General features: G+C 44.8%; 186 protein-coding genes and 2 pseudogenes (1 of these 188 running past the window's edge). 115 read left to right on the top strand and 73 right to left on the bottom strand.

Annotated features, from left to right (window positions below; genetic code table 11):
- Positions 1-630 precede the first annotated feature (630 nt).
- Positions 631-1,296 carry a platelet-activating factor acetylhydrolase IB subunit gene (locus tag PATL_RS19350; RefSeq protein ID WP_011576491.1) on the bottom strand — a complete coding sequence of 222 codons (666 nt, stop codon included), beginning with the start codon at positions 1,294-1,296 and terminating at the stop codon, positions 631-633.
- A gap of 221 nt (positions 1,297-1,517) precedes the next feature.
- Positions 1,518-3,434 carry a beta-ketoacyl synthase gene (locus PATL_RS19345; RefSeq protein WP_011576490.1) on the bottom strand — a complete coding sequence of 639 codons (1,917 nt, stop codon included), beginning with the start codon at positions 3,432-3,434 and terminating at the stop codon, positions 1,518-1,520.
- Positions 3,435-3,577: 143 nt separating this feature from the next.
- On the opposite strand from PATL_RS19345, the gene PATL_RS19340 reads away from it, so the two are divergent.
- A complete protein-coding gene (locus tag PATL_RS19340) occupies positions 3,578-4,567 on the top strand; it encodes a GlxA family transcriptional regulator (protein WP_011576489.1) in 990 nt (329 codons plus the stop codon).
- Between the two features lie 243 nt (positions 4,568-4,810).
- On the top strand, positions 4,811-6,073 hold the full coding sequence (locus PATL_RS19335) for a M24 family metallopeptidase (protein ID WP_011576488.1): 1,263 nt from the start codon (positions 4,811-4,813) through the stop codon (positions 6,071-6,073).
- A gap of 151 nt (positions 6,074-6,224) precedes the next feature.
- Here PATL_RS19335 and PATL_RS19330 read toward each other — a convergent pair whose 3' ends face one another.
- The 4 genes from PATL_RS19330 to PATL_RS19315 are packed head-to-tail and all read right to left on the bottom strand — an operon-like array spanning position 6,225 to position 11,880.
- The gene (locus PATL_RS19330) at positions 6,225-8,348 is read right to left on the bottom strand and encodes a TonB-dependent siderophore receptor (RefSeq protein ID WP_011576487.1); all 2,124 of its coding nucleotides are present in this window, start codon (positions 8,346-8,348) and stop codon (positions 6,225-6,227) included.
- Positions 8,349-8,375: 27 nt separating this feature from the next.
- On the bottom strand, positions 8,376-9,686 hold the full coding sequence (locus PATL_RS19325; RefSeq protein ID WP_011576486.1) for a DUF3526 domain-containing protein: 1,311 nt from the start codon (positions 9,684-9,686) through the stop codon (positions 8,376-8,378).
- Complete coding sequence (locus tag PATL_RS19320) at positions 9,683-11,146, bottom strand: ABC transporter permease (RefSeq protein WP_041714101.1); 1,464 nt, start codon at positions 11,144-11,146, stop codon at positions 9,683-9,685. Before PATL_RS19320 ends, PATL_RS19325 begins: the two co-directional genes overlap by 4 nt.
- Positions 11,143-11,880, bottom strand: a complete 738-nt coding sequence (locus PATL_RS19315; protein ID WP_011576484.1) for an ABC transporter ATP-binding protein — start codon at positions 11,878-11,880, stop codon at positions 11,143-11,145. The genes PATL_RS19320 and PATL_RS19315 overlap by 4 nt, the downstream gene beginning before the upstream one ends.
- A gap of 467 nt (positions 11,881-12,347) precedes the next feature.
- On the opposite strand from PATL_RS19315, the gene PATL_RS19310 reads away from it, so the two are divergent.
- A complete protein-coding gene (locus PATL_RS19310) occupies positions 12,348-13,205 on the top strand; it encodes a phytanoyl-CoA dioxygenase family protein (RefSeq protein ID WP_011576483.1) in 858 nt (285 codons plus the stop codon).
- Positions 13,205-13,801, top strand: coding sequence for a TetR/AcrR family transcriptional regulator (locus PATL_RS19305; protein WP_011576482.1), 597 nt, complete (start codon positions 13,205-13,207; stop codon positions 13,799-13,801). The genes PATL_RS19310 and PATL_RS19305 overlap by 1 nt, the downstream gene beginning before the upstream one ends.
- 212 nt (positions 13,802-14,013) lie before the next feature.
- Here the strand turns inward: PATL_RS19305 and PATL_RS19300 are convergent, their stop codons facing one another.
- Positions 14,014-15,300, bottom strand: coding sequence for a serine hydrolase domain-containing protein (locus PATL_RS19300; protein ID WP_011576481.1), 1,287 nt, complete (start codon positions 15,298-15,300; stop codon positions 14,014-14,016).
- Positions 15,301-15,580: 280 nt separating this feature from the next.
- On the opposite strand from PATL_RS19300, the gene PATL_RS19295 reads away from it, so the two are divergent.
- The 4 genes from PATL_RS19295 (at position 15,581) to PATL_RS19280 (ending at position 20,340) form a co-directional block, all read left to right on the top strand.
- A complete protein-coding gene (locus PATL_RS19295) occupies positions 15,581-17,851 on the top strand; it encodes a winged helix-turn-helix domain-containing protein (protein WP_011576480.1) in 2,271 nt (756 codons plus the stop codon).
- A gap of 474 nt (positions 17,852-18,325) precedes the next feature.
- The gene (locus tag PATL_RS19290) at positions 18,326-19,078 is read left to right on the top strand and encodes a hypothetical protein (RefSeq protein WP_011576479.1); all 753 of its coding nucleotides are present in this window, start codon (positions 18,326-18,328) and stop codon (positions 19,076-19,078) included.
- Positions 19,079-19,178: 100 nt separating this feature from the next.
- The gene (locus tag PATL_RS19285) at positions 19,179-19,688 is read left to right on the top strand and encodes an exosortase/archaeosortase family protein (RefSeq protein ID WP_011576478.1); all 510 of its coding nucleotides are present in this window, start codon (positions 19,179-19,181) and stop codon (positions 19,686-19,688) included.
- A 4-nt stretch (positions 19,689-19,692) separates the two neighbouring features.
- The gene (locus tag PATL_RS19280; RefSeq protein WP_011576477.1) at positions 19,693-20,340 is read left to right on the top strand and encodes a hypothetical protein; all 648 of its coding nucleotides are present in this window, start codon (positions 19,693-19,695) and stop codon (positions 20,338-20,340) included.
- Between the two features lie 875 nt (positions 20,341-21,215).
- On the opposite strand, the gene PATL_RS19275 is transcribed toward PATL_RS19280, so the two are convergent.
- The 8 genes and pseudogenes from PATL_RS19275 to PATL_RS22990 all read right to left on the bottom strand — a co-directional run.
- Complete coding sequence (locus PATL_RS19275) at positions 21,216-21,509, bottom strand: HigA family addiction module antitoxin (RefSeq protein ID WP_011576476.1); 294 nt, start codon at positions 21,507-21,509, stop codon at positions 21,216-21,218.
- Positions 21,509-21,780 (bottom strand): annotated as a pseudogene (locus PATL_RS19270) (type II toxin-antitoxin system RelE/ParE family toxin). Before PATL_RS19270 ends, PATL_RS19275 begins: the two are co-directional and overlap by 1 nt.
- A 339-nt stretch (positions 21,781-22,119) precedes the next feature.
- Entirely contained in the window at positions 22,120-23,160 is a 1,041-nt protein-coding gene (locus tag PATL_RS19265; protein WP_232283256.1) for an NAD(P)-dependent alcohol dehydrogenase, read from the bottom strand.
- Between the two features lie 157 nt (positions 23,161-23,317).
- Positions 23,318-24,136, bottom strand: a complete 819-nt coding sequence (locus tag PATL_RS19260) for an acetolactate decarboxylase (protein ID WP_011576473.1) — start codon at positions 24,134-24,136, stop codon at positions 23,318-23,320.
- A 46-nt stretch (positions 24,137-24,182) separates the two neighbouring features.
- Positions 24,183-24,800 (bottom strand): putative quinol monooxygenase, encoded by a 618-nt coding sequence (locus tag PATL_RS19255; RefSeq protein ID WP_011576472.1) that lies wholly within the window; start codon positions 24,798-24,800, stop codon positions 24,183-24,185.
- A gap of 51 nt (positions 24,801-24,851) precedes the next feature.
- Entirely contained in the window at positions 24,852-26,327 is a 1,476-nt protein-coding gene (locus PATL_RS19250) for an aldehyde dehydrogenase family protein (protein ID WP_011576471.1), read from the bottom strand.
- Between the two features lie 99 nt (positions 26,328-26,426).
- Positions 26,427-27,440 (bottom strand): zinc-binding alcohol dehydrogenase family protein, encoded by a 1,014-nt coding sequence (locus PATL_RS19245; protein ID WP_011576470.1) that lies wholly within the window; start codon positions 27,438-27,440, stop codon positions 26,427-26,429.
- Between the two features lie 386 nt (positions 27,441-27,826).
- A pseudogene (locus PATL_RS22990) lies at positions 27,827-28,596 on the bottom strand (hypothetical protein); the annotation flags it as partial.
- Between the two features lie 649 nt (positions 28,597-29,245).
- Between PATL_RS22990 and PATL_RS19235 the strand changes: the two are divergent.
- On the top strand, positions 29,246-30,202 hold the full coding sequence (locus PATL_RS19235) for an IS110-like element IS492 family transposase (RefSeq protein WP_011573729.1): 957 nt from the start codon (positions 29,246-29,248) through the stop codon (positions 30,200-30,202).
- A 22-nt stretch (positions 30,203-30,224) separates the two neighbouring features.
- On the opposite strand, the gene PATL_RS19230 is transcribed toward PATL_RS19235, so the two are convergent.
- From PATL_RS19230 to PATL_RS19215, 3 genes are all read right to left on the bottom strand, one after another.
- The gene (locus tag PATL_RS19230) at positions 30,225-31,478 is read right to left on the bottom strand and encodes a DUF3644 domain-containing protein (RefSeq protein ID WP_041714098.1); all 1,254 of its coding nucleotides are present in this window, start codon (positions 31,476-31,478) and stop codon (positions 30,225-30,227) included.
- 710 nt (positions 31,479-32,188) lie between these two features.
- Complete coding sequence (gene groL, locus PATL_RS19220; RefSeq protein ID WP_011576467.1) at positions 32,189-33,835, bottom strand: chaperonin GroEL; 1,647 nt, start codon at positions 33,833-33,835, stop codon at positions 32,189-32,191.
- 34 nt (positions 33,836-33,869) lie between these two features.
- Positions 33,870-34,160, bottom strand: coding sequence for a co-chaperone GroES (locus tag PATL_RS19215; protein ID WP_006991724.1), 291 nt, complete (start codon positions 34,158-34,160; stop codon positions 33,870-33,872).
- Positions 34,161-34,575: 415 nt separating this feature from the next.
- Here PATL_RS19215 and PATL_RS19210 point away from each other — a divergent pair, with 415 nt between their 5' ends.
- A complete protein-coding gene (locus tag PATL_RS19210; protein WP_011576466.1) occupies positions 34,576-35,244 on the top strand; it encodes a DsbA family oxidoreductase in 669 nt (222 codons plus the stop codon).
- 168 nt (positions 35,245-35,412) lie between these two features.
- On the opposite strand, the gene PATL_RS19205 is transcribed toward PATL_RS19210, so the two are convergent.
- The 3 genes from PATL_RS19205 to gltB form a co-directional block, all read right to left on the bottom strand.
- A complete protein-coding gene (locus PATL_RS19205; protein WP_011576465.1) occupies positions 35,413-36,579 on the bottom strand; it encodes an iron-containing alcohol dehydrogenase in 1,167 nt (388 codons plus the stop codon).
- A gap of 234 nt (positions 36,580-36,813) precedes the next feature.
- Entirely contained in the window at positions 36,814-38,229 is a 1,416-nt protein-coding gene (locus PATL_RS19200) for an FAD-dependent oxidoreductase (RefSeq protein ID WP_011576464.1), read from the bottom strand.
- A gap of 19 nt (positions 38,230-38,248) precedes the next feature.
- Entirely contained in the window at positions 38,249-42,715 is a 4,467-nt protein-coding gene (gene gltB / locus PATL_RS19195) for a glutamate synthase large subunit (protein WP_011576463.1), read from the bottom strand.
- Positions 42,716-43,345: 630 nt separating this feature from the next.
- On the opposite strand from gltB, the gene arcB reads away from it, so the two are divergent.
- The 4 genes from arcB (at position 43,346) to rplI (ending at position 47,030) form a co-directional block, all read left to right on the top strand.
- Positions 43,346-45,691, top strand: a complete 2,346-nt coding sequence (gene arcB, locus PATL_RS19190; RefSeq protein ID WP_011576462.1) for an aerobic respiration two-component sensor histidine kinase ArcB — start codon at positions 43,346-43,348, stop codon at positions 45,689-45,691.
- 216 nt (positions 45,692-45,907) lie between these two features.
- Positions 45,908-46,312 (top strand): 30S ribosomal protein S6, encoded by a 405-nt coding sequence (gene rpsF / locus PATL_RS19185; protein ID WP_191917690.1) that lies wholly within the window; start codon positions 45,908-45,910, stop codon positions 46,310-46,312.
- Positions 46,313-46,323: 11 nt separating this feature from the next.
- Positions 46,324-46,551, top strand: a complete 228-nt coding sequence (rpsR, locus tag PATL_RS19180; RefSeq protein WP_006991716.1) for a 30S ribosomal protein S18 — start codon at positions 46,324-46,326, stop codon at positions 46,549-46,551.
- Between the two features lie 26 nt (positions 46,552-46,577).
- Positions 46,578-47,030, top strand: a complete 453-nt coding sequence (gene rplI, locus PATL_RS19175; protein ID WP_011576461.1) for a 50S ribosomal protein L9 — start codon at positions 46,578-46,580, stop codon at positions 47,028-47,030.
- Positions 47,031-47,103: 73 nt separating this feature from the next.
- Here rplI and PATL_RS19170 read toward each other — a convergent pair whose 3' ends face one another.
- Positions 47,104-47,835 carry an MOSC domain-containing protein gene (locus tag PATL_RS19170; RefSeq protein WP_011576460.1) on the bottom strand — a complete coding sequence of 244 codons (732 nt, stop codon included), beginning with the start codon at positions 47,833-47,835 and terminating at the stop codon, positions 47,104-47,106.
- Positions 47,836-47,864: 29 nt separating this feature from the next.
- Here PATL_RS19170 and PATL_RS19165 point away from each other — a divergent pair, with 29 nt between their 5' ends.
- The 3 genes from PATL_RS19165 to PATL_RS19155 are packed head-to-tail and all read left to right on the top strand — an operon-like array spanning position 47,865 to position 49,944.
- On the top strand, positions 47,865-48,431 hold the full coding sequence (locus PATL_RS19165) for an RNA polymerase sigma factor (RefSeq protein ID WP_011576459.1): 567 nt from the start codon (positions 47,865-47,867) through the stop codon (positions 48,429-48,431).
- A complete protein-coding gene (locus PATL_RS19160; protein WP_011576458.1) occupies positions 48,424-48,957 on the top strand; it encodes a hypothetical protein in 534 nt (177 codons plus the stop codon). Before PATL_RS19165 ends, PATL_RS19160 begins: the two co-directional genes overlap by 8 nt.
- Before the next feature lie 21 nt (positions 48,958-48,978).
- Positions 48,979-49,944 carry a DUF4097 family beta strand repeat-containing protein gene (locus tag PATL_RS19155; protein ID WP_011576457.1) on the top strand — a complete coding sequence of 322 codons (966 nt, stop codon included), beginning with the start codon at positions 48,979-48,981 and terminating at the stop codon, positions 49,942-49,944.
- Between the two features lie 61 nt (positions 49,945-50,005).
- On the opposite strand, the gene ispB is transcribed toward PATL_RS19155, so the two are convergent.
- Positions 50,006-50,977 carry an octaprenyl diphosphate synthase gene (gene ispB / locus PATL_RS19150; protein WP_011576456.1) on the bottom strand — a complete coding sequence of 324 codons (972 nt, stop codon included), beginning with the start codon at positions 50,975-50,977 and terminating at the stop codon, positions 50,006-50,008.
- Positions 50,978-51,216: 239 nt separating this feature from the next.
- Between ispB and rplU the strand changes: the two genes are divergently transcribed.
- The 5 genes from rplU (at position 51,217) to tpx (ending at position 54,632) form a co-directional block, all read left to right on the top strand.
- A complete protein-coding gene (rplU, locus tag PATL_RS19145; RefSeq protein WP_006990965.1) occupies positions 51,217-51,528 on the top strand; it encodes a 50S ribosomal protein L21 in 312 nt (103 codons plus the stop codon).
- Between the two features lie 15 nt (positions 51,529-51,543).
- Positions 51,544-51,801: a 50S ribosomal protein L27 gene (gene rpmA, locus PATL_RS19140; protein ID WP_006990966.1), complete on the top strand. Its 258-nt coding sequence runs from the start codon at positions 51,544-51,546 to the stop codon at positions 51,799-51,801.
- A gap of 173 nt (positions 51,802-51,974) precedes the next feature.
- Complete coding sequence (gene cgtA / locus PATL_RS19135) at positions 51,975-53,168, top strand: Obg family GTPase CgtA (protein WP_011576455.1); 1,194 nt, start codon at positions 51,975-51,977, stop codon at positions 53,166-53,168.
- Between the two features lie 118 nt (positions 53,169-53,286).
- Positions 53,287-53,802: a type 3 dihydrofolate reductase gene (folA, locus tag PATL_RS19130; RefSeq protein ID WP_011576454.1), complete on the top strand. Its 516-nt coding sequence runs from the start codon at positions 53,287-53,289 to the stop codon at positions 53,800-53,802.
- A 335-nt stretch (positions 53,803-54,137) separates the two neighbouring features.
- Positions 54,138-54,632 (top strand): thiol peroxidase, encoded by a 495-nt coding sequence (tpx, locus tag PATL_RS19125; RefSeq protein ID WP_011576453.1) that lies wholly within the window; start codon positions 54,138-54,140, stop codon positions 54,630-54,632.
- A 112-nt stretch (positions 54,633-54,744) separates the two neighbouring features.
- Here the strand turns inward: tpx and PATL_RS19120 are convergent, their stop codons facing one another.
- Entirely contained in the window at positions 54,745-54,951 is a 207-nt protein-coding gene (locus tag PATL_RS19120; protein ID WP_006990971.1) for a cold-shock protein, read from the bottom strand.
- Positions 54,952-55,333: 382 nt separating this feature from the next.
- On the opposite strand from PATL_RS19120, the gene PATL_RS19115 reads away from it, so the two are divergent.
- Together PATL_RS19115 and PATL_RS19110 are read left to right on the top strand one after the other, a co-directional pair.
- Positions 55,334-57,496, top strand: coding sequence for a VTT domain-containing protein (locus tag PATL_RS19115; RefSeq protein WP_011576452.1), 2,163 nt, complete (start codon positions 55,334-55,336; stop codon positions 57,494-57,496).
- Between the two features lie 5 nt (positions 57,497-57,501).
- On the top strand, positions 57,502-58,233 hold the full coding sequence (locus tag PATL_RS19110; protein WP_011576451.1) for an endonuclease/exonuclease/phosphatase family protein: 732 nt from the start codon (positions 57,502-57,504) through the stop codon (positions 58,231-58,233).
- Positions 58,234-58,408: 175 nt separating this feature from the next.
- Here the strand turns inward: PATL_RS19110 and PATL_RS19105 are convergent, their stop codons facing one another.
- The gene (locus PATL_RS19105; RefSeq protein WP_011576450.1) at positions 58,409-60,826 is read right to left on the bottom strand and encodes a glycoside hydrolase family 3 N-terminal domain-containing protein; all 2,418 of its coding nucleotides are present in this window, start codon (positions 60,824-60,826) and stop codon (positions 58,409-58,411) included.
- A 286-nt stretch (positions 60,827-61,112) separates the two neighbouring features.
- Here PATL_RS19105 and PATL_RS19100 point away from each other — a divergent pair, with 286 nt between their 5' ends.
- The 3 genes from PATL_RS19100 to PATL_RS19090 all read left to right on the top strand — a co-directional run bounded on the left by PATL_RS19100 (position 61,113) and on the right by PATL_RS19090 (position 64,631).
- A complete protein-coding gene (locus PATL_RS19100) occupies positions 61,113-61,817 on the top strand; it encodes an NUDIX hydrolase (protein WP_041714610.1) in 705 nt (234 codons plus the stop codon).
- A gap of 134 nt (positions 61,818-61,951) precedes the next feature.
- Positions 61,952-63,103, top strand: a complete 1,152-nt coding sequence (locus PATL_RS19095; RefSeq protein ID WP_011576448.1) for a glycoside hydrolase family 43 protein — start codon at positions 61,952-61,954, stop codon at positions 63,101-63,103.
- A gap of 127 nt (positions 63,104-63,230) precedes the next feature.
- Positions 63,231-64,631 carry a sugar porter family MFS transporter gene (locus PATL_RS19090; RefSeq protein WP_011576447.1) on the top strand — a complete coding sequence of 467 codons (1,401 nt, stop codon included), beginning with the start codon at positions 63,231-63,233 and terminating at the stop codon, positions 64,629-64,631.
- Positions 64,632-65,182: 551 nt separating this feature from the next.
- Here the strand turns inward: PATL_RS19090 and xylA are convergent.
- Complete coding sequence (xylA, locus tag PATL_RS19085; RefSeq protein WP_011576446.1) at positions 65,183-66,502, bottom strand: xylose isomerase; 1,320 nt, start codon at positions 66,500-66,502, stop codon at positions 65,183-65,185.
- A gap of 153 nt (positions 66,503-66,655) precedes the next feature.
- Complete coding sequence (xylB, locus tag PATL_RS19080; RefSeq protein ID WP_011576445.1) at positions 66,656-68,134, bottom strand: xylulokinase; 1,479 nt, start codon at positions 68,132-68,134, stop codon at positions 66,656-66,658.
- Between the two features lie 182 nt (positions 68,135-68,316).
- Here xylB and PATL_RS19075 point away from each other — a divergent pair, with 182 nt between their 5' ends.
- Positions 68,317-69,489, top strand: a complete 1,173-nt coding sequence (locus PATL_RS19075) for a XylR family transcriptional regulator (protein ID WP_011576444.1) — start codon at positions 68,317-68,319, stop codon at positions 69,487-69,489.
- A gap of 62 nt (positions 69,490-69,551) precedes the next feature.
- Here PATL_RS19075 and PATL_RS19070 read toward each other — a convergent pair whose 3' ends face one another.
- The 6 genes from PATL_RS19070 to PATL_RS19045 form a co-directional block, all read right to left on the bottom strand.
- Positions 69,552-72,263: an ATP-binding protein gene (locus tag PATL_RS19070; RefSeq protein ID WP_011576443.1), complete on the bottom strand. Its 2,712-nt coding sequence runs from the start codon at positions 72,261-72,263 to the stop codon at positions 69,552-69,554.
- A gap of 20 nt (positions 72,264-72,283) precedes the next feature.
- Entirely contained in the window at positions 72,284-73,591 is a 1,308-nt protein-coding gene (locus PATL_RS19065) for an ABC transporter substrate-binding protein (RefSeq protein WP_011576442.1), read from the bottom strand.
- An 86-nt stretch (positions 73,592-73,677) separates the two neighbouring features.
- Positions 73,678-74,127, bottom strand: coding sequence for a DUF4426 domain-containing protein (locus tag PATL_RS19060; protein ID WP_041714091.1), 450 nt, complete (start codon positions 74,125-74,127; stop codon positions 73,678-73,680).
- Positions 74,108-74,650, bottom strand: a complete 543-nt coding sequence (locus tag PATL_RS19055) for a YggT family protein (protein WP_011576440.1) — start codon at positions 74,648-74,650, stop codon at positions 74,108-74,110. The genes PATL_RS19060 and PATL_RS19055 overlap by 20 nt, the downstream gene beginning before the upstream one ends.
- Before the next feature lie 25 nt (positions 74,651-74,675).
- Complete coding sequence (gene proC, locus PATL_RS19050) at positions 74,676-75,497, bottom strand: pyrroline-5-carboxylate reductase (protein WP_011576439.1); 822 nt, start codon at positions 75,495-75,497, stop codon at positions 74,676-74,678.
- Between the two features lie 136 nt (positions 75,498-75,633).
- Complete coding sequence (locus PATL_RS19045) at positions 75,634-76,317, bottom strand: YggS family pyridoxal phosphate-dependent enzyme (RefSeq protein WP_011576438.1); 684 nt, start codon at positions 76,315-76,317, stop codon at positions 75,634-75,636.
- Positions 76,318-76,345: 28 nt separating this feature from the next.
- Here PATL_RS19045 and PATL_RS19040 point away from each other — a divergent pair, with 28 nt between their 5' ends.
- From PATL_RS19040 to PATL_RS18940, 21 genes are all read left to right on the top strand, one after another.
- Positions 76,346-77,389: a type IV pilus twitching motility protein PilT gene (locus PATL_RS19040; protein WP_006990998.1), complete on the top strand. Its 1,044-nt coding sequence runs from the start codon at positions 76,346-76,348 to the stop codon at positions 77,387-77,389.
- A gap of 32 nt (positions 77,390-77,421) precedes the next feature.
- Complete coding sequence (locus PATL_RS19035; protein ID WP_011576437.1) at positions 77,422-78,534, top strand: PilT/PilU family type 4a pilus ATPase; 1,113 nt, start codon at positions 77,422-77,424, stop codon at positions 78,532-78,534.
- Between the two features lie 86 nt (positions 78,535-78,620).
- Complete coding sequence (locus PATL_RS19030; protein WP_041714088.1) at positions 78,621-78,929, top strand: DUF2007 domain-containing protein; 309 nt, start codon at positions 78,621-78,623, stop codon at positions 78,927-78,929.
- On the top strand, positions 78,919-79,824 hold the full coding sequence (gene xerD, locus PATL_RS19025; protein WP_011576435.1) for a site-specific tyrosine recombinase XerD: 906 nt from the start codon (positions 78,919-78,921) through the stop codon (positions 79,822-79,824). The genes PATL_RS19030 and xerD overlap by 11 nt, the downstream gene beginning before the upstream one ends.
- A 145-nt stretch (positions 79,825-79,969) precedes the next feature.
- A complete protein-coding gene (gene dsbC, locus PATL_RS19020) occupies positions 79,970-80,698 on the top strand; it encodes a bifunctional protein-disulfide isomerase/oxidoreductase DsbC (RefSeq protein WP_041714085.1) in 729 nt (242 codons plus the stop codon).
- Between the two features lie 80 nt (positions 80,699-80,778).
- Positions 80,779-82,497: a single-stranded-DNA-specific exonuclease RecJ gene (gene recJ / locus PATL_RS19015; RefSeq protein ID WP_011576433.1), complete on the top strand. Its 1,719-nt coding sequence runs from the start codon at positions 80,779-80,781 to the stop codon at positions 82,495-82,497.
- Positions 82,498-82,596: 99 nt separating this feature from the next.
- Positions 82,597-82,878: a hypothetical protein gene (locus PATL_RS19010; RefSeq protein WP_006991004.1), complete on the top strand. Its 282-nt coding sequence runs from the start codon at positions 82,597-82,599 to the stop codon at positions 82,876-82,878.
- A gap of 47 nt (positions 82,879-82,925) precedes the next feature.
- On the top strand, positions 82,926-83,648 hold the full coding sequence (recO, locus tag PATL_RS19005; protein ID WP_011576431.1) for a DNA repair protein RecO: 723 nt from the start codon (positions 82,926-82,928) through the stop codon (positions 83,646-83,648).
- Entirely contained in the window at positions 83,645-84,382 is a 738-nt protein-coding gene (gene pdxJ, locus PATL_RS19000; RefSeq protein ID WP_011576430.1) for a pyridoxine 5'-phosphate synthase, read from the top strand. The genes recO and pdxJ overlap by 4 nt, the downstream gene beginning before the upstream one ends.
- 14 nt (positions 84,383-84,396) lie before the next feature.
- Positions 84,397-84,777: a holo-ACP synthase gene (gene acpS, locus PATL_RS18995; RefSeq protein WP_011576429.1), complete on the top strand. Its 381-nt coding sequence runs from the start codon at positions 84,397-84,399 to the stop codon at positions 84,775-84,777.
- Positions 84,778-85,052: 275 nt separating this feature from the next.
- Positions 85,053-87,215, top strand: a complete 2,163-nt coding sequence (gene relA / locus PATL_RS18990; protein WP_011576428.1) for a GTP diphosphokinase — start codon at positions 85,053-85,055, stop codon at positions 87,213-87,215.
- A complete protein-coding gene (gene mazG, locus PATL_RS18985) occupies positions 87,215-88,069 on the top strand; it encodes a nucleoside triphosphate pyrophosphohydrolase (RefSeq protein WP_011576427.1) in 855 nt (284 codons plus the stop codon). Before relA ends, mazG begins: the two co-directional genes overlap by 1 nt.
- A gap of 173 nt (positions 88,070-88,242) precedes the next feature.
- On the top strand, positions 88,243-88,545 hold the full coding sequence (locus PATL_RS18980) for a hypothetical protein (RefSeq protein ID WP_011576426.1): 303 nt from the start codon (positions 88,243-88,245) through the stop codon (positions 88,543-88,545).
- A 107-nt stretch (positions 88,546-88,652) separates the two neighbouring features.
- On the top strand, positions 88,653-89,240 hold the full coding sequence (locus PATL_RS18975) for a CBS domain-containing protein (RefSeq protein ID WP_011576425.1): 588 nt from the start codon (positions 88,653-88,655) through the stop codon (positions 89,238-89,240).
- Between the two features lie 318 nt (positions 89,241-89,558).
- Positions 89,559-89,987 (top strand): 50S ribosomal protein L13, encoded by a 429-nt coding sequence (rplM, locus tag PATL_RS18970; RefSeq protein ID WP_006991012.1) that lies wholly within the window; start codon positions 89,559-89,561, stop codon positions 89,985-89,987.
- Positions 89,988-89,999: 12 nt separating this feature from the next.
- Entirely contained in the window at positions 90,000-90,392 is a 393-nt protein-coding gene (gene rpsI, locus PATL_RS18965) for a 30S ribosomal protein S9 (RefSeq protein WP_006991013.1), read from the top strand.
- A gap of 257 nt (positions 90,393-90,649) precedes the next feature.
- Positions 90,650-91,282 carry a ubiquinol-cytochrome c reductase iron-sulfur subunit gene (gene petA, locus PATL_RS18960; protein WP_006991014.1) on the top strand — a complete coding sequence of 211 codons (633 nt, stop codon included), beginning with the start codon at positions 90,650-90,652 and terminating at the stop codon, positions 91,280-91,282.
- A 1-nt stretch (position 91,283) separates the two neighbouring features.
- A complete protein-coding gene (locus tag PATL_RS18955; protein WP_011576424.1) occupies positions 91,284-92,552 on the top strand; it encodes a cytochrome b in 1,269 nt (422 codons plus the stop codon).
- Positions 92,549-93,283 (top strand): cytochrome c1, encoded by a 735-nt coding sequence (locus PATL_RS18950; RefSeq protein WP_011576423.1) that lies wholly within the window; start codon positions 92,549-92,551, stop codon positions 93,281-93,283. The genes PATL_RS18955 and PATL_RS18950 overlap by 4 nt, the downstream gene beginning before the upstream one ends.
- Positions 93,284-93,476: 193 nt before the next feature.
- On the top strand, positions 93,477-94,109 hold the full coding sequence (gene sspA / locus PATL_RS18945) for a stringent starvation protein SspA (protein ID WP_011576422.1): 633 nt from the start codon (positions 93,477-93,479) through the stop codon (positions 94,107-94,109).
- Between the two features lie 14 nt (positions 94,110-94,123).
- The gene (locus tag PATL_RS18940; RefSeq protein WP_011576421.1) at positions 94,124-94,549 is read left to right on the top strand and encodes a ClpXP protease specificity-enhancing factor; all 426 of its coding nucleotides are present in this window, start codon (positions 94,124-94,126) and stop codon (positions 94,547-94,549) included.
- Positions 94,550-94,840: 291 nt separating this feature from the next.
- Here PATL_RS18940 and dolP read toward each other — a convergent pair whose 3' ends face one another.
- From dolP to PATL_RS18920, 4 genes are read right to left on the bottom strand one after another with little or no spacing between them, the layout of a single operon-like run.
- Positions 94,841-95,419 (bottom strand): division/outer membrane stress-associated lipid-binding lipoprotein, encoded by a 579-nt coding sequence (gene dolP / locus PATL_RS18935; protein ID WP_011576420.1) that lies wholly within the window; start codon positions 95,417-95,419, stop codon positions 94,841-94,843.
- Between the two features lie 4 nt (positions 95,420-95,423).
- Positions 95,424-96,017, bottom strand: a complete 594-nt coding sequence (locus PATL_RS18930) for a phosphoheptose isomerase (RefSeq protein WP_011576419.1) — start codon at positions 96,015-96,017, stop codon at positions 95,424-95,426.
- 23 nt (positions 96,018-96,040) lie between these two features.
- Positions 96,041-96,415 (bottom strand): YraN family protein, encoded by a 375-nt coding sequence (locus PATL_RS18925; protein ID WP_041714081.1) that lies wholly within the window; start codon positions 96,413-96,415, stop codon positions 96,041-96,043.
- Complete coding sequence (locus tag PATL_RS18920; protein ID WP_011576417.1) at positions 96,402-98,378, bottom strand: penicillin-binding protein activator; 1,977 nt, start codon at positions 98,376-98,378, stop codon at positions 96,402-96,404. The genes PATL_RS18925 and PATL_RS18920 overlap by 14 nt, the downstream gene beginning before the upstream one ends.
- A 152-nt stretch (positions 98,379-98,530) precedes the next feature.
- On the opposite strand from PATL_RS18920, the gene rsmI reads away from it, so the two are divergent.
- The 4 genes from rsmI to PATL_RS18900 all read left to right on the top strand — a co-directional run bounded on the left by rsmI (position 98,531) and on the right by PATL_RS18900 (position 102,075).
- Positions 98,531-99,376, top strand: a complete 846-nt coding sequence (rsmI, locus tag PATL_RS18915) for a 16S rRNA (cytidine(1402)-2'-O)-methyltransferase (RefSeq protein ID WP_011576416.1) — start codon at positions 98,531-98,533, stop codon at positions 99,374-99,376.
- Between the two features lie 68 nt (positions 99,377-99,444).
- Positions 99,445-99,942 (top strand): hypothetical protein, encoded by a 498-nt coding sequence (locus PATL_RS18910; protein ID WP_011576415.1) that lies wholly within the window; start codon positions 99,445-99,447, stop codon positions 99,940-99,942.
- Between the two features lie 75 nt (positions 99,943-100,017).
- Positions 100,018-100,671: a 2OG-Fe(II) oxygenase gene (locus PATL_RS18905; RefSeq protein ID WP_011576414.1), complete on the top strand. Its 654-nt coding sequence runs from the start codon at positions 100,018-100,020 to the stop codon at positions 100,669-100,671.
- 111 nt (positions 100,672-100,782) lie between these two features.
- A complete protein-coding gene (locus PATL_RS18900) occupies positions 100,783-102,075 on the top strand; it encodes an alpha/beta hydrolase family protein (RefSeq protein ID WP_011576413.1) in 1,293 nt (430 codons plus the stop codon).
- 103 nt (positions 102,076-102,178) lie between these two features.
- Here PATL_RS18900 and PATL_RS18895 read toward each other — a convergent pair whose 3' ends face one another.
- Positions 102,179-103,378 carry a dipeptidase gene (locus PATL_RS18895; RefSeq protein ID WP_011576412.1) on the bottom strand — a complete coding sequence of 400 codons (1,200 nt, stop codon included), beginning with the start codon at positions 103,376-103,378 and terminating at the stop codon, positions 102,179-102,181.
- Positions 103,379-103,688: 310 nt separating this feature from the next.
- Positions 103,689-105,845: an alpha-galactosidase gene (locus PATL_RS18890; RefSeq protein WP_011576411.1), complete on the bottom strand. Its 2,157-nt coding sequence runs from the start codon at positions 105,843-105,845 to the stop codon at positions 103,689-103,691.
- A gap of 538 nt (positions 105,846-106,383) precedes the next feature.
- On the opposite strand from PATL_RS18890, the gene PATL_RS18885 reads away from it, so the two are divergent.
- The 13 genes from PATL_RS18885 to PATL_RS18825 all read left to right on the top strand — a co-directional run bounded on the left by PATL_RS18885 (position 106,384) and on the right by PATL_RS18825 (position 124,723).
- A complete protein-coding gene (locus PATL_RS18885) occupies positions 106,384-109,143 on the top strand; it encodes a TonB-dependent receptor (protein ID WP_011576410.1) in 2,760 nt (919 codons plus the stop codon).
- Positions 109,144-109,398: 255 nt separating this feature from the next.
- Positions 109,399-110,925, top strand: coding sequence for a tryptophan halogenase family protein (locus PATL_RS18880; RefSeq protein WP_041714078.1), 1,527 nt, complete (start codon positions 109,399-109,401; stop codon positions 110,923-110,925).
- 2 nt (positions 110,926-110,927) lie between these two features.
- Complete coding sequence (locus PATL_RS18875; RefSeq protein ID WP_011576408.1) at positions 110,928-111,692, top strand: SapC family protein; 765 nt, start codon at positions 110,928-110,930, stop codon at positions 111,690-111,692.
- A gap of 111 nt (positions 111,693-111,803) precedes the next feature.
- A complete protein-coding gene (locus PATL_RS18870; RefSeq protein WP_011576407.1) occupies positions 111,804-113,264 on the top strand; it encodes an SLC5 family protein in 1,461 nt (486 codons plus the stop codon).
- A gap of 32 nt (positions 113,265-113,296) precedes the next feature.
- Positions 113,297-114,937 carry a glycerol-3-phosphate dehydrogenase/oxidase gene (locus PATL_RS18865; protein WP_011576406.1) on the top strand — a complete coding sequence of 547 codons (1,641 nt, stop codon included), beginning with the start codon at positions 113,297-113,299 and terminating at the stop codon, positions 114,935-114,937.
- A 302-nt stretch (positions 114,938-115,239) separates the two neighbouring features.
- Positions 115,240-116,016 (top strand): SapC family protein, encoded by a 777-nt coding sequence (locus PATL_RS18860; protein ID WP_011576405.1) that lies wholly within the window; start codon positions 115,240-115,242, stop codon positions 116,014-116,016.
- A 177-nt stretch (positions 116,017-116,193) separates the two neighbouring features.
- Complete coding sequence (gene yghU / locus PATL_RS18855; RefSeq protein WP_011576404.1) at positions 116,194-117,042, top strand: glutathione-dependent disulfide-bond oxidoreductase; 849 nt, start codon at positions 116,194-116,196, stop codon at positions 117,040-117,042.
- A 313-nt stretch (positions 117,043-117,355) separates the two neighbouring features.
- Positions 117,356-117,853, top strand: a complete 498-nt coding sequence (locus PATL_RS18850) for a (2Fe-2S)-binding protein (RefSeq protein ID WP_011576403.1) — start codon at positions 117,356-117,358, stop codon at positions 117,851-117,853.
- A gap of 1 nt (position 117,854) precedes the next feature.
- On the top strand, positions 117,855-120,143 hold the full coding sequence (locus tag PATL_RS18845) for a xanthine dehydrogenase family protein molybdopterin-binding subunit (RefSeq protein ID WP_011576402.1): 2,289 nt from the start codon (positions 117,855-117,857) through the stop codon (positions 120,141-120,143).
- 241 nt (positions 120,144-120,384) lie between these two features.
- Entirely contained in the window at positions 120,385-121,332 is a 948-nt protein-coding gene (locus PATL_RS18840; RefSeq protein WP_011576401.1) for a response regulator, read from the top strand.
- 169 nt (positions 121,333-121,501) lie between these two features.
- Positions 121,502-122,218, top strand: coding sequence for a glycosyltransferase family 2 protein (locus PATL_RS18835; protein WP_011576400.1), 717 nt, complete (start codon positions 121,502-121,504; stop codon positions 122,216-122,218).
- 3 nt (positions 122,219-122,221) lie between these two features.
- Positions 122,222-122,941 (top strand): TVP38/TMEM64 family protein, encoded by a 720-nt coding sequence (locus PATL_RS18830; protein ID WP_011576399.1) that lies wholly within the window; start codon positions 122,222-122,224, stop codon positions 122,939-122,941.
- Positions 122,942-122,965: 24 nt separating this feature from the next.
- Positions 122,966-124,723, top strand: coding sequence for an ArnT family glycosyltransferase (locus PATL_RS18825; protein WP_011576398.1), 1,758 nt, complete (start codon positions 122,966-122,968; stop codon positions 124,721-124,723).
- Here the strand turns inward: PATL_RS18825 and PATL_RS18820 are convergent.
- On the bottom strand, positions 124,709-125,599 hold the full coding sequence (locus PATL_RS18820; RefSeq protein WP_011576397.1) for an AraC family transcriptional regulator: 891 nt from the start codon (positions 125,597-125,599) through the stop codon (positions 124,709-124,711). The genes PATL_RS18825 and PATL_RS18820 overlap by 15 nt on opposite strands.
- A gap of 187 nt (positions 125,600-125,786) precedes the next feature.
- Here PATL_RS18820 and PATL_RS18815 point away from each other — a divergent pair, with 187 nt between their 5' ends.
- Positions 125,787-126,932, top strand: coding sequence for an iron-containing alcohol dehydrogenase (locus PATL_RS18815; RefSeq protein ID WP_011576396.1), 1,146 nt, complete (start codon positions 125,787-125,789; stop codon positions 126,930-126,932).
- 214 nt (positions 126,933-127,146) lie between these two features.
- On the opposite strand, the gene PATL_RS18810 is transcribed toward PATL_RS18815, so the two are convergent.
- Positions 127,147-127,980, bottom strand: coding sequence for a mechanosensitive ion channel family protein (locus PATL_RS18810; RefSeq protein WP_011576395.1), 834 nt, complete (start codon positions 127,978-127,980; stop codon positions 127,147-127,149).
- A gap of 301 nt (positions 127,981-128,281) precedes the next feature.
- Positions 128,282-128,875, bottom strand: coding sequence for a TetR/AcrR family transcriptional regulator (locus PATL_RS18805; protein WP_011576394.1), 594 nt, complete (start codon positions 128,873-128,875; stop codon positions 128,282-128,284).
- 587 nt (positions 128,876-129,462) lie between these two features.
- Between PATL_RS18805 and PATL_RS18800 the strand changes: the two genes are divergently transcribed.
- A complete protein-coding gene (locus PATL_RS18800; RefSeq protein ID WP_011576393.1) occupies positions 129,463-130,365 on the top strand; it encodes a GGDEF domain-containing response regulator in 903 nt (300 codons plus the stop codon).
- A 64-nt stretch (positions 130,366-130,429) separates the two neighbouring features.
- Here the strand turns inward: PATL_RS18800 and PATL_RS18795 are convergent, their stop codons facing one another.
- The 3 genes from PATL_RS18795 to rimK all read right to left on the bottom strand — a co-directional run bounded on the left by PATL_RS18795 (position 130,430) and on the right by rimK (position 132,661).
- Entirely contained in the window at positions 130,430-130,972 is a 543-nt protein-coding gene (locus PATL_RS18795; protein WP_011576392.1) for an acyloxyacyl hydrolase, read from the bottom strand.
- Positions 130,973-131,234: 262 nt separating this feature from the next.
- Positions 131,235-131,684: an ATP-dependent zinc protease family protein gene (locus PATL_RS18790; RefSeq protein ID WP_011576391.1), complete on the bottom strand. Its 450-nt coding sequence runs from the start codon at positions 131,682-131,684 to the stop codon at positions 131,235-131,237.
- Positions 131,685-131,755: 71 nt separating this feature from the next.
- On the bottom strand, positions 131,756-132,661 hold the full coding sequence (gene rimK / locus PATL_RS18785; protein ID WP_011576390.1) for a 30S ribosomal protein S6--L-glutamate ligase: 906 nt from the start codon (positions 132,659-132,661) through the stop codon (positions 131,756-131,758).
- 252 nt (positions 132,662-132,913) lie between these two features.
- Here rimK and PATL_RS18780 point away from each other — a divergent pair, with 252 nt between their 5' ends.
- The 5 genes from PATL_RS18780 (at position 132,914) to PATL_RS18760 (ending at position 139,910) form a co-directional block, all read left to right on the top strand.
- Positions 132,914-133,903 (top strand): zinc transporter ZntB, encoded by a 990-nt coding sequence (locus tag PATL_RS18780; RefSeq protein WP_011576389.1) that lies wholly within the window; start codon positions 132,914-132,916, stop codon positions 133,901-133,903.
- 192 nt (positions 133,904-134,095) lie between these two features.
- Entirely contained in the window at positions 134,096-135,223 is a 1,128-nt protein-coding gene (locus PATL_RS18775) for a hypothetical protein (RefSeq protein WP_011576388.1), read from the top strand.
- Positions 135,224-135,240: 17 nt separating this feature from the next.
- Positions 135,241-137,409: a 5-histidylcysteine sulfoxide synthase gene (ovoA, locus tag PATL_RS18770; protein ID WP_011576387.1), complete on the top strand. Its 2,169-nt coding sequence runs from the start codon at positions 135,241-135,243 to the stop codon at positions 137,407-137,409.
- Between the two features lie 195 nt (positions 137,410-137,604).
- Positions 137,605-138,792, top strand: a complete 1,188-nt coding sequence (locus tag PATL_RS18765; protein ID WP_011576386.1) for an FAD-dependent monooxygenase — start codon at positions 137,605-137,607, stop codon at positions 138,790-138,792.
- A gap of 371 nt (positions 138,793-139,163) precedes the next feature.
- A complete protein-coding gene (locus PATL_RS18760; RefSeq protein WP_006991060.1) occupies positions 139,164-139,910 on the top strand; it encodes an SDR family NAD(P)-dependent oxidoreductase in 747 nt (248 codons plus the stop codon).
- Positions 139,911-140,007: 97 nt separating this feature from the next.
- Here the strand turns inward: PATL_RS18760 and PATL_RS18755 are convergent, their stop codons facing one another.
- Complete coding sequence (locus PATL_RS18755; RefSeq protein ID WP_011576385.1) at positions 140,008-140,745, bottom strand: FadR/GntR family transcriptional regulator; 738 nt, start codon at positions 140,743-140,745, stop codon at positions 140,008-140,010.
- A 523-nt stretch (positions 140,746-141,268) separates the two neighbouring features.
- On the opposite strand from PATL_RS18755, the gene PATL_RS18750 reads away from it, so the two are divergent.
- The 6 genes from PATL_RS18750 (at position 141,269) to PATL_RS18725 (ending at position 148,881) form a co-directional block, all read left to right on the top strand.
- Complete coding sequence (locus PATL_RS18750) at positions 141,269-143,533, top strand: polysaccharide lyase 6 family protein (RefSeq protein ID WP_011576384.1); 2,265 nt, start codon at positions 141,269-141,271, stop codon at positions 143,531-143,533.
- Between the two features lie 57 nt (positions 143,534-143,590).
- Positions 143,591-144,889: an MFS transporter gene (locus PATL_RS18745; RefSeq protein ID WP_011576383.1), complete on the top strand. Its 1,299-nt coding sequence runs from the start codon at positions 143,591-143,593 to the stop codon at positions 144,887-144,889.
- A gap of 64 nt (positions 144,890-144,953) precedes the next feature.
- Positions 144,954-145,877: a sugar kinase gene (locus PATL_RS18740; RefSeq protein ID WP_011576382.1), complete on the top strand. Its 924-nt coding sequence runs from the start codon at positions 144,954-144,956 to the stop codon at positions 145,875-145,877.
- A 155-nt stretch (positions 145,878-146,032) separates the two neighbouring features.
- A complete protein-coding gene (locus PATL_RS18735) occupies positions 146,033-147,202 on the top strand; it encodes an NAD(P) transhydrogenase subunit alpha (protein WP_011576381.1) in 1,170 nt (389 codons plus the stop codon).
- Entirely contained in the window at positions 147,202-147,483 is a 282-nt protein-coding gene (locus tag PATL_RS18730; protein ID WP_006991067.1) for an NAD(P) transhydrogenase subunit alpha, read from the top strand. Before PATL_RS18735 ends, PATL_RS18730 begins: the two co-directional genes overlap by 1 nt.
- A gap of 12 nt (positions 147,484-147,495) precedes the next feature.
- Positions 147,496-148,881 carry an NAD(P)(+) transhydrogenase (Re/Si-specific) subunit beta gene (locus tag PATL_RS18725; RefSeq protein WP_011576380.1) on the top strand — a complete coding sequence of 462 codons (1,386 nt, stop codon included), beginning with the start codon at positions 147,496-147,498 and terminating at the stop codon, positions 148,879-148,881.
- A 153-nt stretch (positions 148,882-149,034) separates the two neighbouring features.
- On the opposite strand, the gene PATL_RS18720 is transcribed toward PATL_RS18725, so the two are convergent.
- The gene (locus PATL_RS18720; protein WP_011576379.1) at positions 149,035-149,445 is read right to left on the bottom strand and encodes a hypothetical protein; all 411 of its coding nucleotides are present in this window, start codon (positions 149,443-149,445) and stop codon (positions 149,035-149,037) included.
- Between the two features lie 194 nt (positions 149,446-149,639).
- Between PATL_RS18720 and PATL_RS18715 the strand changes: the two genes are divergently transcribed.
- Positions 149,640-150,617: a cation diffusion facilitator family transporter gene (locus tag PATL_RS18715; RefSeq protein WP_041714606.1), complete on the top strand. Its 978-nt coding sequence runs from the start codon at positions 149,640-149,642 to the stop codon at positions 150,615-150,617.
- Between the two features lie 138 nt (positions 150,618-150,755).
- Here PATL_RS18715 and PATL_RS18710 read toward each other — a convergent pair whose 3' ends face one another.
- The gene (locus PATL_RS18710; protein ID WP_011576377.1) at positions 150,756-153,002 is read right to left on the bottom strand and encodes an alginate lyase family protein; all 2,247 of its coding nucleotides are present in this window, start codon (positions 153,000-153,002) and stop codon (positions 150,756-150,758) included.
- Between the two features lie 276 nt (positions 153,003-153,278).
- Positions 153,279-156,317, bottom strand: a complete 3,039-nt coding sequence (locus PATL_RS18705) for a TonB-dependent receptor (RefSeq protein WP_011576376.1) — start codon at positions 156,315-156,317, stop codon at positions 153,279-153,281.
- Between the two features lie 666 nt (positions 156,318-156,983).
- On the opposite strand from PATL_RS18705, the gene PATL_RS18700 reads away from it, so the two are divergent.
- The 4 genes from PATL_RS18700 to PATL_RS18685 all read left to right on the top strand — a co-directional run bounded on the left by PATL_RS18700 (position 156,984) and on the right by PATL_RS18685 (position 162,289).
- On the top strand, positions 156,984-158,441 hold the full coding sequence (locus PATL_RS18700) for a mannitol dehydrogenase family protein (protein ID WP_011576375.1): 1,458 nt from the start codon (positions 156,984-156,986) through the stop codon (positions 158,439-158,441).
- A 42-nt stretch (positions 158,442-158,483) separates the two neighbouring features.
- The gene (gene uxuA / locus PATL_RS18695) at positions 158,484-159,683 is read left to right on the top strand and encodes a mannonate dehydratase (RefSeq protein WP_011576374.1); all 1,200 of its coding nucleotides are present in this window, start codon (positions 158,484-158,486) and stop codon (positions 159,681-159,683) included.
- A 144-nt stretch (positions 159,684-159,827) separates the two neighbouring features.
- Positions 159,828-161,060, top strand: a complete 1,233-nt coding sequence (locus PATL_RS18690; protein WP_232283254.1) for an Nramp family divalent metal transporter — start codon at positions 159,828-159,830, stop codon at positions 161,058-161,060.
- 152 nt (positions 161,061-161,212) lie between these two features.
- Positions 161,213-162,289 carry a class I mannose-6-phosphate isomerase gene (locus PATL_RS18685; RefSeq protein WP_041714070.1) on the top strand — a complete coding sequence of 359 codons (1,077 nt, stop codon included), beginning with the start codon at positions 161,213-161,215 and terminating at the stop codon, positions 162,287-162,289.
- Between the two features lie 170 nt (positions 162,290-162,459).
- Here PATL_RS18685 and PATL_RS18680 read toward each other — a convergent pair whose 3' ends face one another.
- The 11 genes from PATL_RS18680 to PATL_RS18630 all read right to left on the bottom strand — a co-directional run bounded on the left by PATL_RS18680 (position 162,460) and on the right by PATL_RS18630 (position 178,163).
- The gene (locus PATL_RS18680) at positions 162,460-163,533 is read right to left on the bottom strand and encodes a polysaccharide lyase family 7 protein (protein WP_011576371.1); all 1,074 of its coding nucleotides are present in this window, start codon (positions 163,531-163,533) and stop codon (positions 162,460-162,462) included.
- 71 nt (positions 163,534-163,604) lie between these two features.
- Positions 163,605-164,093 (bottom strand): gluconokinase, encoded by a 489-nt coding sequence (locus PATL_RS18675; RefSeq protein ID WP_011576370.1) that lies wholly within the window; start codon positions 164,091-164,093, stop codon positions 163,605-163,607.
- A 22-nt stretch (positions 164,094-164,115) separates the two neighbouring features.
- The gene (locus tag PATL_RS18670) at positions 164,116-165,354 is read right to left on the bottom strand and encodes an Nramp family divalent metal transporter (RefSeq protein ID WP_011576369.1); all 1,239 of its coding nucleotides are present in this window, start codon (positions 165,352-165,354) and stop codon (positions 164,116-164,118) included.
- A 101-nt stretch (positions 165,355-165,455) separates the two neighbouring features.
- Positions 165,456-165,890, bottom strand: coding sequence for an RbsD/FucU domain-containing protein (locus tag PATL_RS18665; protein WP_011576368.1), 435 nt, complete (start codon positions 165,888-165,890; stop codon positions 165,456-165,458).
- Positions 165,891-165,923: 33 nt separating this feature from the next.
- The gene (locus tag PATL_RS18660; protein WP_011576367.1) at positions 165,924-166,685 is read right to left on the bottom strand and encodes an SDR family NAD(P)-dependent oxidoreductase; all 762 of its coding nucleotides are present in this window, start codon (positions 166,683-166,685) and stop codon (positions 165,924-165,926) included.
- 133 nt (positions 166,686-166,818) lie between these two features.
- Positions 166,819-169,089 (bottom strand): polysaccharide lyase 6 family protein, encoded by a 2,271-nt coding sequence (locus tag PATL_RS18655; protein ID WP_011576366.1) that lies wholly within the window; start codon positions 169,087-169,089, stop codon positions 166,819-166,821.
- Between the two features lie 83 nt (positions 169,090-169,172).
- Positions 169,173-170,300: a polysaccharide lyase family 7 protein gene (locus tag PATL_RS18650; protein WP_011576365.1), complete on the bottom strand. Its 1,128-nt coding sequence runs from the start codon at positions 170,298-170,300 to the stop codon at positions 169,173-169,175.
- 184 nt (positions 170,301-170,484) lie between these two features.
- Entirely contained in the window at positions 170,485-173,466 is a 2,982-nt protein-coding gene (locus PATL_RS18645) for a TonB-dependent receptor (RefSeq protein WP_011576364.1), read from the bottom strand.
- 699 nt (positions 173,467-174,165) lie between these two features.
- Positions 174,166-175,224: an alpha-amylase gene (locus PATL_RS18640; RefSeq protein ID WP_011576363.1), complete on the bottom strand. Its 1,059-nt coding sequence runs from the start codon at positions 175,222-175,224 to the stop codon at positions 174,166-174,168.
- Positions 175,225-175,297: 73 nt separating this feature from the next.
- Positions 175,298-175,699, bottom strand: a complete 402-nt coding sequence (locus PATL_RS18635) for a hypothetical protein (protein WP_011576362.1) — start codon at positions 175,697-175,699, stop codon at positions 175,298-175,300.
- A gap of 208 nt (positions 175,700-175,907) precedes the next feature.
- Complete coding sequence (locus tag PATL_RS18630; protein ID WP_011576361.1) at positions 175,908-178,163, bottom strand: TonB-dependent receptor; 2,256 nt, start codon at positions 178,161-178,163, stop codon at positions 175,908-175,910.
- Between the two features lie 357 nt (positions 178,164-178,520).
- Between PATL_RS18630 and ylqF the strand changes: the two genes are divergently transcribed.
- A complete protein-coding gene (gene ylqF / locus PATL_RS18625) occupies positions 178,521-179,525 on the top strand; it encodes a ribosome biogenesis GTPase YlqF (protein WP_011576360.1) in 1,005 nt (334 codons plus the stop codon).
- Positions 179,526-179,529: 4 nt separating this feature from the next.
- On the opposite strand, the gene PATL_RS18620 is transcribed toward ylqF, so the two are convergent.
- Positions 179,530-180,609 (bottom strand): Gfo/Idh/MocA family protein, encoded by a 1,080-nt coding sequence (locus PATL_RS18620; RefSeq protein ID WP_011576359.1) that lies wholly within the window; start codon positions 180,607-180,609, stop codon positions 179,530-179,532.
- Positions 180,610-180,844: 235 nt separating this feature from the next.
- Between PATL_RS18620 and PATL_RS18615 the strand changes: the two genes are divergently transcribed.
- From PATL_RS18615 to PATL_RS18595, 5 genes are all read left to right on the top strand, one after another.
- On the top strand, positions 180,845-181,240 hold the full coding sequence (locus tag PATL_RS18615; RefSeq protein WP_011576358.1) for a DUF3718 domain-containing protein: 396 nt from the start codon (positions 180,845-180,847) through the stop codon (positions 181,238-181,240).
- A gap of 457 nt (positions 181,241-181,697) precedes the next feature.
- Positions 181,698-183,584 (top strand): tetratricopeptide repeat-containing diguanylate cyclase, encoded by a 1,887-nt coding sequence (locus PATL_RS18610; protein ID WP_011576357.1) that lies wholly within the window; start codon positions 181,698-181,700, stop codon positions 183,582-183,584.
- A 19-nt stretch (positions 183,585-183,603) separates the two neighbouring features.
- Complete coding sequence (locus PATL_RS18605; RefSeq protein WP_041714601.1) at positions 183,604-185,961, top strand: DNA polymerase II; 2,358 nt, start codon at positions 183,604-183,606, stop codon at positions 185,959-185,961.
- Between the two features lie 53 nt (positions 185,962-186,014).
- Entirely contained in the window at positions 186,015-186,404 is a 390-nt protein-coding gene (locus PATL_RS18600) for a response regulator (RefSeq protein WP_011576355.1), read from the top strand.
- A 19-nt stretch (positions 186,405-186,423) separates the two neighbouring features.
- Positions 186,424-187,551: a MalY/PatB family protein gene (locus PATL_RS18595; RefSeq protein WP_011576354.1), complete on the top strand. Its 1,128-nt coding sequence runs from the start codon at positions 186,424-186,426 to the stop codon at positions 187,549-187,551.
- A 144-nt stretch (positions 187,552-187,695) separates the two neighbouring features.
- Here PATL_RS18595 and PATL_RS18590 read toward each other — a convergent pair whose 3' ends face one another.
- Positions 187,696-189,930 carry a TonB-dependent receptor gene (locus tag PATL_RS18590; RefSeq protein WP_011576353.1) on the bottom strand — a complete coding sequence of 745 codons (2,235 nt, stop codon included), beginning with the start codon at positions 189,928-189,930 and terminating at the stop codon, positions 187,696-187,698.
- A gap of 512 nt (positions 189,931-190,442) precedes the next feature.
- Between PATL_RS18590 and PATL_RS18585 the strand changes: the two genes are divergently transcribed.
- The 3 genes from PATL_RS18585 to PATL_RS18575 are packed head-to-tail and all read left to right on the top strand — an operon-like array spanning position 190,443 to position 193,093.
- Positions 190,443-190,925, top strand: a complete 483-nt coding sequence (locus PATL_RS18585) for a MarR family transcriptional regulator (protein WP_011576352.1) — start codon at positions 190,443-190,445, stop codon at positions 190,923-190,925.
- 2 nt (positions 190,926-190,927) lie between these two features.
- Complete coding sequence (locus tag PATL_RS18580; protein ID WP_011576351.1) at positions 190,928-191,992, top strand: HlyD family secretion protein; 1,065 nt, start codon at positions 190,928-190,930, stop codon at positions 191,990-191,992.
- A 9-nt stretch (positions 191,993-192,001) separates the two neighbouring features.
- Entirely contained in the window at positions 192,002-193,093 is a 1,092-nt protein-coding gene (locus PATL_RS18575; protein WP_011576350.1) for a DUF2955 domain-containing protein, read from the top strand.
- Between the two features lie 98 nt (positions 193,094-193,191).
- On the opposite strand, the gene pgi is transcribed toward PATL_RS18575, so the two are convergent.
- Together pgi and tal are read right to left on the bottom strand one after the other, a co-directional pair.
- Entirely contained in the window at positions 193,192-194,835 is a 1,644-nt protein-coding gene (pgi, locus tag PATL_RS18570) for a glucose-6-phosphate isomerase (RefSeq protein WP_011576349.1), read from the bottom strand.
- Positions 194,836-194,916: 81 nt separating this feature from the next.
- Positions 194,917-195,870, bottom strand: a complete 954-nt coding sequence (gene tal / locus PATL_RS18565) for a transaldolase (protein ID WP_011576348.1) — start codon at positions 195,868-195,870, stop codon at positions 194,917-194,919.
- A gap of 226 nt (positions 195,871-196,096) precedes the next feature.
- Between tal and PATL_RS18560 the strand changes: the two genes are divergently transcribed.
- The gene (locus tag PATL_RS18560; protein ID WP_011576347.1) at positions 196,097-196,594 is read left to right on the top strand and encodes a hypothetical protein; all 498 of its coding nucleotides are present in this window, start codon (positions 196,097-196,099) and stop codon (positions 196,592-196,594) included.
- 222 nt (positions 196,595-196,816) lie between these two features.
- Positions 196,817-197,590 (top strand): peroxide stress protein YaaA, encoded by a 774-nt coding sequence (gene yaaA, locus PATL_RS18555; protein ID WP_011576346.1) that lies wholly within the window; start codon positions 196,817-196,819, stop codon positions 197,588-197,590.
- A 112-nt stretch (positions 197,591-197,702) separates the two neighbouring features.
- Here yaaA and PATL_RS18550 read toward each other — a convergent pair whose 3' ends face one another.
- The gene (locus PATL_RS18550; protein WP_011576345.1) at positions 197,703-198,470 is read right to left on the bottom strand and encodes a helix-turn-helix domain-containing protein; all 768 of its coding nucleotides are present in this window, start codon (positions 198,468-198,470) and stop codon (positions 197,703-197,705) included.
- A gap of 339 nt (positions 198,471-198,809) precedes the next feature.
- Between PATL_RS18550 and PATL_RS22985 the strand changes: the two genes are divergently transcribed.
- From PATL_RS22985 to yiaA, 3 genes are all read left to right on the top strand, one after another.
- Entirely contained in the window at positions 198,810-199,028 is a 219-nt protein-coding gene (locus PATL_RS22985) for a hypothetical protein (RefSeq protein ID WP_232283253.1), read from the top strand.
- Positions 199,028-199,885: a DUF2145 domain-containing protein gene (locus PATL_RS18540; protein WP_011576343.1), complete on the top strand. Its 858-nt coding sequence runs from the start codon at positions 199,028-199,030 to the stop codon at positions 199,883-199,885. The genes PATL_RS22985 and PATL_RS18540 overlap by 1 nt, the downstream gene beginning before the upstream one ends.
- A 204-nt stretch (positions 199,886-200,089) precedes the next feature.
- On the top strand, positions 200,090-200,533 hold the full coding sequence (gene yiaA / locus PATL_RS18535) for an inner membrane protein YiaA (protein ID WP_011576342.1): 444 nt from the start codon (positions 200,090-200,092) through the stop codon (positions 200,531-200,533).
- A gap of 136 nt (positions 200,534-200,669) precedes the next feature.
- Here the strand turns inward: yiaA and gpsA are convergent, their stop codons facing one another.
- From gpsA to PATL_RS18515, 4 genes are read right to left on the bottom strand one after another with little or no spacing between them, the layout of a single operon-like run.
- Positions 200,670-201,668, bottom strand: coding sequence for an NAD(P)H-dependent glycerol-3-phosphate dehydrogenase (gene gpsA / locus PATL_RS18530; protein WP_011576341.1), 999 nt, complete (start codon positions 201,666-201,668; stop codon positions 200,670-200,672).
- An 11-nt stretch (positions 201,669-201,679) separates the two neighbouring features.
- A complete protein-coding gene (secB, locus tag PATL_RS18525; RefSeq protein ID WP_011576340.1) occupies positions 201,680-202,189 on the bottom strand; it encodes a protein-export chaperone SecB in 510 nt (169 codons plus the stop codon).
- A gap of 22 nt (positions 202,190-202,211) precedes the next feature.
- Positions 202,212-202,469 (bottom strand): glutaredoxin 3, encoded by a 258-nt coding sequence (gene grxC, locus PATL_RS18520; RefSeq protein ID WP_011576339.1) that lies wholly within the window; start codon positions 202,467-202,469, stop codon positions 202,212-202,214.
- An 18-nt stretch (positions 202,470-202,487) separates the two neighbouring features.
- Positions 202,488-202,913, bottom strand: a complete 426-nt coding sequence (locus tag PATL_RS18515; protein WP_006991801.1) for a rhodanese-like domain-containing protein — start codon at positions 202,911-202,913, stop codon at positions 202,488-202,490.
- A gap of 270 nt (positions 202,914-203,183) precedes the next feature.
- Here PATL_RS18515 and gpmI point away from each other — a divergent pair, with 270 nt between their 5' ends.
- From gpmI to PATL_RS18480, 7 genes are all read left to right on the top strand, one after another.
- Positions 203,184-204,719 (top strand): 2,3-bisphosphoglycerate-independent phosphoglycerate mutase, encoded by a 1,536-nt coding sequence (gene gpmI / locus PATL_RS18510; protein ID WP_011576338.1) that lies wholly within the window; start codon positions 203,184-203,186, stop codon positions 204,717-204,719.
- Between the two features lie 62 nt (positions 204,720-204,781).
- Positions 204,782-205,873, top strand: a complete 1,092-nt coding sequence (locus PATL_RS18505; RefSeq protein ID WP_011576337.1) for a murein hydrolase activator EnvC family protein — start codon at positions 204,782-204,784, stop codon at positions 205,871-205,873.
- Positions 205,874-205,928: 55 nt separating this feature from the next.
- Positions 205,929-206,657 (top strand): divergent polysaccharide deacetylase family protein, encoded by a 729-nt coding sequence (locus PATL_RS18500; protein WP_232283252.1) that lies wholly within the window; start codon positions 205,929-205,931, stop codon positions 206,655-206,657.
- A gap of 52 nt (positions 206,658-206,709) precedes the next feature.
- The gene (locus PATL_RS18495) at positions 206,710-207,654 is read left to right on the top strand and encodes a DUF808 domain-containing protein (protein WP_011576335.1); all 945 of its coding nucleotides are present in this window, start codon (positions 206,710-206,712) and stop codon (positions 207,652-207,654) included.
- A gap of 206 nt (positions 207,655-207,860) precedes the next feature.
- Entirely contained in the window at positions 207,861-208,091 is a 231-nt protein-coding gene (locus PATL_RS18490) for a ChaB family protein (RefSeq protein ID WP_011576334.1), read from the top strand.
- A gap of 177 nt (positions 208,092-208,268) precedes the next feature.
- Positions 208,269-209,528 carry a serine hydrolase domain-containing protein gene (locus PATL_RS18485; RefSeq protein ID WP_011576333.1) on the top strand — a complete coding sequence of 420 codons (1,260 nt, stop codon included), beginning with the start codon at positions 208,269-208,271 and terminating at the stop codon, positions 209,526-209,528.
- Between the two features lie 337 nt (positions 209,529-209,865).
- Positions 209,866-210,123, top strand: coding sequence for a DUF3081 domain-containing protein (locus tag PATL_RS18480; protein WP_011576332.1), 258 nt, complete (start codon positions 209,866-209,868; stop codon positions 210,121-210,123).
- A gap of 23 nt (positions 210,124-210,146) precedes the next feature.
- On the opposite strand, the gene PATL_RS18475 is transcribed toward PATL_RS18480, so the two are convergent.
- Entirely contained in the window at positions 210,147-213,665 is a 3,519-nt protein-coding gene (locus PATL_RS18475; RefSeq protein WP_011576331.1) for a PAS domain-containing hybrid sensor histidine kinase/response regulator, read from the bottom strand.
- 262 nt (positions 213,666-213,927) lie between these two features.
- Here PATL_RS18475 and lpxL point away from each other — a divergent pair, with 262 nt between their 5' ends.
- Complete coding sequence (lpxL, locus tag PATL_RS18470) at positions 213,928-214,860, top strand: LpxL/LpxP family Kdo(2)-lipid IV(A) lauroyl/palmitoleoyl acyltransferase (protein ID WP_011576330.1); 933 nt, start codon at positions 213,928-213,930, stop codon at positions 214,858-214,860.
- 90 nt (positions 214,861-214,950) lie between these two features.
- A complete protein-coding gene (locus tag PATL_RS18465) occupies positions 214,951-215,568 on the top strand; it encodes a TcpQ domain-containing protein (RefSeq protein ID WP_011576329.1) in 618 nt (205 codons plus the stop codon).
- Between the two features lie 10 nt (positions 215,569-215,578).
- Here the strand turns inward: PATL_RS18465 and glnE are convergent, their stop codons facing one another.
- On the bottom strand, positions 215,579-218,479 hold the full coding sequence (glnE, locus tag PATL_RS18460; protein WP_011576328.1) for a bifunctional [glutamate--ammonia ligase]-adenylyl-L-tyrosine phosphorylase/[glutamate--ammonia-ligase] adenylyltransferase: 2,901 nt from the start codon (positions 218,477-218,479) through the stop codon (positions 215,579-215,581).
- 58 nt (positions 218,480-218,537) lie between these two features.
- Positions 218,538-218,894, bottom strand: a complete 357-nt coding sequence (locus PATL_RS18455) for a GIY-YIG nuclease family protein (protein ID WP_232283251.1) — start codon at positions 218,892-218,894, stop codon at positions 218,538-218,540.
- A 204-nt stretch (positions 218,895-219,098) separates the two neighbouring features.
- On the opposite strand from PATL_RS18455, the gene PATL_RS18450 reads away from it, so the two are divergent.
- From PATL_RS18450 to PATL_RS22835, 7 genes are all read left to right on the top strand, one after another.
- Positions 219,099-220,457 carry a TolC family protein gene (locus tag PATL_RS18450; protein ID WP_011576326.1) on the top strand — a complete coding sequence of 453 codons (1,359 nt, stop codon included), beginning with the start codon at positions 219,099-219,101 and terminating at the stop codon, positions 220,455-220,457.
- Entirely contained in the window at positions 220,454-221,695 is a 1,242-nt protein-coding gene (locus PATL_RS18445) for an efflux RND transporter periplasmic adaptor subunit (RefSeq protein WP_011576325.1), read from the top strand. The genes PATL_RS18450 and PATL_RS18445 overlap by 4 nt, the downstream gene beginning before the upstream one ends.
- Positions 221,692-224,898, top strand: coding sequence for an efflux RND transporter permease subunit (locus PATL_RS18440; RefSeq protein WP_011576324.1), 3,207 nt, complete (start codon positions 221,692-221,694; stop codon positions 224,896-224,898). The genes PATL_RS18445 and PATL_RS18440 overlap by 4 nt, the downstream gene beginning before the upstream one ends.
- Before the next feature lie 145 nt (positions 224,899-225,043).
- Positions 225,044-225,910, top strand: coding sequence for a WYL domain-containing protein (locus tag PATL_RS18435; protein WP_011576323.1), 867 nt, complete (start codon positions 225,044-225,046; stop codon positions 225,908-225,910).
- Positions 225,911-225,993: 83 nt separating this feature from the next.
- Positions 225,994-226,644 (top strand): PAQR family membrane homeostasis protein TrhA, encoded by a 651-nt coding sequence (locus tag PATL_RS18430; RefSeq protein WP_011576322.1) that lies wholly within the window; start codon positions 225,994-225,996, stop codon positions 226,642-226,644.
- Positions 226,645-226,869: 225 nt separating this feature from the next.
- Complete coding sequence (locus PATL_RS18425) at positions 226,870-227,943, top strand: XrtA/PEP-CTERM system-associated ATPase (protein WP_011576321.1); 1,074 nt, start codon at positions 226,870-226,872, stop codon at positions 227,941-227,943.
- Between the two features lie 233 nt (positions 227,944-228,176).
- On the top strand, positions 228,177-228,347 hold the full coding sequence (locus PATL_RS22835; RefSeq protein WP_198136251.1) for a hypothetical protein: 171 nt from the start codon (positions 228,177-228,179) through the stop codon (positions 228,345-228,347).
- Between the two features lie 291 nt (positions 228,348-228,638).
- Here PATL_RS22835 and PATL_RS18420 read toward each other — a convergent pair whose 3' ends face one another.
- A complete protein-coding gene (locus PATL_RS18420) occupies positions 228,639-229,490 on the bottom strand; it encodes a LysR family transcriptional regulator (RefSeq protein WP_011576320.1) in 852 nt (283 codons plus the stop codon).
- A 141-nt stretch (positions 229,491-229,631) separates the two neighbouring features.
- Here PATL_RS18420 and gcvT point away from each other — a divergent pair, with 141 nt between their 5' ends.
- Positions 229,632-230,686, top strand: partial view of a glycine cleavage system aminomethyltransferase GcvT gene (gene gcvT / locus PATL_RS18415; protein WP_011576319.1) — the 5' portion only. It continues 25 nt past the right edge of the window; the window shows 1,055 of its 1,080 coding nt (coding positions 1-1,055); it begins with the start codon at positions 229,632-229,634; its stop codon lies off the right edge, out of view.

Genomic DNA, 230,686 nt, shown 5'->3' with positions numbered 1-230,686 from the left:
GAAAAATATTCCGAATGCAAATAGGTGTATACCAAATTCGATGGTCAAACCAATATGATCTGATTGAATAAATGACGCTATTAGCCAGGTGAAAATGGAAACAATGGCGTAAGTGACAAACCAAATAACAAGTAGATAAAAAGATAATAAAATCATCAGCCCGAACAAGTCGAGAAAACTAACCGATCCTTTAATATTGAATTTGATTACTTTTGTACAACACTTGAATCGCAAAATTTCCACTTAATTATCCTTAATTAAGAACACATCACCGCATATCCTGTTTGGGGGCGCTTCCTAAAAAGTTCGAGCCTTGCATTCATCCGCTAACGGATAAGTACTCACTTTACATATTTCTAGCATAAGGCTTAACCCATTGTATAGGCTAATGTTTATCATGAAAGAAACACAGTGTTATCTTCGGTCTCACCGAGGTTTAATGGCCAAAATCACTGCTTTTGAAAGGAGATAATTGCCCGTACTTCAACTTTGGACGCCACGATTAAGCACGATTCATGAGATCTGATTTCTTTATTTTTGGCAAAGTACACTTCGATGTTAAATAACATAAAGCGTCAGAAACTCTGGCTATACAACGTTGAAAAGAGGGGTTAGCCAAGCGTGCTTTAACTAGCGCATTAACCTGGCAATAGTATTTTGCATGGCGTCTGCCCAGACTTGGTATTGTTCGCTGGTTAAATGTAAAAAATCCGGCATGACGGTGTCTAACACTGTTCCATCTTCGGTTAAAAAGACATGGCCTATGTCTAACCAGAATGTGTTTTTATTGTCGGTGAGGTGTTGCACTAGATCATTGATGGCATTCACTCTTTTTCGCATGGGCGCATTTTTACTTTTGCTGCGAGGGAAGGTGGCTAATATAAGTATTTTGCTCTTAGGTAATCGGCTTTGTACCTCATTTAGAATAGCCTTGACCCCAGCGGCGGTGTCTTGGGCTGATTCCACTCTATGCCCGGCGTTATTGGTGCCAATTAATATCACAGTGAGTTTAGGCGTTAGGTTGTCGATTTCACCGTTTTGTAAGCGCCATAGCAAATGCTCAGTACAGTCCCCCGAATAACCTAAATTTAAAGGCTTTAAATGGGCGTAATGTTTTTTCCAAGTGGCCGCGCCAGTGTCCTCCCAAGAGTGGGTAATGGAGTCACCTAAGAACAACAAATCCACATCGTCATTCAAGGCCTTTTTCTCATCCATTTTTTGTAAGTGACGCTCCTGCCACCACGGTTCAGTGCGTGCGACTGGCGTAATTGATAGCGCCTTTTCCGAATCAGTCATTTTTGGTTTTCCATGATTGTTAGAAGTGACAAGGGGAGGTAGGGATATTCATCGATGATAAACCAAGTTAACAGCTAACTTCCAATGAGAATCAATTGGCTACAGGTTATCTCCCTGCATTTTGCTGGTATGCATTGGTCTGTTCATATTAAGCATTTTCATAAAAAATCCGGCTAAATTAGCCGGATTTTTTCTGTGCTTGCTATGACTTTCTATTTTGTCTAAATCATATCTTCAAAAGGGTTTTTCATTCTTAAGTCGATAGGGTTAGCAAATCCAGCAATCCGAATTTCTTGGCTGGTCATTTGAATGTCATCCTCTTTGATAAGATCCTGACCAAAATGGTAAATAGTGTCAAAGTTGCCTTGGTTGGCAGATAGGTCATAAGCCATGGCTTTTTCACGTACTTGTTCACGGCGAGACTCATAAGCGGCGATATCTTCACTGCTGTATCGCTTAGCGAGCATGCTATCAACAACGTGAGGCGATAATAACGTCGCAGTGGCATTGTTACCGCCAAATCCTTTGGAGTTCAAAAAGGCGACGTCGATATTTCCTGCACCTTTATCGATATCTGTTATTGAGATATTTAAGCGCTCATCAAACACGTCATCTGCCACTTTATCAATGGTTTTAATACCCGGGATAAATCCATGTTTAAACACCCCAAGACTCACCACTAACTGTTCGGCACTTGCGGGTGACAACGGATGGCCTAAATAGGCTTTTGCCGCAGTGACTGGCCAGTTTTGAATATCAAAAATCTTAGCAACATCATGAAAAATACGTGATTCTGTGGTGCGATTAGCTGGCGTACTTGAACCGTGAGCTTGAATAAACGAGCGCTCACGAACAGACTCATCACCCACAATCGCACGGGCCGCAGCGACAGCCTTAGCCATGGTGATGTAGTTACCTGGACCCGGTGCTGATATGGATTTTTTATAACCGTCAGCGTTAATAAATACATCGCTTACTGCGCCATGAATATCCGCCCCTAGTTCTAACGCCAATGCATCGTCCATCAACACCACGTATTGGGTTGATTCTGCTATGGTGAAACCACAATTTTCGCCAAAAGGACGACTAGCGCGGCGATGGTCAACGGTATCAGATTGATCTAAACGTTTTAAATTGTCTTCGCTGGCAAGTGCGCCCATGGTGGCATAACCATCAATGACCTCTGGCAATATAGGGGCTTCGGCATTGCCAACGACGGCCACCCGGCGTTTACCACTTTTTATATCTTCAATGGCCGCACTGAGGTTATAAAGGAAACTGGCACAGGCCCCAACAATTGCACTCGTATGACCTACATTCCCTAATACATAAGCATTCACAAAGTCAGCAGGCATAGTGTTTAAACCTAGTGGGCACTGCTTAGTACTGACCCGGCCGCCTTTCAAGCGAGATTGCAACATGCCACCAAAACCATTTTCATCCAGTTGTGACATAGCATTACTGGCGTATACACCTATTTCGTCTGGTTTGACCGCATCGGCGATTGTTTTCCATTCCATGCCTAATGATCGAATGGCATCTGATGCACCCATAATCGCCATTTGTAAGGCGCGAGGATGAAAGCGGGCATTGTAGTGATCTTCGGGGTTAAATCCGCTGGGTAATTGCCCTGCTACTTTTACTGGGCATTCACGATAAGTGTCTACTTTGAAATCGACTTCGCCGATTATGTTAACCTTCACTCGGTCTTTATCAATATCAGTTAACTGCCAATTTGATGGTATTGGCTCAGGTAATTGTTTACGCGTTAGTTCAAAACAGATACCGGCTTTGTCTGCTGAGTGCATAGTGACGTTTTTTTGCCAATGCACGGCATTAACATCGAAATGGCTTTTTTCGATGGTACGAATCAGCGTCGAATTTAAAATTTGTTCTGAGAAACGTTCAACGACTTCTTCTGGTGTTAAAGTTTGTTGATTATTCTCACGCGCGTTATCAAAAAAGCGTCCGTTTTCAAAACGCACCAACTTCATCATTGTGGCCAAACCAAGCAGGGTTTCTTCTTGTTCACTCGCAGGCAAGCTTTCTATTACCATTCTTTTATAAGCATGATGAAACGAACTGCGACCAGCGGCATTAAAACCACCAAATCCAACGATGACCGGTAATGAAGACATATTTAAGATACCAATTGTTTGAGTGCCAGCAGTTTACTGCCTAGGTTTAGCTTCTGGCAGGGTCATATTGGCCATAAAACGTGGTGTTTAGGCCACTTGTTCGCTATCTTTGCCAATATCCACAAAATTGAATAAGCCGACTTATGCATAAAATTACCTTTTTACTTTGCGATAATATGCTGGCCACTAGCGCTACTTTGCCTTTTGAAATGTTGCGTGCCGCCGAAAGTGCTGCTCGGGCAAAGGAAGGTAGCCAAGTTGAACCCGTGCTCATTCAAACAACGTCGATAGACAAATTGCCGATTAAAACCAGTATTGGTTTTTCATTGTTACCCGATACCGAACTGGCAGATGTGGGTGACAGCGATATTATTTATTTACCTGCTTTATGGCGAAACCCCCGGACAATTGTAAAAAAACACCCCGAAATTTTAGCCTGGTTACGCAAGGCTTATGAAAATGGTGCGATGCTCTCTGCGGTAGGCACAGGCTGTTGCTTCTTGGCTGAAGCAGGATTGCTGAATGACAAACCTGCTACCACTCACTGGCATTATTTTGATCAGTTTCAACGAGACTACCCAAGGGTCAAATTAAAGCGTCAATACTTTATTACCCAAGCTAGCAATCTGTATTGTTCGGCTAGCGTGAATGCAATGGCCGATCTTACCGTGCATTTTGTAAAACGACTCTATGGCGAAGCAATAGCCAGTGTGGTTGAGCGAAATTTTTCGCATGAAATTCGCCGTCCGTACGAGAAAACCAGTTATTTTGAAGGCAGCACAAAACAGCACCCTGATGAGGAAATAGTACAAGCGCAAATTTGGCTGCAAGACAATTACAACCGACAGATTAGCCTGGGCGAGGTAGCAGGGCGCTTTGAAATGAGCGTACGCACATTTAATCGCCGTTTTAAAAATGCCACTGGCCAAACACCGCTGCAGTATTTACAAAAAATCCGGATTGAAATCGCCAAAGATTTACTACAAACAAGTAATTTAAACGTAAGCGAAGTAGCAGATAAAATTGGCTATCAAGATGTGGGCTATTTTACCTCTTTATTTGTGAAGTTACTGGCCACCTCACCAAGGGAATACCGAGCAACCGTTCGCGCTAAGTTATTTACTGCTGATTGAAACAGCTTTGTTGTTAACGCTGTGTGCTTTTGTCAGTAAGGCGTAAAAATACCGTTGAGAAAAAGAAGATAAGCGAACATGGTGAACTCGCTAACCTCACAATTTGAGACAAAACAATAAGTAAGCTATCACTGCTCATTTTAAACAATGTCAGTGCTATCATCGCCTGCATGACACATTCATTAAGTATTTAATAGGTCGCTCGACTATGCTTTTTGTCAGCGCCTAGCAATAGGAGAAAAAATGGGGACTTTTGATAATGGCACCACTGCAGGCACCGGCACAGGAATTGGCACGCAAACATCCGAGCAGGCATTAGCTACATTAAGCGATATGACTCAACACCTTGTGCCTATTCAGTCTGAGGAATACTTGCAGCGCATCACTAAAGCCCAAGCGTATATGCGAGCCCATAATATTGACGCGATTTATCTGAATGCAGGTACAAATCTAACGTATTTTACCGGCATGAAATGGTATGCCAGTGAGCGCATGGTCGGGGCAATTTTACCAGCAAACGGCGCTGTGCAATATATCGCGCCGCACTTTGAAATTGGCAGTCTAAATGGTTTTAAAGTCATAGACGGCCCCATTCATGGTTGGCAAGAGCACGAGAACCCTTATCGCTTATTTGTTGATGTGTTAGAGCAATTAAACATAGCGACTACCGCAACAGTTGGCATAGATGAAAGCGCGCAGTTTTTTATATTCGACGGCATCAATAAAGCCCAAACGGGCTTAACCCTCATCAATGCCCAAGAGGTGACTGCCCACTGTAGAATGCACAAGTCTGATAATGAGTTGGCGTTGATGCAAGGGGCCATGAATATGACACTGGCTGTGCATCAAGCAACCGCAAGTATGTTGCGCCCAGGAATAAGCACTACAGAGGTGGAAGCCTTCATTGAAAAAGCACACCAAAAGGTCGGTGCGCAGGGCAATTATTTTTGTATCGTGTTGTTTGGCGTTGCAACGTCATTCCCACATGGTGTTAAGGATCCGCAAATTCTCAAGGCAGGGGATGTCGTGTTAATCGATACCGGGTGCAAAGTGCACGACTATATATCCGACATTACCCGAACGTATGTATTTGGTGAACCAACGCGTCGCCAGCGACAGTGCTGGAACGATGAAAAAGCCGCACAACTTGCTGCCTTTAATGCCGCCCAAATCGGTGCGCCATGTGAAGAGGTCGATGCCGCGGCGCGTCACTATTTAGCCTCACAAGGTTTAGGCCCAGAGTACCAAACACCAGGTTGCCCACATCGCACCGGCCATGGCATTGGTTTAGATATACACGAGTGGCCTTACTTAGTTGGCGGCAATAAAACGCCTTTGGCCAGAGGTATGTGTTTTAGCAATGAGCCAATGCTAGTGATACCCGATGAATTTGGCATTCGCTTAGAAGATCATTTTTACATTACAGACGATGGCCCACGCTGGTTTACCGAGCCAAGCGAGAGTATAGATAACCCGTTTGGGCTGAGAGAAACGGCGGCGCAATAACTCCAGCGTGTTCTATCAAGCAACAAAAAGCCCGCAGACCTTTGGATCTGCGGGCTTTTTTTTAGGCATTCAGAATAGTTCGAACTGGCAGCGCGACGGGTAAACTTACTTCGATTTACCCGAGGTGAATGACCAATTGACTATCACAATACTAGAAGTGGTATGAGGCAGACACTCTAAAGCTACGGGGAGTACCCGGTTGTACCCAAGCGTCTGCAAATGAGTTGGTGTAATAATCTTTATCAAATAAATTATCAACTTCAGCCCGTAACGAAATCGACTTCGTTATGTCATAAGCGATGAACGCTCTGGCAGTGGTATAGCTAGGTAGAGTGAAATCGGTACCAAAGTAACCATTTCTTTTGTCTACGTAAACTAAGCCACCACCGACTTCGAGGTCTTTACCATCTAGTTCAAGCAATTGAACCAGTTGCAGACTGAGTTGCTGCTCAGGCACATTGAGTAAGTCTGTCCCAGCTTCAATGGTGTAACCAAAATTGCCATCAAAGAAAGCGTTTTTGGTTTTCGCGTCCACATAAGCATAAGAGGCCCAAAGGGTTAATCCGTCAGCTATTTCACCGTTGATGTCTATTTCTATGCCTTGACTTTCGGCTTCGCCAATCGCTGCGTAAGTAAAACTAGTCGGGTCGTCAACCACGAGAAGATTGTCTTGTTCGACTTTGAATATGGAGACCGTTCCAAACAACGCACCATCGTTTAGCGTGAACTTAATACCCGCCTCGGCAGAGGTCGACTGGTTTGGCTCAAAGCCGTCACCATTGCTGTCGGTGCCAGATAATGGGCGGAAGTTTTCGCCATAAGCGGCGTACAATGAAAGCGTATCTGATGCTTCATACACTATGCCAAATTGAGGGCTAACCCGTGATTCTGTTTGTTTTGACTGACTTTCAGATAAGCGGTTATTCATTGTTTGTTGATAGTCGTCAAACCGTGCGCCGATACGCACATCGAGCTTGTCGGTTATGCTGATTTGATCTTGTATAAACACACCAAGAGATTCTTGTGTTTCAACGCGATCAATTTGAGTAGAAAAGTCATTTGCTAACGCATTTGCAGCAGTATAAACCGGGGAAAATACGTTGATGTATTGCTCTGTGGTACGGTCACGTAGAGCAAATTGGTCATTCTCAAACTTGTCTGAATCAACACCCACGATTAAACGGTGCTCTACACCTGCTATTTCTAAATTACCGGTTAGCTCAGCGCGAAAGACTTGGTATTTGGCATCATAGTCACGGTAACGGCGAAAACGATTTACTTCATCGTCAACGACGCCAGAAAAACCTGTTTCCGTCGCGAAGCCCTCTAATGAGGTATCACGGTAGTTAGCGCCGAGTAATACACTCCAGTTATCGTCGAAGTCGTGTTGAAACTCTACCTGATGCCCCAGCGTATCAGTTTTAATCGGGCCGTCGGCGGGCTCACCGAGAAAGCGGCTTTGTGGAATGACCCCAAGCTTGTTGTCTATCGCTAACACACCTCGGTCGAAAGGTACTTCTTGATGAGCGTATTCTAATTCGTAAACAAGCGTGCTTTGCTCGCTAATTTCCCACGCAATTGATGGGCTAAAGCCTTCTTTCTTGCTTTTTATCGTGTCACGAAAGCTGCCAGCATCTTCATAGAAGCCGACAAAACGCACCGCTACATCGTCGCTCAACGGGGTGGTGTAATCTAAATCAGCTCGGTATGTATCGTAGCTTCCTGCGGATACCTTTATTTCTCCTGCAGTATCAAAAGTTGGGCGCTTAGTAACAAGGTTAACCGTGCCCCCTGGCTCACCGCGACCAAATAGTGCGGCACGTGGGCCTTTTAACACTTCAACTGATTCTATGCCTGATAAATCGCGAGAGCCGCCAAAGCCTCTGCCTGCATTAAAGCCATTTACCAAATAGTTACTGGGTAGGTTTTCATCACCCACAAATCCCCGCAACGCAAAGCTGTTCCACAGTCCACCAAAATTATTTTGACGGGCAACAGAGGCCGACAAATCTAATGCTTGGTTTAAATCAATTGCCCCTGCATTTGCTAGCGCTTCAGAATTTATTTTTAATTCTGATTGGGGGGTTTCTAGAGGACTAAAGTTACCTTGATATGCTTGTCGTGACCCTACGATACTCAAGGTTTCGATAGCATTTTCTTGGTCGACGTTTTGTGACGCAACTTGTTCATCTGCTGCAACGCCGTGATGAATAAACAGGCTAGCTAAGCAAGCACTGAGATGAGTGAGCTTTAGCCCGTGTGTTCCAGAGTTCATGGTAAAACCTTTTTTATAGTTTGAGTGTTATTTATTGGTCGACTGAACGCTATCTGTTTTGCGATCGTTTTGTTGTTCAGTAACAAATTTTTCAAAATTTGGCATGTTATCAAGTTCCCCTTTGTCGAATTCGCCTTGAGCAAATAGGAAAGGGTAGTGATACAAACGAAGCTCTTGGTGAAAGTCCCGTAAGTGTTGCTCGTATTTAAACGCGGCAACAGCGTCCGTTTTTGCAAGACGAGTTAACATGCGCTGCAATAACAAAGGCGGCGAAAGTAAAGATGCATACCCTGCTAATTCATATTTTTTCTTTGCCGCAGCGCGATACTCTTGCGACATTGGAGCTGCGATCTGGTCACCGACTTGTTGAAAGGCGTAATACCATTTCCATTCAAACATGCTTTGCATGGCGACATGGTCTTTCCATTCAGGGTAGGTAGCGGTGAACGCATCCATAGTGACTTCTTTAGGCAGATCCCACGCATCATTAACGGCTTCACGCTGGGTAAACACGATATCGCCACCCTTAGGAGAGTGAACAAGTTTATTAATGCTTAAGTCACCTAAAATTGGAGTAATAAAAGCGAACAATACCCATATGCCTATTAACCCAGATGCCACTTTTGGGGCGCTGCTTGCGTTCCTGCCCCAGTAAACGCTTAACAAAGCCCAAAACGCTAAGTAGATAAAGCAGTAGAACGAAACTAACCCTATCGCAGCCAATGACGAGCCACTGACCCAAGTGCCGACATAAAACGGCAGCATTAAGCACAAGAAAATAGCTATGAAACGTATCGCGCCCCGCGCTCCCCACAACGCCCACGGGGATTTTGCCGTGGTGACGAGCAGGTCGTGCCTACCGCTGCTGCGTTCATTCGCGAATAAGTCATGGAACAGCAGGATAATAATCAGCGGCGAAAGCGCACTGATCACAAACAAAAAATCAATTTTACCCGCTTGGGTCAGCTCCGCGTTTTGGGTATCGCTTTCGTATATTTGCCCTTCGATGGCGAGCATTTTAATACGGTGCTTCCAAGGGTAAATATCGCGCTCCCCCAAGGCCGCAAAGGCTAAATTCGAAGGGGCTGAATATGTAAGATGGAAGGTGTAATAGGCTAACATCCCAATTTCATCATGCTTATGCTGTGCGTCTGTGCGGTCAGCCGCATCGGCTGCTGTTAAGCGCTCAATGGTTTGCTGCTGTTGCTCAATTTCATTTAAGCCACTTTGGACTGAAAACCCAGAGATCAAGATAGCGCAGCCCAGTAGCACCAGTAAGTACTTTTGGCGCAGCATAAATCGCCATTCACGGCTAAGTTGTTTAAACATATAACTCATACTAAGCGTTTCCCTACCCAACGAATGACTATAATGAGCGCTGCTACCCAGGCCAGCAGTTGTAAAAATGCAGGTGCACTGCGTTGTAATCGAAGGCTAGGCTTATCAACAGCGAACGAGAAATCGTCTAACACTTGCCAGTTTGTTGCTGCAACTCGAGCTTTGTCTGACGAATCAAGGTCTTTGTTGCGATTCATGTCATCTTGGTAAGTTAGCCGCTCTGCATGCACTTTATTTAGGCTTTGAACAAAGTTAAATCTGAGGTCCTCAGCTTCACGTAAAAACTTATGATGGGTTTCTATGCTTGTACCCGCTGTAAGCATTGATAGTGAGCGAATGGCAACCATAGGTGATAACCAACCGAAATATCTAGATACCTGGGTTTGGTTTACCTCAGTTTGCATGCGTTGCTCGGCAAACTCGTTTAACACCTCTGTTAATTTTGCTTCTGATGTCATGGCGATGACACCTCTATAATTAACTGGCAGTTGCTCAATTGAGTCCACATTGTATTTTTCTAAAAGGGACGCTTTTATTTGCGCAAATGCAGGGTCGTTGGCATTGTGACCATCACCCAGTTTTCGCAGTTCGGCGATAACAGCGAAATCTGTTTCTAGTTTTCCTGCCGCAGGCACTGTTGTGATTGCCGTTGAGCTAGCAACTCGCGGCATAACCACACAGAGTAAAATCCAAGTGAGCGCTAAAGCGGTGAAGCTTTCACTGTTTTTTGAAAGCGCGCTAGAAAATAGCAAAACCAACAACGCCCATACTGTTAGATAAAGGGCATAACCCAGAATGAAGCCTAAAATAGCGGCGATGCTTTCCCCTTCATGCAGGCTAAAAAGCGCTGAAATGGTTAGCGGCACTAAAATAAGGCCAATGACCGACATTAACGCCAAGCCCTTGCCAGCAATGAGGGTAAACCCTGAAGTGCCTTGTGATAACAGATAGGTAAGTGTGTGTGACTCGCGCTCACGACTGACCGAACTATACCCAATAAGTATGAGGAGTAGTGGGGCTAAGGTTTGTACGATAAATGCAGGTGTCAGGCTACCCAGCTGAGTTAATGCTGTGCCCTGTTTTTGGTCAGCGAACATGGCGCTGTTTTGTCGGTGTCCTTCCAGAAAGATAGAATTTCCAGTGTAGGCATCAACCCCAGGGTCTAACACACTCAGTGGCGATGGGGCTCTAAAAGCATAGTGCCCATAATGCACCATTCTGTGAGGGTGTCTGTCGGGTTGGTCAACAAAAGTTTGATCTGCATCGTTTTGTAATTCATGGCGAGTATGGCTCAACTCCATGGTATTAATGGCGGTAACGATCACAGAAGATAATGTGAGCAGTAAGCCGATGGCCAACACGGATATGGCCAATTTAGAGCGCAACCAATATCGCCACTCGTCTTTGGCGACAATCATCATTTTTGCAAAAGGTGCCATTGAAGATGAATGGCCGCTCACGCTGCGCCTCGTTGGGCAAATGCCGCGTGTACTTGTTCGGTTTCGATCTGCCCGCCTTGCGGGGCCGAAAATTCCCCAACAAGTTCGCCATCGCGCAATAAGCCGATACGATCTGCAACTTGGCAAGCACCGTAAACGTCGTGAGTCACCATTAATATGGTAGCGCCGCCAGAGGCAAGCTCACGGACCAGTTGGTTAAATTCATCGATAGCCACAGGGTCGAGGCCCGAAGTGGGTTCATCTAATAAAAAAATGGGGGCTTCACGCAGCAAGGCCAGCGCGATGGCCGTTTTTTGTCGCATGCCTTTTGAGTAGGTTTGCATGTGACGATCCCGCGCGTTCGTTTGTAAAGCAACGCGATCAAACGCTTGCTCAACCTCTGCATCTGTTTTTTCAATATCTGCTAATGATAAGAAATAATTGACGTTTTCTCTAGCGGTGAGGTGAGTGTATAAGGTCGCAGATTCTGGTAAGTAAGCCGTTTTTTCGCGTACATGGTTCAGGGCTTTGACCACCTCTTTACCATCTACTTGTACCGAGCCACTGCTTGGGGCGTTAAACCCTAAAAGCGTCTTCAGTGTGGTTGATTTACCCGCCCCATTGCCACCAAGCAAAGCGTATATTTCACCCGCTTTAACCTGGAAGTTTAAATTTTTCAAAATAGGGTTATTTTTTATGTTGACGCAAAGCGAACTTGCTTCAATGACAGCCTTAGCCTGATCTATTTCTATCACACAGAATCCGTATCGTTATAATATAACATAATAAAGGTGGCTATGTTATATTATAACGATAAGCATTTGCAACTGACAAATGAGGGCAAGTGACAATGCTAGCTCATTAATTGGAAACCCCTTAGGTTTGTGCAAAGTGGTCTCGCATCACAATCCAACGAACTGATGGCATGACAAAATTTCACAAACCATTAAATTTGTGGACTTTTTGAAAGCCTCATTTCTTGAAGCTAAAAACCTTTAAATGAGTAGCTCAATGTTTTTGTATTTCTTGAAGCGCATGTAGTCGGTTTATTTAAAAAAGGTTTGAAGACGGAATTTGAATCAGCTTCAGCTATTTTACACTGACCCGTTTCACCCCCCCATAAATTCTCACCCATCTTTTTATGTTCAAAATTTGACCAGTAAATCAATTGTGTTTAAATTTGAGTTGAACTCAACTCAGTAGAATGGATTCAAGGGGACTTATGTCAACGCTTAAAACAAAGAATATCGATAACGCATATGCTGCAGGGGACAATGCTGGTAAATATCGACAGACCCAGAGTGAGAAGGTCAAGTTGATACCGGAACATGTGACACGAGCTGATCTAAAACAGGTGGAAAAAAACGGCTATATTGTCATCGAGAACGTGTTGTCGAGTGACGAAATTACGACGGTTAAAAATGCAATTTTGCCTTTGCTAAATGAAACGGGTAGGAATTCATTCGAAGGATACAAAACACAAAGATTGTACGGCGTTCTGAACAAAACCAGAGCACTGGACCGCTTGGTTGATCATCCGCGAATTCTTGCCTTACTCGACAAATTATTTATGCCAAATTATCTCTTGTCCCAATTGCAGGTCATAAATTTGTTGCCGGGCGAATCTGGGCAGCCACTGCACTTCGATGATGGCTTTTACCCTATCTCTCGGCCTAGGGCACCGTTAGGCGCCGCTACCATTTGGGCAATTGATGATTTCACACAGTCCAATGGGGCAACTGTGATCGTGCCAAATAGCCACACATGGGACGACAACCAAAAGCCCACAGCAGAACAAGCGAAATCAGCAGTCATGAAAGCTGGGTCTGTACTCTTTTATCCCGGAACGTTTTGGCATGGTGGTGGTGCAAACCATTCAAGTGGTAACCGCCTTGCGGTTACTTGCCAGTACTGTGAGCCATGGTTGCGTACCCAAGAAAACTACTTTTTGGGTACGCCATTAAACGTAGTCGCGGATTTGTCAGAGGATATACGCAGAATGTTAGGGTTTTCCATTCACCCTCCGTTTATTGGAATGGTCAATGGCATGCACCCTAAAAGACTATTAGAGAATATGTGATGGAAGGCAAAGCAGCGAAAAAGTCCACTAGAATGCGCTTATTAGAAGCGGCTAGGGTTGAAATTGTTATCGGCAATGGGGATTTAGACGTTGCGAATGTAGCCAAACGGGCAGGGGTCTCTGACGGACTGACATACTATCATTTCGGTAATAAAGCTGGGCTTATCAACGCCATCGTAAATGAATTTTACCACGATTTTGACGACAAAGTTGCAGGTGTCCCCTTTGATGGTGACACTTGGAAAGAGAGAGAAAAAGCACGGGTTCATGCCATGGTCTCGTTATTTTATGATGATCCCGTTGCAATGATTGCAGCAACGCGGCTACGAACCGACCCTGCGTTTACCAAAGAAGAATGGCAGCGCAATGACAGGCTAGAGCAATTAGGCGCAAGAAACATCGCCGATGCACAGCGCAAAGGCGAAATCGATGAAACGTACAACCCATTAATGTTAGCGTCAATGCTGCTTTCTGGTGTGATGTCAGGTGTTAGAATTGCACTCACCACCAAACCCCCTCTGCCAGTTGCTACAGCCCAACAATCAGTATGGGGATTTGTCGAACGAGCTGCTGGTATCAAAGATATAGATTTATAACTGAGCAACCTGATAAGAGCTCAGCTAAATACCAGGAGGGCAATATACTGAAGACCGCTAATGAGCTTAATATCATCAAGGGGCAGAGACGCCGAGGGCGCAGGTCACTTAATTTTGACCAGGCGCCATTTGCACCTTTCGCTGAGGGTTCAACTCAGCGTCGTTCGTAAAAGCTACTTGAAGTGCTAGATTCTTTGACGTTTTAATTTACATTAAGGCTTGGAAAGTAAAGGCAAAATGCGCTCGGCTATTAATTGCTGCGTAACATCTTCTCGCTCGTGGGCAGTGACCACCACCACAAGATCAAAGTCTGGCACTAACAGAATATACATACCGCCGCCTCCTTGGGCTGAAAAAGCATGGTGCTTTTTACCTTTTAGTGCCAAGTCGGTTCCCCAGAAAAAATAGCCATAACCTTGATTTGATACTAACTCACCGCCGCCGTAAATATCGTCATCTCCGGTCAATATTTGCCTGCTGGTGGCGCGTTGCAAATACGCTTCAGGGAGAAGTTGTTCCCCATTCCATTTACCGTTGTTGTCAATGAGCAGCCCCACTTTAAGCATATCTCGGGCGGTCACGCTTACCTTCCATCCAGACTCAGGCAAACCACTGGGCGCTAAGCGCCAATCGTAGTTTGTAATACCTAGCTTGCCAAACAACTCAGTGCGGATAAACGCTTCAGCTGAACCAGGCACTACAGCCTCAATCACCTGCATTACAAATTGAGGGCCTGTACCGTATTTAAAAACCTGTGTTTGTTCGGTGACAGGCGCACTGTCTTCTAAAATAGCTTGTATTTCACCTTGCCCTTTAACTCGCTTTAGGTTCGTCGCCATGGTATCCCACCCCTCCTCAGAAATATCGATACCTGTGGTCATAGTCAATGCGTGGTGTAGCGTGATGGTTTCTGCGCCTTTAACAAGCTTGGTGCTGTCGATATCGTTTAGAAAACTAATTACCGGTTTATCTAAATCGTCCATGGATAAATATCCCATTTGAATCGCTCGGCCTAGGGCTAATGAGGTATAACTCTTGGTGGCCGAAGATTGAGGATGAGGCAAATCGACTCTGCCCCTTTTGTAGTATGACTCAAACACCAAAGTGCCACCTTTAGCAATCAACAGACTGTCGTATTTACCGTGATCACCTGCTGCCAGCTCTTTGGCGAGTGTTATTATTGCCGCTTCTTCGATAGATTTGTTACCTTCATCGCCTTCATCGGTAATTGCATGGGTAGCTTTATGGCTGAATTGGCCTACGGCGATACCGTCACCTAAATCAACGGGCGATGTATCTATGTAAGGGGAATCTAACTCAGGGATATCCATAAACCGTTTTTCTATTTCGGGCATTCGCCAATGGGTAATCAGAGCTTCATCGGGAGTCGCTTTTGGGGGGAGCGTACGTTCTTCCCCGGCCCATACCGTTGAAACATTTGCGACTCCAAAGCAGCATACAATTGCGAGTAAAGCGGTTGCTTTTATTGTCATGGTCATACTATTTCCTTGTTGTTTTCGTTGCCGCGATAATGTGCAAGGCGACACCTGAGGGAGCGCAAAACGCGCAAAAGCGCACGGTGTCAGTGGCACATAAACGCTGTTAGTCACCACGCTAACGAACTGAACAAGATATGCATGATAAAAGTCTGATTTTTCGCTGATTTCTGCGTGTTCGGCAAACACCTTATTTTTATCAATGATTTATAGTGGTACGGTAATAAAAATTAATCAGGCTTTTGCATGCCTGTTTCATGTTTATTTACGGGTTAGAGGGTATATGACCGAACAATATTGGATTGGTGACTTCTTTGTTAACTTGCCAAGAAACCAAATAACGCACAACGAACATACCCAAACACTGCCACCTAAAGCCCTCGCCGTTTTAACCTACCTCGCTAAGCATCAAGGCGATGTGGTAAGCCAAGAAGATTTACTGAATCAGGTATGGAAAGACACAGTCGTCTCGCCCAATTCTCTACAGCGTTGTATTGCGCAGCTAAGAAAAGCCTTCGGCGATGATGGCAAGGCACAAGGCCTGATTAAAACCCATGCTAAAAAGGGCTACAGTTTAGAGGCTGCTATTCGCTGGGAAGATCATCAAAAAAGGAATGTTGGTGATAGTGTGACATTGGATAAAAGCCCTCCTAATCAACACGCGAAGCTCGGCACCAATAAAGTCGTAAAAGCAGGGTTTAGCGCCAAGCACATCTTCGTATTAAGCTTATTTACTGTGCTTGTGTTTGCGCTAGTGATTAGTATCACCAGTACTCTATGGCCTTCCTCCGTACATAATCCTTCGCCTGCTAGCCCACTGCTCATTGACGATATTCGATTGCTTACATCAACCGATAACAGAGAGCTGGCCAGTGCGTATTCACCTGATGGGAAATTCATCGTATTTCAGCGCTTTCCCGAGGTGATGTGCACAAGCCATTTATGGGCAAAAAACATCGAGACTCAACAAGAGTTCCAACTGACTCGTGATTTAGGCTCGTATGGTAATCTCGCTTTTTCTGAAGATGGCACTTCACTCATTTTTGTAAAACAGAACAACTGTTCAGCGCCCGCCTTGCAGAAAAAGTGCTTTCTATTACAACAGCTAGATTTTGAGCAAGCATTGCTATCGCCACAAACACCGACCACTTTAATGGAATGTAAGCACACTGACATTAAAAGCCCAACATGGTTGAGTGCAAATGATATTGCGCTTTTGCAAAAGGAGCAGGGGCGCTGGAAGTTAATTCGCTATTCTGTGAAAGCAGACAAAAGCGCATTACTGTATGAGGTGAATAATGGCAGCGTGGTGTCTTACGACTTCTCAAAAAAATATAACGTCATTGCGCTTACCTCCGTGCACGAAAGCGGTAAACTCTATATCGAAAAACTGACGCCAGAGGGAGCTCTGCTCTCTAGTAACCCGATTAATTTTCGCGGCGAGATCCCGCAATATGGCACTATTTACCCCAACTTTTCCCCGATAGAGGGGCGCCTAATATTTAGCACTGGCAAGCAACTGTTCACGGTATCGTTTGACGGTGATATTAGCGCTATAAGCATGCCACTTACCGATGCTATAGGTACGCCCTTATTTCACCCCAACGGTAAAAAGATGTTAGCCATTAAGGGGCATTATGACAGCGACATCGTATCTGTCCCGTTATCACAATTCTCTTACTCTCGTATGCAACAGACTGACACTTTAGGTGCCACTGTTGAGTATGAAACAGTCGTGCGCTCTATGCAGGAAGAAGACCGAGCAAAGTACCAACCCAATGGAAACCTTATTGCCTACTACTCTGAGGGGGATGGCACATCACAGGTATGGACAAGCAACTTAGCGCAGGGCAGTACTGCTTCACGCCAGGAAGGTTTAGCCAGCACCGCTTCATACAACGACTTTCCCCACAATGGCGCACACAATGCCGCAGACAACGATTACACAAAACAGCGTAGCCAATTTCCTGCTAATACCTATGTGCGAAACATACTGTGGGACGCAGATGGCCAAAGCTTACTTGTGAATGCGTCATCCCAACTAACACGCCTTTATTTAAACGGCGCAGAAGAAAGCATTTCACTGAGTTACCCAGTGAAAAGCTTATTCCACTGGGACAGCGTGAATAAAACGATTATCGCCAATATTCTCTATCGGGGAGTCAGTACTTTGGTAGAGCTGAATCTCAGTAACAGTGACTTTAGTATTTTAACCAATCACGAAGTCACGTGGGCTACAAAAACCGATCGTGGCGAACTGATTTATAAAGACAATGCAGATAGGTTTTGGCTATCCGGCGCAATTGAAAATACACTTATACCCGAACTGGCAACACAAGGCAGCCATCAACACTTCATCGTAAAAAATGACGTTATTTACGGCATAAATGACCAATATCAGCTTTGGAAGTACATGCTCGAAACCGCCTCGTTCGAGGTACTTGGCCAATTACCCGATACGGTGGATTACATTACCGATATAAACGACAACGCCATACTAATAACACTTAGAGTGGCAGCAAGAAAAGACGTGGTAGAGCTATCAATAGAGTAGGTGGCTGGGGTCGTCATTAACTAGCAGAATTTCACCTATAAACAAGAAACCCTCCGAAATGAGGGGGCATCATGCCGCATATACAAACCTGCAATCTCCACAGGAAGGTCATCAAACGGGTTATGTAAGTATTTTTCAACAAAGCTAACAAGAACACTTATCTCAAAAATGCTTATGTAGTTTATAACGGGTGTAAATTTGGCCAACGATGGCTGATCTAGAAGAGGCGAACAATATACTATTGGAAATAAAAGAGGATAAATCGATGAAAAGAATTAAACTCATTTGAGACAGAAGTATAATTCATCTATCTAACAGAGATAAGATACATTAGTGACTCAAATAAAGTGTTTTTATCACTGCGGTCATGTAACTGATAGCCTAGTGGAGACTTCAAAACCGTAACCAATCGTATTTAAAGTAATTGTGAATGTGGTTCAAGTTACGTTAAATAATATCTTAAGGAGTGCTTTAGTGTTTTATATCAGAAATCTAATTTATATTTCAATATTTCTTTATACCTCTATTTCAAATGCGCAAGTGAGTGCGCCGGCTGCACTTCAACCTGCAGGTCTCACCCCAGGAGACACGTTTTTTGTGATTTTTACGACTAGTACAACACTTGATGCATGTGCTGATGATCTTACAGCTACTGCCGGAGAAATAGCAGCCACGACTCCTACCTCAATTAATACCCATGGCACTAATGCAGCTGCAGCTGGGACAATAACCAGCGGCGTTGCAGGTTGGAATAGCCTTTACATTCACAATGATGGAGTCACGACTACAGACACTGTTGCAGCCGCTGGAGTAGCCTTTAATAATGTGACAGACCGCCCCATTTACAATACGCTGGGCCAACTAGTTGCCAATGACCGAGACGATCTTTTTGACGGCGCAGGCGCCCCCGCCTTTCCAGGTTCCACTGCTTTGAACAATTTGATTAACTTTGATGAAGATGGCAACGCTTTTGCTGGAGGAGATTTCACATATACGGGATTTGGACCATTAGGTAACGATACCGATCAAAACGGCGTTGGCGCAAATGTTCCCCCCCTGGGTGCAAGGAATAACCTAACAGGTTGTATGGTAGGTGACCCAGATCAATCAGATGCGAATTGGGCTGGTGCAGGACCCTCAGCAGCGTCTCGCAGCGTATTTGTACTTTCGCCCTTATTACAGATTCCTGCAGCAGTATCAGCTTCTACCAGCCTGACTGAGTGGTAAGTGGATTATAAATAAGGCTGAGGTGATACTTTTTAATGATAAAACAGTCTAATTAAAGCAACTGCTGCCTACTATTGTTACTCTAAGCCCTTTATTAAGAATGAAACTCTATTTACTTAAACTTTCTCTAGCGCTTATTTTAGGTTTCACACTACTTAAGGCCCCTTTTATGGGGCCGACTATCGATAACTTTTGTTTGCTTCTTGCTCAAATAACCTATCAATTAATTTCCCCTTTTGATGCAAACGTAATGATTAATGAGTCTGTATATTATTGGGGGAGCTATACCTATGCAATTGAAGTAACGAAGGAGTGCAGCGCATTAGGGACCACCATGACCCTTATTGTGGCTATTTTACTTTTTCCAGCAAACTGGAAGATTCGTATACAAACAGTATTTTTAGCTTTTATATTCATACAAGGGATCAATATATTCAGGCTTAGCACCTTGCTTTATGGAAGAGTTTTGTTTGCTCCAGAGGGGTTTAATATTTTGCATTATCACGTTTTCCCGTTTTTACTTTCCCTTTTCTCCATTCTTTTTTTTATTGCCTATGCTGGCCGTTTCAACTTTTTATGCTCGAAACAAAAATCAGTAATACAAGGCTAAAAGTTTGAGCAGATCATTTTATATTAAACTGTTGGCTCTGCTAGTGCCGGTTTTCTTAACTTGGTTCTTTTTATACGCAAAATTGATTGTCCCCATTGCCGTAAGTGTCAATGAACTGTGGGTCGTGCCCACCTACGAACGTTACGGTTTAGAATTGATACAAACAGAGGATCAAAATTGGCGCGTTGATACTGAGCTTTTTCTAGCCACTAAACCCTATAAGCACAATAGTTATCACCCAAAATTAAAAGTGAATGGTGTCACATCTATAAAGTTGGGAGACTACAAATCATTAACATTTTGTTTGCCAATATTTTGGCTGTTAGTGCTCGCGTTTAAACCGAAGCCTAAAGTTCTTTTTTACGGCAGCGTCTACTTATTTCTTTTCATCACCTTCTCGGTAGGCCTAAATATATTCTACCAACTGACCAAACTATTGAGCGAGAGCAGTGATATGGTTAGGGTGTTACAATCAGGATATATCTTTGTGCCGGATAAGCCTCCCCAATGGCTATTCAAAAGCTTAAAACCTTTATTAGATGCAAGTGGACATTTGTTGGTTCTGGTCGCTCCTATAGTGCTATGGCTGAAGTTAAACTGGACAGAATTTAATCAAAGTTTTGAGACAATCGTCAAGGTGAACAAACGATAGAAAAGTAATGTAACTGCTATTTAAGGGGATGTGCTAAGACAAGTCCAGTTCTGGTTGGCTTAATATTCATCGGGATATTTTCATTCATAACACTTTTTAACTTATTTCAGTTTCTAAGTAAAAGTGTCAACACAGTTAGGGGAAGATCACATTGATGTTTCCACATGCTGTTCTGGCATTAAAGTTGATATAAAAATATGGTTCCCTACCATTTTGTATTGGTGACTTCTTTTAGCTGTTGAAAAGAAGTTACTCGAACCCGCGCGACGAGCAGCCTAGACTGGTTTTGAAAATAGGCATGTATGCCAAAAGCGAAGCGCATGCTTTAGCTACGCAGTAGCTGCTTTTGTATTTCACGCGACTCACACTTCATGGTGACGATAGCGACTTGTCAGATGACAAGAAAAGACGTAGCAGAGCTATTAGTAAATTAAGTGAGTAAAGTTATTTCACGTATAAACAAGAAACCCTCCGAAATGAGGGGGCTTTTGCATCTAGCTGCTTATATAAATACCTATCGAGCCATTAAACCTGCGCAGCTTAAAACTTGCGGCGTTTAGAACCCCACAAGCCCCAGCACACCATCACCAAAGGCTTAGTGGTAAGCATTTTTATCATGGGTGTCCATGTAATCTTGTAAACAAGGAACCCTCCGAAATGAAGGGTTCCTTATACATCTAGACGCTTATACAAACACCGATCAAGCGATTAACCCTGCGCAACTTAAAACTTGCCGCGTTTAGAACCCCGAAAGCCCCAGCACAGCATCACCAAAGGCTTAGTGGTAAGCATTTTTATCATGGGTGTCCATGTGATTTTTTGGTGTCCATGTAATTTTTTAGTGTAATTAGTCTCGGAGCCAGACAATGCGATTGTTAAGCGGCATGCAGGTCTATGGGCTGAACGTTATCTAGGTTGATGTTTTGCTTAGCTTGCCAAAGCTCATAATTATCTTGCATGCTAAGCCAACTCTCAGGGCTTCGACCTAGTACCTTAGATAGTCGCAGTGCCATTTCAGGCGATAATGCACTTTTACCTTTTACCACACGATTAAGCGTAGAAGCTGCAACGCCAAGATGCGTAGTAAGTGTTCTGCAGCTGATGCCATGTAGCTCCATATAGATGGATTCAATAAATTCACCAGGATGGGGTGGGTTATGCATATTCATTAGTGATAATCCTCGTAATTTAAGATGTAAGCATTACCGTCCTTGAATTCGAACGTCACTCTCCAATTACCGTTAACTGATATAGACCAAATGTTGGCCCTTCCCCCTTTCAGTTGGTGAAGTGAAAAGCTAGGAAGATTAACGTCATCTATGTTTTGTGCGGTATGGACAGCAGCTAACTGCATACGAAGTTTCTTCGCGTGCTTTGCTTGAATGCCTGATGTTTTCCCTTTCTCGACTACAGACCTTTGTGTTTAAATGACTTGATCATCACCCAAGTCTGGCGTATTGCGCAACGCGCTTCAACTTTGTGGCGGTATTACAGCGACAACCAGCGTTATTTTGAATTGTTATCAATTCTTTGATGGGGAGGCGTTTAAGCTGGTATTAGCCAATCCAAAGCTAACTTTTAGACTATGAGCCGAGCGAATACATTGACAGCATCGTCGCTGCTTTATATTTTCAGCGGCACCGCCCTGATAATTACTGTTAATGACTAGCCACAAACTGCTTAATTTAGCTGTGACCCCTTTAATTATCTTTATGATTTTTATATATTATTTGTGGGGATACTTCAGGCTTTAACCCCACATCTAATAGTCATATTGTCTTAATCAGCAGGTTGCATACGTACTATAGGTTTGAGGGTTATGCCTTTCTCACTATCCTCTGCGGCCTGATTAATATCCTTTAGATCGTAGAACTTAACGAGTTTATCGAAGGGAAACTTCCCCGCCATATAGAGGTCTACAAGCGCTGGAATTAGTGTACTAGGCACACTATCACCTTCAACCACGCCGACTAGTTTTTTGCAGTTCTGCATAAAATCGGTTAGATCAATATCTGCCGTTGAACCTGGCTTTGAGGCGCCAACAATTGCGCCAATGCCGCGAGGACGCAATGCGGTGACCATGTTTGAGATAAGCGACCCTATACCAGTTGAATCCATAGCATATTGCGCACCGCCGCCCGTAATTTCCTGAATACGAGCAACAGGATCTTCATCTTTGCTGTTAATCACATGTGTCGCCCCGACTTTGAGCGCCAACTCCAATCGTGAAGGTACAATATCGACCGAGATGATAATTGTGGCGCCGAGCGCTGCAGCTGCCATGACTCCAGATAGACCAACAGCCCCGCCACCAAAGGCAACAAAACTTGAGCCCGGTGTAACTTTTAGAGCATTCATTACCACGCCAGCACCTGTTTGAATGCCGCAGCCAAGCGGGCCTAATAGCTCAAGTGGCGCGTCCTTTCGTACTTTGATTACATTACGTGCATTGGCGACGGCATATTCACCAAACGATGATTGACCGAAGAATCGATCGTTCAGTGTGTCACCATCACCTGCGACGAGTGCATGGGTGCCATCAATGCGCTGACCTGAAAAGTTATAGGGGTTGAAGTTTTCACAATAGGCTGGATGTCCCTCATGGCATGAACGGCATTCGTTACAATTAAGAAAAGTCATAACAACGTGATCACCCATCTCGATGTTGCGCACGTCTTCGCCCACAGCAGTGACAACGCCAGATCCCTCATGACCCAAAACAATCGGGTGGGGAACAGGGAACACCTGATCACGAGCTATCATGTCTGTGTGGCACATGCCCGTTGCGACAACACGCACGAGCACCTCATCGTCATGCATTGAAACACGCTTTACTTGTTCGATCTGAAATGGACCACCCTTTTGGCGGATGACGGCTGCGGTATAAGTCTCAGGAGATTTCTGTGTCATGGTAAACCCTTTCAAATTATGAATTGAGGTGTTCTATGGCCGCATCAGTTACGACCAAAGTTTTTTACTACTTATCAGCGTCCGTCCCACCAGTCCCGGCTCCTGATGGCGGCGCGATTATCTGCATTTTTTTGCTACGGAACTTGGGTCCGTTGGGTAGGACTAGATTGATTTTGTCAAATTCTTGCATCTCAAAATCCATACTATTGAAGCGAATGTCTTCAAGGTGACCACCGACTGTGTTGTTACCGTTTTGAAAGTGAAAATGCAGTCCTGGTATACTAATATCGCCTAGGTATTCTGGCGTATAGATACCGACGACGGTACCCGTAGTATTTGTGAGATCGTACATCTGTCGACTGGCTAAATATTCGAAAAAATCGACGTCCTCATCCTCTACACCGTGAGCTGATGCCAGATGGGCGTAGTCAAATCTGCCTTTAGCTTTAAATGCATAAAAGCTATTAACCGATGTGATTTGAGACGTAATGGCATCTTGAAGCTCCTTAAACGACCTGATATTTTTGAGAGTAATGGTCTTAGTCGGCTCAAATTTAAGCATCGACATATAAGGTGCTTGCAGATCATCTGGCGCAACCGTCGCCGTACCATCTGCGGCGATTGAGTAGATCACACCGTCAACAGCGGTCAGCTCCCCATTTAGATGATTACTGACCCCGACGCCTATATCGCCAAGCTCACTCATTTGCTCGGCGGTGATTGTACCCTCATAAATCGTATTCATCAGTGTCAGTGGTAAGCCGTATTGTTGAATCGCTTTGGGTACATCTTGATCGTGCGCACCTTCATGAGCTAGAGCTGCTTGCGATAAACTGGTTAACGTAATTGCAGTTACAAGGTTAAAAAAAACGCTTTGAAAAGTCATATTGGTTTCTCCTTTAATAGTAGTTAACAGCCACTACGGCACATTATCAAATCACTTCAGTGACAAAGTTCATGTATTGATTCATGTCACCGACTACTGCTTTTTCCATAAGAGCACCAGTTTCTTCGGCATAGGGCTGATGAAAATGAATATCCCAAACATCTGACTCTTTACGCCAGTGTTCGTAAACAACCAACTCATCCTCAGCACCATTGACCGTGTAAAGATCGAACAAAATGTTGCCCGGCTCATCTTTGGTATGAGAGATATGCTTTTCAAATTGAGCAACCAGCTGATCTTTATATTCAGGTTTTATTTTAAATATAAAGAAAATAACAAAAACGTTATCTTCAGCGTTCGCTGTTTTGGAATGATCGGGGGCAGGCTTGGTATCAGTAACGTTCCTTACCATGACGGCTGTGTTTGACGTTTCCAAAAATTCGAACAGTTGTTTTACATAAGGTTGCGCGTTGTGAAATGCTTCTGCGTCATCCTGAAGCCGCTCGTAGGCAAAGAATCTATTGGGATTGCTGTTATCGACAAAAAGCTTGGCTTCTTCAAATCGAGCTTCTTTTTCGGTGCCCGCTTTCGCTTTAAGAAAGGCTGTGCGAAAGGCTGACGTGTGTTCAGGTGTTACGTCGAATGTGATAATGCGCGTGAGCATAATCTTCTCCTGTTGGTCTACAAAAAGTGCCGGGGTAGAGTAGATGTTAGTTTAAAACGGATATTGGCGCGGGGTGCGCTGTACGGTGATCCAATGATCGGTTGTGAACTCCTCGATAGCCCATTCTCCATTGAACCGGCCCAAACCTGAGTTTTGTTCGCCGCCAAAAGGCGCATTGGCATCATCTGCAATGGAGCTATCGTTGACGTGCGTCATACCCGTTACAATGCGTTTTGCAAACTCAACGCCGCGTTCCAAGTCACCAGAGTAAACGGCACCCGACAATCCAAAAGTGCTGGCATTTGCTAACTCTAAGGCGTGCGCTTCATCACGTGCTTTTTGGATACCAACGAGGGGGCCAAATATCTCTTCATGAGCAATTTCCATGTCAGGCTTCACATCGGAAAAAATATGTGGCGGTAAAACATTACCTTCGGCGTTTCCTTCAAGCAAGACAGCGGCGCCTTCAACCTTTGCCAACTCAATCTTTTTCTTCAGGCCATCTAATTGTTTGGCGTTGATAATGGGCCCAATTACTGTATCGCTATCTGAAGGGTTGCCATACTTAAGCGTTTTTGCATGAGCAACAAATTTTTCAACAAATTCATCATAAATCGGTGCTTCGACGATGATGCGATTAATCGCCATACAGATCTGTCCTTGATGTAAGAACTTACCCATGATGGCAGCACTGACAGCATCGTCTACATTAGCGTCTGCTAAGGCGACAAATGCATTATTGCCACCTAGCTCCAGTGCAACCCGTTTTAAATGCTCACCGCCACCAGCAATGCGGCCAATGCCACGGCCTACGGGTGTTGAGCCAGTAAAGGAGATCATAGAGGGAACAGCGTGTTCAACAAAGGCATCGCCAATATCTGAGCCTGCACCGATAACAACACTCAATACACCTGCGGGTAAACCGGCCTCTTCAAATATTTTGGCGATGATAAGACCACCGGTAACTGGCGTATCGCTAGCAGGTTTCAAAACGACAGCATTGCCAAGTGCGAGCGCGGGCGCAACAGAACGCTGCGACAGATGAAGGGGGAAATTCCATGGGCTAATCACACCTACTACCCCCAGCGCTTTGCGATAAACACGGCTCTCCATACCAGGCAGGTTAGAGGCTAAAATACGTCCTTGCACACGGTTTGGGAACGTTGCGGCTTCTTCCGTGATATTGCGTGCCGAACCAAGTTCAATCTCAGCTTTGATGCGTGTGCTACCTGACTCGTGAATGAGCCAATCAATGATTTCGTCGTGGCGCGCATCAAATATTTCAACAGCGCGGCGCATGACAGCAGCGCGTTCAGAAGGCATTGCAGCGGACCATGTAATCTGTGCTTCTTTAGCTTTTACAAATGCAGCATCAAGATCGTTCTTATCCGCCATCTTTATAGTTGCAAGAGTTTTACCTGTGTAGGGATCAATGCTGTCAAAGTATCGGCTTGTAGAGCCTTCTCGCCATTCACCAGCGATATATTGCAAGTGAAAATCATCGTAGTGGTTTGTAATATCTTTCATAATAAATATCCTATTCGAAAAAAATGCCGTGAGTTGAGTTGGATTAGGAAAATAAGTAGCTATTTATAAGTACTGAGCCTGCGAATTATCAAACGCGTTCTAAAATCCTTCGAGTACAATTTTCCCACGTGTTTTGCCGCTTTCGATCTGGGTATGCGCCTCTATCAAGGTTTTAGCATCGATTTTGCCAAGCACGTTTGTTACCGTTGATTTAATCTTTCCGGCATCGACCAGCTTGGCAACTTCATTCAGTATTTCACCCTGAACACGCATATCTGGGGTATGGAATAAAGGTCGCGTGAACATCGTGAAATTGTTGATCGATACAGATTTCATACCGAAAGGTTGCAGATCTACCGCCCCTGCAGCATCTACTGGGGTGAAGCGACCTTGTGGTGCGATCAGTTCTGCAATTTGTGGAATATGTCCGGCAGTGCCATTTGTTGAAAGAACAAATCCTGGCGCTCCAAATCCAAGGGCAGTAACCTGAGCGGCAATCGGTTCGTGGTGATTGATCACGTGGTGCGCACCTAGTTTTTTAACCCAAGCAGTTGTCTCGGGCGTGGAGGCTGTTGAGATAATGGTTAGGTTAGTTATCGCGCGAAGCATTTGAATCGCGATTGTGCCAACACCGCCGGACCCGCCAATGACCAGTATAAGATTATTGCCTTCCGGTACAGGACGGTTTACGTCAAGACGGTCAAAGATTCCTTCCCAAGCAGCAAGTGTTGTTAAAGGTAAAGCAGCTGCTTCTGCGTGGCTTATGCTGGTCGGTTTATGCCCAACGATACGCTCATCAACCAAATGGAATTCAGCATTGGTGCCGAGACGATCAATGGTGCCCGAATAATAAACCTCATCTCCGACTTCGAATAATGTAACGTCATCGCCAATGGCTTCAACGACGCCTGCGCCATCATAGCCGATTACGGTATAGCCGCCTTCGGGGTCTGCCATCATCTTTCGAGCTGCCGAGTCCGCTGGATTAACGGAAACTGCGTGAATTTTCACCAGTAAATCTCGCCCAGATGCTACAGGCTTGTCCAGAGTGATGTCTATTAGTGCATCTTTGCGTGTGATTTTTCCAGGCGTTTTGAATCCAACAGCTTTCATAGGGGTGTTCCTTGTAAGGGTAGGGTCAGACTTTAGTTGCAAGTATAGTAATGACATTATTGCTATCGAAACATCAGCCCCAGCCAAAAACACTTTCAATTTTTTTTTGAAAGCGCCTTAACATATGAAAGATTGTTGGTTGTATTTAAGATATTAGTGGTCATCGTTCCAGGCTTACATAGGAACAAGCTCACATAGACCCCATTTTTAAAAACTGAATAAATAATCTCACAGTTTCAAGAAAGAATTACCCTCAAGAATAGTGAGTGTTTTTTTAATCCGATGAATTGATGATTTGGTTGGAATAGTAAGTGTTGAAAATAGAAATGGCGAGCAAGGTCTTTTTTTAGGCAAACATCTACGCTATAAATTATGCTTGAAGTTTATTAGTTGAAACCCTCTCTGGCTTTAGTCATTCCTCTCAGTCGTTGACGATGGGTATTATCGTTTAACGCTTTAATCAATTGTTCTGAACCAGCCCCGTAGCAGAAGTGCATATAAAAATCAGTGGTCAAGGTTAACCACTGAGCAGAATGCAAACAGAATCTTTCTAGAATGGGGCTGCGAGTATTATCAATATGGCTAGCTTTGTCATCACGAATACAACGACCTGTTGTATCTACGAGCTCACAATAGTTCTTTAGTGACTAAGCGATACCTCGAGACATATTTTAAAGGGGATTTCTTACAAAGGGCATGAAACGCAGAGGTGAGACTGTTGCTTTCTGGCGGCGAAAATACGTTTTTTAATACTGGTGTGCTTTGATGTTTCAAGCGTTTTTGCCCTTTTCGGACGAATGGGGGTTTAAATCCACCTAGGCTAAACAGGCTAATACGACAATTTCATCTAACAATGCCTGTGATTTAAATTGCCCTCTTCCACTAATTTATCGGGTATAAATTAGAACAGCTTTAGCTGGCCCGCAGGGTGAGCGGCAAGGGCGGCGGCGAATGAAAAAAGCCAATGCAGCCGTCCTCTTTATTGGCTTCGCTGGCAATGTACTCATTTACGTCGTGCATAAACCAGCTTATGTCGTACAAACGTTGCCAATACGTTTCAACAGTCTCATCAAAGGTAGTTAGCTCGCCTTGCTTAGCCACCTCTCATAAATTTCTGAGTCAGCAACGTACCTCTATACAGCGCATAGCGCAACACGCTTCTACTCAAGTGGCGGGGATTACAATGAGTATTATCTTGGACGGTGATCAATCCTAGTTGTCAGAGATGCTAAAACTGATATTAGCCATACCCAAGCCAACTTTTAGAGGATAAGCGAAGGGTATGTGCTGGAGACAAAGTCGCTATATCTGCCTTTCAGCGACTCAACCCTATTAATTGATGTTAACGACTGGCCACATACCGCTTAATTCGACTCTGACCCCTATTATTATTCATAATTCGACTCTGACCCCTATTATTATAACACCTGAAATTACTCCCCAGAACAATGTTTCCTGTATATCCATAGAACTTCCTTGTAGGAGCTAACGCCGGCTTAAGCGGACTAAAATTGTTGGCTATAATTTGTGGCGAAGCGAAACTGAGCGAACTGCTTTAGTTCCGTTTAAAGCGCTTGTATGGATAATAACTCAGGTAAATCATCCTGATTTTAATCGGGGTGAGGTAAAGTGAGACCCAAGCTTTAGCAGCAACTAAAGCCTTCTTTTGTGGTAGTTCGATTGAGCGATGGCTCCTCAGTTGAGAGACCGATAACAAGAAAGAACACCACAAAGGACTCCAAGCAAAACACTCGAATAGTCTACTGGGTCTCAACCCGCATTATGCAAGCAAGAGTTAGCTTATTATGAATCCAAAAACAAATCAAAGCGTTAACGTCGGTGTCGATACGGGCAAGTTTCAATTGGATATTTATATCCGCCCTCACGATATTTATTTCACTGTTTCTAACGATGAAAAGGGTATCAAAGAAGCCATTAAAAAAATCCAACAGCATTCGCCTGGGCGTATCGTCATTGAAGCAACTGGCCGATTAGAAATGCCGTTTATTATCGCGTGTGCAAATGCTAATTTACCCTTCGTTGTCGCCAATCCCATTCACATTAAACGCTTTGCTGGGGCGATAGGTCAGCGAGCTAAAACAGACAAACTAGATGCTCAATTGATTGCTCATTATGGTGAAGCTATTCAGCCTAAGTTATCTCAACTAAAACCAGATACTATGCAGGCTATGAGTGATTTAGTTGCAAGGCGAAATCAATTGCTCGTCATGCAAACAATGGAAAAAAACCGCCTGCAAATTCTACCAAAAGAACTCGCCATGACCATCAAACCTATTCTCACTGCCTTTAAGAATCAGATAACCAAAATCGAGAATAAAATTGTCGCGCTCATTGAATCTTGTCCTGATTATCAAGCGAAGAATTGCATCTTACAGAGCATGAAAGGAATAGGAAAAATAGCCTCCGCTTCCATCATCAGTAACCTGCCAGAGTTAGGTTACATGACCAACAAACAAGCCTCTGCGTTAGTCGGTGTGGCTCCCATGAATCGAGAAAGTGGGCGCTATAAAGGGTTGCGGAAAATCCAAGGTGGCAGACATCAAGTCAGAACCGTTTTGTACATGGCGATGATGTCAGCGATACAAAGTAACCCCGTATTTAAGGAAACATATCAACGATTAGTCGCAGCAGGAAAGCCTAAGAAAGTGGCTATTATTGCGTGCATTAGAAAGATGGTTGTTATCTTAAATTCAATGCTCAGAGACGGGGTCATGTGGGAAGCGCCGAAGACTACAAATTAGCTATTGACGCCATAGTCTCTTGTTAAATTCCGTGTACTTTTACTTCTGCCATTTTTTGTTTGTTTTTTAACTCTTTAATCAAAAAACTCACCCACTTCATTGAATATAAGTAGTGATCAAAACCTTCGATATAACTCGAATATTCACCTTTAAAAGTAGCATCAATTTCTCTAGGCCTTGCATCATAAAACTTCCAGCACTTCGTATGCAGGGTCATATTAAACCCTTTAATTTTCTTAGCGACTAATTCAACAACTTTTGACGGTTTTAGTTTAAAAGGATTTTCAATCCCTTTAATAAAAGCAACACCTTGCTCATAGTTTGCAATTTCTTCATCACTTAAGTTATTTACATTTAAAAACTCTACCGCAATGTCAGCTGACGTAGCGTGATTACCTAATTTCGGAACCAAGAAAGCCCTAATTCTATATTTTTGGCTTTGAACAACGTCATCATTTAGGTCATTTCTATAAGTTTCCATGTATTCACGGACAACTTTATAACTCTCTTTTTGCAGTTGTTTTAGTGAATCAAGTTGTGCTTGCTCACTGATTCTGGTTAATTGCATCGCAATAGCTAAACTTGCAGTCAAAGCGTGGTCATCGCCAAATTCTTCGACAAGCAAAGTTTCAAAATTGCTTAACGCCGATTGGCATTCTCCACAAACAGCTAAATCAATGGCAGGTAAACTTCTATGCTCAATTTTGTTCCTTAAGCCAATAAGAAATTTAATATTGGCTTTTTCGGCACTTGACTCACCTTTCCAGTAAGCGTCACTACACTCACCAAGTTCCCAGGCTTTCTCTTCACCCTCGATCAGTATTGGATTTCCATCGTTGTCTAGGTAGAAATAATCAGAACCTCGCTTTTCAAAGATTGCGTGAAATAGTGATGTATAAGCAATAACTATATTTACAATAAAACCATAAGTCTTAAATTCTGTATACGGGTTGTTGTAAGTGGAAACAGCAAGTAAAGCGAATTCTTTCGCTTTATGAACCAATATTCCTTTTGTTGACAGGTCGGTAGTTTTTTGAAGCTTTTGGCTATGTACACTCCGAAACTCTTCTTTACTAAGATATGAAATACCAGAGCTAGAATATTGAGTTCCATCTTTTACCACATATTGATGCCAGCGTTTAGAAGGGTATGTACTACATGTACCTATACTCCAACCTGTAGCTTCAGCTAACTGTATAATGGTAAATGCTTCTGTTTCTTTTTCTTTTGTTACTAAAAAATCGTAAGCTAAATCAACTTTATCGTATCTACTCATTGCGCGATTCCATGTACCATTTAGCAACATTGATTGTGGGAAAAGTTCCGCATTTAAACTCGAAAATTTTCCATCTTTCCTTATCTATCTTTATTAGCATACACCGTAACTTGTTGTACAGGTTAAATTTTTTCCATTTCTTAAATTTGCTCTTGTGGAAATACGGAAAACTTCCAAGATCTTGCTGTTTACCGGAACTGTTGATGAAAAAGCATATAAAATTGCCCATAAATATAGTTCTCATTAGAGTGATCAAGGCGAATGTATTGGCGGCGAAGTCGCTGCTTTTGTCTTTTTGCGACTCACACTTTCCCGGTAACGATAGCGACTTGTCAGATGGCCAGACAGGGACGTCTGGACAAGGGGTGTTGCTTTACAGGGATGTTTCCTCACGCCGTTTTGACAATAAAGGCGCTCTTGTTAGCGGATCAGAAAGTGTGCTGGAGCCGGCTTCTTTCTGGTGACTCTTTCTTAGCTGTTGAAGAAAGAGTTACTCGAGCCGCGGGACGCGGTTTGAAAATACGTCATGGATGACGTGGGCGAAGCCCATAAGGTGAGCGCAGCGCATAAGTAAGCAACGCGCATAGTGTGCGAAGCACATAAAGTGCACGCAGTGCATAAAGTGGCTGAAAGCCATAAAAAACAAGCAATAAAAAACCCGCCGAAGCGGGTTTCCTAAGATTTCAAAGCGGAGCTTTGAGAAACATGATTTACATCATGCCGCCCATTCCACCCATACCACCCATGCCGCCCATATCAGGCATTGCAGGTGCATCTTCTTTCGGTGCTTCAGCGATCATCGCTTCAGTTGTGATCATCAAACTTGCGATTGATGCTGCGAACTGTAGTGCAGAACGCGTTACTTTAGTTGGGTCAAGGATACCCATCTCTAGCATATCGCCGTAAGTGTCGTTACCTGCGTTGTAACCGTAGTTGTCAGCGCCGTTTTTAACGGCGTTAGTCACTACTGATGCTTCTGCACCGGCGTTAGCGGCGATTTGACGCATTGGCGATTCCATTGCGCGAAGTAGCAATTTAATGCCGTGTGTTTGGTCTTCGTTGTCGCCTTGAAGGTCAACAATTTTAGACGCGGCACGGACTAGTGCAACACCACCACCGGCAACTACGCCTTCTTCAACCGCTGCGCGAGTTGCGTGTAATGCATCTTCAACGCGGTCTTTCTTCTCTTTCATTTCAACTTCAGTGGCTGCGCCAACTTTGATAACCGCAACACCGCCAGCTAGTTTAGCTAGACGTTCTTGAAGCTTCTCTTTGTCGTAGTCTGAGCTTGATTCTTCGATTTGAGCGCGTATTTGAGCAACACGGCCTTGGATCGCTTCTTCTTCGCCAGCACCGTCAACCACTGTGGTGTTGTCTTTGTTGATAACAACACGCTTAGCTGTGCCTAAATCTTCTAGGGTCACTTTTTCAAGCTCTAGACCGATTTCTTCAGAAATCACAGTACCGCCTGTTAAGGTGGCAAGATCTTGGAGCATGGCTTTACGACGGTCACCGAAACCTGGTGCTTTAACAGCAGCCACTTTAACGATACCGCGCATGTTGTTCACAACTAGCGTAGCAAGTGCTTCACCTTCAACGTCTTCAGCGATGATTAACAAAGGCTTAGAGGCTTTTGCTACTGCTTCAAGGGTCGGTAGTAATTCACGGATGTTAGATACTTTTTTGTCAACCAATAGGATAAACGGGCTGTCTAGTTCTACAGTGCCGTTTTCTTGGTTGTTCATGAAGTATGGAGATAGGTAACCACGGTCGAACTGCATACCTTCTACCACTTCTAGTTCGTTTTGTAGAGATTGGCCTTCTTCAACTGTGATAACGCCTTCTTTGCCTACTTTGTCCATTGCTTCAGCGATAAGGTCGCCTACTTCAGTGTCAGAGTTAGCAGAGATAGTACCTACTTGGGCAATCGCTTTGCTGTCTGCACATGGAACAGAAAGGGTTTTAAGCTGTTCAACCGCAGCAATAACTGCTTTGTCGATACCGCGCTTAAGATCCATTGGGTTCATACCTGCTGCAACGGCTTTCAGGCCTTCAGTCACGATAGACTGTGCAAGTACCGTTGCGGTAGTTGTTCCGTCACCAGCTTCGTCATTGGCTTTAGAAGCAACTTCTTTCACCATTTGTGCGCCCATGTTTTCGAATTTATCTTCTAATTCGATTTCTTTGGCTACGGATACACCATCTTTAGTGATGGTAGGTGCGCCGAATGACTTGTCTAACACTACGTTACGGCCTTTAGGACCTAGGGTAACTTTTACTGCGTTAGCTAGAATGTTAACGCCTGCTAGCATTTTTACGCGAGCGTCATCAGAAAAACGTACTTCTTTTGCTGCCATGATATTAATTCCTCTAAATTTGGTTAACGGTTGATTACTCGACTACTGCTAGGATGTCGTTTTCGCTAAGGATCAATACTTCTTCGCCGTCTAGCTTCTCTGTTTTCACGCCGTAACCGTCGTTGAAAATTACGATGTCGCCGATTTTAACGTCAACAGCTTTCACTTCGCCGTTATCAAGTGTGCGACCATTGCCGACAGCGATAACTTCACCGCGAGTTGATTTTTCTGCTGCTGAGCCCGTTAATACGATGCCGCCGGCAGATTTGCTTTCTTGTTCGTGACGCTTAACGATAACGCGATCGTTTAAAGGACGAATTGCCATTTTCAAATCTCCTGAAAATTCCAATGTTAATAAAGGTTTAAGTTGCCGATTACTCGGACGGTTAAAATGAGCATGGTTTTCACCTTACTCAGAAATTTGTTCTGCGGTCATAAATGGGGTTAGGGGAAATTATCTCAAGTTAAATCGTCAAAAATTTCGTATTTTTTTACGAAAAGTGCATTTTTTTTTCATTTACCACGGTCTTGCTACTTAGCCCGCTAAGATTCACCGGCATTTTGATGGGCTGATGCTTGCGCTTACATGCCTTTATCTTTGTGAATGCGACCGAATGATTGACTGGCTTTAAGGATGTGTTTTTGGTGTTGCGCTTGAATATCAGCAAAGCAAGACCAATCTAATGGTTATTAAACGGCAACACGCTACTGTGTTTTGCTGAGCAATTAGGAGTTAAATTATGGCTACCCCCCTTAAAATAGATATCGTTTCTGACGTGTCGTGCCCATGGTGCATCATAGGTTATAAAGCCTTGGATGAAGCACTAGGCAAACTTGACGGTAAAGTTGCAGCGGATATCACTTGGCAGCCGTTCGAATTGAACCCGAACATGCCCCCAGAGGGCCAAGAAATTGTTGAGCATATCACCGAGAAATACGGCATCAGTGTTGAACAAAGTGAGCAGAACCGCGAAATGATTAAGCAGCGCGGCCTAGATGTGGGTTACGAGTTTGGTAATCGAGGCGGTGGTCGTATTTACAATACCTTCGATGCGCACAGGTTGTTGCACTGGGCAGAAGAGGCAGGCAAACAAACAGAGCTTAAGTTGGCCTTGTTCGATTTGTACTTCAAAGAAAGTGGTGACCCAAGTAACCACGAGCAATTGCTCGCTGTGGTTGAGCGTGTTGGGCTTGATAAAGCCGCTGCCCAAGAAGTATTGACCTCGGGTAAGTACACCCAAGAGGTGCGCGAAGCACAGCACTTATACCAATCTAACGGGATTAGTTCAGTCCCTGCGGTTATCGTGAACAACAAACATTTGATCAGTGGCGGTCAGCCTGCTTCCGTGTTTGAGCAAGCATTAACGCAGATTGCCCAAGAAGTGGAAGCCGAGAATGTGAGCGCTTAAATCCCGCCATTCGCGATTGCTGAGTCAATACGTCGGTAATAGATGAGTAAGTAGTTGATAAATTAGAAATAAAGAAAAAGGAGCCTAGGTTCCTTTTTTGTTGGGTACTTTTCTAACGATAACGACAAAGGTATCGACTAAGGTAACGATCAAGGTTGCCGCAGCTTGCTATTTACTATCCCAAGCGGTTTTATACAACGCGATGATTTCATCTTTACTCGCCAAGCGTGGGTTGTTGTTCGGCGAGCCCGAGGCAAGAGCTTGCTCTGCCATTAACGCCAAGGTGTTATTGAACATATCTTTTTGTACGCCAAACTCCGCTAACGTTGGAACCTTCAATGTCGTATTAATAAGCCTAAGTTGGCTAAGCAGTGCTTGGTGCGCTTGGTTTTCATCTGCAAAGTCATTCACCAATCCCATATACAGTGCGCACTGGGCATAGCGTGTAGGGGCGCTGCTGATGGAAAATTCCGTGACAGTGGGCAGTAACATGGCATTACTTAGCCCATGGGGGACATGAAAATGCACCCCCAATGGGCGGCTCATACCATGCACTAAGGCAACAGAGGCGTTTGAAAAGGCGACACCAGCAAGGGTCGCCCCGAGCATAACGGCTTCCCGGGCTTGAAAATCTGTCGGGTCTTGACAGGTGCGCAGTAAATTCTGCCCAATGAGTTTCATGGCGGCGATGGCCTGCTGATCGCTAAACAGATTCGCTTTGCGACTGACAAAGGCTTCTATTGCATGGGTGAGTGCATCAATGCCTGTATCAGCCGCTATGCGCATGGGCAAGCTCAGGGTGAGTTCGTAATCCACTATGGCAGCCATGGGCATCAAGCCTGGCCCCATGCATAGCATTTTCTCGTCTGTGCTGGCATCGGTAATGATGGTGGCTTGGGTCGCTTCTGAGCCGGTGCCTGCGGTGGTAGGAATAGCAATCACTGGCATGCTACGCATATGAACCGTGCGGGGCATTTTGTAATCGCGCATGGTGCCGCCGTGGGTCGCTAATAATGCAATCGCTTTGGCAGTATCAATGGCGCTGCCGCCCCCTAATGCTAGCAAGCAATCGTACCTTCCCTGACGAACCAAATGGACCGCAGGCAGGATGGAATCTTCACTTGGCTCAGCCATGGTCTCGCTAAATAGGCCGTAATCTATGTTTTGCGCTTTTAGTAAGGTAGTGATCTTATCGGTATAGCCAAGGGTGACCATAGTGGCGTCGGTGATGATGCACGGGTATTGGCAGCCAAGGCTTTCAAGGGTCGCGGGTAGAGCGTTAATGGCGCCTGCGCCAATTTGCATGATGTTGGGTAGAGTAATCGTGGTCGTCATAGCGCTAATACCTCAATAAGTCATGTGTTTACGCTAACCCATGATCATCAGTAGCGCCATATACAAATATTGTATTGGGTATTTTTTAGGCTAATGGACTAAGTGTGAGTTTTACTGATAAGTGGCAAAGTGAATAGGGTATCGCGCTGTGCCCAAATGACGAAAAAGAGCCACAAAAAAAGGAGCCTAAGCTCCTTTTTATTCAGTGTGATACGTCAGTAGACTTGGGGGTGCTTACACGCCCATGTAGTCGAGCATACCTTCTGCGGCTTCGCGGCCTTCGAAAATAGCAGTAACGACTAGATCAGAGCCTCGCACCATATCGCCACCAGAGAAGATCTTAGGATTAGACGTTTGAAATGCATACTTTCCTTTAGCAGGAGCGCGTACACGACCCTTTTCATCCAGGATAATACCGTAGTCACCAAACCAGCCCGCAGGGCTAGGCTGAAAGCCAAACGCGATGATGACTGCGTCAGCTTCAATGACATGTTCTGAGCCTTCGATGACAACAGGACGACGACGGCCTTCTGCATCCGGCTCGCCCATTTCGGTTTTCACGCAGCGTACGCCACACGCATTACCATTGGCATCTAGTTCGATATCCAGTGGTTGTACGTTAAAGGTGAATTCAACGCCTTCTTCTTTGGCGTTAACTACTTCACGGCGTGAACCAGGCATGCTGTCTTCATCACGACGATAGGCACAGATAACATCTGTGGCGCCTTGGCGAATAGATGTACGTACGCAATCCATGGTGGTATCACCACCGCCTAACACCACGACCTTTTTGCCTTTCATATCAACGAATTCATCCGCTGATTTTTCAAACTTAAGGTGACGGTTAATGTTGGCAATCAAGAAGGGCAGGGCTTCGTAAACACCCGGTGCGCCTTCATTCGCAAAACCACCTTGCATTGGCTTGTACGTCCCCATGCCTAAGAACACGGAATCGTATTCATCAAGCAAGGTTTGAAAGTCGATGTCTTTGCCGATTTCAGTATTGAGTACAAACTCGACGCCCATTTCAGTGAAAATTTCACGACGACGGGTGATCACGTCTTTCTCAAGCTTAAAGGCCGGAATACCGAAGGTCAGCAAGCCGCCGATTTCTGGGTATTTGTCATACACAACGGGTTTGACGCCATTACGTACTAGAATATCCGCACAGGCAAGGCCAGCAGGCCCTGCACCGACAATGGCGACTTTCTTGTTGGTGGCTACAACACCTGACATGTCAGGACGCCAGCCCATCTGAAAGGCGGTATCAGTAATGTATTTTTCAATACTGCCAATGGTGACGGCACCAAAGTCATCGTTTAAGGTACACGCGCCTTCACATAAACGGTCTTGTGGACAAACACGGCCACAGACTTCAGGCAAACTGTTGGTTTTGTGAGAAAGCTCAGCCGCTTCTAAAATTTTCCCTTGGTTGGCTAATTCGAGCCACTGAGGGATAAAGTTATGCACTGGGCATTTCCATTCACAATACGGGTTACCGCAATCTAAACAGCGGTCAGCTTGACCCTCTGTTTGCGATTGGGTCAAAGGCTGATAGATTTCAGCGAATTCTGCTTTACGAACAACGATCGGCTTTTTGGGCGGGTCGATACGTTCTACGTCAACAAATTGGTATACGTTTTTAGACATATGATTCTCGTCCTGCTACTTATTGGGCCTGAATGCTAAGTTCTGATGATGAGCGACTAATGTGCCCCAACAGATTTTTCACATTACTGGTCTTAGGCTTAATTAAGCGGAATTTAGACAACACTTCATTGAAGTTGTTGAGTAAGCCCATGGCGTACTCGCTGCCTGTTTCTTCGTAGTGTTGATTGATGAGGCCACGCAAGTGCTCAGACAAAATAACCTTGTCTTCAATGCCCATAATCTCCACTAGTTCAGGGTTGATACGATGTTCAATATCGTCTAATACATCCAGAATGTAGGCAAAACCACCTGTCATACCTGCACCAAAGTTAACGCCAACGGCGCCAAGGACCGCAACAATACCGCCTGTCATGTATTCACACGCGTTGTCGCCTGTACCTTCTACAACCGCGACAGCACCTGAGTTACGGACACCGAAGCGCTCACCTGCACGTCCCGCAGCGAACAATTTGCCGCCTGTTGCACCGTACAAACAAGTGTTACCCATTATCGCGCTCACATGTGGGTCAAAGCTGATGTTGGTTGGGTTACTGATAACCAATTTACCGCCTGTCATGCCTTTGCCTACATAATCGTTGGCATCGCCCACTAAGTGCATTTCAAGGCCACCTGCGTTCCATACACCAAAGCTTTGACCGACTGTACCGGTAAGCTGAATGTGAATAGGCGCGTCGTGCATGCCTTGGTTGCCATGTACTTTAGCAATTGCACCAGAGAGCATGGCTCCCACTGAACGGTCAGTGTTGCGAACGTTGTACTTTAACGATGCACCGCGCAATGAAGCGACGGCACCTTGAGCGTCATTTAAAATTTGTACGTTCAAGTCGCCTTTATCCAGAGGGTTATTGGCAATTTCTGAACAGAACAACTTGGTATGCGTACCCGCTTTTGGCTTAGCCAAAATAGGGCTTAAGTCCAAATGGCTTTGCTTGGCGGTTACACCAGGCAGTATTTCAAGCAATTCCGTACGCCCAATCAAGTCATCAAGCTTGGTTACACCAATAGATGCCATGATTTCACGCACTTCTTCGGCAATAAACTTGAAGTAGTTCATTACCATTTCGGGTAAACCAATGAAGTAGTTTTCCCGTAGTTTTTCGTCTTGAGTTGCTACGCCTGTCGCACAGTTGTTCAGGTGGCAAATTCTTAGGTATTTACACCCTAACGCCACCATTGGGCCAGTACCAAAGCCGAAGCTTTCAGCCCCTAAAATGGCGCCTTTTATTACATCTAGACCGGTTTTAAGGCCGCCGTCGGTTTGTACGCGTACTTTGTGGCGTAAACCGTTTTCAACCAGCGCTTGTTGGGTTTCAGCAAGGCCAAGCTCAAACGGACTACCAGCATACTTAACAGACGTTAGTGGGCTCGCACCTGTGCCGCCGTCATAACCTGAAATGGTAATCAAATCGGCATAGGCTTTAGCAACACCGGTAGCGATGGTTCCCACGCCCGGCTCAGATACTAATTTCACTGAAATTTGTGCAGTCGGGTTAACTTGTTTCAAGTCAAAAATTAACTGAGCTAAATCTTCGATAGAGTAAATATCGTGATGAGGCGGCGGTGAAATAAGCGTCACGCCTGGCACGGCAAAGCGTAGCTCTGCGATGTAGCTGTTGACCTTGTCACCCGGTAACTGACCACCTTCACCTGGCTTGGCACCTTGGGCGACTTTGATTTGAATCACTTCAGCATTGACTAAGTAATGCGGCGTGACCCCAAAGCGACCGGATGCGACTTGCTTGATCTTGGAGTTTTTCTCAGTGTTGAAACGCGCTGGATCTTCACCGCCCTCACCTGAGTTTGATTTGCCACCTAAGCGGTTCATCGCAATCGCCAAGGCTTCGTGAGCCTCAGGGCTCAGTGCTCCGATTGACATAGCAGCGGTATCGAAACGCTTGAATAAGTTTTCAGCCGGTTCAACTTCGCTAATATCAATTGCTGGATTTTGCGCTTTAAGGGCAAGCAAATCACGGAAGTGACTGGGGGAGCGTTCATTCACCAGAGTACTAAACACGCGATAATCGTCGTACTTACCACTGACAACCGCTTTTTGTAAGCTGGTGACAACGTCTGGGTTATAAGCGTGATACTCACCGCCATGCACGTATTTTAATAAACCACCGTGATCGACAGGCTTGCGTTTTAACCACGCCACACGGCTTAAGTTAATTTGGTCTTGTTCGAAGTCTTCAAAACCAGCGCCTTGTAAACGACTTGGCACGCCTTGGAAGCACATCTTGGTGACGTCAGCATTGATACCAATGGCTTCAAATAACTTTGAGCTACGGTAGCTGGCAATGGTGCTGATCCCCATTTTAGACATGATCTTGTACAGACCTTTATTGATGCCTTTACGGTAGTTCAACACGCCTTGCATAGCGCTGACGCCAAGTTCACCTTTATCTGCCATTTGCTCGATAGATTCATACGCTAAGAACGGATAAATCGCAGTAGCACCTAAGCCTAGCAATACGGCAAAGTGGTGTGGGTCGCGAGCCGATGCGGTTTCAACGACTATGTTGGCGTCACAACGAAGTGATTTGTCGATTAAGCGACGTTGCACCGCACCAACAGCCATGGCTGCAGGGATGGTTAAGCGGTTCGCTTTGACATTGCGATCAGACAAGATAACAAACGCAGCACGTTTAGTTTTGACCAAATATTCGACTTCATTACAAATTCGAGAGATGGCTTTTTTCAGACCTTCTTCTGGCTTGTAGTTTAGGTCAACCACTTCAGAATAGTAATGCTCAGCATTGTATTCGCGCAGTTGCTTTAAATCGGTATAAATTAATACGGGTGAGTCAAACAATACACGATGAGCGTAACCTGAGGTTTCACTAAAGACGTTTTGTTCACGGCCAATACACGTGGCTAACGACATAACGTGATTTTCACGTAGTGGATCGATAGGCGGGTTAGTGACCTGAGCAAACTGCTGACGGAAATAATCGTAAATGGTGCGCTGTTTTGACGAAAGCACGGCCATTGGGGTGTCATCACCCATTGAACCCACCGCTTCTTGACCATCTTTCGCAAGCACTTTAACAATTTGCTGAAGCTCTTCGTAGCTGTAGGCGAACAGCTTGTGGTACGTGGCCATCATGTTGTCGTCAAACACACGTTGACCAATTAATGAGGCATCGCATTGCTCCACAGGCGTTAAGCGACGAATGTTTTCGTCGATCCATTCGCGATAAGGATGGCGGCTTTTGAGCTCTTCATCAATTTCGTTAGAACGCCAAATTTTGCCGTTGTAGGTATCAACCGCCAGCATTTCACCTGGGCCTACACGGCCTTTCTCGACCACGTCTTCAGGTTTGTAATCCCATATACCAATTTCAGAGGCAAGAGTGATTAAACCATCTTTGGTGATGACATAACGTGCAGGACGCAGACCGTTACGGTCCAAGTTACAGGCAACGTGACGACCATTGGTTAATACGATACCGGCGGGGCCGTCCCATGGCTCCATGTGCATGGAGTTAAACTCGTAAAACGCGCGTAACTCGTCGTCCATGGTGCTGTTGTTTTGATATGCAGGTGGCACAAGTAAGCGCATAGCGCGGAATAAATCCATACCGCCAGCGAGGAACAGCTCAAGCATGTTATCTAATGAAGACGAATCTGAGCCTTCAGTATTCACAAAGGGGGCTGCATCGGCTAAATCAGGCAACAACGGGGTAACGAATTTGCTGCTTCGAGCTTGCGCCCAATCACGGTTACCACGAATAGTGTTAATTTCACCATTATGAGCTAAGAAGCGGAAAGGCTGCGCCAATGGCCACTTAGGCAAAGTATTAGTGGAGAAGCGTTGGTGGAATACACAAATCGCCGATTGCATGCGCTCATCTGCCAAGTCTAAATAGAACTTTGGCAAATCTTTTGGCATAACAAGGCCTTTATACACAGTCACAAGCGTGGATAAGCAAGCGATGTAAAATTCGCTGTCTTCGCTCATGCGCTTTTCAGCGCGGCGACGTGCCATAAATAAGCGGCGTTCTAAGTCTCGTTTGCGCCATCCAGAAGGCGCATTAACAAAAACGTGCTCAATTTGTGGAACACCTGAAGCGGCTAAATCACCTAGTACAGAGTGATCTGTCGGTACCACACGCCAGCCAGCAACGCTCAATGTTTCGCGTTCTAGCTCTTCGTTCAAAATTTCACGGCCACGGGCCGCTAAGGTGTCGTCCTGATTGAGGAAAATAACCCCTACACCGTATTTTTTACTTAATTTCCAACCGTTTTCAGCGGCTATTTCTTTAAAGAACGCATCCGGTTTTTGAAGTAGCAAGCCGCAACCATCCCCGGTCTTACCGTCGGCGGCGATACCACCACGGTGCTGCATGCGATCCAATCCTTCAATTGCAGTGATGACAAGCTTGTGGCTGGCTTCGCCTTGGGTATGGGCGATTAGACCAAATCCACAGTTGTCTTTGGAATCATTAGGATTATATAAACTCATTGACGTAACTCCTTCAACCGACGACTGGTCAGGGTTGTGTTTTAGGTTGCTGCTGTATTTTTCTATAGCGCTCACGGGTAAACTTTGGCACACAAAAAAAGTGGCCTAATTGCGCCATGTCACGCTATGTATTCTTGTCGTTTTTATTATTGGGGATACCAGTCGAGTATCGAATATTTATACTAAGCAGGCCGTACAAAATACCGAGTTAAAATATATAAATCAATTGAGAAGTGCGAACTTGCTTGAAAAATCCTTACATTAAGTTGGGTTTTACTTATTAACTTCATGTTAAACAGTAGGTTAAGCCTATTCCATTTACTTGGTTATATCCTATGAAATAAAGGTAGTGTTTGCTGTAAAGTGTTAATAAATAGTTAATTTAAGCCTCCGCAAACACCCAGTTCTCCATTGCTATGAGAATAATTATCCAAAAAAACTGCATAAAAAGTACGCGTATCGATGTGGGAACACTGCTAGAACCTGCCAACAGCGGTGAGATATCTCATTTACACACAGAATAAGCCTACTTAGATTGCCATCGGCCACCAACGATTATCAGTTGACCCTGTGGTCGAACTTGCTAGCATGTCGCGCTTACAGCCTTACATTTAGATTTGAGAGCGATACATGCAGCGAGAAGAATCAGTAGAACCTTGGGCCCTTCGATTCGCCCAGTTTATCAACCGTTTTGGCACCCTGCGTGTCAGCGTACTGTTCGTTATTCTGACCCTAGTGTTTACCATGACCGGTACGTATTTTTTGCGCATTTACATTATTGGTGATGTAAAGCTCGAAGACTTTATGAGTGCGATTATTCTGACCATAGTCAGTGCCCCATGGGTGTTATTTTTCTTCAGTGAGTTGGTTAAGCAGCTTGAGCGCTCCAGAGAGCACCTATCGGACGCTGTGACACAACTTGAACGGCTTCGCGAAGAAGATATTTTGCTTAGCCGAGAGCTACAAAACAATATTAAACAGCTAAATTACGAAATTGAGCAGCGTAAAAATGCACAAGAAGAACGTGAAAATGTATTTGTAGAGCTAGAGAACGAAATTAAAGACAGAGCCGAAAAAGAAGAACAGGCTCTGCGTTTATCGACGTTATTACGCTCCATTATCGATGCCTCGCCTGATTTAATTTACTACCGCAATGAAGAAGGACAATTTGCCGGTTGCAACCGCGTCGCCGAGCAAATGACCGGACTGACTGAAGCTGAATTAATTGGTCTAACGCCGCACGAGGTGTGGGAAGAAGAGTTGGCTCGCCAAGTGGCGGCGAGTGACCAAGAAGTCTTAGAGAACGATGTCAGTATTACCGAAGAGATTTGGCTGCGCTTCGCCGATGGTCGCCGTGGGTATTTTGAAATGCGCAAGGTACCTTTTTATGACAAAGACAATAAACGCTTGGGATTATTAGCGTTTGGACGTGATATTACTGAGCGTAAACAAGCTGAGAATATTGTGGCTAAGGCGAGTAAAGATAAAACTAAATTTATCGCCACGATCAGTCATGAATTGCGTACGCCTTTAAACGGCATCGTCGGTTTAAGTCGCATGCTGCGTGACACCAAACTGGATAAAGAACAATTTGCTTGGGTCAGTACGATTTATGCTAGCGGTATTACGTTAGGTAACATTTTCAATGACATTATTGATATTGACCGCATGGGACGTGACAAGCTTGAGCTGTCTTTAAAAACCGTATCTATCAAAGATTTTACAGAAGAATTAAGCAGCATTATTAAGTTACTTGCGGCAGATAAAGGCCTTGCTTTTGATACTGAGATAAGAGAGCCGCTTCCTGATTTTGTCGAAGTTGATGGCACCCGGTTACGTCAAATTCTGTGGAACTTACTGTTCAATGCGGTCAAGTTCACGCAAAAAGGCAAGGTCAGCCTGAGTGTGGAAGCGCAAACCTCAGGCGATGGTATCAGCCATGTGACATTCCGTGTGGGCGATACCGGCGTGGGTATTCCGCAAACTGAGCTCGATAAAATATTCGCCATGTATTACCAAGTGAACTTGCCTGAGCATCAAAGTGCCACGGGCACAGGGATAGGTTTGGCTATCTGTCAGCAAATGGTGTCGCTGATGAACGGTGAAATTAAAGTCAGCAGTGAAATAGGTAAAGGTACGTGCTTCTCGGTGGAGTTACCCTTGCCCATTAGTAATCGCCCGATGCAAGTGGAAGAGTTGCAAGTGCGTGGCCTGAATATCTTGTTGGTAGAGGATATAGAGCTCAATGTAATGGTCGCAAAAGCGCTTTTAGAAAAACTTGATCAGCATGTCGATGTGGCGATGACAGGTGGCGAAGCGATTAAAATGGTACGCGATAAACAATATGATTTGATTCTGCTTGATATTCAACTACCAGACATGACGGGCTTTGATGTCGCAGCTACGTTGCACGAAGAAAGCTTGGTGGAGCAAACCAGTATCGTCGCTTTGACAGCGAATGTGATTAAGCGCCGTCAAGAATACCTTGATAGCGGTATGGATGACGTTATTGCTAAGCCGGTTAAAAAGAGCCGAATCATTGAAGTCTTTAATTCACTCTTTAGTGAACAGCCGTATGAATCCCACAAACCCAAAGATGAAGAGCCTGATAAAGAGTTAGACGCAATATTGGATTTGGATTTACTGCAAATGTTGGTGGATACCATTGGCCATGAAATGGTCAGCACCAGTGTTAAAGTGTTCGAAGAGAATATGCCTGTTTATCTAGATATTTTGCAGCTCAGCTTAAGTGCCAGTGAAAAAGATGAAGTGTGCTCCCAAGCCCATAAAATAAAAGGCGCAGCTGGGTCTGTTGGCTTGGCTAGAGTGCAGAAAATTGCCAACCAAATACAGCAGGGCGACCACCCCGCATGGTGGGAAAATGTGCATGATTGGGTTGAAGAGCTGACCTTTGCCGCCGAAGAAGATATGAAAAAACTCGGTGACTGGCTAACTAAGCAAGATATAGACGATTAAGGAAGAGAGCCGCGAAGTTAGGTGAGTCACTTTATTTAAATCGTCTCTATTTATCTAAACATCCCGCTTTATAGGGCATAAGCATAAATATAGCTTGTGCCCTTCGACCAGTTTATATACAATTCGCGCCGCTTAAAACAGTCACCTTAATTTTAGTTCCTTGTCTCCATACAGTTTGACTGTGCTGTCGAGGCTACAACCGTGAGGAGCAATATGATGCGTCATTACGAAATCGTATTCATGGTTCACCCTGACCAGAGTGAACAAGTTCCTGGTATGATCGAGCGTTATACCGGAATTCTTACCCAGAATGGTGGCACAATCCACCGCATGGAAGATTGGGGCCGTCGTCAATTGGCTTACCCTATCGACAAATTACATAAAGCACACTACGTACTTATCAACGCTGAAGCTTCTGCTGAAGCAGTTGAAGAGCTAGAGACTGCTTTCCGTTTCAACGACGTTGTATTGCGTAACCTTGTTATGCGTACAAAAGATGCTGAAACTGAGCAATCGCCAATGGCTAAAGAAGAGCGTCGTGAAAAGCGTGACGAAAGACCGTCTTCTGAAGACAAGTCTGCAGAACCAGAAGCAGCTACTGCTTCTGACGAACAAGAATAAGGAGACAAAAAATGGCTCGTTTTTTTAGACGTCGTAAATTCTGCCGTTTCTCAGCTGATGGTGTTGTTCAGATCGATTATAAAGACATCGCTATGTTGAAAAACTATGTCACTGAAAGTGGTAAAATCGTACCTAGCCGTATCACTGGAACTAGCGCTAAATATCAGCGTCAGTTGTCAACTGCTATCAAGCGCGCGCGCTTCCTAGCATTGCTTCCATATACTGATTCTCACAAGTAACCCTAGCGAAATTAAGAGGTAGCAAGATGGAAATCATACTACTAAACAAAGTCGCCAACCTGGGCGGCTTGGGTGACAATGTCACTGTAAAATCAGGCTATGCACGTAACTTCTTGTTCCCTCAAGGACAAGCTGTTCCTGCTACTAAAGCAAACGTAGAAAAATTTGAAGCACGTCGTGCAGAGCTTGAAGCAAAAATTGCTGAGCAGCTTGCAGCGGCAGAAGCTCGTGCAGCGAAAGTTGCTGAGTTGGCTGAAGTGACTATCGCTTCACCTGCTGGTGACGAAGGCAAATTGTTCGGATCTGTCGGTACTCGCGACATCGCATTGGCAATTACTGCCGCTGGTGTTGAGATTGCTAAATCTGAAGTTAAATTGCCTACTGGTACTTTACGTGAAACTGGCGAGTTCGAAATCGACCTACAGTTGCACTCAGAAGTAACGGCCACAATCAAATTGGTTATTATTCAAGAAGCTTAATTTAAGCCTGTTTGGATACTAAAAACACCGCCTAGTTGCATTGCACTAAGCGGTGTTTTTTTATGCCTGCAGTTTATTGATTATCGATACGGCGTAGCAGTTTTTGTTGCCATTCTGAGTCTAAGCCTATCGCATTGCTCATTTGGCGTAGTGAATCCGCTGAGGTGTTTTGGTCAAAGTGCTGTTGAACAAAAGATGCCACTGATAAAGTTGCATTGGGACGCTCAACAAGTGTGATGCTGTCTCCTAATGTAATTACCCCGTTTTCAAGCACGCGATAGTACCAACCTGTGATCTGCTGGTTTTTAATGAGCTCGACTAAGCCTTTTTGATTCAGTTTTTCTTCAATCTTCCAGCAGGGAATGCGCGGGGAAGTCACCTGCACTGTAATTTCGCCAACGCGATATATATCGCCAATGTTGACGTTTTTATCATGCATATCGGTGCTTGCAAGGTTTTCACCAATGGAGCCCATTACCACGGTCCTGTGCATCAAAGGGTGGCGCTTTATTATCGTTTCGTAACCATGCAGAGAATATTGGTGTAAAGCGCGCTCAGGGCCACCGTGGTAGCGTTTATCAACCTGAACGTCACCGACAATACCAAGGTGATTTACCTCTGCGCGCTTGACTGGTCGCTTATCAATGCCTGACGGGGCGTGTTTGGGGCCGATGGGGCGGGTAACACCTGCAAATAAACCTAGTACTTTCATATCGCTCTCGTTGTCATTGTCGCTAAACCCGTTGTACTCATTCGCATTTCTTTTTTGTAGCTTTAAACCTTTGTGAGGTAACCTGCGACTCACTTAGTAACCTAGCCAACGAAGATAGAAGATTGACTGAGTATTCGAACGTTGTTGCTGCTAAACATAAGTTTGCCACCGATGAAGAGCGGCAGCTACTGCTAGCAGTAAAAAATGGAAACCGACAGGCATATCATCAGCTGTACCATCAATATATTGGTCAGGTATATGCTTTGTGCTACCGGCTAACGGGAGATAAGGCGTTGGCAGAGGATGCATCGCAAGAGGTCTTTATTCAATTATGGCGGAAAATAGGGGATTACTCAGAGCAAAGCAAGTTCTCGACATGGCTGCATACCGTGACATCCCATATTACGATTTCGTATATTCGTAAGCAGCGTGGCTGGGTTCAGCGCATGTTTAATATAGAAGACTCAAGCGCCGCAAACGACGTTGCTGAACCTTCTGCCGGGGAAGTGGATATTGAAAAGTACGTGACCCGCTTACCTGAGCGCGCTCGTATCGTTTTTGTATTGCACGCCATTGAGGGTTATCGCCATGAAGAAATCGCGCAAATGACCAATATGGCAGTAGGAACAAGTAAGGCTCAATTCCATCGAGCAAAGCAGTTATTAGAGGAGTGGATGGGGTATGCATAAGCCAGATTTTGAACAGGTCTTGCAGGGAAAACTTGCCCAGCTCGACGCACAAAAGCAACCTGAACGTGATTTATGGCCGGGCATAGAGTTGGCGTTAGTTAAGCAAGAAGACGAAGCGGGTAATGTATTCGACCTAAGTGAGAAGAATGCTCGGGCTAATAGCAATAATCGTTATTGGGCCAAGGCATCAGTGTTGGCAGCTGCTGTCGCTATGCTTGCCTTGGTAAGCTGGAAAGGACTGCTCCCTAGTGATGACATGATGAGCGGAGATGAATTAGTGGCCGCTTTAAGCGCTCAGCACGCAGAGCAGAAAAATGCGCTGTTAGTGCAATTTGAAGGGGAAGTCGCACTCACTAACAATTGGCAGCAGCAATTAACCGAGCTTGATAGTGCTGCTGAGGCGATTAAGAAAGCACTGCAAAACGAACCGAATAACATGGCGTTGTTGAAAATGCTGCAAAGCGTACATCAGCAACAGATCAACTTAATAGAGCGTGTGCATTCACCCAAGTGGTCACAGATCTAGTCAGAATGTTAGGAGTGAAAAATGAAACTAATGATGCTTAAAGGGGCGTTCACAGTAATCGGTATCATGACTGTGTTGAGTGTTTCTGCGGGCGAACAGATCGATCGCACCGTTGAAGCAAACCCCAAGGGATATGTGGAAATAGAACACGTCAATGGACAGGCTGAAATACAGGGTTGGGACAAACCTCAAGTACAAGTGAAAGGAACGCTGGGCGAGCAAACAGAGCGGTTTGTGTTTGAGCGCAGAGGCAACGAAGTGTTAATAAAAGTGAAAGTTAAAAACAGCCGCAAGCACAGCAGTCGCTGGAACCAGGATGACGAAGATCAGCTAGTGATTTTTGTACCGCGCCAAAGCCGCCTAAATTACACAGCCGTGAATGCAGATGTATTGCTCAGCGATGTTAAAGGAGGTGTTAGCGCAGAAACGGTTAACGGTGACATTAAGGCCAAGCAGCTGGCTGGACGCTTGCGTCTTGAATCGGTCAATGGCGACATTAACGCCAGCGAACTCCAAGGTGATGTGGCTATTCAGACGGTCAATGGTGATATTCGCTCAAGCAGCACCCAAGGCAGTGAAGATAGATATGAAACGGTTAATGGCGACGTGAACGCAGAATCCAGTAGTGAAGAAGTACGGGCTACCACTGTCAACGGTGACGTAAAACTAATGATGCAGACCGTTAAATATGCCAAATTAGAGACCGTTAACGGTGAGCTAAAAATCGCACTAGCACTGGCTGAAGGGGGAGAGCTTAACGCCACTTCGGTGGGCGGAGAAATTGATTTGAATTTTAGGGAAGGGGTTTCTGCGTTGTTTGACATTCGAGCCCACGCAGGCGGAAAAATCACTAACCGTTTAACCCCAGACACAGTACAAAAAGAAAAATACGGTCCCAGTAGCTGGTTAGCCACAAGTACAGGACAAGGCCAAGGTAAGGTATCTGTGTCAACCGTGAATGGTCGAGTGAGTATTTCGAAGGATTGATTCAACTGCCGCCCGAGAGGACAAGCTCGGGCAAAAATACATCGCTTAATATTATGAATGACTAAGCTACACGCTCAACCGAAATATGGGCTAGGCCAATTAGCGCTTCTTTATAGACTGACTCTTCAATCGGGGATAAAGCATCGATGGCTTGTTGGGAGGCTTTTAGAGCTTGTTGTTTGGTGTAAGTTAATGCTCCTGTTTGTTCCATGGTCTCTAAAATCGGAGTCAGGTTATCCATGCCGTTACCTGTTTCAATGGCCTCGCGAATAATCGCGGTTTGCTGCTCATTACCATGCCACATAGCGTATAGAAGCGGGAGGGTGGGTTTGCCCTCAGCTAGATCGTCCCCCATGTTTTTGCCCATCTCCTCACTGTCAGAAGCGTAGTCCATGATGTCGTCAACAAGCTGAAATGCGGTGCCTAAATACTTACCATAGTCTTGCATAGCGTTTTCGATCGCTTCACTTTGCTTAGTCAGTACTCCAGCTAACAAGGTGGCAGCCTCGAACAAGCGAGCCGTTTTACTATAAATAACCTCCATGTAACTCTCTTCTGTGGTGTCAGGGTCATTACAGTTCATGAGCTGCAGCACTTCCCCTTCGGCAATCACATTGGTCGCATCAGACAATATTTGCATGACGCGCATGCTATCGAGGGTCACCATCATTTGGAATGAACGGGTATAAAGGAAGTCACCGACTAACACGCTGGCTTGATTACCAAACACTTCATTGGCGGTTTCGCGGCCCCGACGCATGGTTGATTCATCAACGACATCGTCATGCAGTAATGTCGCAGTATGAATAAACTCAATGATCGCGGCTAGTGTGTGGTGCTGCTCGGTCTGAATATTCAAAGCCCTTGCCGCTAAGACTGTTAACAGCGGGCGAAGTCGTTTGCCGCCGCTATTAACTATATAAAAGCCAAGTTGATTGATCAGCGAGACATCTGAATTCACCTGCTTTTGGATCAGTTGATTGACTGCGAGCATATCTGGCTCAGCGAGTGAAAGGATGTGGTCTAAATCCATACTTAAAATTCAACTCTGACGATAAGGTATTAATTAGCGTGCGATTTTACAGAAATTACACAGGGTATCCAGCAGACATTATGTAACAATTGCCCGCAAAGACGCGTAGAATATGTGTTGCTGCATATTTGAACAAATAAATTCAATTTGGTACTTGCGACGACTGGACGGTTCACGTACAATTCGCGCCCTGTTTTTGAATATATAGCGCTAAGATTAAGCGCAGAGCGGAGTTAATTATGTACGCGGTTTTCCAAAGTGGTGGCAAACAACACCGTGTGGCTGAAGGCCAAACCGTTCGTCTAGAGAAGATCGAAGTGGCTCCAGGTGAGTCAGTAGAATTCGGTGATATCTTGATGGTGAGCAATGGTGAAGATGTTAAGATCGGTACGCCTTTTGTAAGTGGCGGAAAAGTTACTGCTGAAGTAGTAACACATGGTCGTGGCGAGAAAGTTAAGATTGTTAAGTTTCGTCGACGCAAGCATTCACGTACCCAAATGGGTCACCGTCAGTGGTTCACGGAAGTGAAAATCACTGGTATAAGCGCTTAATAGGAGTTCGAACTAATGGCACATAAAAAGGCTGGTGGTAGTACTAATAACGGTCGCGACTCAGAAAGTAAACGTTTAGGTGTTAAACGTTACGGCGGTGAGTCAGTTTTAGCGGGTAACATTATTGTTCGTCAACGTGGTACTCGTTTCCACGCTGGTAACAATATGGGTATCGGCAAAGATCATACTTTGTTTGCTTTATCAGATGGTAAAGTTCAATTCGAAGTTAAAGGTCCTAAAAACCGTAAATTTGTAAGTATCGTTGCTGAATAATTAGCAATCTTACACAGTTTTAAAGACCCCGCTTGTGCGGGGTTTTTTGTTTGAGACGTCTTATTTATCATTTTGCTTGAATAAGACAAATAAGCACAGTTGTGGTGTAACACCGCAGCAACTGCGAAGTAGTATAAACTCTTTATACTCTTTACTTGAAAGTTGAGTTAACGATGAAATTTGTAGATGAAGCTGAGATCCGCGTAGAAGCGGGTGATGGCGGAGCCGGTACGGTTAGTTTTCGCCGAGAGAAATATGTTCCTGATGGCGGCCCGGACGGCGGCGATGGTGGTGACGGTGGAAGCGTCTACTTAGTTGCAGATGAAAACCTAAACACGCTTATCGATTATCGCTTTGAGAGATTTCATCGTGCTGAGCGCGGTAAGAATGGTCAAAGCGCTGATTGTACTGGCCGTAAAGGAGCTGACCTAGAAGTCAAAGTACCAGTAGGTACTCGTGCAACGGATACCGAGACAGGTGAGCTATTGGGGGATTTGACCAAGCATGGTCAGCGTCTAAAAGCAGCGCAAGGCGGCTATCACGGTTTAGGTAATGCACGCTTTAAAACCAGTACTAATCGCGCCCCACGTCAAAAAACACTAGGTACACCAGGCGATGTACGTATGCTTAAGCTAGAGCTTATGTTATTGGCTGACGTAGGTTTGCTGGGCATGCCAAATGCCGGTAAATCTACTTTTATACGTAGCGTCTCTGCTGCCAAGCCAAAAGTAGCGGATTATCCGTTTACCACACTTGTGCCTAATTTAGGTGTTGTGCGTTTAGATGCCATGAGCAGTTTCGTGATTGCTGATATTCCTGGTTTGATTGAAGGTGCGTCTGAGGGGGCTGGTTTAGGGATTCAATTCCTTAAACATCTTGAGCGCTGTCGGGTGTTGTTACACCTTATTGACTTGATGCCTGCCGATGGTTCAGACCCAGTGGATAACGCCAAAGCGATAGTGACTGAGTTAGAAAAATACAGTCCTAAATTAGCCGCTAAACCACGTTGGTTGGTGTTTAACAAAGTCGACTTGATGTTTGAAGACGAAGCACAAGATCTGTGTAAAAAAATCGCGGATGCCATGAACTGGGAAGGTGAATATTACAGTATTTCCGCAGTGCAGGGCAAAAACACTAAAGAGTTATGCATCAAGGTAATGGACTTTATTGAAAGTTTACCCGAAGACGCCATTGAAGAATCTGATGACGAAGAAGTTGGCTTTAAATGGGATACTTACCATAAAGAGACAGTGGAAAATTATGAAGACGACGATGATTTTGATGACGACGATGATGATGACTTCGATGGAGACGATGATGATGACTTCGATGGAGACGACGATTTCGAAGTGATTTACCAAAAGTAAGCCGCATATGGGTTAGCTGTGAGTGCTCTGTAAAGAGTGCCATATTAAAAGAGCTCAGCTAACCTAGGTTTACCGAGTGAATAGCAAGTAATGTAGTTGAAAAGTAAGGTGTTCTAGCATGGCAAAGATAGCTATGGTTGCTGCAATGGCAAACCAACGAGTCATTGGTCTTAATAATCAGATGCCTTGGCATATGCCTGCAGATCTAAAACACTTTAAACGTATCACCTTAGGCAAGCCAATTGTGATGGGGCGAAAAACGTACGAATCAATTGGCAGGGCTTTACCCGGCCGCCTCAATATTGTTATCACTAGCGATCAGAACTATCAACTGGCAGATGCGAGCATTGTACATAGTTGTGAGCAAGCAATTGCTGTAGCCACGTCACATATGCAAAATGACGGAATGCCAGAGCACGACCAAGAAGTGATGGTCATTGGCGGGGGAACGGTTTATCAGCATTTTTTGCCCCACGCTAATCGTTTATATTTGACCTTTATTGATCTAGATACCCCAGGGGACACTTACTTTCCAAATTACTCGGATGGTGCATGGCAAGAGATTGAAAGTGAATCTAACGACCCTGATGAGAAAAACCCCCATTCATATCGCTTTGTTACCTTAGCTAGGTAACCTCTTTGCCTGTTTAGCATCGTTGACTGAGCGTCCTACAAATGTAAACCGATACATATAACCATATGTTCATCTGGAAGTGATGCTAGGTATCAGCGTCAAAGTGGGGTGGGGGCGTGATTAAAGCCATTGACGCCCAGCGCTAGATTGCCTCACATGGCAATCGGGATAAATGGCACAAACGATGCTCCGAATATTTTCGCTGACACTTTGCCCCAGCTTTTATCTCGCCACATAAAAGTAATTATAAGACCTCGCCATTGTTTTCTTTCTTTCGTCCCCCATTTTAATATCTTCAGAACATACATTATTAATCAAAGAAAGTTGGAGAACATATGAGCACAGTGACTTTAAAAGGCAATCCATTTAATACCGTCGGCGCTTTACCAAGTGTTGGTGAAAGCGCGGCTGATTTTCGTTTAGTGAAAACAGATCTATCTGAAACGACCTTAGCTGATTATAAGGGTTCACGCTTAGTTCTGAATATCTTCCCCTCAGTCGATACCCCGACTTGTGCCATGTCTGTTCGTAAATTCAATGAGCAAGTGGGTAAGTTAGAGAACACCAAAGTGTTATGTGTCTCTGCGGATTTACCTTTTGCGGCCGCACGTTTCTGTGGTGCTGAAGGTATCGAAAACGTTGCTACAGGTTCAAGTTTCAGAGGTACATTTGGCACTGACTATGGCGTTGAGTTTGTTGATGGGCCATTAACTGGCTTGTTGTCACGTAGTGTGGTGGTACTTGATGAAAACGGAAAGGTTATTTATACCGAGCAAGTAACTGAAACGGCTGATGAGCCTGACTATGATGCGGCGATTGCTGCGTTGTAATTAATAGTTACCTACTAAATTGGGTTTCATTGATATGACTATTTTTTGAAGCCTAAAAAGAAACGAGCCGCTATGCGGCTCGTCTTAGGCGATTACTAACGTAAGTCTGTAATTAAACAGGAACTACGTTGTTCGCACATGGGCCCTTAGGGCTCTGACCAACTTCAAACTCAACCGCTTGGCCGTCGTTCAAAGTTGCATATCCACCACCGCTTTTAATTTCTGAGTGATGAACAAATAAATCTTTTCCGCCGTCTTCTGGAGTAATGAAACCGAAACCTTTGTCCGCATTAAACCACTTAACTGTACCTTGACTCATAATCTACTCTACTTTGTTTAAAATATTGTTTGCAGAAAACCTGCGTTGACCATTGTATAGGTTATTTTTCAGTAAATCCGCTCAATTCCACGTTTACTTCATTTTTTTGCTCGCCAATTTTTCAGACTCTTTGGTTTTCATCAGCTGGCGTGTATTTTGCTCACTGCCCTAGTAAGTCATTAATTTACGAGGTAAAGGCGTCTAAAACGGTAGCGAGAACTAGTCGCAACCTTAGGCATCACGTGCATTAGCTAATTTAACATCGTCTTCTTTAGACAGTGAAAATTTATACACACGCTATGTGTAAATCTTATAAACCTCCATCAATTTTCGCTCGAGTACGCATAGGTATTTAGAGCAAATTAAACTAAAAGGGAACATTATGTCTTATAACGCTTCGTCTTTATTCAAAGAAAATGAAAATTGCTGGCAAACCAGTCAAGCGGCTCATGCTACCCCTTTAATTGACGGAGCTAACTATTATCGGGCCTTACACAAAGCGATTTGTAATGCTAAACGCAGCATTTTCATTGTTGGATGGGACATTGATAGCCGCATTCGCTTATTGCGCGGCGACGAGGAAAAAAACGCCAGCGCCCCATCAGTGATAAGTGAGCTATTAAAATGGAAGGCAGAGCAAAACGAAAATATCAAAATATATTTGCTGCGCTGGGACTCATCCCTAGCGTTTTTTAGCCAACGAGAGATGTGGGCAAAAGAAGTGTGGGATAACAAAACCCCAGACAATGTTAAAACCACTCTGGACAGCACCATCCCTATGGGGGGAAGCCAGCATCAAAAGATAGTCGTTATTGATGATGAAATTGCTTTTTCCGGAGGTATGGATGTGTCGACTAATCGCTGGGACACCCGGGAACACCTGATCGATCAACCCGAACGAGTAGGGCCCGACGGTCCCCATGGGCCACTGCATGACGTGCAAGTGCTCACCAGTGGACCCATTGTTGAAAGTTTCGCCCAGCTTGTCAGGTGGCGCTGGGACAGGATAAACGAGCAAAAAGCGATCCCTTTCTCTCCTGTCAAAAACACAGGCCGCAAGTTACCTGCGTCATGGCCGGACAGTTTTCCACCTACCATGGGGGATTTGCCGTGCGCTGTGGCACGTACGATACCGTTTATGGATGGGGTTGAGCCTGTACAAGAAGTGCGGCGCCTGCTGCTCGACCTTATTGCGCAAGCTAAGCGCTTCATCTTCATTGAAAATCAGTTCACCACGCGCCAAGAAGTAGCGGAGGCACTTAATGCTCGTTTAAAGGCGTGTCCAGAATTACAAGTGATAATCGTTAGTTCCTACGAGCCAAAAGGAAAGTTCGAGAGTGAAGCATATTGGGCAAGTAGGATTGATTTCAAACGTATTTTAGAAAACGGGATAGATGAAAATCGCGTTAAAGTGACGTATTCGACGCTGACCAATGAAGCAGGTGAGAGTATCCAAAAGCGGGTGCACTCAAAGGTCATGAGTATTGATGAGCGTTATTTAGTGATTGGCTCATCCAATATTAGCAACCGCTCTATGAGTCTTGATACTGAAGTCGATTTAGTCTTTGCTGGCGACACAAGCCAGAACCAGCAAGATATTATACGCGTTCGTCATGATTTACTTGCCGAGCATACCGGTCGCACTATTGAGCAAGTGGAGCAGATTTTTGAATCGCCAGACCCATTGAATAACCTTTTAAATGACCAAGCGCCTCACGGATACCAACTCGCTGAAGTCCGCGATGATCAATTCACCAACAAGGCGTGGCAACCCGTTTTTAGTTCGTTATCAGATCCAGAAAAGCCATTGATTGCACCAATTCAAATGTCCAACGGCAAAGTGGTTGGCGTAGGCAACCCCAAACAAAAAACCATCGTTTTCATGCTGATTGCATTATTGGTACTCGTGCTGGGCGGCTTGATTTTCTGGGCCGGTCATTCCATTCCTTGGCTAACCGCCGATAATTTAGAGCAATTTTTACAAGACACAAGGGGCACAATGTGGGTCATTCCGACCATTTGTGTCATCTATATCATCGCTGGATTAGTGTTTTTCCCAGTGACGGTTCTATCCCTCGCGGTGGCGGCAGTTTACGGGCCAATATGGGGTCCAGTTTATGGCATGCTCGGCGCTTTGCTTAGCTCAGCAACACTGTTTGGCTTAGGCCATATCATGGGAATTAAAGGGCTGCGCAAAATGGGCGGAGCTAAAGTGCAAGCCGTAGATGATAAGTTTAAAGACAGCGGTGTGGTGGGAGTGGCTGTTATCAGGCTGATTCCTATTGCCCCCTTTAGTCTCGTTAATCTTGTCGCGGGTATTTCATCTATTGGGCTCGTGCAATTTCTGGCAGGTACATTCTTAGGCATGTTTCCTCCAATGATTGCCAAAGGCTTGGTAGGGGATTCATTAGGTAAGATTTTTACAAATCCTTCTCCTGAAACCATAGGTTATTTGGTAGCGGGTATCGCCTTCTGGGCGCTTATGATTTACGTATGCCAAAAGTTAGCACGCATGTATCAGTTGAAAAAAGCAGACGCGAGCTAAGATTTATGCGGATTGTAACTTACAATATTCACAGCGGCGTTGGGGTTGATAAAGTGCAAAGCTACGCACGTATAGGGCAGTTTTTGGCGAGTCAGTGTGTAGATATTGCGCTAATCCAAGAAATGGACACGCGGCCGCCCGAGCGCAGCATTCAGGATGATGTTGAACAAATATGTGCAGGGCACTTTACTCAGCTTATCTCGTCACCCGCTTTGCAAGAATCCAGCGGTTGGTATGGAAACGCTGTCCTGAGCCGTTATCCGGTACTATCCAAAAGAACCTTGGATGTCAGTCAAAGCGGCTTTCAGCCGCGTAATATTCAAGAGGTGGTCTTGGACACAAGTTTAGGCCCCCTTAGAGTCATAAACACCCACAAGGGACTGAAGAAACAAGAGAGACGCAAGCAATTTGCCTTGCTTGCTGAGTACCTACGGGAAAAGATGGCGGGCTCGAAAATACCCATAGTGTTAGGGGGAGACTTTAACGAATGGCAATTTATGACCAAGGCGTTCAAAGATATTAACCAAGTCTTAAATGAAAACCCCGTTCGAGCGACTTTCCCCGTCGCGTGGCCGCTGTTTAGGTTGGACCGGTTGTGGACATCCTTTGACTTAAGCCTTATGAAGAAGCGGGATGCTAACATCAGTAGTATCAGCGCAAGCGTGCTCAAAACGCCACAGACACGTCAGTTTTCAGATCACTATCCGATTTTGCTAGACATAGCACAAAGGCAATAGCGCGTTACTTAAAATCAACCCGACATCAGCCACGTGTTTGAGCCTGAGCTGGTTTGGCGTGACTCGGTTATTTCGCTTTAGAAGAGCATTGAGCGCTAGCTTGCGAATACAAAAAGAAAAAACGGCCATTCATGGCCGTTTTTTCATGTTTTGGCGTGTACTTTGTCGCGAAAGACTATTGCACACTCACTTTGGTCAAATAAGCTTTTTGCGCTTGTTGTATTTCACTAATTTCGCCAGTAATTTCAAATGTGTCTTCTAAACGTACATCATCTGAAGCACTGCCGATCATCAGCTTTATTTCACCTGGCTCTACCACAAAACGCATCTGTGCATCGTAAAACGCCAATAGATTGACCGGTAATTCGAATGTGACCTTCTTGCTCTCACCTGCTTTAAGCGCTACTCGCTTGAAGCCTTTTAGCTCTTTCACAGGGCGAGTCACACTGGAAAACACATCGCGAATATACAGCTGAGCTACTTCTTCGCCGTCAACATTGCCGCTATTGGTTAGTGTAAAGCTTGCGCTTACAGTGCCGTTCGCTGTGGCATTTACGGCATCAATGGACAAATCACCATAGTCAAACGTGGTGTAACTCAACCCATGGCCAAAGGCGAATGCAGGAGCGGTGTCACCAAAAATATAACCACGCTTGGCGGATGGTTTGTGGTTGTAAAACACAGGTAGCTGACCAATCGTTTTTGGCAGGGTTAAGGGCAATTTACCACTAGGGTTTACGTCACCAAAGAGTACATTTGCTACTGCGGTACCCGTTTCTTGCCCTAAATACCAAGCTTCAATAATTGCGGGAGCGTCTTGATACAGGTTACCTAATGTAAGCGGGCGACCATTTGACAGGATCAGCACAGTCGGTGTGCCCGTGGCTAAAATCGCTTCAACCAGTTCGTGCTGTTTGCCCAATAAATGCAATGAATCACGATCCCCTAAGTGATTCTCAGCCCAGGCTTCACGGGAGCTCCCTTCATTTGAGCCCACCACGACCACGGCGACATCGCTGCGCTTGGCCAGGGCAACTGCATCATCAATAAGTGCTTGAGCGTTGCTCAAATCGGCAAGCTTCATGTTCTCTTTGTTCCAGCGCTCTTTAGCGTAGCTTTGCGCTTTTACTGACGCGGGTGATGGGTCTTCAATGTCCTGTGTAATAAGGGCACCACGAGAAAACGCGACCTTGACATTTTTACCTAATTTGTTTCGCAATCCGTCTAAAATGGTCACCGTTTGACGCGGAATATCGCTGTAGCCTCCTAATAAGGTTTCATCAGCATGGGGGCCAATGACCGCCACGCTTTTTATTTTGGTTTTATCTAACGGAAGAACCCCGTCGTTCTTTAACAGCACCATGGCTTTTTCAGCTGTGGTCTGCGCTAAGTCACGGTGCGCTTGGCTGCCAACAATAGCGTTGACTGCGCTTTCATCTGTATAAGGGTTTTCGAATAAGCCTAATTTGAATTTCTCACGCAGAATGCGCGCCACCGCAGTATCGATTTTTTGCATGGATACTTTTTTGTCATTCACCAGTTTTTCAAGCAGAGGAAAGGCATCTCGGTCTGGCATTTCCACATCGACACCGGCATTCAGTGCCATGATAGCGGCATTTTCTTTGGTGCCCGCTAATCCGTGACGGGTGATAAGCTCATTGATCGCATAGTAATCACTGACTAGTAGGCCATCAAAGCCCCATTCATCGCGCAGAATATCGGTTAACAACATTTTATTTGCGTGAGAGGGAACGCCATCTATCTCGTTGTAAGACGCCATCACACTGCCTACGTGGGCTAATGTTACCGCTGCTTCAAAGGGAAATAAAAATACTTCGCGAAGGGCGCGTTCGCCAATTGGCGCGGGGGCGATATTTAAGCCGCCTGTCGGTTGGCCGTGTCCGGCAAGGTGCTTAAGCGTCGCCATAACACGATTTTCAGGAATATTTTGCTCATTACCTTGAAAGCCTTTTACAGCGGAAACACCTAACTCACCGATTAAATATGGGTCTTCGCCCATGGTTTCCTCTATCCGGCCCCAACGAGGGTCGCGAGCAACATCGAGAATTGGGGTCAGGGCTTGGTTGCCACCGCGGGCGCGCACTTCTTGCGCACTGGCTTGATAAATATCGTAAATTAACTGTGGGTCCCATGTGCTGGCCATAGCAATTGCTTGTGGGAAACTCGTGGCTTCACTGGCGGCATGGCCATGTAACGCTTCTTCATGAAAAATTGCCGGAATGGATAAACGGGTGTTATTGATTAACCACTTCTGAATCGCATTGGTGTATTTAACGGTATCAGCGGGTGATAGATCTTCACTGGGACGAGCAATGTGGCCTATGCCCAATGGCAGTATTTTTTCGGCCTTGCTGGTCTTAAATGCACCATTTGGTCCTTTTAGTTCACGACCTTCGTGCCACACGGTTTGTAGCTGGGCGACTTTTTCTTGCAGGGTCATTTGACGCAATAAATCACTTACCCTTTTTTCGGTGGGCAAACTGGCGTCTTGGTAACCGCTGGCTGCAAGGCTATTAAATGCTAAGGAGGCCAAGCCCACAGCAAGCACGCTTTTGATCGAACACATTCTCATATTAAATCCCTATTTGGCACTGAAAGTAATGGGGGACGACGTTGGCACACTTTGGTTGCCGGAATATCCCACGCTATTGACTAGTGTAACGAGATGAAATCATAATGGTCATTGTGACAATTTGTAAATCAATTATTATATTTTAGTAAAAATGCCTTTTTTGTCTAAAAAACAAACAGAGGGCTGTTTGTTTACTGATTGTTAATAGAATGATTTTGTTTAAGATGCACTTTGATGTGTCTATCGATGTGTTTATTGGAAAATGTTAGAGCTTGGGGAAAAGCAATTGGATAAAAAAAACAATGACTCATCTAAGCCTCATATGATTGAAGCCTTGTCAGTAGATAATGTGGTTTTGGGAATTGAAAACGGCCGATTGATGGTGTTAACCGCAAAATATAACGCAGGATTAGCCCAAGGTCAGTGGGGATTATTAGGTGGATGGGTCTCGTACGATGAATCAATCGATAATGCGGCTAAGCGTATTTTGAAAATGATTACTGGCGTGGACGACATGTACCTAGAGCAATTTCGTGCATTCGGTGAGGTTCAGCGTTACCCAGCGGAGCGCGTTGTCACTATTGCTTATTATGCGTTGGTGCGCCCTGATTTATATAAGATGATGCCTGGCGGCACCGCGTCGCATGTTGAATGGTGCGATGTACATAATCTACCGACCTTGATTTACGATCACAGCACTATCGTTAAAGCTGTTTTATCTCATCTTAAAAACAAAGTTCGCCACGAACCTGTTGGCTTCAACCTATTGCCAGAAAAATTCACGTTATTACAGTTACAAGAAGTGTACGAGGCGATCCTAGACGTAAAACTTGATAAGCCGAATTTCAGACGAAAAATTTTGAAGATGAATCTTTTAATTGATTGTGAAGAAAAACAGCAGGGCGTGATGCACCGCGCTGCCAGCCTATATCGATTTGATATGGTGGTGTATCAAAAGCTGTGTGAGCACGGATTTAACTTTGAATTTTGATCAGAGCCAGATTGCGCTTTTTAATTCAGGCTTTACTATTTTTGTCATATAAGGGTATTTGAATGGGGTGTGCTAGACAGGGTTTGTCACATATGGTTAACATGACTATAACCAATTTATAGTAGGACATTACAGTGCACACACGTTATTTAACTCTATTGGCTTTAAGTGCCGCAATGCTTTCAGGTTGTTCAGAACAATCTAGCCACAAAGAAGCCGCAAGCGATACGTTGCAAACTACTGCGAGCTCGAACGCGCCTGCAACACATCAACAAAAAACGGCAAAGGCAGAGCACAAAGGCTTGGATGAGTATGGTTCTAAATCTTTACCTTTAGTCAGCAATATATATACCGCAGACCCTTCTGCACATGTGTTTGACGGTAAGTTGTATATCTACCCGTCACACGATTACGAGGCGGGCATCCCACAAAATGATAACGGTGATCATTTCGCCATGCGTGATTATCATATCCTGTCCATGAATGAAGTCGGCGGAGAAGTCACTGATCATGGCGTAGCGCTATCTGTTGATGATGTGCCTTGGGCGGGTCGTCAAATGTGGGCGCCTGATGCTGCCAGCAAAAACGGCCTGTATTACCTCTATTTTCCGTTAAAAGACCAACAAGATATTTTTCGTATCGGTGTGGCTACAAGTGATTCACCTGTTGGCCCGTTTACGCCTGAAGCAGAGCCAATGGCCGGCAGCTTTAGCATGGATCCCGCCGTATTTGAGGATGATGACCAACAGCACTATTTGTTCTTTGGTGGCATTTGGGGAGGCCAATTGCAGCGCTGGACAAAAGGTGAATACAGTCCCCAAGATGACTACCCTGCAGATGATGCACCAGCCCTGATGCCCAAGGCCGTGAAGCTAGCAGATAACATGGTGTCTATGGATGGTGAGCCACAAGACATCATGATTTTAGATGAAAGCGGCAAGCCCATTAAACAGGGGGATTTAGAGCGCCGGTTCTTTGAAGCCGCTTGGGTACATAAGTATCAAGGAAATTACTACCTGTCTTACTCGACTGGCGATACGCACAAAATTGTTTATGCCATGAGTGAGAACCTCATGGGGCCATATACCTTTAAGGGGGTGGTACTTGACCCCGTTATCGGTTGGACGAATCATCATTCTATCGCTGAGTTTCAAGGCAAATGGTATTTGTTCTATCACGATAGCACGTTATCAAAAGGGCAAACCCACTTACGGAGTGTGAAGATGGCAGAGCTGAAATATAACGAGGATGGCACGATTGTCCCTTACCAAGCTTATTATCAATAACGATATTTTTGCCTGAACCTGTGTTCAGGCTTTTTACTTAATAACGCCCAATTCAAGCTTATAAGTTACCAATAAATAAAGCTTTAATCAGGCGTTATCCACCAGAGATATGAAAGAGGAATAGGTTTTGTCTCAAAATAACGAAAATACACTGATGATCATTCTTGTCAGTTGCGTTGCAACGATAGGGGGATTCCTATTTGGCTTCGACAGCGGCGTCATAAATGGTACGGTTGATGGATTGCAAGGTGCATTTAATTCCGATAATGCAGGTACTGGCTTCAATGTATCAAGCATGCTGCTAGGTTGCGCTGTTGGCGCATTTAGTGCCGGGCGCTTAGCGGATAGATTTGGACGTCGCCCTTTGCTCATTACAGCAGCCATATTCTTTATTATCAGCGCTTGGGGCTCGGGTGTTTCAACGTCATCGATGGAGTTTGTGGTTTATCGCATTCTGGGTGGTTTAGCCGTAGGTGCAGCGTCAGTCATGGCACCTGCCTATATCAGTGAAATTGCGCCGGCGCGTTTTCGTGGCACGTTGTCATCAGTGCAACAAGTGGCCATCATCTTCGGTCTATTTTCTGCTTTTGTGAGTAATTACTTTCTCGCGAATATTGCTGGCTCATCCACTGCCGAGTTTTGGATGGGCTATCAAGCATGGCGCTGGATGTTCTGGATCGAGCTTATCCCCGCAACGCTTTTTCTTGTGGCGTTAATGTTTATTCCAGAAAGCCCACGTTATTTGGTGATGAGTAAAAACACTGAAAAAGCCAAGCGGGTGTTAAACGCCTTGTACGGCGATGCTCAAGGGCAAACCAAATTGCAAGAAATTGAAGCATCTCGTGAAACGCAAGGATCTAAGCCGAAGCTGACTGACTTGATTGACAAGGTGAGCGGTAAAATACGCCCTATTATGTGGGTCGGTATAGGTCTGGCTGTATTTCAGCAGTTAGTCGGTATTAACGTGGTGTTCTACTACGGCGCTGTTTTATGGCAGGCAGCTGGGTTCTCAGAGTCCGATGCGTTAATGATCAACGTGATAAGTGGTGCAGTCAGCATCGCAGCCGTATTTGTGACTATGTTCCTGATTGATAAAGTCGGGCGCAAACCCTTCTTGTTGATTGGTTCTGTGGGCATGACATTTGCTCTTGGCACCATGGTGTACATTTTTGCTAACTCCGGCCTTGATGCTAATGGCAACTTGAGTTTGGGAGATCAAGGCGTAATCGCACTTATTGCCGCAAATGCTTATGTGTTTTTCTTTAACCTGTCTTGGGGCCCTGTGATGTGGGTGATGTTAGGGGAAATGTTCCCTAATCAAATCCGTGGTTCTGGTTTGGCCGTGGCAGGCTTTGCTCAGTGGGGCGCTAACTTTATAGTGACCTTCACCTTCCCTATATTTTTGGCTTCTATCGGGCTAGCAGGCGCGTACAGTATATACGCACTCGGCGCTTTGATATCCATTGTCTTTGTGTTCAAGCTAGTACAGGAAACGCGAGGCAAAGAGCTGGAAGAAATGCAAGGCTAACCCGTACTGATTTACGCTTAAGAAAGCCGCTGCCTACAGCGGCTTTCTTTTATACGAACTATGTGTCTGGGGTTATTTCACCCCACCGCTTTACCCAATATACCCGCTTTATCCAATACACCCGCTGTATCGCGCAGCACAACACTTTCAACACTGCGCTTTTGCCATCAGCTATGCCCTGACCAATAACAATAATTATCTACATAATTGAAGCGAGATAGGTGGATACAGATGAACATGCATATGCTTGTCTATTCGCTCTGAGTTTCTCTATTCGTTCTGGGATTCTTCGTTGACTCTAGGCAGTAACACTCTGTATCTAAGGAACTCTAGTTAAATGAGTGCTTTGTACTAGCGACTTAAATGAATAGCGCATCGGTCGAGCAGCTCACTTCTGTGTGCTAATACGCAATCGAATTTATAGCAGGCAAAAAAATAGCCTAACGGGGGTTAGGCTATTAGGGGAGCGTGTAAACAGGGCATTGCTCCGGGGCGAGTCAAAGGCGTGGGAGTGGCCACGCCCTTGATTCAGCTACCCGTCATTAGATTTTTTAGCCGTATAAAACGTTATTAACCTTGTTCTCTAATAACTCTTGCTGGCCACTGACGTGCTTAGGTTGTAGGTTCTTATCTACGCAGAGGTTAGCGAGTGACTCAAGGTTGAAATCGCCTCCTTGAATACCCTTACCTAGCTCGCCGTTCCAACCTGCGTAACGCTTGCTGACAGCTTGACCAAGGAAGTCATTTTCAATCATCAGCGCGGCTTTTTTCAAGCCAATTGCTAAGTGATCCATGCCGCCAATGTGGGCGATGAACATATCTTGTGGATCTGAGCTTTGACGACGCAACTTAGTATCAAAGTTAAAGCCACCAGATGTAAAACCACCCGCTTTAAGAATTTCATAAATAACCAATGACAATTCTTCAACGCTATTCGGGAATTGGTCGGTATCCCAACCTAGTTGAGGGTCACCTCGGTTGGCATCGATGCTACCAAATAAGCCAAGTGATATAGCCGTAGCGACTTCATGCTGGAACGAGTGGCCGGCCAAGGTGGCGTGGTTAGCTTCAATGTTCACTTTAAATTCGTTTTCTAAACCGTATTGCTTCAAGAAGCCATAAACAGTTGCGGTGTCGTAATCGTACTGGTGCTTAGTCGGCTCTTGTGGCTTAGGTTCGATTAGCAATAATCCTTTAAAGCCAATTTTATGCTTATGCTCAACAACCATGTTCATGAAACGACCGAGTTGCTCACGCTCTTGGCGTAAATCGGTATTTAGCAAGGTTTCGTAACCTTCACGACCACCCCAAAGCACGTAGTTTTCACCGCCTAATCGCTTAGTCGCATTCATAGCGTGCATTACTTGAGTCGCGCCATAAGTGAATACTTCAGGGTTCGGGCTAGATGCAGCACCGCTAGCGTAACGTGGGTTACTGAACAAGTTTGCGGTGCCCCATAACAACTTAAGACCCGTTTCTTCTTGTTTGGCTTCTAGTACGTCAGTCATCTGAGCAAAGTTGTTAATGTACTCTTTAATTGAGTTGCCCTCAGGGGAAACATCAACATCGTGGAAGCAGTAATAAGGAATATTTAGCTTTGAGAAAAACTCAAACGCGACGTCAGCTTTTTCTTTTGCGCGCTGCATGGCATCACCTGCTTGCAGCCAAGGGCGATTAAACGTACCTGCGCCAAATACATCAGCGCCGTCCCAACAGAAGTTGTGCCAGTAACACGCCGCTAGGCGTAAATGTTCTTTCATGCTCTTGCCTAGCACCAGTTCTTCTGGGTTGTAATGGCGAAATGCTAATGGGTTGTCTGAACTGGTACCTTCAAATTTTACTTTAGGGATATCTTTAAAATATTCAGCCATGAGGCTCTCCTGATTAATGCTGTTGACGTCTCATTGATACACCTCATCATCACAACTGATGGAGTGCGTCACAATTACGTTTTTTAGATTAACTTTTGTGTTTTGTTGGTTTTTAAAATGTCATTGAGCGCGATTTTTCCGTTACTCAATGGGCTATAAAAATTCTTGGGTTGCCTTGTACAAAGCCGAGAACGTAGCTCGGCGTTGGGCATAAGACTTTGCCTTTTCAAGGTTAGGTTGATACACATAATCAAGCGTGGGTTGCGGGCAAATCTGTTTGATTGGTTTCTCTGGTTGCATAGCCAATTGCGCTAAGCGAGCGGCACCTAAACCTGGGCCCACATCGCCGCCTTGGCGATAGGTTACTGGGCGCTGCAAAACATCAGCAATAAGTTGTCGCCAATAGGCACTTTTGGCGCCACCACCAATCAAGGTAATTTCATCCACCTGTACCCCTGACGCATGCAATGCATCTACACCATCGGCGAGGCCAAACGTTACACCCTCTAATACACTGTGGGTCAAAGCCGCTTGTGAGCTCGAGTGGGTTAATCCGAAAAAGGCTCCAGTTGCATTGGGGTTATTATGAGGAGTACGCTCACCGCTTAAGTAAGGCAAAAACAACGGCCCGTTTTGGGTGCTGTCTTGCGTGTTAGTGGTTTGATTTTTGGTGGTTTGTTCCAGTTCTGCTAGCAGCACAGATACTTCTTTTTTAACGACTTGCTCGGCGTACCACTGCAAACAACTGGCAGCACTTAGCATAACGGACATCAAATGCCAGGTATGGGGCAGGGCGTGACAAAAGCTGTGTACCGCTGACTCAGGATTACTGCGAAAGCCTTCACTTACGGCAAAATACACACCAGAAGTACCAAGTGACAGCATCGCCTGGCCTGGTTTGACAATGCCGACACCAATGGCGCCTGCGGCATTATCGCCAGCACCAGCAACCAGCGGTACGCTTTTCATGTTCCAGCGTTTAGCCACGTCATCAGACAAGGTGCCGGTAATGGCATTGCCTTCAAACAGAGTTGGCATATGAGATTCGTTTAAACCACATACGTTAAGCATGTCAGCATGCCAGCATCGTTTATCTACATCTAACCACATGGTGCCTGCGGCATCTGACATATCCGAGGCAAAATCACCACTGAGTAGCAAGCGTAAATAATCTTTAGGCAGTAGCACTTTATCGATTTTTGCGAACAGTTCTGGCTCATGCTGTTTTACCCATAATAACTTGGGTGCAGTAAAGCCAGGCATAATAATGTTGCCCGTAATCTTGTGTGCATTGGGAACCCGCTGTTCAATTTCTGCGCACTGGGCTTCACAGCGTCCATCATTCCAAAGTATCGCAGGACGAAGCACCTGTTGGTGTTCATCAAGTAGGGTTGCGCCGTGCATTTGACCTGCAAAACCAATTGCTAGTACATCAGACAGGTCGTGCTGCGCGTGAAGTTTGTCCATAGCAGTGCAGAATCCGTCCCACCAGTCTTGTGGGTTTTGCTCCGACCACAAGGGTTTGGGCCGTGATACTTCAAATGCGCAGGACGCGCTATCTACTATTGCACCGCTGTTGTCGGTTAACACCAACTTGATACCAGATGTGCCTAAATCAACACCTAAAAACATGGGAGTACCTGCCTAATAATGAGTTTGCCAGATACTAGCAGAACGATTAAATTAAACTGCAATGCAGGTAATAACGAAATTTAATAACGAAATTTCGTAATACTCTTAACGAGTAAGGTAGTAGTTACGTGATACAGGCTAATGCACTATACGACCGGACATTGAGAGAGATTAGGTGATTTATGTTTCAAGCGAAGCACAGTATTAGTTTGCTATTTAACGCTAACAAAGTGTATGACCGTCAAGTAATTGAAGGGATTGGCCACTACTTGCAATCTTCGAAAGTGGATTGGGATGTGTACTTAGAAGAGGACTTTCTAATCCGCTTAGAGCACGTTGAAGACTGGGGCGGGGACGGTATTATTGCTGATTTTGACGACCCCTCAATTCAGAGAATGCTCGTGAACAGCAAAATTCCAGTCGTTGGGGTCGGGGGCTCTTATTCTAAAGAAGAGGATTACCCTGATGTGCCTTATGTGGCCACTGATAATTTCGCTGTAGTGCAAGCCGCATACGAACACTTAAAAAAGAAAGGCTTAGAGCGTTTTGCGTTTTATGGCTTGCCCAGTGATAACGATCACCGCTGGGCGGTAGAGCGTGAACAGGCGATCGTTAAATTGTGCCAAGCAGATGGTTACGAATGCTCAATTTATCGAGGACACCCCACGCGACCAGAAACGTGGCAATACACTATGAATCGCTTATCTGACTGGATCCAAGGCTTGCCAAATCCGGTGGGAATAATCAGTGTGACCGATGCTAGAGCGAGGCATTTACTCCAAGCTTGTGAACAGATAGGCAAGTTAGTGCCAGACAATATATCTATTGTAGGCATTGATGATGACGACATTGCACGTTATTTAAGTCGCATTAGCCTGAGTTCGGTGACCCAAGGGTGCTTTGAAATGGGGTTTCAAGCCGCCAAATTACTGCATAGACGATTAGAAAACAGCAACTTGAAGAACAAACGAGTATTGGTGCCACCGGCAGGCGTTTCTGAGCGTCAATCCACCGACTTCAAAGCGCTAAAAGACCCCTACGTGATTCAAGCTATGCACTTCATAAGACAAAATGCCGCCAGAGGCATAAAAGTCGAACAAGTACTGGATTACGTCGGTGTGTCGCGCTCGAACCTTGAGCAGCGTTTCAAGGACGAAAGAGGCCATAGTATCCACACAGAAATTCACAATGAAAAACTCGAAAAAGCCTGTGATATGTTAGTAAAAGGCAGTGCTTCTACAACGGAAATCGCCACATTATGCGGTTACCCTTCGTTGCAGTATATGTATGCAGTGTTTAAAAAACATTATGGCAAAACACCTAGGGAATATAGAGAGAAGCACTTAGAGGAGTAATCATCTGTTGGCCTGCTTTGGGTGGCATAAGCAGGCTCTTTTTCGCACCTTATTTTCGTTTCCTATTCGTTTTCTGTTTGTGCTTTTACCATTATTTTAGCGGGTAGATACTTACTGAGCATGTCTTCTAAGGCGACTAACTTTAACGGCTTGGTTAGATACTCGTTCATGCCCACTTCTTTGGCTTGTACAAAATCTTCTTTCATTGCGTTCGCGGATAATCCACATATGACCAGGTCAAGAAGACCTTGTTGACGTATTTCAATGGTGGCCTGATAGCCGTCCATGACTGGCATTTGTATGTCCATTAACACCACGTCATAATGCGCGGAATTAATCACTTTTGTGACCGCTTGCTGGCCATTTTCAGCAATATCGAACGTGATGCCAAGCACGCGCAGCATTTCTCCGGTAACAACCTGGTTAATGCTATTGTCTTCTACCAGCAAAATATGACCGTCGTACTCCACTTGCTCATTGAACTGCGGGCTAGGGATGTCAGATACGAACTGCTCTTCATTCAGCAGTGAATGAATAAACGAGACCAAGTGACCAGGTGTAAAAGGGTGGGTTAAACAAGGGAAGCTCCAAATATTAATCAGCTTCTGTGGCAAATTACTCGGTTGAGTATCAGTAATAAAGCCAACATTTCTACCATCGTCTTTCAGTTTCTGTATCGACGGACCTATGGCTTTGTGTTCAGCTAAGTCCGCCACGTCTATGATAACAATGTCATTCTCTGTTATTTCAGGCAACATCTTCTCAAGCTGCATATGCGGGAAGTGATGATAATCCATTTCGACATTGTTGAAATACTGCTGTTCAATCAAGCCTTTGGGCGTCTTACTGAAATAATACATTTTGCGCTGAGGCTGAGGCGCAATATGAAAAATATGCTGCTCATCAGATTGGACGATTACAGTGAATGTCACCTCAAATGTACTGCCAACATTGAGCTCTGATTGTGCGGTGACATTGCCCCCCATAAGATGCACCAGCTGCTTCACTATCGTTAAGCCCAAACCTGTACCACCAAAATCACGGCTGGTGGTGCCATCGGCCTGGGTAAATGACTCAAAGACTTTTCCTAGCTGCTCTTTAGACATGCCAATGCCTGTATCCTTCACACGAGCCTTGAGCAATACCTTGTCACTGTTGGGTATAACATCATGGGTTATAGATATGGTAATTGAACCATTACGAGTGAATTTGACGGCATTACTGGTTAAGTTCAGTAACACTTGGCTGATGCGCAAAGGGTCGCCTATTAGCGTTGGGGGAATATTGGGATCACATATAAATCGCACATTGAGATTTTTCTCTTGTGCCCGAGCAGAAATATTCGTCAATAAGTTAGCAAACACAGAATTGAGGGAGAACTCCACTTGTTCAATATCTAGTTTGCCCGCTTCAACTTTTGAAAAGTCTAAAATATCGTTGATCAGGCTCATTAATATCTGGCTTGAGTACACTACTTTATTCAAATGCTGGCGCTGGGTGGGTGTCAAATCACTTTTCATAACGACATCTAACAAACCGATTATGCCATTCATTGGGGTGCGTATTTCGTGACTCATATTCGCCAAGAACATACTTTTAGATACCGTGGCTTGTTCCGCTTTGTGTTTTGACTCAACTAATTCCGCATTTAGCATTTCTTGCTCGCTGTTAAGACGCTGAGCCTGAGCAAGTAAGGCGGATGTCTGCTTGTTTTTCTCGTGAAATACATCCGCTGCGTTGGCTAATTGACCGATTTCGTTGTGCCTAGTGATCCCTGGAATGGCATCAACGTCTTCACCTTTGGCAAGCTTTTTAAATACCTCCGTAATGGTGTTGATGGGGATCATGATCCGAGACGCTAAAAAGTAAGCTGTGATACAGGCAAGGAAAATCCCGATAATAGAAAATAAATCACTGCTTATTTGATTCTTTTCAATGTTACTTTTTACTTGCTCATTGGTGTCGCCCAATTTTGAGGTCACAAGGCGATTGAGCTCTCTGGCCATAAATAGAAATTCGTTAGCTGAGCCCGCCATAACCACGTTAACTAAAAACAAATACCCACTTGTGACATTGGTGAGTTGTAAAAACTCACCGTCTACTTTGTCTAGCTTTGTGATTAAGGCAGATGTCATTTCGTTCGGTAAAGCACTTTGTAGTAAACTCTCCTTCGCTTGACTTAACTCACCTCTGAAACTTTCTACCAATTGGTAATCTGGGTTGAGCAGATATTGATAGGTGACGTTTTCCGCCCGAGTGATGTGGTATTTAGTGCGTGATAAACTGAGAGAGGTAGAACTATCCCCTTGGGATAAAGACGCTAATATGTCATTGATATCAACGGTTAGATCTTTCTCAAAGAGCTTGTCACGCTTACTGCGCCCAGTAATTACGTTTGAAAAATTATCTTTGTATTCGGCTATATGATTACGCATTCTAGAAATAAAGCCGTGATAGATATCAGCTTGTTCTTCTTTGCTGGTTAGCGACTCTAGTGTTGCCAGATTATCAATTGAACTTTGAATTAATGAATTGAAACGCGCAATAGCAGATTTACTAGCCGAATCCTTATATATTAATACATTCCGTTGTAAGTCTAATACATCTCGCTCAAGCTCTCGCACCAAGCTCACTTTTATAACGGCTTGATGGGTCAGATCTAAACTGTTTACGAAGGTGCTATGATTGCTGCGAGTAACAAATACTTGTGATACCAGTAAAAGAATTAATATTACCGAAACAAGCAGTATCTGGGCTTTCAGGGTTCTAAACACGTGTTATTTTCTCAGCCATTTCATGAGCTTATAAATTCATACCATTTTTGTAAGGTATAGTCGTAAGTCGGCATAGCCGTATTCCAAACCGCCACATTACTAAAACGGTCAGTATAACTGCCACCTGAGCGCACCTCTCCTCGCATCACCGAAGTGTTTCCATCCGGACCTTTAAGAGGTTGGCTGGCAGGCTTCCCATCATACCAGTAGTCCCATTCGCTTTGCTCAAGGTAATTAGCTGAGCGCTGTGCGTTGGAGATATAATACCCTTGACGAGCGATAAACGCGCCTGGCCAGCCCGACATCCACCAATTCATATATTCGTATGCTACATCTTTTGTGCGCCCTTGGGCATGAGAAGATAAGCACATTACTCCATGCCAGCCGCGATAACCTTCTTTAGGGGCAGCGAATGTGACTGGAATATTTTTTCCATTTAACGTAGATACCGCAGGGGAGAACATGCTTTCAATGTGTACCCGTCCTGCTTCCATGAAATCAATCGACTCTGGCACTGAGTTCCAAAAGCCGCCAAAAAAGTTTTGGTGTTTCAAATCAATCAAAATATCAAACAGGCGATCTAATTCATCGGCAGTAATATTACCTATGTCGGCAAACTTCATTGTGCCGCTCGCATCAGCCGCTAACGCTAGATCAAACAAGCCTATAGTGGGGTCGTTAATAATACCCACCTTTCCACTGTGTTTTTTATCCAGAAGCCAGCCCCAACTTTCTGTTTTGTAGGCTATGCCTTTTTCGATTTCATTGGTGTTATAGCCAAATGAATCGACATTATGAACGTAGGGCAAGAAACTAACTTGGCCAGTCTGTTCAACGCCCAGTGAGCCGTTTGCTTGTACATTGACTATTTTAAAGGGGGCATCTCCGGCACCGTACTTGGCTTTTGGCGTGAGTTTCCCAGTTTTGCATAGCGAATTGATTTCATCCCAATGGGTAATGCGCTTGGTCTCAATTGCTTGGATCGATCGATTCCGCCACAGCGGACGAATACTATTGGACCATTGTTCGTAAATATCAAAACTTTCAGGGGAAAGTAACCCACGCTGTAAAACGCCAGGGCTTCCTTTTGCCTCAAACTGAATATCTATCCCCAGGTCACTCATTGCACGCTGCCTGAGTGGCTCTTGCAATGTCACGTGCGTGCCTAATACGCGCAAAGTGTGTTTCTGGCGGGCAAAAACGTAAGGGGCTTTGATGATAGAAGTACCGAGCAGCACACCTTTGCCAATCGTTTCTAACGTGGTTCGTTTGGATTTATCGACAGATGAAGCGCTCACGAGTGATTCCGTTTTACACTGTTTATGCATGTTAGCCTCCAATTGGAGACTAAACAGTATGTGAGAACGGGCGGTGACGCAATATTATCTGACGATAACTTTGGTCTAATTTTTTCCTATTCTACGTAAAATTTATGTTGAAAGTTAAGGACTTGCTGTTCTAAGCCGTCATTTATCTGAACTGAAATACGAAACGTTTCTTGATCGCTAAAAGGTAACACAGCAAGGTAGTAAATAGCTTCGCCTTCAGTCACTTCTTTGAACGTGAGTTTCTTGCTCACACCGAGTAAATTACGTGCGGTTCCCGATAGTACCGCGGACTGTGCTACCTGATCGGCTTTGTCAAGCACTGAAATATTAATGACGCCATTGTATTTACTGCGAACAATGCCGTAATGCTTAGCGATATCGGGCGTAATGAAGGTACTGTTAAAAGCAATATAATGTACGTCCCAATTGCCCAATGTCTCTTTTTGCTCAGAAAGCGCTGCTCCTGAGAAAAACAAGTTTGCCAGCAGCATTACGCTGCCAGCTAATAACGCACGTTTAGAAATAGCCAAAAACATCACCTAGTAGCTTTTGCAAAAAGATAATCACCAAAATCACCACCATTACTGACAAGTCTAAACCACCTAAATTAGGAAGACGTCGTCTTATGGGGGCCAGCAAAGGCTCAGTCAGCTGACCAAGTACCATATCCATGGGGTTGTAACCTTGGCTTACCCAGCTCATGATGGCGCGAATAATCAATACCCACATCATTAACGACAGCGCTTCTTTGACTACTAAATAGAAAGAGCCAATCACCAAGCCCAAAGGATTAATATTGGTGTTCCCTGCTATCAAATTAAGAACGACTATTTTAAGGCCCGCCACCAGCAGTGCTAGCACTAATGTTGCGGTATCCATTCTACCTATTGATGGTAAAACTCTACGCAGGGGGCCGACAATTGGGTGTGTGGCTTTCACCACAAACTGACTAAAAGGATTGTAAAAATCCGCTCTAGCCAATTGCAACCAAAAGCGCAGCAGCACTACCATTAAATACAATTCAAACAGGGTATTAACTAAAAACTGCATCGCGCTCATAGATATGTATCTTCCTAAAAACTAATTAAAATAATTTGGCCATTTCTTCGGCTCGAGTGACTGCCGCCTGCATTGCACCAGACACTAAAGTGTCTATACCGTTGTTTTGAAAATGCTCAACGGCTTTGGCGGTAGTGCCACCTTTTGAAGTAACTTGGGCGCGCAATTCACTGATTTCAAGCTGAGGATTGTGACAAACCATTTCTGCAGCCCCCAACATAGCCTGTTGAACAAGTAATCGCGCGGTTTGATGATCGAATCCTTGGCTTTGTGCTTCTTTTTGCATGGCCTCTAAAAAGGCATAGAAATACGCAGGGCTGCTGCCTGCTGCTGCAATGACTCCATTGATCATTGATTCTTTTTCAACCCAAGCAACTTCACCCACTTGCGCCATTAAGTCGCCAGCGTAATCTTTGTCTTCCTGACTAACCTGGGTCGGAGCAAACAAGCCAGTCATGCCTTTACCTAGAGAGCTTGGGGTATTTGGCATAGTGCGAACAATATTTGACTGACCGCCAAGCATTTCACTTAAGCGTGAGGTTTCAATGCCCGCAGCAATAGAGATAAACAGTTTGCCGTTTAACGAGACATTGTCTTTTAAGGTTGAACACATCTGTTCCATCAGCTGAGGTTTCACGGCAAGTACAATCACATCTGCATCTTGAACCGCTTGCTCATTCTGCTGCGTTATTTGGATAGAAAAATCACTTTCTAAGGCGGTTAATTTAGGCATAGATGGATTGCTAGCAATAATTTTATCAGCTGGGTAGCCACTGTTACACATGCCACTGATGATGCTTCTGCTCATGTTTCCTGCGCCGATAAAGGCGATATGTCTATGTTGCATAATTATCCTATGTTGTGGTTTTCGAAGAATGAAAATCGACACCTTTTTTTAAATTTACTAAATTCTATATGCATACTCTATTAACAAATCCTATGGATCTTGCTATGAACGAAAGTAATTGTATTGAGGCTCGATTTTACTGACGGGAACCAAAAATAGCGCTGCCGATCCTTACCATGGTTGAACCGCATTCGATAGCAAGTTGCATATCGTTTGACATTCCCATACTTAGGGTATCAATTTGCGGATATTTTGTCTGTAGTTGTAAGAATAGCTCGTTCATCACCAACAGACTTTTACGCTGCATACCATCATTTTGTTGTGCCTTTGGGATCGTCATCAGCCCGCGTAACGCTAAATTAGGCATGACACTGATTTGCTCAGCCAACGTACTGACTTCATCCACTGCCACACCCGCCTTACTACTCTCATTATCAACATTAACTTGAATACACACGTTTAGTTTTTTATGAGCACTACGTTGGTCGTTTAATCGCTGGGCGATTTTCAAGCGGTCGATGCTGTGCACCCAATCGAAGTTTTCAGCCACAGGGCGGGTCTTGTTTGATTGCAAAGGGCCGATAAAATGCCATTCAATATCGCTTAATTCCCTGAGCTGCTGAATCTTGCCGACACCTTCTTGTACATAATTTTCACCAAATAAACGGTGTCCCGCTTCATACGCTTGCACGATATCTGATACGGGTTTGGTTTTGGTTACGGCTAGTAATTTGACTGAATTTGCTGGACGATTAGCATCACAAACACTCTGAGTGATTGTTTTCAGTGCGATTTTAAGTCGTTCTGCTATTGTTCCCATATTGCAACTTGTTAACGGAGAATAGGCTTTGGATATTACCGAACTTTTAGCCTTTAGTGTCAAAAATAACGCATCAGATTTACACCTGTCAGCAGGCCTACCGCCAATTATTCGCGTTGATGGAGAGATGCGTCGGTTAAATGTTCCCGCCTTAGATCACAAGCAAGTTCATGCCCTGATATACGAAATCATGAACGATAACCAACGCAAAGAGTATGAAGAAAATTTAGAGACCGATTTCTCATTTGAAGTGAAAGACTTATCGCGTTTTCGGGTTAATGCGTTCGTGCAAAATCGAGGTGCAGCTGCTGTACTGAGAACCATTCCAAGCAAAATTTTAAGCTTAGATGATTTAGGTGCACCGCAGATATTCAAGGACATTATTAATCAGCCTACTGGGATTGTATTGGTCACTGGAGCGACTGGTTCGGGTAAAAGTACCACGCTTGCGGCCATGGTTGATCATATAAACCGGCACAAGCGGGAGCATATCCTGACCATTGAGGATCCCATCGAGTTCGTGCATGAAAATAAGCTGTGCGTGATGAATCAACGTGAAGTGCATCGCGATACACACAGTTTCAGTAATGCGCTGCGCTCGGCTTTGCGTGAAGATCCAGATGTGATCCTTGTTGGCGAGCTGCGCGACCTTGAGACTATACGGTTAGCGATATCAGCTGCTGAAACAGGTCATTTAGTGTTTGGTACGCTGCATACCAACTCAGCACCAAAAACCATAGACAGACTGATTGACGTGTTCCCTGCAGAAGAAAAGTCCATGGTGCGCTCTATGTTGTCAGAATCATTACGGGCGGTTATTTCACAAACCTTATTGAAAAAAGTAGGCGGTGGACGTGTTGCCGCCCATGAAATCATGCTTGGTATACCCGCTATACGTAACCTTATTCGTGAAGATAAAGTGCCGCAAATGTACTCTGTCATGCAAACCAGCCAAGCTCATGGCATGCAAACTATGGATCAGTGCTTACAAAAAATGGTCGCTCAAGGTTTGATTACCAATGAAGATGCCGCTTCACTATCGATTGATAAGAAGCCGGGCATGAATTTTTAACGCATGCAACAACGCACTTACCAGAGATAACTATGGACTTAACTCCTTACTTGCAAGAAATGACTGATTTAAATGCGTCTGATTTGTTTATAACGGTAGGCATGCCAATCAGCGCAAAAATTAACGGTCAACTTACGCCAATAGGCGGCAGTAAATTGGATGAAGACGGTGCTTGGGGCTTAGTGCAAGATGCTATGACCGATACGCAAAAAGAGCAATTTGTGCAAACCAAAGAGTGCAATTTTGCGATTGCAAGAGAGGGGATCGGGCGTTTTCGTTGCAGCGCATTTTGGCAACGTGATATGCCGGGCATGGTTATTAGGCGAATAGTGACCGACATTCCTAAAGCAGCTGATTTAGGACTGCCTGCTGTGCTCAAAGATATTATTATGAGTAAACGCGGTTTGGTGTTGTTTGTTGGTGCCACTGGTACCGGTAAGTCTACGTCCTTGGCTGCCTTAATTGGCCATCGCAATCATCATTCCCGAGGGCATATTCTCACCATTGAAGATCCAATTGAATTTGTTCACGAACATCAAAGCTGTGTTGTGACCCAAAGAGAAGTGGGTATTGATACCCAATCATTTGATGACGCATTAAAAAGCTCTTTGCGCCAAGCCCCAGATGTTATCTTGATCGGTGAAATCCGCTCCATGGAAACCATGGAATATGCAATGTCATTCGCCGATACCGGGCATTTATGTGTGGCTACGCTACATGCTAATAACGCCAATCAGGCCATTGAGCGTATTATGCATTTGGCGCCACCAGAGCAGCATGAAAAACTGCGTTTTGATTTGAGCTTGAATATGCGTGCGGTCATAGCACAGCAATTGGTACCAACGGTCGATGGCAAAGGACGCGTGGCCGCCATTGAAATCTTGCTAAATTCCCCTCTGGTGACTGACTTGATCCAGCGAAACGAAATTGGCGGCTTAAAAGAGGCCATGCGTAAAGGCAAAGAAATGGGCATGCAAAGTTTTGATATGGCACTTTATACCTTGTACCAAGAACAAAAAATCAGCTTGGAACAAGCAATACACCATGCCGATTCACCAAATGACCTGCGCCTGATGATTAAACTTGATTCTGATCAAGGTGACGCATTAGGTTCGTTGTCAAATGTATCTATCGATATGGATTAAGCCAATTTTTAGCCACCCCAGTCAATAATTAACCACTGAGCAATTATTTATTGGAATTACTATTACTCACGTAGTTTTGAGACATGATGAGAATTTACACAAATAACGACCGCTTCATGGTGTGGCAAGTCAAACAGCTTCTTGATGAGCATAAGATCCCTTGCTTTATCAAAAACGAATTCGCCAGCGGTGCCATGGGAGAGTTATCTCCGTTAGATTGTCAGCCAGAAGTGTGGCTAAACGATGGTAGCTGGCAGGCGCGAGCAGAGATTCTTATCGAACAAATGGAGAACCACACTGCCGTCGAATGGGTATGTTCTGGTTGTGGCGAAACCAATGGTGGAAATTTTGAGGTCTGCTGGCAATGTGGGCAGGAAACACACATTGACCAGTAAGCTTGATAACCATGAGATAATTGAACAATTCTTAGATACGATTTGGTTAGAAAAAGGGTTGAGTGAAAACACCCTAGATGCCTATCGCAGTGACCTGACTAAATTCAGCGACTTCTTGAGGGCGCAATCCTCTGTCGTTAATTTGCTTGATATTCAAACTGAGGATATTAATCAGTACATGGCCGAGCGTTTTGACAATGGTTTGTCTGAGCGCAGTAGCGCTCGTTGTTTAAGTAGTTTACGGCGTTTTTCAGGCTATATGTTGGCACACGGGTTACGTGAAGATGATCCCGTCAGCCGTATGCAAAACCCTAAGCTCAGTAAACCCCTGCCTAAAACGCTTTCAGAACAGCAAGTGGATGATTTACTCAACGCACCACAAACCGACGACCCCATTCAATTGCGCGACAAAGCCATGCTTGAGGTCTTGTACGCTACGGGTTTGCGGGTCACTGAGTTAGTCACATTACGCGTCGGGCAATTGAGTATTTCACAAGGTGTGGTCAGAGTAACTGGCAAAGGTAATAAGGAACGCCTGGTGCCGCTAGGGGAAGAAGCATTGGATTGGCTCACTACTTACATGAAAGAGGCGAGAGGAGCACTGCTGCGAAATGAAAGCGACGTGTTGTTTCCCAGCAATCGCGGCACGATCATGACGCGACAGACGTTCTGGCATCGTATTAAATTTCACGCCACGCAAGCCAACATCACCAGTGATTTATCGCCACATACCTTGCGCCATGCTTTTGCTACCCATCTGTTGAATCACGGTGCTGATTTACGTGTCGTGCAAATGTTATTAGGTCACAGTGATTTATCCACCACGCAAATTTACACCCACGTGGCCACTGCTCGTTTACAGGAATTGGTTGCAGCACATCACCCTAGAGGATAGTGCTCCTACATAGCCGTTAATAGTGTGAGTAATTGTGTCGTGCTCTTGGTATCAAGGGCATTAGCAGTTACTATGTTTGTACATAAAAATGAAATTATTTTTCCCTATTAGGGTCTTATCTTTATCTGTTCAAGTTGGAATTTATATGAAATATCGTGCGTTATTTGTGGCTGCTTTTGCCTTTTTATCGGTCAGCCTGAGTGTTAGTGCTGCATCAGGTAGCAGTCAAAACCTTGATAGTGTTAAGCAAAAAATTCAAATGTCATTAGGCATGCAAGTCACGTCTATTGGCGATGCGCCGGTTCCAGGCTTATTACAAGTACAAACTGATAAAGGCTTGTTTTACACCAGTGACGATGGCAAATATTTCCTTCAAGCCCGTATATTTAATCTAGATGAAGGCATGCGTAACGAGACAGAAACAACATTGACCAAAATGCGTGTTGATGGGGTGGAGCACTTCAAAAATTCTGTGATTGAATACAAAGCAGAGAAAGAAAAGTACGTGGTGAATGTGTTTACTGATATTACCTGTGGATATTGCCGTAAGTTGCATAATCAAATGGATGAATACAATGATTTAGGCATTACCGTTCGTTATTTAGCCTTTCCTCGCGCTGGCTTAAACAGCAAGCCGTATCAAGATATGGTGTCAGTCTGGTGTTCAGCTAATCCGCAAAAAGCGTTAAATGAAGCGAAAGGCGGCGAAAACGTCGCTAAAGCAAGTTGTTCAAATCAAGTCGCTGAGCAGTATAATTTTGGTCAGAGTGTAGGTGTAAATGGTACGCCTAATATTATTTTACCTGATGGCAGCGTGGTGCCTGGCTACCAACCACCGATGCAATTATTGCAAGCTATTCAAGACGCCTCATAGTATGTTAAGCAGGAGTAAATGCTCCTGCTTTCTGCTTTACCGTTTACCCCTATTTATTGTTATCAACTTAGAGTAAGTTTGTGCAAATACGCCGCCGTTCCCCTGTTTCCGATGAGCATCTACCTGACTCCATCAACCCTACCTTAAAACAAATATACGCCTCTCGCGGCATTACTTCTGAGCAACAACTTGAGCGAAGCGCCAAAGCGCTATTGCATTACAAAGACATGTCAGGCGTTGATACAGCCGTGAGTATATTGGCTGATGCATTAGCCAAGGGTAGGCGGATAATCATTGTTGGGGATTTCGACGCCGATGGGGCAACGAGTACGGCGCTGAGCATGCTGGCGCTGGGCATGATGGGCAGTAAAAATCATGACTATCTAGTGCCAAATCGCTTTAACTTTGGCTACGGACTGAGTCCGCAAATTGTTGATGTGGCACACGAGCAAGGTGCTCAGGTGATCATGACAGTGGATAACGGCATTGCGTGCTTTGCTGGGGTCGAACGCGCCAAGGAACTAGGTATTACCGTGTTGATAACGGATCATCACTTAGCTGCAGAATCACTACCTGTTGCAGATGCCATTGTTAACCCGAATCAACCAAACTGCTCATTTATGTCAAAGAACTTGGCTGGGGTAGGCGTTGCATTTTATTTGATGCTTGCGCTGAGAGCGCATTTGCGCCAAATTGATTGGTTCGCACAGAACAATCTTGCAGTGCCAAATCTAGCAGACTTATTGGATATAGTCGCGTTAGGTACTGTAGCCGATGTGGTGCCTTTGGATGAAAACAACCGCATTTTAGTGCATCAGGGGCTATTGCGTATTCGTAGTGACAAGTGCCGCCCAGGTATTCAAGCCTTGGTAGATGTCGCAGGGCGAGATAAACGTAAAATGGTAGCCTCTGATTTGGGATTTGTTATCGGACCTAGGCTAAACGCCGCTGGACGATTAGACGACATGTCCATGGGGATTGAATGTTTATTGACGGATTCAGATTACAAAGCCAAACAGATTGCCGTTGAGCTAGACAGTTTAAACCGTGAACGTCGTGAAATTGAACAATCTATGCAGCAAGAAGCGGTAACGACCCTCGAAAATTTACAATTATCAGAGCAAGACATGCCCCTCGGCTTGGTATTGTACCAAGCTGACTTTCATCAAGGCGTGATTGGTATTTTGGCTGGGCGTATCAAAGAAAAGTACTTTAGGCCCACCATTGCTTTTGCTCATCAAGATGATGAAATACTTAAGGGTTCAGCGCGCTCTATTCCTGGGGTGCATATTCGTGACTTATTAGAAGAGCTCGGCACTCGCTACCCTGGTGTTATAATCAAATTTGGTGGCCACGCTATGGCAGCGGGTTTGAGCATCGAAGCGCGTAAATTAGACGAATTTAAGTTGCGATTTACCCAACTGGCTGAAGAGCATTTGGCAGGTAAACCGCTGGCTGGCGAGCTTATTTCAGACGGTGAAATACCCGCCAGCTCGTTGACTTTAGAATTCAGCCAATTACTGAAAGACGCCGGTCCTTGGGGACAAGGTTTCCCTGAGCCACTTTTTGATGGCGAATTTGAATTGGTTGAACAGCGCATTGTCGGCCAAAAGCATTTAAAAATGATGCTGCGTATGCCGTCGGGAAAATTAATCGATGCAATCGCATTTAACGTTGATACCCAAATATGGCCTAACGAGCAATGCAAACACGTGGAGTTGGCCTACAAATTAGATATTAACGAATTTCGCGGTCGGACTTCTTTGCAGTTTTTAGTCGAGGGATTAAATCCACTTTGATTACCCTGAAATAGGGACGTTAACCATGAGCAGACTGGATATCGTTTTGTCTTCGCTGTGGTGCTATTATATCTATTCTTAGGCAAACAGGGCGCAATGATGGCAAAAAAATCGGAAATCGATAAGCTGCTTAGTAAGCATGATGAGTTGACCCATTCTGAAGATATGAGCGTAGAATCTCACGTGCAACGTAATGAAGATCAATGGTTTGTAAATACCTTGATGATTAAAGGCTACGACGTTCCGTTTCGCTTTCGCCGTAAAAAACAATATAAAAATCTTGAAGGTGCGCGGGTCAATTTAACCTACTATCCCATCACTGAAGATGTCGCCGGGTTCCCTTTTGAAGCTATGAAAGTCGTTAGGATCAAGGTTTCTTAATACTATTCAAAATCCGGTTATTTTCTCCTGCAATTGAAGAGCATCTTGTGGCAGCTGAACAACTCAATGGCTATGTATTGCATCGACGTGCATATCGCGAAACAAGCTTTCTGGTTAACATTTTCACCTTAGAAAACGGTAAAGTGTCTGCTGTTGTGAAAGGTGTTCGCGGTAGCAAAAGCGACAAAAAGAGCCTTCTTCAACCATTTCAGCCGCTGTTGATTGGGGTGTCAGGGCGCTCCGAATTAAAAAACTTACAACAGGTAGAGTCCACCGGCGCAATGATACGCTTGGCCGGGCAAGCTTTGTATTGCGCCCTTTATTTGAACGAAGTTTTGAATCGTGTACTGGCGGATGAGATCCCCCATCCCGAGATTTTCGTACTGTATCAACAAAGTATGCATGCCTTAGTAGCCCAAACAAACTTTGAACCCGTTTTGCGTAGCTTTGAGCTAGGCCTGCTCGATGCATTAGGCTACGGAATTGATCTTACTCATGATGCTGATACAGGCCAGCCTGTTGCTGATAATGGATATTACCGGATAGTGCCTGAGCTCGGCTGCGTATATCAAGGTGACATACGTTTGTCTGGCTGTTATTCAGGCCAAAGTTTATTGAATGTGGCCAGCGAAAACTGGGACAAAGACAGTTTATTAGCCGCTAAGCACATCACTCGAACTACGCTCGGGGAGTTGTTAGGCAGTAAACCGCTAATGAGCAGAGAGTTATTTAAACAAACCCATTTTAAATCGAGAGGGAGAGAGCTTTGAGAGACATTCTTTTAGGGGTCAACATCGACCATATCGCCACATTACGTAACGCTCGAGGCACGAGTTACCCGGATCCTGTTCACGCTGCTGACATTGCTGAGCGCGCAGGAGCAGATGGTATCACGATACACTTACGCGAAGACCGACGACATATTATGGACCGAGACGTCGCCCTGCTGCGTCAAACGATCAACACCCGGTTAAATTTAGAAATGGCCGTGACTGATGAAATGGTGGAAATAGCCCTTAATACTCAACCCGAATTCTGTTGTTTAGTCCCTGAAAAGCGTGAAGAGCTGACCACTGAAGGCGGATTGGACGTGGTGGGTAATCAACAGAAAATAGCAGATGCGTGTAAGCAACTTAGTGATGCCGGCATTTTGGTTTCATTATTTATTGACGCTGATTTTGCCCAAATTGATGCTGCGGTAGCGTGCAATGCGCCGTATATCGAAATTCACACCGGCCAATACGCTGAAGCTAAAAATGAAGCCGAGCAAGAAGCCGAACTAGCAAAATTAGTGGCTGGCATCGAATATGCTGACGCCAAAGGACTGAAAGTCAATGCTGGGCATGGTTTGCACTATCATAACGTTAAACCTATTGCAGCCATTAAGCAGATCATCGAGTTAAACATTGGTCACGCCATTATTGCTCGCGCAGCATTTGATGGTTTAGACAAAGCTGTGTCAGACATGCGCAGTTTAATGTTAGAAGCGCGCAGCGGGCATTAAATGGGAGAGTCGCAATGGCGGTGATGGGATTAGGCACAGACATAATTGAAATCGGGCGTATCGAGAAGCAATTGACGCGCTCTCATCGTTTAGCACAGCGCGTATTGACCGCTACTGAACTGGCAATTTTTGACGAGCACTCGTTTCCAGCCCGCTATTTGGCTAAGCGTTTTGCCGCTAAAGAAGCTGCGGTCAAGGCATTAGGAATTGGCATAGGTAACGGCATCAGCTTTCAAGATGTTGAAGTGCACAATTTGCCCTCAGGACAACCTTTTCTGAAGTTCTACGCAAAGTTTGCCCAACTATGTGAGCAGCGTAATATTACCTCAAGCCATATCTCGATTTCAGATGAGCAGCATTACGCAATTGCCACTGTCATTTTAGAGTCCCCCTAAGACTTAATGCTATGTTTTGGTGCGCGAGGGAAATAGGGCGCACCAAAAATGCAGTATTTACATTAATGAGAGTATATTTTTGCTAGTATTAGGCATCGTTGTCGGCAATTTTCAACTGCGCACCGGCAGTAATGCAGCGAATACGATAAGTTCGCCCCAGTTATCATAGGACTTTTCCGGTTCGGTAAAGTTGGCGCATTTACTGTATATATTTATCATTTTTTCAGCCTAGGCACGCGCGTGGGTGTTAACGTTACTGAATACAAGGATACGTTATGGTTGCTATCCGTAAAGTTCATGAGTCCAAACGGCCCCCTTTCGATGAATGGTTAGATTCACTGTCCCTTTCTGATGTGTGTAAGCATAAATTACGGGAAGTGTCCGACACCCCAGAGATATTGCTTGTGGGTCAAGAAATGGTGGAAATTCTGCATGAATTACACATGGATGATGAGACGCTTCAAGCGTCGCTTGTCTACCCCTATTGCCAAACTCATGAATTAACTGAAGAGCAAATTGAAGAGCGTTTCGGTACGGGCATTCAGAAGCTCATTACTGGCGTTAGGCGTATGGACGCCATCAAGTCTTTACATACTAGAGCCAACAGCGCTCGTAAAAATGATGAAGAGCAAATAGATAACGTACGACGCATGCTGCTGGCTATGGTCGAAGATGTGAGAGCCGTCGTCATTAAACTGGCTGAGCGAATTTGCGCCTTACAACAAGTTAAAAATGAGGACGAAGAAACTCGGGTTTTAGTCGCTCGTGAATGCTCCAATATTTACGCACCACTGGCCAACCGATTGGGGATAGGACAATTGAAATGGGAGCTTGAAGACCTCTCGTTTCGGTATCTGCGCCCAGAAACATACATGCAAATAGCCAATTTATTGGATGAGCGACGCACAGACCGTCAACAATATATTGAAGATTTCGTAGAGGAATTGCAGGCAGCGTTAGATGCACAGCATATCAAGGCGAAAGTGTACGGGCGACCTAAGCATATCTACAGCATCTGGAAAAAGATGCAGAAGAAGCACCTTAGCTTTGAGCAGTTATTTGATATTCGTGCCGTGCGGGTGATCGCCGATCGATTACAAGACTGTTACGGGGCATTAGGTGTAGTGCACTCCAATTGGCAGCATATACCCCGTGAATTTGACGATTATATCGCAACGCCAAAACCCAATGGTTATCAATCGATTCATACCGTGGCGCTAGGTAAAGAAGATAAGACCATTGAGATACAAATTCGCACAGCGCAAATGCATCAAGACGCAGAGCTAGGTGTTGCTGCTCACTGGCGCTACAAAGAAGGTACAAGTAGCAGCCGCTCAGGTTATGAAGAGCGTATCAACTGGTTGCGTAAAATCCTGTTATGGCAAGAAGAAGTAGCTGAATCCGGCGACTTAGTCGAGGAATTGCGTAGTCAGGTATTCGATGATCGTGTTTATGTTTTTACGCCCAAAGGCGATGTTGTCGATTTACCACTTGGTTCTACCCCATTAGACTTCGCTTATTATATTCACAGTAATGTGGGGCACAGGTGTATTGGGGCGAAAGTGGGTGGGCGTATAGTGCCATTTACCTACGAATTACGTACGGGTGATCAGGTCGATATTTTGACCGGTAAGCAGCTCAACCCCAGCCGCGACTGGATGCACCCTGGACTTGGTTACGTTCATTCATCCCGTGCCAGGGCGAAAATTCATACCTATTTTAAGAAGCAAGACAGAGATAAAAACTTAGCCGCGGGTAAAGAAATATTTGAGCGAGAATTGCAAAAAGCCGGTATTGACAGCAAAGACATTGCACAGGCATGTACCCGCTATAACATGCATACAGTAGACGATTTGTATGCAGCAATTGGTGCGGGAGATATTCGCTTAATGCAAGTGGTGCATTATCTGCAGCAACTGCATGTGCCACCAACCGAAATTGATCCACGGATTAAACCTAAAAAACCTCAGTCGAGTAAGTTTAAAAAAGATACCGTTGTGGTGGAAGGGGTAGGAAATCTGATGACGCAGATTGCTGGTTGTTGCCAGCCCTTACCGGGGGAAACCATTCAAGGTTATATCACTCAGGGCCGCGGCGTCAGTGTACATAGAGAAGATTGCGAACAACTCAGTCACTTATTAGAGCAACATCCTGAACGAGAGATTGATGTGGACTGGGCAAGTAATATCAATGCCTCTTTCCAGACTTATATTCAGGTGTTTTGCAGTGACAGAGACGGTTTATTACGGGATATCACGACTGTACTGGCCAACGAAAAAGCTGGGTTACTAGGGGTCAATAGTGCAAGCGATGTGAAATTCGGCCTCGCACGGATTTCCCTAAGATTAGAGCTTAAAGACCTGCAGGGGCTGTCACGAGTGATAAGTCGTATTGAAGGGATAAAAGGTGTGTCAATGGTTCAGCGAACAGACAACTAATGAAACCCGAATCAGCGCCAGAGATAAACAATCAACAGGACAAGGGCTGCAATGCGAATGAATGCGCGTTAAGCGAACTGTTAAGCATTATGCGAACCTTGCGTGACCCGACTAATGGTTGCGATTGGGATAAGCAACAGACCTTCGCCAGTATTGCACCTTATACGATTGAAGAAGCATACGAAGTCGCCGATGCAATCGATAAGGGTGATATGGCAGATATTCGTGATGAACTGGGAGATTTACTCTTTCAAGTGGTGTTTTACGCCCAGATGGCTCAAGAGCAAGATGCGTTTGCTTTCGAGGATATAGCACGAGGAATATCCGCTAAGTTACGCCGTCGTCATCCGCATATATTCGCCGATGAAAACGGCAACGTCACGCTAGCAGACAAAGGCCAATGGGAGAGTATTAAAGCTCAAGAGCGCATCGCCGCGGGTAAAACGGCAGACAACAGTATTCTCGCCAACGTACCTGCAGGCATGTCGCCATTACTCCGCGCCCAAAAGCTGCAACAAAAGTGCGCGAAATTTGGTTTTGATTGGCCTGAGCTGGCGCCGGTCTTCGATAAACTTCAAGAAGAAATTGATGAAGTGATAGTGGAAGTGAATGCGCCAATGCCCGCTCAATCAGCGATTGAAGATGAAATAGGTGACGTTCTCTTTTCGGTGGTGAATTTAGCACGCCACGTTAAAGTGGATGCCCAAACGGCATTACGAAAGGCGTCTAATAAGTTTGAGCAGCGCTTTCGGCAAGTTGAGCTTATTGCGCAGCAGCAAGGGAAAGCTATTAGTGACACATCACTGGATGAGCTAGAAGTATATTGGCAGCAGGCGAAAGAACTTTCTAAATAATCTGTTGCCTTAACTTTATGTAGACCGATGTGTAATCTGCTTAGAGACAATCTATGTTGCTCTTTGTTACAAACTTTGATTTCACTTTTTACATACTCGGTGTAGATTTAAAATTTAGTCTTATAAAATTCTTATTTCCAAGAGGTGTTGGGTTTAATCAACCGCGTTAGATTATGAATAAGTTACTTGTCCTGTTATTTCCTTTGTTGTTCTCGTTACTCAGTGTTGAGGGACGAGCGGCGAGCAGTGGCAACGTAAATATCGAACGCAGTGCGTTGCTGTCAGACGTATTAGACTCACAATCTTTGCAGTTATCCCAAGAAGCGGATGACCGCGAAGAACACTTGCATATCGGATTCAAACATCCAACACTGCGCATTAAGGCCAAGCAAACACGTTTTTCAGTGGGAGCACAGGCGTCTATTGGGCAAACCGTTGGTTCAACTAGTATTCGCGCCCCGCCTTCCATTCTTTAATTTATCCATATCCAGTTCGCGCATTGTACTTAGCAATGCAGTGACATAAATTAATTGAATTAACACCCCAGCATTAGGTTACCCAATGCTGGGGGAGGAAGAAAATCATGAAAAACATCGCCCTTTACGAATTAAACCAATTAGATGAATTAGCTTGGCCTGAAACGTTTCAAGGGGTTTCCCTTGATTCCCCTGCAACGTCAGTGTTTACTGATTTCAAAAAAACAAAACCAATTGTCATTCAAGCTGATACGCCTATCTCTGAAGTAGAGCAACGTATGATCGAAGAGAAAGTACGCTTGAAAATTGTGCTTGATAGCGCCTACAAGTTTATCGGCGTGATTAGCCTTGACGACTTGAACGATCAAGAAAAAATAAAGCGCATTGCCTCTGGTATTGAGCGCCCAGACTTATGCGTTCGTCACTTTATGCGTACCAAAGCAGATCTAAAAGTGATTTTATTGCGAGAGTTGAAACGCTCTAGTGTCGGTGATTTGGTCGAAATGCTCAAAGCCAACGGTCTGCAGCATTGTTTAGTCGTTGACAGCGAAGCGCATCAGATCCGTGGCATCGTATCAGCCAGCGACTTAGCAAAAGGCTTAGGAATTGCGATGAACTTGAGTGTTAGCCCAACCTTTTTTGACATCTTTAATGAAGTTTATAGTGAAGCGCCATTGTTTAAAGCCTACGGTTAAGAGCCCAAGGCTTTTTATAATAGCAATACGAGGAATTTGCTGTGTGGTAAATTCCTCGTATTGCCAGTTGTCACTGACAAATTGAGATAATTTTTCTTGCTATACCCAGCCAAAAATGCGCAATTTCTGCTCGCGTTTCGTAAAAACATCTGTATAATTCGCGCCCTGCCCAGTTACACCCACTTTGGGAAAGTGGAAGAATCGTACGACTCGAAGGGGTCAGTGTATTGATTTTAGCGGTTTCTGAGGTTGCAAACTTCGGTTTGAAATAGCAGAAACAACGTAACATTTAGACATATATTTTTTGGGTAATATTAGATGAAAACTTTTGTTGCAAAGCCAGAAACGGTAAAACGTGAATGGTATGTGGTAGACGCCGCAGACAAAACACTAGGTCGTTTAGCGACTGAAATTGCTAGCCGTTTACGCGGAAAGCATAAGCCTGAGTACACACCTCATGTGGACACAGGGGATTACATTGTTGTGATCAACGCAGAGAAAGTAGTTGTTACCGGCAACAAAGCCAAAGGTAAAATGTACTACTCTCACACTGGTTACCCAGGCGGTCTTAAAGAGACTAACTTTGAGAAGTTACAAGCCTTCAAACCAGAGATGATCATTGAAAAAGCGGTTAAAGGTATGTTGCCAAAAGGTCCTCTTGGACGCGATATGTTCCGCAAAATGAAAGTCTTCGCTGGTCCTGAGCATAAACACGCTGCTCAACAGCCTCAAGTCTTAGACATTTAAGGAGCATAGAAAATGGCAGATACTCAATACTACGGCACTGGTCGCCGCAAAAGCTCTACCGCTCGTGTTTTCCTTCGTGCAGGTAGTGGTAACATCGTTGTTAACAAACGTCCTCTAGATGAATTCTTCGGTCGTGAAACGGCACGAATGATTGTTCGTCAACCACTTGAATTGGTTGAGATGACTGAAAAATTCGATCTATACGTCACAGTTGCTGGCGGCGGAATTAGCGGCCAAGCTGGCGCAATTCGTCACGGTATCACTCGTGCATTGATGGAATTTGATGAGACACTTCGTCCTTCTCTACGTAAAGCTGGTTTCGTAACCCGTGATGCACGTAAAGTTGAGCGTAAGAAAGTGGGTCTACATAAAGCGCGTAAGCGTCCACAATTCTCAAAACGTTAATCGTTTTTATGAATTCGAAACCCGGCTATTTGCCGGGTTTTTTTTGGCCTATTTTTGGCTAAAATGCCGTCTTGTACAAATTTCCCTCTTAAGTCTCGGTATTTCTTCGTTTTATTGACGAATTCCTTGTATTTATTGTGGGTTTTCTTTTATCATTTTCGGTTAATGACAAAACTATAACTTCTTTTAGTTCGTAAGGTATTGAAAGCCTTTTTTGCAAAGAAGTGTGAGCAAATTCAACCCTCGGAGATTATTGGATGAGCAATGTATCATTAGATGCGAATGATTCGTCTGTTACCGAAAACCAACCGCAAGACAACAATCGACGTCGCTTTTTGACTGTCGCTACGTCCGTTGTGGGTGGTGTCGGTGTCGCAGGTGCTGCTATACCTTTCATCGGTTCATGGAACCCCAGTGTGAAAGCGCGAGCAGCCGGTGCTGATGTAGAAGCAGATATAAGTAAAATCGAGCCTGGACAGCTTATTCGCGTTATTTGGCGTAGTAAGCCAGTTTGGATCACCAGACGTACACCAGAATTGCTTGAATCGTTGACCAAAATTGATGATTTATTGAAAGATCCAAATTCTGAAGAGGATCAACAACCTGAGTTCGCTCGTAATTCATATCGTTCCATTAAAGCTGAATACTCAGTGTTGGTTGGGATCTGTACTCACCTAGGTTGCTCTCCTCAACATCTAAAAGATGGCGCTTTTGAAGAGTACGTTGAAGGCGTTCCTGAAGGCTTCCATTGCCCATGTCATGGTTCTAAATTTGATATGGCTGGTCGCGTATTCAATAACGTTCCTGCACCACTTAACTTGGTTGTTCCGCCGTATATGTACTTGGACGACAACACCATTTTGATTGGTTCCGAAGAAGGGGCTGCATAATATGTTTAAAAATTTAATGGATTGGATTGAATACCGCTTACCAATTATGCGTGTGGCAAACATGCATGCGATTCAATATCCTGCACCGCGTAATATGAATTTTTGGTACGTGTTTGGCTTTCTAGCTACCATCGTACTCGTTAACCAAATCGTGACTGGTGTTTGGTTAACCATGAGTTTTGAGCCTTCAGCCGAGCGCGCATTCGCGTCAGTTGAATACATCATGCGTGATGTAGAATATGGCTGGATCTTACGTTATATGCACAGTACCGGTGCTTCTGCGTTCTTTATCGTGGTGTATTTGCACATGTTCCGCGGCATGATTTATGGTTCATACCAGAAACCACGTGAGTTGCTGTGGTTGTTCGGAATGTTCATCTACTTAGCGTTGATGGCGGAAGCGTTCATGGGGTATGTATTACCTTGGGGGCAAATGTCTTACTGGGGAGCACAGGTTATCGTATCCTTGTTTAGTGCTATTCCTGTTATTGGCCCAGATCTAGTGATTTGGATCCAAGGTGACTATGTTATCTCGGGAGCAACGCTGAACCGATTCTTTGCTTTGCACGTCATCGCGTTACCGCTGGTTATCGTTATTCTCGTGTTTTTACATATTGTTGCGCTTCACGAAGTGGGTTCGAACAACCCTGATGGAACCGACGTTAAACGTAAAAAAGGCTCACTCACAGAAGCCGAAAAAACTAAATTTAAGATGCATGAGTACTACACAGATAAGTACGACATCATTGATGATATCGTACCTTTCTTCCCGCATATTGTGCTTAAAGACTTGGTGGCGTTCAGCCTGTTCTTAATCGCTTTTTGCTATGTCATGTTCTTCAACCCAGGAATGGGCGGCTATTTCTTAGAGCACCCTAACTTTGAAATTGCTAACCCGCTTAAAACACCTGAGCACATTTTCCCTGTTTGGTATTTCACGCCTTTCTATGCAATTTTGAAAGCCGTACCGCATAAACTGGGTGGTGTAATTTGTATGTTCGCAGCGATTGTGGCATTGGCGCTATTGCCTTGGATTGACCGTGGACGTGTTAAGTCTTGGCGTTACCGCTGTGGCTTGCACCGTTGGAACCTGCTCGTATTTGCCGGCGTGTTTATCTTCCTAGGCTACCTAGGTGGTACACCTCAAGAAGCGTGGAAAATTATTGCTTCGCAAATTTTGACCATAATGTATTTCGGCTTTTTCTTCTTACTGTGGATATACAGTAAAAACGAAAGAACCAAGCCAGTTCCAGCGAGGATTACAGGATGAAGAAGTTAATACTCGTTTTAGCATTTTTATTGCCAAATGCAGTATTCGCAGCAGGCGGCGGTGCTCACTTAGACACCGCTGACTACGACTTAACAGACAAGGCATCGTTGCAAAACGGCGCCAAGATCTTTCAGAACTACTGTTTGGGTTGTCACCAAATGCAGTACCAACGTTATCAGCGTGCGTTCGAAGATTTAGGTATCCCTGTTGAGCTTGGTCAAGAGAACTTACAGTTCACAGGCGAAAAGCCCGGCGAGTATATTAAAAATGGTATGCCTGCTGATGCTGCAGCTAAGTGGTTCGGTGCGCCGCCTCCAGATTTGACTCTGGTAGCTCGTGTACGTGGTGCTGATTGGTTGTATACCTATCTACGTACGTTCTACGTCGACGAGAGTCGTCCGTTTGGTGTGAATAACCTAGTGTTCCCTGAAGTGGGTATGCCACATGTATTGCAAGAGTTGCAAGGTGTTCCTCGCAAGACGACTGAAGAGCATATGGTCGACGGCGAAATGGTCGAACGCTATGTAGGTATCAAATCTGATGGTTCTGGGGAATTGAGCCCAGAAGAATATGACGGTGCCGTTTTGGACTTAGTGAACTACCTGGTTTACACAGGTGAGCCTTCACGCTTAGAGTCTGAGAGTATCGGTCGCTGGGTCTTAATATTCTTGTTGGTGTTCTTCGTACTTATTTACTTACTGAAGAAAGATTATTGGAGAGATGTGCATTAATTCTACAAAAGTTAATGTATAATCCGCAAAATTTTAAGGGGCCCCGTGCCCCTTTCTTATCACTGGTAGATTAATTTACCGTTTTGCTGTTGATGCAGCCTCAACCAGGGTGCAAAAACAGTAATATTGGATATTTCAGCAGGCTTTATTGTAAATATAAACAGCTGGATATCTGAATTTAGGAGGAAGCTTAATGGCTGTAGCCACAAATAAACGTTCTATCATGACGTTGTTCTCAGACACCATTGATATCTATAGTCATCAAGTGCGTATCGTACTTGCTGAAAAAGGTGTTGGAGTAGAAATCAGCTATATCGAGAAAAACAACTTGTCTGAAGATTTAATTGATTTAAATCCTTATGGCACGGTACCAACCTTGGTTGACAGAGAATTGGTACTTTATAATTCTCATATCATCATGGAATATTTGGACGAGCGTTTTCCTCACCCTCCATTGATGCCTGTATATCCTGTATCTCGTGGCCAAAGCCGCTTGACTATGCACCGCATTCAGAATGATTGGTATGTACTTGCTGAGCAAATTCTAGCGGGTAAAGGCGATGTAGCCGCTGCACGTAATGAATTGCGTGAAGCGTTGTTGAGCTTGGCACCATTGTTCGCAGAGACGCCGTTCTTTATGAGTGAAGAATTCAGTCTCGTAGATTGTTATCTTGCTCCATTATTGTGGCGTTTGCCGTCTCTTGGTATTGAATTGACGGGCACTGGCGCAAAAGATGTACGCACTTATATGAATCGCATTTTCGAAAGAAGTTCGTTCAAAGCATCTTTGACGGACCAAGAACGCGAAATTCATAACCCTCTTTAGTGGGAAATGACAATATGACATCAAATCAGCCTTATTTACTCCGTGCATTCTACGAATGGATTGTGGATAACAATTTGACGCCTTATATCGTGGTTGATGCACATGTTTCAGGTACATTAGTGCCACAAGAACATGTTCGTGATGGTCAGATAGTACTTAATGTTTCTCCCGCCTCTTGTGGCAAGTTGTTACTAGGCAACGACGAAATTACCTTTGATGCTCGTTTCGGCGGTGTGCCACGTAATATCGTTGTTCCATGTAAGGCGGTTTTGGCGATTTACGCCAAAGAAAATGGTGCAGGTACGGTGTTTACACCTGAAGACGATTTTGAGGGCGACGGCAGTGATTTAACGCCAACACCCGTTCAATCATCAGATTCACCAGAAAAGGCGCCAGCCCCAAGTAAAAAGGGTAAACCCAATTTAACCATTGTTAAGTAAAGTGTTACACGTTAGAAAAAGGTGCCAAAAGGCACCTTTTTTTGTGTTTATTGTTCGACAGCTAGCATGCCAGTGCTCTTGCATGAACACATGAAAGCCCAATACTAATTGCAGTGAACAATTCACTTCTCAGGGAAAAACTTAAAAGGACTTAGTCAAGGCGCTTGAATGACCTAACAGTAAAGGTTTAAAAAATAGCTACGAAACAAAGTAAAAAGTACCTTATGAGGCCGATGTAAAGCGCTCCATGGATTTAACAGGCAGCGCTTTTAATGTAGCCGTTATGTACTGCTAGAGGTATTCAAATGCTTTAATGACTTGTTTCACGCCATCAATATTACGCGCCACTGTGGCTGCTATTTCTGCTTCTTTAGTGCTAACCAAACCCATTAGGAAAACCTCGGAGTTTTCAACCGCCACATGAATGTGAAAGCCGTCTATCCGCTTGTCTGCCACTAGGTTGGCTTTGATTTTAGAGGTTAGCCATACGTCATGGGTGGTGGTGCTGGCTGAAACTGGCGAGCCCAGTCGAATTTGATTGTGCAATTTTTCTATATTTTTCACAGATGTCGCGGCCACTTGGGCTTGATTGATCAAGGCTTCATTCGGTGCTTGTCCGACTAACAAGACGGACCCGTTAAAAACGTGAACATGGATATTCGCTTGCTCGTCAATAGCTTTATTGTCAGACAAGGCGATAGAGATACGACTTGAAACGGTTTTATCGTCAAGCTGAGTGCCTAATGAACGACGATCGTGGGCAGCAGAAGCCGCACCGACCCCAGCGCCTACCACTAGTGCAGCGCAGCCTTGTAAAAGGCTAAGGGCTAACAATGTACTGATAAGTAATTTAGGATGATAATTTAACACGTCATTATTCCTGTGAAGTTTCTGGGAAAAGACAATCGTCTACCCCTTCGCATAAGTTATGGATAACCAATAGATGTACTTCGTGAATACGCACGGCGCGACTTGATGGAACACGGATTTCCACGTCATTCGGGCCAAGTAACCCTGCCATTTCACCGCCATCCAGCCCGGTTAACGCAACAATGGTCATATCGCGACTCAAAGCGGCCTCCATGGCGCTAATAACGCTTCTAGAGGCGCCATTAGGTGATATGGCCAGTAGTATATCGCCTGTTTGCCCTAGGGCGCGTACCTGTTTAGAAAACACTTCGTCATAGCTGTAGTCATTGGCAATAGACGTCATAGTTGAGGTGTCTGTGCTTAGCGCAATGGCGGGTAAGCTAGGTCTCTCTCGCTCGTATCGATTCAGCATTTGAGAAGCAAAACTTTGGGCATGGGCTGCCGAACCACCGTTACCGCAAGACAGTATTTTATTTCCGTTGATAAGTGCATTAACCATCATTTGCGTGGCAAGTGCAATGGGCTCAGGTAGTTCTTCTAACGAAGCAATCATAGTTTGAATGCTCTCGGTAAAATTGGCTTTAACACTCTCTAACATTCATGCTCCAGTGCGCGTTGTTGTTATACATACTTTAACCAACTGATTTTATCATTGTTGTTACTTAATACATCTATGCCGACTATATCAATTCTATGGGCGATTAACGAAGGATTCAGCTTATTGTCTAGCATGTAATGCTGTATAGCAGACTCGAATTTACGTCGTTTGTGGGGATGGAAAAACTCCACTGCGCTGCCAAACTGTTGTCCGCTACGGTATTTGACCTCAACGAAGACTAGTTCTTGATGGTCGCGCATGATGATATCAATTTCGCCGCTTCGGCAGCGGTAATTTTGCGTCACTAACGTAAGCCCTTGCTGCTTTAAATAAGCTAATGCCTGGGCTTCGCCTTGCGCGCCCTTCATTAAAGAGCGCAACGGGTTAGTCCATGGCAATGGGGATGACCCGGTCTTGCGCTACTTTCGCCCAGGGCAATACGCGGTGAACTTCCCCATCCGCACTGATACTTAACTCGCCACTTAAGCCTTTCACCGAAGTGATCGGCAGGAGTTTCAAATGGCGCAGCTTAGGCACTAGGTTATAGGCATCGTAACCAAGAGCAAATAGACGTAACAAACTATCTTGGGTTTGAGGCCATAAGGCCTGGGTATCATTTGCTAAGTCTTGCCATGGGTTATTGGGCATCATCCATGGCATATCAATAAAGGTTAAATTGCGTAAATCTCGAATACTGTTTTTGTTCAATTCCAGGGTGTAACTTCTTGATGAGGCGAAAACGGAGATTTCGCGAGCGGCGAAAGGACTCAAGCTCGACTCAATAATAGGATTAAGTAATTCAGTCTGTTCCGGGTTGGCAAACAAAATTATCGCATCTACATCCCGGCGATTGCGCTCTACTGCGTACACTTCACTAGTGGTAAGTAGTTCTATTTGTTTCATGCGCTGGCGGCTTTGGGCTACATCTAATAACTCAGACACCAACTTGCGCATATTTTTACTATCGGTAAAGGTGCCTGTTGCGGGGACAACGTAATCTTGTTGTTGGTCATTCTGTTGCCATTGTTGAATGAAAGCCTCAGACATGCGCTGGGTGGTACTGGTGTCAGCCGCTAATACTATGGGGTGACGCAGGCCTAGGTCATGGATGTGCTTGGCCAATTGAATGGCTTCATCTTCAGGGGCTAGTGAAAAGTAAAACACTTCTGGCGATGCTGCGGGAAGTGTTTCAAACGCGTTATTAACATCTGGCAGTGTTATGTTTTCTGCCGGCACTGCTTGATCCACAATGATGTTATCGACTAATGTATTGTCCGTCGTTTTATTTTCGATAATAGAGTCAATACGATTTAGCGCTAATACCGATTTATTGGCTGGTAACAACGCTATTAATTGAGCAATCTTCTCTTTTAGTAGCGGCCCAATAATCGTATCGTAGTCAGTGACCTGTTCACTCAACTCCTCGGGTATTTTTAAGGCTGAATCAAAAAACTGTAATTCAATGTTCTGGGTTGAAGCTTGGCTATTTGACGTTGACGCGCTATTCAAATGAGCTAGGTACGCTGCAATAATTCCGTCTTTAATTGCGTTCCCTTGGCTAGAAAGCCTACCCGTCAGCGGTAGCAATACTGCCACTCGCTTAGGCGTTATAGTGTCTTGCTCCATGGCGTTGACTAACGCCTCCGGGAGTACTTCAGATAAGGGGTGGGATGAATGCTTATTTTGCCACTGGTTGACCTGAACTTTTAGTCTTTGAGGCTGCGTGCCTAGCTGTTGAATAATCGTTTTAAGTTCAATCCATGACTTGAGCCTGGGCTCATCTATCACGGCTTGCTTTTCTTGCTTGTTGGTTAGATTGCCAATCGCCCGCCATAATCTAAGGCTATTTTCTTGATTGAGGTTGCCAGCGGCTAATAAATTTTCACTCGCGGCTAACCAAGCATGTTGCTGTTCGTCAATAAGGGCCTGTAATTCACTGAGCTGAGCTGACTCATGTTTGCTTTTAAGCAATTTATTCACAAGCTTTTGTGCTTGGGATACCGCAGGGGTAGGCAGTTGCATATAACACTGTGCCAACAGCAATTGAGCTTCAGATTGAAGGTCAGGGTGAATAAGTTCAGGCGTAAGGATATTAAGCAACTTTATACTGGCATTGCAATTATCTTCTTGCTGTAAAACAGACGCGGCTTGCAATATCAATCTATTACGCTGAGTAGTGTCACCCGTCTCGGCAAACTGACGTTGCGCTTGGTTTAGGTAATATTGACTGTTAAGCTCACGGTCTGGTTGCACTACCTTGATATCTGGTCGTTTTACCGCGTTTTTTTTGTTCGGCGTATCTGCACAGGAGGCCATAAAAACGACTAGGCTAACAACCACTACCGACCTGATTAATTTCATTTACAGTGCACTCACTTAACATCTTGATAATTCGCCCGTTAGTTTATACCAACGCTGATAAATATCTACCTACTCAGAGCTTAGGGAAATGGGACGTTACAAGGTAAAATAGCGGCATCAATGTCCAACGGCATATTTAAAAGGCATACAAAGTGGCAAATTTCGGAAAGCTCTTCATCGTTCCTACTCCTATCGGTAATTTAGAAGATATTACTCTGCGCGCAATTCGTACCTTAAATGAGGTGGATTTGATTGCAGCAGAAGATACGCGCCATAGCCAAAAACTCATGCAGCACTTTGATATCTCTACACGCTTAATTTCATTACATGATCACAACGAAACTCAGCGGGCGGCACAATTAATTGAAAAGTTGCAACAAGGTTTAAATATTGCGCTTATCTCTGATGCGGGCACACCGTTAATTAGCGATCCGGGTTACGGATTGGTGAATCAATGTAGGGCAAACCGTGTTGATGTAATCCCTTTACCTGGTGCATGCGCGGCAGTCACAGCATTAAGTGGTGCGGGACTCGCTACCGACAGATTTCGTTTCGAAGGCTTTTTGCCGGCCAAACAACAAGCAAAAATTCAAGCGCTAGAGTCAATTGAGCGTGAGACTGCTACCAGCGTATTTTATGAATCCCCGCGCAGAATTGCTGATACGGTGCAGGGCGTTGTTGATGTGCTAGGGGCTGAACGCAAGGTGGTGGTAGCCAAAGAGCTGAGTAAGACCTTCGAGACCTTCTATTCAGGTACGGCAGGTGAAGCCCTTGAGTGGTTGCATGCGGATTCGAATCATCAACGAGGTGAGTTCGTGCTGATGATTGCGGGACACAAATCTGATGTAAGCGATATTCCAGAAGAGGCATTGAAGTTGCTTAAGTTATTGATGGCTGAATTGCCACCCAAGAAAGCAGCTGCCATTGTTGCTCAGCAATATGGCTTAAAAAAGAATACCTTGTATCAAATTGGTTTAGAGTTTGGCAGTGAGTCATAACGTTATTGTACAAAAACTTTTAGCATGGAAGTGGCGTTGGAAGGTATGAATGGAGGAGTCTAAATTTAGTGCGCAGTAGTATGATTTCACCTATCATCCTCGACATTGAGGCAAGCGGATTTGGTGCCAGTAGTTATCCTATTGAAGTGGGCGTTGCACTGGACCCAGATACACGCTTCTGCCGACTTATTCGCCCGCAAAATGACTGGCAACATTGGAGCGAAGAGGCACAAGGGCTACATGGCATCAGTCGGAGTATGTTGCTTGAAAAAGGTGCGCCTGTACATCAAGTATGTATCGAACTTAATCAACTGCTGAATGGACTCACTGTTTATTCCGATGGGTGGGTGGTAGATAGTCCATGGTTATCGCGCTTATATGAGAGTGCAGGCATGAGCATGTCTTTCGAATTAAGTCAGCTTGAAATGATATTAAATGAACATCAGATGGATATTTGGCATTTGGCAAAGTCCCGAATTTTATCTGAAACAGGAGAGCAACGTCATCGCGCGAGTTTTGATGCTTCTATTATTTTACAAACCTATTTAGCCACACGTAACATTTAATTTAACTGCCAATACTGGCGCGCTCGCAAGAGTGTAACCCTCGGCCTTTCAGCCATCCATTAGGATTCCAAATACATGCAAACACATGAAGCCGGTTGCTTAAATGAGCAAGTGATCGTGTATATCTGTGAGCAGCTTACCATTTCAGGTTACTGCGTTGTTTCTGACTTTTTACCAGAGCTGGTGATAAATGCACTTTATCTTGAAGCGAGTAGTGATTCGCGCCTCAACTTTAAGCAAGCAGCCATCGGCCGTGAGCAACTTCAACAAGTGAATACCGGTGTGCGCAGTGACAGTATTGCGTGGATTAACAGTCAAAGTGAATCTCAAGGCTTATTTTTAAAGTTGATGGAAAACCTGAGAATAGACATAAATCGGCGTTTATTTTTAGGATTATTCGATTACGAAAGCCATTATGCTCATTACGGCCCAGGTGATTTTTATAGACGTCATGTGGATGCTTTTAAAGGAAACAGTAATCGTCTGCTTAGCAGTGTTGTGTATTTAAACGCTGATTGGGTTAAAGCTGATGGAGGGGAATTACTTATGTTTCATGATGATCAAGTATCACCTTTTTTGATAGTAGAGCCTACTTTTAACCAATGTATTATTTTTTTGAGTGAGCAATTTCCTCATGAAGTCCGCGCGGCTAAAAGGGATCGGTACAGTATTGCGGGATGGTTTCGCACCAACAATAGCATCGGTGGACAAATCGATCCTCCGCGCTAAACATATTTGAATACAAGATCTGTGTTGCTTTAAATATTACAAATAATATAAATTCTATAATAAGCCAATGAGCGTGACGATAATTCGAAAAAAGACATAAATAAGAGAAAAATGAAGATATTTAATCCTACTGCACTCCTTACAGCACTGACCATGATATCGGCGAGTTGCTTCGTTCACGCGGACGAACAGCTATATACTGTCCAGCCATCTATTACACCGGAACTTGCATTTGCAGGGCAATACACAGTTGGTGTGCAAACGCTCAACGTAACCCACGAAAAGCAACTTGATACGCAGACGTTTACATCACGTAAAGACCGCCCACTGACCTTAGAGGTGTGGTATCCAGCCGATCCTAAAGCGACTGCAGCCTCAACTGCTACTTATGAAAACGTCACCCGTCTGCACAAACCCTTTAGCTTAATAGGTACGGCTCATCGAAACGCTGCTCCTCAATCATCAGGTCAATTTCCTTTAGTTGTGCTGTCTCATGGTTATACTGGCTATCGAACGATCATGTATTATCTTGGTGAACATTTAGCCAGTCATGGCTATATCGTTGTAGGTATTGACCATACAGACTCGACCACTGGGGATGTAGATTTCGTAAATTCAGGTTTCTCTGGTTTTCCTAGCACTTTAATAAACCGGGCGCGGGACCAGCAATTTGTGCTCGATTATTTTAGCCAAGACAGTTCAGACATCGCTAAGATCGCTGATACCGACGATGCAGCAGTCATTGGCTATTCCATGGGCGGCTTTGGTGCAATCAATACTATTGGTGCTTGCTACGACTTTCATCAAGAGGGGTTACAACGTCTGGGTTTCCCTGAAGATGCGGCCAAACAACTATTGCCGGTATTTAATAGTTGCAATGGGGGACGGGAGTCAGTGGACCCTCGCTGGAAAGCGATGATTGCTTTCGCACCTTGGGGCGGTGAAACCTCTGTACATGATGCGAAATCGATGGCGAATATTACGGTTCCAAGTCTTTATGTATCAGGGGATCAGGATGATGTATCCGGCTATGAAGACGGTGTTAAAAAACTTTTTGAACAAACCGGTAGTGATAACAAGTATCTGATGGTGTTTGAAAATGCACGGCATAACATTGCGCCACATCCAGCACCTAAAGTGGCATATGAAACTGACGCTGACCTAGGCCATTACATTGAGCCTAGTTGGGACAACGAGCAGCTTAACCGCATCAATGAACACATGAGTTTGGCATTTTTAGATTGTTTCGTGAAAAATGACCAGAGCAAATGCGCCTACTTACCCACGCGCGACAATGCTACTCAGATGAAAGATAGTGACGGTAAACTTAGCGAGGCATGGCCAGGGTTCGCTGATCGCTGGGCAACAGGAATTCGCTTTTACCGCGGCAAAAACGCCAAGTAGGGTTAGGGTATTTAGTCAGACAATATTGGATTGAATAAAAGCTAATTCATTACAAAGCCCGTTCAGCGAGTCGTAAACGGGCTTTTTATTATGCGTAAGTTAATTAATGCTGTTCTGCGTAAGTTTCCACTGCTTGCCAAACACGTAAGAAATTACCACTTAGTATTTTCTTGATATCCGCTTGTGAGTAATCTCGATCCATTAAACCTTGTACCAAATTGGGATAGGTAGACACGTCCTTCAAGCCTTCTGGCAATGAGTCACCTACACCGTCATAATCTGAACCAATACCCACATGGTCAATGCCGATAAGTTCGACTACGTGGTCAATGTGATCTAGCACGGTATCCACGTTGGCGAACGGGAAGGGGTTTTTAGCCGTGTATTCTTCATCAAAAGCAGTGACTAATGGACTGTCTTTACCTTCTTTTTCCACAAGCGCTTTACGCTTAGCCGTCATCTGATTACGCCAGTTTTGTGAAATTTTGCTGACAAAAGTAGAGCCAAAGTTGATTTGAATGACACCGCCGTTATCACCTAGGGCTTTGATCATGTCATCGTCCATATTACGTTCGAAGCCTGGGGTGAACTTACGTAATGAAGAGTGAGAAGCGATAACAGGCACCTTGCTCACTTCGATAGCTTGATAGAATGCTTTATCAGATACGTGCGAAATATCTACCATTACGCCTATGTTATTCATTTCTTCGACCAAGGTTTTACCAAAAGGGCTCAAGCCCTTCCATTTACGACGGATATCGTAAGAAGAGTCAGCAATATGGTTGCTTTGGGAATGAGCGAGGGTGATATAGCGAATACCGCGCTCATAAAATGTTTTAAGATTATCCAAGTCACCTTGAATAGGAGAGCCATTCTCCATCCCCATGGGCAATGAAATCAAACCTTGTTTAAACTGCTCTCTTACATCCGCAACGCTCTTCGCAATCGCAAATTTATCCGGTGCACGCCCGACAATCGCCTCTACATAATCAATCAGTTTATGGGCAAGCGCAGTGGACTCATCAGAATCATCAAGGCTGGCGGGCACATAAATAGACATAAAAGGCGCATTTAAACCACCTGCTTTTGCTCGTGGATAGTCAAAATCGCCGCCATCAGTGGACTGTGTAACATCGACCCATTTTTCACTGACGCGATAGGGCACATCTATATGCGAATCTATCAGAATGGTGTCTTGGGCTAGCTGAGTTGCCTTTTCTGACGCCTGATAGGCTGCGCTCACCGGGCTCGAAAAAGCCAGTGTGCAGGCAATAAATAATGCAGTTCTATGTAAGGTGTTCATGTCGTTCCTTTGTTTGAATTTTTATTTAGTGTGTTTTTATTGCTTTTGCACTTACTCGCGCAGGTGATTTACATGCTAGGCATATCCCCTGATACGCTTTATACATTTCAGCGTATTCAGTGATGGTATAAAGGAAGCTAGGGTAATGTAAAGCATGAGGTAATACGTGGGCGTGTATATCTCAGCGTGAAAATAACAGAGCGAATTTGCTAAATTGGAAAAATAGCATACTAGCGTAGAGGAAGTTAGAGTCAGAAGGAAACAGAAACCGCGCTAGCCAAATCAGCAAGCGCGGCACAAATCTAATGCGTTACACTTTTGTAAGATGGAACAACAAACTGCTTTGTGGCGTCAACAATGGCATTTGCATACCCAATTGCATCAATAATTCACCACTAAAGACTTGACCATCAACAGCACCAAGGTGATTAACGAAACCAAACAGACCAGATTTTGGCCATTTGTCAGTGTTCTTTATTGGCCAAATGATATCGAGCTTGTATTGGCTGTTCTTGTCTAAACCTGCAAACTTATATTGATCCGGCAGGGTGGCCGAGCTGCATGCTACTAAACTGTACGAGAACAGTGCTTGTGACTTGTCTTTGGCAACGATACCTAGCCCATTCATATAGGCCGGAAGCTCTAAGCGGAACAAATCGCCGCTGTGCACTAATGCTCGATGTTGTTTGTATAAGTCGGTCATAGCTTTGAGCTCGACTTTCTCGGCATCTGTTAGCTCACGTAAATCCATTTCCATGCCCATGTGGCCGAACAAGGTCACTGAAGCGCGCATTTCCATTGAAACAGTGCGGTGGGTAATGTGACACTCTCTTGGGCCTACGTGTGAGCCCATTAGCTCTGAAGGCAAGAAATACGAGAAACCATTTTGAATTTTTAGGCGCTCAAGTGCGTCGTTAGAATCTGAAGTCCATACGCGGTCAGTGCGCGCCAGTACGCCATAGTCAGCACGACCGCCACCCGATGCACAGCTTTCAACTTCCACTTGCGGATGGGCTTCACGAATTTTATCCAATAAGCGATACACCGCATGTATTTGATTATGGCCACCTGGCTTACCGCTATGGTTGCCTTGATGGTTCAAATCACGGTTCATGTCCCATTTTACGTAGCTAATATCATATTCTGATAACAAAGAGTCTAAACGCTCGAACAAATATTCGAATACTTCTGGGCGAGATAAATCGAGCACCAATTGATTACGGCAGTCTATTTGCTTGCTGACTTCGTTGCCTAACACCCACTCAGGGTGCTGGCGGTATAGGTCACTATCTGGGTTGACCATTTCTGGCTCGAACCACAAGCCAAATTCTAAGCCTTGGGCTTTGACATGCTCAATAACAGGCGTTAACCCTTCTGGGTAAAACGCTTTGTCCACGTACCAGTCTCCTAACCCTGCTGTGTCATCGTTACGGCCAATAAACCAACCATCATCTAATACAAAACGCTCGGCGCCCATTTCTGCGGCTCTTTCGGCCAAGTCTTTCAGTGTGTCTACGTCGTGGTTGAAGTAGATGCCTTCCCAAGTGTTGTAATGCACCGGTCGAGGTTTGTCGTGCACGCTTTGGCGAATGATATGCGTGCGCACATATTGATGAAACTGCTGAGATAAAGCTGATAAGCCTTGGTCTGTGTAACTGGCAAACAGAGTTGGCGTCTGGTAACTCTGATTTTTACTTAACACTATTTCACCCGGAAATAACAACTCGCCCATCTGCACATAAGAGCGACCATCAGCCATTTTTTCAGCGACGATTTTGTGATTACCACTCCAACCTAAATGAAAACCATAGGCTTCACCTTGAGCTTGATTGGTGGTTTTAGGGTGCAACAATAGGGCTGGATAGCTGTCGTGTGAGGTTTTGCCACGACGATTTTCGCGCACGTATGAGCCAAAGAATTTATCCAGCGAGTGTTGTTGAAACTCACCCGCCCAATGGCCTTCAAAGCCGATAATTTGATCAAAGTCCGCTGGGGTTGGAATAGTGGCTGCTGCGCACCAGTCAAGCGTGATGGTTTGCTCAGTGATGTTATTTAAAGCGGTATCAAAAGTCAGTACATCTGTGTCTTGGTCTAGTTTTATGGTGACAACGACTTCAACACCGCGAGCGGCATCTATGCTGGTAAGCGTGACGCTGTATTCATTATTCTGTGTCACTTTCTTTAACTTAGGGTTCGCAGCCCACTGGTCGCTGCCGCCATGCAAACTTAGCCCAGGTAACCCAGTAAAGCCTTGGCCGGATGTAGGTGTGATGCATAGGTCAAGTTCAACAATAGGGGAGACGGGCGCTTCTTGACGTAAGCGAAGCGCGCGCATCATATCGCCAGTGGATTGTTCTGACAGCTTAGCGCGCCAGTAAATTATTTGTGGTGTTTCATACCCGACGTCTAAAACTAGGCTGCTCTTTTGCCCATGAAGGGCAATGAATTGTGCTGCATGTTGCGTCATATAGGGTCCTTAAATAAAGTAAATTTGTTCAGAATAAAGTGAATAGGACATTTTACTCGGTTTTAAAAGCATATAAATAGTATTATTTAACTTTCGGTAACATTCTGTGCACTGGGTGAGATACATTTCATGTGAGCTATCAGTGCTAGAGGGCATTAAATTCAAGGATTACGTAAGTTTTACCTTTCATTAACCCAAGCCAAAAGCAGACTTATAATTATCAACTAAGCTGATTAAGAACGTTTTCACTTGAGTCTGGGAAATACACTTTTTTTAAAGATAACCAGATGAAAAATAAGAAGTTTACGTATGATCTTTAGCGGCATTACATCTGCAGCATAAATGGTTTTATAGACCTTGGTGATGTTGCGCATATGTTGACAAATTGTATTAATACTATTTAACATACATATCAGTAGGTGAGCTGAGTGGCATGATCCTATAGTTATGCGAGTAGTTTGAGTGGAACGGTAAACTTGCAAAGCGCCAAAAAACAAAGAACACATCATATCAACAGGACACAAACGGGGCACATCCCATGAAAAAATCATACATCTGGTCGGCAGTAAAAACCGCCCTATTAGTACCTACTGTTGCTGGTTTATCTATGCAAGCAACAGCACAAGAGGCAAGCGACGATAGTAACCTTGAAGTGATTCAGGTTCGCGGCATTGTCAGCAGCTTAAAACGCGCCATGTCTGACAAAAAAGAAGCACTTATTGTTTCTGATGGCATTGCAGCCGAAGATTTGGGCAAATTCCCAGACTTGAACGTGGCTGAATCTTTACAGCGGATCACGGGTGTTTCAATTGACCGTAGTGGCGGTGAAGGCCAAGCTGTAACAGTTCGTGGTTTCGGCCCACAATTTAACACGGTACTGGTAAATGGCCGTCAACTCGCCACGGATAGTGGGGGTCGTGAGTTTAACTTTGACGTGCTTGCGGCAGATCAAATTACCGGTGCTGACGTTTATAAAAGTACTCGTGCAGACCTTCAAGAAGGGGGCATTGGTGCAACGATCAATGTTTCTACTGCTCGTCCATTTGATTACGAAGGCTTTCAGCTAATCGGTTCTGTAAAAGGTATGTACGAAACCCTTTCAGAAGAAACGTCGCCCTCAGCTTCTTTCCTTGTAAGCAATACATTCAATGATGACAAAATGGGCGTGTTATTAGCTGTTTCTCGTCAAGAGCGTGACATCCAAATTAACACAGTGGGTACGGCAGGCTGGCGCCCTGGTCAAACGATTTCCAACCGCGATGATGGCGTCTTGTTCACCAATGCCTATATTCCGCGTAACTGGGATCAGGCCATTGACCAACAAGAGCGTACGCGTACTAATGCGAGTTTGGTGTTCCAATTTGCTCCATCGGATGAAGTGAACATTACCCTTGATGGTTTTGTGTCTAAATTTGAAGTAGATTCACAGGTTACCGATCTAGCGGCTTGGTTTGAACCAGATCGTGTAGGCAGTGCAACTATTGATGAGGCAACCGGTACTTTACTAACGTTTGATCAACAAATTGGTCTTCACGGCGGTAGCGGTGACCCTGCATCAGATTTCGTATCTCACACGCGTAATTCACGTGACTCACAAAGCGATGGTTTCGGCTTAAACGTAGAGTGGGATATTACTCCTCAGCTCAAAGGTACATTTGATGTGTCGACTTCATCTGCCGAAAACGATCGTGCAGGTAAAGACCGATTCAACGTAGTGGGTATCATCAATAACTACGCATTCGATGGCACTAGCAGTGTACCGTCAGTGTCTCATGATGGATTTGGTGGGGACTCGCTACCTGATGCCAGTCGTGCACGTTTGCACTACAACGAAAAAGGCCTGACATTCACCGATGAAGATGAAATCAACGAGTTTAAAGCCGATTTCGTCTACTTAGCAGATTCAGATGTATTTCAAAAAGCGCAGTTCGGTGTATACCGTCAAGAGCGTGAAAAATCAGCATTTCAAATTTATGGTAGCCAATGTGCATTCTGTGGTTACGGTACACCGGCACCAGTTGATACCATTGGATTTGAAGCTTTTACAGCGAAGAATTTCTTCCCTGGCTACCCTGAAACTTTCTATAGTTATGACGGCGATGCGTACATCGATTTCCTAGCAGAATCAGGCAATCCAATTGAGCCTACGCTACAGAACAACCGTTATACAATTAACGAAGACATCACTAGCTTATATCTAGACTTCACCTTTATGTATGACATCGGTGATATGCCTCTGGCAGTCAACGTAGGTGCGCGATATGCTGAAACAGACATCAGTGTTGCTGCAGTACAAAGTTTCATTAAAGACGTAGTGCCTACCACCGATTTGACCTTATTCGCTAATGAGTTCGGTCCAGCCACTGATATTCAGCAAGGTGACAGCTACTCAAATCTTTTACCAAGCGTTAATGTAAAGCTAGACCTCACCGACGAAATGGTTTTACGTTTCTCAGTGTATGATTCAATGACACGTCCAACTATGTCTCAGTTGTCTCCAGCTACCGTATTTAATGAGCCTCGTCGTCAGAATTTAACAGCCAGTGGTGGTAACCCGTCGCTTAAGCCGTTTACCTCTGAGAACTGGGATTTATCATTCGAATGGTATTACGCTGATGCAAGTTACTTCACGTTTGCAGTCTTCAGCAAAGAAGTAGAAGACTTTATCGTGACATTGACGGGCGAGGAGACATTCACGTTCTCAGATCGTACATCCGCTGATGGCTTCAGATGTAACAACGATACAGGCGAAAATTTGTGTGCAGTTGGTTTAGCACTTGATGATACTCGTCCTGATTATGACGTAGTGGCGAACACTGAAGAATTGAACGGTGCAAGTGAAGTTTATACTGTTAGTCGTCCGCAAAACACGGAAACAACCAAAGTAACAGGCTACGAAGTCGCAGTGACTCACGTATTCGAAAATGGCTTTGGTGTGATGGCTAACGCCACTGTGGTTAACGCTGATACTGACTTCTTAGAGGGGTTAGGCGACTCACAAAACTTAGTTGTTTTCTACGAGCAAGACAACTGGCAAGCACGTATTGCATTCAATAACCGCGAAGCATTCTTGCGTAACGTTGATAACGGTTTTAACGGCGAGCCTGTTAATACCCAAACGTTTGGTCAATGGGATGTGAGTGCGAGCTATGACATCAACGAAAACTTCACAGTATTCGTTGAAGGCATTAACGTTACGGAAGAAGAGCTAGTGCAAACTGGTCGTTTCGACAATCAAGTTTACTCGGTTGAAGATAACGGTGCTCGCTACGCAGTGGGTGTTCGCGCTAAGTTCTAAGCTTGTTACAAATAAGCGCAACATGTGGATACGTGATGCGCTTATCTGATAACAACATCATGGCTCGCCAGTATTAAGCGGGCCATTTTTCCTATAAAATAACACGTTAAATAAATTACCTCATAAAGGATGTCAGGCTTTATTAGGTAGGTTATTTAATGGCGATTTAAGTATAAAACCCTTACTTAGATTGAAGCAATGCTGGAGTGCAACACGCAATGCTCCACACTCGTTACTACGCGGATTAATTCATTCATGTCAAAGGCTGTTAAGAAAATTGTCATCGTTGGTGGCGGCACAGCAGGCTGGTTAACGGCTGCTATTGTTGCTGCGCAGCATAGAACAGATGATAACAACGGGTTACAGATCCTTTTAGTTGAATCTTCTGATATTCCCACAGTGGGAGTCGGCGAAGGCACTTGGCCCACCATGAAGAATACCCTGCAGCAAATAGGGTTAAAAGAAAGCGAGGTTTTTGCTCGCTGTCATGCTGGGTTTAAGCAAGGGGGGAAATTTGTGGATTGGGTCCACGGTAATGGAGATTTTTACTATCATCCTTTTACTGTTCCTCTTGGTTACGGCCGAATAGATCTTGCTCCATATGTAGAAAACATCGAAAATTATGCCGTAGAATCCAACTTTCAACATCATGTTTGCGAAGCCGGTTTAGCGCCGCGTTCAATGGCTGAGGCCGAATACAAGGGGCAGTGTAATTACGCGTATCACCTTGATGCGGGGGAGTTTGCTGAAGTACTTAAAGGACACTGTAAAAACGCCTTAAATGTGACTCAAATCATAGGCACGGTTGATAAGGTCAATTTAACCGAAGATGGCGCTATTGGCTCAATTACGTTGACTAACCATAAGCAGATCGAAGGCGATTTATTCGTAGATTGCACTGGCTTTGCTTCTTTACTCTTAGGCCAAGCATTAGATGTCCCCTTCATTTCAGCAGACAAAGTCTTATTTAACGACTCAGCATTAGCTTTGCATATGCCATACGAAGACCCGACCAGCCCGATTGCCAGCCATACCATAGCAACAGGGCAAAATGCCGGATGGATATGGGACATTGGCTTAACGCATAGGCGTGGCGTGGGTCATGTGTATTCTAGCCAGTATTTATCGGATGATGAAGCTGAAGCAAATTTACGTCGTTATCTAGGCCCAAGATCTGACGATATTCCAGTACGTAAAATTAGTTTTAAATCTGGTCATCGGGCGCAAGTATGGAAGAAAAATTGCGTAGCTGTGGGCATGGCCGCGGGTTTCGTCGAGCCTTTAGAGGCCACTGCCATTATGTTAGTTGAAATATCGGCTCGGTTTATTGCCGATAACATCCCGCCTGATACCCGTTTGACCCCAATAATCGAAAAGCGATTTAATCAACAAATGGCCTATCGTTGGTCGCGAATTATCGACTTTCTTAAATTGCACTACATGCTAACTAAGCGCCCTGAACCTTATTGGCAGGCGCATACCGATCCCGATTCTATACCTGAGTCATTGCAAGAAGATTTAGCCCTATGGAAGTTTCGAGGACCGATTACGGCCGACTTTGACGCCGCTATAGAGTTATTCCCCGCTGCCAGTTATCAATATGTACTGTATGGCATGGGCTTCAAGCCAGATTTTAGTCGTCAACCTCATTTGTACAATGAGCAAGGGAACGCGCAGAAAATTATTCATCGTAATCAGCAGCTTACTCAGCAGTTGTTGCAAACGCTTCCTCCACACAGAGAATACATAGAGCGGTGGTTAAGCACCCAAAGTATGAGATAACCATGAGCACACTTGTCGAATTAAGTAATACCGTACACAAAGATTTAAAGCTTAAAGAAAATAGCCTAGCGCAGTTTGCCGCCAGCCAGCAAATTATGCGTCTTCGGGTGCCTGAGGTAGGCAAGGCTGCCACTAATTTTCCGCTGTTTTTTTCACGTAATCAGCAAGATGGCAGTTGGGTGTTAACAGCACTTAGCAGTTTTGAGCCGATGCAAAATTTGTTTGTTGATGAGGGGCGTTGGAATGCGATTTATCAACCCATCAGTTTACAAACGTTTCCGTTTTATTTAATGCAATCTCCCAAGGTAGAAAATAGCTACACCATAGGAATATTGGAGAGCAGTGACGCTTTCTCTACTGAAGCGGGTGAAGCCATATTCGATAGTGCCGGTAGAGCATCATTGTATCTCACTAAAGCGAAAAATTTATTAGAAGCAGGCATTAAACAGGACATAGACACCCATCGCTTTATGCAAGAAACAGAATCGTTAGGTTTGATAAAAGCCATTGATCTGCAATTGGTGTTTGAAGATGGTAATACACAGAATATCGCAGGTTTGTGCACAATCGATGAGGACAAACTGCATAGTCTAGCCGCTGAGAAAATAACGGTACTAAATGACAGCGGTTACCTAATCGCTATTCATGCCATGTTGCTGTCGATTTATCAGTTAAATCTGTTACTTCGAAAGCACAATGAACGTAATACCCACAATAAGATCACTCAACTTAAAATCGAAGTAGCAAAAGACAGAGTGGCGTCTTAACCCTTAAAATTTGTTTCGTGTTTACCACATTTCTGGGTGGTATACAGCGGATTATCAAGCACATAAATAGTAATCAATGTACACACAGCATGATTACAGAGGAAATATCAGATGTCAGAAAATATGGTTCAAGCGGCAGTATTCGCATTGGTTACGGGCATAATTGGCTTGTTAACGTATTTGAAGTGCCGTGGACATGGACATAACCAGCAAAGCCAAAATAAGGAGTACTTTCTAGCTGGTGGTGGTTTAACGTGGATGTTTGTTGCGGGCTCTATCACTTTAACTAACTTGAGTACCGACCAACTTGTTGGCATGAACGGCAACCAAATGGCCTTGCTTGCATGGTGGGAATTTGCCGCGGTTATTGGTTTGATTATTTTGGCTAAAGTGTTTATCCCCATTTATTACAAATACAATTGTACAACGACCACAGAACTGTTGGAAAAACGATATAAAAACAAACATATACGTGCAGTGATTGGGATGTTGTTTTTTCTAGGTAATGCGTTGATATACATGCCTGCGGTCATTTATTCCGGCTCGTTGTTTATGCAAACCATGTTCAATGTTGATATTCCACTCATGTATATCGCTATTGCGTTTGCTGCGCTGGGGGCTGTGTACGCTATTTTCGGCGGTTTACGTGCGGTAGCAGTGTCTGATACTTATTCAGGTGTATTATTACTTACCATGGCAGTGTTAGTGGTGTTCTTATCTCTTGCTGCTATCGACTTCGACTTTACAGGCATTCCTGCAGAGCGTTTAACTTTAGTGGGCGGCCCTGACTCACCGTTACCTTGGCCAACACTGCTTACCGGCATGATATTCATTCAAATGTATTACTGGGGCACCAACCAAACAATTACCCAGCGCGCTATGGCTGCACCCAATGTAAAAGAGGCGCAAAAAGGTGTGTTCGCAGCAGCTGCAATTCGTATCCTAATTGTTCCGGCAATTATCGTTCTACCAGGTATTGTGTCGTTCAAACTGTATGGCGATATCGGTGATGCTGCATACGGACGTATCGTTGGCGATGTTATGCCATTGTGGCTAACTGGTGTGTTTGCAGCGGCGATGGCTGCGGCCGTACTTTCAACCTACAACAGTTTATTGAACTCAGCGACGGCTTTATACGTATGTGATATTCATGAGGCATACGTTAACGATAACCCTAACGTAGTGCGCTTAAGTGGCTGGGTAACGGCTATGTTGACAATATTGTCCTTGGTACTGGTACCTATTTACCAGCAAGCCGACAGTATCATTAACTTGTTGCAACAGTTAAATGGTTTATTAAGTATGCCAATATTGTCAATATTCGTAGTTGGATTGGTGTTCAAAGATGTTGATGCACGAGCGGGCATTGCCGCTGTGATATTCGGCGTATTGCTTTACGGCTCACTGACTTTCGATTTCTCGCCTGTGTATACGACGTTGCACTACATCCATCTTATGCCAATCACTTTAGTGTCATGCATCAGCTTCGCATTGTTCATTAATCGTTTTGTATTAGGACAACGAGCAAAATTAGCCTGGGGCAGTAACGACGGCCTCGAAGCAGCAAAATAACGCATAAATTAAATTTAATTATCGGAAGAGAAATGAACAACCTGAGAAAGAGTAACATCCGTAAATTGCCGAAAGGGACATTTGACACATTGATCATTGGCGGCGGCATTAATGGCGCCGTGGCCGCGGCGGCACTCGCTGCTAAAGGTGTGAAGGTCGCGTTGATTGATAAAGGTGATTTCGCGGGCTTTACCAGTTCTAACTCTTCAAATTTAGCCTGGGGTGGCATTAAATATCTTGAAAGTTACGAATATGGTTTGGTCAACAAGTTATGTAAAAGTCGTAATCATTTAATGCGCAGTTACCCGTCTACAGTGAAAGAAATCCGTTTCTTGACCAGTATTCAAAAAGGCTTTCGTTTTCCACCTGCCTTCATATACATGGGCACCTTACTGTACTGGGTAATGGGCCGACTGTTTACTAAAATGCCTAACTACCTCACGGGCGGTAAAATCAAGTCGCTAGAAAACGTGATCAATACCCAAAATGTCACCGGTGGCTTTGAATACTCTGATGCCTATCTGCAAGACAATGATGCACGTTTTGTATTCAATTTTATTCGCTCAAGTATGAGTTATGGATGTATTGCGGCAAACTATGTTGAGTCACTTGGGTCAACTCGCGAAAATGATATGTGGGTAACAAAAGCAAAAGATGGCATCACTGGCGAAGAGTTTGAGATAACGTCTAAGGTCCTAATCAACGCAGCAGGGCCGTTCGTTGACCCGTTAAATGAATTGAATGAAGAAAAGACGGATCATCATCATGTCTTCTCAAAAGGTATTCACTTAATAGTGGATAAAGTAACCGACAGCAACAAGGTACTTACCTTCTTTGCCGATGATGGGCGCTTGTTTTTCGTTATCCCAATGGGGCCAAAGACCTGTATAGGTACCACGGATACGCAGGTAGACAACCCTTATGCACATGTCACAGAGGCTGACCGCCAATTTGTACTCGACAACGTTAATAAGCTTCTAGCGCTTGATAAGCCATTAACCAAAGATGATGTTATTGCCGAGCGTTGTGGTGTGCGTCCATTAGCGATTAAAGGCTCTGGCGGAAAAGCTGATTGGGTACAATTGTCACGCAAACATGCGATTGACCAAAACGCTCAGCACAAATACATGTCTATTTTCGGTGGCAAACTCACTGATTGCATCAATGTGGGCGATGAAGTAGCCGGCATTGTAAAAGAGTTTGGTATCGATCTGCCCTATGCCGATTTCAAATGGTATGGCGAGCCAGATGATACTGTGCGCGATGAATTCTTTCACCGTGCCAAGTTAATGAACTTTGATGCTTTAACACCTGCAACTTCTTCTGAGCCGCTAACGTCGCGCTTTTGGCGCCGTTATGGGCGAAACGCCATCAACATGCTTGAAGCGATTCGGGAGAATCCACATAAGGCAGAGCTACTGATTGAAAACTCAGAGTATTTACGGGTTGAAATAGAGCACGCTGCCCAGCGTGAAATGGTCACTAAACTTGAAGATTTTCTGCGTCGACGTTCGAAAATTTCTTTGGTGGTGCGACAAGAAGATATTCTTAATGCGCCGGGCTTACGTGAGGCCTGTGAAATATTATTCGGTGATGAAGCAGAGGCTAAATTGCAGGAATATATTAGCAGTGTACGTAAAGATGTTAGTCCCGCCGCAGATGTGATAGCTTAAGCTTATTCGAGGCGCTTCATCATCTGTGGCGCCTTGTTTCAGCAAGATAAAGAGCATGTTGCCTGCTTTTGTAGCGGCTTTGACAAGTGTATGAACAATTTAACTATATTTCATTTACATTCGTGACATCACTCAATAAATAAAAGATACTTGCTGTTGTGACATTAGCATTAGGGACTGCATATATAATGGCCTTGAGCCATTTTTTTGTACCTGTATAGCAGAATTTACCGAATCAGTCGGTTTGCTAATTGGCTATTAAAAGCAACCAGTTTTGAACATTAAAGTAAGAGATATCCTCTATGACAATCAGCTACATCCCTCTTGATAAAGAGAAACATAAAGATCTAAAAATCAACCTTCAGCACGACTTCGGCTATGCAAAAGAAGCCCATATTGCTGCGGCATCAATCCGTGAATACGCTCAACTAGCTAGCGTAATGCCGGTTGTTTTTGTAAAAGATCCAAATTCTGAGAACTTCCATTCTGTGGCTATGTTGGGAACTGAAAAAGGCTCAAACCTTTTCGTTCATGAAGGTAAATGGCAAGTACATTGTCTGCCTATGAATATTCAACGTTACCCGTTTGACGTGCGTCCTGATGGTGAGAAGTTAGGCGTATTCTTCGACGAAAACAGCGCACTTATTACAGACGACGGTGAGCCAGTTTTCACCGCTGAAGGCGAGCCGAGCCCGTTTTTAGAAAACCGCCAGCAGTTGCTTTCTGAATTAGCAAACAGCGAAATGGCAACACAACGTTTCATTAAAAAATTGGTTGAGCTAGATTTACTCGATCCAATCGAATTATTAGTTAACTACGCTAATGGCGAAAAGCGCAATATTACTGGCATGTTCAGTGTGAGCGAAAAACGTCTGCAAGATCTTAGTGAAGAGCAAGTGGTTGAGCTACATAAAAGTGGTTTCCTAGGGGCAGCGTATGCAGTCCTTATGTCACTTGGTCAGCTTAATCGTTTGGTTCACTTGTCGAACAATACGGACAAGGCGATTCAAAACTTACAGTTGCGCGTAGGTGATGCCATCACTAAAGAGCAAGCGGCAGAGCAACCTGCAAACGCTTAGTGTTTCTATCGTCCTTCTAAACCCGCTTCTCGCGGGTTTTTTTATGCCCTAAATTCAGATGTTGTTACATCTTTTGTTCCATAAGGTACAAAAACCCATTAGGCTAACGCTTGGTTTTACACTGTCAGTCCCAATTAACTATTGAGACTCATCAAAACAGCCGAGGAAACTCAAATTATGTCTGATCCTACGTATACCCCTCCAAAAATATGGTCTTTTGACGCTGAGAATGGCGGGAAATTTGCCAATATTAATCGACCTAGTGCAGGCGCTCGTTTTGATAAGACGCTTCCTCGAGGCAAGCATCCTTTTCAGCTGCATTCGATGGCTACGCCGAACGGTGTGAAAGTCACGGTCATGTTTGAAGAGCTACTTGAAGCAGGCCACAGCGGCGCTGAGTACGATGCGTATCCGGTTAATATCGGTGACGGCGATCAATTTGGTAGCGGCTTCGTAGACATCAATCCAAATTCAAAGATCCCGGCATTAATTGACACCACTACGACTCCAGAGACCAGAATATTTGAGTCAGGCTCTATTCTGCTTCATTTGGCGGAAAAATTCGGCGCATTCATACCCAAAGATCCAGCGGGACGCACCGAATGTATGAATTGGCTATTTTGGCAGATGGGCAGCGCGCCATTTTTAGGTGGGGGCTTTGGACACTTCTATGCCTATGCTCCAGAAAAATATCAATACCCCATTGACCGTTATGCGATGGAAGTAAAACGTCAGTTAGATGTACTTGATAAGCAATTAGCCCACAACAAGTTTATTGCGGGCGATGAATACACGATCGCTGATATGGCAATTTGGCCTTGGTATGGTGCGCTAGTACGTAACGTGGTTTACGAAGCGGCTGAGTTTTTGCAAACTCATGAATATACTCATCTCGTTCGCTGGGCGAATGAAATAGCTGAACGTCCGGCTGTTAAACGTGGATTGATGGTAAATCGCACTTGGGGTGAGCCTGAAACACAAGTGCCTGAGCGCCACTGTGCAGCAGATTTTGACGGAAAAATTTAACGCTTAACTTGCTTAAATTGAATGGATTAAAGCCACTTTAAAGTGGCTTTTTTACACTCATTGATAAATCTTCTTAAGCGAGACTAATACCAATTCCAGAAAGTAATTTACCACTGGGCAATCATGTATGGAGTTGCTGTAACGCATCACAGCATATTAATAGGTTGTCGATGCTTTCTTGGTTAAGAGACCCAACCTTACACTACACTTTAACTATCCGTTTGATGCGTGATCTAAGCGCTTAGATTGACGTAAACAAGATATACCGGGTAGTAGGACCAACACATTAATATTAATCAAACAGGTATTCATCATGATTGAATTTTCATTAAACGGAAAAAAAATCACAACCGATGCTGAGGCTGATACGCCTTTGCTTTGGGTTATACGAGACGAGTTCGGCTTAAAAGGCACCAAGTTTGGTTGCGGGATCGCGATGTGCGGAGCATGTACCGTGCATTTCAACGGTTCACCTGTCCGTTCTTGTTCACTGCCCATTAGTGCAATTGCTAATGCTGAAATACATACCATTGAAGGCTTGGAAAACAAGCACCCACTGCAAAAAGCGTGGGTAGAGCATCAAGTGCCTCAGTGTGGTTATTGTCAATCCGGGCAAATCATGCAAGCCGCAGGTTTACTTGCGACCAATGCTGACCCCAGTGAAGAAGAAATAGAGGCTTACATGAGCGGTAATTTATGCCGTTGCATGACCTACGCCCGCATCAAAGAAGCCATCCAAGACGTTGCGTCACAATCAGATTCCGTGGTGCAAATATACAACCCTAAACGCGAAGCGCAGGGAGTAAGCTAATATGACCCGATTACGCAAAGATAAGGTTGAGCATAGCCGTCGTAGTTTTCTGATTGGCTCAGTTGGCAGCGGCTTACTTATGGCCTTTGCACCTAGTATTAATGCCCTTGAAGTCGCCACTGGCGGAGCCTCAAAGCAATTAGCAGCGAAATCATTTAGCCCGACAGTATGGTTTGAAATAAACACTGATGGCCAAATTCTGGTAAATATTGCCCGAGCTGAAATGGGCCAGCATGTTGGCACAGCAATAGCCCGTATCGTCGCTGATGAGCTAGGGGCAGATTGGGACAATGTTGAAATTAAGCATGTGGATACGGATCCCAAATGGGGATACATGGTCACCGGTGGCTCTTGGTCAGTATTTCAAACGTATGTTCCCATGTCGCAAGCAGGTGCAGCAGGGCGTACAGTACTCATCGAGGCGGGGGCGACATTATTGGGCGTTAAACCGCAAGATTGTACAACCAAAAACAGTCAAGTCGTGGCGGGTGATAAGTCGATAAGCTTCGCCGACGTAGTCAAAAATGGCAATATTGAGCGTACCTTTAGTGCTGATGAACTCGCAGAGTTCAAACCTAAGAGCCCTGCTAGTCGTCAGTTAATTGCGAAATCCAGCCAGGCACTTGATATCCCAGCCAAAACCAATGGCACAGCACAATACGGTATCGATATTGAACTTGAAGGCATGGTTTATGCGCGCCCGGTCATTCCTCCGACCCGTCACGGCAGCAAAGTGAAGAGTGTCGATGACAGTTTGGCTAAATCGGTAAAAGGGTATCAAGGCTATGAAATACTCCAAGACCCAAGCGATACGGTTCAGGGCTGGGTAACAGTACTAGCAGACACCTATTTCGGTGCTGTTAAAGCGGGCAATGCGATTAAGGTTGAATATGATGTCGGCGAGACAGCAAACGTCAATGAGCAGGACATCATTAGCCAAGGGGAAGCATTAGCTAAAGATAAAACCTCGGGCACGCTGGTGGTGGATAAAGGGGACATTGCTAGTGCAGCAAAAGACGCAAAAACATCTCTTGAGTCAATATATAAAACGTCCTCTGTGCTGCATTTTACTATGGAACCAGTCAACGCCGCAGTAGAGTTTAAAGACGGTATCTGCCATGTGCATTGTGGTAACCAGTGGCAGTCGTTATTTTTACCCGTTGTTGCAAAAGCCGTTGGTATGACTGATGACAACGTTATTATTCATCAGTATTACCTCGGAGGGGGATTCGGTCGTCGCCTTGCTGGGGATTATATGGTTCCTGCGGCGCTTACCGCAAAAGCGCTTGGTAAGCCAGTGAAGTTGGTTTTTACCCGCGAAGACGATACACGTTTTGACTGCGTGCGCTCACCGTCTGTGCAACAAATGAATGCATACTGGGATGCCGACGATAAACTGCTAGGTATTGAGCATGGCGCAGCTGCTGGCTGGCCGACGCTTGCCATGGCGCCTGGGTTCATGCCTGAAGGCGTGGATAAAAAAGGCAAATTTGACCCATTTTCAATTGCAGGTGCTGATCACTGGTATACCCTGAAAAATCACCGCGTGCGTGCGATTAATAACCCATTAGCACAAAAAACCTTTGTGCCAGGCTGGCTGCGCGCAGTAGGTCCCGGCTGGACAGGTTGGGCGGTAGAGTCGTTTATGGATGAAATAGCCCACAAGCAAAATGTGGATCCCATCGATTTTCGCTTATCTATGCTTGATGCCAGCGGAAAAAATGCTGGAGAAGCACCCGTATCTGTTGGTGGCGCAAAGCGTTTAGCCAAAGTATTAACAGATATTCGTAGCAAGGCGAATTGGGGACAGACATTACCTACAAATCAAGGAATGGGAATAGCGATATCATCAGGGCAAGAGCGAGATATGCCCACGTGGGGAGCGTGTGTTGCTCATGTAGAGGTTGACGTTGAATCAGGTGCAGTAAAAGTGCATAAATTAACTGGCATACTTGATTGCGGCACAGTTGTTCACCCTGATGGGGCGTTGGCACAGACCCAAGGCTCTATGCTATGGGGATTGAGCTTAGCGCTGTTCGAAGGAACCGCTTTTGAAAACGGCCAAGTGAAGGATACCAACCTTAATACCTACTCACCGCTTAGAATGAATAACCTACCTGAACTGGATATTAGTTTCGTGCAGAATACCGAGTTTCCAACGGGCTTAGGTGAACCTGGGCTAATTGCTGTTGCACCAGCAATTGCAAATGCGATATTTAATGCGGTGGGTGCTCGGGTGAGAGATTTACCTATACACCCTGAAGCGGTGTTAGCTTCGATGCCAAGCTAAACTAAACTATAACCCTCAAAACCTTAATATGGCGTGTATTAGTCGATGCGCGCCGCTTTATCCTCCCTGCACTGTACACATTTAGTGTGATAGACGGTCCTCATCCGGCTTTGTCTCGTACGTATCTCATGTACTTGGCTTAACAATGATCTTTCAAGCATTTAACATTCTTGCAAATTCCCCCCAGCTTTAGTAGTTTGCTGTTCACTCAATCAAAAATAACAATAATAAGAGATGTACTATGTCAGTCGACACTATTTATAAGGTAATCCTTTATCCCTTCATTAATGAATCTCTCGCTAGCCTGAAGGCTATGACCAACCTGACGGGGACTGCTGGCGAAGCTTTCATGGATAGCGTGGAAGATTTTCGTTTCAAAGGCTACGCCGTTTGCTCTGAGGTAACGGGGAACTTAGACGGGGTAATCATGATGCATCATTATCCAGAAACGGCTATCTCTATCGGAAACTCCGTTTGCCAGAGTATGTTCGACGAGAAATATGACCACCAAGAAATGACTGACGATCTTCGTAACGCTTTGGCTGAATGGGGGAATACCATAGTCGGCCGTTCTACCGATTTACATAGTCGTTATAGCTTAGAGTATGGATTTTCCAGCCCTTATTTTGTTGAAGACTTAAGTCAGATGGACAAGTACCTCAAAGGTGTTCAACAAGTGGTCACCGTACCTATTTCCATTGAGGGAGTGGGGCGATATTATTTTAATTTATTGGTACGAAGTGTCGATTATCGCGAAGGCGGTATTAAACGTGAAGAAAGTGTGGGGATCGAAAACCCCCATGATGTTGACTTAGCCAAAGACAGTCGTATCTTACTGGTGGACGACAGCGCCATGATCCGCAAAGCGCTTTCACGCTTCTTACATAAATTGGGCTACACCAATGTCGTTGAGGCAGATGATGGTAAGGGCGCGGTTGAAATGGTAAAAAGTAACCCGCCTGATTTCATTTTCATGGATGTGGTGATGAATGAGCTCAATGGAGATCAAGCCTTAGCCGAAATCCGCCGCTTGGGTTCTGATGTGCCAATCGTGATGCTTTCCTCTGTTACCGATCAATTATTAGTGAAATCTTGCCAGGCCCATGGTATTTCAGGTTTTATTTTCAAACCTATTCATGCCAACAATGGCAGTGAAACAATTCAACGTTATTTAAAAGTGGCGGCGTAATATTTTCGGTGGCGTTACACATAAGCATTTCATGGCGTTAATAATTCCTTAAGAATTAAACAATACACTTAGTTATTGATTAATTTGGGCATGCCCGAACTGCCATCGATGAGATAGCGTTTCATCTGACGTGAACTCTACTTTGGCGGCTTATATTTGGTAGTGTAAAATGGAATTGTCTGTTGTTATTCCTGCAAAAAATGAGGCGCAAAATGTTGCGCCACTTATCCATGAAATTATCGATGTACTTGGCGGTGTGGCTGAATTCGAAATTGTCTATGTAGATGATGGAAGTGATGATCGCACGATAAATGAATTGTATAGAATCATTGATGCGGGTTTTGACTGCATTCAACCGGTAAGACACAAAGTTAGTGTGGGACAAAGTACAGCCATTATGAGTGGGGTGAAAGCCGCCTGTGGTGAACTTATCGTGACCATGGATGCAGATGGCCAGAATGATCCAGCGGATATTCCAACGTTATTAAGCGCTGCACGAAGTGTTGTTCAAGGCTCCGATTATTGTGTCGCGGGGTATCGCCGCAAACGCAAAGACACCCCATGGAAACGTTTCCAATCTAAAGTGGCCAATGGTGTGCGTGCTCGCCTATTAGGGGATGGCACGCCTGATACCGGCTGCGGTTTGAAAATCATACCCAAATATACCTTCATGAAACTACCGTACTTTGATCATATGCACCGCTATATTCCGGCCTTGGTGAAAAGAATACATGGCCAAGTGATTGTGATTGAAGTAAATCATCGAGACCGTCAAGCCGGAGAATCGAAGTACAATATGCTGGGACGTCTTCAAGTGGGGATCGTCGATATCTTTGGAGTACTATGGCTACAACGTAGGGTCAAAGTACCAGAATATTTGGATTAGTTGATGTACCAAAAAATATACTCACTGTTTGCTTCGAAAGCACTGCAAAAAGGATTACTGTTTCTACTAGTTTGCGCCACTTTAGGCGGCCTAATCAGCACCTTGCCCTTGTTTGACAGCTTTAATCGACAATGGATTGACTCAGCCATTCGTAACAATGGCGCATTAGGTGTGGGGTATTTCATCATTTTCAGCGCTGGTGCAATGGCGATTGGTTGCCCCCGTCAAGTGATGGCATTTTTAGGCGGCTACGCTTTTGGCTTCATGCAAGGCACACTGTTATCCGTTGCGGGCGCAGTAATTGGCTGCACGCTGTGTTTTTTTATCTCTCGCTTTTTACTTAGGCCGTTTATCAAACGCCGTTATGCACAGCAGATTTTTCGCGTAAACGATTTCTTAAAAGACAAACCAATGGCCAAAACCATCGTCATTAGGCTGTTACCCGCAGGCAATAATCTATTAACGAATATACTCGCTGGTGTGACTGACGTAAAAGCACGTCACTTTCTAATGGGCTCGGCAATTGGTTATATTCCGCAAATGGCTATTTTCGCCTTAATGGGCAAGGGCATAGTGGTGTTGTCTATCTGGAAAATCGGCTTGAGTGTGCTGCTATTTTGCATATCAACTGCGTTAAGTGTGCGTTTGTATAAGCAATACAAGCACTCAAAACTTATTCAAGTAAAAGCGGCTTCACCGGATAGTGAGCCGGTTCGTGCTTAAGCTATTCGCTGAGAGATTAACCGTATGATAAGTGCTTTCCCTAGGTTATTTAGCCGGCAGAATTTCATTTCAGGTCAGGACCGTACTTTTAATCTTATTTGGTTACTGACCATTTCCTGTTCTTTGATCCTAGTCGGCTTGGGTTTGCGAGATCCCTGGCCTGCGGATGAACCACGCTTTGCGTTAATAGCCAAAGAGATGGTCGACTCAGGTCAATGGTTTTTCCCCATGCGTGGCGGTGAGCTTTACCCAGACAAACCACCGATATTCATGTGGTGTATCGCCCTATTTTACGCGCTGTTAGGCTCGGTGAAACTGGCTTTCCTTTTACCCAGTGCGATCGCTGGGATAGTGACGGTTTTACTGACCTACGATATTGGTCGCAGGCTGTGGTCTGAGCAAATTGGTTGGTATGCAGGTTTGTTGTTGCTTGCTACATTGCAATTCACCCTACAAGCGAAAACAGCTCAAATTGATGCTTTGGTTTGCTGCTTTATTACCATGGGGTGTTATGGTTTATTACGTTTTTTGCTGCTCAACGGTCGCTGGTCTTGGTATTTTCTAGCGTGGTGCTTTATGGGCTTGGGGATTATTACTAAGGGGGTAGGATTTCTACCACTGCTCATGCTGATACCATTTACCGCGCTTCGGTTTAGTCAGCAAACATATAGGTCAAGCCCTGTAAGGGGATTGACATGGCATTGGCTGCTAGGGCCTGTGGTGATGTTAGGGTGCATCGGGCTATGGGTCTTACCCATGCTTTATTGGGTAGATGTTCAACAGAACCCGCTTTTCGATGCCTATCGAGACAATATTCTATTCAAGCAAACGGTTACCCGCTACGCGGATTCTTGGCACCATTTAAAGCCATTTTGGTATTACCTAACCAATGTTATCCCAGTTTTTTGGTTACCTTTATGTCTCTTTTTTCCATGGCTTATCACGCCTTGGGTGAGGGCGATAAAAGAGGGGGACTGGCGGATTACTTTGATACTGGGTTGGGTCGTGTTGTTATTGATTTTTTTCAGTATAAGTCCAGGCAAACGTGGCGTGTACATCTTGCCTGCCTTGCCTATGCTCGCGTTAATCACTGCGCCATACTTACCCCAGATTATGCGCAGTAAAATCGTAAATGGTCTTGTTTATTCGGTTGTTTTGTTATTGTCACTGGCGCTATTAACCTTTGGTTTAGCAGGACTTTTTGATACAACATTTACCAGCAAACTCAGCATTAAACACTCAATTGAGCCTTGGGGTTTTTTGCTCACCATGGGCATAGTAGGCGTACTGATATGCGCTTTTCTGTTGATGGTAAGGAAGTATCGGGTGAGTCTATCGTGCAGTTGGTTGCTGTTTATACCTGTGCTATGGATGGGTTATTCTACATGGGGATATACGCTCTTGAATGACGTTAAAACGCCCAAAAATGTTTTTGCGAAAATGGAGTTGTTGGCACCTAAAAGTAGACCTCTGGCGCTAGTGAATTTCTCCGAGCAATTTATTCTTTTTTCACCCTATAATGTGACTCATTTTGGCTATCACATGCCAACTGAACTTCAAGTACAGGCAGCGTGGCGCTGGCAAAAATCTCACCCAAATGGACTCATTTTGCTTGATGCACAGACACCCACTGATTGTTTTGATATGACGCAGGGGCACCCTGTAGGCTTGGCTCACCGAGTAAATTGGCTGTTACTTGATAGTTCTGCTAGGCAAGCATCGTGCCCAGAGCCGAGCATTAGGGTCAATGTTTACCATACAGCTGCATTAGGCACTCATTGATACTTCACTTGGTGACTGATTAAAATGGCGTTTGAATTCGCGGCTAAACTGAGATGCGCTGGTGTAACCGACTTGAAATGCCGCTTCGTTAGCGCGACTGCCATTGGCTGTGATCAAATCTTTTGCTTTGACTAAACGCACTTTCTTTAAATATTGCAAAGGTGACTCAAACGTCACTTGCTTAAACGCTCGGTGAAAGGCCGATACACTCATGTTGACGTCATCAGCTAGGGTTTCTACCGTTATAGGACTGGCGTAATTAGCGTGTAAAGACGCTAGCGCCCTTGCGACTCTTGCGTAGTGGCCATCGTGCTGAGCGAGACCAAATAGGGTCTTTCCTTGTGGACCACATAACACTCTGTATACCAATTCCTTGACCACATCTGCCCCAAAAATATCAGTTTCAACAGGATTTGCCAGTACCGCTAGTAAGCGCTGAATTGTGTGCTCCAAGGGCGCGTCTACTTTAGCCGCTTGGGCGCAACTTATTTGGCTACATGGCTCGCTTTGGGTATATCGTTGGTGCTGCTGCATATGATTAACTAGTTGATGTAATAACGCGGGCTTAACATCTATAGACAACCCCATGATAGGCAGACCATTGTCCACAAAGGCTTCACATTCCAATGGCATTGGCACCCCGAGTACTAGGTAGTCGCCCGCACCATATTGAATGTGGTGATCTGGAAAATGGATCACCTTTCTACCTTGCACCACTATGATAATGCCAGACTGATAAACCAGTGGTTGCCTCGGACTCCCCTTACTCGCGCGAAAGAAACGCACTCCAGACAGTGCTGTTTCAACGTGCCCCTCAAGGTTGAGTAATCCGGCTTTTTCCGCGAAAACGTGGATCGCATCGACCAAAATGCCCATATTTTTCTCTCTAAACTCGTTAAGAGTTTAAATTATACCACTTGATAGTTTTAGGCAAGCTTTTGGCGTTATTTGCTCTTTTATACTGGATGTTCTGTCTATATTATACATTTACTGTCTGGTGAGAGAGCCACCGATATTGGCTAAGAACGTTAGCCAAATTAATCACAAAGATGAGGAAAATACGATGAAATTTAGTTATGTAAACCCAACAAAAATTCAATTCGGTCAAGGACAAATTGCGTCTTTGGGTGCACTTATCCCAAAAGCGCAAAAAGTGCTGGTGGTATATGGTGGCGGCTCAATTAAAAACAATGGCGTATACGATCAGGTTGTTGCAGCCCTTGAGGAGCACGATTGGCTAGAGTTTTCAGGAGTGGGTGCTAACCCGACAATTGAAGTGCTTGATAAAGCCGTTGCAATCGCTAAAGAACAGAACGTTGATTTCGTACTCGGCGTTGGTGGTGGCTCTGTTATTGATGGAGTTAAATATATCGCAGCGGCTGCAATTTATGACGGCGAAGGTTGGGATATTCTTCAAGGAAAGCATAAAGTCACCTCAGCGTTACCCTTAGGTGCAGTGCTGACTTTGCCTGCTACTGGGTCTGAGTCAAATTCAGGCTCGGTTGTCAGTAAAGCTGCCACCCAAGAGAAGCTTGCGTTTATGGCACCTGCAGTTCAACCAAAATTCGCGGTAATGGACCCAGACGTAATGAAAACATTACCTCAGCGCCAGTTAGTTAATGGTTTAGTCGATGCATGGGTTCATACTTGTGAGCAATATCTGACCTTCAATGCGGGAGCGCTGGTACAAGATGGCTACGCTGAAGCATTGCTTAAAGCCTTGAAAACTCTGGGCGATAATTTTGATAAACAGGACGATGCATGGCGTGCCAATTTAATGTGGTCAGCTAATCAAGCATTGAACGGTTTAATTGGCTCTGGTGTCGCTCAAGATTGGGCTACACACATGATTGGTCATGAGTTGACCGCTTTGTACGGCGTAGATCACGCTCGTTCATTGGCCATTGTTCAGCCATCATTATTGCGTAACCAATTGGGTGCGAAAAAAGCGAAATTAGAGCAAATGGGTAGAAATGTGTTTGGTCTGACTGAATCAGATGATCTAGCAGAACGCACCATTTCAGCTATCGAAGCCTTCTATCATAACTTGGACGTGGCTACTCAACTGACCGAGCATAATGGTGACAAAGCACAGGCAGTAGATGCTGTTGTGTCACAACTTGAAGCTCACGGTATGAAAGCGTTAGGCGAAAACCAAGCAATTACGCTGACTGAAAGTCGCGCAATACTGGAACAAGCGGTTGCCTAATTTGCGGTTAGCAACATTACTTTCAATGTTATTTTCAATGTTGCTTTCAATGTTACCTTCAAAATAGTTTTGTGTGTTGTCGCTACGCCTTCTTTCTAGGGCGTTAGCGGCCTTTTTATTTAGCAAAAAAAAAAGGGTTACACAAATGTGTAACCCTTTTTTACGTGCTGTTTTTGTTCAGCATCCAGTCTAACTTTTTAGCTAATAATACCTGTTAACTGTTTTCTTGAATGATATGCACATCTCGCTGAGGGAATGGAATGGTTAAGCCCACTTCTTCTACAGCAGATTTAAGCATCGGGCGTATATCAAAAAACAGTGACCAGTAGTCATCCGTTTTAACGAATGCACGCACTAAGAAGTCAACCGAACTCGATCCTAAGTCGACCACAGCGACCACATTGCCTTCTTCTTTGAGAACGCGGGGGTCGTTCATGATGGCTTGTTCCATCGCTTCTTTACCTTTGGCGATATCATCTGAATATGAGATACCGATAGATATTTCCACTGCTCTTATGCTGCTAGCGGTGTAATTAGTAATATTGCCATTGGCTAAAGGCCCGTTTGGTACAATGATGATGCGCTTATCAAACGTTTCAAATGTGGTAACAAAAATACCGATATCTAAAATAACCCCTTCAACGTCCTGCGCACCAACATAATCCGCTACTTTGAAAGGACGGAAGATGAGGATCATCACGCCGCCTGCGAAGTTAGATAAACTGCCTTGCAGAGCGAAGCCGACTGCCAAACCTGCGGCACCCAATATCGCCACAAATGAAGTGGTTTCGATACCCACCATTGATGCCACACTAATGACAAGAAGTACTTTGAGAACGACCTCAAATATATTAGTCAAAAATTGGGCGAGAGTTTCATCAGGTAGCCCTTTAACTGCGTGGCGCCTAACGGCATTACTGACTTTACCTATTACCCACAGGCCAACCACTAAAACAACGATGGCTAATATAAGTTGGCCGCCGTACTCGGTGCCAAGCGTGATCGCTTTATCGTAGAAAGTTTGCAACTGATTTTCGAATGAGTCCATGGAACATCCCTTTTATCTATTTCGAGCGAACGACGACTTGTGTTCGCTTTGTGTTTTGTAGTGCACCCTGCGCACTACAGTGTTTGCCATTAGTAATGATTACTATTTTGGCCAAGGTAAAACTTTACGAAGGATGGGCCGTAAGTGCTATTAGACAATAGTGGACTGTTGCAGTGTAAATGAGGGTGAAAGTGACGTTAAAGCACAAAAAATAAAGACAAAATGAAAGAATATAGCGTTAAACGAACGCAAATCCCTGCACTGAGCTGGACTCACTCAGTGCCTAAGGCAAAATACAATGTCAGTGTATAGGATGGGTGAGCTGCTGAAAAAGCTGCTCAATTTGCTGCTCCACAACTTGAGTGTCTCTTGTCGCTTTGAGATAAGAACGCCAACCGATAATGCTTATCTGCAGAGTTCTGGCCGTTGCGACGACATCGGTGTTAGCTGGTAATTGACCTTGCTCTTTTGCTTTAGTAAACACGTCTGCAAACTTGGCCTCGACTTGATTGAGTAAAGTGCGTACCAAACTCAATATTTCACGATGGCTTTCATCGAGCTCTGCCAGCGTTTTAGCCAGCATGCACATTTCGCTCGGTCTAGTGCTATTTGGACATAACACCAGGTCGTGGATCAGTTGCTGGAACGCTTGTAGAGCGTTCGCATTGTTCATCACTTGCGTGTTCAGTTGTTCTGTCAGTGCTTGTGCGTAATGATTGAGTACGCTAGCGAATAAATCGGCTTTGCTGCCAAATGCGGCATAAATACTGCCGGGTCGCATATCAAGCGCACTTTGTAATTCACGGGTCGAGGTGCCTACATAGCCCCTCTCCCAGAATAACTGAGTGGCTTTTTCAAGCACGTCTGTCCTATTGAATTTTGAAACATTAGCCATGCTTACCTCTCGTTGACATAATCTCTTTTCGACCCGCTGACACACTTGATGGATAGCGCATATGGATTTTCAGCGAAATAAAATAGCTGATTAAGTATTGCCTGAGCCGCACAAGGATTGTACTTTATCTTTTGAACGAATGTTCAAGTAATAAAAGGTTACTCGTGGGTTTCGTTTATGTCAAATCGACGCGTGAAGAACCCACTACAATATTCGCTGCCAATTAGATCGATTTCAATATCAACAGCCCAAGCTGTGAGTCTTAATCTTCAGATTTAAACTAAAGGCCAAGTGGGGCGTTTTTCACTATTGTTTTCCGTAGTGTAATGTTACGCCACCACACCTATAAGGTGGCCAATTTTACTGCTAAATGCCGTCAACATGTGCGATTACACTTTTAATCATGCTTACTTGAGTTAATGGTTATAAATACTTTAATGTCAATGTAACTTTAGTATATAGTTGTGCCGCAAATACGCAATAAAATCAATTAGTAATGCTTGCAATCGCATAGTGCAGTCGGTTTACTATAATCATGTAAACAACTAAATCTATTTCTTCGTACGTCTATCTTCACAGTGAGTCAAATGCTTAAAAACGCTGAAAAAGCGCGAATATTAATAGTCGATGATGAACCGATCAATATTCATGTTTTATCGAACACATTAACGGATACATACAACGTCTTTGCGGTCACCTCTGGGCGAGAAGCGATCGCGTTTTGCATGACGCACGCCCCTGATCTGGTGTTAATGGATATGGATATGCCTGACATCAACGGCGTAGAAGCCTGTAAAACGTTAAAAGAAAAAAGTGAAACGCATGATATCCCTATCGTATTCGTGACAGGGCACGGTGATTCAGATGCGGAAGACAAATGTTGGGAAGCAGGCGGCGTTGATTTTTTAACCAAGCCGGTAAACGCCAATACCTTAAATCATCGTATTAAGTCGCACCTCGCGTTGAAAGAGTTAACGGATGAGCTGCGTCGTATGGCCTACCAAGATGGATTAACCCAAGTCAGTAATCGGCGTTATTTCGATGAGTACCTGTTGCGCCAACAAAAGTTGAGCCAACGCAGTGGAAGTTTCTTCGCTCTGTTGATGTTCGATATCGACTTTTTCAAATATTACAATGATCACTATGGCCATTTAGCCGGCGACGACTGTTTGCGCTTAGTGGCCAAGGTATTAAAGCAGTCTGTAGAGCGCCCTGGGGACTTCGTTGCTCGGTTCGGTGGGGAGGAATTCGCAGTTGTACTACCTGAAACCGGCATAGCAGGTGCAATTCTGGTGGCTACAAAGCTGCTAACGAGTGTGCGTGAGCTGGGAATTAAACACAAGGGTTCACCCTTTGGTGTGGTCACAGGAAGTATCGGTATAGCGGCTAGTGACGGTGGCAAAAAGACCCTGCAAGAATTAATTGATACGGCGGATCGGCGTTTGTATCTCGCTAAAACCAACGGACGGGATCAGTTCGCTTCTCAATAAGGTCGGTTTACATCACCTTGGCGTATCTATCATTTCCATCTGATGAGTTAACGTTGTTTACTCATCAGAATGATTTTGCGTATGCGATGTTCAAAAAGTCCATTCCAGGATTCTTACTCCCCAGACCGCCGTTAGAATAGTGCATATATCGTAGCGCCAAGGACGAAGTGTTATTCTGTCCAAATTCGACTTTTACCCCCAATCTATCTTCGAATTGGTAGTGAGAGCCAATGTCTTTTCCGGCAAATTTTCTATCTTTCACTAGACTCACGCCGATACCTGCTTCCCACTTTACTGGGTATTGGTCCCACAACGTAGTAAATTGCTTCGATATGACCGGTGAAAGAGATATCGCGTAATTTGTCTGGTGGCTATTTTGCTCTCCGTACTCCCAGAAATTGGCGCTGACTTCCCAATATAAATCCACCTTACCCAGCCAAGGTATTTCGGCCACCTGATGCGTGAAAGGTCGGTATGCCAAACGGATCCCCTGCGTGCTCCCTTCACCATTTAGAAAGTCAATGGCGTACCCTTGCTCTCTAGCGTGAACAGTTCCTGAGAGTATGACCAAGAAAAGTGATAACCCAAAAATATACGACTTGCGCATGATACTCCAACAACAATGGTTAATGATTTGCTGTCTCGGGAGCAGAATAAATGCCATCTCAAATGCTAGTTTAAATAGAGTTTAAAAATCAACGAGTTAGTTCATGTTCTGGGTAGTTTATCAAGGTAGGGGATAACGCTATTTTGCAAAATTTCAAATCGAAGAAAGTAAATTTTTCTTATGGTTGGCGTTACTTTCATACAAAATAGCGCCAACTAACGAACATAAACGCTGTTTCGTCTATGTCGATAAATACACTGATTTAATTCACTGAACCCGCGCTAAGTTCATATTCAAGTGAAGGGTCAACGAGGAACTTTCCGGCCATTGCTTCGCGCCCGAGCAACATCAAATAGGTCATTTCAGAGCGATCTGTGAGGGTCAATTGAATGTCCCATGTTAAATCGGCCATTTGGATTTCAGTTTTAATGGTATAGCGTTTTTCAAGGGTGGCGGTTGAGCTTTTGACTCGCTTGATGGCTTCTACTTTTGCTTCGCGGCGAACAATGTCAGCCACATTGTGGATATTCGGATGAATGTCGAAGCTGACCCAAATATTGCCACCACGTTCAAACTCTTCAATATTGTCTACGTGCAGAGATGAGGTCGTAGCGCCTGTATCAACCCTAACGTTTAACGACTGGATCGTCAGTTCTGGTAAGTCACACAACTCAAGGGTGCCGACTATGGGTTTATTTAAATATCTATGCATCGTTGTATCTCTTAAAAGATGGGCGCACTGGCAGGCTTTAAACAAAGCGCGCCTACGGTGGACCGTGGCGTCTAGCCTTTGCCTCGGGTCTTGGTATTATTTGGCTTGGCATTTTTTACAATAAATTCGATGATCATGCTAGCAACATCTTTGCCTGTCGCCGTTTCAATTCCTTCGAGGCCTGGGGATGAATTCACTTCCATCACGACCGGCCCATTGTTTGAACGAAGGATATCCACACCGCACATGTTAAGACCCATGGTTTTTGCTGCATCAATAGCTGTTTTACGTTCTTGTGGCGAAAGGCGTACTAAGCTGGCTGAGCCCCCTCGGTGTAAATTTGAACGAAATTCCCCTGCCGCAGCTTGGCGCTTCATTGCAGCAACAACTTTACCGCCTACGACTAAGCAGCGAATATCCGCTCCGCCGGCCTCTTTGATATATTCCTGCACTAATATATTTGCGTTCAAGCCCATGAACGCTTCAATGATAGATTCTGCGGCTTTCTGCGTATCGGCTAGCACTACGCCTATGCCTTGAGTGCCTTCTAATAATTTAATAACTACTGGGGCGCCTCCTACGTTTTTTATCAAATCATCAATACGGTCAGGCTGACGAGCGAAGCCTGTACGTGGCATTCCAATACCTTTGCGCGACAATAGCTGCATTGAGCGCAATTTGTCGCGAGAACGGCTAATGGCCACAGACTCGTTAATACTAAAAGTACCCATCATTTCAAATTGACGAACCACGGCTGTTCCATAAAACGTCACAGATGCACCAATGCGCGGAATTATGGCGTCGTAATAGGGCAGTGCTTCCCCTTTAAAGCGAACGGCCGGGCGATTGCTGCTGATGTCCATGTAGCAATGAAGGGTGTCAATAACATCAACTTCATGGCCCAAGCTCTCACCTGCTTCTTTGAGGCGTTTGGTGGAATATAGATTTTGGTTACGCGATAAAATAGCTATTTTCATGTGGATCTCTTGAAAATCAATGAATGTATACTGAGCCTAAACCCTGAGGGTGGATGAAACAAACCCACGATTAATGGAGCTTATTGACAGGATTTGAAGTCACTGTTACTAGTCGTTTGTGAAGTGACGACCGAATCTGTGTAGTGTACACCTTTTAATATTTTTTAAACCTTGAGACGGTAAAAAACAAGTTTGCATACATAAAAAGGTGCTTTATATTCGCCACACTTATCGTCCGGTGGGAGCGACACCATGCAGCATCAGCAAGAACAGAACTCAAATCAACGCGATAGCTTTTTATGGGCGTATTATTTTACGGACGGCTCGGCCAGCCCTGTCGATTTAGCAGGACTGAAAGCGACAAAGAATAAACCGGGCTTTTCTTGGGTGCATTTGCAGTCGGACTCGATTGACGCAGAACAAACAATGTATGACCTAGGGTTATCGAAAAACGTTGCTGACTCCCTGATCGCCCTAGAGACGCGGCCTAAAACCTTAAGTATGGATGGTGGTTTAGTCGTTTACTTACGCGGTATTAATACTAACCCTGATGCTGATCCAGAAGACATGGTGTCGTTGCGCTTGTGGCTAACCGAAAAAGGCATTGTGTCAGCCAGGCGTAAAGATAGAAAATTATATTCAGTACAAGACGTTAAAAATGATATTGACCAAGGTACTAAAATAACCAGTGCTGGTGATTTGCTGCTAGAAGTGATTGAGCGAGTGGTCGTCCATATAAGCGAAATGGTTGATATTTTAGATGAAGAGCTAGTCGATTTTGAAACATCAGAATCTATGGATAGCAAAGCGCGTCAACGTTTGTCCACTGTGCGTCGACAAGCTGCCTCAATACGCCGCTACTTGGCACCGCAACGAGACGCTCTGGATACATTGTACCGCAGCAACCAGTTTTTAAACTCCGAGCAAGCATTTACGTTAAGAGAGCTAAGCGACAGAGCCACGCGCTATGTAGAAGATTTAGATCTCGCCCGTGAACGTGCAATCGTATTGCAAGACGAAGTACGCAACCGAATTGCCGATCGCCAAGGCATGGTGATGTACGTTTTGTCGCTAGTTACGGCGATTTTCTTGCCTCTGTCATTTCTGACCGGCGTTTTTGGCATGAACGTGGGCGGATTACCCGGTATTGATAACCCGCATGCGTTCAATGTTTTAACCTTCTCTATGTTGGGGCTTGTTGCCTTATTAGGCGGCTTTATGGTGTGGAAAAAGTGGTTCTGATGGTTGTTTATTTATTCACACCGCCAGCAATACAAATATCATCGTACACACTAGAAACAATCCGCCAAAGCCAGGGCTGGATAATAAAATGCAATTAACGACAAACTTTTTCGGTCCTTAACCGTAATGACCAGTCATAGTTTTCATCATTACCGTTGTGAAGAGGGTATTAGCTAAAGTGAAAGGGCCGCGGTGCAAAAGGTAGCAGTATCATCTCAGAGTCAGCAAGTCAGCCAGCAAGTGCTTCGTCAATTGTTGCAATGCTTTGCCGACTTAGGGCTAACGCCTTTGGTGCATGTGGAGCTAGAAGGGGTCTATGAAACCGCGTCAGCGAAGCATTCTTTAGACTTTGCGAGAGTAAACCAGTCATTGCTGGATTTGGGCATCAACGGTGCCTTGAAAACAGAATTTTGGCATCAGCAATGGGAATACGTTTCCTTGTTTAACGGTCAATCGCCCCTCAAAGAGGCGCAAGATTTAGCCAGTGCAATGCAATTGCTACCGACTATTATGCGGCGCTTTGGCGCCAGCAATGTCTTGCTAAAGCCCGTCGCTTGGGCAGCTGACAAAGGGCGATATGTGCCAGGTTCTGGCGCAATATTTTCCACGGACACTCGCTCTGTTCATATTCCTAATGCAATTCAAATGAATGTAAGTGTGGCCGATAACACAGGCAGTAACCTGATACCGCATTCAAATTTAGGTGAGTGGATACAACACCATCTGCTGACCAATAGTTTTCACTGCTGTTTGTTATTTTTACCCGAAGAGGACGCCTTCAAACGTCTCTCCCTGCGTAGCGACTACGGCCTTGATGCTGAATTGAGTTCACCGTTTATGTTGTCTGGCGGTCATCAGGGAAGTATCGCCTTGTATAAAAAGGTGGGCAAGCACAACCAACCTATGGGGCAAGAGCCGTTATTCTACGGAGCCAATAATCAGGTACTGAGTTATAGCCATAACTGGCAAAAGACGGCGCGAGTAGAGCATCGAGTTGGGGCAACGAGCTCTGCTTATGATCCCTATCTAAATATGATCTTTATCCTATTAAATGTATTACAAGCCATTCAGAGTTGGCAGCGTAAAGATGAATTACCCCCGGCCTTTTCTAGCCGAGCATTTCCACCTTCCTTGCATGATAGTCAAAAGAGCGATGGGTCGGTGGTATCAGGAGCATTGGCGCTATTTTCTCAGCAGAAATGGTTTGCTCAGCAAGTGGATTATTATTGCCAACAGGCCTTTTATGGGCAATTTGAATCAGTAGGCACCTGGCTACAAACACAATTTTTGCGACGTTATTCGCCAAAATTGATCACATAATTAAAGAAGTTAATCATATGCATGCACAACGACTAAACACAATCGCTGAACCAGAAGTAGAGCAACTGCCTAGGCTGAACAAACCTCCCTTGCTCAGTGGAACCGATGCTGCTGTTAAGCGCAGCGAATTGAAACGTTATTTCCTACAAAATTGGGCACTGTATGAGTCACTGTTTGACTTGATTAATGACGACTCGGCATTCTATTTAAGGCCTGAGTCTCTGCGACATCCACTTATATTTTATTTTGGTCACACAGCTGTTTTTTACGTTAACAAACTAATGTTGGGGAATTTTATCGACGAGCGAGTCGACACGCATATAGAGTCTACGTGTGCGGTGGGTGTGGATGAAATGTCGTGGGACGATTTATCCCCTGATAATTACCAGTGGCCGACAGTCAGCGCTGTACGCGACTACCGACATAAAGTAAGAGCCATGGTCAGTCAGTTTATCGACGACATGCCGCTGACATTGCCAATCACCCAGAACTCACCAGCATGGATTATTCTGATGGGGTGTGAGCATGAAGGTATTCACATTGAAACCTCTTCGGTCATTTTGCGTATGCTCGACACAAAATACCTGACTGATAATGGTCAATGGCCGGCTTGCCCTGATTTCGAATTTGTTGAACCGCAAAACCAAAAAAATCGGTTGGTAAGTGTTCCACCTCAAGACATTCGATTAGGTAAACCTAGCAGCAATGACACCTATGGCTGGGATAACGAATATGGAATTTCAGATATTTCAGTGGATACTTTTCAGGCAAGCCAAACCTTAGTGTCTAACCAAGAATTTTTGCAATTTGTTGATGCCGGTGGTTATCAAACACCTGAATTATGGACCGAAGAGGGCAGGGCTTGGTTGAATTATACCCAAGCGACTATGCCACGTTTTTGGTTGTTACGAGAGGGGACTTATTACCAGCGTAATCTTATCCACGAGGTCCCGTTGCCAGCTAGCTGGCCGGTTGAAGTCAATTACCTCGAAGCCAAAGCGTTTTGTAATTGGAAAACACAATCGTCACAAGGCTTCGTGCGCCTGCCAACCGAAGCCGAGTGGCAAGTACTAAGAGATACCGTAGAGGGCGATTTACCCTATTGGGACACTGCGCCAGGTAATATCAATCTTGAGCATTTCGCGTCCTCATGTCCCGTGGACTTGTACCCTCAAGGCGGTTTTTTTGATGTGATAGGGAATGTATGGCAATGGACCGAAAGCCCGATAGACGGTTTTGAAGGCTTTGCGGTGCACCCTCTTTACGATGACTTTTCGACTCCAACATTTGACGGTCAGCATAATCTAATTAAGGGCGGCTCTTGGATTTCTACCGGCAATGAGGCGACAAGAGATTCGCGCTATGCCTTTAGAAGGCACTTCTTCCAGCATGCTGGGTTTAGGTACGTTGAGTCAAACAAGAACGATATTCCCATTACCGCGGTCAATCCCTACGAAAGTCAAATTGATATCAGTCGAATGCTGCATCATCAATATGGCGTTAACAGTGGTAACGAAGACCATGATATTCAGCAGGTGCTATCTCACTGCCAAACGTTGTTAAGCAGCGCAACATGCAACAATACTAAAGCGTTAGATATTGGCTGTGGCACTGGGCGCTTAAGTTTCGAGTTGAGTCATATATTCAAGCAGGTGGATGGCATAGATTTTACCGCGCGCCATATTCAGCATGCTTTGCAACTGAAAAAGCGTGGTCAGCTACGTTATGCATTACCTAGTGAGGGGGAACTGCAGCAATTTGTAGAAGTCGGTTTGCAAGACGTCAATCTGAACGCGTGCTATGACAATCTGCACTTTACTCAAGGAGATGGGCACAACTTGAAGGCGCATTTTGATGGCTACGATCTGATTGTTGCTCATCGCGTGCTTGATGTACTTTACGATCCGCAACTATTCATTAATCAAATGTTAAGCCGCCTGAATCAAGATGGGATCTTACTGCTTTCTAGCGCGTATCAGTGGTCAGAAACACTGACCCCTAAGCAGAAATGGCTAGGTGGCTTCAAAGCTAACGGTGAAAATCAAACCAGCGAGACACATTTAAAGCAAATATTAGCAGTGCACTGTGAATTGCTTACGGAATCTGACGTTATGAGTGATGTTCAGTTAGATAATAGAAGTAGCCAGCGACAGCGAAATCATTTAACGGTGTGGAAAAAATACTAAGCGCGTTCTAAAGCATTAAGATGAAACGCATTAAAACGCGGTATTTTACGGCGTTTTATGCTCTTAATGCTGATAAACTTTGCACACAGGTTAAGCACCGCGAAGCTACCCGTGAAACTATTCGCCCGAAAACTATTCGCGAATTTACAGTGCGATGGGCGAATTTATAGTGCGATAAAATGGTGAACATGCTTTATGCCTAAAAAAGTGATTATCGCTGGTGGCGGTATTGGCGGTTTAAGCGCAGCACTTGCGCTAAACCTCCAAGGTTTTGACGTACATGTTTTTGAGCAAAGTGATGCATTAAAAGAAGTCGGGGCGGGTATACAGCTGAGCCCTAATGCCATGCACGCGCTAACGGCGTTAGGTTTGCAGGATCAGATCATAGCACTCGGTTTTTTGCCGCAAAATGCCACGATGCGTCATTATCAAACAGCAAAAACGTATTTACAGATGCCATTAGGCGCTGCGATTGAGCAAAAATATGGTGCCCCCTATGTCCATATTCATCGCGCTGACCTACACAAAATCCTTTACCAAAGCGCTTTAGAGCGCGGCGTAAAGATAATATTAAATACACGCGTAATATCTTATCAGCATGTTAATACAAGCAATGCACAGCGAGTAAACGTTGAATTGGCCGATGGGGGTGAATTGCACTGCGATGTATTAATTGGTGCTGATGGCATTCGCTCGTCAATAAAAAAGTGCATGTTGCCCCAATCCGAAATCCATTTTACTGGGCAAGTGGCATGGCGGGGGACTATAAAAACTAAGAACGCCCCCAAGACACTGGTGAAGCCTGAGGCGAACTTATGGGTTGGCCCAGGAGCGCACGTGGTGAGTTACTACGTGCGAGGTGGCGATGAAATTAACGTTATAGCCGTGCAAGAGCGTGAACAGTGGAACGATGAACGCTGGAACGTTGATGGCGATATTACAGTCTTGCGCGCTTTGTTTTCGAATTGGCATCCTGATGTGCAGCAACTTCTGAGTAAAATGGATGACTGCTTCTTATGGGGCTTATTCGGCAGCGCACCATTAGAAACCTGGGTAGACGGCCAGGTTGCCCTTTTAGGCGATGCCTGTCATCCCATGTTGCCATTTGTGGCACAAGGTGCTGCGATGGCGATTGAAGATGGGGTGTGTTTAGCTAAAGCGCTATTAAGTGAACCACGAATAAATCATGCTCTTTTGAATTATCAATCTCAGCGCATCGCTCGAGTGACTAAAGTGCAAACTATGGCCGCTAACAATGCTGCTTTATATCATATGCATGGCGTGAGTAATAAAATGAAACTACAGGCTTTGAAGCTCTTAAACATGATTTCTGCAGACCTTGCTTCGCTCCCTATGTCATTTATTTATCGCTATAACCAATAGCGTTAACCCAATAAACGATAAAGCTAATTGGTCAAGCTAGTTTGCGGGGCAGTGTCTCAAGCATACGCCGATTTTTCTTCCTTCGCTTATGACCGAAGAACGTATCCATACTCACTAATAGCCACATTTATTGGCACTACACTGAGCAGTGAGAAAATAGCGACGAATAAACTTTTTTAACAAAAAAGCTAAAAAAACAACAATTGGTAAAGCCAAAGTTAATTAATTGGTTGACAATGAGTGCGGTAATTAGTTAGTTTAGCTTTGTAGACTTGGATTGGTAATGTACTTAGGCGGGCTGTGCGGTGCTCCTTGGGGAACTGATTGAAAGTTTATGTATATACTAATTTGAAAACCCAGTGGAGAATATTATGACAATGAAAGGCAAAGTAGCCATAGTGGCAGGTGGTGGGCGTGATATTGGCCGCGCTTGTGCATTAGAATTGGCCGGCCGTGGTGCAGATGTGGTGATTACTTATCTTGCCAGCGAAGCTACCGCACAGAGTGCAGTTGAAGAAATAGAAAAACTTGGTGTTCGTGCTGTCGCAATCAAAGCTGATTTGACACAACAGCAAGATGTTGATGCATGTGTGCAAAGCACTGTTGATAAATTTGGCAAAGTCGATTGCCTAGTGCATGTTTCAGGTGGATTGGTTGAGCGTGTTAAAGTAGCAGACATGAGTCTTAGCCACTTCCATAAAGTGATGGACTTAAACCTAACGTCACTTTTCATGATGACTCACGCATGTATACCTCACATGCCTAAAGGCAGCAGCATAGTGACATTAGCATCTCAAGCTGGTCGTGATGGCGGCGGCGGTGGTGCAGCGATTTATGCTACTTCTAAAGGCGCGGTAATGACATTTACACGTGGTCTAGCAAAAGAGCTTGGTCCTGACATTCGTGTTAACGGCGTTTGTCCAGGCATGATCAGCACAGGCTTCCACGATACTTTCACCCCTGACGCAGTGCGTGAGAAAGTCGCTGGCTCTACAGCGTTGCAACGTGAAGGTAACTCTGAAGAAGTGGCTAAATTGGTTGCCTTCTTGGCATCTGACGAAGCATCTTATATGACAGGTACTAACGTTGATATCAACGGTGGTATGTTGTTCTCATAATCGACTTATCGTTTATGTAAAAAAGCCAACGTATGTTGGCTTTTTTATTGGCTGGAATTCATCATAATGAACGAGGGCTCTTAAAGCTAACGTACGCCTATGCTTGTTTAATGACGTGCGACAGTGAGTATAAGCCTCTGGTCTCAATCGTTTGACGACGAACCTCTTCTAACGCTTGCGCTTCTTTAGCTTCGAATAATGCGTTTATCAATCGATTAAAATGCTGGTGCATAGCAGCGCGAGCGGCTTGGTTATCACGCTTCTTAAGAGCTTGATATATGACCGTATGCTCGTGTAATCGTTTTGAACTACTTTGGCTACAAACACCTTTATAAGCAGCCTTGACCTCGGCATTGGTATCACGTACTTGCCACAAGTTCTCAACGGCAAGCAATATGGCATTATTACGTGTCGCACGAGAAATAATCATATGAAAATCACGATCAGCGTGTTCTGGATTTTCTTCTTTTTCCATTGCGTCGAGTGTGCTTTTTAAATCACGTAATTCATCATCAGTGATGGTTGTAGCTGCAAGTGCTGCAGCTTCGCCCTCAACTAAAGCGCGGGCTTGAGTGAGCTCAAAGGCACTAATGTTATTCAACGGCTTTGGAGCATGTTTGCTGGCCAACACGTAAACACCAGAGCCTGTTTTTACTTCAACTCGTTCCCTTACTTCCAAAGCAATAATCGCTTCACGGATGGTAGGACGGCTGACGTCGAAGGTTTCTGCTAACTCGCGTTCTGGGGGTAAGCGGCTTCCTGGCTGGTACAAACCGGACTCAATAAGCTGTTCTATTTTTTCGACTATATTCCAGAATAATCGACGACTCTTCATTTTAGACATCCCGCTCTGTTTCTTATCTATCTACTACTTACCGGCATTCTACCACAATTGCAGATTATGCAAGCGCTTTAGAAATAGGTATAGCATATTTTAACAACTATGTAGCAAATACTTAACTATCATTATTACCAATGATGGTTTTATTGGTAATAACATATTTGTTAAATTGGTTAATATTAGTTTGACATTTAATTCGACTATTGGTTACATTGGAGGTGTGGTATACGGATAATATTGCCAGCGCATATTAAAGTGATGCACGAGCAAAAGAATAAAAAGACGTATGCAACATATAACGGGTTAGATCGCCAATTTACACAAACCCTCTGTACCCTACATTTATTGTGTACTTTGGCGATTTTTTTCGACCCTGCTGTCATTTTTAAAGTGCGCTTTACATCCGCACATGTAAAGCGCACTTACTATTTGTGCTAAGGCGGCAGACAAGCAGCAATCAAGATGATAAGCATCAGATTGTTCGTTAATTTTCATAACAGGATTGGGCACTCATTTTATGCGCGCGAATTTTCACTTTATTTCTTTGGCTCGTCCAGCTCTGCTGTCGATGATATTTATCGTGTGTCAAAACGCCTTGGCGGCAGATACTTTAGTCAAAACGCCTGAAGCCTATGAAGACGCGCTAAAAAGCGTTCAACCTGGTGACGCCATCATTTTGGCTAACGGTACATGGCAAAACTTTGAAATTTTGCTCGATGCCAAAGGCACCAAAGAGCATCCCATAACCCTACGTGGCGAAACACCCGGTAAAGTATTTCTTACTGGGCAGTCAAACTTGCGTTTAGCCGGTGAGTATCTTGTGGTCAGTGGACTAGTGTTTAAAGATGGTTATACACCCACTGGTGAAGTTATCGCGTTTCGCCGTAATAAAGACAAGCTCGCTAACCACAGTCGCGTAACCCAAGTTGTCATTGATAATTACAGTAATCCTGAGAAGTTCGAACAAGACAGCTGGGTGATGGTATATGGCCGACATAATCGGTTTGACCATAATCACTTAGTAGGTAAGCGCAATAAAGGTGTGACGATGGCAGTGCGTTTGACTAGCGAGTCTAGCCAGCAAAATTATCATCGCATTGACCATAATTACTTCGGACCGCGCCCTATTCTAGGCTCTAATGGTGGCGAAACGTTGCGTATTGGTACCAGTCATCATTCGTTAACGAATTCTTTTACCACCATCGAAAATAACTTTTTTGACCGCTGTAACGGCGAAGTGGAAATCATCTCTAATAAGTCGGGCAAAAACAGTATCCGTAACAACGTATTTTTCGAATCTCGAGGCACGTTAACCTTACGCCACGGTAACGGTAATATTGTTGAAAATAACGTGTTCTTCGGTAATGGCGTTGACCACACGGGGGGCATACGAGTTATCAATCGTGATCAAATTATTCGAAATAACTACCTTGAAGGTCTAACTGGCTACCGCTTCGGCAGTGGCTTAACAGTGATGAACGGCGTACCGAATTCAAAAATTAATCGCTACCATCAAGTCGACAATGCCCTGATCGAAAACAACACTCTGGTTGATGTAAAGCATATTCAATTTGCCGCAGGCAGTGACAAAGAGCGTTCGGCAACGCCAGTCAACTCATTAGTGAGAAACAACTTGATCCTGAGTGAGCAGGGCACTGACGGAATAACGGTGTTTGATGATATCAGTGGCATTACGTTTGAAGACAATTTGCTTAATCAAGATACCAAAGCGACCCTTGAGGAAGGATTCAAGCAGGCCGAGATTACCATGAAGCGGGCGGATAATGGCTTATTGTATCCAGCGGATGAAGCACAGCGTAAGTTTGGTGTGAGCTCTGATATAAAACCGATTGCTAAAAATGACGTCGGAGTGAGTTGGTATCCAAAAGTGGAGCCAGACGTCGCCTTCGGTTCAGGGACAACGATCCCTGTGGCGCCAGGAGATAATACCTTGTTCGATGCGATCGCTTCCGCGAAGTCAGGTGACGTTTTAATTCTACAAGGTGGAGAGTATAGGGTTTCAAAAATTCTAAAGTTGGACAAAACTCTTACTATCCGTGCACAAGATAATGCTGCTGCGGTGATTTATCCTCAACGCTCGACGCTCATTGAAATCAATAATATGGGCAACTTAACATTGGACGGTGTGCGGGTTGATGCTAAAAATGCCCCGGATGCGGCAGGGAACACGCTTATTCGCACCACCCGTTTACCTATGCAACGTAATTACCGGGTGGCGATAAAAAATAGCACTTTCGAAAACCTCAATATTAACCACTCCTATCACTTTTTTGATGTAGGCAATCGCAGTTTTGCAGACTACATTCAAGTGACTAATAGCCATTTCTCTCATATTACCGGTGACTTATTCCGCCTAGACAAGGAGACGGATGATCTGGGTATTTACAATGTTGAATATCTCACCATTGAGGATTCCACGGTAACGGATCTTGATGGAGCGATAGCAAAGGTTTATCGCGGTGGAACAGATGAAAGCACCTTTGGCCCTCATGTTGTGCTAAACAACAACACATTTAGTGAAATTGGCAAAGGTAAGCGGAATAAAAGTAAAGCGAGTTTGGTATTGCACGGTACTCAGGTGAATAAGGTAACGGCGAATAAGTTTATTAATACAGCTCCTGTAATCTTTGAACTTACCGTTGGTGAGCCGAAAACTTGGATAACCGATAACGTATTTGAAGGGACATCAGAACCCATCATCAAAGACCTATTTCCACTTAGCGGTGTAACAACAATTATCAGCGGAAACAAAACGCTATAGTGCCCTAATGTGTTTTTTAGCCTAATAATAACGTTAGGCAAACAAGAGTATAAAAATATGAAAATGAAAAATTTGCGTTGGTGGGTAGTGTCTCTGGTTGCCTTAGCAACCGTGATTAACTACATAGATCGTTCTGCATTAAGCGTACTTTGGCCAGATATCGTGCAAGATCTCTTTCCAGATAAATCAGATTTAGAACGTAAACAGATATACGCAAATATTTCGATTGTATTCATTTTATCTTATGCCTTTGGCCAAGCGATATTCGGTAAAATATTTGATTGGGTAGGTACTCGATTAGGCTTCGTTTTGTCTATTGGCGTGTGGTCTTTGGCAACTGCTGCTCATGCCTTCGCTCAGGGCGTACTAAGTTTCAGTATTTTTCGCGCCATTCTTGGGGTTGCAGAAGCAGGTAACTGGCCAGGCGCCGCTAAAAGTAATGCTGATTGGTTCCCCAGTAAAGAACGTGCGCTTGCCCAAGGTATTTTTAATTCAGGCGCCGCTATAGGCGGCATCATAGCTATCCCTCTTATTGCCTATCTGACCGTGTTCTTCAATTGGCAGATGGTCTTTGTGGTGATCGGTTTGGTGGGCTTACTGTGGCTTGTTCCTTGGATTATTCTGGTAAAGGCTCCGCCCAAATCACATCCATGGATCACGGAAGAAGAGCGTGCCTACATTTTAAGCGGTCAGCGCACAGTAGAGTCAGATACCACTAGTGAAGAAGACGAGTACAACCCAACTACAAAGGAGTTGCTGTCGCGCAAACAAAGCTGGGGCGTGATTATTGCCTCTGCTGCGATTGATCCCATCTGGTGGTTATTTGTTTTTTGGATCCCTATTTACTTGAACGAAGTGTACCAAATGGATGTAAAAGCGATTGGTATTTACGGTTGGGTACCTTATGTAGGGGCTATGATTGGCGCGTGGTTTGGTGGTTTGTTGGCGCAAAATCGCATCAAAGCGGGTTGGAATGTGGACAAAACCCGCAAGCTCACCATTACATTAGGTTGCCTGATCATGTTGCCCGCTTTATTAGCTATGGCTGACCCAGGCGGCCCAACGACTGCGGTTATTATCATGGCTGTTATTTTGTTTGGCTTCCAAACTGCAATAGGTAACGTGCAAACACTACCCAGTGACCTTTATGGTAAAAAAGCGGTGGGTACCTTATCTGGCTTTTCAGGTATGGCAGCAAAATTAGGTGCTTTGGGGTTAACTGCATTAGTGCCGATTTTAACGGCAGACGGCAACTATACCCCGGCCTTCGTTATCGGAGCTTCACTGGCTGTAATTGCGATGCTGGCGATTTGGGTATTAATCCCGAAAGTAGAGCCATTAAAAAGTCAAAAATAACTCGTTTAACCAATATTAATGAAGTTCATAGCGCTTCATTAATCACTTATACCCAGGGTGTGTTATGCAAAAAGTTGTGTTGATAGGCGAGTGCATGTTGGAACTGCGCGAAGGTAAAGATGGTGTTATGCATCAGTCATTTGCAGGGGATGCATATAATACTGCGGTTTATCAGAAGCGTGGTTTCGCGGAGCAAAATGTATGCTTCATGAGCGCAATTGGCCAAGATGTGGTCAGTGATAAATTACTCCAGCACTGTGAGAAGGCATCGCTGAACACCCAGTACTTGTCACGCAAAAGTGAACAAAACCCTGGGGTGTACATGGTGCAAACCGACGAACATGGCGAGCGTTCGTTCCTCTATTGGCGAGAGAACTCAGCCGCTCGCCAACTTATGCGCTTCGTCGACAGTGAAATGGTCAATTCTATGCTGGACAGTGATTTGGTTTTTTTCTCAGGCATTTCATTGGCTGTGATACACCCAGATGACCGTCCTGCATTTTGGGCAATGCTTAAAAAATTAAAAGAGAACGGGGTCAAATTGGCTTTTGATCCTAACTACCGCCCAAGACTGTGGGCCTCACCAGAAGAAGCGCAACAGCAATTTCATTACGCTTATCAGCTGACAGATATTCTTTTACCCGGAATTGATGACTTCGCTCAGTTGTATGACCTAACGCAACTCAGTGAAATTCTAGAGTTTTGCCAGCCTTATGACATTCACGAATTAGTCATAAAAAATGGTGCTAATAGCGTTTACTGTCAGTTGGGCAGCAATCTTATCCACCTCCCCATCGCACCTGTAGAGCATGTTGTCGACACCACCTCAGCGGGGGACTCGTTTAACGGTGTTTATCTTGGAGCCAGATTAGCAGGTAAAGAGATAGAGCATGCTGTGAGCCTAGCATCTAAGGCTGCTGCAATCGTTATTCAGTATCCCGGCGCCATCACGCCTGAGTCAGAATTTATTGAGCGTCTTAATCAATAATAGTTGATATTCATCACTGCAATTAATGTAAGTCTACGTTTTTATAACGATTTTTACATATTCTATATAACTAAACTGAATTATTAACTTGCACTCGAGCAGTGCATAGTTTGTGCACTGTTGTGAGTCAAATTGTAACAAAACTTGGAGGGCCTATGCCTATTATTGCATTTCCGGCTGAAATGAAAGCAGGTGAAAAACGCTGTGCGCTTTTACCTGTTAACGTAAAGGCATACAAATTACTGGGTGCTGATGTGCTGATTGAATCTGGCTTAGGTCAGCACATTAATGTTACTGATAATGAATACGTAGAGGCGGGAGCGAGTGTTGCTACCAGCCGCGCAGAGTTGTTGAGCAAAGGTGACATTGTTCTAAGTTTGCATAAGCTCAGTGCAGACGAAGTCTCGTTGTTAAAGCAAGACGCGCTTGTGGTGAGCTATTTGGACCCTTTCAATGAGCCCACGTTCGTGGATACGCTATGCCAAAAGGGTGTAACCAGTATCAGCATGGAAATGATCCCGCGTATTAGCCGTTGTCAAAAGATGGATGCGCTAAGCTCCCAGGCCAGTTTGGCGGGCTATGTGATGGTCATGCAAGCCGTAAATACGTTACCGACTGTACTGCCCATGATGATGACGCCCGCGGGTACATTAAAGCCAGCTAAGGTATTTATTATTGGTGCTGGTGTCGCTGGATTACAAGCAATCGCCACCGCGAAACGCTTAGGGGCAAGTGTAACTGCATTCGATACTCGTACCGTGGTAGCCGAGCAAGTACGGTCGTTAGGCGCTAAGTTTTTGGACATTGATTTGGGCGAAACAGGCGAAACCGGACAAGGTTATGCCCAAGCACTGACACCTGAGCAAATGCAAATTCAACAACGTGAGCAAGCCAAATGTATTTCTGATTCAGATATTGTGATCACCACAGCACAACTGTTCGGACGTAAGCCTCCCGTACTGATTAACCAAGAAACAATAGCCTCTATGCGCCCTGGCAGTGTGATTGTTGATATGGCTGCTGAGACTGGCGGTAACGTGCAAGGCAGCGTATCAGGGGAAACAGTTGATATTCATGGTGTGAATGTTATCGGCACAGGCGCATGGGCGAATGGCGTAGCAAAACACGCTACTCAGATGTATGCCGCTAACTTATATAACTTGATCAGCGAGTTTTGGTCGAAAGACGATAACCGCTTCGCTTTGGATATCGAAGATGAAGTGCAATCAGGTTGTATTATCACTTATCAAGGAAAAGTGGTGAATACCATGATCAGTGATTTTTATGCGTCTCAAAAACAAACTACAAAAGACGGGGTAGCGTAATGGAAGCCATTTATTTGCTATTTATTTTATTGCTGTCGATTTTCGTCGGCTTCGAATTAATTCAAAAAGTGCCTGCTACTTTGCATACACCCTTGATGTCAGGGGCGAATGCGATTTCTGGGATCACAGTGGTGGGTGCTCTGGCCTTAGCTGGAGATGAAACCTTGGGTGAATATGCCATGTACTTGGGTGCGTTTGCCGTATTTTTGGCGACGATTAACGTTGTGGGTGGGTATTTAGTCACCGATAGAATGTTAGCCATGTTCAAGAAAAAGCAGTAGGTGGAACAAGATATGACATCAAATATAGATTTAGTGATCAATTTCACTTACGTAATTTCTGCAGCCTTATTCATATTCGGCTTAAAACTTCTTGGTCACCCATCAAGCGCGCGTAAGGGCAACCTTGTTTCTGCTGTCGCTATGTTATTAGCAATAGTCGTGACCTTACTTGATAACAATATTGTGAATTTCCAATGGATTGCCATCGCCATGCTTGCTGGTGGTGTTGTTGGGTTCTTTGCCGCGCGTCTAGTGGCCATGACAGACATGCCTGAAATGGTGTCTTTGTTAAACGGTGTGGGCGGCTTAGCCAGTGTATTTGTTGCTTGGGCGACCATTCAAAGTGGTGCTGGGTTAACCGCCTTTATTTTAATCGTTACCTTTTTAGCTTTGCTGATTGGTGGCGTGACATTCTCAGGTAGTATCGTTGCTTGGGCCAAGTTGAGTGAGCGTATCACGGGCCGTGCGGTAACGTTTAGCGGCCAAGCCATTGTTAACGTGATTATCGTTTTGGCGATAGTTGCCACGGGGTACGCCTTTGTTGCACAACCCGATTTTGCCTTATCGTCAGCAGAGGTTTTGTATGTTGCTTTAGCGTTGTCCCTGCTATTTGGCGTCATGCTTGTATTACCTATCGGCGGCGCCGATATGCCAGTGGTTATCTCATTGCTTAACAGTTATTCAGGTTTAGCGGCTTGTGCAGCCGGTTTTGCACTGCAAAACAATATCCTAATTGTTGCGGGTTCACTGGTCGGGGCAAGCGGTATAATTTTGACCAACATTATGTGTAAAGCGATGAATCGTTCGTTAAGTAACGTACTGTTCTCAGGTTTTATGGCTGTGCATAAATCAGACATGGTTATCGAAGGCGAAGTGAAACCTCTTTCTGCTGACGATGCCTTCTATGTGTTAGAAGCAGCGCAGTCAGTAGTGGTTATTCCTGGCTACGGTATGGCGGTTGCACAAGCACAACACGTAATGAAAGAGTTGCAAATTCAGCTTGAAGAAAACGATTGTGAAGTAGCTTACGCTATTCACCCTGTTGCTGGGCGTATGCCTGGGCACATGAACGTACTACTTGCTGAAGCTGACGTTTCTTATGAGCATCTGTTCGAGATGGACGATATTAATAAGCGCATTGAAAACTTCGATGTGGCTATGGTTATCGGTGCGAATGACGTGGTTAATCCTGCCGCTCGTGAAATGAAAGGCAGCCCTATATACGGCATGCCAGTTATTAATGCTGATTTAGCCAAGAACGTATTTGTACTTAAACGTGGCATGGCGTCGGGCTTTGCAGGGATTGATAACCCGTTATTCTTTAAACCCAATACACGCATGATATTTGGTGATGCAAAAGAAACACTGAGCAGTATCGTTAGGCAGTTTAATGATTAATCTGCCTGTGTTTGGATGACGTAAATTCACTCCAAACAACGAAAAGCCCTCTTGGCATTAGTATGCCAAGAGGGCTTTTTTATGTGGGTTTGAGACCAACTCAATTAAATATTTGGCCACTCAGCGAAAATGTAGTGGAATTGATATGAGTGTTTATCGACTTTCGAAATTTGCTAGCTTTTCGCGGTACGGCGTGCACCCTTCATAAGCTTCTTTATAATGCCACTGCTCAATGATTTTTTTCTTATCTGTGATGACGGTTAACGCACACTCAACATTGACTTGTGAAGGCTGCATCATGTCTTTGGCGATAAGGGGATCTTGGCCTTCTAAACCGTTTGCTTGCTCTGTCTCGGTCACTAAACCAATGTGATTACGTTCAATGTGAAAGGTATGAATGATTTTATTATCAATCAATTCTATATCATCAGGGAAACCAATCACGCTAAAAAGCTGATTAACAGGCTGCCCCTTGAGTGGCGTTAAGCCATCTTCCAACGGCATCAATGTGGCGCATCCAAATAATGCCAGAGGAGCAAGTATTAAGGAAAAGTAGTGTTTCATAAAGCGGCGTATTCTCAATGGATAAAGGCTGTTTAAAAGACAGAGTTTGCACGCTCAAGTTCAATTTATGCAAGCGTGCTAGCGCAATAAAGTTAAACATTTACACTTTGCATACTTTGCTAGAGGAAATGAAAGACAATGAGATTTGTGATAGTTATATCGTAACGTTAGAAATTGGATCCATCACTCAGATCATGACTCAAGTAAAAGAATCACAGCACGCGCATACTCATTCTGAGCAAGGACATCCAGAACATGGGCATGCTCACCATGGACACTCTCATCACGGTCACTCTCATCACGGACACCATCACTTCGACCCTTCATCAGATCGTATTGGCTGGGCATTTTTGCTCAATGTCACCTTTACTATTATTGAGTTCATTGGCGGCTGGTTAACCAACAGTACCGCGATCATGGCGGATGCCGTACATGATTTAGGCGATAGTCTGTCCATTGGCACCGCTTGGTTTTTACAGCGCGCGGGCAATAAACAAGCGACAGCTCGATTTTCCTACGGCTTTAAGCGACTGTCATTGTTGGCTGCCATGCTTAACGGCGTGGTACTGGTGTGCGGGTCGATATGGGTACTGATTGAAAGCATACCGCGCTTGTTTGCCCCAGAAATGCCCCACACTGAGGGAATGTTTTTACTTGCCTTACTAGGCGTTGGCGTAAATGGGTTTGCTGCTTACAAATTAAGTGCAGGAAATACGCTGAATGAGCGCGTGCTAAATTGGCACTTAATTGAAGATGTTATGGGTTGGGTAGCGGTGCTGATAGTGTCAGTGGTGTTGATGTTTGTTAATTTGCCCATTCTGGATCCGTTGCTTTCTATCGCGTTTACCTTATTCATTTTGTATAACGTGGTGCGCAACATTAACCTGACCCTTGGGCTATTTTTACAAGGCGCACCCGATGAACAGGTTCAACTGCAAATTAAACAAAGATTACAACAAATAGCGTTTGTTGACGGTATACACCATCTACATTTTTGGTCATTAGACGGTGAACAGCACGTGTTAACTGCGCATCTGGTGTTGAAGCAATTACTGCAGCCTGAGCAACTCGTGGCGATTAAGTGTGAAGTGGCAGAGTGCTTAAGCGAATACAAGCTTTCCCATACCACTATTGAATTTGAGTTTCCTGAGGAAGCATGCCGAGATGACTAATCTTGCTTAATCATTAATACATTCGCTGTGCTCGGCCAATAAAAGAAAAAGGGTGATTGCCTGTTAGTGGTAATCACCCTTTTTTGACTGTTGGCTCGTTAAAAAACAAAAACTAGCTCATCAGACGCAGGTATATAATTAAGACCCTGCATAGAAATAGGGGCCAGTCCAGCTGAATACCTTACCGTTCACCTTAAGTTTGTGTTGTTTGCTTTTCGTGGCGTCTTTGTTCGCTAGAATAAATACGCTTTTAACGCCTTTAAGGCTTTCAATCGATACAGCGGTATATGCGTCATCATCATGCACCACGCTCAGCTCGGCAATACTACTGTCAGAGTTAACCGACAACTCAGACACCGGGCTATAGCTGCCATGGGGTTCAACAACTGAAGCAAAAGTGGTATTGCCGCTGTCTTTCCTGCGCAGCATGAATGCGGCATCTCTACGTAAATTGAAATCCGGATCATTCGCTCCTAACCGAGTCAGTAACAACTCGTCAGACTCCTCTGTGGCTGAGGTCAAAGTGTAGTATTTACCATCACCTAACCAAGAAAACTGCGTAGTGCTTGAAGATGGTTTACCTTTTCCCTCTAAATACAGATGTTGATAACCATTTTGGTCACCTAATGGGTTTAAGGAGGTAGGCGAGTCATACTCAAAATTGTCGCTCAATACCTGACCCATATAATAAAATGGTAGGTCGTACTGGTTTTTGCTATCAGATTTAACCTTCATAATATCCAGTAGAAACGGCTTTTCTAAACCCTCATTTTTAATAATGGCCATAGTACGGTGCATCTTTGTACCTGGATAAGCGTTACTCTCTGTTGCACTAACAACTTGTACATCATCCTTTGTATCATCATAAAAATAGAGATCAGAGTGATGCTCACTGGCAATTTCGTATTTACCACTGAAATGCATTTTTTCGTTTATCGACAAGGTGTTGTGAGCAATGGTTGTTTTAGCCCAGGTTTTATTTTCTTTTAAATAGTTACCGCCACCTTTCTGACCTATGTTAACAAAGCGCGCTAGGCCATAATCTTGCAGCACTTCATCGCCACTTTCATAAAGGGAAAACGAAAGTTTGTCATAATGACCGTGACTAAGCCCTTGTGCGGCATATTTGAATACTAAGGTAAGCTCTTCATTGCCATAGCGTAATACACTCACGCCTCCTTGATCACCTTCTTGGCCGTCACTGAGGTTAATAGAATTTTTCACAAACGGTTGGGCTTTTCCATCTCGAATCCCCATGGCGACGGCCAAACCAGACTGGTCTAGCAGTACTTGGTTTTGCTTTTCAGCAATACTTAATAATTGCGGATTTTGTTCACCGTATTGATAGGCAATATCAACTGCTGTTACCAAAGCTGGAGTGTAGTAAGACATGCCTTTTTGGCCGTCATTAAGCGGGAAGAACTCGCCATCAGCGTCGGTTAAATTTAGCAATGCGTCGACACCTTTAAGCAGCACGTTATCTTTGTGGGAAAACACCTTCATTTCAGGTTTAACATGATTCATGGCTAAACCGAAAATGAGGAAAGGATACATGGCGTAGCGCTGATAATAGGGGCCTTCGGTATAATAACCGTCGGGTGAAAAGGGGTCCTCCAAATTCGCTAAGAAACCGGCTTTCTGACCAGCCACTTTAATAAAGCCGCCGTCATTATCACGGCCACCCAACTCAAGGCCGTCGTCTTCGATGCCGTATAGCGCTCTGTCTAGTAGTTCTTCATCGTCCATCACAAGAGCGATCATACCTACTGCTGCGTTTCCCCACGTGCTGTGGTTGTGTACTCGGTTGTAAAATTGCGGATTCTCAACCGAGATGAAATCTGCGAAGGGGCGAAAAAGATTGTTTTCGAGTTTGTCTCGTTCTTGTGCTGAAAGGGTATCGTAAATGGCATCATAAGCTTGAGCCATATACACCAGCCAGTTACTGTCATTCAGACATTGCCAAAATAGCTTGCCGCGAGCGTAAGAGCGTTCTTGTGGATGAACAGGCAAATCTATATACATAGCTTCGTATTGAAATAACATGTCACGAATATATTTCGCGTATTTATCGTCCTGCAATATTTGATACAGCGCGCCGGCTTTCTGCGCCGTTAGAAAGTTGAGCTTGTGTCTTTGATGAGTGTAACCACCGGAAAAGTCTTTTGGGATGGGGGTGTCTATGCCTAACGCAATTTCAGCGTCCACTTCATTCTTTACACTTTGTACTGAGGCATCAAATAAAGGCACATTGCCTAAGTTCTGTCTGACTTTTTCAATACCAGATTTGGTCATAATCAGATTTGGATGCTCCTGCGCCTGCAATGCCAAAGGCGCATTGAGTGCAGCTGCCACTAACAGTAGGGCAGTCATTTTCATTTTTTTCATCGCTATTTTCTCCGATTAAGTACACGTTATAGAAGGAGTAATGGTTTAATTCAGCGGATTAACGGATGCATATCCGAGCAGGTTAGTGTGTGGTAGTCGGTACGTATTTATGTACTTTCTTCACAACGGGATGCTTTATTGTGCAACTGCAAGATCTGAAAAAACTATATTAAATAGTTGAGTCGTAAATAACAGCTAACCCCAGCACTGCGCTGGGGTTGGCTTTTACTTTTACTTGCGTATCACTGTGTCTGTTTGAGCTCTCGCTCTAACAATTTAGAAGCGATAACTTGCACCAAAGGTAATCCGACGGTCTGTTATACCCTGAGCACACAGTAAAGCATCTTCGTTCACGCAAGACTGAGTAATATCAGACTCGGTCAAGTTGACGGCTTCAACACCCAAGTTTAACTGATCGTTCACATCATAACTGATACTGGCATTAAGCTGTCCTCTGTCATGTGTTACAACTGGGAAACCTAACGTTGAGTTCAAGCTCGCACCCGCTGCGGTATCCTCGGTGCGGAATGCTTCACGCCATGTATAGCGCACGCGAGCTGATAAACCATACTTTTCATAATACAAAGTAAAGTTGTAGGCATTCTCGGAAAAGTCGAGTAAGCCTCGCTCGGACGTCACTTTTACAAATTGACTGTCATCGTAAACACCGTTTATTGCATTGAATACATCAGTACCGCGGGTGGCTGAGGTGTAGAAAGCTGAACCGCCGTCAAATTCTTGCACAGTGTAGTTAGCTAGAATACCGAAGCCTGACGCCCAACCTAGATCATCCTCAAAGCTAGAAAGGTCATACTGAAATGCCATTTCTACACCTGATTGAGTGGTTGTAGCTGAGTCATTAAAGAACGTTTCAACGTCAACACACAAGCCTGTTGTGTTTGGGTCACCTAACACGTTTGGTTGAACAGCAGGGTTGTAGATACCGCCACCTGAACAAGCAGGGTTGCTATCTCGTAACCCGTTAGCATCAAGGGTTGCACTTTCTAAGTTAGTCACAAATAAGTTGGTACGATCTTTCTTGAAATAACCGATGCTGACAACCGCAGCTTCAGCAAAATACCATTCAGCTGACAAGTCAAAAGAGGTTACTTCTTCTGGTTCAAGCCCTGCATTACCAATTTCAACAGACTGGTTCTCGTTGGTGCCAAACGATACAGATGTGTTTAAGTCACCGAAGTTAGGACGCAAAATATCTTTACCCCAACCAAGACGCAACACAACGTCTTCGGCAACATCTGCAACAAGGTTTAAACGAGGGAGTGTATAACTATAATCGCCTTTGTTTGTTACTGCAGAGACAACACCATTTATCTCAGTGTTACCTATAGATTCAATATCTGTTTCTATATGGCGAACCCCGATGTTACCGCGGAGCATTTCGTACTCAAAGTTAGCTTGTGCATACAAAGCATGAGTTTTCTCTTCGATGCTAAAAATCTCAGAAGAATCAGGTACTAAGTTTGCTAAATCTTGATTACCGCCGTGGGCAATAATAGCCGACTCCAGTATCTCCAAAGTTCCATCTCGATCACTGAAAGCACGGTCTGGGTCGACAATCAAGAAATTACGAAAAGCTAATTCTCTACCATCAGCATCCCCAAAATGATCCGGGCCTTCAACTAATAACTCTGAGAACAATGAGCCATTAGGGCTATCTACTAACTTACTGAATCCTCCAATACGGTCTGAAATGCTGACTGCGCTGTGTTCAGTTTTATTGTAGCGATAACCAAAATCTACAGAAGTAACAATGGAATCATCTATGAAATAAGTAAAATCGGTGCGAAAGGCATCTTCTGAGTTTTCAGTTGTACTGCGCGTCAAATCGACCTGATCAAGCACTACGTTGTTAGGATTTAATAAATCGGCTACGGTGGGTGCAAATGGTGAAGCGAAATCTATGCCAAACGCCAATGAATCACCGGTTAGATCATAAATAAATGGCACACTATTGTCGTTGCTGGTGTCAGCGGTTGGGTTACCGTCTTCATCGAGATTGTCCAGCGGTGTAAGCGGATTCGGATTAATAAAGTTCAACTGAGTATTAAGTGAAGGAGTTTCAGTATCAGAGCTCGCGCTTGAAAACTCAAAACTTGCGAACAAGTTTTCACCTTGCCATTCACCACCTAATCTGAATATTTCAGTGTCTGTGATCCGCGCTCCAGTATCACTGTTAAAGCGAAGATTAGGATCATCATCGTCAACACCCAAATTAGGCTGAATTGTGCCTCTCACTGCAGCTTGAATACTGCCTAAATTCACGCCATCAAGAGAGCCAAAATTAACGGTCTCAAACTCAGTTGGCAAACTATAGTTCAATACGCTGCCTACTCCAGACGCCTGTACACGTGTGCTATCTTGACGACGCTCTTGGTCAGTAATGACCGCATCGAAGAAAAATTTCATGTTGTCGTTCGGTGCAAATTCAAATGTAGTCGCGATGTTGGTCGTTTCATACTCGAAGTTTTCCAATTCTTGGTTCAAGAATTGAATACCAAGAAAATCGAACGATTGGGCTATAGGTCTATCTGCAGCTTGATCCTCTAACTCCCCGCTTCGAATAACATCCGCGTTAACATTTTCAACTAAACTGCCATCACGATCGAGGCGTGGACGAAATGAAGTCGCTTCTTGTTTGGTATAGCTACCGCTGATAACAAAACCAAATCTACCAGAGTCAAGTTCCCAGTTATCGCCATATGCACCTGAAACCCTTGGCTGCACGCCATCAGTTGTTAAGCTACTGTCTTCACCTTGCAAGCGGATAGAGCCCAAAGTCTCCGTTAATTCAAGAGGACGAATAGTACGTAGATTGATCGTGCCGCCTATAGAACCTTCGGTGGTTTTTGCTTCCGGCGCTTTGGTTATTTCAACTCCTGCAATGATCGCCGCAGACAAATCTTCAAAATTCATTCCGCTACGACCAGAACCTGAACCTACCGTTGAGGCCCCGTTAATTTCAACTCGGTTAGCATTGCTGCCTCGAATCTGCACGCCGGTACCGATACCTGCTGTTCTCGTAATTTGAATACCTGTTACGTTTTCCAGTACCTCAGCCAAGTTTTGGTCTGGTAACTTGCCGATGTCTACCGCTTCAATGACTTCGATCAGGTTATTTGTTTCACGCTTTTCTAGAAGAGCACTCGTAAGTGAACTACGTATTCCTGATACAGCGATGACTTCGACGTCTCTCTCTTCAACTGGCTGAGCTTCTTGAGCAAGTGCGGATGAAGCGAAACTTAACGAAGTAGCTGATAACACCGCTAAGGTAATTTTAGATAGTTTGTGTCCCATTTGTGTCTCCTAGTGCAGCGAATAAAGGATTGAGTGGACCCTTTCACACCACATTGTTAATTTTTAGTTTTTGCACCTTGCAACATCAAGATTACATAAGGCCTGCAAAACGCTAACAAGGTTGTTACAAAAGTATTCCATAAAAACAAATTGGTCAACCCTTAATCAGGGTGCTAAGACTAAAGTAGGTTTATTTTGGTAAGGCCAATATGATCGGCTATATATTACCTGTCATCATGGCTAGCTAAGGGTAGGGTTCTAATGCTATTTAAATCAGTGGTTTACAATATTTTCTGTAGTGAGTGTCAGTTCTTGATTTGCTCAGAGCCTAGTATAAAACTAGGCTATTTAATTTTTGGTTATATCCTATGCACTAGACTTTAGTTTTGAAATGGTCATAATGGTTTTGTTAACATTTAAGTTTTCGCTCGTCTTATTGGTAATAATGTAAAGTTCCAGTAAATTATAGTCGCAGGGTGGTGTTGGGTCGACTTTTTTACCGCTTTTTTAACTATCGATTCGTTAAGCCGTGTAAATAGGACGAATGTTACGAAAGTGATACAGAACTCTAACTGAAATGAGTCTATGAAAGAGCGGGCACTCAAACGTTCTAGTTAAGTGCTTTTTACGCCAAGACTATATTATGTAATCTGAGAATGAGAATTGATGAACATAGAACGACTAAGCATTTCTTCCATGCTAAATGTGGCCGACACCGTTCAGAAGCCTAACTATGCCCTAGGTGCTGTTTTGCCCAGTATTGTCCATTTTGGTGCAGGTAATTTTCATCGAGCTCATCAAGCCGCATATTGCGACGCACTGCTCAATCAAGGTGAAACGCGTTGGGGAATAACAGGTGTATCTCTTCGCTCAGCAAAAATGCGTGACAACCTTGCCCCCCAGAACTGTTTGTATACGCTGGCGATTTTAGGTGAAAAAGAGACTCGTTTTCGTGTCGTTGGCGCGATTCAAAATATGGCGGTGGGGCCTGAAAATCCACAAGCGCTAATTGATTTACTGGCGAGTGAACCAACCCAGTTAGTTACGACGACTATCACCGAAAAAGGCTATTACCTTAAAAACGGCGTTATTGATCTTGAAAGTACCGATATAGCCAACGATCTAGCATCGCTTACAGCACCCAAAACTACCTATGGTTATCTGGCCGCAGGCCTAATCAAAAGGGCCTCCAAGGGGGATAGCCCAATAACGCTACTATGTTGCGACAACATGAATGCTGGTGGTGAGCGCCTACGGGATGGGGTGCATATGTTACTGGCGAAGCACAGCCCAGAAACGGTGAGTTGGGTAAATGAAAATGTCGCTTTTAGCGCGTCGATGGTAGATAGAGTCACCCCAGCGACCGACGAGCTATTAAAAACTGAAGTCGCCCAAGAGCTAGGCGTTCAAGATGCCGCGCCCGTCGCCGCAGAACCCTTCACCCAGTGGATTATCGAAGATAATTTTGCAGGCGACCGCCCGCCATTTGATAAGGTGGGTGCGCTTTTTGTTGACGATATAGCGCCTTTTGAACGGGTTAAATTACGCTTTCTCAATGCGGGGCATTCCATGCTTGCAGCGCTTGGGTATTTAGTTGGGGACCGATTTATTCATGAAGCGCTAAAACGTCCAACACTTGCCCAATTCACCGAGCAAGCACTCAAACTAAATGTAATGCCTGTGACCAGCGTGCCTGATGGCCTTCAAGCTGAGCACTATATAGCCCAGGTATTTGCTCGTTTTCGAAATGGCAACCTTCCTTACGCAGCCTTGCAAGTGGGAACAGATAGCTCACAAAAAATCCAACAACGCTGGTTCCCCAGTATCGATGATGCACTCAAGCAAAGTGTTGATACCCGCTATTTAGCTTTCGCTGTTGCCGCATGGGTATGTTTTATTCATAAGGCGTTGGTAAGAGGCGACCTTAACGACCCGTTAATCGATGAGTTCACAAACTCTTCATCAACCGGTGCTTCGTCTGATGTGCTGGCATTTCTTACCTTGGCGGGGGCAAACAAGTTTAGCTTTTTCAGTGACACGGGCTTTATGGCGTCAGTACACGGATACCATGATTATATCAATGGCATGGGAGTCGAAGAAGCAATCGTGCATTGTTTTGCATAACAAACTTGAAAACCAATTTACATTACTGAACTGAGAATAATTATGCGTGAATCCTGGAGATGGTTTGGGCCGAGTGACCCCGTGACCATAAACGAAATAAGACAAACTGGCGCCACAGATGTGGTGAGTGCGCTGCATACTATTCCTACCGGTGAGGTTTGGAGCATTGAGGCTATACGCCAACATCAAGCGTTGATTGAAGAGTGCGAGCAAGGTCTAACGCCGTTAACGTGGAGTGTGGTTGAAAGTATTCCTGTTCACGAAGACATCAAATTGGCGCGACCAGGCCATGAAAAATACATAGAAAACTGGATCCTCTCTATGGAGAATCTGGCAAAGTGTGGCATTAAAACGATCTGCTACAACTTTATGCCCGTCATTGATTGGACGCGCACAGACCTTAATTTTAAGCTGCCAACAGGTGCTTATGCTTTGCGTTTTGATCAGAAAAAGTTTGCCGCTTTTGATTTGTTTATTTTACAGCGCGAAAACGCAGAAGCTGAATACAGTGCAGAAGAACTCAAAGAAGCCAAGCACGTTTTTGATGAAATGTCAGAGCAAGAAAAAAACAAACTGACCAATAACATCATTGCGGGTTTACCTGGGCGAATGACAGACAGTTATGGAATAGACGATTTTCGCGCCATGCTTGCCAATTACAAAGACGTTAGCAGTGATGTGCTGCGCAGTCACTTGTTTGCATTTCTATCTAAAGTACTGCCTCGGGCTGAAGCCATGGGCGTCAAGCTTGCCATCCATCCAGACGATCCCCCTCGAGACATGCTAGGCCTGCCACGGATCATCTGTACCGCTGATGATTTAGAGCTGCTGTTTGCGGCGCTGCCTAGTGAATCAAATGGCATTACCTTGTGCGTGGGCACTTACAGCAGTAGGCCTGATAACGATTTACCTGCAATGGCTAAACAGTTTGGCCCGCGTATCCATTTTTCACATTTGCGTGGGGTGAGTCGTGACCCAGATGAACAGCGTTCGTTTTATGAAGCCAGTCACCTTGATAGCGACATCGACATGGTGCAGGTCGTTAAAGAGTTGCTGAATGAAGAAGCGCGTCGTTCAAAAGAAAGTGCTGACAGCTTAGGCATTTTCATTCGCCCAGATCACGGCCATCAAATGATGGGAGATATTGGCAAAACCGTTAACCCTGGATATTCAGGCATAGGCCGCATGAAAGGCTTAGCTGAAGTGCGCGGCGTTATCCGTGCTTTATCAGTGCTGCAATAGCGGTTTTGTATAATTGGCGGGCTGTAAATTAACTGTCGTCCCGTCAAAAAAGACGAATTATGTCGGTCGTGGTAAAGATTAAATTCGTCTCTTTTAATCGTCCCCTAACAATAATACGAAATGGTACGAACTAATATGAGCAACATGAAGACGTTTTTTAAATCGCTACTGCCCGGCATATTTTTGTTTGGTTTCACAGTGGGCACGGGCAGCGTTACTGCCATGGCAAAAGCAGGTGCTGATTATGGCATGTCACTTTTATGGACCATCTTTATCTCCTGCGCGATCACTTACTTCCTTATTCAACTGTTTGGCAAGTTTACCCTCGTCACCGGTTTAACCGCATTGCAGTCCTTCAAAAGACATATACATCCAGCGGTCAGTATTTTCTTTATTGTGGCCCTTACCACTCAAATTTGCGGAAGCGTAATAGGCGTAATGGGTATTCTTGCTGACGTGTGTTACGAATGGTCAAAGAACTTCGTTGAAGGGGGGATTTCCCAGCTGTACTTTGCACTGTTTTTTATCGCCTTTGTGTATGTGATTTTTCTAATTGGTAAAACGGAAGTATTCGAAAAGGTACTGGCTCTGTTCGTAGGCATCATGGCGTTATGCTTTTTAATTAACTTCGCTATCCTAATGCCCCCCGCAATCGAAATACTCCAAGGGATGGTACCAAACGTACCGGATACTGCGCCCGGCAAAAGCTCATTTCTGGTTATAGCATCTATGGTGGGTACTACGGTTTTCTCAGGGCTGTTCATTCTGCGTACCATACTGGTAAAAGAGGCGGGTTGGACTTTGGCAGATCTGAAAACTCAAAATCGCGATGCGCTGTTCTCAGCTTTTTTAATGTTTATTGTAAGCACATCAATAATGGCAGCGGCAGCGGGCTCTTTGTATGTACAAGGGATTACCTTGGTTCATGTTACCCAAATGATAAATCTACTAGAGCCTTTGGCGGGCTCTGCAGCGGTGGCTATTTTCACTATCGGGCTGATTGCCGCTGGCGTATCGTCGCAGTTTCCTAATGTGGCTTTACTGCCTTGGTTGTTAGATGATTTTCATGAGCGTAAGCCAGACTTAAAAAGACCAAGCTATCGCATTATGGCGCTTGTGATCTCTTGCTTGGGATTAATTGTGCCGATTTTTAATGCTAAGCCCATTGCGGTAATGGTCAGCTCTCAAGCATTTGGCGCCTTAGTGTTACCGGCGACAGTGGGCTGTATTTTTTACATCGGCAATAAGAAAGCGTTAATGGGCAAACATCAGTTTTCCACTATAACCAATGTTTTCTTATCGCTGATCTTTGTCTTTGCGTTGGTCATGAGTTACATGAGCTACAACGGCATTCTTTCTACCCTGCAAGCGATGTAAATTCACAACGCTCTGGACGCCTCTTGACTGTGTTAATTGAGTAACAGCACTCACTTAAAGGCTTTATTCTGTTGTTATTAGAGCTGTATTTTTCGAATTTTCGGCTGATGAGGTCAACTCTCATTTCCGATACTAGTCATGGAAATAATCTTATGAGTCAGATTTTTAAATTCAATGCCAATCGTGTGTGGCGTACCTATCAAGGCGGTAAGCTGCTAGATACTATCGAAGGAAAAGAGCCCCCCGAAGATTCTAGCTTTCCAGAAGACTGGATTGGCTCCACGGTTGAAGCGCGAAACGTCGGCCGCGAGCACATTTCTGAAGGGCTAGCCATGGTCACTGGTGACGACGGGCAGACGGTGCCTTTTCGAGATTTACTGACCCAAAACAAGGACTATTTTTTGGGTAAAACGGGTGACACTGAGCGTACGCTTGAGGATATTCCGCTGGTTAAGTACCTCGATAGCGCCACGCGATTGCATTTTCAGGCGCATCCCACACGGCAATTTGCCCAAGAGCGTTTGGGTTTACCAAGAGGCAAAACAGAGGCTTACGTTATTCTACAAACCCGCGAAGATGTCAGTGAGCCTTATATTTACGCGGGCTTTCAGCGGCCGCCTAGTCGCGCTCAGTTAAAAGAGTGGATAGAAAACCAAGATATTAAATCAATTGAAAGCTGTTTCGATCCCATTCCCGTCAAGCCGGGGGATGTGTTTTTGCTTCCCGGAGGCCGCCCCCATGCGCTGGGCGAGGGCATTCTGATGTTGGAGATAATGGAGCCTTCTGATCTGGCGGTCAGATTTGAGTTTGAGCGCTGCGGATATGTTATCCCCGAGCAAGCGAGGTTCATGGATCGGGGAATTGAGACCGCATTAGATGTGTTTGATTTTAGCCCAGTACCAGCTGAGCAAGTTGATGCTGAATTTCGTTGTCACCCCAAGGTGCTTAGCACTGATGAGCAAGGTAATACGTTAGAAGAGCTGATCGGTGCTAAGGATACCTCTTGTTTTACCGTTAGGCGTGCCACCGTGAAAAGTACGTTCAAGCGCAATGAAGAGGCCTTTTTCTATGGCGTGGTAACACAAGGCGCGGGTACATTGCGTATTGGTGATGACGTAACAAAGTTAAAACAGTGGGAGCGCTTTTTCTGCCCTGCGGGAGTGACGGAGTTTGAGTACGAATCGGCATCAGGTTTGTCGATTTTAGAGTGCTATCCCGGTAACACATAGCCTGCTAACGCTTAGATTCGTCGCATTTCACTAGAAAATAGCTAGCAAGCGCTGCTTGTTTAGCTCGCTTATAGTTATAGTGTTATCACAACGCAAAAAGCCATCAAACTAGCGTACTTAATAACGGCTGATTTGATGGCTTTTTTGCTGTTTGATTTCTCTGTGCTCCTTTATTTTTGCGGTTCTTTAGCAGGTCCAACTATTAAACGCGAGAATGTCACTTGAGCATAGTCGCCATTTTTCTTATCTGTTTGCCAATCACCTGTGCCTAAACATGCTGGGTACCACATCCCTGGGTCGTCTTTAATACTGCACTGATCGTATGCTCCGGCCTTGAAGAAATTCGCATCACCAGAGTAACCGTTCGGGTGGTCAAGCTTATCTACTTGCCCATTGGCATCGATGTTATTAGCTAGGTTTATCTCAAATTCCTTTGTACCAAGGCGCTCACTAGTGAACGTTAAATACATGGTATTGTGATATACGTTCACTTCATAACTGAAGGATTCATCAAGGGCGATACCTTGCTCACCTGGGTCTGTTGGTTCATCCCACGGGGTGCCCCATACCGAATAGCTTATATCTTGGCGGTCTGGGTTTTCTTTGGCGAGATTACGCTCGTAATTCCAAAAAACCGAACCGTACTTATGTTCTGGCCATTTTTTATAGTAGATTTTCAACGGCTCGTTGCCATAACCATAGCCCTCACCTTCAGCGACTCTTTCTTTGTCCTTGGTGGCATGAATCTGGCCCACAACAACAGAGAACGCAGGTGGCTTATTCGGGTACTTAGCGCGTTTCGCCACATGATTCACTGCAAGGCTAGCTTGTAAGTTACCGCCTATTTGACCGTACAGCTGTGCGTCTTTGTTATTTTGCAAAGCAAAGTTATCCGCGAATTTATCACTCTTGGCATCCATGTCAGCAACGACTTGATGTAACTCACTGCGAGTGTTGCTGGAGTTGGGTGTAGTAAAAGCTTTGTTCGGCACGGCGAAAACCATATTGCCGTCACCATTAAGGTAAAAGAAGTCAGGATGCTGGAAGGTTTGTATTTTCGCTGCGCTTATCCCGTCGACTTTCCCGTCATGGTTGTTATCCGTGGGGATGGTAATTGTCCAATGGGTTAGATCAAATTTGTCAGCGGGCACTACTGGCGTTTTTGCACTTTCGTTATTGGTCGTATTACACCCAGCCAGTGTTAGCAGGCTCAAGGCTATCACGCCTATCGTTTTAGTCTTCATAATGGGTACTCCTTTAATTTCTGATTCAACTTAGCGTTTACAGCCTACTTGCTGCGTCCTCAAAACAGGACTTAAGAGTCAGCTAAGCGTGCCACGATTGATTGCACTATATTTTCTGGTGGGGCTTGTATGTCCACTACAGACACATCATTGGGTAGCTCTAATGTAGTGAGCTGCGATTCGAGTAATTTAGGATCGAAAAAATGCCCTTTACGCGCGCCTAAGCGCTCAGTAAGTAGGGCTTTTGAGCCATGTAGGATAATCCACTCGATAGGGCCGGCGCATTTTGCCGCCAGTGTTTCTCGGTATGCCGCTTTTAATGCAGAGCAAGCAAGTACGGCCCCTTTTTTATGCTCCCAATTAGCTAACTGAGTGGCAAGGTCCTCAAGCCATGGTTGCCGGTCCTCGTCATTTAACGGCCTGCCACTTTGCATTTTTTGTACATTAGCCTCAGGGTGAAAGTCATCGGCGTCATAAAAGGGGAGTGCTAGGGCGTCAGCTAGCATCTTACCTATGGTTGACTTCCCTGTTCCTGAAACGCCGCAAACAATTACAATCATGATGTACCCTTATTCTTCTTCATTATTCTAATAAGCCAAGAATACCGTTAAATGAAATCAAAATTGAAAACATAAACGCTAAGCCTAATACGATGTTGAGTAAGTATCCCGCGGCATGCTCACCCATCATCTTCTTCTTATTGATCATTAAAATGATCCCTAGAATAACCAATGGCAGAACAAATACATTAAAGACTTGGGTTAATAACTGTCCTTTAACAGGGTTAAAACCGAATACTGGGATCGTGAGGGCAAATAACGCAGCGAGACCTGTGATAATACGAAACTGCGTAGATTGTGTGTCTAATTTACCCGAGCGGTAATCTTCAATTAACAGTGGGGCAATCAACATACAAGGGAACACTGACGACAAACCCGCTGCGAGCGTACCGAAAAAGAATACCGTCAGGGCAAATTTACCTGCTATGGGTTCAAGGGCATTCACCATATCCAGCACGTCGGTCACTGGTTTTCCTTCATGAAACAAGGCCCCTGCGGCGACGGCCATAACTGAGCCGCTAATAATAAACACCAGTACTGCGGCAACAATCGCATCTTTCTTTTGTTGTGCTCTGTCAGCAATACCCCAGCCCTTGCCTTGAATAAATAAAGGTCTAGACAAAAACGTCGCCGAGGCCATGGTGGTTCCTACAAATGCAGCCACCATCATTTTTCCGCCGACGACATCAGGTATAACGGGGATAAGTCCGCGTACGACTTCTGCGGGCATGGGGTGCACAACAAACAGCGACAATATGAAAGATAGCCCCATGCAAGACACAAAAATTACCAGTATCTTTTCAAATAATGAGTACTTACCTATGAGTAATATTGCATACATAATGCTGATAACGAGCACAGCAATTGTTACTACTACAGCATACTTGTGCGGAACCACAGCGGGGAAGTACAAGGCGATCATTTCAAATAAAATATTGGAGGAAATCCCTAATATACCGGTCAGGGAATTCCACTGACCAAAGGACACGCCTATGATGATGAGGATCGCAATCACCTTACCGAATTTAAGGTGTTTCTTAAAACTATAAAGCGCGGTTTCTCCTGTTACCAAGGCAAAATTACCGTAGGCGTAAATAAGCACCCCTGAAAATAAGCAGCTTAACAATAAAACCCATAACAGCTGCATGCCAAAGGTACTGCCTGCGACAATCATTGCCGTCACACTGCCAGTGCCAATGGTGTAGCCAATGGCTAAAAACGCTGGACCAAAACTCAGAATAGCTCTAATGAATGCTGACACTATTATTCCTCAAAAAATGAACGTAAATATTATTATTTGTAGGCTTTCATAGCCTGCTTTAGGTGCTTCTATTGTGCTTCGTTATTCTTTAGCGTAAACGATTAAAAACGACTCTCTTCTGCCATTTTTACGACACCGACCGTCAATATCAGGTTGGCAAATCGGCGTTGTTCACCGGTTTGAATAATCAAGGTGGTGGCTGGGGCACGGATTTTGTCGTAGAACGCCCAGCGCTCCATGGCTTCCCAAGTCACATCACCTAATAGAGCTTGGTATGCTGTGTGAATTTCGGCATTTGCCTCAGGAGGCTTTTCCATCACGATAGCCCCTTGAATCGGGCATACTTCAAGAATGCCCTCCAGTACGCTTAATGCATCTAACATTCCTGGGCGAAAGTTTAAGTGCACTAAGGTTGAGTTTGGTCCGGTCATGGCAGCCACAGGCAAATTACCATCAGCGATAACAACTTGCGCGAAGTGACCCGAGCGCCCAAGCGCCTCTAAAATAGTAGGATGTATTACTGCTGTTTTAAGCATGTGTTTACTCGTTTAAAAATGCCCATAAGGCGCTTACATGTTGTAAACGCCACCGTTAATATCCAGCGTCGCCCCTGTGATGAAGCCATCATATTCTGAGGCCAAATAGACCACAGCTCGCGCTACGTCATCGGCGTTGCCTGCTCGTTGGATAGGAATGCCGGCGATGGTTTGATCAGCCGATTCTTTAGTGGTGTGGGTATTGTGAAATGAGGTACCTAAAATCAGCCCAGGTGCGACCGCATTAACGCGCGTTCCTTGTGGTCCTAACTCCGCGCTTAGTGCGCGGGTCAGAGTTAAAATAGCCCCTTTGCTGGTGGAATAAACTAAAGAGCCGGCGTGGCCACCTTTACGACCTGCAAGAGACGCTAAATTGACGATACTGCTATTTTCATTTTTTGCTAAGTAAGGCGCAGCAGCGCGGGTCACAAACATCATGGAGGTTAGGTTTATATCCATAACTTTGTGCCAAAACTCGGCATCCATATCGTTGAGCGAGCGCCTTGCCACCAAAGAGCCCGCATTATTAATCAATATATTGATGCCCCCGAGGGCCTCTACTGTTTTTTCGATAAGGCTATTGGCTTCGGCTTCATCGGTTAAATCGCCCTTGATCGCAACGGCTTTTACCCCTTTACTCGTTGCATATTCAAGTAATTTATTAGCCGTATCACTGCTAGAAAAATAATGAATAGCCACGTTTGCACCGTTATCGATCAGGTGCTTGCTGATCGCTTCGCCGATACCTTGTGCACCTGCAGTAATAAGTACGTTTTTTCCAACAAATTTTGTCATGTCTAGTCTTCCTGAATCTATAATTTTTTGCTGCTCTTGCTCTTGCTCGCGGCGTGGGCGTGGGCAGGGGCATTAGACGAAAATGCATTCAACCTGATGCTGACTCCTGCCATTCTCTACTTAACCGGACACGCTAGTCGTAAGTCACATTTGAGCTTTCATATTCGTCATTATTTGCACGGATTTTATCGGTGTTCTTCATCTCAACATTGTCAATCACTGTGATGGGGCCGCCATTGGTCAAGAACAGTTCCAGTGGTGCGCTGTTATCCCATTTTGTTTCAGAGATATTGAGTTTTTGCACACCGTGAAAATACATAGACGCGCCTGATCTGTGTGTAGAGCCTTTGCCTACATTGGTCAGAGTGTTGTTGGTGACGCTTACCATTGGGCCAAAGGTACTTTCATCGGTACCACCGCGATATACGGTGACAACTTCTTCTTTTACATTGGTGAAGGTGTTGCCCGAAATCACAAGGTTTTCAACGCTGTACACACCTAAATCGTCGACTTCACGGTTTAATTGCAGAATGGCACCTGTAATGTTGCTAAATTCTGAATCGATGATTTCAATGGAGTCAGCAAAGGTGCCTGCGTTGGCTTTAAAGAAGTAAAAATAACCATTCACATCCAAGTCGGTCACTTTCACGTTACGCACTGACAAGTTGTAGTTAATATTCATCGAGTAGCCACTGGTGCCTATGATGGTGTTCCCTTTGTAATCAGGAGATTCAGCGCCATCAAACCACAGATTCTCAACTTCTAAGGCACCGCCATTTTCGATATTGATGAAGTTAGGCTTTTGTGAGCGAATAACCGGTTTTTTGCCTGCTTTAGCCATGATTGTCACTGGGTGGTGTACTTCGGCAAACTTGGTGAGCAGGTAATCAGCGCCGTTTTCGAGCACCAGTACGTCCCCACCTTGGCTCGTTGCCAGAGCGCTGGTCAGAGTATCTGTACCTGCTTTTACGTGGATGGTTTTACCGCTTTGAAATGCCACCAAAGCTTCATTTTTAGGATAAAAATCAGCACCTACTTCTTCTTTTGTTACTGGCAGCTTCACTTCGCCAAAACCAATTTCATCGAGTAATGCTTTATCGGGAGATTTTAAGCCATATTGGTTGGTCGTAACTGAATAAGGCGTGCTAGCAAAACCTGTTTTAATGGGGGTACTGGCTTCGTCGTTTAGGTAATTACCCTCGAAATTAATCCCTGACATATCGTCGTACAACGTAAAAGGTTCAAGATTAGACTTACCCAGTATGATGTTGCCTTTAAATTCAGAAGTACTAGGCGCAGCAGAGCGCTCGGCATCGGCACCTGCGCCGAGTTCAATGTGGTCGCTGTCGATAACAATGTTGTTGTTCATAGCCGAATCAATAACGGGATCGTAGCGGTTAGGTGGTGAGTTAGGTACGCCGTTCATGATCACTAACGCACCGCGCAAGCGTTTACCGGTTAACCCGTACATATAGTTGTTACTCACGGTTTGGCTTTCGTTAATAATGCGAATGCCGCCGGTATTGGGTTTACGGTTACCTAAAAAGTAATTGCCTTCCACCTTAGTGAAATGGCCGTGGCGCATGGTTAACGTGCCTTGGGTTTCAAAAAAGACATTTTTGATAAGTGAATTGCCGCTGGACTTATTGGAGATGATTTCATGCTCGCCGTTTGTGCGGTCAAAGTAATTGTACTGGGCTGTGGTGTTCGAGTACTCGCGAGAAAAATGACTGGTGCCGATACGCAGGGTTTCACCGCCGTTGGCGCCGAGTATTTGTCTAGGGCCAAAGTAATTGTACTCAATGATGTGATGATTTTTGCGACTGGCTTCAGAGTTCATTCGCACGGCAACTGTTACGCCGCGGTTACGTTTGTTCACTAAGGAGTTGTGGTCAAGGCGATTATGCTTGCCGTACATGGCCACCCATAAATCAGACATTTGACGTAAATCGGTGCTGAAGTTGTCAATCACGGTATTGGTCACACGTGAGTGATTTGCGACGTCTTCGTTTGATGTGCGAAACGAGATGACTTCGCCTGTTGGTGTTGCACCGTCTTTAAACACTAAGCCAGAGATCACAATATACTCCCCAGAGAACGCCAAATTAGATTGCCCTGTGATAATGACTTTGCCCGGCGTTTGCGCCTTTAACGTAATGGGTTTGTCTGGCAAACCTTTACCTTTTAGCACGAGCTCTACATCATTCCATGAGCCATTTGCGAGGACGATTTCGTCCCCTGGCTTAACGGACGATACAGCGTCATTGAACTGTTTGATGTTTTCAACTAATGCAGCGTGACTCAATTGAGAAAACGTCAGCAGTGGCAAAGCCAGCGCGAGTGCTGGTAGTCTTACAGATCGTATTAAAATAGATGATAAACGGCTTTTAGGCACTTTGGGCATGTTGCTTATACTCCTGATTTTCTTTTGTACCCCTTGCAAACGAAAAGGCATGGGAAGTAATGAGTTCAGTTCTGTTTTTATGATCACTTAAGTGCTCCTGTAGTGCCTTGAACAGGCGTTGCAGGGCTAACCTTTAATGAAGAAAATGTGACTTGGGTATAGTCACCGTTGGCTAGGTCTGTTTTCCAATCGCCAGTGCCGGAACAACCTGGGTAGCGAAAGCTAGGGTCGTTTTGCTTGGTACTGCACTGGTTATACGCTCCCGCTTTGAAATACAGCGTTTCGTCTTGGTACGCCAAAGGATAATCCGCTTCGTCGATATTGCCATTGGCGTCGATGTTATCCGCTAAGTTAATGTGTTGATGAACTGTGCCGTGTTCGGTACTGGTGAAAACCAAGTGCATGACATTTTCAACAATGTTTACTTCATAGCTGAACTCTTCACCCAGTGCGATGCCCTTGTCACCCGGGTCGCTAGGGTCATCCCAATTGCTGCCCCAAACAGGGTAAGCAATATCTATGCGGTTAGGATCGTTGGTGGCTAAGTTTCTTTCATAGGTCCAAAATACCGACCCTGTTGAGTGGTTTGGCCATTTTTTATAAGAAATTTTTAGAGGTTCATTACCCCAGCCAAATCCTGCTTTTTGCTGCTCATCATCCAATTGGAAGGCATGAACTTGGCCGATGACAACGGAATAAGCGGGCGGCTTATTTGGGTATTGCGCATTTGTGGCTACGTGGTCAACGTGTAAGGTTGCCTCTAACTTCCCGCCAATAGCGGCAAACTGCTGAGCATTTTTATGTGCCGCTAAAGCGAAGTTGTTGCCAGGAGCGCCCTCAGGAATGGACGTGTCTTCACCCCGAAGCATGTAGCGTAATTCGCTGCGCGTATTGGTTGATGTGCGCTCTGTGGCCGCTCGATTTGGTGTAGCGAACACCATATTATTTTGCTCATCAAGGTAGAAAAAATCTGGATGAGAGAATCCCTGCAAATCCGCCACATCATATATGTCAGACACTTGGTCGCCGTCCTCATCAAGCGGAACGGTGAGATACCAATGGCTTAAATCAAACGAACTGCCAGGGGCTTTTTGTGATTCTATCGAACTGGTTAGTTGAACCTGAGTAGAAGAAGTTGTGTGCGTACCACCACAACCGATTAGCGACATACACGTCAGTGATGTAGCAAGTACAACGCTTTTATTGGTCATATATTATCCCGTATTTATCGACTCGCTTTAAAATGGCCTTTGGGTCAAGTCGCGCTTGTATAAGACTGTATTTGAATCAACTGTACTCGAATAAAAAGAAGAGCCTATTGCATGAATAGGCTCTATGTTCTTTGTGAGTAATGGGTACTCAGTTACGCGTGATTAACTAACGCATTGAGCCTAATTAAAACTTGGCTCTTACACCCACAGTCATTCGACGATCTGCTTCGCTGTATTGCCAAATGCTACCCAGCTCAGTGACCTGACGAATAGGCTCGCCTGTCAGGTTTACAGCGTTTGCTACTAGCGTTATGTTTTCGTTTACATCGTAACTCGCTGAGAAGTCGAATTGGCCACGCGCATCCCGGTAATTATTGCCCAGTGTTGGGTCGTAGAATTCAGCATTAGGGTCCGTTCGGTTATAGATACCCGTTGCCAGGGCGCCTACTGGGCGAACACGTTTTTCGTCTTGAGTATCGAGGTACTCGTCACGCCAGTTGTAAGCTAAGCGCACCTGCCATCCTTCGTATTCCCAATACACTTGAGCATTAACTGTGTTGTTAGAAATATCTAATAGTGGGTTACCATCTGGTTGCTCACTATCGGCGTAAGTGTAGTTGGTGCTAATGCCTAGGCCAGACCATGCCCCTGGTAACGAGCTAAATTGTTGTTGGTAGGCTAATTCAATACCAACGATTTTACCGCTACCGCCATTTACGTCAGTGTTGATAACAATACCGGTTAGGCCTGCATCGCGTTGGCCTTCGACATAGGCGAGGTCTTGATCACTTGAAGCGTAGTTAACATTGGCTTGGCTCACGCCCGCAGTATCGAGTAGACACACGTTGACGTATTCAGTCACGTTTTGTCCTTCAATAGTGTCTGCGCTTGCTTGGCAGGAACTGCTGCTAACCGTAAATGATTCTACGTCTTTATAGAAAATAGCCGCCGACATTAAGCCGCCTTGACCAAAGTAATGCTCCGCAGATAAATCGTATTGTGTAACGCGGTAAGGGTCCAATTTATAGGAGCCTTGTGTGCCCGTTACAATCGAATTATCCACGTTTAATGCAGGACTCAGCTCACCAAATTCAGCACGGCGCATCACTTTAGCTGCAGCAAAGCGTAGAATCGTTTCTTCAGTAAGATTGTACGTCGCATTGATGCTGGGTAAGAAGTCTGAATAGTCGTGTTCAGCGGTGTCATCAAAGGTGCTCGAGGTTAAATCTGTGGTCACATAACGCGCCCCAATGATTGCGGTTAAACGATCAAAGTCCAAATTGAACTGGGTATATACGGCTTTAGTTTCTTCTTCAATTTTCGCGTAAGAACCTGTGTTGCGAGCCATGTTCTCGTCTAACGTGCCAGTCAACTCTAGGTTACTGCCGGCGAGCATTTGCTTCACTCGGTCGTAGGTACCATTAATGTCATACGCTAACGCTGCACCGTCATACACAAAGTAATTGGTTAATGCGTTATTGCCTGAAATACCGGCTTGATCGAATGAGTTTGAGTGGTTAATGGCTTTAAACCCACCGAAGGCATCATTGAAATCACCTATCCAAGTTGGGGTAACAACACCGTCATACGATACGCTGGTTTGCAAGTTTTTAAGCTCACTGCCGTTGTTGCGTAAGTCGTATCTGTCTAGTTCATACTCGCTATCAGTGGTGCGCACACCGGCCTTGATAGAGCGAAGGAAGTCCAAACCGGCAAACGGTTCAATGTATTCCACGTCGAAACGAATAGCGGTTTCTTCGTTGTCCTCTGAGTAGCGTTGATGTGTGAACTGACGAATAGCTAAGTTATCTGGGTCAAGCAGGGCATCTTGGTCTGAAAATGCAAGCCCCGGTACTTGGTCACCGTCTTGGGTCATGGTGATGGTGAATAAATGCTCAGTGATGGTGCCGTCGGCATCATATTGTTCGCGAGAAATAGGGCGCAAGTTAAATTCAGAGTTTCTACGTTTTGCCTCAGACTTTGCGTACGAAATTTCGCCAGATACTTTTATTTGATCCGTTAGCTGAAATTCACCGCCCAATGCATTGGAGATTGATTCATTAGTGGTAAAGTCAGACCAGGTTTTAGGTTGTACAAATACACTGCCTGAACCGAAGTTATGCAGTTGCCCTTGACTGTCGCCGTATGCGTTATCAAGCACTAAATCGCCATAGTCTTTACTGTCGTTCAGCACTGAGTAAGCTTCTTGGCCGCCGTCGAGTTCTGTGGTGTTAATGTCTAAATAAATAAAACCATCAGTGTCTTTAGGTGCCCATTGTAAGGACAATCCTAATGCCGTACGTTCACGCTTCTCAGTTTTCTGTTCAACCGTGTTTTGGCTTCTGACAAGGTAATTGCCGCTAGGTGTATTGGCTTGGTCGCTCGTGCCGTCACCATCTAAATCAAGCTCGGTGGGTGTGACGAGGTTGATGAATTCGTCTCGGCGTAACTCGCGATCTTGATATGCCACCACAAACGAAGCACCAAATGTACCTGCATCGCCTAAATCCCAGTTCATGCCTGCTGCGGCATTGACCATAGGAGCCCAATTCTCAGTTTTGTCAGCATACTCGCCATCTAAAGTGAGAGCGATAAGCGGCTCTTCCAACTCTAAAGGACGCACTGTTGTCATGTTGATTGTGCCGCCTAGCGCGCCTTCAATCATTTCAGGCGTAGGGGATTTAATCACTTCGACGGTTTTTAAGAAGCTAGAAGGGAAGTCGTCTAAGCTAATACCGCCACGTCCACTACCTGAGGTGGAGCGGCCGTTTAATTCAACGCGGTTTTGAGAAATACCACGAATAGTGACAGATTCACCCACACCAAAATCGGTACTTATCGACACACCAGTGATTCTTTGTAGTGCCTCTGCGATGTTGTTGTCAGGCAATTTACCAATATCTTCAGCAACGATGGCGTCGACGATGCGTGAATCAAAGCGCTTTTGTCGTGCTGACTCCGCTAAACTGCCGGCGATACCTTTTACTTGAATTACTTCTAAATCTTCATTGGCTGAGACGTCTTCGCCTTGCGTTTGCGCTGCTAAAGAAGGCGCGATAAGCATAGCCGATAATGCTGTGCCGAAAATCGCAATATTACTGGCGGTTATTCTGGCTTTGTTGAATATGGCACTGACTTGATTAAGTTTCATGGTTGAGCGTTGCATTGTGGTGTCCTTGTCCTGATTGGTATGACCAAAACTGTGTTTTCAGTAAAGCTTGGTTACGTAATTGGTATTCAAAACGGTAAGCGTATTTATATCTCATTAACCGTAGGTTTACAATTGTGTATTACCAATTAGTCTAAATTTTGTAATATATGTAGCTAAGTTGTTAGTTATATTGAATATTTATTTTTGTAGCATGCCAAGGGAGATAATCAGAGTATCTTTTGGCTGAAATTTTATTTTATTTTTTGTCCAATTTTTGATTCGGGTGTACCCTTTTAAGTTTATGAATTTAAACGAGTAATATGTTATTTTTATCGGATTTTTTATGATTGAGAGGATTGTCATTCTCTTTTCTGGTGAGGTGGTTAAGGGAAATCGAGTAGATATCTGCTGCGTTAAATATTTACATTTTGCGGCGGTACGAAGGATGACACTATCAACGAAAATAAGATGCTTTCAACACTTCTATTTATGTTATTGGTAATACAATTGTATTTATTTGGTTAATAGAGGTCAGAGCATGCTGTTCACGTTTAGGGAGAAGGGTATTTAATATAATTCCGTGCAGGAGAGCAGGAGAGCAGGAGAGCAGGAGTGAAGGGAAGTAGGCGGATTAGTTTGAAATAACGGAAAACGCCCAGTAGCTCTCTTACGAGTAAGCGAGCTGCTGGGTTGCTTGAACGTTGCTGGTAAAGGCTAAAACGCTAACTGATAACCGAGTGTAAGCATGTTATCCATGTCCATTTGTACGCCATTGGCGTGATAATTAATGGGTACCTGATATTCCAAACCAATTCTATGCTTGTTCATCAATACGGTATTCACCCCAATGGCGGCTTGTAAATTGTGACCGCCGTAATTAGCTGGATTTGCTGTGGTGACTGGGGCCATAATTTGGTTGTCTTGGCCCTTGATGTCTTCGCTGTGATTGTAAATCAATCGTAGTGACACACTCGTTGATTGGGGCAGTTGATATGCTAGCCAGCTGGACATGTGGTATTTGTCACCCACTGTGTAGCCTTCATCATTACGCTCAAGGGGCGTGGTGGTGAGCACTTGCGCCCCCCAGCTTAATTGCTCGTTTTTACCCGTGTATGTCAGGCCAAACTCGGCTTGATCGCTGCCCGCACCCAGTTGCATAGAATAGGGTAAGCGCATGGTCATTCGCATGTTCATAGGAGTAAGAACATCATCGGTTTCATCCGTCGAGCCGTTTGCGATAACCCAAGCTAAGTTAAAATGCAGGTGGTGATTACCTTCGTCATATAGGCGGTAGAGCAGGCCTAGTCTACTGTCAGCCAAACCAGACACCTCAGTGGAAAACTGCCCTAGTGCTGTGTCTCCCATCATGCCCTGAAACGTAGTTAAATCCATGTCACGCTCTATGTAATTGAGCATGGCCATCAAGGTAATGTCATCGTTGGGCGCATACATAAAGCCCAACATATGCATATTGGTGGTCATGTTTTTTGGCACTACGCGCACTGTGGCTGGTGGGGCAAAGGGATTAGCCACGCTGGTGGCAATATCACTGGCTGAAATACTGTTGTTGCCTTGTACCATGTCTGACATATTCATGCGCATAAACCGATAGGAAAACATGAATTCACCTGCAGCATGCATGTGATCCCCCATGACGCCGATGGGCGCATGATCATCTGGGCGCAATGGGTTATTGTTGCTGCCTGAGTCGGCGAAAGCTATAGGGCAAGAAAGTGCTGCAAAACATGCACTTAGAATAGTTATTTTGTTCATGTGTTTACTCTTATTCGCAATAGTTAACGTATGCCATTTGGGCACATTTTATTTTTAGTATCGATCGTTGCGTTTAAGAAAAAACAGGGGGAGCGCGGGTACTGGCTAAAGAATATGGATGGGTTTTTACAAAAGAAAGATTAGGTAAAAAAAGACTATTTTGAATCAGTGGGGCAGCACTAACGTCGTTTGTTGCGACAAGCGCTTTATCATTGTGGCAATCGGCTAGGCAGGCAAAAGCACACTTAATTCCATGGGCATTGTTGGGGGCGTCTTCTGGAGGCTGAATAAATTCTAATGTGCCCGTTTGCTCAAACGTGCTGAGTGAAATCCATTTGAATTGATGACCAGTACAAATCAGCACTGCATCATTGTTGGCAAACGTTTGGGCTTGATTAACGATGCTATTTGACGCAAATAAAGCACCTGTGGCATTGAACAACAAAGTGCACAACAAAGCGCACAACAGGAACATCTGCGCGAAATGCTTCAGCCAACCCAGCCTCTTGTTGTACTTTATTGTGCGAATAAAACTGCCACGTTATGTCCGTTAACTTAGCGTTAGTCTACTGTTTTAAAAAGGGAACTTCTAGCCGTGATGATTAAAATAACAGCAATAAAAAAGGGGCCTTTCGGCCCCTAAAATTGTTGTTTACGTCATTATTCACATAGTGAGTGTTTGATTACATTTCAAATTCTTTCTTGAAACGTAAACCAAACTCACGTCTGTCATTACTGCGTACAATACCTACAAAACCATTTTGCTGTAAGCGGCCTTGGTCGTAAATTTCATCCGTGACGTTTTCGCCGTAAAGGCTTAATGACCAGTCCCCATTGACCGAGGTGTAGTTGATATCAAAACCAAGAATACTGCGAGAATCGATCGTTTCGTTCGGGTTAAATACTGACTGGCCTTGCATCTCATCACGGAACGAGTAATCCGCTTTAAATGCTAGTGTAGCGCCGCTGTCTAAGTCCATGTAGTAAGAAGGCGCTATCATGAGCGTCCATTCTGGTGTTAGGGCGGGTGAATCACCTACGCCAACGCCGTTTACATTTTCGTCTACTTGAGTGATTTCAGCATCTAAGAAACCAACCGCAGCGCGAAACGAGAAATTATCGGTTACATCAACCGTGGCTTCAAGCTCTATGCCTTTGGCTTCAGATTTACCCGCATTTTCTGTGATAGTCACAAAACCACCACCCGCTGTAGGGTCAGAGAAAGGCAATGCTAAGTCGTCGTATTTAGTGATAAATATAGCGGCAAGCAAAGAGACATTTTCAGCAACCTTACCTTTTAAACCGGTTTCGTAATTGACAGATGTAGTTTCATCAAACTGAACGAACTGGTCAGAACCACCAAATGGACGCGGCGGGAAACCACCTGTTTGATAGCCTTTTTGTACTTGAGCGTATACGTTCAAACCGTTATCAAACTGGTATGCCGCGTTTACATCCCAAGTGACTTCGCTGAATTCGGCACTACGATAGGCGCGCTCAGCAAACGACGGGAACAATGCGTCTGCGTCCTTTTTATCTTTCGAGTAACGTAAACCACCGCCCACGGTCAGCTTTTCTGACACATCATATGAAGCGTTAGCGTAAATCGCGAAAGCGTCTGTTTCTTGATGTAAATCGAAGAAACCATAATCGCCACCGAACCCAGTTGGCGTGCCGTCATTATTCAATGCGCCTGGCGTATTGAACGGGCTAAATACCCAAGGGCCTGATGAGGTTGAGCCTTCTTCGTTGAAGAAGTACACACCTGATACAAAGTCGTAGTTGTCAAAGGTACCATTCACTTGCAGCTCTACCGAGTACTGATCAGCTTCACCTGTTTCTGGGAATTCAGACAGGTTAAGCGGTGAGGCATCATCATCAAGGCCACCTTCGTAATCAGAACTGCGGAAGCTCGTGATCAGTTTTGTTGCGTAGTTTTCGTTGATATCCCAATTGGCGGTGATTGACGCGCCCCAGCCAGCAGACGCGGTAGACTCAAGGCCAGGTACTGTGGTGCCTAAATCATCGGGATCTGAAGGGATTAAATCAGGCGTTAATAGGGGGAAGTCACCGTTAAAGACATCTGTCGGATCAGGGCTTGGGTCAGTAAATTCGATGGTATACGGCGATTGGCCACTTTCATTATCGTAGCCATCTACGGCGAATAATAGTGAGAAGCTATTGCTGACGTTCCAGTTAGCAGATAAGCGGCCACTGAATTCTTGCTCTTCACCGATTTCTTTTTCAGGGTTGGCTAAGTTAACAGCCTTGCCTACACCGTCGCGTTTTTTGAATGAGCCACTGGCAGCAATGCTGACATCGTCGTTAATGTCACCATTGATGTATAAATCAGCGGCTACACGACCTAGGGTGCCGACCTTGGCAGCCACACTGGCCATGGACTCATCGCCTGGTTTTTTAGTAATAATGTTAACCGCGCCACCTAGGGTGTTTCGACCATATAATGTGCCTTGTGGACCACGTAATACTTCAACGCTTGCGATGTTAGGCAGGCTTAGGTTAGCGCCCATTTGACGACCTAAATATACGCCATCAACATACACGCCCACGCCGGGATCGGTAGTGATGATGTGATCCTGCAAGCCAATACCACGAATAAAGATAGATGCGTGGGCAGAGTTGCCACCGCCATAACGACTGACGTTTAAATTGGGCACGTATTTGCCCACGTCATCTAAGTTACTGATGTTGGCATCTTCCATGAAGCTGTCACTTAAAGATGTGATCGCAGTAGGGGATTCAAATAAGCTTTCTGTACGTTTACGGGCAGTGACTGTGATGTTCTCGAAGTCGTCGTTCGATGCTTGCTCGGTTTCTGTAGTCTGTGCGCTAACATGACCTGCTAATGCTAACGAAATAGCTGCGCCAAGTAAGCTAATGTTGCGTGAACGTGTGTGTGTGTTCTGTTGTGGGCCCAAGGGTGCTCTCCAAGTTGTTCTGACGCGCAGCAAAGCAAGAAGCTAAAGGATTAACTGCTTGGGATGATTACGTCATTAGAATTATGCTTCTTTGTTACTCAGCATCGTGGCTATCATTACCAGCAAATCACATGAGTAAAAAAAGGATATCGAGAAGGGTCTCTTAGGCGAATAGTATAAACTAATGTGCTATTTAAGTTTACGTTTTATTACACTTTTTAAATGCCACAGTTTGGTGATTTATCCTTCTGGGGGCTGGCATAAAGGTTTATTTTTTAACACGGGCGCTACTGCATACCTTTGCTGGCTCGGTTAACGTACAATGCATTCTTTGAACACGCGAGAGAGCAGGGTTATATGTCGATTCATTGGTATCCTGGGCACATGCACAAAGCCCAGAAGGAAATAAAAGAATTATTGCCGCAAGTAGATTTACTGATAGAAGTGCTTGATGCGCGAATTCCTTATTCCAGTGAAAATCCAGCCATTGCCGCTATTCGTGGTGACACGCCTTGCATCAAGGTGTTGAGTAAATCTGATTTAGCTGACCCTGATGTAACCGCAATGTGGCAAGCGCATCTTGAACAAGAGCGCGGAGTGAAAACATTCACTACCACCACAGAACAACCGCAAAAAATGAAGCAGATCATCGATTTGTGCCGCAAAATGTTGCCTGAAAAAGACGCCAGCATTAAGACCATTAATACCATGATTTGCGGTATTCCTAATGTGGGCAAGTCTACCCTTATCAATATATTGGCAGAGCGCATCATAGCCAAAACAGGGAATGAACCGGCGGTGACAAAAGCTCAACAAAGGATCAACCTAGGCAGTGGGATTATTCTTTTTGATACGCCAGGTATTTTATGGCCTAAGGTGGAAAACCCGCAAAGTAGTTATCGTTTAGCCACAACCGGTGCAATTAAAGATACCGCGATGGAATATGACGACGTGGGCTTTTTTGCAGCAGATTACTTAATCAAAGCTTACCCAGATTTACTTAAAGAGCGCTACAAGCTTGAAAATATTCCTGATACGGAAATAGAATTTCTAGAAATGGCCGCAGCTCAGCGCGGCGCATTGCGCGCAGGCGGGCGAGTGAATTTGCATAAAATATGCGAAGTCTTGGTTAACGAATTTCGCTCAGGCAAGTTAGGTCGCATTAGTCTTGAAACCCCTGACATGATTGTGAAGGAAGAGGCTGAAATGGCCGCTGCTGAAGCAAAGAAAGCAGAAGAAAAAGCGCTGCGTAAAGAGCGCTTTAAAACTGGCTCGCTGACGCGTGATAAAAAAGCCCAGAAAGAGCACCGTATTGAGCGCGTACAACGGCGCAGCAAAGAGAAGCAAGCGCGCAAAAAATAACGGCTTATCGTATGGCGATCCCTTGCAGAATACTGTGCATTTGATGCTGCAAAATTAAGCTGGTGGATAACGGCATTAACTTGGCTTCTTTTTCACCAGCCAGAATACTTTTACTGGCAGCGTCTATTTCAAACTCGAAACCAAACCCCGCTCTTTGGTGCTGAAAATCATCTATTTTTTCATCTAGTTGAAATAAGCTACAGCGATCAGCACGCCAAAAGTCAGGGATTTCGATGTAACCATTTTCTCCTATGATGTGCGCCGAATTTTGTAATCTTGCTCTAAAGGAGCAGGCTAATGTAGTGGTAACGTCAGGATATTGCGTGACAATCGTTACATCATCTTCTACCCCGGTTTTAGCCCGCCTGTGACTATAAATACTGCGTTCGGACTGCTGGCTAATCAAGTGCTGGCTAATCAAGTGCTGGCTAATAGACTGCTGGCTAATAGAGTGCTGACGAGTAAACATCTGCGCTATGGCTAAGGTATAAATTCCCATATCCAATAGGCAGCCCCCAGCAAGTGCTGGGTTATACATGCGATCCCCTTCAACGTACTTTACCGGGTAACCAAAATCGGCTTTGATGTGAACGATTTTTCCAATGCGTCCCATATCTACCCATTCTTTTGCCTTGATAATAGCGGGCAAAAAATAGCTCCACATGCCTTCCATAAGAAAGCAGTCGTTGTGCCGTGCAATATCGATTAACTGTTGGCATTGCTCAGGTGTAACGGTAATTGGTTTTTCACACAGCACATGTTTGCCGGCATTAAGCGCTGCGCTTGCTTGCTCAAAATGGAAATTATGCGGTGTGGCAATATAGATAGCATCTATGTCTGAGTGTTGGTACAAGGCTTGATAGCCTTGCAACGCATTAGGGATATTATAGTTTTTTGCAAAGTGCTGGGCATCTTTAAGGTTACGAGAAGCGACAGCGGTTAACGCAGCCAATTGTGTATGCTGAATGTCTTTACAAAATGTTTGGGCAATACGCCCTGCGCCTAAAACGCCCCAGCGGATTTTTTTGTTTTTTCGTAGCGCTTGTATACTTGGGCCTTTCTCTGTCAGTTTTTGCTCTGTCATTGCAAACTCATCTTCATCTTCAATAAGCCGTAAACTTACTCGCTAAGGGAACGCTTTGCATTTGCGATTTTTTAAATTATCCAAATCTAAATAGACAGAAAACGAAATTTGACCCGTTATAAGGTATTAGGTGACATACCTAAGTATCGCCTTATAGATTTTACCATCGGCGAGATTGGGTTTTAATTGCCTCAACGAAACGAGATAACCCATTGAACCAACCGAGGAATTGACCATGTTGAAAATAGTTAAAACTTCTATCGCTATTGCCGCCACTTCATTATTTATGTCGGGTGCAGCACAAGCTGACGTAGCAGAAGCATTACAGAATATTTGTACCATAGTAAAAGCAGACGACAAAGGTGAGCTTCGTAAGAAAATGAAGCGTGTACAGTCTGACTATCGTTTGAAATTGCAAGATTATTACTCAGGTATTTCTTGTGGTGGCAACAGCTTAATTCGTACCGCCATGTTAAGCGATGCGGTTGAAGCTGGCACCTTGTTAGTAAAGAAAATGCCCAAAAGTGAATTATCTACCCCTGAGCAAGACGGCAAAACCGTTATCGCTTGGGCATCTGAAAATGGTTTGAATGCTTCACCTATTATGAGTGTGCTTAACGACCGCATCTAATTTTTATCACTGTTATCGTCACACTTAGGCGAACAGTGGTATCGATTTCAACATGGTAAGCAAGTAGCGCTACTTGCTCCTTAAGAAATGGCCCCTTTTGGGGCTATTTTTTTATCTGGCTTTATCTCCTTCCACGTTAATAAGTCATGACTTAGCGAGAGTTTAAAAGGGGGTTGTATATCAGCTATTCAAGTGACGTTGAGTTACTCAGTGTGATCTTTATTCAACGGCCGGATGAAATTAACTCCCTCTTGATAAATATACACTCCCACTTGTCAAATATGTTTGCACAGAGCATTTAGCACCAGGTAACTCAAGGGAAAGTAATCACTCACAATTTCACGAACTTATTCGAAAAAATTGGGTCTGCTTAATTATATTTGTACCTAGTCTTTCAGATAATTTATATGCTATTTTGAGATGATATTTTTGGGGCTCAGCTGACAGAGGATAGCGATTGATCAAGGTTATATGGATTTGTACTGTATTGATTTTTTGGGTGCCGGTGAAAGCGTTTGCGGCCCAAGCTGTGGTGTATAGCTTTTCAGATGAATACCAATCCCTCACGTCAAGATTAACCACTGCGCCTCAACAAGTCTTAACACAGTTAATAAACTCAGCGCCGCAACATGAGGCAAGTAACGTGGTTAAAGCTGAGTACTATGCCATTTTAAGTGACACTTACTACGCGCTAACGTATCCGCAAAAAGCAATTGAGAGCGCGCAACAAGGTCTGAGTTTTATCACCGAAGAGTCAGAACCTTGGTTGTACCATAATTTGAAATTAATCGAAGCGACAGCGATAGAGATGGCGGGTGAGCCCATTGATGCGTTGTTGGCTGTCAATAAAGCGGTGGCGTGGGCAAAAGATAACCACAGCGAAGCAACATATATACTCGGTTTATATGTTAGAGGCTTGTTATTTACCTCGTTAAATGAGTATAGCGGCGCTGCAGAGAACTTCTTAGAAGCCTACAGTTTGTCTACCCAATATACCGGCAAAATTTCCAAGGCTAATATTGCCGGCATGATTGGGGTTATGTACGAAAATCGCGGTGATTATAAACTGGCGATCCCCTATTACGCCGAAGCTGTTGCCCACGCACGTAAAAATAACGAACCCCTGAATTTAAGCATCGTATTGTTTGGTTTAGGCTCAGCTAATTTTGGTGCCGGTAATATTGATTTAGGCGAAACGCAACTTATTGAATCCGCGGATATTGCACGCTCATTGGATGACTCCCAAGGGGTTGGGTATGCGCTCAAGCAGTTAGCAAAAATCAGTATAAAGAAACAAGACTACGCATTGGCCGAAAAGCGTTTGAAAAGAGCAGCTGACATTTTTGCTGAGAGCGAAAATAGACCGATAGATTTTCAGATTTCAAAAAGTTTGTTTGAAGTGGCTTTAGCGACAGGGGAACTCGAAAAAGCCGAGCAACATCGTGATAGCGCAAAAGAATATTTAAATCCTGCCACCATGCCTAGCGACACCATAGAGATAGAGCAACTCGAAGCTGAGTTAGCAGCTGCCCAGGGGGATCTAGCCGCGGCTTATGCACACATGCAGCACGCCCTAACCTTGAGTAGTGAATATCATGCGACCAGAAACTCTGAACAACTTCATCGTTTGCGAGCCATTTATCGCGTGCGCGCCTCAGAACAGGAGAACAAGATACTAGAGCATCAAAATCGTTTGCAGCGTTTTGCGCTTAGTGCTCAAGAGCAGCGCAATATTTATTTGTGGGCGTTTCTGGGTATTGTGTTGGTAGTGTGTTGTTTATTAGCTGTGATGGTTTATCGGGTCAAGGCGCAAAGTAGGGCACTTACAAAACTTGCGATCACAGATGATCTAACCGGCTTGTACAACAGGCGTCACATTATCGAGCAGCTTGAGCGACAAGTACATGCAGCGAACCGCTACAAGTATGATTTGTGTGTCGCGATTATCGATTTAGATTTCTTCAAGAAGATCAACGACAGCTATGGCCACGCAGTGGGCGATCGTGTGTTAATTGAATTCAGTGATATATGCAGTAAAAATCTACGGCAGTCCGATATTATCGGGCGTATTGGCGGCGAAGAATTTTTGGTCATTTTACCGCACACCAATTTGCAAGATGGGTATAATGCACTAGACGGTTTACGCCATAAAATATCTATGGTGAATAATGTGGTTGATATCAAAGATTTATCCATCAGTGCTTCAATTGGTTTGACCTTCAATACCGATAGCCGAGAGAGCATGCAATTAATGGCCGATGCCGATACCGCACTTTATCAAGCCAAAACCCAGGGACGCGATCAGGTCGTGATCCATCCACAGAGCACGCCAGTTAATTCGTAAGCAGGTTCACCAATCAATGATGGGAAACACTAATCGAGGATTTATTCTTACCTCGGATCAGCGCGATATTGGCGCAAAGACCTGTCTTGAATTTTGGTTGTTGAGCGACAAGGGGCCAATCAAAGTCACTACTGAGGCTCAGCAGTCGGTTTTCTTTATCAGTCAGCAAGATACACAGAAAGTATCCGATATTCTGGCCTCAAGTGAAATCCGCTTTACCCTTAAAGCCTTGCCCTTAAAGCGTTTTGACCAACAGTTGGTCAGTGCAATTTACTTTGCTAGAACGAAGCAAGCTTATGCCGCTAAAGAGCGTTTAAGAGTGCACGAGGTGGCGTTTTACGAAGCCGATATACGCTTAGCTGACAGATATTTAATGGAGCGCTTTATCTATGCAAGCGCCGATATCAGTGGTGTTCAACAAGGAACATCGCCTTATGTCACGTATACACAAAGCCACTTAAAACCGGCCCAGTACACCCCCTCTTTTTCAGTACTCTCAATTGATATTGAGTGCAGCGAGAAAGGGGAGCTGTATTCAATTGGCCTAGCGCAGAGTAACTACCAAACAGTATTTATGATTGGTGAAGCCGAAGAAGGCCCAAAGTGGTTGCAATGGGTTAATAATGAAGAGGCGCTCATTCGGTCTTTTATTACTGAGGTTAATCGTATTGACCCAGACATTATCATTGGCTGGAATGTGGTTAATTTTGATTTTCGGCTGCTTATTGAGCGGGCCCAGCTGTATAGGCTAAAGCTTACATTAGGCCGAGGTGGCGAAGCCGTTTATTGGCGCGACGCCCCAAATGAAGTGAATCAAGGCTATATCAGCATGCCTGGCCGGGTGGTGGTAGACGGTATAGATGCGCTTAAAACCGCAACGTATCAATTTAGCAGTTTCAGCTTGGAGTTTGTTGCCCAAACGCTGTTGGGTAAAGGCAAACTCACGGATGACGTTGATGACAGGCTAGCCAAAATTAAGCACGACTTTTTATATAACAAAGTCAAACTAGCTGAATATAATCTGCAAGACTGCCAACTCGTACTAGAGATTTTTGAGCATACAAAAATGTTGGACTTTCTGACATTGCGCAGTCAATTAACGGGCCTTGAATTAAATCGCGTGGGTGGCTCAGTAGCCGCTTTTGTTAATCTGTACTTACCAAAACTGCATCGCGCTGGGTATATATCGCCGAACCGCCCTATTGACGGCGGCTTAGCCAGCCCAGGTGGATATGTCATGACCTCACAGCCGGGTCTGTATCGTAATGTACTGGTGCTCGATTTTAAGAGCTTGTATCCGTCAATTATTCGCACATTTAAGATAGACCCCCTTGGTTTGGTAGAAGGCCTGCGGTATCCAGAGGCCGGCATACAAGGGTTTAAAAACGCTGTTTTCTCTCGAGAGCATCACTTCTTACCAGACATCATCACCTCCTTATGGCAACAAAGGGATACGGCCAAACGCGATCAAGATGCGGCGCGCTCTCAAGCGATTAAAATACTAATGAACTCGTTTTATGGGGTGCTTGGCTCAGGCGGCTGCCCCTTTTACGACACGCGTTTGGCCAGTTCAATCACCTTGCGCGGTCATGAAATCATGCAAACTACAGCCACTTGGGTTGAAAGCATGGGTTATAAGGTAATTTATGGCGATACCGATTCCATTTTCGTTTGGTTGGGTGATGATATTACCGCTGATGAAGGGCATAACATCGGGCAGCAATTGCAGGGTGAAATTAATCAGCGCTGGACTCAAGCCATCACCGAACAACATCAATTACAGAGTTATTTGGAAATTGAATTTGAAACCCAGTTTGAGCGATTTCTTATGCCAACGATACGTGGCTCCGAGCTGGGTAGTAAGAAGCGTTATGCTGGCCTGAAGCGGCAAATAGGAGGGCAAGCTGAACTTGTTTTCAAAGGGTTAGAGTCGGTACGTTCTGACTGGACGCCTATGGCGAAGTCGTTCCAATTGGCTCTTTACGAGCGGGTATTTGCTGATCAAGACGTGAAAGACTATGTGCTGCGCGTCGTAGAGCAAACACGAAATGGTGAATTGGATGAACAACTGGTATATCGCAAGAGGATCAGGCGTCCCTTGGTGCAGTATATTAAAAACGTCCCGCCTCACGTCAAGGCCGCGCGCCTAGCAGACGAACAGAATCAGCAACTGGGCAAACCTCTGCGCTATCAACATAAAGGGCAAATTGCTTATGTGATTACCTTAAACGGCGCGCAGCCTGTTGGGTATCAAAACAGTGCGTTAGATTACGAGCATTATATTGATAAACAAATACGACCTATTGCTGAGAGTATTTTGCCCTTTATCGGGCTATCTTTTACTGAGATAACCAGTGCTCAATTGGGTTTATTTTAGTAAGCTAAGCGACTCACCTTGGTTTCAGTTGTAGTCAATTTTAAGGAGAAAATGTGCACGATGTAAATGTAATGATAATTGATGATGACGATATTACGCTAACATTGCTTGAGCACATTGTGGAGGAATTGGTCAGTGGTGAAATACTCGCTTTTTCAAGCAGTATTAAAGCCCATGCTTTTTTATTGACCGAAGATGCACAACGTATCAACTTAGTGATTTGTGACTGGCAAATGCCCAGTGTCAGCGGTATTAAAATACTAGAAACCTTGCGTGTGAAGTTGGAAAATTGCCCATTTTTGATGGTAACGGCAATGCCTACCCGAGATTTAGTAATGAGCGCCAAACGCCTTGGTGTGACAGATTTCATCGCTAAGCCCTTCAGTTCTGATGAGCTTACTCAGAAGCTTTCAACACTACTTGAGAAAATTAGTCCAGCTTAAAGAAGAGATGTATTGAATTATGCAGTTTGACAAAATTATTGATAGAACCCCCTCAAATGCCTACAAATGGGAACGCTACAAAGGTCGAGATATTCTCCCTATGTGGATTGCCGACACAGAATTTCGCTGTGCAGAGCCTATTCTTGATGCATTAAAAGCCCGTGCTGAACATGGATTACTTGGCTACACCTTGCCTAATCACGCGGCTGGCGCAATTCAAGCTGTGGTTGATTGGATGGCCAAGCAATATGATTGGAAAATTGAGCCTCAGTGGTTGGTATGGACTCCAGGGGTCGTGCCTGGCTTTAACATGGCGTGCCAAGCTTTCTGCCAACCCGGCGACAAGGTTATTGTGCAAACTCCAAATTACCCACCTATGTTAGCGGCCCCAAAACTGAATGGATTAGCGCGTGCTGATGTACCCACGGTGGAAGTGGACGGTAAGTGGATGCTTGATTTCGATGTGCTAGAGCAGCACGCTAAAGATCCAAAATGCACCTTATTTATTTTGTGCAACCCAATGAATCCAGTAGGCAGTGTGTTAGACGAGGCTCAACTTACCCGCGTGGCAGAGATATGCGCGGCGAATAATGTGATGCTATGTTCTGATGAAATTCACTGCGATCTGATTCTTGATAAAGACGCGAAGCATATTCCTGCGGGTAAGCTCGCCAGCGCAGAAAATAACTCAGTCACCCTAATGGCAGCCAGTAAAACCTTTAACGTGGCAGGTTTGGGCACGTCATTTGCGATTATTCCTGATGCTAAAGTGCGTCAGCGTTTTACTCAAGCGGGGCAAGGTTTAGTGCCTTGGGTGAACGTAATGGGCCTAGCGGCGACAGAAGCGGCGTTTACTCAATGTGATGATTGGTTGGCTGCCCAGTTAGATTACTTACGCGCTAATCGTGACTACTTAGTGGAGCAAATTAACCAAATCGACGGCTTACGCGTTATTGCCCCACAAGCGACTTTCCTCGCTTGGATCGACGCTAGCGGCTTAGGCGTGGAAAATCCTCAAACATATTTTGAAGAAAAAGGTGTCGGGCCATCACCCGGTATCGATTTTGGAGATAAACAGTTTGTGCGCATAAATTTCGGTTGCCCCCGTTCACAACTAGAGCAAGCGATTAACTGTCTTAAAGCCTAACCTTTTCTTAGAGAAACACGAGAAAGGCGCTAAACCCGTGCAGGTTTAGCGCCTTTTTTATTGGATTAATACCCATTCCAATACCAATACCAATAAATTTTCGCTGAGTGGCTAATTATTTAATGGTGTTGGTATAAGACCCGCTTAGAAGTTAACTCGAGCACCCAGCACAAAAGAGCGACCAGGTAGTGGTGCTACATCTTTTAAGAAAGAAGAATGCACCCGTGCAACCCTGTCAGTCAGATTATTGCCTTTAACAAATAAGGTCACATCTGAATCAGCCACTGAGGTGTAGTAATTCATCGAGGCTGACACCAAGGTGTAACCCTCAGTTTGGGTTTCATATGATGCAAAATGACTCTGTTTGGCATAATGAGTCGCTCCTAGCTCCGCATGCCAATCGTCGGTTTCCCAATGAAACTCCATCCCTAGGCGCATTGCAGGTATGCGCGGTACGTTACGGTTACCTTCTTCGCTGGCGGCTTCATCTAACTTGGCGCGAGTGTAATCGGCAAAGCTCTCGATTCGCAGGTTATCATTTAAGTGCCAGTCTAGCTGGGCTTCAAAACCATATAAAACCGCGTCTTGCTGACGGAAGATAAACACTGGCGTAACCTCTTCTTCATGATCGTGCTCATCTTCTAATTCTTCTTCTTCGTCGTGTCCGTGCAGTTGTTCACTGTCTAGTCCCGTGTCTTGCTCATACAGGTAATTAGCGATGTCGTTGTAGAAAAAGCTTACATCAGCCGTGATCGTATCTCCGTGATAGCGGTAACTTAAGTCGACGTTGTTTGACACTTCGTTCTCAACACTTCTGGTGGACTGGACTAATTCATAGCCGTCTTCGTCCAACTCAATATCAAACCCCGCACCGACTTCGAAGGTACCTGTGCTGATATGAAGGCCGTTAGAAAATATTTCGGACGCTGAAGGTGCACGCTCAGAGCGGGCATAGTTGAAGGCCAATGAGCTTCTATCATTCAAGGTGTACACAACACCCGCTGAGAAACTATTAGCGTTAAAAGACCCATCAGAGAAGTTGATCTCGCCGTGCTCTTCTTCGTGTTCCTCTTCCTCTTCGTGATGTTCTTCTTCAGCGAAAAAGGTGTTATCTGGCTGATGTTTGGTATGCTCGAAGCGTGCCCCGAGTTGCCATAAGAACGCGCCTGTTTGCTTCTCTTCTAATATAAATAGCGCAGTAGAGGTGGTTTTGGTACTGGGTGTGAATGCCTCATCCCCCAGAGCAGAAAAGTCAGATGAGGTGTAATGAATACCTACCACGCCTTCCCATCCACTTAGTGGTGCATGCTTTGCCCATAAACGAGACTCTTTTGCTTCATTGCTGAACGTGGTACCCACTGCGCCATCTTCAATTTCACTGTGCTCATAATCTGTATATGCATTGAGCCAATGTACCTGAGTAAATGGCCCGTCAATGTTTTGCCAATCGACTCTAGATTGATACCGGTTTTGCTTTAAGCGTGCAAATACGCTTTCTTCTTCATGCTCTTCTTCATGTTCGTCGTCATGATCGTCCTCATCATGGTCTTCTTCATCGTGCTCGTCTTCCTCATGTGCATGCTCATGACCCGGTATGCCATATTCGTTATCCAAACGGGCATATGAAAAGGCCACATTGACGTCGTCACCTATCCAGCCAATACCTAAGGTGCCACCGGTGGCATCAATGGCTGAGTTTTCTAATTTACCTATGCTGTCAGAATCTGCATCACTGGCTTCATTAGGGATGTCGTAGTCATCGCTGTCACGGGTAAAACCGTCAGCATGAAAAGCAAAATTGCCCACGCCACCGTTGATATCACCTGACAACATCTTTTCGTTCGACACGGTATCGTAAGATGTGGCCACTTCACCGTTAATGTCTTCTTGACGCTCGCGAGGTAAACGATTATCTACCACGTTGACCACGCCGCCAATTGCACCACTGCCATAAAGTAAGGTGGCAGGGCCACGCAATACTTCAATTTGAGTGGCCGTTGCGGCCTCAACCGTGGTGACATGATCAGGGCCGACGCGAGACGCATCAGAAGCGTCTAATCCATTTTGCAATACTTTAACTCGTGGACCATCTAAACCGCGAATAATTGGGCTACTGGCGACAGGACCAAAGTAGGTACTGTTAACGCCGGGCAGACCTTTGAGGGTTTCACCTAACGTAGCCGCTTGAGAATTATCTAATGCTTCACCGCCTAAAATAGTTACAGGAGTCGCGGATTCAAGCACCGAACGGCCAATGGGGTTGGCAGTGATAACTAAGGTCTCAATACTTTGTTCATCTTTTTGGATTGGTTTTTCTGCGGCATAAACGCCTGCACTGATAAGCGCGCTGCATAACGCGGATAGTTTTAACACTGACATTTGAGGACCTTACTGCATCTTATGATTGGCTGGTGATGTTATAATATAACACCAAAAAAGGCGGTTTTCGTCAATTATTTATTCAGTTTTTTACGCTTGGCAATAATAGGTTTGAGTTTCTGGGTATGTTTAGACTCGAAAATCCTAAATTAATGACTCGTTTTGCATTCAGATATTCCCTGCTGCTGACGCAGTAGCATTGGCGCTGGGTTCTATTCCATCTAAGCCGTTTATTTTCTTTACTCCCGCTATTCTTTCTCATCCGAAGTTTGCGCTAGGTGCCTACGCATTTCGAGCGTGGGCACAACGACTATCGTTGATTTAGTGATGGCGTCCGTCACTGCTCATTCTCAGAGCCGTTATTTAGCAGGATGATGTAAAGCACTATGTGTTAAATGTTTCAAATTATTAGTTAGCTTGCTAAGTAATTTTTAGCCTCTATAATACTTAGCATGCTAAGTAAATAGTCTGCATTCCCCTGATAAAGAAGGCAGAAGAAATGTGAGGTCGAAATGGCGGGTGAAAACAGTGAATACAGAAAGCTTAATAATCCAGCTTTGGGTTGGTTGTTAGGGCGTGTATTTCGCCTGTGGCGAAGTGCTATATCCCATTCGGTTAGGCCAATGGGAATGACCGAAGCGCGCTGGTCGGTGATGATGACTTTAAGAACCCTAGGCGAGGGCGTATCTCAACATACGCTGGCGAGTGAGCTTGGAATCGAACTGCCGTCTCTAAATCGCACAGTGAACCAGCTAGTGGAACGCAATTTGGTCGAGCGACGTGCGCATCTGAGTGATAAGCGCTGCAAATGTTTGTGGTTTACTGACGCGGGTAATGAACAACTGCAAACACTGGAAAGTTGCGTAGGGAAAGTGCGTAGTCAGTTAACCGACGGGATCACCGAGGAAGAGCTTGATAGCATGTTTAATGTATTGAAAAAAATTGAAAGTAATGCCTGTGCTTTGCTGGATAAGCCAACAGAGGGAGGACAATAACCATGGCACCTGATCAAATGTTTAAGCGTTGGGTACACATTGCTCTTGCTGTGTTTGCTTTGTCGTTTGCCTACTTTTTAGCGGCAGATTTATGGATGCCCGTTAGCACTCAGGCTAGGGTGCTGCACCCTGTGGTGAATATTTCTTCCAAGGTTAGCGGGCAGGTTAGTGATGTGTTGGTTGAAAATAATCAGCTAGTCGAAGCCGGACAGGTGTTATTTAGTCTAGATAAACGTCCTTACGAAATTGCGGTGGACAAGGCTAAATTGGCGGTTGAAAGCGCCAGCCAAACTAATCTACAACTTGACGCATCTATTGCTGCAGCTGAGGCACAGGCTTTAGCGTCAAAGGCCGACGTGGAAGAGCTGAAGCTGGAAGTAGAGCGTGTGGAAAGCTTGATTAAATCCAACACGGTTTCACGTCAACTATACGACCAAACCAAGGCCAACTACCGGGTTGCACAAGCCCAAGTCGAGGCTGCGCAGGCAGACGTCGTCAAGTATCGCGCTCAACGGGGTAAAGATGGCAATGACAACTTATTGCTTCGCCAAGCCGAAAATACGCTGCAAAATGCGCAATTGCAGCTAAATTACGCCGATGTGCGCTCACAAGTAACAGGGCGGGTGACAAACCTACAACTGCAACCTGGAAATTACGCTCAAGCCGGCTCAAGTGTTGCCGCAGTCGTGGTCGAGAAAGGTGACATTGTCGCTGATTTTAGAGAAAAATCGTTAAGCCATGTGCAAATTGGCGATCTCGCCTCCATTGTATTTGATGCTCACCCTGGGCGTGTTTTTGACGGCCAAGTATCAGCTATTGATGCCGGGGTAAAAGACGGTCAGATAAGCGCTGATGGCTCATTGGCTAATCCTGAAAACTCAGATCGTTGGGTACGTGATGCCCAGTACATGCGTACGCATATTACGTTACTTGAAGCGCCTGATCTGCTGAAGTCATTGCCCTCTGGGGCACGGGCGACCGTACAGCTTCATCCTGTGGGTGGCTTAGCGAGTTGGTTGGGAGCAGTGCAAGCCCACGTGATCAGCATCATTCACTACATATACTAGGTTGAACTGATGTCCAAATCGTTACTGAGATTACCGTTTATTCGTAAAGGGAGCGTCAGTAGGCCTGCGCACCGAGCGTTGACGGCCAACGAAGTGCGCCAATGTTTGCGCGTGGCTTTTGGCGCGACACTTGGCTTTACCATCAGCAAAATAATGGGCTGGAATTACGGTACGTTTTTTACGGTGTATCCCATGTTGCTTCTGGGTTTAGTACCGATTTTAAACAGTCACATTATTCGCCAGTTTCTGGCAAATGCCGTCTTGGTCACTACCTTTGTATTTGTGGTGCAAGGTATGTTTGGCGATCAACCCATTCCCATGACGATTACGGTTGTGATGATCTTCGCTTTTATGTTTCGCTGCATGTCTAACGGGGCAAATTTTTTGTTTGGCGCCGTGGGCATGGTGGGCTTATCAATGCAGCTACACTTCGCCAGTTACAGCAGTGCATCGGTAAGCGATTTGGTGATGTCGAATGTGGCCGCCACAGTGCTCACTGTATTCGTCGCCATGTTAATGCATTTACTGATCCCTGATGTAGAGGCCAGACCAAAGCCCCCAGTGATAAACAAACCTGACAGCAACCGCCGACATGAGGTTATTTTAGCCACTACCGTGGCGACGTTATCCTACATCGTGTTTCAAGTGCTGGATTTACAAGGCTCGCTATCGGCTCAGGTGTCATCTGTGTTGATTCTGTTTCCGTTAAATTGGCATGGGGCAGGACGCGCAGCGGTAAATCGCGCGATAGGCACATTGGTGGGCTGTAACATTGGTTTGGCTTGGCAGTTTATTTTGCTCGACCATAGTGGGATCTTATGGTTTGTGAGTATCGCCCTGTGGATCAGTGTGATGCTGTTTGCTCGCTATCATATGTTAGAAGGCGGCGGCTCGGGTGCAGGCTTTGGCGCGATGACGACTATGGGAATATTGTTCGGCCAGTATTTATCGCCTCAACAAGACCTAGTATACAACGCCCTTTATCGTTTTACCTCTGTCACCGTGTCGGTGGTATTAACGCTTCTAGCTGTGTATGGCATGCATAGGTTACTGAATAAATTCGCTAATACGCGCTTTATTCTAGATAGCGGGTCTACATAAAATGCTAGTCTACATAAGCACCTAACATCGGTAGTAAAAAAAACAGCAAAAAAAAGAGACCCTAGGGTCTCTTTTTTAGTGGTATTTGCAAATACGCATTAGCTATTGGCTTGCCTAAAGCGTGCAATCAAGGCGTTCGTTGAGCTATCAAAACCGAGGGCTGCATCCGTGTTAACAATTTTATCTAACACTTGGTTGCCAAGTTCTTTGCCTAATTCAACGCCCCATTGGTCAAACGAGTTAACACCCCATATTGCCCCTTGCACAAATACCTTGTGCTCGTACATGGCCACAAGAGAACCTAAGGTTTTCGGATCCATCTGTTCAAACAACAAAGTATTGCTTGGTTTGTTGCCTGGCATAGTTTTATGGGTGGCTAATTTAACTCTCTCGGCCTCATCAAGACCCTTACCTTCAAGGTCTGCATAACACTCATCAAACGTTTTACCCTGCATCAATGCTTGGGTTTGACCAAAGCAGTTTGACGCCAGCATAGCGTGATGGGTGTTGTCTTGGTTCGGCACATTCAATGGCAACATAAAGTCCGCGGGGATCAACAAGGTACCTTGATGAATAAGCTGGTGGAATGAGTGTTGGCCATTCGTCCCTTCGCTGCCCCAAATAATTGGGCCAGTGGCGTAATCTACGGCTGTGGTGTCGCCGCTGATATTCTTACCATTACTTTCCATGTCTAACTGTTGAACGTACGCAGGGAAACCACGTAAATAGTGGTAATAAGGTAAAAGAACGTGACTTTGGGCACCAAAGAAATTGATATACCACACACCTAACAATGCAGTCAGCATGGGTAAGTTTTGCTCTGCAGGAGCCGTTTTGAAATGCTCATCCATTTCAAAGGCGCCTTGAAGCAATTGACGGTAATTGTCATAACCTAATGTTAGGGCAATCGGTAAACCGATAGCAGACCATAAAGAGTAGCGCCCGCCAACCCAGTCCCACATAGGGAATATGTTGTCTTCAGCCATACCAAAGTCTGTGGCAGCCTTGATATTAGAAGACACAGCGATAAAGTGTTTGGCGATATCTTGCTGAGTGCCCCCAGCGTTTAAGAACCAGTCTTTAGCCGTTAGGGTATTTTGCAAGGTTTCTTGGGTGGTGAAAGACTTAGACGACATCACGACCAAGGTTTCTTCGTGATCTAGGTTCGCGAGTACATCTTGAATATGGCAGCCATCTACGTTAGCCACAAAATGCACTTTAACGCCATCAAACCAATAAGGTTTAAGAGCTTCAGACATAATTTTAGGACCTAAGAATGAACCGCCAATCCCTATGCTTACGATCTGTTTTAGGGCTTTTCCTGTGTAACCTTTACGCTCGCCGCTGTGAATACTGGCAACAAAATCTTTGATTTTGTCTTGGCAAGCAAGTACTTCAGGCATGACGTCTTGACCATCAACATAAACGGGCTCACCTGAGAAGTTACGTAATGCAGTATGTAAAACCGCACGTTTTTCAGTGTGGTTAATGATGTCGCCTTTAAACATCGCGTCGCGTTTCTGCGAGACTTGGCTTTCATCGGCTAAAGCGAACAAGGCTTTTAGTACATCATCAGTGATCAGGTTTTTAGAAAAGTCTAGTTCAATCCCGCAAGCCGTTTGCTGGTATTTACTGGCACGAGAGGTATCGCTGGCGAACCAGTCGCGCATGTGTTGCTGTTTAACATCTTCAGCTAATGAAGCAAGCGTTTGCCAAGTAGGGGTGTCAGTCAGCGCAGTCATGCAGGACTCCTTTGGGTGTTAATTTGATTTTATAAAGTAAAAAAAAGCGCCTAAACAGACGCTCTTTTGATGCTGTTTCTATTACACGTAGCTTTTAAGTAGCGTTTCAAGTTTCACTTGGTCTGCCGCAAAGTTACGAATACCTTCAGACAACTTCTCAGTTGCCATGGCATCTTGGTTCATTTCCCAGCGGAATGCAGCTTCATCAAGTGGCTTACCAGGAGTCGTTGTTGCTCCCGTGTCTTTCAGCTTCACTTCAAGCGGGGCATCGCTGTTAGATAACTCTTCCAACAAACCCGGGCTGATGGTCAAGCGGTCACAGCCAGCAAGTTCGGTAATTTCACCGATATTACGGAAGCTTGCGCCCATAACGACGGTTTTATAGCCGTGCTCTTTGTAGTAATTGTAGATCTTAGTCACTGATTGCACACCAGGATCTTCACTGGCTGCATATTCAGTTTTACCGGTTTTGGCTTTATACCAATCAAGTATACGGCCAACGAAGGGTGAAATTAGGTAAGCACCGGCTTCAGCACAGGCTTGGGCTTGAGCGAAACTAAACAACAAGGTTAAGTTACAATTGATACCTTCTTTTTCAAGGTGTTCTGCGGCTTTAATACCTTCCCATGTTGACGCTAATTTAATTAAGATGCGGCTTTTATCTATGCCTGCTTCTTTATACAAAGCGATAAGCTTGTGCGCTTTTTCGATGCTGGCTTGCGTGTCAAACGACAAACGGGCATCTACTTCTGTAGAAATACGACCAGGAACGATATTCACAATATCAGTCCCTATGGTCACCGCTAGCTTGTCACCAGCATCAATGATCTGCTGGTCAGCGTCATCAGATTGCTCTTTTGCCCAAGCAACCGCATTTTCAAGATGCGAGCGATATTGCTCCATCTCAGCCGCTTTAAGCAACAATGAAGGGTTGGTCGTCGCATCAACGGGTTGATACTTTTTGATCGCTTCTATGTCGCCAGTATCGGCAACAACAGTGGTGATATCGCGTAGTGCTTGTAATTGATTGGACATGCTAACCTCGAATTCATTATGTTGTAAAATTACAACATTTTAATCAACAAATGTATATGTTCTCAAATTTCCTAAGTTAATAGTGGGGCGTGATCGCGTCACTATCAATACTGCCGGCGAATTAAATCTTTATGACGGTATGTGAAGAATAACCAAGATCAGGTGAAAACAAACAGGTAGCATAGAATATAACCCTTGGCCTGCATACGCGAGTAAAACACCTTCAATGTCAGCAAAAATAACCCTATTACAAGAAGACATAAACCAACTGCCTGTAGATGCCTTAGTGCGATGCCAATATTCACAGGGAGATAGTCTTTACCAATACAATCACGAACAGCTTGAGCCTGAGCTTGGACAAGGAGCCGTCATCAAGATTACTCGACCCGCTGATGCGCAGTGGGTAGCCGATGTTATGTTGTTGCTAAAAGCCAACTGGGATTCAGCCGCTCCCCAGGAAAAAGCATCGCTTATTGAAATTGCGTATCACCAGGTACTTGATTTTGCGGATACCTCAAACATTCGAAGTGTGGCATTCAATGTATTAGGCGCTGAGAGTGAAAGTGATGACGCGACCTTAGCGCAATTATGTGGGCTGGCCGTAAGACGTGTCAGTGAAGCATCGATTACCTACAGCAACCTTAGAAAAATTATAGTGTGCGCGCGCAATGAGCAAGAATATCGATACTTAGTCAGTGCATTACAAACCTTGCAACTGCATTAGTATATTCTTAGGCGGAATCGGCTTTGCGACTTAAATTGAATGAACCCTGCTGCTGTGAATAAATCCACCATTTACAAACTCGTTATTAAGATGGGTTGATCCTGACGGGCAAGAGCCTCACTGTTAATAGAAATTAATAATCAAACTCATCTATTTTAATCGGTTGTACCTGGCGTAGCTGTTGGTATCATGATGCTATCTGATTAAGAGTAAGGAATTTACATGCTACTTGTTGTATCACCAGCCAAAAATCTCGATTTTGAGAAGCACAGCAATGCACCTTCGTCGAGCCAGCCTGAGTTGCTAGAGCACAGTCAGCAGCTGATTGATCGCAGCCGGAAGTTGAGCCCAGCGCAAATTGGCTCACTGATGAAAATAAGCGATAAACTCGCCGGCCTAAATGCAGACCGCTTCGCAGCTTGGCACACGCCTTTCACCGATGAGAATGCCAAGCAAGCGGTATTAGCCTTCAATGGCGACGTGTACGGTGGTTTAGATGCCGCCAGTTTTAGTGAGCAGGACTTTTCATATGCACAAAAACATATGCGTATCTTGTCGGGGTTGTATGGTTTATTGAAACCACTGGATTTGATGCAAGCTTATCGCTTAGAGATGGGCACCAAGCTAGACACTGAGCGAGGCACTAACTTGTATCAATTTTGGGGGAACATCATCACCGAAAAGCTCAATCAGGCATTGGCAGAGCAGGGTGATAACGTGTTGGTCAATTTGGCCTCTAGCGAGTATTTCACTGCGGTTAAACCAAAAGCATTAGACGGCGAAATTATCGAGCCGGTATTTAAAGATTTTAAGAACGGCCAATATAAAATTATCAGCTTCTACGCTAAAAAAGCCCGGGGCCTGATGGCACGTTATATCATTCAAAATAAAGTCAGTGACGTTGCCAAGCTTAGAGATTTTGACACGGCAGGGTATCGCTTTAGCGAAGAGCAAAGCGCAGGCAATAAGCTGGTGTTCTTGCGCGACGAACAATAACCCCCGCCGAAATAGTCATTTGAGGTAAATCGCTAGCAGCTGTAGCTGGATGACCAATACTGCTAGTGATTTCATTATTGTCGTGTGGGAGTTACAGAGGTGTCTTTGAACCTTAGCTTTTATTAAGTGGGCTTTCACGAGGTAGGTTTTCTCGATGCAGGTTTTCAAACAACGAAGGCTCCCACGGGCGCATGGCCATTAGTAAGCCAAAGTGCTGGCGTTTACTCAATGGCAAACTGGCATCTTCTTGGTTTAGTACCGCAGCCTCTTTGGTTAGTTGATTAAGTTTTCGCTGGATAATATCCACTGATGTCTGTGAGTAACGCCCACGCAGGTAAAATCGAAAAGTCCATGGCTCTTCCTTCTTAGGCGCCATAAATTTCACCATGACCTCTCGCTCCATAAATCGCTCTAATGGCCCGCCGGGTATCCATCTGAAATCTTGTGCAATCAGAGACTTGTAGTGATTGTTAGGCAGTAAATCGATAATTTTAATGCGATCTAACTTAGCCAGTAACTGCACACATTCATGAGTGTCGATAGCGTAATGCCCAATGATTTCATCAAAAGTCCAAGCATCGCGCACGCACACGGCAACGAGTAACAATTTAGTGTCAGCCAATAATTCATTTTCTTGTTCTTCGGTGAGCTGAGTCAGTTGCTGGGTTTGCTTTTGGGCGATGATGAATAAGTCAGAAAGGCTCATCTGCAAAATCTCACAAATTTGCTCTAAGCGGTCCAATGCAAAGCTGTTCGTTGAGAAGATGCGTTTTACGTTTGCTTCGCTCATGTCGAGTTTTTCGGCAATGTATTTGTACGTTATCTGATGCTGACGTAGCAACTGCTTTAAGGTGTTGCTGATTTGGCTAATCTGACTCATAAATCCCTTTAAGTAGCGTATTAATATACTTTTGGTTGCGACTGAGTATACATAAACGGTCATTGTTTACACAGGTAATACTGGTGCTTAATCTGTGTCTCGTCTCTTGGCAGCGCCATTAGGCAACAAATAATATCTACTGATAACAATGAAAAAGGATGACCGATGAAACTTATCAATACGCTACTTACCGCGACATTTATACTTGGCACCACTGTTATTGGCACTGGCAAGGCCAACGCTGCGGGCTCAGTATAGCATAGTGCTCAAGCGAGCAAGCATTCTGCATTAGCGGTAACAGAAGGCGTCGCATCCACTGCCAAAGTGGCCAGTGTTGCCGTGGCCACCCCACTGATCGTTGCTGGTGGGGTGAGTTTGGTTACCGGCAGCGTTATTGTCGAAGCCGCTGATAGCATCAAAAGTAGTCATAGCAGCCACAGCCATGCTGATAAAAATACGCAGCTTGAGCCATTAGTCATAAGTGACGCTACTGTCACCGTTGACCCTGCGCCAAACCAGGTCATCGTTATTCAAAACAATAACACGCAAGGTCAATAATGATGACTATGTCTTCTAAACAATGGCTTACAGCGTTAGTCCTTACATTCACCTTTTCTTTCACAGCGACAGCGGGCAGCCAAGCGAATAAAGTGGCAACGCATGAGCCAGAGCAGATCGTCCACTTTGCTAAAAATGTGGAGAAGTATGCGGCCAGCCAAGGAGCAAGAGCATTTATTATTGCTAGAGTGGGCCGCCCGCAAAAAGATCTGCCCAAAGGGATACGCTTCACTCATACGGCGGTGGCTATATATTCAGATATCACCCTAGATGACGGTGAACTGGTCAAGGGTTACGCGATTTATAATCTGTATCAAAAAAGCGGCGAGTTAGACAAAAGCCAGTTAGTCACCGATTACCCAGTTGATTTTTTTTGGGGCGCTGCTCAGCTAAGCGCAGGAGTGATTATTCCCACGCCTGATATGCAAACGCGTTTAATTGACATCATTAGCACAGGTAAAAATGCGCAGTTGCATAACGAAAACTACTCGGTGATTGCTAACCCCATGAACAGGCAACTGCAAAACTGCACCGAGCATACGTTGGACATGCTCAATGCCGCGATTTATCAAACGACAGATATAGATAAATTAAAAGCCAATACCCAAGCATATTTTACGCCCCAGCGTGTGCATACCAGCCGTTTTAAGCTAATGTTTGGTGCAATGCTGCAAGATGATGTGACCACGAAAGATCATACTGGCAAAGTGTCCACCACGACCTTTACATCTATTGCCCAGTATTTAGCTAAATACGATTTGGCCAGTCAGAGCGTTATTTTAGGCAGTGACGGACAAGCAGTAGAAATTATGTCTGGTTCGAAATTTGTGGCCAGTGCAGCGAATTCATCAATATAAGACAAAGCTGGGTTCAGACTGTTCGGCAAATGAAGTTAAGAGAAATGAAAAATAAAAGCACTAAAGTATCGTAATAATAAACTTTCGGTGTAGCTATGCTCAACAAGCATCAATAGGGTTTATTTAGTCTGAACTAAAAGGCATATTCGTCTCACCCCAGCAAGACGCAGGGGTGCAAACAACTAATCAAAGAAGGACAAACACATGACAATTCAAGCACCGACGAAATCATATACATTGGCATCATTAGCAGCATTACTGATTGGCACGGTTGCCTACAGTATCGGCTTGTTCAATGCACAGATGGCGCTAAATGAAAAAGGTTACTATTTGATCATCATGCTCTACGGTTTGTTCTCAATGGTATCCCTGCAAAAAACAATCCGTGATAAAGCCGAAGGCATTAAAACCTCAAGCATGTATCAAACGTTATCATGGGCATCATCTGGTTTTGCTATCGCGTTATTAGCAATCGGCTTATACAACGCAGAATTAGCATTAAGTGAAAAAGGCTTTTACGCCATGGCGTATGTGCTGAGTTTGTTTGCCGCTGTGACAGTACAAAAGAATGTACGTGATAAAGACGCATTGGCCGGAAAACAAGAGGAAGTGCAGCAAGCAGAGTTCGCTACAGAGCAAGTGAGCTAATATAGAAACTAAAAAAATAGCGCTGAGTTAAAAAGCCGAGGGAAGCATATGCTTCCCTCGGCTTTTTTTGGTATCTCTAATTCAGTCGCTTAACGTTATGTGATTAACGCAATTGCAAGCAACTCAAGCCTACAACTTACTCGGAAGTTTGCTCCCGGCCTAACAAGGCGAGAGCCGCTTCTTTCGCGGGTTTACCTTGGTACAGCACTTGGTATATTTGTTCGCAAATGGGCATTTCAACCTGGTGCCTTGCAGCCAACTGATGCACCTCTTTGGTGTTGCGGTAACCTTCAACCACTTGGCCAATTTCTGCAATCGCATCGTCTATGCTTTTGCCTGCGCCTAAGGCCAGCCCGAAGCGTCGATTACGTGATTGATTATCCGTGCAAGTCAATACCAGATCGCCTAAACCAGCCATACCCATGAAAGTTTCTGGTTGTGCGCCTAAGGTGATGCCTAAGCGGGTTAACTCTGCCAAACCTCGGGTAATCAACGCGGTTCTGGCATTGGAGCCAAAGCCTAATCCATCAGCTAATCCAGCGCCGATGGCAATCACGTTTTTCACTGCACCGCCGAGTTGAACACCCACAAAATCATTGTTTTTGTAAACGCGGAAAGAACGAGAGCAGTGCAGCATGTTGGCAAAATCAGTAGCCAACTGTTCATCGGTAGAAGACACAGAAATGGCAGTGGGTAGACCTGCGACCATTTCTTTGGCAAATGTAGGGCCTGAAACAACCGCAAGGGGAATAGCGTCGCCGAGTATTTCTCGGGCTACATCTTGCAGTAATCGACCATTTTCTGGGTCGAGGCCTTTTGTAGCCCAAATGATTCTATGTGCTGGAGTGAGCATGGGTTTGATTTGGCGCAGCAGTGCCGAAAAACCATGACTTGGCGTCACGATAAGCAAATCATTGTTAAGGTTAACCGCTTTGAGCAAGTCAGCTTCAATCACTAATGGACCGGGAAATGTAGCACCGGGTAGGTATTTTTGATTGCATCTGGCTGTAGCCATATCTTGCATTTGCTTTGGGTCTCGCCCCCACAATGTAGTGGCAACGCCATTTCTGGCCAGACAAAAAGCAAGGGCGGTGCCATACGACCCCGCCCCTAACACTGAAACTGTTTGTTTCATTGGCTAAGTACTTACGCGTCTAGCTGCGTAGGTGCTTGTTCTTGTGCCTGCTGAGCCGCACGTTTTTGCATGTATGCTGCAAAAATAGCGTCAAAGTTTACCGGCGCAAGGTTAAGAGGAGGGAAAGTACCACGATTGACTAAATTAGAAATCGTTTCGCGTGCATAAGGGAAAAGCGTGTTCGGGCAGAAAGAGCCCAACATGTGCGCTTTATTTTGCTCAGGCATTTCGCCAATCGCGAAGATACCCGCCTGCTGTACTTCACACAAAAAGGCTGTTTCTTCACCTAACATAGCCGTTACAGTGACAGCCAAAACGATCTCGTAGACATTTTCTTCGATCAGCGCACTACGGGTGTCCAAATCTAGTTGAACTTCAGGTTTCCATTCTTTTTGAAAAATCGCCGGTGAATTAGGCGTTTCAAAAGAAATGTCCTTAGTGTAAATGCGTTGAATTGCGAATTGAGGTCCCTGAGCGGCTTGTGCTGCGTCAGCTGGGGTTGTTTGGTTTTCTTCAGCCATTATGCTTCCTTAAATTTTCTGCTTATGCAGAAAGTAATGTATCTAATTTATTTTGTGATTCTAGTGCGAACATTTCGTCACAACCACCTACATGATGCTCACCGATAAATATCTGTGGCACGGTTGAACCACCATTAGCGCGGGTGATCATCTCTGGACGAAGCTCAGGTTGAACATCCACTTTAAATTCGGTATACGTCACGCCTTTTTGCTCCAACAGGGCTTTAGCGCGGTGACAGTAAGGACAATGTCCTTTGGTGTAAATTTCGACTTTACTCATGTTAAAAATACCTTTTGTTTATTTGCTAATTGGAAGACTCGCGCCTTGCCAAGCGTTCATCCCACCTTTAAGAACGGATACCTGCTCAAAACCTTCCTTCAGCATTTGGTTTGCGGTACGTTTACATGTCATTCCCATTGCGCACACAACAATAATGGGTTTGTCTTTTTGTTTTTCAAGGCCGGTAAAATCGCCTTTGGTTACCTGCTCAGGTTTGATCTGTTTCGCGCCTAAGATGTGGCCCTTTTTAAATTCAGCGACAGGGCGAATATCCAGCACCATAGCATCATCTTTATTCATTAGAAGAGTGGCTTCATGGGTGCTTAGCTCTTTTAGTTTTGAAAATGAACTCGCCACTGTGGAGTAAAGTAAAGCTACTAACAAAGCGACGAATAAACCCGCTAAAATGTAGTGATTTGTAGCAAATTCAATCACTTGTTCCATAATTATTGCGCCTCATAGATGCAGTCAGGGTAAAAAAATGAGTGCAAAGTATATAGAAATTATCGCCTAAAACCAGTGGCAGGGCGCATCCTTGGCATAACTTATAAAATAAGCTTTTGTAAACCTACGATTTTTCCATTAATTGGCCGTGACGCGCCACCACACACAGGATAATATGACGCCTGCGGTGGTAAAGTGCTTACTTGCACTTTGTATTCTATCTATCTGCCCCCAAGTTAACTTTTACAATCTTATTTAGCGGAGACAAACATGAGCCAAAGCAAAAAAACGGTAGCCCTTATTATTATGGATGGCTGGGGTCACAGAGAAGACACCACCAACAACGCTATCGCCCATGCCAAGACTCCCGTGCTTGACCGCTTAACCAAAGAAACTACCAATACCTTGATATCCGCCTCCGGTATGGATGTAGGTTTGCCAGGTGGGCAAATGGGGAACTCGGAAGTGGGTCACGTTAATTTAGGCGCAGGTCGCGTGGTATATCAAGATTTTACGCGCGTAACGAAAGCCATTGAAGACGGGGATTTTTTCGAGAACGAGGTTTTGGTGAGTAACGTCGACAAAGCCATCAAGCAAGACAAAGCCGTGCACATCATGGGGCTTCTTTCGCCGGGTGGCGTTCACAGTCACCAAGACCATATTTTCGCCATGATTAAACTGGCTGCCAAGCGCGGCGCGAAGAAAATCTTCTTGCATGCCTTCTTAGATGGACGCGACACCCCTCCGCGCAGCGCCAAAGCACCACTTGAAGCTGCCGACAAAGTATTCGAAGAATTGGGCGTGGGTAAAACCGCCACTCTGGTTGGCCGTTACTACGCTATGGATCGTGATTCACGTTGGGATCGCGTCGAAAAAGCATACAAGGTTATCGCTAAAGGTGAAGGCGCGTTCAACGTAGCCTGCGCTATTGAAGGGCTAGAAAATTCTTACAGCCGCGATGAAAACGATGAGTTTATGCAACCTACTGTTATTGGTGATGCTGCGCCAATTGAAGATGGTGATGCGTTAGTCTTCATGAACTTCAGAGCGGATCGCGCCCGTGAAATTAGCCGTCCATTTGTGGAAAAAGATTTCAGCGATTTCGAAAAAGGCGAGCACATCGATTTAAGTGCATTTGTGATGCTCACTCAGTATGCCGAAAGTATTGACGCACCAGCAGCATATCCGCCGGTTGCTTTGGTAAATGTAATGGGTGAATGGTTGGCTAATCACGGCAAGACCCAGTTACGTATTTCTGAAACTGAAAAGTTTGCCCATGTAACGTTTTTCTACAGTGGGGGCAAAGAGGATTTATACGAAGGTGAAGAGCGTATATTGATCCCGTCACCAAAAGTCGCGACATATGACTTACAACCTGAAATGAACTCAACTGAACTGACTGACAAACTGGTTGAAGCTATTGAGTCAGGCAAGTTTGATGCAATCATTTGTAATTACCCTAACGGTGATATGGTGGGGCACACAGGTAACTTCGACGCTGCGGTTAAAGCATGTGAAGCCGTTGATACCTGCATTGGCCGAGTAGTTGAAGCCATCAAAAAAGTCGGTGGCGACTGCTTGATCACAGCTGACCATGGTAATGCCGAGAAAATGGCGGATGAAACCACTGGCCAAGCGCACACGGCGCATACCAGTGAACTCGTACCGTTTTGGCATGTAGGGCAGAAAACCACAGCCCGTTCAGGCGGTACCTTAAGTGATGTTGCACCCACCATGTTGCATTTGATGGGCATGGAACAACCCGCAGAAATGACCGGCAAGCCTATAGTTACTCTGGTTAAGTAACTCCTTTGCTACCATTGTTGTTATGGTTGAAACAAACAAAAGCACCATGCTTATGGTGCTTTTTGTTTGTTTGCTTGTCACCCATTTATGCCAATGGCCAGTCCAAAGATGAACTACAAGCACTACAAAAACAGATAAAGCAAAAGCAGCAACACGTTGCCCAGCAGTTAGCAAAAGCGAAAAGTTTACAATCTGATTTAAAGCAAATTGAACTGAAGATCGCCAAAGCGGCGACGGCACTCAATGCCACTGAGCAAGAGCTTAAGGACAATCAGCAAGAGCAAAAAAAGCTTAAAAAACGCCAAAGTGATATTCAGCAAAAATTAGCCCAGCAACAAGATGTGTTAGCTAGGCAAATTCGTAGCGCGTTTATGACAGGCAACCATGATTACGCCAAGATGCTACTCAACCAAGAAAACCCAGGCAAGTTCGAGCGCACCATCACCTATTATCAATACCTGAATGAGGCGCGTCGTGAATTAATTGACGAGTTTTTGCTACTGGGTAAAGAGCTGACACAGGTCAATCTAACCTTGATTGAAAAGCAAGACAGCCTACAAAATCTGCTCGATCGCCAACAAGCGCAACAAGCCACGCTAAATCAAGGGCAAAAGAGCCGTAAGCAGACGTTAAGCAAATTACAGTCTGCCATTGAAAGCGATGCGGCCAAAATTGAAGAACTGCAAGCAAATGAGCAGAATCTACGAAAAGCCATCGCTGAAGCGGAGCGCTTGGCAGCCCAAAAACCGACCAGCTTCGACGGTTTAGCCAAACTAAAAGGCAAATTGTTGAAACCAGCAGATGGCCGAGTGCGCAAATTATTTGGTACAAAACGTGAGGGGCAGATACGCTGGAAAGGCATTATTGTTGAGGGAAATGCAGGCAGTAATGTTATCGCGATCCACCATGGTAAAGTTCTGTACGCTGATTGGTTGCGGGGCTTTGGTTTGGTCACTGTGCTCGATCACGGTAATGGCTACATGAGCTTGTATGGCCACAATCAAGCTTTACTGCATCAGGCCGGTGATACCGTGGCCGCTGGTGAGCCCATTGCGCTTGTTGGTCAAAGTGGCGGGCAAACCTCCCCTAATTTATATTTTGAAATTCGCTACAAGGGCGACCCTGTTAACCCCACGCAATGGATTAAGCTTTAATGGGCGCTCTGGTCATATGTTGAACTTTTCATTCCGCCTCTGGTGCATATCGCTCTTGCTGACTTTGCTCCCGACTTCGGCGGCGCTAAGCGCGCAGATCGCTATTATCATTGATGACGTTGGTAACAACAGTCATCGAGATGCAGCAGCCTTGGGGTTACCCATTAACGTTGCTATTTCGATTTTGCCTCACAAGCATCTAAGCCAAAAATACGCCCTGATGGCGCACGAGCAGCACCGAGAATTCCTACTGCACATGCCGATGGAGTCGATGGCGGGTATCAAGCAAGAGTCAAACGTGTTGTTGGCCAGTATGAGCGATAAGCGGATTGTGCAAACCTTAAATGATGCGTTTGCCAGTGTGCCCAATGCACTGGGATTGAATAATCATATGGGGAGTCGTTTAACACAGTTAGAAACCCCGATGCGCACCACCATGAGCTACTTACATCGTCACGGGCTCATTTTTGTCGACAGTCGCACAACGGCATTGACCCGAGCAGAAGCTATTGCCAAGCAAACGAAGGTGCCAGCACTGCGGCGACATGTATTCTTGGATAACGACTTATCCGAAGCAAAAATAGAGCGCCAGTTTAATATATTGGTCAAAAGAGCGCGTAAATACGGGCGCTCTCTGGCGATTGGTCACCCTCATATGCAGACGATTGCCTACCTGAAAAAAAGGCTACCAACGTTAGCCCAAGACGATGTACAGTTAATTCCCCTCAGTGCTATGTTGACGCCCCAAGTGGATAACGCTAAACCGCTGCATATAGGTGATTAGCGCAGTAAATTTACACTGAACTTTTTTTTCAATTTATATTTAGGAGCCAAGCATGGCCGCTGCAAACCTACTCGCATTGATTGATGACATTGCTACCATTCTTGATGATGTAGCCGTGTTATCAAAAGTGGCTGCCAAGAAAACAGCCGGCGTGTTAGGCGACGACTTAGCCTTAAATGCCGAGCAAGTATCCGGAGTAAAAGCCGAACGTGAGCTTCCGGTTGTATGGGCTGTGGCGAAGGGCTCGTTCTTAAATAAGTTAATTTTGGTACCCTCAGCCTTACTGATAAGCGCGTTTCTTCCTTGGCTTATTGTTGTGTTGCTGGTGATTGGTGGTTTGTATTTATGTTTTGAAGGGTTCGAAAAAGTTGCTCACAAATGGCTGCACAGTGAAGAAGAACGGGAAGCAGAGCATCAGGCCCAATTGAATGCGATTGCCGATCCTAAAGTCGATTTGGTCACTCTTGAAAAAGACAAGATTAAAGGGGCCATTCGAACGGATTTTATCCTATCCGCAGAAATTGTAGTGATCGTCTTAGGCACGGTACAAGACCAACCGCTCACAACGCAAATCGCAGTGGTCTCGGCTCTTGCGATCGCTATAACGATTGGGGTTTACGGTTTGGTTGCAGGTATCGTAAAACTTGACGATGCGGGTTTATACATGCTGAGAAAATCGGTCTCCGGCTCGTTTAACACAATTCAGCGTTTCATCGGCCGAAGCTTGCTAATTATTGCACCTATGTTGATGAAAAGCTTAGCTATTATTGGTACTGCAGCCATGTTTCTTGTAGGAGGGGGCATTGTGGTGCACAGCGTGCCTTTCATCCATCACATTGTTGGGGATATGTTGTATCCAGTTACTGAGAACGGCGGTGCGCTGGCAGGTATTTTACCTGTAGTAGCTGACGGCGTCGTGGGCATTATTGCTGGTGGTTTAGTGTTACTTGTGGTCACGCTAGCAAGCAAGGTCATCAATGCTGTTCGTGGTGAATAATCCTTTGTAAATTTTGCTACTCTGTTGTGCTATTTACTTAAGTTTTAGGAGAGAATGTTAGCAGGGTTTCTTGTGATATCTTAACGTCACATCTTGCATAATCACTATTGGTAGGCTTCGCGACTCACCATTGTAAATGTCCAAATTATCGGAATCCTTTTTGCTTTACTCACGTTTTCAATTGTGACGAAAAGAAGGAGCATCCCATGCCATACGATTCGCATAAAGACCTCCCCGAAAGTGTACAAAATGTATTGCCCCCTCATGCCCAAGATATTTATCTCGCTGCTTTTAATAATGCCTGGAACGAGTACAAAGACCCAGATGATAGACATGGCAAGCAAGGTCGTGAAGAAGTCTCCCATAAGGTGGCTTGGTCAGCTGTGAAGCAGTCTTTTCACAAAAATGATGATGGCATGTGGGTCAAAAGCAGCTAGGCCATACATAACCAAGAAATACGCTCGTTGCTGATAAACTTATGTCAGCGTAATACATTTGTCGTGGTGATGGTGTTTCATTGGTATCTCTGATGATTTGTCACATTAGTATGATATATCCTATAGTTCTCAATCGACGCACTCTTAATTGACGCACTATATAAAAACAGGTCATACATGAAAAAAACCAATCAATTTTTACTCGCCTGCGTTGCCAGTACTTTACTGGCAACCAATGCCTTTGCCGACATCCGTACTACTAACCCTGAGAAAGTCGGTATGTCAGAAGCGCGTTTAGAACGTATCGAGCCCGTGATGCAAGCGTTTGTGGACGAACAAAAGCTTGCTGGCACACTCACTTTGGTCGCGCGAAAAGGCAAAGTGGTCCACCTTGAAGGTGTGGGTTTTAGGGATCGTGAGGCTAAAACGCCTATGACAGAAGACACGATTTTTCGTATTTACTCCATGACAAAACCTATTACCGCTGTTGCCGCATTGACCTTGTGGGAGCAAGGTAAATTTCAGATGAACGATCCGATCAGTAAGTACTTACCAGAGTTGGCAAACCTGAAGGTGTTCGCTGGAATGGACGGTGAGAATATGATACTTGAAGATACCAACAAGGTGATGACCATCAAGCAGCTGTTCACCCATTCTGCTGGTTTCAGCTATGGCTTTAGTCAAAGCCCAGTGGATAAGTTATACCAACAGTCGGCACTTTTTTCCGGTGAAACAAAGCGTGAAGACCTGCTGAAAGAGGTCGCAAAGTTACCGCTTAATCATCAACCCGGAACGAAGTGGAATTACAGCATAGGTACCGACATTATAGGTGTATTAGTGGAACGCTTGTCGGGGCAAACCTTGGGAGAATACTTCGAACAGCATATCTTCAAACCGCTCAAAATGAGTGACACGGGGTTTTATGTGCCGAAAAGTAAGCAAGATCGTTTAGCACAAATTTATGTCATCAATCAGCAAGGTCAAACCGTTCCTATGGAGAATGAACCTCTGGGTGACTACTTGTCTGCCCCTGAAATCGAATCAGGTGGCGGTGGTTTAGTGTCAACCATCGCAGATTACTATACATTCGCTCAAATGCTGTTAAATGGCGGGGAATACAAAGAAAAGCGTATTCTGGGTCGTAAAACCGTAGAGTATATGCGCACTAACCACTTACCAGCGAGTCTGATCCCGTTTGAACCCTCTTCGACAGGTGAAGGTTATGGACTTGCTATGTCTGTTACGGTCGACGAACAGGGCGCAAATACGATGGGTTCTAAAGGCGACTATGGTTGGGCTGGTGCGGCTTCAACTTACTTTAGAATTGATCCAAAAGAGCAAATGATTGTCATCGCTATGACCCAATTAATGCCCTCGAGTTTCTTCTCGTACAATAAGGACTTCAAAAATATGGCTTATCAGGCGCTGGTTGATTAGTGCATTGCTAAGCTGAGAGTCACATTATGCAAACTTGTAAGCCACTGTTTTTTCCAGTGGCTTTTTTGTATCACTCGGTGAGTGACTTTTTCGTTGCACTGTCCCATTTTTACGTTGATCACAGACTACAAATGATCCAGTAGTACGTTAAAAAATTTGTGACTAATATATTGATAAAGCTCAATTTTGCCCGCATGACTACAGGTATGGTGCGTTTGTAGGCGTGGGTGCAAACATTTTATGGGTATGTGTTTATCAATTTTAATTGGGCGTAATTATTGCAAACCTCGTATGTTAAGAATGCAAATACCCTGAATAAGCAACGAAAGGCGGCAACATGAAAAACGAAATGGACAGTAAATTTATTCTATCAATATTCGAAAAGATCCGTGAAAACGGAGAAAAGAAAGGAGATGGCTACTTTCTGGGTGGCGTCACCGCATTTAGTGACTACGATGGCTACACCATCTTTATGGAAGATCAGCAAGTGAAGCTGCGCTTCGGTTTTCATAACCAGTATCACTTTGATTATGAAAAAGAAGAGCACATGCAGCAATTCGAGAAAAAATTAAACGCCATAGCCAATGATTATTAAGCCATAGCGCATACTGGTGCTTGTTAAGCTAACCACTTGATGAGCTCAGCCCTCAACTCAGTTAACACGATTGGCTTAGTCAAATAAGCATTCATGCCAGCAGCTAAGCAGGCTTCCTTATCTCCCTTCATGGCATTGGCGGTCAATGCGATGATAGGCAACGTTGATGCGTAATTACTATGCTGACTTTTGCGGATGGTACGACTCGCCTCGTAGCCGTCCATGATGGGCATTTGGCAATCCATCAATATCGCATCAAATTTCGCTTCTGATTCTTCCAAAGTATGAATTGCTTCTTGGCCATTCTCAGCCACCTGTACGCTGCAGTGCAGCTTTTTAAGCATCTCAATAACCACTTGTTGATTAATAAAGTTATCTTCTACCAATAAAATATGTGGCGCTTGGCGATATTTGTTGAGTAGTTTGGTCTCGGGTAAGGCGGTAATGAGCTTGGTGTTATCGCCGTTTTCCAATGCTCCAGTAAACGCTCCTTTGAGTGTCTCTGGCTTAACCGGTTTCGCTATATAACTAACAGGGTTAGCTAGTTGGCTTGACGTACCCTTCTCAAGCCAGTCGTGGGGCGTCATCAATATGATGTGTAACTTGGCAAAGAGGTCGTTGCTGCGGATCGCTTTGGTGAGTTCAATTCCATTAATGCCAGCCAAATTACTATCAATTAATGCGACGTCTATTTTCGTCATTTTTAGATGCGACTGTCTGAGTGCTTTTAACGCACTTGAAGCACTTTCAGCGTGTTGTACCACCATGTTATTTGACGTGAGCCATTTACCTAAAACTGTGCTTAACGTGGGGTTGTCGTCTACCAATAAAACCTGCAGCGGCGCTTCGCGCTCAGGAAACAACGGACTAAATTGTATTTGGTTTTCGTTCAACGCTTCAGGCGCTATGGTAAACCAAAAAGTGGAGCCTTGTTGCCACTGACTAGATACGCCGACTGTGCCACCTAAAAGTTCACTCAATTGTTTGCTGATGGCCAACCCGAGCCCTGTGCCACCGAAGTGGCGTGTGGTTGATGAATCAACCTGCATAAATTTAGAGAACAACGCTTTTTGATTATCTTCGTGAATGCCAATCCCGGTATCTTGCACGAAGAATTTAAGTTGATTATCCCCCTCTAGTGCAACCCGCATAATGACTTCACCGTGATGAGTAAATTTGATGGCATTACCTAATAGGTTGTTCAAAATTTGCCGTATACGACCGGGATCGCTTGTTATCCATTGGGGCACATCCATCTGCAAATCGAACACGAGCTCAAGCCCTTTTTGTTGGGCGCGACTAGCAAATGTATCAATAATATTGCCCAACAAAAGATGTAGATCAAAGTAGATAGACTCAATACTTAATTTGCCTGCCTCGATTTTAGAAAAATCTAGGATGTCGTTGATCAGTAACAATAAAGATTCACTACTACTGTGCACCAATTCAGCAAAATGACGCTGTTTGTCGGTTAATTCAGTGGCTAGCAATAAGTCGTTCATACCAACGATCCCATTGATGGGAGTACGTATTTCATGGCTCATGTTAGCCAAAAATTCGCTTTTCGCGCGGCTCGCTTCTTTGGCTTGCTCTTCGGCTTTTTTCATTTCGGTGATATCTTGAAAAGCGCCTCTCAATACAACAGGTCGACCATTTTGATATTCTGCATAGCCAACAGCCCGGACCCAAATATGTTTACCTTTGGCCGTAATAAAAGGAACCTGCAGATCCCACTTTTTGCCGGCAGCTATGGAGCTATCAATGGCTTTTTGCACCAATGGGCGAACATCCTCAGGATAAAACTTCATCGCGCTGGAGAGGTCTACATCTGAACCGACCGGTAATTCATGAATCCGGTAAACTTGGTCTGACCAAGTGACTTCATCGGTCTCAAGATTTAATGCCCAACCTCCCAGATTAGCCATTTCGCCTGTGGTTTCTAGTAAATCTTGTTGGTGGCGGCGCTCTTTTTCAAATTGCTTAATTTGGCTGATATCTCGGCCAACGAGTAAGTAGCGTTCTACCTGATTATCGGGTGACATGACCCCGGTAACCGTGACCTCCATGGGAACTTGAACATTGTTTTTGGTTACGAACGTCCACTGATTTTCATCCACTTGCCCTTGAGAGGCTAGATAGAAGAAGGCGTCGAGTGATGAACCTTGTCGCTGGGTGCTGACTTGCATGAAATCAATCAGCTCATTTTGCATCATAAACTGCTGAATATTGCCGCTTTGTTTTAGTTCTGCTTTGGTATAGCCCAATGCTTTTTCTACAGTTTGATTGCAGGTCAGTATTTTGCCTTGCGCATCACATGAAATCATTAACAGGTGAGCACTATCAAGTATGGCTTTTTGAATCTTATTGGCTTTAAGCAGAGCTAACTCTGCATTTTTCTGCTCGGTGATATCACTTTGGATGGCAATAAAACCGTTAAACTTGCCGCCTAGGTACATAGGGTGACTATTGATTTTCAACCAAATATGCTCGCCGTCTCTGCGATAGTTGAGAATTTCCACATTGAATCGTTCTCGTTTTTCAACGGCTCTGCGCATAATGGCTATTTTGTCAGGGTTGCTTTGTGAACCTTGCAGCACGTGGCCAGGGTTTTTACCTAAGATTTCCTCAAGGTAATACCCTGTGATACGAGTGAAGCCCGGGTTTACCCATTTTATTTTGACGTTCTCGTCCGTGATGATGACAGCGTTGTCAGTTTCTCGTAAAACTTTAATAAACAGTTCGTTGCTTTGCAGCCCATTTTCCAACCATTGCTGGTGTTGCTTCTGTGCACCAATGTCGTAATTCACTCCGATAATCTTCGCCACATTGCCCGTTGGGCTGCGCAATGGCCTAGCAAAGGCGCGCATATGCCGAGTTTCGCCACAGGGAGTAATAATACGAAAGGCAATATCAAGTTTAGCAATCTTCGTTAAAGAATGATTTAAGGCACTCAGCGCTTCCTCTTTATCATCAGGGTGAAGCAAATCACTCCACTGACTTAATTCACCACTAACGACCTTGGGGTTGCAACCATATAGCGTATACATTTGCTCGTCCCATATGAGTTTTTGCTCATCAAGGTTGAACTCCCAAATACCAATTTGAGCCACGGTAGTGGCTACGTTAATGCGGTGAATGATGTCGTAAATTTCATTGCCCGAAGGAGGGCGAACATTATCTGGGTCAATTGTGACGACGTATGAGGAGTCATCATCAAGCCAATCAACAGATTTAACACTGGCTTGTGCTATGAGGTATTCGCCGCTTGCAAGTGTGCATTTGAATATGCCCTCAAGCAGCTTGTTGCCCTTGGCTTCTGAGTAGAACAGATTATTATTCAATGCGTGATCATTGCTAGAGTAAAAATTCTCCAATAACCGCTCGACCGGCGTATTAATCAACGATTTGCTGTCTAGCCCAAACAGCTCGCAAGCAGCTTCATTCGCAAACAATACGATTTGATCTTTGGTTATGTGCAGTGTCGCGCTACTTACGGCTTCTAATCCACAGTAGTACGCGTCTAGCAGGTTTAGTCGTGGCATATATGTTCCGAATAATTAAGATTCTACCGTTTTGTTCGAGCTTGGACGTATTTCTTAACGGTACAGGCAAGCGCCAAAAAAAATCCATTTCAATACATATAGAGTAAAGTAAATGAAAATATATACCCAGTTAAATAGGCGCTGTTTAACGTTGGTGTACGAAATTTGGACTATACGGAGTATTTTAATCACGAAACGGTCACTAGCAATCAGTCTTTAGTCGATTACAATAGCCGACACTTTTGATCCACCGGAGCCGACCTTGAGTCCGTCTTTCGTTCAAGCCCCCACGTTTACGCTTGCATTTTTTCATCCTCGGTTTTGGCTAACCTGGGTGGGGATCGTTTTATTGTATGCAATATCTTGGTTACCCTATCGTCTACAAACCTATGTTGGCAAAGGGCTAGGAAAGCTGTTGTTGGTATTTGCAAAGAAACGCGTAAACATTGCTAAACGAAATTTAGCATTGTGTTTTCCAGATTACACACCGGCGGCACGTCAAAAAATACTTGATGCCAATCTTGATAACGCAGGCATGGCGATCCTTGAGGCCAGCATGGGGTGGTGGTGGCCGACTTGGCGTATCGAAAAAATGAGTGAGTTTGTGGGATACGAACATATCGACGCTATCTTGGCTAAAGGTAAAGGCGTGTTGGCGTATGCGATCCATAATATGAACTTAGAGTTTGCAGTGCGTGTGGCAGGGCTTCGAAACCCCTCTGTGGCTTTTTATCGCAGACACAACAACCCGCTAATGGAGTACATGCAATACCACGGCAGAAACCGCTCAAACAAATATATGATACACAAGCGAGATGTACGCGGGCTCATTCAAGCGTTGAACGAGGGGGAAGTGTGCTTTTACCTACCTGACCAAGATTACGGCCGCACTAAATGTGAATTTGCCCCCTTTTTTGCGGTAGAACACACCGCCACCACAACCGGCTCTTTGTTATTTGCAAAAGAAGCGAATTGTGAGACCGTATTTCTTGCGCCGATTAAAACGGCCAGCGGTTACAAAATTAAAGTGGTCCCAGGGCTGGAGAATTTTCCCTCTGGTGACGATAAAGAAGATGTAGCGCGAATGAATAAAATGGTTGAAACACTCGTTTTAGAAGCGCCCGAGCAATATTTGTGGATGCACAAACGGTTTAAGACGCGTCCCAACAAGAGCGACCCGTCGCTTTATGACTAATATCCCGCTGGGTGCGTTGCGGTTTAATTTTAGCGTACATTTAATCAAGTGCAGTTTTGATAAGTAGGCAATGTGAGTAACAAGGTATCCATGAAATACAATCCCAGTGAATCTCAGTCATTTGTATGGTGGCGCCACGCGTTATTAGCGCTGGCGCTCATATTAATTGCTGTGTTTGTGATTGTGCTGCAACAAATAAATGTGAATGCGCCCATTCCTGAAGGGGGAGAAGGCCCTAAATCCGTGTCGCAAAACATGACTGATTTTTACGCTGAGTACCGCTTGTCGTCTCGCCACCCCAGAGAAGAAAACATCGGCGATTTCGTTAATGTGGTGAATATATCCGATACGCCCCTGGCTGAACGTCTGAAAAGAATGGAAAGCCTGCAAAAGCCATTACCTGCTAACTGGGTTGGGGAATACAAACACCGTTCTTTTAAAGCCGGCAGTACCCTGCGAGACAGCATCATTACTTATGCGCAATCTGAAGGGATGCAAGTGATTTGGGAGCTTAACCGGGATTTTATTATCAAACACCCCTTTCAAATTGATAACTCAATTGTAGGTAGCCTAGACGAAATCGGCCGGGCGATTGATAGCAATTTTGACGGAACCGTCAAAACCTATGTGTGCCCAAAGCAGCGCTCTTTGGTGATTACCGCCGTCAACAGCAAGTATCTGCAACAGAACTGCAAAGTCGTAAGTTAATATCTCAAAACTATGCTTGTTTCACAAATACCTGCTGCCAAATTCGATTCACACCATCGCGTAAATCACTAAACTCACTGGCATCTGGTGCTTGGTCAGCTTGTTGAAGTACTAACCTGTGATTAGTATTACGGTAGGTTAAATAGGCATCATTGAGTAGCTGGGTGTCTTCAACGCTTAATAACCCACTTGATTGCAGTTGTTGCAAAATTCTTACGTTGTCTGGCCATTTGGTCAGCCCAGGAAATTCACAGGCATAAGCCAACACATAATATTGCACGATAAATTCAATGTCGGCGATCCCGCCGAAATCCTGCTTTAAATCAAATCCTGACTTAGTTGACGAGCCCAAATGCTTGCGCATTTTCTCACGCATATTAGCAACGCTCTCTCGCAGTGGTCCAAGGTCACGTTTTTGGGCGAGTATTTGATGGCGCACCACCGAAAATTCTTGGGCAAGGCTAGGGCTGCCCACAATAAAGCGAGCACGAGTAAGCGCTTGGTGCTCCCACGTCCATGCTGTTTGAGTTTGGTATTCGCTAAACCCATCGATATGGCAAACCAGCAATCCTGCATTACCAGAGGGGCGCAATCGCATATCAACTTCATACAACTGACCCGACGCGGTCTTAGTGTTGAATAAGTGTAAGATCCGTTGTGCAAGTTTAAGATAAAACAACCCAGATTCTATGGCTTTCGGGCCGTTGGTTGGCGCTCTGCTGGTGCAATTATGCAGAAAAACCAGATCGAGATCAGAACCATATCCCAGCTCATATCCCCCTAACTTACCGTAACCAATAACAGCAAAGCCGCGACTGAGCATATCGTGTTGCTCGTTGGGCAGGTCTGCGTAATCGGGTTCACCGTATTTTTCGGTCATTTGTTGCCATGCCAAATTAACCACTTGCCTGACAATACTTTGGGCTAGGTAGGTAAGGTGGTCACTCACCTTCATCACAGGTAATGCCCCTGTAATATCGGCGGCGGCAATTTTCAGTTGCTGGCACAGTTTAAATTGGCGCAAGGCTTCCATTTGCTGTTCAAGGTCTGTTTCATCAATGCGCAACATGGCCAATCTAAGTTCAGCGTTATATTCGGTCAGCTGCGTCGGGTTAACCAATTGAGCAGGATTAAGCAATTCATCCAGAAGCAGTGGAAAGCGGCTGATCTGCTCAGTTACCCACGGGCTGGCAGAACATAAGCTCACCAATTGCTTTAACGCCCCTTGGTTTTCAAACAGCAAATCTAAGTAGGCTGTGCGCCCATAAATAGCGCGAAAAACCTGTAAGCAACGATTTAGGCTATGACTTGCTGCGTCTGGTGCTTGTTGCAAAATAATCAGCAACAACTGAGGTATCAGTTTGTTTAAAATGTTTTCGCCGCGCTGACCAATGCGACTCGCACTTAAGTTATTACCAAAGGCCACAAGTGATGAATTAAACAGTTCAGCTTGCTCGGGGGAGAGCCATGCACTGAGTATTTCCAATTGCTCTTCAGGTGCTAATGGTAATAACCATAAGTCTTCTAGGGGGGAAAGGATGTCATCGTCTTTGACAAGTTCAGGCGCGGCATCTTCACCAATTAACAATAGGAATTGTTCATGAATAAGGTGTGTATGTTCCCTTAGCTGCTGCGTAAAGTGTGAATAATCTTTTAGCCCGAGTATGGTGATTAAGCGCAATTCATCGATATCGTTGTCGGGAAGGACTTGGGTTTGCTTGTCGTCAAATTGCTGTAAACAGTGCTCTACCTTGCGCAGCCATAAATAGCTATTTTTCAATGCACTGGCGTCGTCCTCAGGCAATATATCCATATCAATCAGGACCTGCAGATTATGCAGCAACCCTTGTTCTTGCAGCGCAGGCTCACGACCGCCACGAATAAGCTGCAAACTTTGCACAACAAATTCGGCTTCACGAATACCGCCTTGGCCAAGCTTAATGTTGTTACTAAGCTGACGTCTGCGTACTTCTTTTTTAATCATCGCTTTCATCTTGCGAAGCGAATCTAGCGCACTGTAATCCAAGTAACGGCGATAGATAAACGGCCTCAGTATGTTGGCAATTTCTGGGTAGTAAGTGGCGTCAGGGTTTAGTATTCGGCCTTTCACCATGGCGTAGCGTTCCCACTCGCGACCTTGTTCTTGGTAGTAGTCCTCCATAGCGGCAAAATGCATCACCAGAGGGCCACTTTCGCCAAAAGGACGCAGGCGCATGTCGACCCGATACACTTGGCCATCTACGGTGATTTGATGCAATGCTGTGATCAGTTTTTGCGCTAGTTTAGTAAAAAACTGCTGGTGCTCAATAGACTTGCGCCCACCTTGGGTCATACCTTGTTCCGGATAGGTGAAAATCAAATCGATGTCTGATGAAAAGTTAAGTTCACGGCCACCGAGTTTACCCATGCCGATGATGTACATAGGTTGTTCGCCCAAATTCCCCATGGGCAAACCAAAGCGTTTAGATAAGTCATTTTTCAGCCATAAGCTGGCGTGTACGATAAGCGCTTGAGATAATGCCGACACGCGTTTGAGTGACTCTTCAATCGTTTGGGTGTTGGTCACGTCGGCCCATGTGATAAGCGCCATATGTAAATGGCGAAACAAGCGCAACGTTTTATGTAGCTGATCTTCAGTGGTAACGTGTTCTAACGCAGCATCAAGTAAAGCGGGGTAATCCGGTTGCTGGTTATTGTCTTCGAGTAATGAAAGTAGCTCCCCCACGAAGCGCGGGTGCTGAATACATTGACGCGCCACGAAGTCGCTCAAACCGAACACTCGGCATAGTTGCGCTTTATGCACTTGCCATTGGGCCTCAAATAAATCGTGCTCTGACAGCGCCTGCCAATGGCGCTCCCCTATCACTAACAGTGCTTGAGGGAAAGGGGACATTTGTTGAAGGTTTTGCATACAGAAGGCCTATTTGGGGATCCGTAATGACGACATTACTTTTCGGCTAATATAAACGCTAACATTCAGTCTTATCAACGGTCGCGAGTGGCGCAGCGTCAGTCGTAAACGGGCTAACCAGCTTACCACTGACTAACTGTACTTTTTTCGCTTTCGTGAGTTTTTTTACCCACAGTTCCATTTTTAATGCATCAGAGTGATCAACTAACTCAACGGCGTAAATCATCTTCAATGGGCCTTTACCTCGCAAGGCTTTTGCGCACAGCCGGCCGCTACTATTATGCTGAGCAAAACGCTTGCTCAAGTCCTTACAAATGCCAGTGTAATAATGCTGATATTTGTTTTCAATGATGTACAGAAACCAAGGTTGCACGTTGCGTATGACATCCTGAATATGAAAACGGTAAAGTTTCACATATAAACGCCAACCATAAAACAAAAAAACAAATCGTGTCGCCCAAATCCCAAATCCCAAATCCCAAATCCCAAATCCCAAAGTCCAAGACGCAGGACAATGTAAGTTAACGTAAAGTCTCACGCGATGGCTGTGAATTTAACCTCGCCTTAACCCATGGCTGATTACCCTTCGCGCATTCGATGACGTCAATACGGTTAAATCATGTACCTCTACAAGCCTATGGCGATGCTATTAATCGCCGTTACCTGCGGGTTGGCCGCGTGCAGCAGTCAACCTAGCTACAAAGCCAAAGATACTGAGCAACTGCTTAAACAGCACGAGCAGTGGCAATACACTCAGCAAAATGCACAGCAGGTTACTTATCTAACAGATCTGGTTAGCATTGACGAACTTAAGCCGATTATTGCCCAAGCATTGGCGAATAACCCATCTTATAACCAAATGCGGGTGGCCTTGAAATTGGCTTATGCACAACGTCAAGTCACGGCGGCGAACCAATGGTTTAATGTGAATGCAGATGTTAACGCTCAGCGCAGCGAAGAAGAAGGTACGCAATATTCATCATCATTAGGTGTGAGCTGGGAAGCCGACGTATGGCAAAAAAATGCTGACAGCGTTTCGGCTCAAGACATGACTATTGCAAGTACTCAAGCGGATTATCAAGGTGCGCGCGATACGCTGGTGGCCAGTGTCATACGCACTTATCTGAACATCATTTTACGCCAAGACCTACTCGATATTGAACAGCAACGCTTAGTGATGCTAGAAAACAACGAGCAAAGCATAATCGAGCGTTATCAACTTGGGTTAGGTGATTTAGAAGCGCTTGATACGGCGCGCACCAGCACGGCTTCAACGAGGGCAACCATCGCTGATTACGTTGAACAAATTGCTCAGTCAAAACGCGCTATTGAAGTGCTATTGGGGGTTGATACGTTGGACGATCTCTTCGTCTCATCAACAATGCCTAATGTGCTGCAACCCTTGGCTAACCTCCCCGTACAAGATTTGTCTCGTCGTCCTGATCTACAAAGTGCGTTTTATCAAATTGAAGCAAAGCGATATTTGGTGGATGTATCTTATAAAGCGCTATTACCGTCAATTACTTTATCGGCATCACTGAGCGATTTAGCCAATACACCCAGCGAAGCCTTACTGAAGAGTCCGTTGTGGACGTTATTGGGCAATTTAAGCGCCCCGTTATTTCAAGGAGGCGCACTTCGTGCTCAAATTGATATCGCAAAACTCAATGCCGAACAGGCATTTTGGAACTATCAAGACACACTATTAACGGCCGTTAACGAAGTAGAAAATGCCTTAGGGCAAGAGCAATCCCTTAAGACCCAGCAAGCGCAAATCAACAGTGCATTGCAAAGCGCCCAGCGCAGCTTCAGTAACTATCAAAGCAAATACCAGCAAGGTTTAGTCGACATTTTAGAATTACTCACAGTGCAACAAACTGTGTATGACCTGCAAGTTCAACTAGCACAACTTAATTACACCCTACAAACCAATCGCATTGATTTAGGCCTCGCACTGGGCCTTGGAGTATCTTCATGAAAGTTTCGCCAACCCCAATCCTTGTCACTGTTGTTGCAGTCGTGTGTATCGGTTTAGCCATTATGTATAACGGCTACAAAATGGCCGAGAGCGCTAATGCGCCGCGCCCAGCAGAGACGAAGGTTAGCGCACCAAACGTATCCGTGGTGCTCGCCACCCCCGGTCATTATCAGGCCTATGTCACCGGCCACGGTGAAGCTCAAGCTCACTGGGCACTCACGCTAAAAGCGCAGGTGCAAGGCGAAGTGATTGACATGAGTTCACAGTTCGCCACAGGTAATATCGTCGAAAAAGGCACCGTGTTAGCTACGCTTGACAGCACCCAATACGCCCAAGCGCTGGCTAGTGCGAAAGCCACACTGGCAGAGGCGGAACTTGCTTTACAGGAAGAAAAAGATTTAGGGACACAAGCCAAACGTGAATGGCAGCGTTCAGGCGTTACCCAAGCGCCAAGTTCACCCTTGGTATATCGCACGTTACAACTAGAGGCAGCTCAGGCCAATGCTGATAACGCCTTGTTTGCACTAAAAACCGCCCAGCGCGATGAAAGAAATACGCATATATCAGCCGCCTTTGACGGCGTTATTTTAAGCCGAGATATCGATTTAGGCAGCTACGTAAATATTGGCGATACTATCGCCACACTTAACAGCACGGATAAAGTAGAAATAGCCGTGCCTTTATCTTTAGCCCAGTGGCAAAATTTAGGGGGTGAATTGGCTGCTCCTGTCTTTTTGCAAGATGTGACCACGGGCACACGTTGGACAGGCTATATTGCCCGTTTCGAACAGCATTTAGATGCTAACTCCCGCCAGCGCAACGTGATCGTGGCCTTAGACAAGCCCTTTGAACAGGCGACTCCTTTGCTGCCTGGAACGTTTTTATCAGCTGAAATTACAGGTAAAACACTGAGTAACGTGTTGAAGTTGCCTGCTTCTGCGGTCTCTCAAAATGGACAAGTCTGGTTTGTAAATGAGCAAAATATTTTAGTTAATGTGATGGCTGATAAAGTCTTCGAGCGGGGTGAATACGTCTACATCAAGCCTATTGATGGCGTTAGCGAAGCCAAGGTGGTGACTCGCCCGTTGGTAAGCTATCTAGCCGGCATGCAGGTCACGCCTTTGGTTGAGCCTTCAGCGGCGGAGAAGCCTTTAGCGGCAGAAAGCAAGCAATCAGCGACGGAGAAGCCTTTAGTGGTAGATAAGCCCTCAGCGATGAACAAGGAGCAGACGTTATGAGTCAGCATCAATTGCCTTCATCATCGGGTAATAACAATCCGTTGCACGGCATTATCGCTTGGTTTGCTAATAACTCAGTGGCGGCTAACTTGTTACTGGTCAGTGTGATTGTGATGGGGGTTATGTCTCTTTCAACTTTACGCAAAGAGGCTTTTCCCAGTCTTGAACCAGACAAAATATCAGTCTCTGTGAAGTACGACAGCGGTGATGCATTGCAGGCCGAAGAAGGCATAGCGCTAAAAATAGAAGAGGCGCTGGAAACCGTGCCTGGCATCAAGCGCATTACCTCAACCTCAGACGCCACCGGGAGCCACGTGAGTATCGAGAAGAAAACTGATTATTCGCTCGATGAATTACTCACAGACGTTAAAAACCAAGTGGATGCCATCAATAACTTCCCTGCAGATGCAGAGCAGCCGGTCATCGATAAATCCAGACGCCAAGATCACGCCTTAACGATACAGTTATATGGCGATACAGACCGTCATACTTTACAAACCCTAGGGGAATTACTTAAAGCGGATTTACTCGCTCAGTCCGGCATCAGCGATGTTGAACAAAAGGGTGTGCTAGACCCCATGATGTCAGTGGAGATAGACGAAGGGAAATTGCAGGCGTATGGCCTAACCATCAGCGACATTAGTGATGTGATTAATCAAGAATCTTCAAGCCCGTTGTCAACGAGCTTGCGTGACAGTAGCAAAATTATTCGCTTGAAAGCCGCTAATCAGGCTTATTGGCAAAGCGACTTTGCCAATATTGTATTGTTAACCACACCAAGCGGTGCGCAAATAAAAATGGGTGATGTCGCTAAGGTGACTGATACCTTTGCTGAAGACGCAAACTCACTAGGGCGATACAACCAACAAAACGCTGTGGCCATTGAAATATTAATGGACGACAACAGCGATATTACCGCCATTGTTGAGCAAGCGCACAGCGTGATCGACAATTGGCAAGAGCGCGGGTTATTGCCACAAAACGTTGAACTCACTAGTTGGTACGACAAAAGCACCATGATCACCGAGCGCCTGTCGTTGCTGACCAAAAATGCGGTTACAGGCATCATGATGGTATTCGTTATTTTGGCCATATTTTTGAACGTACGAGTGGCACTTTGGGTGGCGGGTGGCTTACCGTTTGTATTTTTCGGCACTTTGTATTTTATGACTGACACCTACGCTGGGCTGACCATTAATGAAATGACCACCTTTGGCTTCATTATGGCACTAGGCATAGTGGTCGACGATGCTGTTGTGGTTGGTGAGAGTGTGTACAGCACGCGCAGGCAACATGGCGACAGTCTCAACAACACCATTTTAGGCACAATGAAAGTAGCCGTACCGACCATATTTGGTGTGCTCACCACTGTAGCTGCCTTCATGACGTTATCGAATGTATCAGGGCCGTTAGGGCAAATTTACGCTCAGTTTGCCACCGTGGTGACGATCTGTTTGCTGCTTTCAGTGGTCGAGTCAAAACTCATCTTGCCTTCGCACTTAGCGCACATTGATACCCAGCGCCAAGTAAAAGCGGGCCTCAGTGGTTTGTGGTCTAAAGTGCAACATGGTGCTGACTACGGTTTAAATTGGTTTAGTGACAATATTTATCGCAAGGTCATCGAGTATTCATTGCGTTTTCGCTATGCCGTGGTGGCAGGGTTTATGGCCTTTTTGATTTTGGTGATTGGCATGCCCATGACAGGGGCTGTTAAGGTCGGCTTCTTTCCAAGTATTCCTGGGGATACAGTCAGCGCCGATTTAGTCATGCAAAATGATGCAGCGTTTGGTCAAACCAACACTAGTTTGTTTATGCTTGAACAAACGGCGCTACAAGCCGAGAAAAACCTGATGGCTAAACTTGATAGCCAAGAAAGCGAAATCACGAGTTTGCAGGTCGTTAGCAGCGGTGATACCAGTGGTAGTGTAACGGTTGAATTGATCAGTGGCGGCGCGTTTAGCGCCAGTGAGTTCGCCAAAGAGTGGCAGCGTTTATCTGGCACTCCGGAGGGCAGCAAAAAACTGCAAATTCTAGCCACCCGTAAGATGGTTGATAACTTTAAGGTTGAGCTCAAAGCGTGGGATGACGAGACCGTTATGGCGGCAGGTGCATTATTCAAAGAGCGTCTTGAAAACACCCCAGGGGTGAATGGCATTGACGACAATTTCAATCCCGGTCAGCCACAGTTAAAGTTCACTCTGAATGCGCAAGGCCGAGCACTAGGCATGGACACCGCCAGCTTGTCTCAGCAGGTATTGCAAGCCTTCGGTGGTGCGATAGTACAGCGTTACCAACGTGATAAAGATGAAGTGAAGGTGAGGGTGCGTTACCCAGAGAATGCTCGTCAAACTCCAGCCGACATCATGCAGTCGCGCATTCGTTTACCGGATGGCACTGTTGTGCCCTTAGTGAATGTCGCCACCATAAGCAGTGAATATCAGCAGGACGAAATTACCCGCATCGACGGTTTACGGGCTATTTATTTAAGCGCCCAGGTGGACAAGAATGTCATCGCATCGAATGTGTTAGTGGATAACTTACGCCGTGATTTAGTACCGGAATTAACCGCTCAATTCCCAAACTTAAACGTGTATTTTGCCGGTGAAGCAGAGCAGCAAAGCGAAACTACCAGTTCCATGAGTACTATGTTCATTGCGGCATTGTTGGTCATTTATGTGCTTTTGGCGATACCGCTCAAATCGTATATTCAACCCTTGCTGATCATGGTGGCGATCCCTTTTGGTATTGTCGGGGCGATACTTGGTCATTGGTGGAATGACTTAACCATTAGCATATTGTCACTAAACGGTATTCTTGCCTTAAGTGGGGTGGTGGTGAACGACAGCTTGCTGCTGGTCTCGCGCTTTAACGAATTGGTTAAAGAAGAAGGCTTAAGCGTGCATGATGCAATTGTAGCGTCTTGCACCAGTCGTTTACGAGCCGTGCTACTTACCTCGGTGACGACCTACGCCGGTTTGGTGCCTTTGTTGGGGGAAACATCCATGCAGGCGCAATTTTTGATTCCGGCCGCGGCGTCGCTCGGTTACGGGATCTTGTTTGCCACTGTTATTACCCTTATCTTGATCCCTGGTTTACTGATGATTCAAATAGACGCTAAGCGAGGCATCATTAACCTACTGACCTTGCTAGGGCTTAGAGCCAAACCCGATACTGAATCAGCATCTACCCCCGCACATTCCTAATCCGATTCGAGTGGACACCCCTAGGTCGCAGCAAGCTGCGCGCCTAAGGGGCTTGTTTTCTGTTAGGTCTTAAATTCTACGGCTTCTTTACAACCGATTTAAAATAAACCATATTGTGGGCACACTACATTCAGTTTGAAGACATATGCTAGAACAACTCGGTTTTGCCCAAAAACAACGACTTGCTTACATCGACTTTTGTTTACTTTTTAAAGGCGCGATATATCGCCAAGATCTTATAAGCCGATTCGAAGTGGGTTTGTCCGCAGGCTCTCGCGATTTCAATATTTATAAAGAACTTGCCCCCAAGAATATGCGCTATCACAGTATTGAAAAACGCTATGTGCAAACCGAACAGTTTCAGCCGGTATTTGAACATGACGCCACGCGAACGTTAGTGAAAATGGCTAACAACATATCCGATGGGTTTGATGGAATAGGGGATGTGCACTACCCAGTAGAGTCGCCATCAAACCTCAATGTACCCAATATCTTTATTGTTGCGCGTTTGGTGCAAGCCATTTTGAACAAAAAAGCAGTCAGTGTGATTTATACCTCACTTTCAAGTGGCTCAGGTGCCAGAGAGTTAGTACCACACTCTATTGTCGATAATGGCCTGCGCTGGCATGTACGCGCCTTTGATCGTAAAAGCCAAAGTTTTCGTGACTTTGTGTTAACCCGTATCAGTAAAGTAACGATAAAAGAAGCCGGTAAAGAGGACGAGCAGGCATTGGCTGACCAAGAATGGCAGCGCCTCATTCCTCTGCAACTTGTGCCTCACCCCAAGAACGTTAAATATGCCACGGCGATTGAAATGGATTACGGCATGGAAAACAGCCAACTGTTGATCAATGTGCGGGCCGCAATGGCCGGGTATCTGCTTAGGCGCTGGAACGTTGATTGCACTGAACGTGGTGTGCTTGAAGGCGCAGAATATCAGTTGTGGTTACAGAATCGTTTTACCCTAAACAAAGTCGATAATTTGGCCATCGCGCCAGGATATTTGAACTAAATGACACCTAACAGACTCTTCAGTGTACAAGTGTTCGCTGAAACACTACTATGGTTTGGTCATTTAACGCTTGAGGTTTTTGCATGCAACAACAGGTGCCACCCACAATCCATCTAAAGCCATACACAATAGTGGAGGAGTGGCTAAATGCGCTCAGCCATGGCATCGGATGTATCGCGTCTATCGTCGGCTTGGTGTTCTTATTATCTCGCGCCGCTGATACCTTGGCGCAAGTGGCTGCGATAATTTATGGAGCATCGATGATAGCGATGTTTCTCTCTTCTACTTTGTATCACGCATTTTCAAACCCCAAAGCGAAGTCCGTGTTAAAAGTGATTGATCACAGTGCTATTTACTTATTAATTGCAGGCACCTATACACCTTTTATGTTGCTTGCTGTTGGTGGCTGGGTGGGGGTTATTGGTATCTCGCTCATATGGGCCTTAGCCGCTATTGGTGTTGGCTTTAAGTGTTTAGCCGCAGGGCGCTTCCCAAAAATATCAGTCGCAACCTATTTATTAATGGGCTGGTTAGCAGTCTTCTTTATTTATCCTTTGTATATGTCGCTGCCCACTGAAGGCCTTTGGCTACTGATTGCGGGCGGCCTTTGTTATAGCATTGGGGTGATATTTTACGTAGCGAAGAAAATTCGTTATACCCATCCGATATGGCATGTGTTTGTGACGGCTGGGTGTATTTGCCACTTTTTCTCAATTTATTATTACGTGGTGTAGCATCCGCGTTTAGCAACCGTGTTTAACAACCGTGTTTAACAACCGTGTTTAGCTTTCAATCGTGTTTAATAACCGTGTGCTGACTGTATTGGCGGGCACCTTTTTAATGCTAGGCAGATAACTTTCTAAGCCTTTATCTGTATAGGCGTTGCTAAGTCTTACCCTGATAGCTTAAGCTTAGATGATATTTGCTAGTGCGATTTGCCCAACGGACCCAGCGCTTTTATGTACGAAAATTATTACGGATTAAATTCAAAGCCTTTTCAGCTCACGCCTGACCCTAGCTTCTTTTTTGCTAGTAAATGGCATAAGCGAGCTATGTCATATCTACAGTACGGTTTGTCACAAGCTGAAGGGTTTATCGTTATCACAGGCGACATTGGCACAGGTAAAACCACTATTGCCAATAGCTTACTGGATGCCATGGAGGCCGGCATCGTGGCAGCGCAAATTGTGACGCCCAAATTGACCCCTGACGAACTAGTGAAAATGGTCGCCAGTAAGTTCGAAATTCCCGTAAAAGGCAGCACTAAATCCGACATTTTAGGGGACTTAGAACTCTTCCTTACTCAGTTGCACCAACAAGGAAAACGCGCCTTATTGCTGGTGGACGAAGCGCAAAACTTGCCCTTAGAAACCATCGAAGAATTACGCATGTTGTCGAATTATCAAAAGAACGGTAAGCCGCTGCTGCAAAGTTTCTTATTAGGCCAAGAAGAATTACAACCCATATTGCGCGCGCCGAATATGGAACAGTTTCGTCAGCGTATTGTGGCCTCTTGTCATTTATCCCCGTTAACAGAAGACGAGTGCCAAGCCTATATAGAGTATCGATTGCATCACGCTGGCTATAGCGGCAAAACGTTATTCTCAAGCGATGCCTACAGCAAAATATTTGTGTTCACCCGTGGGGTGCCTCGTAAAATTAATACCCTGATGGACCGCATCCTACTGTATGGATTCCTTGAAGAGCTCGAAACGTTTGACGAAGATGCCGTAGAAGCGGTAGTGAAAGAAGTCGCCGATGAAATGTTTCTACCAGAGAACAAGGTGCCAGAAGAACAAGCCCCAGAGCAGGCGCCAAGTGATGGCCAGCCCGCTGCGGCACCATCAACATCCGCCTCAGGCGAAACCAGACCTGATGTGTTAAAAGATGTGACGTATTACAAGACCATGCTCACTGAATTAACTGATGCATTAGATGACGCCATTAGTCACAAGATCAAATTGACCCGTTACATAGATAAACTGCTAAAAAAGAAATACAGAACTTATGTGCGTTTAAAGTCTGACGATTAATGGCAACTCCGTCTCGTACGGTAAATGCCAGCTAAAACAGCCATTGCTTAGTCCGTTTTAGAACTATTCATCATGTTAAGTTGTTAATATTTCGTAAAAAAAGATGAAATTGAACTAAAAGGGTATTATATTATCCAATATACATAGATTGATATATTTTCGGTTTGACGGTTTATTTTTTTACCATAACGCCGATAAATATATTATGAGCAGATAATGCAGAGGATAATAGAATGAAGCACGGTATGTACGATAGAAAGTCAGAGCATGACGAATCGGGTGTATATCAGGCATTAAAAGATCGCCGTAAAGCTTATTACCACGGAAAATATAACCGCGAGGTTTTTTCAGTCGTGTTATTAGTCGCCTGTGTTGGTATGTTTTTATTGCGCTCTGGGGCGTAAACGTTTTTATATCATCCTAAACGTTTCGCCTCTGGTTTTAACCGGCTGACTTAAAGCTCGGTAGCTCTCCTTTTTAGATAATCTCTTTTACACAAGGCCTTCTTTTTAACGCGCATTTGCCATTTAACGAGCACTTGCCATCAATAATTCCATTTTCTTCAGCTACTAGGTCAGGCTCTTTGCCAATATAACCTCCATACGCTTCGTTGCTCGTTCATGCATTTAACTTCTTTTAAACCTAAACCTAGACCTAACCCCAAACTTGGCTTCTAGCCACAGTATTTTCCCTGATTACATTTCGCCTAAACGCGACTTTATAAACTCAGCCAATTTATCGCTTGCTTGCCAGTAGCGTTGTGCTTGATTGAACAGCGCAATACGAATTTTGCCTAAGTCGGGTAGCATTTCATGGCGAATAATATTCAACTCTTTCGGCACACTACTTCGCGCCAGTGCGGTTATGCCCAAACCTTGGTTTATCGCAGCGGTAATACCGGCTAAATCTGCGTTAGTGTAGGTAATACGCCACTGAGTAGTTTGCTGTTTTAGCGCTTGAATAACGCGACTTCGATACATGCAGCCATCAGGCGCGAGCACCAAACTCAAGGTGTTATTGGTAAAGTTTTGGTTTCGATTGCCAACCCACACCAAGTCATCATCCAGCAGTAATTCGCCATCAACCGTTTGGTTATGAGGCAACAATGCCATGATCAAATCAAAGTCTTGGCGCTGATTTTCACTGAGTAACGACTTGCTTAACGCTGAAGTCACCTCTAACGACACATCTGGGTATAATTTACTGAATTCACCCACAATGCTGGGAAGTAGTGTGGTCGCAAACTCGCTTGGTATCCCCAAACGCAGTCGTCCGCGAATCGATGCGGGTTCAAATTGGCGGAATATTTCATCGTTAATCGCCAACATGTTCTTCGCTTGATGGTACAAATTCAGCCCGTCATGATTCACTTCGTGGCGCTGCCCCGCTTTACTGAACAAGCGTTTATTAAGCTGTGATTCCAAACGCTTTATTTGCAGACTAATGGCGGGTTGCGAGCGCCCAAGGTACTCACCGGCTTTGGCGTAACCGCCTAAATCAATCACGGTCACAAAAGTGCGTAAGTTATCCAACGAAAGTTGTTTCATTATTCACCACATAGATTAGCTAACCTGATGAAACTAATTGTATAGATAAGGAATGTTAATGTAAGCATTAATATTTTCAATTTGTTGTGACCAAATCAGCTACCTATACTGGCAATCACGTTAATCAAAAAGATAAGTCACATGCCAAATAAAACGGTTTTGCACAGTAAGCACTTGGAATCAGGCGCTAAGATGGTTGATTTTCACGGCTGGGAAATGCCGATCAACTACGGCTCACAAATAGAAGAGCATCACGCTGTGCGCCGCACTGCCGGTATGTTTGACGTATCTCACATGACCATTGTTGATGTGGTTGGCGAGCAAGCTCAAGACTACCTTCGTCACTTATTAGCTAACGACGTAGCGAAATTGAAAGAGCGTGGCAAGGCCCTTTACAGCGGCATGCTTAACGAAGAAGGCGGCGTGGTAGATGACCTGATTGTGTATCACTTTGAAACCACCAACTACCGCTTAGTCGTTAACTCAGCCACGCGCCAAAAAGACATGGATTGGTTGAACGCGCAAGCAGAAGGCTTTGACGTCACTATTACCGAACGCCCAGAGTTCGCCATGATCGCCGTACAAGGCCCCCAAGCCAAAGAGAAAGCCGCAACCTTGTTTTCATCAGCTCAAAATGAAGCCGTAGCAGGCATGAAGCCGTTTTTTGGTGTGCAAGCTGAAGATTTGTTCATTGCGACCACAGGTTACACAGGCGAAGCAGGTTACGAAATAATGGTGCCTAACGAGCAAGCCGCTGACTTTTGGCAAAAGCTATTAGATGCAGGCGTTGCTCCTTGTGGTTTAGGCGCGCGCGATACCCTGCGCTTAGAAGCAGGCATGAACCTTTATGGCCAAGATATGGATGAAACCATTTCACCCCTTGCAGCCAACATGGGCTGGACCATCACATGGGAGCCAGCAGAGCGTAACTTTGTCGGCCGTAAAGCCTTAGAAGCACAAAAAGCAGCCGGTACCGACAAACTAGTGGGCTTAGTGCTCACTGAAAAAGGCGTACTTCGTCACGGCCAAGCCGTACAAGTGGAAGGCGGCGAAGGCATTATCACCTCAGGTACGTTCTCACCCACATTAGGGCACAGTATTGCCATGGCGCGTGTACCTGCTTCAGTAGGTGATACCGCACAGGTGGAAATGCGCAAAAAGTGGGTTACAGTAAATGTGGTTAAACCCAGCTTTGT

Origin of the sequence: Paraglaciecola sp. T6c (assembly GCF_000014225.1) — a bacterium.
GTDB classification, from domain to species: Bacteria; Pseudomonadota; Gammaproteobacteria; order Enterobacterales; family Alteromonadaceae; genus Paraglaciecola; species Paraglaciecola atlantica_A.
Note: the sequence above shows the minus strand (reverse complement) of the source record. Positions and strands in the feature narration are given on the sequence as shown.

Coding starts and splice junctions, on each gene's coding strand:
- PATL_RS19350 (WP_011576491.1), bottom strand. CDS start 1,296: ATGACTGATTCGGAAAAGGCGCTATCAATTACGCCAGTCGCACGCACT.
- PATL_RS19345 (WP_011576490.1), bottom strand. CDS start 3,434: ATGTCTTCATTACCGGTCATCGTTGGATTTGGTGGTTTTAATGCCGCT.
- PATL_RS19340 (WP_011576489.1), top strand. CDS start 3,578: ATGCATAAAATTACCTTTTTACTTTGCGATAATATGCTGGCCACTAGC.
- PATL_RS19335 (WP_011576488.1), top strand. CDS start 4,811: ATGGGGACTTTTGATAATGGCACCACTGCAGGCACCGGCACAGGAATT.
- PATL_RS19330 (WP_011576487.1), bottom strand. CDS start 8,348: ATGAACTCTGGAACACACGGGCTAAAGCTCACTCATCTCAGTGCTTGC.
- PATL_RS19325 (WP_011576486.1), bottom strand. CDS start 9,686: ATGAGTTATATGTTTAAACAACTTAGCCGTGAATGGCGATTTATGCTG.
- PATL_RS19310 (WP_011576483.1), top strand. CDS start 12,348: ATGTCAACGCTTAAAACAAAGAATATCGATAACGCATATGCTGCAGGG.
- PATL_RS19305 (WP_011576482.1), top strand. CDS start 13,205: ATGGAAGGCAAAGCAGCGAAAAAGTCCACTAGAATGCGCTTATTAGAA.
- PATL_RS19300 (WP_011576481.1), bottom strand. CDS start 15,300: ATGACCATGACAATAAAAGCAACCGCTTTACTCGCAATTGTATGCTGC.
- PATL_RS19295 (WP_011576480.1), top strand. CDS start 15,581: ATGACCGAACAATATTGGATTGGTGACTTCTTTGTTAACTTGCCAAGA.
- PATL_RS19285 (WP_011576478.1), top strand. CDS start 19,179: ATGAAACTCTATTTACTTAAACTTTCTCTAGCGCTTATTTTAGGTTTC.
- PATL_RS19275 (WP_011576476.1), bottom strand. CDS start 21,509: ATGAATATGCATAACCCACCCCATCCTGGTGAATTTATTGAATCCATC.
- PATL_RS19265 (WP_232283256.1), bottom strand. CDS start 23,160: ATGCATGACGATGAGGTGCTCGTGCGTGTTGTCGCAACGGGCATGTGC.
- PATL_RS19260 (WP_011576473.1), bottom strand. CDS start 24,136: ATGACTTTTCAAAGCGTTTTTTTTAACCTTGTAACTGCAATTACGTTA.
- PATL_RS19255 (WP_011576472.1), bottom strand. CDS start 24,800: ATGCTCACGCGCATTATCACATTCGACGTAACACCTGAACACACGTCA.
- PATL_RS19250 (WP_011576471.1), bottom strand. CDS start 26,327: ATGAAAGATATTACAAACCACTACGATGATTTTCACTTGCAATATATC.
- PATL_RS19245 (WP_011576470.1), bottom strand. CDS start 27,440: ATGAAAGCTGTTGGATTCAAAACGCCTGGAAAAATCACACGCAAAGAT.
- PATL_RS19235 (WP_011573729.1), top strand. CDS start 29,246: ATGAATCCAAAAACAAATCAAAGCGTTAACGTCGGTGTCGATACGGGC.
- PATL_RS19230 (WP_041714098.1), bottom strand. CDS start 31,478: ATGAGTAGATACGATAAAGTTGATTTAGCTTACGATTTTTTAGTAACA.
- groL (WP_011576467.1), bottom strand. CDS start 33,835: ATGGCAGCAAAAGAAGTACGTTTTTCTGATGACGCTCGCGTAAAAATG.
- PATL_RS19215 (WP_006991724.1), bottom strand. CDS start 34,160: ATGGCAATTCGTCCTTTAAACGATCGCGTTATCGTTAAGCGTCACGAA.
- PATL_RS19210 (WP_011576466.1), top strand. CDS start 34,576: ATGGCTACCCCCCTTAAAATAGATATCGTTTCTGACGTGTCGTGCCCA.
- PATL_RS19205 (WP_011576465.1), bottom strand. CDS start 36,579: ATGACGACCACGATTACTCTACCCAACATCATGCAAATTGGCGCAGGC.
- PATL_RS19200 (WP_011576464.1), bottom strand. CDS start 38,229: ATGTCTAAAAACGTATACCAATTTGTTGACGTAGAACGTATCGACCCG.
- gltB (WP_011576463.1), bottom strand. CDS start 42,715: ATGAGTTTATATAATCCTAATGATTCCAAAGACAACTGTGGATTTGGT.
- arcB (WP_011576462.1), top strand. CDS start 43,346: ATGCAGCGAGAAGAATCAGTAGAACCTTGGGCCCTTCGATTCGCCCAG.
- rpsF (WP_191917690.1), top strand. CDS start 45,908: ATGCGTCATTACGAAATCGTATTCATGGTTCACCCTGACCAGAGTGAA.
- rpsR (WP_006991716.1), top strand. CDS start 46,324: ATGGCTCGTTTTTTTAGACGTCGTAAATTCTGCCGTTTCTCAGCTGAT.
- rplI (WP_011576461.1), top strand. CDS start 46,578: ATGGAAATCATACTACTAAACAAAGTCGCCAACCTGGGCGGCTTGGGT.
- PATL_RS19160 (WP_011576458.1), top strand. CDS start 48,424: ATGCATAAGCCAGATTTTGAACAGGTCTTGCAGGGAAAACTTGCCCAG.
- PATL_RS19155 (WP_011576457.1), top strand. CDS start 48,979: ATGAAACTAATGATGCTTAAAGGGGCGTTCACAGTAATCGGTATCATG.
- ispB (WP_011576456.1), bottom strand. CDS start 50,977: ATGGATTTAGACCACATCCTTTCACTCGCTGAGCCAGATATGCTCGCA.
- rplU (WP_006990965.1), top strand. CDS start 51,217: ATGTACGCGGTTTTCCAAAGTGGTGGCAAACAACACCGTGTGGCTGAA.
- rpmA (WP_006990966.1), top strand. CDS start 51,544: ATGGCACATAAAAAGGCTGGTGGTAGTACTAATAACGGTCGCGACTCA.
- cgtA (WP_011576455.1), top strand. CDS start 51,975: ATGAAATTTGTAGATGAAGCTGAGATCCGCGTAGAAGCGGGTGATGGC.
- folA (WP_011576454.1), top strand. CDS start 53,287: ATGGCAAAGATAGCTATGGTTGCTGCAATGGCAAACCAACGAGTCATT.
- tpx (WP_011576453.1), top strand. CDS start 54,138: ATGAGCACAGTGACTTTAAAAGGCAATCCATTTAATACCGTCGGCGCT.
- PATL_RS19120 (WP_006990971.1), bottom strand. CDS start 54,951: ATGAGTCAAGGTACAGTTAAGTGGTTTAATGCGGACAAAGGTTTCGGT.
- PATL_RS19115 (WP_011576452.1), top strand. CDS start 55,334: ATGTCTTATAACGCTTCGTCTTTATTCAAAGAAAATGAAAATTGCTGG.
- PATL_RS19110 (WP_011576451.1), top strand. CDS start 57,502: ATGCGGATTGTAACTTACAATATTCACAGCGGCGTTGGGGTTGATAAA.
- PATL_RS19105 (WP_011576450.1), bottom strand. CDS start 60,826: ATGAGAATGTGTTCGATCAAAAGCGTGCTTGCTGTGGGCTTGGCCTCC.
- xylA (WP_011576446.1), bottom strand. CDS start 66,502: ATGGCTGAATATTTTAAAGATATCCCTAAAGTAAAATTTGAAGGTACC.
- xylB (WP_011576445.1), bottom strand. CDS start 68,134: ATGTTTTTAGGTGTTGATTTAGGCACATCTGGTATCAAGTTGGTGTTA.
- PATL_RS19075 (WP_011576444.1), top strand. CDS start 68,317: ATGTTTCAAGCGAAGCACAGTATTAGTTTGCTATTTAACGCTAACAAA.
- PATL_RS19065 (WP_011576442.1), bottom strand. CDS start 73,591: ATGCATAAACAGTGTAAAACGGAATCACTCGTGAGCGCTTCATCTGTC.
- PATL_RS19060 (WP_041714091.1), bottom strand. CDS start 74,127: ATGTTTTTGGCTATTTCTAAACGTGCGTTATTAGCTGGCAGCGTAATG.
- PATL_RS19055 (WP_011576440.1), bottom strand. CDS start 74,650: ATGAGCGCGATGCAGTTTTTAGTTAATACCCTGTTTGAATTGTATTTA.
- proC (WP_011576439.1), bottom strand. CDS start 75,497: ATGCAACATAGACATATCGCCTTTATCGGCGCAGGAAACATGAGCAGA.
- PATL_RS19045 (WP_011576438.1), bottom strand. CDS start 76,317: ATGGGAACAATAGCAGAACGACTTAAAATCGCACTGAAAACAATCACT.
- PATL_RS19035 (WP_011576437.1), top strand. CDS start 77,422: ATGGACTTAACTCCTTACTTGCAAGAAATGACTGATTTAAATGCGTCT.
- PATL_RS19030 (WP_041714088.1), top strand. CDS start 78,621: ATGAGAATTTACACAAATAACGACCGCTTCATGGTGTGGCAAGTCAAA.
- dsbC (WP_041714085.1), top strand. CDS start 79,970: ATGAAATATCGTGCGTTATTTGTGGCTGCTTTTGCCTTTTTATCGGTC.
- PATL_RS19010 (WP_006991004.1), top strand. CDS start 82,597: ATGGCAAAAAAATCGGAAATCGATAAGCTGCTTAGTAAGCATGATGAG.
- acpS (WP_011576429.1), top strand. CDS start 84,397: ATGGCGGTGATGGGATTAGGCACAGACATAATTGAAATCGGGCGTATC.
- relA (WP_011576428.1), top strand. CDS start 85,053: ATGGTTGCTATCCGTAAAGTTCATGAGTCCAAACGGCCCCCTTTCGAT.
- mazG (WP_011576427.1), top strand. CDS start 87,215: ATGAAACCCGAATCAGCGCCAGAGATAAACAATCAACAGGACAAGGGC.
- PATL_RS18980 (WP_011576426.1), top strand. CDS start 88,243: ATGAATAAGTTACTTGTCCTGTTATTTCCTTTGTTGTTCTCGTTACTC.
- PATL_RS18975 (WP_011576425.1), top strand. CDS start 88,653: ATGAAAAACATCGCCCTTTACGAATTAAACCAATTAGATGAATTAGCT.
- rplM (WP_006991012.1), top strand. CDS start 89,559: ATGAAAACTTTTGTTGCAAAGCCAGAAACGGTAAAACGTGAATGGTAT.
- rpsI (WP_006991013.1), top strand. CDS start 90,000: ATGGCAGATACTCAATACTACGGCACTGGTCGCCGCAAAAGCTCTACC.
- petA (WP_006991014.1), top strand. CDS start 90,650: ATGAGCAATGTATCATTAGATGCGAATGATTCGTCTGTTACCGAAAAC.
- PATL_RS18955 (WP_011576424.1), top strand. CDS start 91,284: ATGTTTAAAAATTTAATGGATTGGATTGAATACCGCTTACCAATTATG.
- PATL_RS18950 (WP_011576423.1), top strand. CDS start 92,549: ATGAAGAAGTTAATACTCGTTTTAGCATTTTTATTGCCAAATGCAGTA.
- sspA (WP_011576422.1), top strand. CDS start 93,477: ATGGCTGTAGCCACAAATAAACGTTCTATCATGACGTTGTTCTCAGAC.
- PATL_RS18940 (WP_011576421.1), top strand. CDS start 94,124: ATGACATCAAATCAGCCTTATTTACTCCGTGCATTCTACGAATGGATT.
- PATL_RS18930 (WP_011576419.1), bottom strand. CDS start 96,017: ATGTTAGAGAGTGTTAAAGCCAATTTTACCGAGAGCATTCAAACTATG.
- PATL_RS18920 (WP_011576417.1), bottom strand. CDS start 98,378: ATGAAATTAATCAGGTCGGTAGTGGTTGTTAGCCTAGTCGTTTTTATG.
- PATL_RS18905 (WP_011576414.1), top strand. CDS start 100,018: ATGCAAACACATGAAGCCGGTTGCTTAAATGAGCAAGTGATCGTGTAT.
- PATL_RS18900 (WP_011576413.1), top strand. CDS start 100,783: ATGAAGATATTTAATCCTACTGCACTCCTTACAGCACTGACCATGATA.
- PATL_RS18895 (WP_011576412.1), bottom strand. CDS start 103,378: ATGAACACCTTACATAGAACTGCATTATTTATTGCCTGCACACTGGCT.
- PATL_RS18890 (WP_011576411.1), bottom strand. CDS start 105,845: ATGACGCAACATGCAGCACAATTCATTGCCCTTCATGGGCAAAAGAGC.
- PATL_RS18885 (WP_011576410.1), top strand. CDS start 106,384: ATGAAAAAATCATACATCTGGTCGGCAGTAAAAACCGCCCTATTAGTA.
- PATL_RS18880 (WP_041714078.1), top strand. CDS start 109,399: ATGTCAAAGGCTGTTAAGAAAATTGTCATCGTTGGTGGCGGCACAGCA.
- PATL_RS18875 (WP_011576408.1), top strand. CDS start 110,928: ATGAGCACACTTGTCGAATTAAGTAATACCGTACACAAAGATTTAAAG.
- PATL_RS18870 (WP_011576407.1), top strand. CDS start 111,804: ATGTCAGAAAATATGGTTCAAGCGGCAGTATTCGCATTGGTTACGGGC.
- PATL_RS18865 (WP_011576406.1), top strand. CDS start 113,297: ATGAACAACCTGAGAAAGAGTAACATCCGTAAATTGCCGAAAGGGACA.
- PATL_RS18860 (WP_011576405.1), top strand. CDS start 115,240: ATGACAATCAGCTACATCCCTCTTGATAAAGAGAAACATAAAGATCTA.
- yghU (WP_011576404.1), top strand. CDS start 116,194: ATGTCTGATCCTACGTATACCCCTCCAAAAATATGGTCTTTTGACGCT.
- PATL_RS18850 (WP_011576403.1), top strand. CDS start 117,356: ATGATTGAATTTTCATTAAACGGAAAAAAAATCACAACCGATGCTGAG.
- PATL_RS18845 (WP_011576402.1), top strand. CDS start 117,855: ATGACCCGATTACGCAAAGATAAGGTTGAGCATAGCCGTCGTAGTTTT.
- PATL_RS18840 (WP_011576401.1), top strand. CDS start 120,385: ATGTCAGTCGACACTATTTATAAGGTAATCCTTTATCCCTTCATTAAT.
- PATL_RS18835 (WP_011576400.1), top strand. CDS start 121,502: ATGGAATTGTCTGTTGTTATTCCTGCAAAAAATGAGGCGCAAAATGTT.
- PATL_RS18830 (WP_011576399.1), top strand. CDS start 122,222: ATGTACCAAAAAATATACTCACTGTTTGCTTCGAAAGCACTGCAAAAA.
- PATL_RS18825 (WP_011576398.1), top strand. CDS start 122,966: ATGATAAGTGCTTTCCCTAGGTTATTTAGCCGGCAGAATTTCATTTCA.
- PATL_RS18820 (WP_011576397.1), bottom strand. CDS start 125,599: ATGGGCATTTTGGTCGATGCGATCCACGTTTTCGCGGAAAAAGCCGGA.
- PATL_RS18815 (WP_011576396.1), top strand. CDS start 125,787: ATGAAATTTAGTTATGTAAACCCAACAAAAATTCAATTCGGTCAAGGA.
- PATL_RS18810 (WP_011576395.1), bottom strand. CDS start 127,980: ATGGACTCATTCGAAAATCAGTTGCAAACTTTCTACGATAAAGCGATC.
- PATL_RS18805 (WP_011576394.1), bottom strand. CDS start 128,875: ATGGCTAATGTTTCAAAATTCAATAGGACAGACGTGCTTGAAAAAGCC.
- PATL_RS18800 (WP_011576393.1), top strand. CDS start 129,463: ATGCTTAAAAACGCTGAAAAAGCGCGAATATTAATAGTCGATGATGAA.
- PATL_RS18795 (WP_011576392.1), bottom strand. CDS start 130,972: ATGCGCAAGTCGTATATTTTTGGGTTATCACTTTTCTTGGTCATACTC.
- PATL_RS18790 (WP_011576391.1), bottom strand. CDS start 131,684: ATGCATAGATATTTAAATAAACCCATAGTCGGCACCCTTGAGTTGTGT.
- rimK (WP_011576390.1), bottom strand. CDS start 132,661: ATGAAAATAGCTATTTTATCGCGTAACCAAAATCTATATTCCACCAAA.
- PATL_RS18780 (WP_011576389.1), top strand. CDS start 132,914: ATGCAGCATCAGCAAGAACAGAACTCAAATCAACGCGATAGCTTTTTA.
- ovoA (WP_011576387.1), top strand. CDS start 135,241: ATGCATGCACAACGACTAAACACAATCGCTGAACCAGAAGTAGAGCAA.
- PATL_RS18765 (WP_011576386.1), top strand. CDS start 137,605: ATGCCTAAAAAAGTGATTATCGCTGGTGGCGGTATTGGCGGTTTAAGC.
- PATL_RS18760 (WP_006991060.1), top strand. CDS start 139,164: ATGACAATGAAAGGCAAAGTAGCCATAGTGGCAGGTGGTGGGCGTGAT.
- PATL_RS18755 (WP_011576385.1), bottom strand. CDS start 140,745: ATGAAGAGTCGTCGATTATTCTGGAATATAGTCGAAAAAATAGAACAG.
- PATL_RS18750 (WP_011576384.1), top strand. CDS start 141,269: ATGCGCGCGAATTTTCACTTTATTTCTTTGGCTCGTCCAGCTCTGCTG.
- PATL_RS18745 (WP_011576383.1), top strand. CDS start 143,591: ATGAAAATGAAAAATTTGCGTTGGTGGGTAGTGTCTCTGGTTGCCTTA.
- PATL_RS18740 (WP_011576382.1), top strand. CDS start 144,954: ATGCAAAAAGTTGTGTTGATAGGCGAGTGCATGTTGGAACTGCGCGAA.
- PATL_RS18735 (WP_011576381.1), top strand. CDS start 146,033: ATGCCTATTATTGCATTTCCGGCTGAAATGAAAGCAGGTGAAAAACGC.
- PATL_RS18730 (WP_006991067.1), top strand. CDS start 147,202: ATGGAAGCCATTTATTTGCTATTTATTTTATTGCTGTCGATTTTCGTC.
- PATL_RS18725 (WP_011576380.1), top strand. CDS start 147,496: ATGACATCAAATATAGATTTAGTGATCAATTTCACTTACGTAATTTCT.
- PATL_RS18720 (WP_011576379.1), bottom strand. CDS start 149,445: ATGAAACACTACTTTTCCTTAATACTTGCTCCTCTGGCATTATTTGGA.
- PATL_RS18715 (WP_041714606.1), top strand. CDS start 149,640: ATGACTCAAGTAAAAGAATCACAGCACGCGCATACTCATTCTGAGCAA.
- PATL_RS18710 (WP_011576377.1), bottom strand. CDS start 153,002: ATGAAAAAAATGAAAATGACTGCCCTACTGTTAGTGGCAGCTGCACTC.
- PATL_RS18705 (WP_011576376.1), bottom strand. CDS start 156,317: ATGGGACACAAACTATCTAAAATTACCTTAGCGGTGTTATCAGCTACT.
- PATL_RS18700 (WP_011576375.1), top strand. CDS start 156,984: ATGAACATAGAACGACTAAGCATTTCTTCCATGCTAAATGTGGCCGAC.
- uxuA (WP_011576374.1), top strand. CDS start 158,484: ATGCGTGAATCCTGGAGATGGTTTGGGCCGAGTGACCCCGTGACCATA.
- PATL_RS18690 (WP_232283254.1), top strand. CDS start 159,828: ATGAAGACGTTTTTTAAATCGCTACTGCCCGGCATATTTTTGTTTGGT.
- PATL_RS18685 (WP_041714070.1), top strand. CDS start 161,213: ATGAGTCAGATTTTTAAATTCAATGCCAATCGTGTGTGGCGTACCTAT.
- PATL_RS18680 (WP_011576371.1), bottom strand. CDS start 163,533: ATGAAGACTAAAACGATAGGCGTGATAGCCTTGAGCCTGCTAACACTG.
- PATL_RS18675 (WP_011576370.1), bottom strand. CDS start 164,093: ATGATTGTAATTGTTTGCGGCGTTTCAGGAACAGGGAAGTCAACCATA.
- PATL_RS18665 (WP_011576368.1), bottom strand. CDS start 165,890: ATGCTTAAAACAGCAGTAATACATCCTACTATTTTAGAGGCGCTTGGG.
- PATL_RS18660 (WP_011576367.1), bottom strand. CDS start 166,685: ATGACAAAATTTGTTGGAAAAAACGTACTTATTACTGCAGGTGCACAA.
- PATL_RS18655 (WP_011576366.1), bottom strand. CDS start 169,089: ATGCCCAAAGTGCCTAAAAGCCGTTTATCATCTATTTTAATACGATCT.
- PATL_RS18650 (WP_011576365.1), bottom strand. CDS start 170,300: ATGACCAATAAAAGCGTTGTACTTGCTACATCACTGACGTGTATGTCG.
- PATL_RS18645 (WP_011576364.1), bottom strand. CDS start 173,466: ATGCAACGCTCAACCATGAAACTTAATCAAGTCAGTGCCATATTCAAC.
- PATL_RS18640 (WP_011576363.1), bottom strand. CDS start 175,224: ATGAACAAAATAACTATTCTAAGTGCATGTTTTGCAGCACTTTCTTGC.
- PATL_RS18635 (WP_011576362.1), bottom strand. CDS start 175,699: ATGTTCCTGTTGTGCGCTTTGTTGTGCACTTTGTTGTTCAATGCCACA.
- ylqF (WP_011576360.1), top strand. CDS start 178,521: ATGTCGATTCATTGGTATCCTGGGCACATGCACAAAGCCCAGAAGGAA.
- PATL_RS18620 (WP_011576359.1), bottom strand. CDS start 180,609: ATGACAGAGCAAAAACTGACAGAGAAAGGCCCAAGTATACAAGCGCTA.
- PATL_RS18615 (WP_011576358.1), top strand. CDS start 180,845: ATGTTGAAAATAGTTAAAACTTCTATCGCTATTGCCGCCACTTCATTA.
- PATL_RS18605 (WP_041714601.1), top strand. CDS start 183,604: ATGGGAAACACTAATCGAGGATTTATTCTTACCTCGGATCAGCGCGAT.
- PATL_RS18595 (WP_011576354.1), top strand. CDS start 186,424: ATGCAGTTTGACAAAATTATTGATAGAACCCCCTCAAATGCCTACAAA.
- PATL_RS18590 (WP_011576353.1), bottom strand. CDS start 189,930: ATGTCAGTGTTAAAACTATCCGCGTTATGCAGCGCGCTTATCAGTGCA.
- PATL_RS18585 (WP_011576352.1), top strand. CDS start 190,443: ATGGCGGGTGAAAACAGTGAATACAGAAAGCTTAATAATCCAGCTTTG.
- PATL_RS18580 (WP_011576351.1), top strand. CDS start 190,928: ATGGCACCTGATCAAATGTTTAAGCGTTGGGTACACATTGCTCTTGCT.
- PATL_RS18575 (WP_011576350.1), top strand. CDS start 192,002: ATGTCCAAATCGTTACTGAGATTACCGTTTATTCGTAAAGGGAGCGTC.
- pgi (WP_011576349.1), bottom strand. CDS start 194,835: ATGACTGCGCTGACTGACACCCCTACTTGGCAAACGCTTGCTTCATTA.
- tal (WP_011576348.1), bottom strand. CDS start 195,870: ATGTCCAATCAATTACAAGCACTACGCGATATCACCACTGTTGTTGCC.
- PATL_RS18560 (WP_011576347.1), top strand. CDS start 196,097: ATGTCAGCAAAAATAACCCTATTACAAGAAGACATAAACCAACTGCCT.
- yaaA (WP_011576346.1), top strand. CDS start 196,817: ATGCTACTTGTTGTATCACCAGCCAAAAATCTCGATTTTGAGAAGCAC.
- PATL_RS18550 (WP_011576345.1), bottom strand. CDS start 198,470: ATGAGTCAGATTAGCCAAATCAGCAACACCTTAAAGCAGTTGCTACGT.
- PATL_RS18540 (WP_011576343.1), top strand. CDS start 199,028: ATGATGACTATGTCTTCTAAACAATGGCTTACAGCGTTAGTCCTTACA.
- yiaA (WP_011576342.1), top strand. CDS start 200,090: ATGACAATTCAAGCACCGACGAAATCATATACATTGGCATCATTAGCA.
- gpsA (WP_011576341.1), bottom strand. CDS start 201,668: ATGAAACAAACAGTTTCAGTGTTAGGGGCGGGGTCGTATGGCACCGCC.
- secB (WP_011576340.1), bottom strand. CDS start 202,189: ATGGCTGAAGAAAACCAAACAACCCCAGCTGACGCAGCACAAGCCGCT.
- grxC (WP_011576339.1), bottom strand. CDS start 202,469: ATGAGTAAAGTCGAAATTTACACCAAAGGACATTGTCCTTACTGTCAC.
- PATL_RS18515 (WP_006991801.1), bottom strand. CDS start 202,913: ATGGAACAAGTGATTGAATTTGCTACAAATCACTACATTTTAGCGGGT.
- gpmI (WP_011576338.1), top strand. CDS start 203,184: ATGAGCCAAAGCAAAAAAACGGTAGCCCTTATTATTATGGATGGCTGG.
- PATL_RS18495 (WP_011576335.1), top strand. CDS start 206,710: ATGGCCGCTGCAAACCTACTCGCATTGATTGATGACATTGCTACCATT.
- PATL_RS18490 (WP_011576334.1), top strand. CDS start 207,861: ATGCCATACGATTCGCATAAAGACCTCCCCGAAAGTGTACAAAATGTA.
- PATL_RS18485 (WP_011576333.1), top strand. CDS start 208,269: ATGAAAAAAACCAATCAATTTTTACTCGCCTGCGTTGCCAGTACTTTA.
- PATL_RS18480 (WP_011576332.1), top strand. CDS start 209,866: ATGAAAAACGAAATGGACAGTAAATTTATTCTATCAATATTCGAAAAG.
- PATL_RS18475 (WP_011576331.1), bottom strand. CDS start 213,665: ATGCCACGACTAAACCTGCTAGACGCGTACTACTGTGGATTAGAAGCC.
- PATL_RS18465 (WP_011576329.1), top strand. CDS start 214,951: ATGAAATACAATCCCAGTGAATCTCAGTCATTTGTATGGTGGCGCCAC.
- glnE (WP_011576328.1), bottom strand. CDS start 218,479: ATGCAAAACCTTCAACAAATGTCCCCTTTCCCTCAAGCACTGTTAGTG.
- PATL_RS18450 (WP_011576326.1), top strand. CDS start 219,099: ATGTACCTCTACAAGCCTATGGCGATGCTATTAATCGCCGTTACCTGC.
- PATL_RS18445 (WP_011576325.1), top strand. CDS start 220,454: ATGAAAGTTTCGCCAACCCCAATCCTTGTCACTGTTGTTGCAGTCGTG.
- PATL_RS18440 (WP_011576324.1), top strand. CDS start 221,692: ATGAGTCAGCATCAATTGCCTTCATCATCGGGTAATAACAATCCGTTG.
- PATL_RS18435 (WP_011576323.1), top strand. CDS start 225,044: ATGCTAGAACAACTCGGTTTTGCCCAAAAACAACGACTTGCTTACATC.
- PATL_RS18430 (WP_011576322.1), top strand. CDS start 225,994: ATGCAACAACAGGTGCCACCCACAATCCATCTAAAGCCATACACAATA.
- PATL_RS18425 (WP_011576321.1), top strand. CDS start 226,870: ATGTACGAAAATTATTACGGATTAAATTCAAAGCCTTTTCAGCTCACG.
- PATL_RS22835 (WP_198136251.1), top strand. CDS start 228,177: ATGAAGCACGGTATGTACGATAGAAAGTCAGAGCATGACGAATCGGGT.
- PATL_RS18420 (WP_011576320.1), bottom strand. CDS start 229,490: ATGAAACAACTTTCGTTGGATAACTTACGCACTTTTGTGACCGTGATT.